Source organism: Halorubrum sp. Atlit-8R, assembly GCF_003666025.1.
Taxonomy (GTDB): domain Archaea; phylum Halobacteriota; class Halobacteria; order Halobacteriales; family Haloferacaceae; genus Halorubrum; species Halorubrum salinarum.
On the sequence record NZ_QPLV01000003.1, the window covers coordinates 266,808 to 463,099 of the forward strand.

Annotated in this window: 191 protein-coding genes and 2 tRNA genes (1 of these 193 only partly in view); 103 read left to right on the forward strand and 90 right to left on the reverse strand. The window is 71.1% G+C overall.

The features are described 5' to 3' along the window. Both DVK05_RS10095 and DVK05_RS10100 read left to right on the forward strand, forming a co-directional pair. On the forward strand, window positions 1-920 hold the 3' end of the coding sequence (locus tag DVK05_RS10095; protein WP_121563230.1) for a DUF460 domain-containing protein. The gene continues 1,129 nt to the left of window position 1, outside the view; 920 of the gene's 2,049 nt are visible here — the last part of the coding sequence; its start codon lies beyond the left edge, outside the window; the stop codon is at window positions 918-920. A gap of 120 nt (window positions 921-1,040) precedes the next feature. Continuing rightward, a complete protein-coding gene (locus DVK05_RS10100) occupies window positions 1,041-2,027 on the forward strand; it encodes a tyrosine--tRNA ligase (RefSeq protein WP_121563231.1) in 987 nt (328 codons plus the stop codon). Between the two features lie 21 nt (window positions 2,028-2,048). On the opposite strand, the gene DVK05_RS10105 is transcribed toward DVK05_RS10100, so the two are convergent. Together DVK05_RS10105 and DVK05_RS10110 are read right to left on the reverse strand one after the other, a co-directional pair. After that, entirely contained in the window at window positions 2,049-2,816 is a 768-nt protein-coding gene (locus DVK05_RS10105) for a topoisomerase DNA-binding C4 zinc finger domain-containing protein (protein WP_199712315.1), read from the reverse strand. An 88-nt stretch (window positions 2,817-2,904) separates the two neighbouring features. Further along, window positions 2,905-5,247, reverse strand: a complete 2,343-nt coding sequence (locus DVK05_RS10110; protein ID WP_121563232.1) for a DEAD/DEAH box helicase — start codon at window positions 5,245-5,247, stop codon at window positions 2,905-2,907. Between the two features lie 201 nt (window positions 5,248-5,448). On the opposite strand from DVK05_RS10110, the gene DVK05_RS10115 reads away from it, so the two are divergent. From DVK05_RS10115 to DVK05_RS10150, 8 genes are all read left to right on the forward strand, one after another. Next, window positions 5,449-5,811, forward strand: coding sequence for a TRAM domain-containing protein (locus DVK05_RS10115; RefSeq protein ID WP_053770397.1), 363 nt, complete (start codon window positions 5,449-5,451; stop codon window positions 5,809-5,811). Window positions 5,812-5,903: 92 nt separating this feature from the next. Then, a complete protein-coding gene (locus tag DVK05_RS10120) occupies window positions 5,904-11,378 on the forward strand; it encodes an LAGLIDADG family homing endonuclease (protein WP_121563233.1) in 5,475 nt (1,824 codons plus the stop codon). After that, window positions 11,379-11,678, forward strand: a complete 300-nt coding sequence (locus tag DVK05_RS10125; RefSeq protein WP_121563234.1) for a hypothetical protein — start codon at window positions 11,379-11,381, stop codon at window positions 11,676-11,678. Window positions 11,679-11,785: 107 nt separating this feature from the next. After that, the gene (locus DVK05_RS10130; protein ID WP_121563235.1) at window positions 11,786-12,124 is read left to right on the forward strand and encodes a hypothetical protein; all 339 of its coding nucleotides are present in this window, start codon (window positions 11,786-11,788) and stop codon (window positions 12,122-12,124) included. Further along, complete coding sequence (locus DVK05_RS10135) at window positions 12,121-12,933, forward strand: hypothetical protein (protein ID WP_121563236.1); 813 nt, start codon at window positions 12,121-12,123, stop codon at window positions 12,931-12,933. The genes DVK05_RS10130 and DVK05_RS10135 overlap by 4 nt, the downstream gene beginning before the upstream one ends. Window positions 12,934-12,957: 24 nt before the next feature. Continuing rightward, window positions 12,958-13,821 carry a hypothetical protein gene (locus tag DVK05_RS10140; RefSeq protein ID WP_121563237.1) on the forward strand — a complete coding sequence of 288 codons (864 nt, stop codon included), beginning with the start codon at window positions 12,958-12,960 and terminating at the stop codon, window positions 13,819-13,821. Continuing rightward, complete coding sequence (locus DVK05_RS10145) at window positions 13,818-14,468, forward strand: chromosome partitioning protein ParA (protein ID WP_121563238.1); 651 nt, start codon at window positions 13,818-13,820, stop codon at window positions 14,466-14,468. The genes DVK05_RS10140 and DVK05_RS10145 overlap by 4 nt, the downstream gene beginning before the upstream one ends. 75 nt (window positions 14,469-14,543) lie before the next feature. Further along, window positions 14,544-15,239, forward strand: coding sequence for a peptidase (locus DVK05_RS10150; RefSeq protein ID WP_121563239.1), 696 nt, complete (start codon window positions 14,544-14,546; stop codon window positions 15,237-15,239). 27 nt (window positions 15,240-15,266) lie between these two features. Here the strand turns inward: DVK05_RS10150 and DVK05_RS10155 are convergent, their stop codons facing one another. After that, window positions 15,267-15,572 (reverse strand): HalOD1 output domain-containing protein, encoded by a 306-nt coding sequence (locus DVK05_RS10155; protein WP_121563240.1) that lies wholly within the window; start codon window positions 15,570-15,572, stop codon window positions 15,267-15,269. A 124-nt stretch (window positions 15,573-15,696) separates the two neighbouring features. Between DVK05_RS10155 and DVK05_RS10160 the strand changes: the two genes are divergently transcribed. The 3 genes from DVK05_RS10160 (at window position 15,697) to DVK05_RS17125 (ending at window position 19,261) form a co-directional block, all read left to right on the forward strand. Next, window positions 15,697-17,226 carry a phenylalanine--tRNA ligase subunit alpha gene (locus DVK05_RS10160; RefSeq protein WP_121563241.1) on the forward strand — a complete coding sequence of 510 codons (1,530 nt, stop codon included), beginning with the start codon at window positions 15,697-15,699 and terminating at the stop codon, window positions 17,224-17,226. After that, window positions 17,226-18,986: a phenylalanine--tRNA ligase subunit beta gene (gene pheT, locus DVK05_RS10165; RefSeq protein ID WP_121563242.1), complete on the forward strand. Its 1,761-nt coding sequence runs from the start codon at window positions 17,226-17,228 to the stop codon at window positions 18,984-18,986. Before DVK05_RS10160 ends, pheT begins: the two co-directional genes overlap by 1 nt. 119 nt (window positions 18,987-19,105) lie before the next feature. Beyond that, on the forward strand, window positions 19,106-19,261 hold the full coding sequence (locus DVK05_RS17125; protein WP_158293540.1) for a hypothetical protein: 156 nt from the start codon (window positions 19,106-19,108) through the stop codon (window positions 19,259-19,261). Between the two features lie 78 nt (window positions 19,262-19,339). Here DVK05_RS17125 and DVK05_RS10170 read toward each other — a convergent pair whose 3' ends face one another. Beyond that, entirely contained in the window at window positions 19,340-19,978 is a 639-nt protein-coding gene (locus DVK05_RS10170) for a bifunctional 4-hydroxy-2-oxoglutarate aldolase/2-dehydro-3-deoxy-phosphogluconate aldolase (protein WP_121563243.1), read from the reverse strand. Between the two features lie 203 nt (window positions 19,979-20,181). On the opposite strand from DVK05_RS10170, the gene dgoD reads away from it, so the two are divergent. The 5 genes from dgoD to kdgK1 all read left to right on the forward strand — a co-directional run bounded on the left by dgoD (window position 20,182) and on the right by kdgK1 (window position 24,267). After that, the gene (gene dgoD / locus DVK05_RS10175) at window positions 20,182-21,333 is read left to right on the forward strand and encodes a galactonate dehydratase (protein ID WP_121563244.1); all 1,152 of its coding nucleotides are present in this window, start codon (window positions 20,182-20,184) and stop codon (window positions 21,331-21,333) included. A gap of 40 nt (window positions 21,334-21,373) precedes the next feature. After that, window positions 21,374-22,204 (forward strand): SDR family NAD(P)-dependent oxidoreductase, encoded by an 831-nt coding sequence (locus DVK05_RS10180; RefSeq protein ID WP_121563245.1) that lies wholly within the window; start codon window positions 21,374-21,376, stop codon window positions 22,202-22,204. 184 nt (window positions 22,205-22,388) lie between these two features. Further along, window positions 22,389-22,697: an AbrB/MazE/SpoVT family DNA-binding domain-containing protein gene (locus tag DVK05_RS10185; protein WP_121563246.1), complete on the forward strand. Its 309-nt coding sequence runs from the start codon at window positions 22,389-22,391 to the stop codon at window positions 22,695-22,697. Next, on the forward strand, window positions 22,694-23,146 hold the full coding sequence (locus DVK05_RS10190) for a PIN domain-containing protein (RefSeq protein ID WP_233559362.1): 453 nt from the start codon (window positions 22,694-22,696) through the stop codon (window positions 23,144-23,146). Before DVK05_RS10185 ends, DVK05_RS10190 begins: the two co-directional genes overlap by 4 nt. 164 nt (window positions 23,147-23,310) lie before the next feature. After that, a complete protein-coding gene (gene kdgK1, locus DVK05_RS10195; protein ID WP_121563402.1) occupies window positions 23,311-24,267 on the forward strand; it encodes a bifunctional 2-dehydro-3-deoxygluconokinase/2-dehydro-3-deoxygalactonokinase in 957 nt (318 codons plus the stop codon). Between the two features lie 85 nt (window positions 24,268-24,352). Here the strand turns inward: kdgK1 and DVK05_RS10200 are convergent, their stop codons facing one another. Beyond that, window positions 24,353-25,357, reverse strand: a complete 1,005-nt coding sequence (locus DVK05_RS10200; protein WP_121563247.1) for a Gfo/Idh/MocA family protein — start codon at window positions 25,355-25,357, stop codon at window positions 24,353-24,355. 147 nt (window positions 25,358-25,504) lie between these two features. Between DVK05_RS10200 and DVK05_RS10205 the strand changes: the two genes are divergently transcribed. Beyond that, window positions 25,505-25,882: a YccF domain-containing protein gene (locus tag DVK05_RS10205; protein ID WP_121563248.1), complete on the forward strand. Its 378-nt coding sequence runs from the start codon at window positions 25,505-25,507 to the stop codon at window positions 25,880-25,882. 69 nt (window positions 25,883-25,951) lie between these two features. Here DVK05_RS10205 and DVK05_RS10210 read toward each other — a convergent pair whose 3' ends face one another. Continuing rightward, window positions 25,952-26,746: a winged helix-turn-helix domain-containing protein gene (locus tag DVK05_RS10210; RefSeq protein WP_121563249.1), complete on the reverse strand. Its 795-nt coding sequence runs from the start codon at window positions 26,744-26,746 to the stop codon at window positions 25,952-25,954. 210 nt (window positions 26,747-26,956) lie between these two features. Between DVK05_RS10210 and DVK05_RS10215 the strand changes: the two genes are divergently transcribed. Then, complete coding sequence (locus tag DVK05_RS10215) at window positions 26,957-27,901, forward strand: DMT family transporter (RefSeq protein WP_121563250.1); 945 nt, start codon at window positions 26,957-26,959, stop codon at window positions 27,899-27,901. Between the two features lie 337 nt (window positions 27,902-28,238). On the opposite strand, the gene DVK05_RS10225 is transcribed toward DVK05_RS10215, so the two are convergent. Next, window positions 28,239-28,311 (reverse strand) — tRNA-Arg (locus DVK05_RS10225). A gap of 281 nt (window positions 28,312-28,592) precedes the next feature. Between DVK05_RS10225 and DVK05_RS10235 the strand changes: the two genes are divergently transcribed. From DVK05_RS10235 to DVK05_RS10255, 5 genes are all read left to right on the forward strand, one after another. Next, complete coding sequence (locus DVK05_RS10235; protein ID WP_121563252.1) at window positions 28,593-30,314, forward strand: PAS domain-containing protein; 1,722 nt, start codon at window positions 28,593-28,595, stop codon at window positions 30,312-30,314. Window positions 30,315-30,381: 67 nt separating this feature from the next. Then, window positions 30,382-30,882 carry a ribosomal protein S18-alanine N-acetyltransferase gene (gene rimI / locus DVK05_RS10240; RefSeq protein ID WP_121563253.1) on the forward strand — a complete coding sequence of 167 codons (501 nt, stop codon included), beginning with the start codon at window positions 30,382-30,384 and terminating at the stop codon, window positions 30,880-30,882. A 90-nt stretch (window positions 30,883-30,972) separates the two neighbouring features. After that, complete coding sequence (gene pepF / locus DVK05_RS10245; RefSeq protein WP_121563254.1) at window positions 30,973-32,772, forward strand: oligoendopeptidase F; 1,800 nt, start codon at window positions 30,973-30,975, stop codon at window positions 32,770-32,772. Between the two features lie 114 nt (window positions 32,773-32,886). Then, on the forward strand, window positions 32,887-33,363 hold the full coding sequence (locus tag DVK05_RS10250; RefSeq protein WP_121563255.1) for a hypothetical protein: 477 nt from the start codon (window positions 32,887-32,889) through the stop codon (window positions 33,361-33,363). A 481-nt stretch (window positions 33,364-33,844) separates the two neighbouring features. Next, a complete protein-coding gene (locus DVK05_RS10255) occupies window positions 33,845-34,984 on the forward strand; it encodes an aminopeptidase (protein ID WP_121563256.1) in 1,140 nt (379 codons plus the stop codon). Window positions 34,985-35,534: 550 nt separating this feature from the next. Here the strand turns inward: DVK05_RS10255 and DVK05_RS10265 are convergent. After that, window positions 35,535-36,839: an O-acetylhomoserine aminocarboxypropyltransferase/cysteine synthase family protein gene (locus DVK05_RS10265; protein WP_121563258.1), complete on the reverse strand. Its 1,305-nt coding sequence runs from the start codon at window positions 36,837-36,839 to the stop codon at window positions 35,535-35,537. A 160-nt stretch (window positions 36,840-36,999) separates the two neighbouring features. On the opposite strand from DVK05_RS10265, the gene DVK05_RS10270 reads away from it, so the two are divergent. Next, window positions 37,000-38,211, forward strand: a complete 1,212-nt coding sequence (locus DVK05_RS10270; RefSeq protein ID WP_121563259.1) for an SPFH domain-containing protein — start codon at window positions 37,000-37,002, stop codon at window positions 38,209-38,211. A gap of 145 nt (window positions 38,212-38,356) precedes the next feature. On the opposite strand, the gene DVK05_RS10275 is transcribed toward DVK05_RS10270, so the two are convergent. From DVK05_RS10275 to uvrB, 5 genes are all read right to left on the reverse strand, one after another. Beyond that, window positions 38,357-40,045 carry a ribonucleoside-diphosphate reductase subunit alpha gene (locus tag DVK05_RS10275; protein WP_121563260.1) on the reverse strand — a complete coding sequence of 563 codons (1,689 nt, stop codon included), beginning with the start codon at window positions 40,043-40,045 and terminating at the stop codon, window positions 38,357-38,359. Window position 40,046: 1 nt separating this feature from the next. Then, the gene (locus DVK05_RS10280; protein ID WP_121563261.1) at window positions 40,047-41,075 is read right to left on the reverse strand and encodes a ribonucleotide-diphosphate reductase subunit beta; all 1,029 of its coding nucleotides are present in this window, start codon (window positions 41,073-41,075) and stop codon (window positions 40,047-40,049) included. Between the two features lie 419 nt (window positions 41,076-41,494). Next, window positions 41,495-42,085, reverse strand: a complete 591-nt coding sequence (locus tag DVK05_RS10285) for a hypothetical protein (protein WP_121563262.1) — start codon at window positions 42,083-42,085, stop codon at window positions 41,495-41,497. Between the two features lie 75 nt (window positions 42,086-42,160). After that, window positions 42,161-42,691 carry a hypothetical protein gene (locus tag DVK05_RS10290; RefSeq protein WP_121563263.1) on the reverse strand — a complete coding sequence of 177 codons (531 nt, stop codon included), beginning with the start codon at window positions 42,689-42,691 and terminating at the stop codon, window positions 42,161-42,163. A 98-nt stretch (window positions 42,692-42,789) separates the two neighbouring features. Next, on the reverse strand, window positions 42,790-44,844 hold the full coding sequence (uvrB, locus tag DVK05_RS10295; RefSeq protein ID WP_121563264.1) for an excinuclease ABC subunit UvrB: 2,055 nt from the start codon (window positions 44,842-44,844) through the stop codon (window positions 42,790-42,792). A gap of 115 nt (window positions 44,845-44,959) precedes the next feature. On the opposite strand from uvrB, the gene DVK05_RS10300 reads away from it, so the two are divergent. From DVK05_RS10300 to hisG, 3 genes are all read left to right on the forward strand, one after another. Beyond that, window positions 44,960-45,394, forward strand: a complete 435-nt coding sequence (locus DVK05_RS10300; RefSeq protein ID WP_121563265.1) for a hypothetical protein — start codon at window positions 44,960-44,962, stop codon at window positions 45,392-45,394. Window positions 45,395-45,542: 148 nt separating this feature from the next. Then, on the forward strand, window positions 45,543-45,956 hold the full coding sequence (locus DVK05_RS10305; protein ID WP_121563266.1) for a hypothetical protein: 414 nt from the start codon (window positions 45,543-45,545) through the stop codon (window positions 45,954-45,956). Between the two features lie 528 nt (window positions 45,957-46,484). Next, window positions 46,485-47,375 (forward strand): ATP phosphoribosyltransferase, encoded by an 891-nt coding sequence (hisG, locus tag DVK05_RS10310; RefSeq protein ID WP_121563267.1) that lies wholly within the window; start codon window positions 46,485-46,487, stop codon window positions 47,373-47,375. Between the two features lie 14 nt (window positions 47,376-47,389). On the opposite strand, the gene DVK05_RS10315 is transcribed toward hisG, so the two are convergent. The 3 genes from DVK05_RS10315 to larB all read right to left on the reverse strand — a co-directional run bounded on the left by DVK05_RS10315 (window position 47,390) and on the right by larB (window position 48,861). Beyond that, window positions 47,390-47,638, reverse strand: a complete 249-nt coding sequence (locus DVK05_RS10315; RefSeq protein ID WP_121563268.1) for a GIY-YIG nuclease family protein — start codon at window positions 47,636-47,638, stop codon at window positions 47,390-47,392. A 109-nt stretch (window positions 47,639-47,747) separates the two neighbouring features. Then, the gene (locus DVK05_RS17330; RefSeq protein WP_004599353.1) at window positions 47,748-47,900 is read right to left on the reverse strand and encodes a hypothetical protein; all 153 of its coding nucleotides are present in this window, start codon (window positions 47,898-47,900) and stop codon (window positions 47,748-47,750) included. Window positions 47,901-48,093: 193 nt separating this feature from the next. Beyond that, entirely contained in the window at window positions 48,094-48,861 is a 768-nt protein-coding gene (gene larB, locus DVK05_RS10320; RefSeq protein ID WP_121563269.1) for a nickel pincer cofactor biosynthesis protein LarB, read from the reverse strand. Window positions 48,862-49,164: 303 nt separating this feature from the next. Between larB and DVK05_RS10325 the strand changes: the two genes are divergently transcribed. Continuing rightward, on the forward strand, window positions 49,165-49,332 hold the full coding sequence (locus tag DVK05_RS10325; RefSeq protein ID WP_004047560.1) for a DUF1931 family protein: 168 nt from the start codon (window positions 49,165-49,167) through the stop codon (window positions 49,330-49,332). 84 nt (window positions 49,333-49,416) lie between these two features. Here the strand turns inward: DVK05_RS10325 and rpiA are convergent, their stop codons facing one another. The 3 genes from rpiA to DVK05_RS10340 form a co-directional block, all read right to left on the reverse strand. Continuing rightward, window positions 49,417-50,145 carry a ribose-5-phosphate isomerase RpiA gene (gene rpiA / locus DVK05_RS10330; RefSeq protein ID WP_121563270.1) on the reverse strand — a complete coding sequence of 243 codons (729 nt, stop codon included), beginning with the start codon at window positions 50,143-50,145 and terminating at the stop codon, window positions 49,417-49,419. Window positions 50,146-50,200: 55 nt separating this feature from the next. Further along, window positions 50,201-51,325 carry an ORC1-type DNA replication protein gene (locus DVK05_RS10335; protein WP_121563271.1) on the reverse strand — a complete coding sequence of 375 codons (1,125 nt, stop codon included), beginning with the start codon at window positions 51,323-51,325 and terminating at the stop codon, window positions 50,201-50,203. A 147-nt stretch (window positions 51,326-51,472) separates the two neighbouring features. After that, the gene (locus DVK05_RS10340) at window positions 51,473-52,522 is read right to left on the reverse strand and encodes a methyltransferase domain-containing protein (RefSeq protein WP_121563272.1); all 1,050 of its coding nucleotides are present in this window, start codon (window positions 52,520-52,522) and stop codon (window positions 51,473-51,475) included. Between the two features lie 84 nt (window positions 52,523-52,606). On the opposite strand from DVK05_RS10340, the gene DVK05_RS10345 reads away from it, so the two are divergent. Beyond that, entirely contained in the window at window positions 52,607-53,167 is a 561-nt protein-coding gene (locus tag DVK05_RS10345) for a TATA-box-binding protein (protein ID WP_053770359.1), read from the forward strand. An 80-nt stretch (window positions 53,168-53,247) separates the two neighbouring features. Next, a complete protein-coding gene (locus tag DVK05_RS10350) occupies window positions 53,248-53,607 on the forward strand; it encodes a hypothetical protein (RefSeq protein ID WP_053770358.1) in 360 nt (119 codons plus the stop codon). Between the two features lie 93 nt (window positions 53,608-53,700). On the opposite strand, the gene DVK05_RS10355 is transcribed toward DVK05_RS10350, so the two are convergent. Beyond that, window positions 53,701-55,917 carry an ATP-dependent DNA helicase gene (locus DVK05_RS10355; RefSeq protein ID WP_121563273.1) on the reverse strand — a complete coding sequence of 739 codons (2,217 nt, stop codon included), beginning with the start codon at window positions 55,915-55,917 and terminating at the stop codon, window positions 53,701-53,703. A 185-nt stretch (window positions 55,918-56,102) separates the two neighbouring features. Between DVK05_RS10355 and DVK05_RS10360 the strand changes: the two genes are divergently transcribed. The 14 genes from DVK05_RS10360 (at window position 56,103) to argF (ending at window position 71,724) form a co-directional block, all read left to right on the forward strand. Continuing rightward, a complete protein-coding gene (locus tag DVK05_RS10360) occupies window positions 56,103-56,573 on the forward strand; it encodes a histidine kinase (RefSeq protein WP_121563274.1) in 471 nt (156 codons plus the stop codon). 56 nt (window positions 56,574-56,629) lie between these two features. Then, complete coding sequence (locus DVK05_RS10365; RefSeq protein ID WP_053770355.1) at window positions 56,630-57,130, forward strand: ACT domain-containing protein; 501 nt, start codon at window positions 56,630-56,632, stop codon at window positions 57,128-57,130. A 227-nt stretch (window positions 57,131-57,357) separates the two neighbouring features. Next, on the forward strand, window positions 57,358-58,389 hold the full coding sequence (radA, locus tag DVK05_RS10370) for a DNA repair and recombination protein RadA (protein WP_121563275.1): 1,032 nt from the start codon (window positions 57,358-57,360) through the stop codon (window positions 58,387-58,389). 497 nt (window positions 58,390-58,886) lie between these two features. After that, on the forward strand, window positions 58,887-60,563 hold the full coding sequence (locus DVK05_RS10375) for an ammonium transporter (protein WP_121563276.1): 1,677 nt from the start codon (window positions 58,887-58,889) through the stop codon (window positions 60,561-60,563). Between the two features lie 94 nt (window positions 60,564-60,657). Next, entirely contained in the window at window positions 60,658-61,995 is a 1,338-nt protein-coding gene (locus DVK05_RS10380) for a glutamate-1-semialdehyde 2,1-aminomutase (RefSeq protein ID WP_121563277.1), read from the forward strand. Window positions 61,996-62,354: 359 nt separating this feature from the next. After that, a complete protein-coding gene (locus tag DVK05_RS10385; RefSeq protein WP_121563278.1) occupies window positions 62,355-63,596 on the forward strand; it encodes an argininosuccinate synthase in 1,242 nt (413 codons plus the stop codon). Further along, complete coding sequence (gene argH / locus DVK05_RS10390) at window positions 63,597-65,111, forward strand: argininosuccinate lyase (RefSeq protein ID WP_121563279.1); 1,515 nt, start codon at window positions 63,597-63,599, stop codon at window positions 65,109-65,111. 222 nt (window positions 65,112-65,333) lie between these two features. Then, window positions 65,334-65,522: a lysine biosynthesis protein LysW gene (lysW, locus tag DVK05_RS10395; RefSeq protein ID WP_004599337.1), complete on the forward strand. Its 189-nt coding sequence runs from the start codon at window positions 65,334-65,336 to the stop codon at window positions 65,520-65,522. A 41-nt stretch (window positions 65,523-65,563) separates the two neighbouring features. Continuing rightward, a complete protein-coding gene (gene lysX / locus DVK05_RS10400) occupies window positions 65,564-66,481 on the forward strand; it encodes a lysine biosynthesis protein LysX (RefSeq protein ID WP_121563403.1) in 918 nt (305 codons plus the stop codon). Then, window positions 66,478-67,551: an N-acetyl-gamma-glutamyl-phosphate reductase gene (gene argC / locus DVK05_RS10405; RefSeq protein ID WP_121563280.1), complete on the forward strand. Its 1,074-nt coding sequence runs from the start codon at window positions 66,478-66,480 to the stop codon at window positions 67,549-67,551. Before lysX ends, argC begins: the two co-directional genes overlap by 4 nt. Next, a complete protein-coding gene (locus DVK05_RS10410; protein ID WP_121563281.1) occupies window positions 67,548-68,480 on the forward strand; it encodes an acetylglutamate/acetylaminoadipate kinase in 933 nt (310 codons plus the stop codon). The genes argC and DVK05_RS10410 overlap by 4 nt, the downstream gene beginning before the upstream one ends. Then, on the forward strand, window positions 68,477-69,604 hold the full coding sequence (locus DVK05_RS10415; protein WP_121563282.1) for an aspartate aminotransferase family protein: 1,128 nt from the start codon (window positions 68,477-68,479) through the stop codon (window positions 69,602-69,604). The genes DVK05_RS10410 and DVK05_RS10415 overlap by 4 nt, the downstream gene beginning before the upstream one ends. Further along, on the forward strand, window positions 69,604-70,767 hold the full coding sequence (locus DVK05_RS10420; RefSeq protein ID WP_121563283.1) for a [LysW]-lysine hydrolase: 1,164 nt from the start codon (window positions 69,604-69,606) through the stop codon (window positions 70,765-70,767). Before DVK05_RS10415 ends, DVK05_RS10420 begins: the two co-directional genes overlap by 1 nt. Before the next feature lie 57 nt (window positions 70,768-70,824). Next, window positions 70,825-71,724, forward strand: a complete 900-nt coding sequence (gene argF, locus DVK05_RS10425; RefSeq protein ID WP_121563284.1) for an ornithine carbamoyltransferase — start codon at window positions 70,825-70,827, stop codon at window positions 71,722-71,724. A gap of 23 nt (window positions 71,725-71,747) precedes the next feature. On the opposite strand, the gene DVK05_RS17335 is transcribed toward argF, so the two are convergent. The 6 genes from DVK05_RS17335 to DVK05_RS10450 all read right to left on the reverse strand — a co-directional run bounded on the left by DVK05_RS17335 (window position 71,748) and on the right by DVK05_RS10450 (window position 77,293). Continuing rightward, complete coding sequence (locus DVK05_RS17335) at window positions 71,748-71,903, reverse strand: hypothetical protein (protein ID WP_199712316.1); 156 nt, start codon at window positions 71,901-71,903, stop codon at window positions 71,748-71,750. A 369-nt stretch (window positions 71,904-72,272) separates the two neighbouring features. Further along, the gene (locus DVK05_RS10430) at window positions 72,273-73,145 is read right to left on the reverse strand and encodes an NmrA/HSCARG family protein (protein ID WP_158293444.1); all 873 of its coding nucleotides are present in this window, start codon (window positions 73,143-73,145) and stop codon (window positions 72,273-72,275) included. A 314-nt stretch (window positions 73,146-73,459) separates the two neighbouring features. Continuing rightward, complete coding sequence (locus tag DVK05_RS10435) at window positions 73,460-74,320, reverse strand: hypothetical protein (protein WP_147437764.1); 861 nt, start codon at window positions 74,318-74,320, stop codon at window positions 73,460-73,462. 157 nt (window positions 74,321-74,477) lie between these two features. Further along, window positions 74,478-75,377: a helix-turn-helix transcriptional regulator gene (locus DVK05_RS10440; protein ID WP_121563287.1), complete on the reverse strand. Its 900-nt coding sequence runs from the start codon at window positions 75,375-75,377 to the stop codon at window positions 74,478-74,480. An 84-nt stretch (window positions 75,378-75,461) separates the two neighbouring features. Beyond that, window positions 75,462-76,319 (reverse strand): ABC transporter permease subunit, encoded by an 858-nt coding sequence (locus DVK05_RS10445; RefSeq protein WP_121563288.1) that lies wholly within the window; start codon window positions 76,317-76,319, stop codon window positions 75,462-75,464. Next, window positions 76,316-77,293, reverse strand: a complete 978-nt coding sequence (locus DVK05_RS10450) for an ABC transporter ATP-binding protein (protein ID WP_121563289.1) — start codon at window positions 77,291-77,293, stop codon at window positions 76,316-76,318. The genes DVK05_RS10445 and DVK05_RS10450 overlap by 4 nt, the downstream gene beginning before the upstream one ends. Window positions 77,294-77,595: 302 nt before the next feature. Between DVK05_RS10450 and DVK05_RS10455 the strand changes: the two genes are divergently transcribed. Beyond that, window positions 77,596-78,981 (forward strand): MFS transporter, encoded by a 1,386-nt coding sequence (locus DVK05_RS10455; RefSeq protein WP_121563290.1) that lies wholly within the window; start codon window positions 77,596-77,598, stop codon window positions 78,979-78,981. Window positions 78,982-79,113: 132 nt separating this feature from the next. Beyond that, entirely contained in the window at window positions 79,114-79,533 is a 420-nt protein-coding gene (locus tag DVK05_RS10460; protein ID WP_121563291.1) for a DUF4260 domain-containing protein, read from the forward strand. 113 nt (window positions 79,534-79,646) lie between these two features. Here the strand turns inward: DVK05_RS10460 and DVK05_RS10465 are convergent, their stop codons facing one another. Further along, window positions 79,647-80,909 (reverse strand): twin-arginine translocase subunit TatC, encoded by a 1,263-nt coding sequence (locus tag DVK05_RS10465; RefSeq protein ID WP_121563292.1) that lies wholly within the window; start codon window positions 80,907-80,909, stop codon window positions 79,647-79,649. Between the two features lie 156 nt (window positions 80,910-81,065). Between DVK05_RS10465 and DVK05_RS10470 the strand changes: the two genes are divergently transcribed. The 4 genes from DVK05_RS10470 (at window position 81,066) to DVK05_RS10485 (ending at window position 87,766) form a co-directional block, all read left to right on the forward strand. Then, window positions 81,066-83,297: a twin-arginine translocase subunit TatC gene (locus DVK05_RS10470; RefSeq protein WP_121563293.1), complete on the forward strand. Its 2,232-nt coding sequence runs from the start codon at window positions 81,066-81,068 to the stop codon at window positions 83,295-83,297. Between the two features lie 97 nt (window positions 83,298-83,394). Continuing rightward, a complete protein-coding gene (uvrA, locus tag DVK05_RS10475) occupies window positions 83,395-86,346 on the forward strand; it encodes an excinuclease ABC subunit UvrA (RefSeq protein ID WP_121563294.1) in 2,952 nt (983 codons plus the stop codon). Window positions 86,347-86,455: 109 nt separating this feature from the next. Next, on the forward strand, window positions 86,456-86,836 hold the full coding sequence (locus DVK05_RS10480) for a RidA family protein (protein WP_121563295.1): 381 nt from the start codon (window positions 86,456-86,458) through the stop codon (window positions 86,834-86,836). Window positions 86,837-86,908: 72 nt separating this feature from the next. After that, window positions 86,909-87,766 (forward strand): hypothetical protein, encoded by an 858-nt coding sequence (locus tag DVK05_RS10485; RefSeq protein ID WP_121563296.1) that lies wholly within the window; start codon window positions 86,909-86,911, stop codon window positions 87,764-87,766. Between the two features lie 43 nt (window positions 87,767-87,809). On the opposite strand, the gene DVK05_RS10490 is transcribed toward DVK05_RS10485, so the two are convergent. Next, the gene (locus tag DVK05_RS10490) at window positions 87,810-88,058 is read right to left on the reverse strand and encodes a hypothetical protein (protein WP_121563297.1); all 249 of its coding nucleotides are present in this window, start codon (window positions 88,056-88,058) and stop codon (window positions 87,810-87,812) included. 76 nt (window positions 88,059-88,134) lie between these two features. Next, the gene (locus DVK05_RS10495; protein ID WP_121563298.1) at window positions 88,135-90,150 is read right to left on the reverse strand and encodes a helix-hairpin-helix domain-containing protein; all 2,016 of its coding nucleotides are present in this window, start codon (window positions 90,148-90,150) and stop codon (window positions 88,135-88,137) included. A 131-nt stretch (window positions 90,151-90,281) separates the two neighbouring features. Between DVK05_RS10495 and larE the strand changes: the two genes are divergently transcribed. The 7 genes from larE (at window position 90,282) to DVK05_RS10530 (ending at window position 95,349) form a co-directional block, all read left to right on the forward strand. After that, window positions 90,282-91,256, forward strand: coding sequence for an ATP-dependent sacrificial sulfur transferase LarE (gene larE / locus DVK05_RS10500; protein ID WP_121563299.1), 975 nt, complete (start codon window positions 90,282-90,284; stop codon window positions 91,254-91,256). Window positions 91,257-91,364: 108 nt separating this feature from the next. Continuing rightward, window positions 91,365-91,568: a hypothetical protein gene (locus DVK05_RS10505; RefSeq protein WP_053770335.1), complete on the forward strand. Its 204-nt coding sequence runs from the start codon at window positions 91,365-91,367 to the stop codon at window positions 91,566-91,568. Between the two features lie 89 nt (window positions 91,569-91,657). Beyond that, window positions 91,658-91,846, forward strand: coding sequence for a hypothetical protein (locus DVK05_RS10510; protein ID WP_121563300.1), 189 nt, complete (start codon window positions 91,658-91,660; stop codon window positions 91,844-91,846). Between the two features lie 82 nt (window positions 91,847-91,928). Continuing rightward, window positions 91,929-92,579, forward strand: coding sequence for a phosphoserine phosphatase SerB (gene serB / locus DVK05_RS10515; RefSeq protein WP_121563301.1), 651 nt, complete (start codon window positions 91,929-91,931; stop codon window positions 92,577-92,579). 106 nt (window positions 92,580-92,685) lie between these two features. After that, on the forward strand, window positions 92,686-93,519 hold the full coding sequence (locus DVK05_RS10520; protein ID WP_121563302.1) for a lycopene cyclase domain-containing protein: 834 nt from the start codon (window positions 92,686-92,688) through the stop codon (window positions 93,517-93,519). Then, entirely contained in the window at window positions 93,512-94,645 is a 1,134-nt protein-coding gene (locus DVK05_RS10525) for a Brp/Blh family beta-carotene 15,15'-dioxygenase (protein WP_121563303.1), read from the forward strand. The genes DVK05_RS10520 and DVK05_RS10525 overlap by 8 nt, the downstream gene beginning before the upstream one ends. Window positions 94,646-94,716: 71 nt before the next feature. Then, window positions 94,717-95,349, forward strand: coding sequence for a GNAT family N-acetyltransferase (locus DVK05_RS10530; protein ID WP_121563304.1), 633 nt, complete (start codon window positions 94,717-94,719; stop codon window positions 95,347-95,349). A gap of 9 nt (window positions 95,350-95,358) precedes the next feature. On the opposite strand, the gene DVK05_RS10535 is transcribed toward DVK05_RS10530, so the two are convergent. From DVK05_RS10535 to DVK05_RS10550, 4 genes are all read right to left on the reverse strand, one after another. Further along, window positions 95,359-96,249, reverse strand: a complete 891-nt coding sequence (locus tag DVK05_RS10535) for a YkgJ family cysteine cluster protein (RefSeq protein WP_121563305.1) — start codon at window positions 96,247-96,249, stop codon at window positions 95,359-95,361. A gap of 79 nt (window positions 96,250-96,328) precedes the next feature. Next, on the reverse strand, window positions 96,329-96,925 hold the full coding sequence (gene hisB / locus DVK05_RS10540; RefSeq protein WP_121563306.1) for an imidazoleglycerol-phosphate dehydratase HisB: 597 nt from the start codon (window positions 96,923-96,925) through the stop codon (window positions 96,329-96,331). 426 nt (window positions 96,926-97,351) lie between these two features. After that, a complete protein-coding gene (hisA, locus tag DVK05_RS10545; RefSeq protein WP_121563307.1) occupies window positions 97,352-98,092 on the reverse strand; it encodes a 1-(5-phosphoribosyl)-5-[(5-phosphoribosylamino)methylideneamino]imidazole-4-carboxamide isomerase in 741 nt (246 codons plus the stop codon). Between the two features lie 440 nt (window positions 98,093-98,532). Next, window positions 98,533-99,372, reverse strand: a complete 840-nt coding sequence (locus DVK05_RS10550; protein WP_121563308.1) for a hypothetical protein — start codon at window positions 99,370-99,372, stop codon at window positions 98,533-98,535. A gap of 84 nt (window positions 99,373-99,456) precedes the next feature. Here DVK05_RS10550 and DVK05_RS10555 point away from each other — a divergent pair, with 84 nt between their 5' ends. The 4 genes from DVK05_RS10555 (at window position 99,457) to DVK05_RS10570 (ending at window position 104,365) form a co-directional block, all read left to right on the forward strand. Next, window positions 99,457-100,698, forward strand: coding sequence for a thiamine ABC transporter substrate binding subunit (locus DVK05_RS10555; RefSeq protein ID WP_121563309.1), 1,242 nt, complete (start codon window positions 99,457-99,459; stop codon window positions 100,696-100,698). Window positions 100,699-100,725: 27 nt separating this feature from the next. Next, the gene (locus DVK05_RS10560) at window positions 100,726-102,534 is read left to right on the forward strand and encodes an iron ABC transporter permease (protein ID WP_121563310.1); all 1,809 of its coding nucleotides are present in this window, start codon (window positions 100,726-100,728) and stop codon (window positions 102,532-102,534) included. Continuing rightward, window positions 102,524-103,666: an ABC transporter ATP-binding protein gene (locus tag DVK05_RS10565; RefSeq protein WP_121563311.1), complete on the forward strand. Its 1,143-nt coding sequence runs from the start codon at window positions 102,524-102,526 to the stop codon at window positions 103,664-103,666. The genes DVK05_RS10560 and DVK05_RS10565 overlap by 11 nt, the downstream gene beginning before the upstream one ends. A gap of 441 nt (window positions 103,667-104,107) precedes the next feature. After that, a complete protein-coding gene (locus tag DVK05_RS10570; protein ID WP_121563312.1) occupies window positions 104,108-104,365 on the forward strand; it encodes a hypothetical protein in 258 nt (85 codons plus the stop codon). Window positions 104,366-104,407: 42 nt separating this feature from the next. Here the strand turns inward: DVK05_RS10570 and DVK05_RS10575 are convergent, their stop codons facing one another. Further along, window positions 104,408-106,786 carry an amino acid permease gene (locus tag DVK05_RS10575; protein WP_121563313.1) on the reverse strand — a complete coding sequence of 793 codons (2,379 nt, stop codon included), beginning with the start codon at window positions 106,784-106,786 and terminating at the stop codon, window positions 104,408-104,410. 196 nt (window positions 106,787-106,982) lie between these two features. On the opposite strand from DVK05_RS10575, the gene DVK05_RS10580 reads away from it, so the two are divergent. Continuing rightward, window positions 106,983-108,092 (forward strand): alanine--glyoxylate aminotransferase family protein, encoded by a 1,110-nt coding sequence (locus tag DVK05_RS10580; protein WP_121563404.1) that lies wholly within the window; start codon window positions 106,983-106,985, stop codon window positions 108,090-108,092. Window positions 108,093-108,125: 33 nt separating this feature from the next. Here the strand turns inward: DVK05_RS10580 and DVK05_RS10585 are convergent, their stop codons facing one another. The 3 genes from DVK05_RS10585 to DVK05_RS10595 all read right to left on the reverse strand — a co-directional run bounded on the left by DVK05_RS10585 (window position 108,126) and on the right by DVK05_RS10595 (window position 109,646). After that, the gene (locus DVK05_RS10585; protein ID WP_121563314.1) at window positions 108,126-108,416 is read right to left on the reverse strand and encodes a hypothetical protein; all 291 of its coding nucleotides are present in this window, start codon (window positions 108,414-108,416) and stop codon (window positions 108,126-108,128) included. A 66-nt stretch (window positions 108,417-108,482) separates the two neighbouring features. Beyond that, on the reverse strand, window positions 108,483-108,782 hold the full coding sequence (locus DVK05_RS10590) for a DUF424 domain-containing protein (RefSeq protein ID WP_121563315.1): 300 nt from the start codon (window positions 108,780-108,782) through the stop codon (window positions 108,483-108,485). After that, window positions 108,783-109,646: a tetratricopeptide repeat protein gene (locus DVK05_RS10595; RefSeq protein ID WP_121563316.1), complete on the reverse strand. Its 864-nt coding sequence runs from the start codon at window positions 109,644-109,646 to the stop codon at window positions 108,783-108,785. Window positions 109,647-109,754: 108 nt separating this feature from the next. On the opposite strand from DVK05_RS10595, the gene DVK05_RS10600 reads away from it, so the two are divergent. Both DVK05_RS10600 and DVK05_RS10605 read left to right on the forward strand, forming a co-directional pair. Beyond that, a complete protein-coding gene (locus DVK05_RS10600; protein WP_121563317.1) occupies window positions 109,755-110,453 on the forward strand; it encodes an SdpI family protein in 699 nt (232 codons plus the stop codon). Between the two features lie 84 nt (window positions 110,454-110,537). Then, the gene (locus DVK05_RS10605) at window positions 110,538-111,200 is read left to right on the forward strand and encodes a hypothetical protein (RefSeq protein ID WP_121563318.1); all 663 of its coding nucleotides are present in this window, start codon (window positions 110,538-110,540) and stop codon (window positions 111,198-111,200) included. Window positions 111,201-111,227: 27 nt separating this feature from the next. Here the strand turns inward: DVK05_RS10605 and DVK05_RS10610 are convergent, their stop codons facing one another. Continuing rightward, entirely contained in the window at window positions 111,228-112,565 is a 1,338-nt protein-coding gene (locus DVK05_RS10610) for a M20/M25/M40 family metallo-hydrolase (RefSeq protein WP_121563319.1), read from the reverse strand. Between the two features lie 105 nt (window positions 112,566-112,670). Between DVK05_RS10610 and DVK05_RS10615 the strand changes: the two genes are divergently transcribed. Beyond that, window positions 112,671-112,744: transfer RNA gene (locus tag DVK05_RS10615), tRNA-Lys, on the forward strand. 207 nt (window positions 112,745-112,951) lie between these two features. Here DVK05_RS10615 and DVK05_RS10620 read toward each other — a convergent pair. The 7 genes from DVK05_RS10620 to DVK05_RS10650 form a co-directional block, all read right to left on the reverse strand. Next, window positions 112,952-113,608 carry a lactate utilization protein gene (locus DVK05_RS10620; protein ID WP_121563320.1) on the reverse strand — a complete coding sequence of 219 codons (657 nt, stop codon included), beginning with the start codon at window positions 113,606-113,608 and terminating at the stop codon, window positions 112,952-112,954. A 287-nt stretch (window positions 113,609-113,895) separates the two neighbouring features. Further along, on the reverse strand, window positions 113,896-115,536 hold the full coding sequence (gene thsA, locus DVK05_RS10625; protein WP_121563405.1) for a thermosome subunit alpha: 1,641 nt from the start codon (window positions 115,534-115,536) through the stop codon (window positions 113,896-113,898). Window positions 115,537-116,113: 577 nt separating this feature from the next. Next, a complete protein-coding gene (locus tag DVK05_RS10630) occupies window positions 116,114-116,656 on the reverse strand; it encodes a KH domain-containing protein (RefSeq protein ID WP_121563321.1) in 543 nt (180 codons plus the stop codon). A 103-nt stretch (window positions 116,657-116,759) separates the two neighbouring features. Next, the gene (gene rio1, locus DVK05_RS10635) at window positions 116,760-117,764 is read right to left on the reverse strand and encodes a serine/threonine-protein kinase Rio1 (RefSeq protein ID WP_121563322.1); all 1,005 of its coding nucleotides are present in this window, start codon (window positions 117,762-117,764) and stop codon (window positions 116,760-116,762) included. Window positions 117,765-117,830: 66 nt separating this feature from the next. Further along, window positions 117,831-118,379: a Holliday junction resolvase Hjc gene (hjc, locus tag DVK05_RS10640; protein ID WP_121563323.1), complete on the reverse strand. Its 549-nt coding sequence runs from the start codon at window positions 118,377-118,379 to the stop codon at window positions 117,831-117,833. An 83-nt stretch (window positions 118,380-118,462) separates the two neighbouring features. Then, window positions 118,463-118,834: a rhodanese-like domain-containing protein gene (locus DVK05_RS10645; RefSeq protein ID WP_121563324.1), complete on the reverse strand. Its 372-nt coding sequence runs from the start codon at window positions 118,832-118,834 to the stop codon at window positions 118,463-118,465. 70 nt (window positions 118,835-118,904) lie between these two features. Further along, complete coding sequence (locus tag DVK05_RS10650) at window positions 118,905-119,459, reverse strand: NADPH-dependent FMN reductase (RefSeq protein WP_121563325.1); 555 nt, start codon at window positions 119,457-119,459, stop codon at window positions 118,905-118,907. Between the two features lie 144 nt (window positions 119,460-119,603). Between DVK05_RS10650 and DVK05_RS10655 the strand changes: the two genes are divergently transcribed. The 3 genes from DVK05_RS10655 to DVK05_RS10665 all read left to right on the forward strand — a co-directional run bounded on the left by DVK05_RS10655 (window position 119,604) and on the right by DVK05_RS10665 (window position 122,247). Continuing rightward, on the forward strand, window positions 119,604-121,007 hold the full coding sequence (locus DVK05_RS10655; protein WP_121563326.1) for a phosphoglucomutase/phosphomannomutase family protein: 1,404 nt from the start codon (window positions 119,604-119,606) through the stop codon (window positions 121,005-121,007). A 129-nt stretch (window positions 121,008-121,136) separates the two neighbouring features. Then, a complete protein-coding gene (locus tag DVK05_RS10660) occupies window positions 121,137-121,442 on the forward strand; it encodes a hypothetical protein (RefSeq protein ID WP_121563327.1) in 306 nt (101 codons plus the stop codon). A 61-nt stretch (window positions 121,443-121,503) separates the two neighbouring features. Next, entirely contained in the window at window positions 121,504-122,247 is a 744-nt protein-coding gene (locus DVK05_RS10665) for a DNA polymerase sliding clamp (protein ID WP_004599283.1), read from the forward strand. 55 nt (window positions 122,248-122,302) lie between these two features. Here DVK05_RS10665 and DVK05_RS10670 read toward each other — a convergent pair whose 3' ends face one another. The 3 genes from DVK05_RS10670 to DVK05_RS10680 form a co-directional block, all read right to left on the reverse strand. Continuing rightward, entirely contained in the window at window positions 122,303-124,111 is a 1,809-nt protein-coding gene (locus DVK05_RS10670) for a histidine kinase N-terminal 7TM domain-containing protein (protein WP_121563328.1), read from the reverse strand. Between the two features lie 81 nt (window positions 124,112-124,192). Next, window positions 124,193-125,602 carry an MFS transporter gene (locus tag DVK05_RS10675; RefSeq protein WP_121563329.1) on the reverse strand — a complete coding sequence of 470 codons (1,410 nt, stop codon included), beginning with the start codon at window positions 125,600-125,602 and terminating at the stop codon, window positions 124,193-124,195. Between the two features lie 35 nt (window positions 125,603-125,637). Continuing rightward, window positions 125,638-126,231: a hypothetical protein gene (locus tag DVK05_RS10680; protein WP_121563330.1), complete on the reverse strand. Its 594-nt coding sequence runs from the start codon at window positions 126,229-126,231 to the stop codon at window positions 125,638-125,640. 107 nt (window positions 126,232-126,338) lie between these two features. Between DVK05_RS10680 and mdh the strand changes: the two genes are divergently transcribed. From mdh to DVK05_RS10695, 3 genes are all read left to right on the forward strand, one after another. Then, the gene (gene mdh, locus DVK05_RS10685) at window positions 126,339-127,253 is read left to right on the forward strand and encodes a malate dehydrogenase (protein WP_121563331.1); all 915 of its coding nucleotides are present in this window, start codon (window positions 126,339-126,341) and stop codon (window positions 127,251-127,253) included. 66 nt (window positions 127,254-127,319) lie between these two features. Continuing rightward, complete coding sequence (locus tag DVK05_RS10690) at window positions 127,320-127,508, forward strand: hypothetical protein (RefSeq protein WP_053770302.1); 189 nt, start codon at window positions 127,320-127,322, stop codon at window positions 127,506-127,508. A gap of 13 nt (window positions 127,509-127,521) precedes the next feature. Continuing rightward, window positions 127,522-128,097: a 2'-5' RNA ligase family protein gene (locus DVK05_RS10695; protein ID WP_121563332.1), complete on the forward strand. Its 576-nt coding sequence runs from the start codon at window positions 127,522-127,524 to the stop codon at window positions 128,095-128,097. A 10-nt stretch (window positions 128,098-128,107) separates the two neighbouring features. On the opposite strand, the gene DVK05_RS10700 is transcribed toward DVK05_RS10695, so the two are convergent. The 3 genes from DVK05_RS10700 to DVK05_RS10710 form a co-directional block, all read right to left on the reverse strand. After that, a complete protein-coding gene (locus tag DVK05_RS10700; protein WP_121563333.1) occupies window positions 128,108-128,362 on the reverse strand; it encodes a hypothetical protein in 255 nt (84 codons plus the stop codon). Between the two features lie 3 nt (window positions 128,363-128,365). Further along, entirely contained in the window at window positions 128,366-129,757 is a 1,392-nt protein-coding gene (locus DVK05_RS10705; RefSeq protein WP_121563334.1) for a cytochrome P450, read from the reverse strand. 126 nt (window positions 129,758-129,883) lie between these two features. Next, complete coding sequence (locus tag DVK05_RS10710) at window positions 129,884-131,512, reverse strand: methyl-accepting chemotaxis protein (RefSeq protein ID WP_121563335.1); 1,629 nt, start codon at window positions 131,510-131,512, stop codon at window positions 129,884-129,886. A gap of 146 nt (window positions 131,513-131,658) precedes the next feature. On the opposite strand from DVK05_RS10710, the gene DVK05_RS10715 reads away from it, so the two are divergent. Further along, a complete protein-coding gene (locus DVK05_RS10715; protein ID WP_121563336.1) occupies window positions 131,659-133,425 on the forward strand; it encodes an excinuclease ABC subunit C in 1,767 nt (588 codons plus the stop codon). A 30-nt stretch (window positions 133,426-133,455) separates the two neighbouring features. Here the strand turns inward: DVK05_RS10715 and DVK05_RS10720 are convergent, their stop codons facing one another. Further along, window positions 133,456-134,100: a helix-turn-helix domain-containing protein gene (locus tag DVK05_RS10720; protein WP_199712317.1), complete on the reverse strand. Its 645-nt coding sequence runs from the start codon at window positions 134,098-134,100 to the stop codon at window positions 133,456-133,458. Between the two features lie 212 nt (window positions 134,101-134,312). Beyond that, the gene (locus tag DVK05_RS10725) at window positions 134,313-135,209 is read right to left on the reverse strand and encodes an alpha/beta fold hydrolase (protein WP_121563338.1); all 897 of its coding nucleotides are present in this window, start codon (window positions 135,207-135,209) and stop codon (window positions 134,313-134,315) included. Between the two features lie 122 nt (window positions 135,210-135,331). On the opposite strand from DVK05_RS10725, the gene thpR reads away from it, so the two are divergent. Further along, complete coding sequence (gene thpR, locus DVK05_RS10730) at window positions 135,332-135,907, forward strand: RNA 2',3'-cyclic phosphodiesterase (protein WP_121563339.1); 576 nt, start codon at window positions 135,332-135,334, stop codon at window positions 135,905-135,907. 89 nt (window positions 135,908-135,996) lie between these two features. Beyond that, entirely contained in the window at window positions 135,997-137,403 is a 1,407-nt protein-coding gene (locus DVK05_RS10735) for a HEAT repeat domain-containing protein (protein WP_121563340.1), read from the forward strand. A 41-nt stretch (window positions 137,404-137,444) separates the two neighbouring features. On the opposite strand, the gene DVK05_RS10740 is transcribed toward DVK05_RS10735, so the two are convergent. Both DVK05_RS10740 and DVK05_RS10745 read right to left on the reverse strand, forming a co-directional pair. After that, window positions 137,445-138,275, reverse strand: coding sequence for a hypothetical protein (locus tag DVK05_RS10740; RefSeq protein ID WP_121563341.1), 831 nt, complete (start codon window positions 138,273-138,275; stop codon window positions 137,445-137,447). An 89-nt stretch (window positions 138,276-138,364) separates the two neighbouring features. Then, window positions 138,365-139,663 (reverse strand): hemolysin family protein, encoded by a 1,299-nt coding sequence (locus tag DVK05_RS10745; RefSeq protein ID WP_121563342.1) that lies wholly within the window; start codon window positions 139,661-139,663, stop codon window positions 138,365-138,367. A gap of 169 nt (window positions 139,664-139,832) precedes the next feature. Between DVK05_RS10745 and serA the strand changes: the two genes are divergently transcribed. Further along, window positions 139,833-141,437 (forward strand): phosphoglycerate dehydrogenase, encoded by a 1,605-nt coding sequence (gene serA, locus DVK05_RS10750; protein WP_121563343.1) that lies wholly within the window; start codon window positions 139,833-139,835, stop codon window positions 141,435-141,437. A gap of 51 nt (window positions 141,438-141,488) precedes the next feature. Here serA and DVK05_RS10755 read toward each other — a convergent pair whose 3' ends face one another. The 5 genes from DVK05_RS10755 to DVK05_RS10775 form a co-directional block, all read right to left on the reverse strand. Beyond that, window positions 141,489-143,240 (reverse strand): histidine kinase N-terminal 7TM domain-containing protein, encoded by a 1,752-nt coding sequence (locus DVK05_RS10755; protein ID WP_233559364.1) that lies wholly within the window; start codon window positions 143,238-143,240, stop codon window positions 141,489-141,491. Window positions 143,241-143,362: 122 nt separating this feature from the next. After that, a complete protein-coding gene (gene thrC, locus DVK05_RS10760) occupies window positions 143,363-144,646 on the reverse strand; it encodes a threonine synthase (RefSeq protein WP_121563345.1) in 1,284 nt (427 codons plus the stop codon). A gap of 107 nt (window positions 144,647-144,753) precedes the next feature. Further along, window positions 144,754-144,969 carry a hypothetical protein gene (locus DVK05_RS10765; protein WP_121563346.1) on the reverse strand — a complete coding sequence of 72 codons (216 nt, stop codon included), beginning with the start codon at window positions 144,967-144,969 and terminating at the stop codon, window positions 144,754-144,756. A gap of 81 nt (window positions 144,970-145,050) precedes the next feature. Further along, window positions 145,051-145,728: a uracil phosphoribosyltransferase gene (gene upp, locus DVK05_RS10770; RefSeq protein ID WP_121563347.1), complete on the reverse strand. Its 678-nt coding sequence runs from the start codon at window positions 145,726-145,728 to the stop codon at window positions 145,051-145,053. 99 nt (window positions 145,729-145,827) lie between these two features. Continuing rightward, window positions 145,828-146,073 carry a hypothetical protein gene (locus DVK05_RS10775; RefSeq protein ID WP_121563348.1) on the reverse strand — a complete coding sequence of 82 codons (246 nt, stop codon included), beginning with the start codon at window positions 146,071-146,073 and terminating at the stop codon, window positions 145,828-145,830. Window positions 146,074-146,131: 58 nt separating this feature from the next. Here DVK05_RS10775 and DVK05_RS10780 point away from each other — a divergent pair, with 58 nt between their 5' ends. Further along, on the forward strand, window positions 146,132-146,458 hold the full coding sequence (locus tag DVK05_RS10780) for a hypothetical protein (protein WP_121563349.1): 327 nt from the start codon (window positions 146,132-146,134) through the stop codon (window positions 146,456-146,458). Between the two features lie 104 nt (window positions 146,459-146,562). Further along, on the forward strand, window positions 146,563-146,802 hold the full coding sequence (locus tag DVK05_RS10785) for a hypothetical protein (RefSeq protein WP_121563350.1): 240 nt from the start codon (window positions 146,563-146,565) through the stop codon (window positions 146,800-146,802). A gap of 30 nt (window positions 146,803-146,832) precedes the next feature. Here DVK05_RS10785 and DVK05_RS10790 read toward each other — a convergent pair whose 3' ends face one another. Beyond that, window positions 146,833-148,080, reverse strand: coding sequence for a GTP-binding protein (locus DVK05_RS10790; RefSeq protein ID WP_121563351.1), 1,248 nt, complete (start codon window positions 148,078-148,080; stop codon window positions 146,833-146,835). A gap of 116 nt (window positions 148,081-148,196) precedes the next feature. Here DVK05_RS10790 and DVK05_RS10795 point away from each other — a divergent pair, with 116 nt between their 5' ends. The 4 genes from DVK05_RS10795 (at window position 148,197) to DVK05_RS10810 (ending at window position 151,891) form a co-directional block, all read left to right on the forward strand. Further along, a complete protein-coding gene (locus DVK05_RS10795) occupies window positions 148,197-148,406 on the forward strand; it encodes a hypothetical protein (RefSeq protein WP_121563352.1) in 210 nt (69 codons plus the stop codon). Between the two features lie 95 nt (window positions 148,407-148,501). Continuing rightward, window positions 148,502-148,798 carry a hypothetical protein gene (locus DVK05_RS10800; RefSeq protein WP_053770283.1) on the forward strand — a complete coding sequence of 99 codons (297 nt, stop codon included), beginning with the start codon at window positions 148,502-148,504 and terminating at the stop codon, window positions 148,796-148,798. Window positions 148,799-148,826: 28 nt separating this feature from the next. Then, the gene (locus tag DVK05_RS10805; RefSeq protein ID WP_053770282.1) at window positions 148,827-149,780 is read left to right on the forward strand and encodes a TRC40/GET3/ArsA family transport-energizing ATPase; all 954 of its coding nucleotides are present in this window, start codon (window positions 148,827-148,829) and stop codon (window positions 149,778-149,780) included. 224 nt (window positions 149,781-150,004) lie between these two features. After that, complete coding sequence (locus DVK05_RS10810; RefSeq protein ID WP_121563353.1) at window positions 150,005-151,891, forward strand: carbon starvation protein A; 1,887 nt, start codon at window positions 150,005-150,007, stop codon at window positions 151,889-151,891. Between the two features lie 90 nt (window positions 151,892-151,981). Here the strand turns inward: DVK05_RS10810 and DVK05_RS10815 are convergent, their stop codons facing one another. Together DVK05_RS10815 and DVK05_RS10820 are read right to left on the reverse strand one after the other, a co-directional pair. After that, window positions 151,982-152,614 (reverse strand): hypothetical protein, encoded by a 633-nt coding sequence (locus DVK05_RS10815; RefSeq protein ID WP_121563354.1) that lies wholly within the window; start codon window positions 152,612-152,614, stop codon window positions 151,982-151,984. Then, a complete protein-coding gene (locus tag DVK05_RS10820) occupies window positions 152,607-152,990 on the reverse strand; it encodes a cupin domain-containing protein (RefSeq protein WP_121563355.1) in 384 nt (127 codons plus the stop codon). The genes DVK05_RS10815 and DVK05_RS10820 overlap by 8 nt, the downstream gene beginning before the upstream one ends. A gap of 184 nt (window positions 152,991-153,174) precedes the next feature. Between DVK05_RS10820 and DVK05_RS10825 the strand changes: the two genes are divergently transcribed. The 4 genes from DVK05_RS10825 (at window position 153,175) to DVK05_RS10840 (ending at window position 154,919) form a co-directional block, all read left to right on the forward strand. After that, complete coding sequence (locus DVK05_RS10825; RefSeq protein ID WP_121563356.1) at window positions 153,175-153,432, forward strand: hypothetical protein; 258 nt, start codon at window positions 153,175-153,177, stop codon at window positions 153,430-153,432. A 92-nt stretch (window positions 153,433-153,524) separates the two neighbouring features. Further along, window positions 153,525-154,211 (forward strand): DUF5828 family protein, encoded by a 687-nt coding sequence (locus DVK05_RS10830; protein WP_121563357.1) that lies wholly within the window; start codon window positions 153,525-153,527, stop codon window positions 154,209-154,211. Window positions 154,212-154,249: 38 nt separating this feature from the next. After that, window positions 154,250-154,489: a hypothetical protein gene (locus DVK05_RS10835; RefSeq protein WP_121563358.1), complete on the forward strand. Its 240-nt coding sequence runs from the start codon at window positions 154,250-154,252 to the stop codon at window positions 154,487-154,489. A gap of 55 nt (window positions 154,490-154,544) precedes the next feature. Continuing rightward, on the forward strand, window positions 154,545-154,919 hold the full coding sequence (locus DVK05_RS10840; RefSeq protein ID WP_121563359.1) for a helix-turn-helix domain-containing protein: 375 nt from the start codon (window positions 154,545-154,547) through the stop codon (window positions 154,917-154,919). Window positions 154,920-154,943: 24 nt separating this feature from the next. On the opposite strand, the gene DVK05_RS10845 is transcribed toward DVK05_RS10840, so the two are convergent. The 5 genes from DVK05_RS10845 to DVK05_RS10870 form a co-directional block, all read right to left on the reverse strand. Continuing rightward, window positions 154,944-157,052, reverse strand: coding sequence for a S9 family peptidase (locus DVK05_RS10845; protein WP_121563360.1), 2,109 nt, complete (start codon window positions 157,050-157,052; stop codon window positions 154,944-154,946). Between the two features lie 81 nt (window positions 157,053-157,133). Further along, window positions 157,134-157,727 carry an IMP cyclohydrolase gene (locus tag DVK05_RS10850; RefSeq protein WP_121563361.1) on the reverse strand — a complete coding sequence of 198 codons (594 nt, stop codon included), beginning with the start codon at window positions 157,725-157,727 and terminating at the stop codon, window positions 157,134-157,136. Between the two features lie 363 nt (window positions 157,728-158,090). Beyond that, window positions 158,091-158,684 (reverse strand): KEOPS complex subunit Cgi121, encoded by a 594-nt coding sequence (gene cgi121, locus DVK05_RS10860; RefSeq protein WP_121563362.1) that lies wholly within the window; start codon window positions 158,682-158,684, stop codon window positions 158,091-158,093. Then, the gene (locus tag DVK05_RS10865) at window positions 158,681-161,143 is read right to left on the reverse strand and encodes an ATP-dependent DNA helicase (protein ID WP_121563363.1); all 2,463 of its coding nucleotides are present in this window, start codon (window positions 161,141-161,143) and stop codon (window positions 158,681-158,683) included. The genes cgi121 and DVK05_RS10865 overlap by 4 nt, the downstream gene beginning before the upstream one ends. A 459-nt stretch (window positions 161,144-161,602) precedes the next feature. Next, entirely contained in the window at window positions 161,603-162,280 is a 678-nt protein-coding gene (locus tag DVK05_RS10870; protein WP_121563364.1) for a class I SAM-dependent methyltransferase, read from the reverse strand. A 66-nt stretch (window positions 162,281-162,346) separates the two neighbouring features. On the opposite strand from DVK05_RS10870, the gene DVK05_RS10875 reads away from it, so the two are divergent. Beyond that, the gene (locus DVK05_RS10875; RefSeq protein ID WP_121563406.1) at window positions 162,347-162,790 is read left to right on the forward strand and encodes a DUF2391 domain-containing protein; all 444 of its coding nucleotides are present in this window, start codon (window positions 162,347-162,349) and stop codon (window positions 162,788-162,790) included. Between the two features lie 22 nt (window positions 162,791-162,812). On the opposite strand, the gene DVK05_RS10880 is transcribed toward DVK05_RS10875, so the two are convergent. After that, complete coding sequence (locus DVK05_RS10880) at window positions 162,813-163,388, reverse strand: magnesium transporter (protein WP_121563365.1); 576 nt, start codon at window positions 163,386-163,388, stop codon at window positions 162,813-162,815. Beyond that, window positions 163,385-163,957, reverse strand: coding sequence for a magnesium transporter (locus tag DVK05_RS10885; RefSeq protein WP_053770267.1), 573 nt, complete (start codon window positions 163,955-163,957; stop codon window positions 163,385-163,387). The genes DVK05_RS10880 and DVK05_RS10885 overlap by 4 nt, the downstream gene beginning before the upstream one ends. Before the next feature lie 238 nt (window positions 163,958-164,195). On the opposite strand from DVK05_RS10885, the gene DVK05_RS10890 reads away from it, so the two are divergent. Beyond that, window positions 164,196-164,774, forward strand: coding sequence for a hypothetical protein (locus DVK05_RS10890; protein ID WP_121563366.1), 579 nt, complete (start codon window positions 164,196-164,198; stop codon window positions 164,772-164,774). Window positions 164,775-164,805: 31 nt separating this feature from the next. Here DVK05_RS10890 and DVK05_RS10895 read toward each other — a convergent pair whose 3' ends face one another. Next, on the reverse strand, window positions 164,806-165,687 hold the full coding sequence (locus tag DVK05_RS10895; RefSeq protein WP_121563367.1) for a hypothetical protein: 882 nt from the start codon (window positions 165,685-165,687) through the stop codon (window positions 164,806-164,808). 178 nt (window positions 165,688-165,865) lie between these two features. Here DVK05_RS10895 and DVK05_RS10900 point away from each other — a divergent pair, with 178 nt between their 5' ends. Beyond that, the gene (locus DVK05_RS10900; RefSeq protein ID WP_121563368.1) at window positions 165,866-166,306 is read left to right on the forward strand and encodes a hypothetical protein; all 441 of its coding nucleotides are present in this window, start codon (window positions 165,866-165,868) and stop codon (window positions 166,304-166,306) included. Window positions 166,307-166,337: 31 nt separating this feature from the next. Here DVK05_RS10900 and DVK05_RS10905 read toward each other — a convergent pair whose 3' ends face one another. The 6 genes from DVK05_RS10905 to DVK05_RS10930 all read right to left on the reverse strand — a co-directional run bounded on the left by DVK05_RS10905 (window position 166,338) and on the right by DVK05_RS10930 (window position 171,381). Next, window positions 166,338-167,519: an aspartate kinase gene (locus DVK05_RS10905; protein ID WP_121563369.1), complete on the reverse strand. Its 1,182-nt coding sequence runs from the start codon at window positions 167,517-167,519 to the stop codon at window positions 166,338-166,340. A 438-nt stretch (window positions 167,520-167,957) separates the two neighbouring features. Continuing rightward, complete coding sequence (locus tag DVK05_RS10910) at window positions 167,958-168,596, reverse strand: Zn-ribbon containing protein (protein WP_121563370.1); 639 nt, start codon at window positions 168,594-168,596, stop codon at window positions 167,958-167,960. Next, on the reverse strand, window positions 168,597-169,010 hold the full coding sequence (locus DVK05_RS10915) for a DUF2073 domain-containing protein (protein WP_121563371.1): 414 nt from the start codon (window positions 169,008-169,010) through the stop codon (window positions 168,597-168,599). Next, window positions 169,010-169,651, reverse strand: a complete 642-nt coding sequence (locus DVK05_RS10920; protein ID WP_006114713.1) for an Era-like GTP-binding protein — start codon at window positions 169,649-169,651, stop codon at window positions 169,010-169,012. The genes DVK05_RS10915 and DVK05_RS10920 overlap by 1 nt, the downstream gene beginning before the upstream one ends. Before the next feature lie 212 nt (window positions 169,652-169,863). After that, a complete protein-coding gene (locus DVK05_RS10925; RefSeq protein WP_121563372.1) occupies window positions 169,864-170,319 on the reverse strand; it encodes a DoxX family protein in 456 nt (151 codons plus the stop codon). Next, window positions 170,320-171,381: a sialidase family protein gene (locus tag DVK05_RS10930; protein WP_121563373.1), complete on the reverse strand. Its 1,062-nt coding sequence runs from the start codon at window positions 171,379-171,381 to the stop codon at window positions 170,320-170,322. Between the two features lie 79 nt (window positions 171,382-171,460). Between DVK05_RS10930 and DVK05_RS10935 the strand changes: the two genes are divergently transcribed. Further along, window positions 171,461-172,468 (forward strand): TatD family hydrolase, encoded by a 1,008-nt coding sequence (locus DVK05_RS10935; RefSeq protein WP_121563374.1) that lies wholly within the window; start codon window positions 171,461-171,463, stop codon window positions 172,466-172,468. A gap of 72 nt (window positions 172,469-172,540) precedes the next feature. Next, a complete protein-coding gene (locus tag DVK05_RS10940; protein ID WP_121563375.1) occupies window positions 172,541-173,218 on the forward strand; it encodes a helix-turn-helix domain-containing protein in 678 nt (225 codons plus the stop codon). A 30-nt stretch (window positions 173,219-173,248) separates the two neighbouring features. Here DVK05_RS10940 and DVK05_RS10945 read toward each other — a convergent pair whose 3' ends face one another. Next, window positions 173,249-174,193: an oxidoreductase gene (locus tag DVK05_RS10945; RefSeq protein ID WP_121563376.1), complete on the reverse strand. Its 945-nt coding sequence runs from the start codon at window positions 174,191-174,193 to the stop codon at window positions 173,249-173,251. A 197-nt stretch (window positions 174,194-174,390) separates the two neighbouring features. On the opposite strand from DVK05_RS10945, the gene DVK05_RS10950 reads away from it, so the two are divergent. Both DVK05_RS10950 and DVK05_RS10955 read left to right on the forward strand, forming a co-directional pair. Next, a complete protein-coding gene (locus DVK05_RS10950; RefSeq protein WP_121563377.1) occupies window positions 174,391-174,798 on the forward strand; it encodes a cupin domain-containing protein in 408 nt (135 codons plus the stop codon). A 78-nt stretch (window positions 174,799-174,876) separates the two neighbouring features. Continuing rightward, window positions 174,877-175,641, forward strand: a complete 765-nt coding sequence (locus DVK05_RS10955) for an SDR family oxidoreductase (RefSeq protein WP_121563378.1) — start codon at window positions 174,877-174,879, stop codon at window positions 175,639-175,641. Window positions 175,642-175,671: 30 nt separating this feature from the next. Here the strand turns inward: DVK05_RS10955 and DVK05_RS10960 are convergent, their stop codons facing one another. Next, window positions 175,672-176,556, reverse strand: a complete 885-nt coding sequence (locus DVK05_RS10960; RefSeq protein ID WP_121563379.1) for a fumarylacetoacetate hydrolase family protein — start codon at window positions 176,554-176,556, stop codon at window positions 175,672-175,674. Window positions 176,557-176,598: 42 nt separating this feature from the next. Continuing rightward, the gene (locus DVK05_RS10965) at window positions 176,599-177,954 is read right to left on the reverse strand and encodes an amidohydrolase family protein (protein WP_121563380.1); all 1,356 of its coding nucleotides are present in this window, start codon (window positions 177,952-177,954) and stop codon (window positions 176,599-176,601) included. Window positions 177,955-178,051: 97 nt separating this feature from the next. Here DVK05_RS10965 and DVK05_RS10970 point away from each other — a divergent pair, with 97 nt between their 5' ends. Further along, entirely contained in the window at window positions 178,052-178,768 is a 717-nt protein-coding gene (locus tag DVK05_RS10970; RefSeq protein ID WP_121563381.1) for a TetR/AcrR family transcriptional regulator, read from the forward strand. 80 nt (window positions 178,769-178,848) lie between these two features. On the opposite strand, the gene DVK05_RS10975 is transcribed toward DVK05_RS10970, so the two are convergent. From DVK05_RS10975 to DVK05_RS10985, 3 genes are all read right to left on the reverse strand, one after another. Beyond that, the gene (locus tag DVK05_RS10975; protein WP_121563407.1) at window positions 178,849-179,187 is read right to left on the reverse strand and encodes a hypothetical protein; all 339 of its coding nucleotides are present in this window, start codon (window positions 179,185-179,187) and stop codon (window positions 178,849-178,851) included. An 89-nt stretch (window positions 179,188-179,276) separates the two neighbouring features. Then, window positions 179,277-180,542, reverse strand: coding sequence for a beta-ketoacyl synthase N-terminal-like domain-containing protein (locus DVK05_RS10980; RefSeq protein ID WP_121563382.1), 1,266 nt, complete (start codon window positions 180,540-180,542; stop codon window positions 179,277-179,279). Then, window positions 180,542-181,786, reverse strand: coding sequence for a CaiB/BaiF CoA-transferase family protein (locus DVK05_RS10985; RefSeq protein WP_121563383.1), 1,245 nt, complete (start codon window positions 181,784-181,786; stop codon window positions 180,542-180,544). Before DVK05_RS10985 ends, DVK05_RS10980 begins: the two co-directional genes overlap by 1 nt. Window positions 181,787-182,711: 925 nt before the next feature. Here DVK05_RS10985 and DVK05_RS10990 point away from each other — a divergent pair. After that, complete coding sequence (locus DVK05_RS10990; protein WP_121563384.1) at window positions 182,712-184,520, forward strand: Cdc6/Cdc18 family protein; 1,809 nt, start codon at window positions 182,712-182,714, stop codon at window positions 184,518-184,520. Window positions 184,521-184,563: 43 nt separating this feature from the next. Here DVK05_RS10990 and DVK05_RS10995 read toward each other — a convergent pair whose 3' ends face one another. Continuing rightward, a complete protein-coding gene (locus DVK05_RS10995; RefSeq protein ID WP_121563385.1) occupies window positions 184,564-185,667 on the reverse strand; it encodes a S26 family signal peptidase in 1,104 nt (367 codons plus the stop codon). A gap of 129 nt (window positions 185,668-185,796) precedes the next feature. Between DVK05_RS10995 and DVK05_RS11000 the strand changes: the two genes are divergently transcribed. After that, the gene (locus DVK05_RS11000; RefSeq protein ID WP_121563386.1) at window positions 185,797-187,461 is read left to right on the forward strand and encodes a DNA-directed DNA polymerase II small subunit; all 1,665 of its coding nucleotides are present in this window, start codon (window positions 185,797-185,799) and stop codon (window positions 187,459-187,461) included. Window positions 187,462-187,500: 39 nt separating this feature from the next. Here DVK05_RS11000 and DVK05_RS11005 read toward each other — a convergent pair whose 3' ends face one another. From DVK05_RS11005 to DVK05_RS11020, 4 genes are all read right to left on the reverse strand, one after another. Continuing rightward, on the reverse strand, window positions 187,501-188,133 hold the full coding sequence (locus tag DVK05_RS11005; protein WP_121563387.1) for a YigZ family protein: 633 nt from the start codon (window positions 188,131-188,133) through the stop codon (window positions 187,501-187,503). Next, on the reverse strand, window positions 188,130-188,636 hold the full coding sequence (locus tag DVK05_RS11010) for a hypothetical protein (RefSeq protein ID WP_121563388.1): 507 nt from the start codon (window positions 188,634-188,636) through the stop codon (window positions 188,130-188,132). Before DVK05_RS11010 ends, DVK05_RS11005 begins: the two co-directional genes overlap by 4 nt. 22 nt (window positions 188,637-188,658) lie before the next feature. Further along, entirely contained in the window at window positions 188,659-189,264 is a 606-nt protein-coding gene (locus DVK05_RS11015; protein ID WP_053770255.1) for a hypothetical protein, read from the reverse strand. A 106-nt stretch (window positions 189,265-189,370) separates the two neighbouring features. Further along, a complete protein-coding gene (locus DVK05_RS11020; protein WP_121563389.1) occupies window positions 189,371-190,285 on the reverse strand; it encodes an MBL fold metallo-hydrolase in 915 nt (304 codons plus the stop codon). Between the two features lie 80 nt (window positions 190,286-190,365). Between DVK05_RS11020 and DVK05_RS11025 the strand changes: the two genes are divergently transcribed. Beyond that, a complete protein-coding gene (locus tag DVK05_RS11025) occupies window positions 190,366-191,310 on the forward strand; it encodes an NAD(P)H-binding protein (protein WP_121563390.1) in 945 nt (314 codons plus the stop codon). Beyond that, a complete protein-coding gene (locus DVK05_RS11030) occupies window positions 191,307-191,987 on the forward strand; it encodes a hypothetical protein (protein WP_053770252.1) in 681 nt (226 codons plus the stop codon). Before DVK05_RS11025 ends, DVK05_RS11030 begins: the two co-directional genes overlap by 4 nt. A gap of 100 nt (window positions 191,988-192,087) precedes the next feature. Here DVK05_RS11030 and DVK05_RS17130 read toward each other — a convergent pair whose 3' ends face one another. Continuing rightward, window positions 192,088-192,255 carry a DUF5786 family protein gene (locus tag DVK05_RS17130; RefSeq protein ID WP_004599209.1) on the reverse strand — a complete coding sequence of 56 codons (168 nt, stop codon included), beginning with the start codon at window positions 192,253-192,255 and terminating at the stop codon, window positions 192,088-192,090. 126 nt (window positions 192,256-192,381) lie between these two features. Between DVK05_RS17130 and DVK05_RS11035 the strand changes: the two genes are divergently transcribed. Continuing rightward, window positions 192,382-193,431: a DUF5784 family protein gene (locus DVK05_RS11035; protein ID WP_121563391.1), complete on the forward strand. Its 1,050-nt coding sequence runs from the start codon at window positions 192,382-192,384 to the stop codon at window positions 193,429-193,431. A gap of 161 nt (window positions 193,432-193,592) precedes the next feature. On the opposite strand, the gene DVK05_RS11040 is transcribed toward DVK05_RS11035, so the two are convergent. Then, complete coding sequence (locus DVK05_RS11040) at window positions 193,593-193,877, reverse strand: hypothetical protein (RefSeq protein ID WP_008585525.1); 285 nt, start codon at window positions 193,875-193,877, stop codon at window positions 193,593-193,595. Between the two features lie 146 nt (window positions 193,878-194,023). Between DVK05_RS11040 and DVK05_RS11045 the strand changes: the two genes are divergently transcribed. The 3 genes from DVK05_RS11045 to hemB are packed head-to-tail and all read left to right on the forward strand — an operon-like array spanning window position 194,024 to window position 196,142. Further along, the gene (locus DVK05_RS11045) at window positions 194,024-194,923 is read left to right on the forward strand and encodes a PHP domain-containing protein (RefSeq protein ID WP_121563392.1); all 900 of its coding nucleotides are present in this window, start codon (window positions 194,024-194,026) and stop codon (window positions 194,921-194,923) included. A 25-nt stretch (window positions 194,924-194,948) separates the two neighbouring features. Beyond that, complete coding sequence (locus DVK05_RS17340; protein WP_199712318.1) at window positions 194,949-195,113, forward strand: DUF6757 family protein; 165 nt, start codon at window positions 194,949-194,951, stop codon at window positions 195,111-195,113. 48 nt (window positions 195,114-195,161) lie between these two features. Next, the gene (gene hemB, locus DVK05_RS11050) at window positions 195,162-196,142 is read left to right on the forward strand and encodes a porphobilinogen synthase (protein WP_121563393.1); all 981 of its coding nucleotides are present in this window, start codon (window positions 195,162-195,164) and stop codon (window positions 196,140-196,142) included. Window positions 196,143-196,292 lie beyond the last annotated feature (150 nt).

Consider the following 196,292-nt stretch of genomic DNA (forward strand, 5'->3'; position numbering starts at 1 on the left):
TCGAGCGGATCGCGGCGAAGACGCCGCCGCGGCTCGACCGCGAGGCGGTGATCGCCGGCGTCGTCGCGGGCGGCTCGTCGGTCGAGGCCGTCATCGAGGACTTGAGCGAGGACGACGGCGACGGCGACGACGGGAGCGACGAGGCGGAGGCGGACCCGACGGAGCCGGAGCGCACCGAGGAGGAGGAGACGATCCGCCGGCTCCGCGAGCGCGTCGACCGACTGGAGTCTCACGCCGAGTCGCTGGAGGCGGACCTCGACGAGCGCGACGACCGGATCGCTGAGCTGGAGTCCGAGCTGGAGGAGGCGAAACGCGAGGAGCGCATCGAGGCCCGCACCCGGCGGGCGGTCTCGCGGCTCGAACGCGAGACGGACCGGCTGGAGCGCGAGCGCGACGAGGCCCGCGAGCGCGTCGAGGACCTCGAACGGAAGGTGGAGACGTTAAAGGAGCTGTGGCGGCTCGACCACTCGAACTTCGGCGACGTCGCCGAGGGGCAGGGCCTCGTGAGCGTGAAGGTCGTCGAGCAGTTCACGCTCGACGCGCTCGACGCCGCCGACGAGGCGTACGGGCTCGTCGCCGGCGACGTGGTGTTCCTCCGGGACGCCTCCGGGGCGGGGCGCCGGACCGCCGAGCGGCTCGCCGAGACGGAGCCCCGGGCCGTGATCCGCGGCGAGGGGAACCTCTCGGACGTGGCCGACGAGGTGCTGTTCGAGCGGGGGGTCCCGGTGGTGCCCGCGGACGCGGTGCCGGTCCGCGAGGTGGACGAGCTGGCGGTCGCGAGCGAGGAGGCCCTCGTCGAGGCCGTCGACGAGTGGGAGGAGCGGGCCGCCGAGCGCCGGCGCGACGAGAAGGCCGAGCGGATCGACCGGATCATCTCCGAGCACCGCGCGGGGCGGACGCTGCCCGAGACCGAGGAGTGACCCCGACCCGGTCGCCTCGGAACCGAGGAACCGGCGGTCGACGGCCGCGCTGGCGGCGCTCCCCGTGAGTCGTCGGCACGCATCCAGAAGTCATATGTCCGGGAACGCACACTCGGAGGTATGGACGCTCACGAGCTGATCACCCGGAACGCGGCCGAGGTGGTCACCGAGGCGGAGATCGAGGCGCTGGCCGACGACCCCGAGGGCAAGCGGGCGTACGTCGGCTACGAGCCCTCGGGCGTGCTCCACATCGGTCACATGCTCACCGCGAACAAGCTCATCGACCTCCAGGAGGCGGGCTTCGAGGTCACCGTGCTGCTGGCCGACGTACACGCCTACCTCAACGACAAGGGGTCGTTCGAGGAGATCCGCCACACCGCCGAGCGGATGCGCGACCAGTTCATCGCCTACGGGCTCGACGAGTCGAACACGCAGTTCGTGCTCGGCTCCGACTTCCAGCTCGACGACGACTACACGCTCGACCTCCACGCCCTCGAACTGGAGACCACCCTCTCCCGCGCCGAGCGCGCGATGGCGGAGATCAGCTCGGGCGACTCGGTGAAGGTGTCGCAGGCCGTCTACCCGCTGATGCAGGCGCTCGACATCCCGTACCTCGGCGTCGACCTCGCGGTCGGCGGGATGGAGCAACGCAAGGTCCACATGCTCGCGCGCGACGTGCTCCCGAGCATCGACCGCGAGCCGCCGACGAGCCTCCACACGCCGCTCATCGCCGACCTCGGCACCGGCCGCGGGAAGATGTCCTCCAGCGAGGGCGTCACCATCTCGATGGAGGACTCCCGCGAGGACATCGAGTCGAAGGTGAACGACGCCTACTGCCCGCCGACGGCCGACCCCGAGCCGACCGACGACGGCGCCGAGCGCGAGAACCCCGTCCTCCAGGTGTTCGAGTACCACGTGTTCCCGCGGTTCGACGCGGTGACCGTCGAGCGCCCCGAGGAGTACGGCGGGAACCTGGAGTACGACGCCTACGACGACCTGGAGGCCGACCTGGAGTCGGGCGAGCTCCACCCCGCGGACGCGAAGGGCGCGCTCGCGGAGTACCTCGACCGCCTCATCGCGCCGGGCCGCCAGCAGCTCGCGGAGTAGGCCGGTCGTTCCGCGGCGCCCTCACTCGGCGTCCGCTTCGTTTCTCACCGCGCGACCGTCGAGCGCGCAGGTCCCGTCCAGACAGCCGAGCCCCGCCGCCGTCTCGAAGACGGGGAGCCCGCAGTCGCACTCGTCGACGACGACGCCGGCCGGGAACGAGAAAGTCGTCTCGCAGTCCGGGTAGTTCTCGCAGCCGAGGTAGACGCGGCCGGGCGCGGAGCGGACCCGGAGGTCGCCGTCGCAGTCGGGGCAGTCCCAGACGCCGTCGAAGCGGTCGCTGACGGCCTCCGCCATGGGGTCACAGCCCGGGTCGAGACAGAGGTGGAACGGCTCGCCGCGCTCGACGCGGACCTTCGGGAGCCCGCAGTCGTCGCAGGTCGCGTCCGTGACGCTGGCGCCCGCAGGCAGCCCCCGCCGCTCCTCGCAGTCCAGGCAGACCACGTCGCCGCGCGAGCGAACGAGCGGCCCGCCGTCGTCCGGGCAGGTCCCGACCGGGACGCCGGCCTCGGTGACGGGGAGCGCGCGGCTCGCGGTCGCCTCCGCCGCGACGACCCGGAGCCGCCGGGAGCCGTCGCGGGCGGTGACGGTGAACCCGTCGCCGTCGGCCTCGACGACGACGCTCTCGGGGCGGGTGAGCCACGCGACGGGCTGGTAGCCGTCGGCGTCGTGGACGAGCGTCGTGTCGTCGGGTTTGATCAGGACGACGACCCGTCCCCGGTGGGTGCGGGTGCGGTCGCCGCGGTCGGTTACCTCGCAGTCGCCGGCCAGCACGCGGAGTCGCTGCGGCATGGGGCGACTGGCCGCGGAATGGCTGAAAAGCGCTCGTGGCGGGGTTTATCGGGGATGCGGAGCGCCGGTAGCGGGCGGGGCGACGCCGTCACTCCACCCGGACCGTCCGCGTCGCCGTGACGGGGAGCAGCGGGAGGTCCGGGAAGGCGACCTCGACGACGAACTCCAGTTCGTCGGCGTCCGGCGGCCCGAACACGCCGACCGGGACCGTCGCCGTCCCGTCGAGGTACGTCGTCGTCGCGGTCATCTCCACGCCGTTGACCGTGACGCGGATCCCGGCGCGCGCGCCGCCGGAAACGGCCTCGACGGCGACCTCGCACATCTCGTTTTCGCCGACCGCGATGGCCTCGGGGAAGTCCCCCCAGTCGACGTCGACGCGGGGGCAGTCGCGCGCGGCGTCGACGATCCGCTCCGCGACGGAGTCGCTCATGCCGGCGCGCTCGAGGCCCGCCGCGCCGGCGTCGACCACGTCGACGGGGGAGGCGAGGCCGGCGTCCGCGAGGCGCTCGGCGCGACCGGAGCCGACCCCCTCGATCGCCGTGAGCGCGACCGCCTCGCGGGAGACGCCGTGCTCGACGCGCGCCTCGACGCGGCGGGCGAGGTTGGCGGCGCGCGGGCCGGCGAAGCGGTCGAGGAACTCCGCGAGCGCGGCGAGCAGGCGGAGCGCGTTCTGCCGGATCACCCACGCGTCGGACCGGAGGTCCGAGGGGATCGAGTCCGCCATGCCGGCGAGCAGGATGGCGAACACCTTGCGGTGGCCGTCCTCCAAGTCGGTGTCGCGCCCGTCGAGGATGCGGTCGATGGCGTCCGCCTCGGCCGACCGCGCCGAGACGGAGTCGAACTCACCGGCCGACGCGACGGTCGCCAACACCGAGTCGACCGTCAGCGTCTCGCGGTCGGCGAGCCGGCGGAAGCGGCGGGCGGTGTCGAGCCGGAGGTAGTACTTGGAGGCGAGGCGTCCGAGGGCGGTCGGCTCGATCGCGAGGTCGTCGTCGGCCGCGACGAACCCGTCGTCGACGAGCGATTCGAGCGTGTCGCGCACGCGGTCGCGGAGCGTCGGGAAGTCGTACGCGTCCGGCTCCGACCGCGCGCGGACGTAGTAGAAGGTGGTCTCCAACCACGCCATCACGTCCTCGAGCCCGCGGATCGTCCCCATCGCGATCTCGGCGTTGAGGTGCGACTCGAGGTCGGCGGCGAGCCGCGACTCGATCTCCTTGCCGTCGCGGAGCAGCTCGCGGTATTTGTCGGCGTCCGCGCGGTCGCAGACCACCCAGCCGTACCCCACGTCGTCGTACTCCGGCCGGCCGGCGCGACCGAGCATCTGGAGCACGTCCAGCGGCGAGATGTCGGTCTCCCCCTCCATCGGGTCGTGGTACTTGGTATCTCGGATCACGACGCAGCGCGCGGGGAGGTTCACCCCCCACGCCAGCGTCGACGTCGAGAAGAGGAACTTGATCTTCCCCTGCTTGAACCACTCCTCGACGCGGTCGCGGTCGTCCTTCCCGAGGCCGGCGTGGTGGAAGCCGACGCCGTCCGTGACCGACTGGCGGAGCGTGTCGTTAGTGAGTTCCTTGGCCTCGTTGTGGAAGTCGTAGTCGTCCCGCGAGTCGATCGGGATGTCGCGTTCGGTGATCTCGTCGCGCGCCTTCTTCGCCGCCTGGACCGTGTCCTGCCGCGAGGAGACGAAGACGAGGGCCTGCCCGTCCTCGCGGACGTGCGGCTCGGCCAGGTCGAGCGCGCGGTAGAGCCGCCGGTACTTGTCGGCGAAGGCGTTCGAACCGTGCGAGTACGTCTTCACGCCCGTTTCGAGGTCGACCGGGCGGTACTCGTCGCCGAAGGCGTACGTCGTCTCCGCGGGCGCGTCCAGCCACTCCGCGACGTCGTCGATGTTCGGCATCGTCGCCGACAGCGCCACGATGCGGGGATCTTGGAGCCGGCGGAGCCGCGAGACGGTGACCTCCAGCACCGCGCCGCGCTTCTCGGAGTCGAGCAGGTGGACCTCGTCGATGACGACGCAGTCCACGTCGGTGATAAAGGAGTAGCGCGCGGAGTCGTGCTTCCGCGTCGCGCTGTCGGCCTTCTCGGGGGTCGTCACCAGCACGTCGGCGCGCTCGGCGCGGCGCGGGTTGAGGTCGCGCTCGCCCGAGACGACGTAGACGGAGTAGCCGAGCTCCTCGAAGCGCTCCCACTCGCTCTCCTTCTCGTTGGTGAGCGCGCGCAGCGGCGCGACGAAGAGGGCCGTCCCGCCCGCGTCGAGCGTCTTACAGATGGCGAGCTCGGCGAGCGCCGTCTTCCCGGAGGCCGTCGGCGCCGACGCGACCACGTTGTGGTCGGTCTCTAGGATGCCCGGCAGCGCCTCCCGCTGCATCCGGTTGAACTCGTCGAACCCGAAGGCGTCGGCGAACTCCGGCACCGCGTCCGCGACCTTCACGGCACACCACACCCGGACGCGTGTCGTCGGGAACCGCGGCTGTGTCGCATCGGATCGAGAGGGGGGCTTCGAGGGCAAAGGCGTTTCTCATGCGGCCGCGGGGGAGCCGAGGCGGTCGAGGGAGACACGGGCGGGGTGATCGGCCCCGCCGCGCCGCCACGTACCCACACCGTTTAGGTGGCCGCGGCCGACCGCACGGGTATGATTCCCACGTCGCCGCTCGTCGTCGGTATCGCCGTGGCGGTCGCGCTGCTCGCGCTGTTCGTGCTCGCCCGCCGGCTCCGCGGGCCGTCGAGCGAGGCGCGCGAGTCGAAACGCGCCCACGAGGCGGCACAGGAGCGCGAACCGCCCGTCGAGATCGGCGAGACCTACGAGTTCGGCGTCACCGAGCTCACCGACCACCACTCCGGCGACGAGGTCGCCGTCGGGAAGGTCGAAGGGTTCGTCGTCTTCACCGAGGAGATCCCGAGCGGGCTCGAACCGGGCGACGTGATCCGGGCGAAGGTGCTCTCGTTCAACGAGGGGCGCACCTCCGCCGACGCGACGTTCGTCGAACGCGCGTAGCCGAGGGCGGATCGCCGGCGCGAGACGGCGGCCGCGACCACGTCCGCTCCGAACCGGAGGTTCATACGTGATGCCGACGAAGTGGTGTCGCAATGGCTCAGGCCGGCACCCAGGACCTCACGGAGCGGTTCATCCAGTTCTATCGCAACTACTACCGTGAGGAGATCGGACAGCTCGCCCAGCGGTACCCCAACGAGCAGCGCTCGCTGTACGTCTCCTACGACGACCTCTTCCAGTTCGACCGCGACCTCGCCGAGGACTTCCTGAACAAGCCGGAACAGATGCGCGAGTACGCCGAGGAGGCGCTGCGGCTCTACGACCTCCCCGCCGACGTGAGCCTCGGCCGCGCGCACGTCCGCATCGAGGACCTCCCCGAGAGCGTCGACATCCGCGGCATTCGGGTCCACGACGACCACATCGGCAAGCTCGTCTCGATCCAGGGCATCGTCCGCAAGGCCACGGACGTCCGCCCGAAGGTGACCGAGGCCGCCTTCGAGTGCCAGCGCTGCGGCACGATGACGTACATCCCCCAGTCCGACGGCGGCTTCCAGGAGCCCCACGAGTGCCAGGGGTGCGAGCGACAGGGCCCGTTCCGCGTCAACTTCGACCAGTCCGAGTTCGTCGACTCCCAGAAGCTCCGCATCCAGGAGTCGCCCGAGGGGCTGCGCGGCGGCGAGACCCCCCAGTCGCTCGATGTCGACATCGTCGACGACATCACCGGCGAGGTGAGTCCCGGCGACCACGTCACCTGCGTCGGCGTCCTCCACATCGAGCAGGTCGAGCAGGGCAACGAGAAGTCCGCCATCTTCGACCTGTACATGGACGGCGTCTCCATCGCCATCGAGGACGAGGAGTTCGAGGACATGGACATCACCGAGGCGGACAAACGCGACATCATCGAGCTCTCCGAGCGCGACGACATCTACGAGGCGATGGTCGGCTCCATCGCGCCCGCCATCTACGGCTACGAGGAGGAGAAGCTCGCGATGATCCTCCAGCTGTTCTCCGGCGTCACGAAGCACCTCCCCGACGGCTCGCGGATCCGCGGCGACCTCCACATGCTCCTGATCGGCGACCCTGGTACCGGGAAGTGTCTAGATGGGGACACGAATGTCGTGCTCAACGATGGACGAGAAGTTCCGATACGCGAGTTGGTCGAGCGGAATCTCGACGATCCGAAGCCGGTTGACGACGGCGTCTGGGACAGCGTCGACTTCGAAGTTCCCGCGCTTCAGGATGACGGCGCTGTCGGGGCGTCCCGCGCGACGAAAGTCTGGAAGAGAGAGGCGCCAGCAGAGATGTATCGGATCGAAACGGCGTCGGGTCGTGAACTCAACGTGACGCCTTCGCACCCGCTGTTCATCCAGCGGGACGGGCAGTTCGCGCCGGTCCGCGCCGAGCAACTGGAAGCGGGCGAATTCGTGGCGGCGCCCGCGCGACTCGACGCGGATGCTAACGACACGCTCAACGTCGATTTCCGTAGGGCTCAGTCGCACAATGCCGTCCGTCTCGACGCTCCCGAACGGTGGACGCCAGCGCTCTCCCGGCTAATTGGATACATTGTTGCTGAGGGCTACGTCGAGAAGCGCGACGACCACTCGGGGTTCGTTTCGATCACGAACAACGACGAGGAGGTCCTCGAAGACGCGCGGAACACGCTCCACGACCTCAACCTCGAAACGACCACCAGGCAGCCGCACGATGGCAAGAGTGCGCGGGAGTTGCTATGTTCCGCCGGCGAGTTCGTCAGTTTCCTCGACGAGATTGACGAAGCGCTACTGAAAGGCTCCGCTGAAAAGCGGGTCCCGTCGAGAATCGCAGGCGCATCCGACGAGATAACCGCGGCTTTCGTTGAAGGATTCATCGAGGGGGAAGGTCACGTCTCCGCGTCACAACGCGAGATAACGGTCGCGTCGGTAAGCGAGGAGCTTCTTGAGGGAGTCCGATCGCTCCTGCTTCAACACGGAATTACATCTCAGTTACACGAGCGGCACAACGGAAGCTACCGGCTCCGTATCAGCGGCGCACAGTTCGACCGCTACGTCACTGAGATCGGGTTCGTTACTGAGCGAAAACAGTCTACAGCGGAGGATCACCTCGAAACGGATCGGAACACGAACGTGGACGTGATCCCGAACGTCGGTCCGACGCTTCGTCGACTCCGCGAGTCGCTGGGGCTGACACAGTACGAGTGCGGCGTCCCGCGGAACACCTACCGACACTACGAGGCCGGTAGTCGGAATCCGAGTCGGGACGCCCTCACCCGAATTGTCGACGCGTTCGAAGACGCGTGTGGGTCTCCCGTCGACGGCGACACCGATGCCTTCGCCAAAACGGACGGCGGGGCCACCGCACGCAACATCGCCGCGCTCCGGCGACTCGCGGAGAGCGATATCTGCTGGGATCGGATCGAGTCCATCGAGCGAGTTGAAAGCGAGGACGAGTGGGTGTACGATCTCGAAGTCGAGGGGACTCACAACTACGTCTCGAACGGGATCGTCTCGCACAACTCACAGATGATTTCGTACGTAGAAAACATCGCTCCCCGCTCGGTGTACACCTCCGGGAAGGGGTCGTCTGCGGCGGGCCTCACGGCCGCGGCCGTCCGCGACGACTTCGGCGACGGCCAGCAGTGGTCGCTCGAAGCCGGCGCGCTCGTCCTCGCGGACAAGGGGATCGCGGCGGTCGACGAGTTGGACAAGATGGACTGCGTCACCGGCGACGCGCTGGTCTCCCTCGCCGACGGGCGCGTCGAGCGCATCGGAGAGCTGGCGCGGGAAGCGGCCGAGGACGGCGAGGTCGAGGAGCTTTCGAACGGGCGACGTATCCGCGACGTCGACCTCGACGTCTGGTCGATGAACGAGGACGGAAACCTCGTCGAGCGGTCGGTTTCGGCGGTCCACGAGTACGACGTGCCGTCGGAACTGACCCGAGTGACGACGGAGACGGGCGAGTCGCTGACCGCGACCGCCGACCACCCGTTCTTCGTCCTCGAGGACGGCGAGCGCGTCGAGCGCGAGGCGGCCGCGCTGAACGACGGCGACTGGGTGTACGTCCCGCGCGAGATCCCGACGAGGGCGGCGGACGGCGGAGCGGTGGCCGCGAGCGGGGGAGAGGGGCCGGCGACCGAGCCCGGCGACGACCCGACGGTCGACGCTGACGGGGTCGACCCCGCCACGGCGAGCGTCCTCGGGTACCTCTCCGGTGACGGCAACGTCTACTACGACCGCGATGAGGGCGTCTACGGCGTCCGGTTCACGAACGCAGACGACGACCTCCTCGACGACTTCGAGCGCGCGGCGCGGGCGGCGTTCGACGCGGAGCCGGTGCGGCCGCCGAGCGAACGGCGCGACGACGGCGTCGAGACGGTCCGGGTCACCGGGAAGGAGCACGCCGACGCCGTCCTCGACGCGGGGATGAATCTCGGCCGGTACGACGAGAAGTGCTTCCCGACCGCCGTGACGACCGGGAGCCGCGCGGCGAAGGCCGCGTTCGTCCGCGCGCTGGCCGACAGCGAGGGCCACGTCGACGAGTCGGCGGGCAACGTTCGGATAGCGTCGGCGAGCCGAGACCTCCTCCGCGGCACCAAGAACCTCCTCTTACAGTTCGGCGTGTCGAGCCAGCTCCAGCACCGCGAGCGAGACGGCGGGCGCGACGTGTACTACCTCACGGTGACCGACGCGGACTCGCTCGCGGCGTTCCGGCGGTACGTCGGGTTCACGGCCACGCGGAAGGCTGAAGCCCTCGACCGCGTCGTCGCTGCCGCCGACGGCGACCGCACGATTCTCGACGTGGTCCCGGAGGTCGACGACGTGCTGGCGCGGTGTCGCGACTCGCTACGGCTCCACCAGAGCGAGTGCGGCATCGGCGCCGTCACGTACCACGACTTCGAGACCGGGAGCGCGAACGTCTCGCTCCACCGCGCCGAGCGGATACTCACGGCGTTCGAGAGGCGGCGCGAACGCGCGGCCGACGACCGCGGTGCGCTCGACGCGACGCCGACGTGGGAGACGCTCTCGGAGCTTCGGAGTCGATACCACGTCTCGCAGTCCGAGTTAGCCGAGGGGACGACGCTGTCCCAGCAGCAGGTCTCCCGCGAGTGGGGGGAGAGCGACGAGGTCCGTCGGACGGTGGCCGCGCGACTCCGGGAGGTACTCACCGACGTCGCGGAGACCGACCTCGACGACCTCCGGGAGTTCGTCCGCGGCGAGGTGAAGTGGCGTCGGGTCGAGTCGGTCGAGACGATCCCGCCCGAGTCGGTCGAGCACCGCGGCGAGGTGCTCCGGCAGCGCCTCGTCGACGTCATCGGCGGGCCGGTCGACACGGCGGAAGCGCGCGCTCGCGAACTGCTCGACCGCGGTCCGGTCGGCGAGACGCGAGCGGCGCTGTCGGCGGCACTCGACGCTCACGATGTCAGTCAGGCGGACGTGGCGTCGGGGCTCGACGTGAGTCAGGCGACCGTGTCGCGCTGGCTGTCCGGCGCCGTCGAGACGGACCGGTTCGACGACCTGCGCGAGGCCGTCGTTGAGGAGGTCGGCGCCATGAAGGCGGAACTGCGGTCGATCCTCTCCCGGATCGACGACGGCGAGCGACCGAGGGTGTACGACCTGACCGTCGAGGGGACGCACAACTTCGTCGCGAACGGGCTCGTCGTCCACAACTCCTCGGACCGCTCCGCCATGCACGAGGGCCTCGAACAGCAGAAGATATCAGTCTCGAAGGCGGGGATCAACGCCACCCTCAAGGCGCGGTGTTCGCTGCTCGGCGCGGCGAACCCCAAGTACGGTCGGTTCGACCAGTACGAGCCGATCGGCGAGCAGATCGACTTAGAGCCCGCGCTCATCTCGCGGTTCGACCTCATCTTCACGGTGACGGACAGCCCGGACCCGGAGCACGACTCCCGGCTGGCCCAGCACATCCTCAAGACCAACTACGCGGGCGAGTTGAACACCCAGCGGGCGGAGGTGCCGTCGTCGGAGTTCACGGCCGAGGAGGTCGACAGCGTCACGGAGGAGGTGGCGCCGGAGATCGACGCCGAGCTATTACGGAAGTACATCGCCCACGCGAAGCGGAACTGCTACCCGACGATGACCGACGAGGCGAAGGACATCATCGAGGAGTTCTACGTCGACCTCCGGTCGAAGGGCGCCGACGAGGACGCGCCGGTGCCGGTCACCGCGCGGAAGCTGGAGGCGCTGGTGCGCCTCTCGGAGGCGAGCGCGCGGGTCCGCCTGTCGGACACGGTCGAGCGGGAGGACGCCGACCGCGCGACCGACATCGTCGAGTCGTGTCTCAAGGACATCGGCGTCGACCCGGAGACGGGGCAGTTCGACGCCGACGTGGTCGAGACGGGCACCTCGAAGAGCCAGCGCGACCGCATCAAGAACATCAAGGGGCTCATCGCCGACATCGAGGAGGAGTACGAGGAGGGCGCGCCGGTCGACGAGGTGCTCGACCGCGCCGACGAGATCGGGATGGACCCGGGGAAGGCGGAACAGGAGATCGAGAAGCTCCGGACGAAGGGCGAGGTGTACGAGCCCAAGCAGGGCCACCTCCGGACGACGTAGATGGACCGCATCTCAGCGATACGGAACGTCGAGGACGCGCTCCGCGAGTTCGAGGACGGCGAGGCCGACCTCGCGGCCACGGAGCGGCGCGTCGCGGCCGTCCTCCGCACGTACGCAACCGAGTTCGACGGCGACGGCGACGTGTTCCGCGCGGTCGGCGACGACCCTGTCGACGGCACCGTCGTCGTCGCGCCCTCGGAGCCGGCGGCGCGGGAGCGCGTCCTCGCCGCCAGCGGCGTCGACGGCGAACGCGACCCGGACGGCGGGGACGGGCCCGCGTTCGACGTCGAGCGCTTCTGAAGACTCGGCCTCGAAGGCGAGACCGGCGGCCGGGACGGCGGTCGCTGAAGCCGACTGAAACGTTCCGGTCCGGAACGGCTAAATTGGAAAATCGACCACCCGCGGGCGTGCTGCTGGTCGTGACGTACTCGGCGGCCGCCCGGACCGGCCTCCGGAACCTGTGTCGCCGCCACGAGGGAGTCGTCGCTCGGCGGTTCGGGCGCGCCGCGCTGTTCGACGAGACGGTGTACGCCGCGTTCCTCGCGTTGCGGCTCCGAGAGTCGCACGGCGGGGACGTCCAGATCGAGCGCACCGAGCCGTTCAACGAGTTCGTCGCCGTCGACGAGCCGGTCCGAGAGGCCGCCGCGGCCTACGCGGACCGGAGCGCGGAGTCAACGCCGTACGCGGCGTTCGCGGCGGGGACGGACCACCCGCACCCGGACGCCATGCGCGGCAAAGAGCTGTGACCGAGACGAGACCGACACCGCGGGAGCCGGACCGGGAGGAGGAGGCCGACGGCAACGAGGACGAGTCGGCTGCGGTCGAGGGACCGCCGGAGCCGAGGGCGGTGCTCGGGCGGCTCCCCACCGACGCGGGGCTCCGTCGGCAACTGGCGGCGGCCGCGCGCTCGCGGGGACGGACCGCGTCGGTCGCGGCAGAGATCGACGAGATCGAGGCGGAGCTCGCGGCGATCGAGGTCGAGCCGGTGGACCTGACCGCGGCGCGGCGGCGGGTCGCCGAGACGAGCGGCGAGATAGAGCGCCTGAAGGAGCGGGTCGCGGCGCTGCGCGGCGACGCCCGGGCGCGCCGCGCGGTCGACGCCGAAGCGGACGAGGCGCTCGACGACCTGGAGGCGGCGGCCGCGGAGCTGTCGGCCGCGCAGACGGAGGCGATCGCCGCCGAGCAGGCGCTCGAACGCGCGCGGGCGGAGGCGGCCCGGAACCGCGACGAGCGGCGACGGCGCCTGCGGCTCCGCGATCGGCTCCGGAACCGCCGCCGCGCCGCCCGCCGCGAACTCGCAGAGGGGATCTATCCGGCGTTCCAGCGCGCGCTCGCGGTCGTCCCGGGCGGCGATCCCGACGCCGCCGGCGCGGCCCCCGACGCGTACGACGGCGACCCGGTCGCGGCGTCGCTCGCGGCGGTCAGGGTCGCGGCGCTCGACGGCGCCGTCGAGCTGCGAGGGGACGCGGCCCGGAGGGTCGCGGCCGCCGACCGAGCGGCGAGGTCGCTGCTCCGAACCCCCGACGTCCGCGCGGCGTCCGACCCCGACGGTTAAATACGATTCCGCGGGACCCGGCGCATGGAACTCGACTGGTCCGTCGACCGCGAGGGGGAGTCGTCGCTCGTGGCTGTCCGGGTTCGCAACGACGGGGCGGTCCCGCGGCGGGTCCGGATCGAGAGCCGGCTGGACGGCCCCGTCCTGCCGCCGCGTCGCGGCGGCGTCCCCGAACGCGGGTGGGACGCCGGCGGCGTCACCGCGGTGATCGACCCGGGCGAGCGCGCGGCGTTCGGGTTCGCGGCGGTGGCGGAGCCGGTCGACCCGCCGGTCGAAATCGCGAGCGTCGAGCCCGCGACCGCGGAGCCGAACGGGGATGACGCGGCGACCGGAGGCGACGCAGACCGCGTTCGAGAAGCGGTCCGCGACCTCGACTCCCATCGCCCTCCGCGGCAGGCGGTCGACGGTGCGGGGGCGGTCAACGGTGACGGAAACGCGGTCGACGGCGACGAATCCGGGGGCGCGAGAGCGAGCGACTCGGACGAGGACGAGGACGAGACCGAGCGGGCGCGAAGCGGGGCCGACGCGGGATTCGACGACGCGGGATCCGACGACGAGGCGGACTCGATCGAAAGGGCCGGCGAGGGCGACGCGGAGCGGTCGGCGACCGTCGAGTCACCGCCGAGTGCGGCGGCGGACGGGGTCGACGCGTGGTTCGCGGCCGTCGAGGACCGGGTCGAGCGGGCGGAGCGGCTGAGCGGCGCCGACCTCGAAACGGCGACGGCGGCCGTCGAGGAGGCCGGCGGGCTCGACGCGGTCGCGTCTCTCGACGAGCGCGTCGCGGCAGACGCCGAGCGGCTGCGGGCGGTTCGCGACCGCGCCGCGGCGCTGGCCGAGCGGGCGGAAGCGAGCGAGGTGCCGACCGCGGCGCTGGAGGATCTCGCGTGATCCTCGCGGTCGCCGGCGGGAAGGGCGGCGTGGGGAAGACGACGCTCGCGTACAACGTCGCCGCCGCGCTCGGCGGGGTCGTCGTCGACGCGGACCTCGGGATGGCCGACCTGCCGGACGGCCGCGGCCCCGACCTCCACGACGTGCTGGGCGGCGCGGCGGACCCGGTCGAGGCGGTCCGCCCGGGCCCGGTCGACATCGTCCCGTGCGGACGGACGCTGGCCGGCGCGCGGGCGGCCGACCTGACGCGGTTGGAGGGGGCGGTCGCCGCGGTCGAACGGGAGTTCGGGACCGTCGTCCTCGACTGTCCCGCGGGGCGCCGCGCCGACGCCGGCGTGCCGCTCGCGGTCGCGGACGCCTGCCTGCTCGTCGTCTCGCCACGAGCGTTCGCGCTGGCCGACGCGATCCGCACCCGGGAGCTCGCCCGCGAACTCGACGCCGGGCTGGTCGGCTGCGCGGTCAACCGCGTGACAGAGCCGCCGCCGGTCGAGGCGGTCGGCGACGCGCTCGGCGCGCCGGTCGAGGTGATCCCGGCCGATCCCCGCGTCGGCCGGTCCGTCGCCGCGGAGCGGCCGGTCGTCGACGCCGCGCCCGACAGCGAGGCCGCGGCGGCGGTCCGGGCGCTCGCGCGCCGCGTTCCGGAGTGACCGGCGGGGACGGCGAGCCGGCGGCCCGTCGCGACACCGCGCCTTTTTACTCCGGGCGTCCCGTCGGCGAGAGCGATGATCAGGGTCGCGCTCGTCGCCGGCGTCGCCGTCGTCGCCGCGCTCGCCGTCGCCGTCGGACCGCTGTACGCGGCCGACCGCTTCCGGGACCTCCGGGAGCCGACGGGCGCCGAGCGCGCGCAGATCGCGGCGCTTGCGGACCCCGGCGGGCTCGGCGTCGACCGGATCGCGATCGAGTCCGTCGACGAGGGGGACGCGGCGGGCGGCGACGGCGCCTCGGCGGCCGCCGGCCCCGCGGAGGTGTCGGTCCGGGGACCGCCCGGCCGACGGGTGCTGTTCCTCACGGAGGACGTGCTGACCGACCTCGACGAGGACGCCGCGATCGGCCTGTTCGCGGCGGAGGCGGGGCGGGTCGCGACGTACTACGCCGAGTTCCGCGCGGTCGCCGTCGGGGCGGTGCTGGCGGCGCTGGCCGCGGTCGTCACGGCGCTCGTCCCGTTCGAGTCCGGCTTCGCCGCCCTCGTCGCCGTCGGGCTCGTCTCCTTCTGGGCCGGGCGGCGCGTCCAGTACGCGGCGGACGGCCGCGCCGCGGACGCCGTCGGCGCCGACCGCGTCGCGGACGCGTTCGAGCGGGTCGCGGCGCGCCGCGGCGCCGAGCCGGAGACCGGCGACTGGTCGACGTGGTTCGAGGTCCAGCCGCCGCTCGGGGACCGGATCGCGCGGCTCCGCGAACGGGCGGCGGAAGAGGAGTAACGGCGGCGTTCGGTACCGGTTCCCGAGTTAGTTCCGCGCTCGACGAGCGACCGCGGAGTCGGGGCCGACGCGGACGTCGTAGCCCGCGACCGTGAGCGAGACGTCGACGTCGCCGTCGGAGCGACCGGCGACGAGCGCGTTCAGCGCGTCGGGGTCGACGTGGTCGTACAGCACTACGCCCTCCTCGGGGAGCTCGGTCGGGTCGACGTCGGCGAGTTCGGCGATCGCCTCGACGACGGCGAGGCTGGGTGCGGGGCCGTCGCCGCCGTGGCTGACGCGCGCCGTCTCCGGGACCGGCCCGGAATCGCTCGCTCCGGTCGTTGCGCTGCTCATAGCCCTTTCTACTCCGATCTACTATATAACTCGGTCGTTCAACTTATCAGAAATGATTACCGAAGGGCGCGGTCCGGTCCCGGAACCGTTACCAACCAGCCGCCCGCGTGTAGGGATAACTCGAATGCGACTCCCGGAACGACAGCTCGCGGTCCTCGAGGCCGCGAGCGCGACGGACGAACGAACGGTGGCGGAGATAGCCGACGAGACGGGGCTGAAACCGGAGACGGTCGCCGGCGCCGCCTTCGACCTGGCCGACGAGGGGCTCGTCGAGGTCGGCTCGGCGACCGACGAGACGCTCGAGATCACCGACGAGGGGCGCCGCTACGTCGAGGCCGGGCTGCCGGAGACGCGGCTCTACCGGGCCGGGCTCGACGCGGGCGCCGACGCCGAGCCGGCCGCGATGGGCGCGGTCATCGGGGAGGCGGACTTAGACGGCCCCGAGGTCGACATCGCGCTCGCGAACTTCGCGCGGAAGGGCCTCGGGAGCGTCGACGGCGGCGAGCTCTCGGTCGACCCTGACGCCGACCCGGACGCCGACCCCGAGGCGGCGGCGCTCGCGGCCCTTGCGGACGCTGACGGCGAGGGGGTCGACGCGGACACCCTCGGCGTCGACGGCGCCGTGATCGAGCAGCTCGACTCGCGCGGGCTCGTGGCGGTCGGCGAGTCGGTCACCCGGACGGTGACGCTGACCGACGACGGCGTCGACGCGCTGATGACCGGCGTGGAGGCGACCGAGACGGTCGGCGCGCTCACGCCCGAGCTCCTCGCCAGCGGCGACTGGCGCGACGCCGAGTTCGCCGAGTACAACGTCGAGGCCGAGGCGGAGACGGCCCGCGGCGGCCGCAAGCACGTCCTCCGCCGGACCGCCGACCGCGTGAAGGACGTGCTGGTCGGCATGGGGTTCCAGGAGATGGAGGGGCCCCACGCCGACGCCGACTTCTGGATCAACGACTGCCTGTTCATGCCCCAGGACCACCCGGCGCGGACCCACTGGGACCGGTTCGCGCTCGACGTGGACCCGATGGACTCGATCCCGGACGAGCTGATGGCCCGGGTCGAGGCCGCCCACCGCGACGGGTGGGGGCTCGACGGCGACGGCTACCACTCGCCGTGGTCGGCCGACTTCGCCCGCGAGGTGGCGCTCCGCGGCCACACCACGTCGCTGTCGATGCGCTACCTCTCCGGGGTCGCGGGCGCGGAGCTGGAGCCGCCCCAGCGCTACTTCTCCGTCGAGAAGGTGTACCGCAACGACACGCTCGACCCGACGCACCTCCTCGAGTTCTTCCAGATCGAGGGGTGGGTGATGGCCGAGGACCTCTCGGTGCGCGACCTGATGGGCACCTTCGAGGAGTTCTACCGCCAGTTCGGGATCACCGACATCCGGTTCAAGCCGCACTACAACCCCTACACCGAGCCCTCCTTCGAGCTGTTCGGCGAGCACCCGGAGACGGGCGAGGAGATCGAGATCGGGAACTCCGGCGTCTTCCGCGAGGAGGTCACCGGCCCGCTCGGCGTCGACTGCGACGTGATGGCGTGGGGGCTCGCCCTCGAACGCCTCGCGATGTTAACTACCGGCGCGGAGGACATCCGCGACCTCCACGGCACCCTCGCCGACATCGACTTCCTGCGGAACGCGGAGGTGAGCTACTGATGCCCGTCGTCGACGTCGACCCCGACGAGCTGCGCGAGCTCACCGGCCACGACGAGAAGGGCGACGCGGAGCTGAAAGACGACCTGTTCGGGCTCGGCTTGGAGTTCGAGGGCGAGACCGACGACGGCATGTTCCAGTTCGAGTTCGCGCCCGACCGCCTCGACCGCCTCTCCGTCGAGGGGGTCGCGCGCTCGCTGCGCTACCACTACGGCGACGCGCGCGGCGTCTACGTGCCGAGCGCGAACGACCCCGAGTGGACCATCGAGGTCGACGAATCGGTGCCCGACGAGCGGCCGTTCGTCACGGGCGCCGTGGTCCGCGGCGTCGACCTCGACGAGGCGGCGCTGGAGTCGCTGATCCAGCTCCAAGAGAAGCTCCACGCGACGATGGGCCGCGGCCGCGCGAAGGGCGCCATCGGGATCCACGACCTCGCGATGGTGAAGGGCGCGCCGCTCCAGGAGGGCGCGGAGCCGTCGATCACCTACCGCGGCGTCGACCCCGAGGGCGACACGTTCGTCCCGCTCGACGCGAACGACGAGCTGACGCCCGCCGAGGTCCTGGCGGAGCACGACACGGGGACCACCTACGCGAACCTCGTCGAGGACCTCGACCGCTACCCGGCGATCTACGACGAGCTCGGCCTCTTCTCGTTCCCGCCCGTCATCAACGGGAAGCGGACCGAGGTGACGACCGGCTCGCGCGAGCTGTTCGTCGAGCTCACCGGCACCGACCAGTGGACGATCGACCGGATGTGCAACATCATCTGTTACGCGCTGTCGGCCCGGGGCGCGACGATCGAGGAGGTCGAGGTGAACTACGCCGACGGCGCGACGCACCCGAGCGAGTACGGGGCGGAGCTGGTCCGCCCGAACCTCGACACCGACGAGAAGAGCGTCTCGCACGACCGGATCGAGACGCTGCTCGGCGTCGACTTCGAGCCCGAGGAGGTCGTCGACTGCTTCGAGCGCGCCGGCCTCGACGCCTCCTACACGCTCGGCGAGGACGTCCGGTACGACGTGGAGATCCCGCCGTACCGCGTCGACGTGCTCCACCCGCTCGACCTCGTCGACGACGTGGGGCGCGCGTACGGCTTCGACAACCTGGAGCCGCGCTACCCCGACGTGGGCACCGTCGGCGGGCGCCACGAGCGCTCCCGGCTGGAGGACGCGGTCCGGACGAGCCTCGTGGGGCTCGGCTTCGAGGACCTGCTGAACTTCCACATGACGAGCGGGACCGAGAACTACGACCGGATGCGGATCGAGCCGGGCACCGGCGGCGCCGCGGTCGAGGGGGACGGCGTCTTCGGCGGCGGCGACCCGGTCGAGATCACGGAGCCGTACAGCGAGGAGTACACCCAGCTCCGCACCTGGGCGCTCCCGTCGCTCGTGATGCTCTTGGAGCGGAACACCCACAACGCCTACCCGCAGGACGTCGCCGAGGTCGGCTTCGTCGCCGAGCGCGACGACGCCGCGGACACGAACGTCGCCGAGTCGCGCCGCGTCGCGGGCGCGGTCGCCCGCCGCGACGCCTCCTACGAGGCCGCGAAGGGACGGCTCCAGGCGCTCTGTGACGACTTCGACGCCGACCTGGCGACCCCGCGGACCGAACACCCCTCGTTCATCGAGGGGCGCGCCGCCGCCGTCGCGATCGACGGCGAGCGCGTCGGCGTCATCGGCGAGCTCCACCCCGAGGTCCTCGTCGAGCACGACCTGGAGGTCCCGGTCGCGGCCTTCGAGTTCGACCTCGACGCGCTGCGCTGAGCGTCCGGGAAGCTCGATCGGAGGACGGCGGAACTTCCGGTTCGGCGGTTCCGTCACGAATTATCACGAATCCGACCCGGAGCAGAAGACATATATTCGTCTTGCCGTACTCGCCGGGCATGAACTGCGACAGATGCGGCGTCGACGCCTCGCTCGCGCACCGGGACGTCGACGGCTTCGCGTACTACCTGTGTGACGCCTGTATCAACGGGTGGGACGCGGTCCGCGGTTCGTCGCCCGAGGCCGGCGACGAGACGCGCTCGACCGCGCAGTAGCGCGCGTCGCTCGCGACGGCGACGCCGAAGCGTCGGCGCGCGGAGCGGTCGCTCCCGACGCGCCGGAGCGCGGAGCGGTCACTCACGGGCCGCCGCGACGGCCTCGACCACCGCGCGCGCGTTCGACCGGACCGCGTCGAAGTCGCCGGCGGCGATCGCCTCGCCGTCGACGATCGAACTGCCGACGCCGACCGCGGCCGCGCCCGCCTCGACGTAGTCGCCGGCGTCGTCCGCGCCGACGCCGCCGGTCGGGACGAGCGGGATCTGACCGAGCGGGCCGCCGATCGCCGCGACGTGGTCCGGGCCGCCGGTCGCCGCGGGGAACACCTTCACGAGGTCGGCGCCCGCCTCGAAGGCGTCGAGCGCCTCGGTCGGCGTGTACGCCCCGACCGCGATCGGCGTCCCGTAGCGGTTCGCGGTGCGGATCACGTCGCGGTTCACCGTCGGCGTCACGAGGAACTCGGCGCCGGCGAGCTGCGCCGCGCGCGCGGTCTCCGCGTCGAGGACGGTGCCGGCGCCGACGACGGCGTCGTCGACGCGGTCGGCGATCGCCGCGATCGACGCCGTCGCGTCCGGCGTGTCCGCCGTCACCTCCAGCGCCGTCACGCCGGCGTCGACGACCGCGTCCGCGACCCGCACGGCGTCGTCGCGCTCGACGCCGCGGAGGATCGCGATCACGCCGCCGTCCGTGATCCGGTCGAGTCGGTCGGTTCGCATGGTCGGTACCTGCTCGTCGCGGGGGCTTAAATCGAGGTGTGTCGCGGCCGCGTGGGCGAACCGCGGCCGCACCCGCCCGCTATTTAACGGACGGACGGGGAAGTACGACCGAGGCGACGGACCGGTCCGCGTCGGCCGCCGGCGGCGACGGACGACGCCCGAGTCCCGCGGCCGTCGGACCGGTCCGGAGACCCCAACACACCATGCACATCACCGACTACGAGCTGTTCGAAGTGCCGCCCCGTTGGCTGTTCCTGAAGCTCACGACGAGCGACGGGACCGTCGGCTGGGGGGAACCGATCGTGGAGGGGCGGTCCCACACGGTCGTCGCGGCCGTCGAGGAGCTGCTCGACGACTACCTGCTCGGCGAGGACCCGGCGCGGATCGAGGACCACTGGCAGACGATGTACCGCGGCGGCTTCTACCGCGGCGGGCCGGTCCTGATGAGCGCCATCGCCGGCATCGACCAAGCGCTGTGGGACATCAAGGGGAAGCGGTTCGGCGCGCCCGTCCACGAGCTGCTCGGCGGCCGCGCGCGAGACCGGATCCGCGTCTACCAGTGGATCGGCGGCGACCGGCCGGCGGACGTGGGCGAGGCCGCCCGCGAGAAGGTCGACGCCGGCTTCTCCGCGCTGAAGATGAACGCCACCCCGGAGCTGGAGTCGATCGACTCGCCGGCCGCGGTCGACGCCGCGGCCGACCGGATCGCGGCCGTCCGGGAGGCGGTGGGCGACGAGGTCGACGTCGGCGTCGACTTCCACGGTCGAGTGGCGAAGCCGATGGCCCGCCGGCTCGCGGCCGCGCTGGAGCCGTACGACCCGATGTTCATCGAGGAGCCGGTGCTGCCCGAGAACAACGACGCGCTGCCGGCGATCCGGGCGTCGACGACGATCCCGATCGCGACCGGCGAGCGGATGTACTCGCGGTGGGACTTCAAGGAGGTGCTGGAGGGGGACGCGGTGGACCTGATCCAGCCGGACGTCTCCCACGCCGGCGGGATCACCGAGCTGAAGAAGATCGCCTCGATGGCCGAGGCGTACGACGTGTCGGTCGCGCCGCACTGCCCGCTCGGCCCGATCGCGCTCGCGTCCTGTATCCAGGTCGACGCCTGCACGCCGAACGCGCTCATTCAGGAGCAGTCGCTCGACATCCACTACAACGAGACGAGCGACGTGTTGGACTACCTCGCCGACCCGTCGGTGTTCGAGTATCGGGACGGGTTCGTCGACATCCCCGACGGCGACGGGCTCGGGATCGAGGTCGACGAGGCGCACGTGCGCGAGCAGGCCGAGGAGGCGGTCGACTGGCACAACCCCGTCTGGCGCCACGACGACGGGTCGGTCGCGGAGTGGTGATCCCGATGGCGACCGACACGCGGCGACGGGGGGAGAGCCGATGACCCGGCGACGGGAGTCGCCGACCGAGGGCGCGGTCCCGGGCCGGTTCGCCGGCGAGACCGCGATCGTGACGGGGTCGACCAGGGGCATCGGCGCCGGCATCGCGGAGCGGCTGGCCGCCGAGGGGGCGAACGTCGTGGTCAGCGGGCGCTCGGAGGCGGCCGGCGAGGCCGTCGTCGAGCGGATCGCGGCGGGAGGCGAGCGAGGAGACGCGACGTTCGTCCGCGCCGACATGCGCGACCCGGACGACGTGGCCGCGCTGGCGGAGGCGGCCGCCGAGCGCTACGGCTCGGTCGACGTGCTCGTGAACAACGCCGGGGTCCAGACGGAGACGGCCGCCGACGAGGCGACGCTCGACGACTGGGCGTTCGTCGTCGAGACGGACTTCCGGGCGTACTGGCTGGCGGCGCGGGCCGCCCTCGAACACATGGACCGGGGCGCGATCGTGAACGTCTCGTCGAACCACGCGTACGCGACGATGCCGGCGCACTTCCCGTACAACGCCGTCAAGGCGGGCATCAACGGCATGACGCGCTCGCTCGCGGTCGACTTCGGTCCCCGCGTCCGGGTGAACACGGTCGTCCCCGGCTGGGTGGAGGTCGAGCGGACGCGCGACGAGCTGCCTGAGGGGCGGCTGGCGGAGGTCGAGGCGATCCACCCGACCGGACGGATCGGGACGCCGGCCGACGTCGCCGGCGCCGTCTCCTTCCTCGCGAGCGACGACGCCGCCTTCGTCACGGGGGCAGCGCTGCTCGTCGACGGCGGCCGCGGCGCGGTGATGCAAGACGACACGCTCCCGGACTACCGGGCGCGAGAGGACGCGGAGTAGGCGGGGACCGCGCGGTTGAGACTGGGAGGCCGGGCACCGCGAGGGCTCCCGTCACACTCACTGTTCGTATATGATTGTGCCCCACCCGGCACTCAGAAGTGACTCGTGAATCTCTAACGGATAAATTAGTAAGTCCCGAAAATTAATACCCAAAATATATTATTAACGCTCGTAAATTAAGAGTATGAGCGAATCAAGGTCGAAAGACGAGTCAGAATCAGGCGGTGAGGACACCTCAGCGACGGTGTCTGTATCGTCGTCGGGACAAGCAACGATTCCGAAAAAGTTCCGTGACAAGCTCGGTATTGACGCTCCGGGACAGGTGACGTTCCGCGAGACCGATGACGGTGAGGTGGTGATCGAACGCGTCCGGTCCGCGCAGGAGATGGCTGGATTCGCGGCTCGCTCTGGTGAGCCGTCGACAGACAATCCAGCGAGCGAAATGCTCCGTGAGAAGCGAGAAGCCGACAAAGCCGAGCGTGATTCCGAGTGAGCGGTCGCGAAGTCTACTCGCCGCCGCCCGAGATCGTCTTCGACGCCGAGCCGTTGGTGGCGCACGCGGATGAAGAACCGGGCTATGAGAAGGTTGCCGCATACCTCGATGCTGTTGCGGACGGGGTTTCACAAGGGTATTTGAACCGGGTGAACGCGACCGAAGTACGCTACATCCTCGGCCGAAAATACGGCGAATCCGTCGCTGACGAATACTTCGAGTGGCTCGGCACGATCGGTATCCATCCCACTCAAGGGCAACGAGTTTGGGAGACTGCTTCCGACTACATCCTCGACTACAACCCCGCACTCGGTGACGCATACGCACTCGCAACTGCTGACCGCCTTGGAGCGACGCTACTGATCGGTGGGGACGACGATTACAATGAGATAATTGCTGATGCCGACGCGTGCCTTTCCATCGAACGATTCCGGCACGGAAGGGCATAGCCCGGAGACCCACTGAGAGCGTGCGCCCGATACTTCTCATATACTGTGAGGGCTACTGACGCACCCTACACTCGTCGGTCGACGGCGATCACCCCCTCTTATAATCGGCCGAGAGTAGCACCCAATATGAACCCGTTCGAGACCTGCGCCGCGGGGTGGCGCCGATGACCGACCTCGTCACGTTCGGCGAGACGATGCTCCGGCTGTCGCCGCCGCGGGGCGAGCGGCTGGAGACGACGCGCGAGTTCACCGTCCAGGCCGGCGGCGCGGAGAGCAACGTCGCGGTCGGGGCCGCGCGGCTCGGCGCCGACGCCCGCTGGCTCTCGAAGCTCCCCGACTCGCCGCTCGGTCGGCGGATCGTGACCGAGCTGCGGAGCCACGGCGTCACCCCGAGCGTCGCGTGGGCCGACGGGGACGAGAGCCGCGTGGGGACCTACTACCTCGAGCACGGCGGCGAGCCGCGCGGGACGAACGTGATCTACGACCGCGCCGACGCGGCGATCACGACCGTCGAGCCCGACGAGCTCCCGACCGACGCGGTCGCGGCCGCGGACTGGTTCCACACGACGGGGATCACGCCCGCGCTCTCCGAGGCGACGGCCGAGACGACGACCGCGCTGTTGCGGACCGCCGGCGAGGCGGGGACCACGCGCTCGTTCGACCTGAACTACCGGGCGAAGCTCTGGGACCCGGAGACCGCGCGGGCGGCCTACGAGGACCTGTTCGAGCACGTCGACACGCTGTTCGTCCCGCGGCGGGACGCCCGGGAGGTGCTCGACCGCGAGGGCGGCGCCGTCGAGATAGCCCACGGGCTCGCCACGGAGTTCGGCTTCGACACGGTGGTCGTCACCCGCGAGCTGGAGGGGGCGGTCGCGCTCCACGACGGCTCGGTGTACGAGCAGGACGTGTACGAGGCGGAGACGTTCGACGCGATCGGCACCGGCGACGCGTTCGTCGCCGGCTTCGTCGCCGAGCGGCTGCGCGGCGGCGACCTCCCCGCGGCGCTCCGGTGGGGGTCGGCGACCGCGGCGCTGAAACGCACCACCGACGGCGACCTCGCGGTGACGACCCGGGCGGAGGTCCGCGACGTCATCGACGGCGGGGGCGGGATCGACCGGTGAGCCGCGCGGCGCCGAGCGAGGACTGACGGACACCGGGGCGCTGCGCCGGCGACCGGCGAGGGCGGCTCGGATCCGGTTCCCGCGGTCAGAGGTCGACCGGGCCGCCGTCGGCGGCGCTCTCGGCGAGCGCGTCGATGACCGCCATGTTGGCGACCGCCTCCTCGCCGTCGGTCAGAGGGGCGCTCCCGTCGGCGACGCGCTCGGCGAAGTGCTCGACCTGGAGCCGGTACTGGTCGACGGCGGGGAACGTCTCGGCCCCGTGTCGGCCGTCGATCTCGTACGTCAGCTCCACCGGCTCGTCGGTCGGCGCGTCGAACGCGCGCTCGACCTCGACCCAGCCGTTCGTCGCGTCGACGCGGTACCGCTGGACGAGCTGGGTGTCGAAGCCGGACGCGACCCGCGCCGAGCGGCCGTCGTCGTACGAGAGCACGCCCGCGAGCTCCGTGTCGACCCCGGCTCCGCGGGTGTCGCCGGCGTGGGCGTAGGCGCGGTCGGGCTCCCCGAGGATCGTCCGGGCGAGCGAGACGGGGTAACAGCCCACGTCCATGAGCGACCCGCCGGCGAGCCCGGGGTCGAGCCGCACGTCGTTCGGGCGGTCGTACAGCGGGAAGCGGAAGGTGGCCGTCACCGTGCGCACGTCGTCGAGTTCGTCCGCCGCGAGCGCGACGGCGCGCTCGGTGCGGGGGTGATAGCGGTACATGAACGCCTCCATCAGCGTGACGCCCCGCTCCTCGCAGTGCGCGACCGCGTCGCGCGCCTCGTCGGCGTCGGCGGCCAGCGGCTTCTCGCAGAGGACGTGGAGGCCGGCGTCGGCGGCGCGTTTCGTCCACTCGGCGTGGCTCCCGTTCGGGAGCGGGACGTACACGGCGTCGAGCGCGGCGTCGTCGAGCAGGGCCTCGTAGGAGCCGTAGCTGCGGGGGATCCCGTTCTCGGCAGCGAACCGCTCCGCGCGGGCGGCGTCGCGGGACGCCACCGCGCCGACGGTGTGATCGCTGGCGGCGACCGCCGGGATGACCGCTTTGCGGGCGATCCCCGCGGTGCCGAGGACGCCGAATTCGAGGCTCGTCGAGCCGGCCGGTGAATCGGACATGGCCGGGGCGACGCGCCCCCCGGGCAAGTCGGTTGGGGTCGGCGAGCGCGACGGCGGCCGGGACGGCGACCGCCGCCGACGCCCGTAGGGGTGTCGACGCTTCCGTGCGACGACACGGGTTTCCCCGCTGAGAACCTATCGGGAGCGATGGCACAACGGTCCCTGCTCGTTCGCGCGCTGTGGTTCGTCTTCGTCGGCTGGTGGGCGACGCCGGTCGTCGTCAACGTCGCGTGGCTGCTCAACGTCACGGTCGTCCTCCTCCCGGTCGGTATCAAGCTGATCAACCTCGTGCCGACGGTACTCACGCTCGCGGAGCCGCGGTCGCTCTCGGAGCCCGACTCGGCCCGCGGCCAGCGGTCGCTCCTCGTGCGGGCGGTCTACTTCGTCCTCGTCGGCTGGTGGCTGAGCCTGCTGTGGGCGAACGTCGCGTCGGCGCTCGCGGTTACGGTCGTGGGGGTGCCGGTCGCGGTGTGGATGCTCAACCGGCTGCCGTACGTCACGTCGCTGTACCGGTTTCACGGGTGAGGCCGGCGGCTCGCACCCGGTCCCGCTCGTCGAGATGCCCCTTCCGCCGCGGACCGGGGCGCCGACGGGTCACGCTTCGAACGTCGCCGGATCGAACGGCGTCGCGTCCGCCCAGTACTCGGAGAACGTCTCTCCGGCCCAGTCGCGGACGGCCGGGTCGTCGGTGTGGATCGCCGCGCGGAGGATCCCGCCCTCGTCGCGCACGAGCAGGTAGACGGTGCCGTCGGCGACGGTGACCGAGAGCGGCACTTCCCCGTCGGCGACGCGGATCGCCGCGTCGTCGTGGTCGACGAGCGCGCGCACCTGCGTCCACAGCCGGTCGTCGGCCGCGAGCGCCGCGAGCGCGCTCGGCGAGAGCACGGCCTCGAACGCCTGCCGACCCGCCACGACGCGGTCGTGCGCCGTCGAGAGGCTCTGCTCGTTCAGGGTGTGCGAGACCGCGCGCAGCGTCGACGCGCCCTCCATGCCGTCGAGGACGCGCTGAAGCGGCGCGCTCGGTCGCGTCCGGCTCGGCACCGTCACCGTCGCGTCGGCGAGCCGACGGAGGTCGAAGCCGAACTCGGCCGTGGGCAGGTACGCGACCACGTCGCGGAGCTTGCCCTCCGTCTCCAGGACGGCGACGAGGTCGTCGATCCCGTCCGCCACCAGCTCGCCGGTGGCGGTCGCGACGTGTCTGCCGCCCTCCCGCCTGACCCACGAGCGCTCGGCGAAGTCCTCGAGGATGCGGCCGAGCGTCGCCTGCGACGCCCCGGTCGCCGCCGCGAGTTCGCCCCGCGTGTGCGGCCGGGTCGCCAGCAGCCGTAGGACCTCGACGCGGTTGGTCGAGCGCGCGAGGAACTCGATCGCTTCGAGCGGCGCCTCCATAACGCGGTACAGTGCCCTCGCGGATAAACCGGCTTCGCTCCCCGCGGGGATTTCACGGGATGAAACGCTGTCGTAGTGGGCGGGCGTTTCGCGAAGCCGAACATTTTCTGAATTTCGTTATATGTCCGGGCGACGTTCGTCGAAGTGTGACCGATATTCCCGCTCCGATTGGCCGTTCGTCCGACGGCGAAACCGAGGTGTTACCGTAACGTGTTCACCCGACGGTCCGCCGCGCTGTTCGCCGTCTCGGCGCTGCTGTTCGGCGGGACGTTCGTCGCGGCCAAGACCGGCCTCGCGCACCTGCCGCCGCTGTTCTTCGTCGCCGTGCGGTTCGACATCGGCGCCGTCGTCCTCGCCGCGTTCGCGGCGACGCGCCTCTCGTGGGCGGACCTCCGTCCCCGGACCGCCGGCGACGTCGCCGGGATCCTCGCGACCGGCGTGCTGGTGATCGGACTGACGAACGCGCTGCTGTTCGTCGGGCAACAGTACGTGACGAGCGGAGTCGCGGCCGTCGTCTTCAGCCTGAACCCGATCCTCACCCCGGTGTTCGCCGGGCTGCTGCTCGCGGACGCCCGGCTCACCCCCCGCGGCGTCGTCGGGATGGGACTCGGACTGCTCGGGGTCGTCCTCGTGGCGAACCCCTCGCCGTCGGCGCTGCTCGGCGGCGGGATGGGCGTCCCGCTCCTCTTCGCGGCCGCGGTGACGAGCGCGTTCGGTGCGGTGGCGATCCGCCGCGCCGAGGCGACGCTGTCGAGCACCGCCCGCACCGTCTGGGGGGTCCCGCTGGCCGCCGTCCTCTCGCACGCCCTCAGCGTCGGCGCCGGCGAGTCCGTGGCCTCGCTCGCGGTGCCGCCCGTCGCGGTCGCCGCGCTGCTGTACGTCGGCGTCTGTTCGGGCGCCGTCGCGTACCTCGCCTACTTCGCGCTGATCGACGAGACCGACGCGACGCGGGCGAACCTGCTTTTCTACTTCGTCCCGGTCGTCTCGGCGGTGGGCGGGTGGGCGCTGCTCGGGGAGACCCTCTCGGCGCTGTCCGTCGCGGGGTTCGGCGTGATCTTCGTCGGCTTCCTCCTCGTCAGCGGGCGCGCGGTGCGTCCGTCGCGGATCGTTCGCTCGGTCGCCCCGGAACGGTTCGTCGGCGACCGGTCCGCCTGAGCGGCGCGTTCGCGATCGGGCCGGCGGAGCGATTCCGGGTCGGAGTGGCGCCAGCGCGATCGTCGTCATCGCCGTGAACCCGACCGAACCGCGGCGAGAGGTGCGACCCGCACTCCAGACAGACTCCGGACTCGTCGGGGTCGACGCGGAGCTCCATCATCCGGAGATCACCCCGAAGTTGGTTGGGTCGATCGGCCGACGCGAAGGGGTCGCGATCGGTGCCGTATTCAACCCGATTTCAAGACCGGGTTCGGAAGGAATCGATTCAGGCGATTCCGGGGCGTAGCGAGTCGCTACGGTAGAATTGGCATTAGTCGTGAAACGGTTCGTCAGTAAGCGGGCGCGACGGGATTTGAACCCGCGGCGTCTTGGTCCGGAACCAAGTGCTCTGTCCGCTGAGCTACGCGCCCTCACGAGCCGGTACCCGCGGCGAGCGTTTAACGCTTCTGACTCGGATCCTCGGCCGCCGGCCGCGGATCGGTCTGCCACTCGAAGGCGTCGTCGTCGGTGCCGCCGTCGACGAGGTATAAGCCTCGCTGCGGCAACATCTCACGGTTCGCAAGGCTTCGGCGGGCACCAACGGTGGCACGCGGCCAGAGTTCATCGGCCGCCCGATAGTTAATTATCAGTTCTGATTTCGAAGGCGCGCGGTTTTATCACCTCGTAGTCGTACCCTCTGGTAGAACCGACTGTGACCCTCCGGCCATCCGACACGTCGACGTCGCGCCGCGGCGCCGACGAGGGCGACGCCCCCGACGCCGAAGACCGGTCCGCGGTCGACGCGCCGCCCGGCGACGGGGAGCGGGCGACCGGGTCGACCGACCGCGGTGCCCGACCGACATCCCCCGTAGCCGACGCCGACGAGGCGTCGGCCGGCGTCGACGCGACGCCCGCCGAGCGCGGGTCCGGGCCCGCCGAGGCGGACCGCTTCCTGCTGGCCGTGGCCGTCGACGGCGAAGTGCTGTTCGCGGGGCCGTCGGCGCCGGACGTCGTCGGCGTGGACCGCGGCGAACTCGTGGGCAGCGACCTCCTCGACCGCGTCCACCCGAGCGACCGCGAGCCGGTCGCCGACGCGCTGTCCGCGGTCGCGACGAGTCGGACGGTCACCCACCGAATCCGCCGCGCGAGCGGCGGGTACGCGTGGGTCGAGTCCGTCGTCGACGAGGAACTCGCCCCGCAGTTCGGCGGCCGGATCGTCACGGTCCGGCGCGTCGACGTCGACCGCACCTTCCCGGAGCGCTACCGCGCCTTCTTAGAGTACGGCAGCGACCTCGTCACGGTCGTCGACGGGGACGGACTCGTCGTCTACGAGAGCCCCTCCGTCGCGGAAGTGCTCGGCTACGAGCAGGGGTCGACCGTCGGGCGCTCCCCGCTCGGCTACGTCCACCCGGACGACCGCGAGCGCGTGACCGAGCGGTTCTACCGCGCGCTCAACGAGCCGGACACGTCCCCGACGCTGGAGTACCGCTACCGCACCGCCGACGGCGACTGGGTCTGGCTGGAGTCGCGGACCCGCTCGCTGCCGGCCGACAGCCCCGTCGGCGAGCTGCTCATCAACTCCCGGGACGTGAGCGCGCGGAAGGCGCGCGAGCGGCGGCTCACCGACCGCAACGAGCGGCTCGACCGCTTCGCGAGCATCGTCTCGCACGACCTGCGGAACCCGCTGTCGGTGATCCGGGGGTCGATCGAGATGGCGCGGCTGCGCGGCGAGGCGGAGCCCCTCGAACGCGGCGAGCGCGCCGTCGACCGGATCGACCAGCTCGTCTCGGAGCTGCTCACCCTCGCGCGGCAGGGGACCGGCATGGACGAGCCGACGGAGTTCGCGCTCGCCAGCGTCGCCCGCGACGCCTGGGAGACCGCCGCCGAGGGCGAGGACGACGCGGACCTGGTCGTCGCCCGCGACGCGCGGGTGTACGGCGACCGCGGCCGGGTGCGCCAGGCGCTGGAGAACCTGTTCCGCAACGCGACGGAACACGGGAAGCCGGAGGCCTCGGAGGCGGGAGCGTCCGAGCCAGACGACGACGCGACCGACTCCGGCGGCGACGCGCCCGACCCCCAAGACGACGCGACCGCGTCCGACGACGACGCGGACGACGGTCTCACCGTCCTCGTCACCGCCACCGACGAGGGGTTCCTCGTCGCCGACGACGGGACCGGGATCGACCCCGACGACCGGGACTCCGTGTTCGACTCCGGGTACACGACGCGAGCGGACGGGACGGGCTACGGGCTCGACATCGTCCGCGAGGTGGTCGAGTCGCACGGGTGGCGCGTCGAACTGCGGACGCCCGCGGACGGCCCGGTGGACCTCGCCGACGGTCGCCGGCTCCGGCCGCCGGACGGCGCCTGCTTCGAGGTGCGCGCGCCCGAGGCCGCCGACGCCGACCCGGACGAGCCCTGGATCGAGGCGTGAGCGAGGCGGCGCGCCGCCGCCCCGGTCGACCCGGCGCGTTTATTCCCCGCGGGCCGCAAACTGACCCGTGAGCGCCGCCGACGTCACGATCCGAGGGGCCGAGTCTGCCGACCTCCTCGCGGTGGTCCGGATCGAGCGGGCCTGCTTCTCGGACCCGTGGCCGCACGACGCCTTCGAGCGGCTGCTCGACGAGGCGGCGTTCCTCGTGGCGGAGCGGGCGGGCGCGGTCGTCGGGTTCGTCGTCGCCGACCGGACCCCGAACCACGGCCGCGACATCGGCCACGTCAAGGACCTGGCCGTCCACCCCGACGCCCGCGGCGAGGGGATCGGTCGGACGCTGCTCCGGTCGGCGCTGGCCCGCCTCCGCGCGACCGGCGTGGCCGTCGTCCGGCTCGAAGTGCGCGAGGGGAACGACCCGGCGCGGTCGCTGTACGCCGACGAGGGGTTCGAGCCGATCCGCCGGGTCGGCGGCTACTACCGCGACGGCGAGGACGCGCTCGTGCTCGTCGTCGACCTCGCGGCGTGGGCCGAGGGCGAGGACGGCGGGGGGCGGGACGAGCCGCGTTGACACGTCACGGGTGGTGCCGGTTCGCACGCATATCGGTCCGCCGCGCGGGGTTTGACAAGGCTTAGTGTGCGGGAGGCCGACCCGAACGGTATGAGTTCGGTTCCCGAGCGGTCCGAAATCGACGCCGAGTACAAGTGGGACCTCGACGGCATCTACGCCGACGACGAGGCGTGGGAGTCGGCCTACGAGACGGTCGCCGACCGGATCGACGAGCTGGCCGCCTACGAGGGGCGGGCGGTCGAGGACGCCGCCACCCTCCTCGAACTGCTCGAACTGCGCGAGGAGATATTCCGCGAGCTCCAGCAGGTGATGACGTACGCCCGCCTGCGCAGCGCCGAGGACACGCGGAACCAGGAGTACCAGGCGATGTCCGCGCGGGCGTCGTCGCTCGGCTCCGAGGCGTCGAGCGCGGTCTCGTACCTCGAACCCGAGATCCAGTCGCTCACGGAGTCGGACGTCGAGGCCTTCGTCGACGACGAGCCCGCCCTCGCCGAGTACGAGCACTACCTCGACGACGTCCTGCGGAAGAAGCCGCACACGCGGTCGAGCGAGGTCGAGGAGGTGCTGGCGGACCTCTCGGAGGTCACCGACGCGCCGAGTGAGATCTACTCGATGCTGACGAACGCCGACATGACCTACGGCGTCGTCGAGGACCCCGACGGCGAGGAGGTCGAGATCACGCAGGCGAACTTCACGAAGCTCCAGACGAACCCGGACCGCGAGTTCCGCGAGCGCATCCATGAGACGTTCTACGACGAGTGGGCCGACGTGCGCAACACGGTCGGCACCTCTTTAGAGAAGGCCGTCCGCGAGCACGTCACGAGCGCCGAGATCCGCGACTACGACTCCGCGCGGGCCGCCGCGCTCGACGACTCGAACGTCCCGGTCGAGGTGTACGACACCCTCGTCGACACCGTCGACGACAACCTCGACGTGCTCCACCGCCACGCGGAGCTGAAGGAGGCGGCGCTCGGCGTCGACCAACTCCAGAGCCACGACCTCTACATGTCGCTGACGGGCGACCAAGGGCCGGACGTGGAGTACGAGCAGGCCCGCGAGTGGGTGATCGAGGCGGTCGCGCCGCTCGGCGACGCCTACCAGGAGCGGCTGGCCGAGGGGCTCGACTCGCGGTGGGTCGACGTGTACGAGAACCGGGGGAAGCGCTCGGGCGCGTTCTCCTCGGGCACCTACGACACCCAGCCGTACATCATGATGAACTACCAGGACGACATCGCGTCGATGTACACGCTGGCCCACGAGCTCGGGCACTCGATGCACTCGGAGCTGGCGGGCGACGCCCAGCCGTGGCACGACGCGAGCTACGAGATCTTCGTCGCGGAGATCGCCTCCACGGTCAACGAGACGCTGCTCACCCACCACCTGCTCGACACCGTCGAGGACGACGAGCTCCGCACCCACGTCCTCGACGAGTACCTCGAGCGCTTCCGCTCCACCCTCTTCCGGCAGACGATGTTCGCGACGTTCGAACAGCAGATCCACGAGCGCGTGGAGGCCGGCGACGCGCTCACCCCCGACGCGTTCGACGAGATGTACGGCGACCTGAAGGCCGACTACTACGCGCCCGCCGAGCTCACGGGCGGCATCGAGCGCGAGTGGCAGCGCATCCCGCACTTCTACTACGACTTCTACGTCTACCAGTACGCGACCGGCATCTCCGCCGCGGCCGCCATCGTCGAGCGCGTCCTCGACGAGGGCGAGTCCGCGGCCGCCGACTACCGCGAGATGCTGAAGGCCGGCGGCTCGAAGTACCCGCTGGAGGTCGTCGAGCTCGCCGGCATCGACATGGCCTCGCCCGACCCGATCGAGTCCGCCGTCGGCGTCTACGACGACTACCTCGACGAGATCGCGGCGCTGCTCGACCTGGAGTGACGGCCCAGCGGTAGCGGACCCGCGGTAGCCGTTCGCCCCGCCGCGTCGCACCCCCGACCGACCGCGCGGGGCACACAAAGCATATACTTCGCTCGGAGCTACTCGCCCGGCGCGATGGACCGCCGACTCCTCGCCGTCCCGGGCGCCCTCCTCCTGCTCGCCGCCGCCGCGGACGTGAGCGTCGTCGGCTGGGAGGCGACGTTTCGGGCGGGCGCGGGGCTCGACCGGCACGCGACCGTGAACGCCGCCGACCTCCCCGCGCGCTGCGCCGACGCCGCGGTCGCCCTCGCCGACGGGCGCAACGTCTCGATCCGGGGGTATCGGGTCGCGCCCGGATCGGTCGACCTCCTCGTCGAACGTACCTCGACCGCCGGGGAGTGGGCGCTCGGCGAGACCAACTGCGCCGACCGGCTCGCCGGGACCGACGACCTGCGCGTCGACGGCGAGTCGTACAGGGTCCTCGGGAGCTACTCGCGGGAGCGGCTGGACCGAACCCCCGTGGGCGGGCTGGCGAGGCTCGGCGGCGGGCTCGGCGGCGTCGCGCTGCTCGCGGTCGGGCTCTTTGAGGCCATTCACGGGGAGCGCGAGTGACGGCCTCGCCGTCTCCTCCACGAGCCATTTAAATAGCGCGGTGGCGCGTGCCGGCGAGCGGCCGCCGAAGGCGGTCGCGAGTCGCACGCGCGAGGGAGTCGCTGGCGCCGACGGCGCCAGCGACGAGGCTGGGGAGGCACGAGGTGCTGTGCGGGGCGGGGTGGGACTCAAAGGGGCAGTCGCGAGACCGACGCAGACGACGTAAGCACCGCAACGAGGGAGCGGTAGCGACCGAGTGAGGAGCGCAACGAGTGTGCGTCGGTCTCGCGACTGGGGCTTTGGAGCCGTTCGCTGTTGATCTACAGTTGAGCACGCACAGCCGAGCGGCTGTGGCTTCGGCAGAGTTCTCGGCCGACCTGCGAGCGACCGTTTCGGAATGAGCGACCGGCGCGCCGTCAAAGTCTGCCCTCGCGCCGTCCCTCGATGAGACGTACTCTCCATCCCGGCACCGATTTACCGCTCCTCCACGACACACCGCGTAATGGACGAACGCGTACGCGAGCACGCCGAGGTGCTCGTCGACTGGAGCGCGCGGGTCGAGGCCGGCGACGACGTCGTCGTGAGCGTGGCGGAGGACGCCCACGAGCTGGGCGTCGCGGTCGCCGCGGCGCTCGGCGAGCGCGGAGCGAACGTCACGACGCTGTACGGCTCCGACGAACTCTCCCGCGCCTACCTGAAGGGCGTCGAGGCCGGGACCGACGGCGACGTCGAGGCCGACGACTTCGATTCGGACCCCGCCGTCGACCGCGCGATCTTCGAGGCCGCCGACGCCTACCTCCGGATCGGGGGCGGGCGCAACACCACCGCGTCGGCGGACGTGAGACGCTCGACCCGGCAGGCGTACGCGACGGCGCGCAAGGGTGTCCGCGAGGCGCGGATGGACACCGACTGGGTGTCGACGGTCCACCCGACCCGCTCCCTTGCCCAGCAGGCGGGGATGGCCTACGAGGAGTACCGGGACTTCGTCTACGACGCCGTCCTCCGCGACTGGGAGTCGCTCGCCGAGGAGATGGCGCAGATGAAAGACGTGCTCGACGCGGGCGAGGAGGTCCGGATCGTCACCGAGCGCGACGACGCGCCCGACACCGACGTTTCGATGTCGATCGCGGGGCGCACCGCGGTCAACTCCGCCGCCTCCGTCGCGTACGACTCCCACAACCTCCCCTCCGGTGAGGTGTTCACGGCGCCGTACGACACCGAGGGCGAGGTTTTCTTCGACGTGCCGATGACCATCGACGCGACGCGCGTCCGGAACGTTCATCTCACCTTCGAGGACGGCGAGGTCATCGAGTTCTCGGCCGAATCGGGCGAAGAGGCGCTCGCGGACATCCTCGACACCGACCCGGGCGCCCGGCGGCTGGGCGAGTTGGGCATCGGGATGAACCGCGGCATCGACCGCTTCACCGACTCGATCCTCTTCGACGAGAAGATGGGCGACACCGTCCACCTCGCGGTCGGCCGCGCCTACGACGCCTGCCTGCCCGAGGGCGAGTCCGGGAACGACAGCGCGGTCCACGTGGACATGATCACCGACGTGAGCGCCGACTCGCGCATGGAGGTCGACGGCGAGGTCGTCCAGCGGAACGGGACGTTCCGGTGGGAGGACGGGTTCGAGGAGTAGGTCGGGGGGACGATAGCTCGGCGAGAGAACGGGGAACTGTCGGTTCTGGTGAAACTCTCAATCCTCAACTTCGCCGCCAGTCCTCCGGTAACCGTCGCCAGAGCGGCAGAAATACCGCGTAAAACGACCCGAAGATGACGACGGTTGCAAACACGACCAGTTCCGTTTCCGACAGCTGTAGCGCCTCGTACGTAAGCAAGATAGTGACGATGACCCCAAGCGCCCAGACGGCCAGTGGGACGCGCGCTTTCAGTGACAGGCCCCGGTGGATAGACACACATTCATTCACCTACCACGAACGTAAATATTGATGGGATAGCAGGGGTCGGCGCCCCGCTGTGTCAGTTCAGTCCGCATCTGAAAATGAGATTTCAACGGAGCCTCACAGGTATGCTGGTCGAGACGCAAGCGCAATCGGCTGATTCGTCATTTAGATCGAGAAAACAGCGGAGTCCTCGTGCCGATTGGATCCGCTGTATCCCGCACGCAGCCTCGCTCAGTCCCCGAGTGTTTCGACGGAACCACCCCGTCGGAAACGGGCGAATCGCGGTTACGCCGTCGCCGCCTCGATGGCGGCCTCTAAGTCGGCGACGATGTCCGCGGGGTCCTCGATGCCGACCGAGAGGCGAACCATGTCGTCGGTGACGCCTGCCGCCTCCTTCTCCGCGTCCGTCAGCTGCTGGTGCGTGGTCGAGGCCGGGTGGATGACGAGCGTCTTCGCGTCGCCGACGTTCGCGACCAGCGAGGCGAGGTCCGCCTCCTCGACGGTCGCCCGCGCGGCCTCGTAACCGGCCTCAAGCCCGAAGGTGAGCATGCCGCCGTACCCCCCGTCGAGGTACTCCGTCGCCTCCTCGTGGGTCTCGTGGTCCTCCAGGCCGGGGTAGTTCACCCACGCGACCTCGTCGTGGTCCGCGAGGTACTCGGCGACGATCCCGGCGTTCTCGCAGTGGCGGTCCATCCGCAGCGGGAGCGACTCCGTCTGCTGGAGCGTGTTCCAGGCGTCGAACGGCGACTGCTGGTCGCCCAGGTCGCGGAGCCCGCGGGTGATCGCGGCGAAGGTGAACGCGGCGTCGCCGAACCGCTCGGCGAAGTTGATCCCGTGATAGGCGGGGTTGTCCTGCGCGATCTCCGGGTACTTCTCGGCGTGCTCGGCCCACGGGAACGAGCCGCCGTCGACGACGACCCCGCCGACCGTGGTGCCGTTGCCGGTGAGCCACTTCGTCGTCGACTCCCAGACGAGGTCGGCGCCGTGTTCGAGCGGCCGGCAGAGGTACGGCGTCGCGAACGTGTTGTCGACGAACAGCGGGGCGCCGTGCTCGTGCGCGATGTCCGCGATCCGCTGGATGTCCGGGGTGACGAGGGCGGGGTTGCCGATCGTTTCGAGGTGGACGTAGGCGGTGTCCTCGTCGATGGCCTCGGCGTACCCCTCGTAGTCGAGGGGGTCGACGAACCGCGTCGAGACGCCGCGGCGCTCGACGGAGTGGGTGAGGTAGGTGTACGTGCCGCCGTACAGCGCCGACGAGGAGACGATGTTGTCGCCCGCCGAGGCGAGCAGGAACGTCGTCACGTCCAGCGCCGCCATGCCCGAGGCGGTCGCGACCGCGCCGACGCCGCCCTCCAGCGAGGCGATCCGCTCTTCGAGGGCGGCGTTTGTCGGGTTCATCAGCCGGGAGTAGACGTTGCCGGCCTCTTCGAGCGCGAAGAGGTCCGCGGCGTGGTCGGCGTCGTCGAACTGGTAGGCGGTCGTCTGGTAGATGGGCGTCGAGCGGGCGCCGGTCGCCGGGTCCGGGTCCTCGCCGGCGTGGACGCTTCGCGTGCTGAATTTGGGCTCGTCGGTCGCCTCGTCGGATGGCATACCACCCGGTTCGGCCGCCGCCCAATTAAAGCCGGCCGGCCCGTGCCGGCCTTTCCGGTATCTCGGAGTCCGGCGCCGCGGACGCGAATCGACGGGCGCGACGCGGATCAGCCCGCAGTCTCGTGCGAACCGTTAACAGCGTCGGGCCGTAACCTCGGGTATGGGAACACAAGGTCCGCGCGGCGAGTCCGCCGAGCTGGAGGATCTGCTGGCGGAGGTCCCGGACGGGGTCTGGCAGTACCTCGCGCTCGGCGTCGCCCTCCTCGTCGGGGTCGCCCTCCTCGGGCAGAGCCTCGTCTTCGGCGTCGCGGCGCTCGCGGTGCTTTTAGCGGCCGTCACGGTCGTCAGCGCCGTCGAGATCGTCGACGCCTACGACAAGGAGGCGCTCACCGTCTTCGGCGAGTACCGCAAGCTGCTCGACCCGGGCGTTCACGTCATCCCGCCGTTCGTCTCGCGGACGTACGCCTTCGACATGCGGACGCAGACCATCGACGTGCCGAGCCAGTCGGCGATCACCCGCGACAACTCGCCGGTGACCGCCGACGCGGTCGTCTACACCAAGGTGATGGACGCCAAGAAGGCGTTCCTCGAAGTGGACGACTACAAGAACGCCGTCTCGAACCTCGCGCAGACCACGCTTCGGGCGGTCATCGGCGACATGGAGCTCGACGACACGCTCTCGCAGCGGGAGCTCATCAACGACCGGATCAACGAGGAGCTCGACGAGCCCACGGACGAGTGGGGGATCCGCGTCGAGGCCGTCGAGGTCCGCGAGGTGAGTCCGTCACAGGAGGTCCAGCGCGCGATGGAGCAACAGACCGGCGCGGAGCGCCGCCGTCGTGCGATGATCCTCGAAGCGCAGGGGGAACGCCGCTCCGCCGTCGAGCAGGCCGAGGGCGACAAGCAGTCGAACATCATCCGCGCGCAGGGGGAAAAGCAGAGCCAGATCCTCGAAGCGCAGGGGGACGCCATCTCGACCGTGCTGCGGGCGCGGTCCGCCGAGTCGATGGGCGAGCGCGCCATCATCGAGCGCGGCATGGAGACCCTCGAAGAGATCGGCAAGGGCGAGTCCACCACCTTCGTCCTCCCGCAGGAGCTGACGAGTCTGGTCGGCCGCTACGGCAAGGCCCTCTCCGGCTCCGACGTCCAGGAGATGGAGGGCCTCGAGAGCAAGGAGTTCGACGCGGAGACGGAGCAGATGCTCGGGTTAGAGGACATCGAGTCCGCGTTAGAGGAGCTCGACAGCTACTCCGACGAGAACCTCTCGGCGAGCCGCGACGGCGAGGGGATCCCGGACGGCGAGGTGGAGGAGTTCGAGGTCGACGAGGCCGACATCGACCTCGAAACGGAGAGCGAGCGGCCGAGCGATTAGGCCGGGAGCGGGGTCGCGGCCGCGCGACGGCGTGCGTGCTCAGGGCCGCCAGCGCTCGGGGTCGACCGCCCAGAGCAGGCCGACGGCGACCTGAATTCGAGGACGGAGCGACCGGGGTGACGGACGGGCTGACTACTGGGAGCGATCAGCTCTCACAGGCCCGACACTCGAGGATGTCCCGACTGAACTTCTGTGCGGCGTTCACGCTGTGCTGATAGTAGAGGCTCTTGACGCCCTTCTTCCACGCCTCGATGTAGAGCTGATTGATCTCTTTCACGCTCACTTCGCTCGGGTCGATCGAGACGTTCACGCTCTGTGCTTGGTCGATGTGTTTCTGCCGCTGTGCCGCCTGATTGATGATCGCCATCTGCGGAATCTCGGCGAAGGTCTTGAACACCTCTTTCTCTCGGTCGGTCAGGCAATCGAGGTGTTGGACGCTCCCGTCCTTGTTCGCGATGCTGTCCCAGACCTCGCGGGTGTCTTCGCCTCGCTCCGCCAGTATCGCCTGAAGGAACCTGTTCTTTTGCGTCGACTTCAGCTTCGCACCGTCCCGCACGAAGTAGTTCGACTTCAGCGGCTCGATGCTCGGGCTGACCTGCCCCAGGATGACGCTGCTCGATTTCGTCGGGGCCACGCTCATCGTCGTCGTGTTCCGCCTGCCGTACCCCTCGAGCACCTCCGGCTCCCCGAACTCGTCGGCGAGCGCTTCGCTCGCCTCGTAGCTCCGCTCGCTGATGGTCCGGAAGATTTCCTCGTTCTTCTCCATCGCCTCCATGCTGTCGAAGGGGATCATGTTGCGCTGGAGGTAGCTGTGCCACCCGAGGACGCCGATCCCTATCGCTCTGTGTCGCTTCGCGAACCGCACGGCCCGCTCCATGAACCGGACGCCCTCCGTGCGCTGGATGAACTCCTCCATCACCGCGTCCAGGAACCGGGTCAGCGTCTCCACCGCATCGGTGTCCTTCCATTCGTCGTAGTGGAGAGCGTTCATGCTCGAGAGACAGCAGACGAAGCTCTCGTCCGCGGTGGCCGGCAGCGCGATCTCGGTACAGAGGTTGGACGCGTTTATCCGGTAGTCCTTGTCCTTGTAGACCTGCGGCTTCCCCTCGTTCATGTTCCCCCGGAAGATGATGTACGGAACGCCGATGTTGATCCGGGTCTCGATGATGTCCGCCCAGGTCTCCCGCTTCTCCTCGTCGCCGTCGATCATCGCCTGGAACCAGTCGTCACCGATGATGACGCCGTAGTAGATGTCCTGTACCGGGTCTCCCTCGGTTTTGATGTTGAGCCATTCCTCCAAGTCGTCGTGTTCGACGTCGATGTAGCCGGCGAACTGCCCGCGCCGGGTTTCCCCTTGGCTGATGACGTTGATGATCGTGTCGAACAGCTCCGTGAAACTGTAACTCCCGTTGCTCTTGCCGTTGTTCGTTATCGGACTGCCCCGCGGCCGCAGCTCACCGAAGTACCCGCTCGTACCGCCGCCCTGCTTGGTCATCTCTCCCACCTCGGCCTGGGTGTAGAGGATGCTCTCTATGTTGTCTTCCATGTGGCTGCCGAAGCAGCTGATGGGGAGACCCCGATCCAGTCCGAAGTTGGCCCATATCGGGCTGGCGAGGCTGTAGAAGCCGCGGCTCATGTACTCGTAGAACCTGTCCGCGAACCCCTCCTCGCCGAGGATCGCTTCGGCGCGCTCGGCGATTTGCCTGACCCGCTCTTCCGCCTCGACGCCCTCGATCAGATACCCCTCTCTGAGGAACTCCCTGCTGTCCTCGTTCAGCCAGTAGAAGGGTTCCGTGTACTGTTCCGAAACGCCGTCGAGTGCTGTCTGTGCCATGTTAGAACATGTCCTCCGCGGTAACGCTCTGCGTGTGCTTGTTGTACGTGGTCGACCGCTTGCTGAAGAAGTCGTTATCTTTCGTCATCATGATGTCCTCGTCGAACCAACGCGTCTCTTCGAGCAGGTCGTCGTCCGTCTCGAATATCGGTTCCACACCGACGTTTTCCAGGCTCTGATTGAACCGGTCTCGCAGGAAGGCGTCGACGTGGGAGCGGGGGAGAAACTCCAGTTCCCCGTCCTCGAATATCCAGTCCAGGATCTCCAGTTCCGCCTCGTAGGCCTGCCGACAGGCTGCTTGGACCTCGTTCTCGAAACCGTCGTCGAAGAGGTCCGGGTTCTCCTCTCTGATCGTCTCTACCAGTTCGACCCCGAACAGCCCGTGAATCTGCTCCTCCTTGCTGGTCGCTTCGACGGCGTTCGCTATCCCCGTGAACTTCTTTTCGTGCTTGTCGAAGCTCGTCATGATGAGGAACTGGCTGAACAGCGATACGTGCTCGACGAACGTGCTGAAAAGCAGGATGCTCATCACGTACTCCCGTTCGTCGTCGCTCTCGCTTTTGTCCAGATACTCGTCGAGGTACTCGATCCGCTTTTTCATCGCCGGCTCCTCGGTCACCTGCTCGAAGTCGTCCGTGATTCCCAAGACGTCGAGGAGGTGACTGTAGGCGTCCATGTGGCGCACCTCGCTCTCCGCGAAGGTCATGCCCACGTTCCCGACCTCGGCTTTGGGCATCTCCGCGTAGATGTCCGACCAGAAGGTCTTCACCTGCACCTCGATCTGCGCGATGGCCAACATCGTCCGCTTGATAACGGTCTGCTCGGCGGGAGTCGTGTTGACCTTGAAGTCTTGGACGTCGCCGTCGAAGTTGAACTCCGTGTGGACCCAGTAGCTGTTCCGGATCGCCTCGACGTAGTCGAGAAAGTCGCTGTACTCGTAGGGCTTCAGCTGCGTTCTCTCCGAGAAGATGTCCCTCTCCGTATCTGCGCCTGTACTCGTGTTCGTGGTCGTGTTTTCGCTTTCACTCATCGTTGGTCATCTCGAACGTGACCGATTGCGTTGGGTTGCCTCTGCCACTTCGTCGTCGGTCCGGTGAGTCCGACCGCGGTCGTGTCGATCGGGAGACGGTCCTACAGCGTGAGTGGAGCCGCGTGAACCGTGTCGGAACACACAGACTCGACTGGCATAAGTATTACCAACAAAATTGTAGTACTACAAATTTACTTTCATGCTACGCGATCGGAGTCACTCCTCCGATTCACGGACGAGCGGTGCCGTGACGGTGACTCAGCGGTGAGGTCCGGTCACGGGAGGTCGCTACAGCACCCAACTGGCGGCGTCGACGCTGGTCCAATCGCGAGGACTCTACCGGGCAGTTCGGTGAGAAGGACAAACTCGAAGCCGGGCGCAAGCGAGGGATCGACGAGACGTGAGGTTGAGGCCCGGACTCAGGGCCGCCAGCGCTCGGGGTCGACCGCCCAGAGCAGGCCGACGGCGACCGCGCCGCCGAGGCCGCCGGTGACCAGCGAGACGGGGTCCGAGGCCCCGGCCGCGAGCGCCGCGAGCAGCAGGACGGCGCCGGCGACGAGCGCCGCCGTGTCCTCGGTGGTCGTCGCGCGGATCACCGGGGCCACGGCGCCGCCGGCGACGACGCCGGTCGCGACGGTGCCGGGCGGTCCGGCGACGGCGGCGGCGAGCGCTTCCGCCTCGACGAGCGCCGGGAGGATCGCCGCGGGCGCGGCGGCGACGCCGGCGACGAGCGCGAACGCGGCGACGCCGCCGAGCGCCGGCGCGAGGAGGGCGGCGCGCGCCGACAGGTCGGCGCTCGCGAGCGCGGCCGCGCCGCCGATCAGGAGGACCGACCCGACCGTGAGGAGGGGCGGCGTGGCGACGAACGAGTACGGCGTGGGCGCGATGATCGACACGGAGTCGGCCGCCGACTCGGGCGGGACCGTGGGGGCAAGAGAGACCGTCGCCGCGAGCGCGGCGACGCCGACGACGAGGAGGGCCGATCCGAGGAGGCGACTGCGGAGTGACATGGTCGGGGGGAGACGTTCCGGCCACAAAACGATCGCGGGACGGGACCGCCGTCGTCGGGCGGAGGGCCGCGACCGTCAGATCGTGATCCCGGCGCGGCCGTCCCCGATGACGACGACCGCTCGCTCCGGCGGGCCGCGCTCGTCGGAGAGCCGCAACAGGAGCGTCTTGACCACCGGGTCGTCGGTCTCGATCTCGCCGCGGACGCCGCTCTGGTCGACCGCGATCCGGAGCGAGTGGTCGCCCGTCCGACTGATCCCGCCGAGCCGGAGCTTGACCTCGGGCGCCGTGAGCCGCTGGGCGATCACCAGCACCGCGTCGCCGCCGTCGTCGACGAAGTCGGTGCGCTCGACGAACTCGCGCGACTCGGTCGCGTCGGGCTTGAGCGCGCCGCGGGCCGAGGAGGCGGAGCGGAAGGAGGCCGCGTGCGTCAACAGCTCCTCGGGCCGGGCGAGGACGCTGCGCGAGTCGACCATCGGGTTGCCGTCGATATAGCGGCTGCGAACGCCGAGATCGCCCGGCGTCGAGGCGGCGACGTCGTGGAGGCGGTCGACGCACCCCCCGGTGGCTGCGGCGAGCGCTCCGGCGACGACGGCGCGACGGTACACGGCCGAGAGTGTGCGGTTCCGAGGTAAAAATCCCGCCGTCACGGTGACGCGGACTGAGAATCGGGCGTCGCTCGCGTCTGTCCCGGCGCGGAGGGTCGCTACTCCTCGATCGCCGGCGCCGGGACGCCCTCGTCGCCCGCGTCGATCTCGAAGGCCCGGCGCAGCTCCGCGATCCGGTCGCGGATGTCGGCCGCCAGCTCGAACTCCAGGTTGCTCGCGGCCTCGTCCATGCGGTCTTCGAGCGCCTCGATCTGCGCTTTCGCCTCGTCTTCGCTCTCCACGTCGCCGACACTGACGTTCGAGGTGTCCGTCTTCGAGCCGGGGAGGTTCGTCTCGCTGACCGGCTTGTCGATGGTGGTCGCCTCGTAGCCGTGCTCGGCGTTGTACTCCAGTTGGATCTCGCGGCGGCGCTGGGTCTCCTCGATGGCCGCCTCCATCGAGTCGGTGGTCTCGTCGGCGTAGAGGACGACCTCGCCGTTGACGTTGCGGGCGGCCCGCCCCATCGTCTGGACGAGGGTCGTGGTGGAGCGGAGGAACCCCTCCTGGTCGGCGTCGAGGATGGCGACGAGGCTCACCTCCGGGATGTCGAGCCCCTCGCGCAGCAGGTTGATGCCGACGAGCACGTCGATGTTGCCGAGTCGGAGGTCGCGGATGATCTCGTGGCGTTCGAGGGTGTCCGTCTCGTCGTGCATGTACGCCACGTCGACGCCGGCCTCCTCGAGGTACTCCGTGAGGTCCTCGGCCATCCGCTTGGTGAGCGTGGTGACGAGGACGCGCTCGTCGCGCTCGATCCGGTCGTCGACGCGGTCGAGGAGGTCGTCGACCTGCCCCGTCGCGTCCGTCACCTCCACCTTCGGGTCGACGAGGTGGGTCGGGCGGACGATCTGCTCGACGATCTGATCCGAGGTCTCGCGCTCGTAGTCGCCGGGCGTCGCCGAGACGTAGAGGGTCCGGTCCGTCTTCTCCTCGAACTCCTCGAACGTCAGGGGGCGGTTGTCGTACGCGGTCGGGAGCCGGAACCCGTTCTCGACCAGCGAGTCCTTCCGCGACTTGTCGCCCTCGTACTGCCCTTTGATCTGCGGGATCGTCTGGTGGGACTCGTCGACGACGGTGAGGAAGTCGTCGGGGAAGTAGTCGAGCAGGGTGTAGGGGGCGTCGCCAGACTCGCGGTCGTCCATGTGGACCGAGTAGTTCTCGATCCCGGAGCAGTAGCCCGCCTCGCGAAGCATCTCGATATCGAAGGTGGTGCGCTCCTCGATGCGCTGGGCCGCCACGAGGTCGCCCTGCCGCTCGAAGTAGCTGACCCGCTTCTCCATCAGGTCCTCGATCTCGGCGATCGCCTGCTCCAGCTTGTCGTCCGGGATCGAGTAGTGCTCCGCCGGGTGGAGCATCACCGCCGGCTCCTCGCTCACGACCTCGCCGTGCATCGGGTCGACCTTGATCATCCGGTCGATCTCGTCGCCCCACAGCTCGACCCGGACCGCGTACCGGCCGTACATCGGGTATATCTCGACGGTGTCGCCGCGCACGCGGAACGTGCCCTGCGTGAAGTCCACGTCGTTGCGCTCGTAGTTCAGGTCGACGAGCCGGGTGAGCAGCTCCTCGCGGCCGATCCGCTCGCCGACCTCCAGGCGGAGGGCCATGTCGCGGTAGTTCTGGGGGTCCCCGAGCCCGTAGATGGCCGAGACGGAGGCGACGACGATCACGTCGTCGCGGGTCAAAAGGGAGCGCGTCGCGGAGTGGCGCAGGCGGTCGATCTCCTCGTTGATCGACATCTCCTTGTCGATGAACGTGTCCGTCTGCTCGACGTACGCCTCCGGCTGGTAGTAGTCGTAGTAGGAGACGAAGTACTCGACGGCGTTGTCCGGGAACAGCTCGCGGAACTCCTCGTACAGCTGGGCCGCGAGCGTCTTGTTGTGGGCTAAGACGAGGGTGGGCTGGTCGAGCTCCTCGGCGACCCACGAGACGGTGTTCGTCTTCCCGGACCCCGTCACGCCGAGCAGCGTCTGCTTCTCCGCGCCCGACTCGAACCCCTCGACCAGTTTCTCGATGGCCTCGGGCTGGTCGCCCGCGGGCTCGAACGGGGCGTCGACGCGGAGCGGGCGGTCGACGGTCGGGCGGTCCTCCGAGAGGGGGGAGTCGGCGTCGCTCACGATACGCGTCGTTGGGCGGCGATACACTTGAGCGGCGCGCTCAGGCGGCCGGTCCGCGGCGGGTTCGTCGCGTCTCGGTGGAAAGCACTTACGGCTTCCGTGCGAACTCGGGGCCGTGAAGCGAAGGTCCCTCCTCGCCTGTGCGCTGCCCGCGGCCATCGCGGGCTGTACCGGTGACGCGCTGCCCGGTAGAGACGAGGAGCCGGGCGGCGGCGAAAGCGAGTCCGGCGGTGGAAGCGACGGGTCCGACGGCGAGGGCAACGAGACGAGTGATAGCGGAGGCGACGGCGTGGAGGCGGGGTACACGGTCGGCGTCGAAGCGCCGGTGTCGGACCCGGGCGACAGTGTCGTCTGCGAGTTCGAGTCGCTCCCTGACGCGGCACGCGAGGAGTTCGAGGCCGCGATCGAGGGCGTCGACTTCGAGACCGACGACCGCGGGTATTACTCGTCGGAGAGCTCCCCGGCGCTGCTGGATACGGACTGTTACAACGCCTACGTCGCGTACGAGGGCGAGTACTACTGGGTCAGCGTCGACGCCGTGGGCGGGTGAGTCCCCTCTGGGAGAGGCGATCGGCTCAACTCCTCTCTCAGCCGATTCGAGACTCGGCGAATGGCCGGCGCCAACATCGGGCGGGGACAGACGTTTAACCGACTGTTCGGGGACAAGAGCCATCACCGAGCGGTCGGAACGCTGAATCGTGTCCCTCCAGTTCACTCCCGCCGTCGCCGTCGGCGTCCTCTGCTTCCTGCTCGTCTGGGTCGCGATCGGCGCGTGGGTCAACTTCGACTCGCACGCCCGCGGAAGCGACCACCCGGGGTTCTGGGGCGTCCTCGCCCCGGTCTCGGGGATCGTACTATTGTACTACCTGTTATGGTGGCGCCGCGGGCAGGCCCGCCGGTATCCGCTGTCACGGTGGGAGCGGGCCGCCGCGACCGTCGCCGTCGCCGGTCCCGCGGGGCTGGTCGTCGGGAGCCTCGTCTCGCCGCCCGACCCGATCTCGCAGTTGACCGTCTGGCCGGTCGCGTTCGCCGGCTGTCTCCCCGTCGCGTACTTGGCGGTCAGAAGGAGGTTCGACACGACCGGCGGCTCGCCTATGAGTGATCGATTGTAGATCGACGGCAGACACCCCAAAGGGCCGGTCGCTCGCTCACAAACGGCCACTCACGGACCGGCCGCGAACACCTCCAAAGCCCCAGCCGCGGGGGCAGCGTACACTCGCTGTGCTCCTCACTCGGTCGCTCACTCCGTTCGCTCCCTCGTTGCGGTGCTTACTTCGTCTACGCTGCCCCCGCGACTGCCCCTTTGAGTCCCGCCCCTCCGGAAGACGGTCCTGCTCGCTCACTCCGTTCGCTGCGCGGGCTGCGACTTCCGTGCTCCCGCTCGCTGCGCTCGCGGGAACGCACAGCGACCGCACCTCACGCCTCCCCAGCCTCGTCACCGGACTACGTCCGGTTTCAAGCGAGAGCTTCGCTCTCGCCCTGTCGCTCACTTCGTTCGCGACTCCCTCGCGCGTGCTCCTCACGCCCTGCGGGCGTTCGGAGGCACGCGCCACCGCGTTTACTTATAAACGATTTCGCGTCGACACCCGCCTCGCGCTCCGGACGAAAACGTTTCCCCCTGTCCCCGCGAGTCGTGGCGTATGCGCATCGCCGTCCCCAACAAGGGCCGCCTACACGAACCGACGCTCTCTCTCTTGGAGCGCGCCGGGCTCCACGTCGAGGAGACCGCCGACCGCCAGCTGTACGCCGACACCGTCGACGAGGACGTGACGGTGCTGTTCGCGCGGGCGGCCGACATCCCCGAGTACGTCCGCGACGGCGCAGCCGACCTCGGCGTCACCGGTCTCGACCAGGCGGCCGAGTCGGGCGGCGTCGTCGATGCCGCGGACGAGGCGGCCGACGGCGACCTCGTCGACCTGCTCGACTTAGGGTACGGCTCCTGTAAGCTCGTCCTCGCGGCGCCCGAGGACGGCGACGTGGCGGCCGTCGAGGACCTCGCCGGGCGGACGGTCGCCACCGAGTTCCCGAGCGTCACGGAGGCGTACCTCGACCGCGTGGGCGTCGACGCCGACGTGGTCACCGTGACGGGCGCGACGGAGCTGACCCCGCACGTCGACATGGCCGACGCCATCGTCGACATCACCTCGACGGGGACGACGCTGAAGGTGAACCGCTTGGCCGTGATCGACGACGTGCTCGAGTCCTCGGTGCGGCTGTTCGCCCGGCCGGACGTGGTCGACGACCCGAAGGTCGAGCAGGTGCTGACCGCCTTCGAGTCGGTCCTCGCGGCGGACGGCCGCCGCTACCTGATGATGAACGCGCCCAAGGCGCGGCTCGACGCGGTGAAGGACGTGATCCCCGGGCTCGGGGGCCCGACCGTGATGGACGTCGAGGCCGACGAGAACGGCAACGGGATGGTCGCGGTCCACGCCGTCGTCGACGAGCGCGACGTGTTCGAGACCATCTCGGAGCTGCGCTCGGTGGGCGCGACCGGTATCCTCGTCACCGAGATCGAGCGCCTCGTGGAGTAGCTCCGAGACGGGGCCTACCCGTCGTCGATCAGCCGCTCCTTCTCGGCGCGCGACAGCGACTTGACGGCGTGCTCCCGCGACATCGCCGCCGACCGCGAGTCGAACGACTCGACGTGACGCAGCGTTACGGGGGTCCGCCCGCGGGTGTACTTCGCGCCCTCCCCCGCGTCGTGTTCGGCGACGCGGCGCTCGACGTCGGTCGTGTACCCGGTGTAGAGGGTGCCGTCGGCGCACTCGATCACGTACACGTAGTGGTCGGCCACGACCGACCGTGCGAGCGCGAGCGCAAAGTGGGTACGGGTGTGCCCGGAAGGGGGACCGGACGGAGCCGCCGCTCTCCGTGCGCTCGGTCTCACATCGGCGGTTCGGCGGTCAGTCCCCGGTTCGCGTCCGCTCGCGAGACACCTCGGCGATGCCCGCGTTCGCGGAGCACTTCGGGCACGCGTTCAGGTCGCCGTGCTCGTCCGCGAAGACGCGCGCGAAGCGGTCCGAGACGTGCGACCCGCAGTGGTCACAGCGTGGCATGTGATGCCGACGTGCGTCGGCACGATCGGTAGGGACTGGACGAACAAATACCCTTTCTCGGACCCGTCGACTTCCGGTATTCGCGCGTTTAATCCCCCCGCGATCCGCGGCGATCGAGGGGGATATCGACGGGGCGATCCGCGCCGTCGACCGGAGCTCCGCTCGGGGGGCCGACCGCGGCGGACGGGCACCCTCACTCGGCCCGGGCCGCGTCGACCGCGCGGGCGATCAGGCCGGCCTGCGCGCCGGCGACGAACCCGGCGTCGACGTTGACGGTCGTGAGCACGGAGCACGACTGGAGCGCGCCCTCGAGCGCCGCGACCCCCTCGCCGCCGACGCCGTAGCCGGTCGAGACGGGGGCAGCGATCACGGGGGCGTCAACGAGGCCGGCGACGACGGTCGGGAGGGCTCCCTCGCGGCCGGCCGCGACCACGACCGCGTCGGCCTCGCGGACCCGGTCGACCTGGTCGAGGATCCGGTCGAGGTTGGCGACCCCCACGTCGTCGACCCGGTCGACCGCGGCCCCGACCTCGCGGGCGACGACCGCCGCCTCGCCGGCGACCGCCGCGTCGGCGGTGCCGGCGGCCACGACCGCGACCGCGGCGTCGAGCGACGGGGGCTCGAAGTCGGCCGCGTGGACGACGACGGTGCCCGCGCGGTCGTCGCGGTCGACCGTCGCGTCCGCGTCGGCGTCGCCGACCGCCGCGGCGACCGCGGACGCGGCGGCCTCGTCCGCGCGGGTCACGAGCGCCCGACCGGTGGTGTCGAGCGCCGTGGTCGCCAGCGCGGCGACCTCCGCGGGCGTCTTCCCCTCCGCGAGGATCGCCTCGGGGATCCCGCGCCGCCGCTCGCGGGCGGCGTCGAACCGCCCCGCGTCCGTGGTCGCGTAGCCCGCGAGCCGCGACTCCGCCTCCTCGATCCCGATGTCGCCCGCCTCGAGCGCCGCCAGCGTCTCTCGCATGGACGGTGGTGCGCGTCGGTCCCGGTCGAACCTGTCGGTTCGCGGTCCGGCCCGCCGCGCGCCGACCTCGACCGGGACCGGAGCGACTCCGCGGGCGTCACGCGACGGGGGACGCGGCCCGAGCGAGGCCGGACCGACCCGGGGTCCGAGGGGGTTCCGAGCGCCGTCGAGGCGGAGCGCGGACGAGAATCCCACAAGGCTTATAAGCAACTATCCTCGTAACCCCCGCGAACCGGCGTCACGGCGCCCCTCGCGGGCGAATTCAGGAACTCTTATTAACCATCACCGGGTAGGCCCGATCGCATGGCAGACCTCATTGTCAAAGCGGCCGTCAAGGAAGCCCTGGACGACAAGAACGTCGCTTCGGACTTCTACGACGCGCTGGACGACGAAGTGGACGAGCTGCTCGAAGACGCCGCGCGCCGCGCCGAGGCCAACGACCGGAAGACGGTCCAGCCGCGCGACCTGTAAGGCGGACCCGTTTCCGTCCCACTTTATTTGGACGCCGACCGGCCAGCGGCCGCGCCGTCGCTCGCGTCGCCGCTCGGCGACGGGTCAGACCTCGTCGACCCGGACGCCGGACTCCGTCCCGACGTGAACCTCGTCCGCGAGCCCGACGAAGAGCCCGTGTTCGACGACGCCCGGGACCGCCGACAGCGTCGCCGACAGGGCGGCCGGGTCGGCGATCTCGCCGAACGCGCAGTCCGCCACGAGGTTCCCGTTATCGGTCACGACGGGGCCGTCCTTCCGCTCCGCGCGGCGCAGCGTCGGCTCGCCGCCCGCCTCCCGGACCGCCGCGGCGACCGCGGTCCGCCCCGCGGGCAGCACCTCGACCGGCACCGACCGGTCCAGCCGCGGCGACTCCTTCGAGGGGTCGGCGACGACGAGGAAGCGGTCCGCGGCGGCGTCGACGAGCTTCTCGCGGGCGTGGGCCGCGCCGCCGCCCTTGATCAGCGCGCCGCCGGAGACGGGGCCGTCGCCGCCGCCGGTGGCCACCTGATCGGCGCCGTCGATCGCGACGTCGATCCCCGGGCCCTCGGGCCCGACCGCGTCGGGGAGGTTGAGGAGCGGAATCCCCTCCTCGGCCGCGAGCTCGCGGCTCGCGAAGGAGGTGGGGACGCCGCGCACGTCGAGGCCGGCGTCGGCCCGCTCGCCGAGGCGCCGGATGGCGTGGGCCGCGGTCGACCCGGTCCCCAGCCCGATCACGTCCCCGTCGGTCACCGCCTCGGCCGCCGACTCGCCGGCGCGCCGCTTCATCGCGTCGCTCCCGCCGCTCGTCTTCATGTGGCCGGGTGCGCGCGGGACCGACGAAAAGGCGTCGGCGCGCGGACGGGCGGACTCATTCCAGCCGGTCTAACACCGCCTCCGAGTCGTAGGCCAGGGAGAGCTCGCGGGAGCGGCCGCGGCCGTCGACGTCGGCGTACTCGGCGTCGATCACGCCGAGCTGGTCGAGCTTGTTGATGATCTCCGAGTAGCGGGTGTAGCCGAGGTCGGTCGCGTCGTTGAAGGCGTCGTACACCGCGCCGGCGCGCTCGCCGTCGTGTTCGGCGAGGACGCGGACGAGGTCGCGCTCGGAGTCGGAGAGGCCGCGGAGCGACCGCGAGAGGTGGACGTGTTTCGACTTGTCGTAGGCGTCCTCGACGTCCTCCTCGGAGACCGTCTTCGAGGCGCGCATCTCGGCGTTGAGCCCGGCCCGGCGCAGGAGGTCGATGCCAACCCGGAGGTCGCCGCTCTCGGCGGTGAGGTCCGCGACGCGGTCCAGCTCGGCATCGCCGATGACGCCCTCGTGGAAGCCGCGCTTGGCGCGCTCGGCGAGGATGTCGTAGATCTCGGTCGCGTCGTAGACGGGGAAGTACACCTCCTCGGGGCGGAAGACGGACTGGACCCGCGTGTCGAGGTCGTCGATCACGTCGAGGCCGAGGTCCGAGGAGACGACGATGACGCCGATCTTCGCGCCGGAGTGGGCCTCGTGGGCGCGCAGGAGCGAGTAGAGGGTGTCGGAGGCCTCGTTCTCGTAGAAGAGGTAGTTCACGTCGTCTAAGGCGACGACGAGGACCTCGTCCTCCTCGACGAGCCGGTCGGTGATCTGGCCGAACAGCTTTTTGAAGGAGATGCCGGAGGAGGGGGGCTCGTACTCGAAGATTCCCTCGAACAGCCGGGAGAACACCGCGTAGCGCGTCGAGTCGACCTGGCAGTTGACGCGCACGGTCCGGACCTCGGTCCGGGCGCCGAGCTCGCCGAACAGCTTCTGGACCGCGGTGGTCTTGCCGGTCCCGGGCGGGCCGCGGACCATCGTGTTGAGGGGGCGGGAGCCGCGGACCGCGGGGCGGAGCGCGTACTTCAGGTTCTCCAGCTGGCTCTCCCGGTGGCGGAACGTCTCGGGGACGTGGTCGATCTCGAACACCGACTCGTCGCGGAACACGGACTCGTCCCACGAGAGCATGTCCCCGGCGTCCCTGGTCATGCGAGTACCACGAGAGGCCGCGCACTTAACCGTTGCCCGGCGCCGGGGCGAAACTGAAACTTGTCGCACGAGCCTCCGAAAGAAGCGATTCCGCCGATCGGTCGTTCACTCTCGGTCCGGCGGGATCCCCGCCGCGCTCGCCGCCGGTCACCCCGCGTCGCCGCGGCGCAACACCAGTACGTGCCGCGTCAGCGAGCGGTGGACGCGGCGCTCGAACGCCGCGTCGACCGTCCAGCCGGCGGCGCGGGCGGGGGCGCGCCAGTCGCGGTCCGCGACCAGCACCGCGCGCGGCGCGACCCGGGCGGCCTCGTCGAGCGCGCCCCCGACGAGGTCCGCGAGCTCGTGGCGAGCGATCTTCGACTGCCGGCCGTACGGGGCGTCGAACGCGACCCCGTCGACGGCGTCGTCGGGGAGGGGGAGCGCGGTCGCGTCGCCGCGCGCGACGTGCCAGTCGGGGGCCCCGTCGCCGCCGGCCTCGCCCAAGTACTCGCGGAGGTTCCGCCGCGCGCCGCGGACCATCTTCGCCTGCGCGTCGCAGGCGACGGCGTCGGCGCCGACGAGGCCGGCCTCCAGCGGGAGGCCGCCGGTGCCGCACATCGGGTCGAGGAGGGTCCGACCCGGGGCGGCGCCCGCGAGGTTGGCGTAGGCGCGGGCGTCGGCCGGGGCCATGCTCCCCGGCTGGAAGAAGGGGCGGTCGGTGGGGTCGGGCGCGAAGTCGCGGGCCGCCTCGACCGCGACCCAGCCGAGGGCGCACAGGTCCGCGTCGCCGCCGTCCGCGCCGGCCACCGCGTCGTGCTCGGCGCGCGGGCCGGCCGCGAACAGCGCGCGGAGGACGTGGTCCGGGTCGTCGAGGTCGACCTCGAACCCGCGGTCGACGAGGACGCTGCCGAGCGCGCGCTCGGCCGCCCCCGTTGAGACGCCGGCCGTGGCCCGGACGTCGCGGGCGCGGACCGCCACGGTCCCGGAGCGGTCGAGCGACGCGGCCCGGAGCGCGGCGGCCGCGGCGTCGACGTCGGCGTCCGTCCGCGCGATCGCCTCGTGCGCGGCGTGAGTGTACGCGAGCCGGGCGGCGTGATCGCGGTCGATCCCGCCGGTGCGCGCGACCCCCGGCGCGAGGAGGTCGACGCCGGTCGCGGCGGTCGCGGCCTCGCGGGCCGCGAAGGCGTCCGTCTCGCCGGCGAGTTCGAGCCAGTACACGCCGACCGCTCCGCGCGGCGGCGCCAATAGCGTGGCGGTTCCGACCGGCCACCATTTAAGTGCGTTCGGGCGAGAATCGAGGTGATGACGGCCGACCCGAAGGAGACGATCACCGTAGAGAACGTCGTTGCCTCCACGGGGATCGGACAGGAGCTCGATCTCCAGAGCGTCGCGATGGACCTCGAGGGCGCCGACTACGACCCCGAGCAGTTCCCCGGGCTCGTCTACCGGACCACAGACCCGAAATCGGCCGCGCTGATCTTCCGGTCGGGGAAGATCGTCTGTACGGGGGCGAACTCGATCGAGGCGGTCCACGAGAGCCTCGACACCGTGTTCGGGGAGCTCCGCGCCCTCCAGATCCCGATCGAGGACCCGGAGATAACGGTCCAGAACATCGTCACCTCGGCCGACCTCGGCGAGAGCCTGAACCTGAACGCGATCGCGATCGGCCTCGGCTTGGAGCACATCGAGTACGAGCCGGAGCAGTTCCCCGGGCTCGTCTACCGCCTCGACGAGCCGGAGGTCGTCGCGCTGCTGTTCGGCAGCGGCAAGGTCGTCGTCACCGGCGGCACCAGCGCCGACGACGCGGCCGCCGCCGTCGACGTGATCGTCGAGGAGCTGAACGGGCTCGGGCTGCTGGGGTGACGCCGCGACCCCGCGACGGGAGCGGGACCGACGCGGCCGCGTTCCGCGACCACTTTTAGTCGTCGCCCCGTAGGCCGACCATGCTCTTACAGACGGTGACGCCGGTCTCCGTGCTCGGGACGACCGTCCTGTTGGCGCTGTTCCTCTCGGTGACCGCGCACATCGCGGCGCGGAACGTCCTCGGCGACGTCGACCCCCGGCGCGCCCTCTACGTCGGGCCGCTGCCCGCCGTGATCAGCGTCGTCGGGAACGCGTTCGAGCTCTCCGGGGCGCTCATCCTCCTCGCGGCGCTCCTCGTCGACGGCACGATGTTCTGGTGGAGCTACGAGCAGCCGCGGCGGACGGTGCTCGCGATGACGCTGATCCACGGCGTGGTCACGACGCTGCTCAGCGGGCTCCTGCTCGTGGCCTCGATCCTGATCGCGTCGATGCCGGGGTAGGGTCGGCGGCGGTCCTCGCGAACGACCGCGGTACGGCGGCGGCGGTCCTCGCGAACGACCGCGGCACGGCGGCGGACCCCGCCCGCGACCGCCTCACGGCGACGGCGGCTGGCCGTCGTAGGCGTCGTGGTCCTGGTAGAAGTTCAGCAATGCGAACTTCAGCTTCGTCGGGTCGACGTCGAGCAGCTCCTCGCGCTCCTCGGGCGGGAACGCGGACCGGACCGAGTACTTCCCCATGTCGGCGGTCGTGTAGCGGCGGTCCGCGAGGATCCGCACCCCGAAGTCTTCCGGGCCGCGGATCACGCGGCCGAGCGCCTGCCGCGTCTTGCGGATCGTCGGGATCTCGACCGCGTAGGTCCACCCCGGGTCGCGGGCGCGGTCGCGGTCCGCGAACGCCCGGTCGTAGGCGTCCTGAACGGCCTGAGTGCGGTCCGAGAGGTGTGGGTACGGAACGCCCACGACGACGACCGTGCGGGCGTCGTCGCCGTCGAAGCTCACTCCCTCGCCGAGCGTCCCCCACAGCGACGTGAACAGCGCGGCGCCGTCGCTCTCGACGAACTCGCTGCGGAGCCGCTCCTCGTCCTCGCCCGGGCCGTCGAGGTAGACGGGGCCGAGGTCGGCCGCGCTCGCCCCGCCGGAGCCCTCGGCGGCGCCGCCGGACGCCGCCCCGCCCGGGCCGGTGAGCCGCTCGTGGTAGCGCTCGGCCTCCGCGTACGAGGGGAAGAAGGCGAGCGTGTTGCCCGGCGTGAATCGGATCGCGTCGCGGAGCAGCGACGACACCGCCTCCTGGGTCTCCGGGTCGTTGCGGTCCGAGGCGAAAAGCGGCGGCACGTCGGCGGCGAACGTCCGGCGGTTCGCCTCGGGGTAGCCCATCTCGTAGGCCATCGACGCGGCGTCCTCCAGCCCCAGCACGTCCTCGGTCACGTCGAACGGGCGCAGCGTCGCGCTCATCAGGACGGAAGCCGCGACCTCGTCGAACAGCTCGCCGGTGACGCTGCGCGGGATACAGGTGTACAGCTCCGCGCGCCCGTACACCTCGTCGGTGCCCGCGTCGCGCCGGACGGAGACAACCGGATACTGGCCGAACTCGGCCCCCTCGTCCATCCACGTCGCGACGAACCGGGCGGCCGCGAGCGTCTGCGACTCCGAGCGGGTCGTCGCCTCCCCGTCGCGGTAGCGGCGCTCGTACTCCTCGTCTATCGCCTGGCCGAGCTGGACGGCGAGCTCGGCCTCGGTGTCGATCCCCCGCCCCTCGTAGTTGCGGAGGAACGCCAGCGTGAGGTCGTCGCGGCGGTCGTCGTTGGCGATGGAGACGTCCTCCCAGTTCTCGTCGACCCCGCCGAAGCCGAGCCCGTCCTCGTAGGTCTCGACGAGGGCGTCGCGGAAGGCGCGGAGGACGTTCTCCGCGGGCTCGGCGCGGGAGTCGTCGCTGTCGGCCAGCTCGTCGAGCGCGGCGTCGAGGGTGTTCTCGGTCAGCGTCCGGGTGGCGTGGTCGCGCGCGGCGTCCTCGATGTTGTGCGCCTCGTCGAAGACGGTGATTATCTCGCTCGGGTCGCGGTCGATCCACCGGAAGAACTGCTCGCGGATGTTCGGGTCGAGGAGGTGGTGGTAGTTACAGACGACGAGGTCGACGCCCTCCATCCCATCCTTCAGCAGCTCGTAGCCGCATAGCTCGCGCTCGTCGGCGTACGCGTACACGTCCTCGGGGGTCCGGACGTCCTCGAACAGCCAGCCGAAGAACTCCTCGGTGTCGCGGGTGAGGTTGTTCCGGTAGTGTTCGCAGACGTTCGCGGCCTCGTACTCGTCGAGCTCCGCCTCCAGCTCGTCGAGCTCGTCCATGATCGCCTCGCGGGCCTCGGCGGCGCCCGCGTCGCCCTCACGGCTCTCGGCGAGCAGCTCGCGCTGTCGCGACTCCAGTTCGCGGACCTCGCTCTCCGTCTCGACCATCTCGCGGGTGGTGTCCCGGAGGGTCTGACACTCCTGGTAGTCGACGTCGATGTGGCACATCGACGACTTCCCCTTGAAGACGACGGCGCGGATCGGCTCCTCGCGGGTGATGGCGCGGGCGTCCTCGACGAACTGCCGCATCTGCTGGTGGACGTTGGTCGTGATGACGACCGTGCGGTCGTGCTCGCGGGCGTGTTCCAGGGCGGGCACGAGCGCGGAGAGCGTCTTGCCCGTCCCGGGCGCGCCCTCGAACAGCACGTCCTGCCCCCGGTCCAGCGCGTTGGCGACCCTGTCCATCGCCTCGCGCTGGTTCGGGTAGGGCTCCTCGTACGGGAAGAACCGCAGGTGCGGCGACTCTGACACGGGGTGGGGTTCGGCGCCACCGGCCAAAAGGGGTGGGGTGGCGAGGCGGAAGTGGTCCGGCGGGGACGAACCGGGTTTAGTCCGTACCAGAGGCTTCAATAAGTATATATATCTTTGGGGCCGGTGCGAGCGAATCGCATTATTCCGGCAGCTATTACCGGTTTTCTGCCCACCTCAGGAGTGACATGGCGACAGAAACTGCGACGGCGACCGACGTACCGACCGAGACCGGACACTGGCAAGCGGGCGTAACGGGCGGCATCGTCGGAGCGCTCGTCTTCGGCGCGATGATGTCGATACTGACGCCCGGCGTCCTCGAGATGGGGATCCCGGCGATGTACGGCATCGCGGGGCCCGCCGGCGCCCTCGGCTGGGTGATCCACGTGTCTCACGGCGCGATCATCGGTCTCGGATTCGTCGCGATCACGAGTCTGAGACCCGCTCTCGGCGACTCGATCGGGACAGGCGTCGGCGCCGGCGCGGGCTACGGCCTCGTCGTGTGGGTCGCGCTCGCCGTCGTCGTGATGCCGATCTGGCTGGGCGCCGTTGGCTTCGCGGGCGCGCCTCCGCTGCCGAACATCGGCGTCGAGAGCCTCGTCGGCCACGTCGTCTACGGCGCGGTCCTCGGCGGCGTCTACTCGGCGATGGCGAACTGACCGCCGCGACGGAACCCCGTTTTTTAACCCCTCGTCCCGCGGATCCGTAGCAACGAATGTTCGACGAGATCCTCGAGAAGTTCGAGGGGTCACCCAGCCAGCAGGCGGTGATCCGGCTCTTCCTGGAGCGCGGCTTCTCCGTCAACGAGGAGGGACGGGTCGTCTCCGGCGGGATCGAGATCCCGTACACCGGCATCGCACGCGAGCTCGACGTCGACCGCCGCGTCGTGGACTCGACGACGGACGCGATCCTGGCCGACCCCGAGCTGAAGCGCATCTTCACCAACATCTCGTCGGTTCCGAGTCTGATGGATCTTGCCCCCGTCTTGGACCTCACGGTGCTCACCATCGAGGTCGCGGCCGCCGACGAGGCCGGGATCGTCGCCGAGGTGACCGGAATCCTGGCCGACCGCGGCGTCTCGATCCGACAGGTGCTGAGCGAGGACCCCGAGTTCACCGACGACCCGAAGCTGTACGTGATCACCGACGCCGACCTGTCGGGCGACCTGCTCGTGGAGATCCGCGACCTCGACTACGTCCGTCGCGTCGGCTTCTGAGCCCCCGGCGGTCGGCGTCGCGTCCTTTTGGCGGCGGCGACGCCCAAGGCGCGCACCCGCCGCGGCGGCGCCCGGCCGACCAGTTTCACCGGCTGGTCGGCGCGTCCGCTCCGCCGAGTCCGCTCGCTCGCGGTTCGCTCGCTCTCCAACGGACCCGCCGCGTCCGTTTCACTTTCACTCGGGTGTAAACCAGTCTTTATACCCGATGGCGAACAAGGACCGGATACATGCCTGAAGACGAACTCGAGGACCTCCCCGGCGTCGGCCCGGCGACCGCGGACAAGCTCGTGGACAACGGATTCGAGAGCTACCAGTCGATCGCGGTCGCGAGCCCCGGCGAGATGTCCAACACCGCCGACATCGGCGAGTCGTCCGCCGCGGACATCATCAACGCCGCCCGCGACGCCGCCGACGTGGGCGGGTTCGAGACGGGCGCGAGCGTGCTGGAGCGCCGCCAGGAGATCGGCAAGCTCTCCTGGCAGATCGACGAGGTCGACGACCTGCTCGGCGGCGGCATCGAGACGCAGTCGATCACCGAGGTGTACGGCGAGTTCGGGTCCGGCAAGTCGCAGGTGACCCACCAGATGGCGGTCAACGTCCAGCTGGAGCCGGAGAACGGCGGCCTCGACGGCGGCTGTATCTTCGTCGACTCCGAGGACACGTTCCGCCCGGAGCGGATCGACGACATGGTCCGCGGGCTCGACGACGAGATCCTCGCCGACGAGATGGAGCGCCGCGAGATCGAGGGCACCCCCTCGGACGAGGAGGCGATGGAGGCGCTCGTCGAGGCGTTCCTCGACCAGATCCACGTCGCGAAGGCGTTCAACTCCAACCACCAGATCCTCCTCGCCGAGAAGGCGAAGGAGCTGGCCGGCGAACACGAGGAGACGGAGTGGCCGATCCGGATCGTCTGCGTCGACTCGCTCACCGCGCACTTCCGCGCGGAGTACGTCGGCCGCGGCGAGCTCGCCGAGCGACAGCAGAAGCTCAACAAGCACCTCCACGACCTGATGCGCCTCGGCGACCTGTACAACACCGCCATCCTCGTCACCAACCAGGTCGCGTCGAACCCGGACTCCTACTTCGGCGACCCGACCCAGGCGATCGGCGGCAACATCCTCGGGCACGCCTCCACCTTCCGGATCTACCTCCGGAAGTCGAAGGGCGACAAGCGGATCGTCCGCCTCGTCGACGCGCCGAACCTCGCCGACGGCGAGGCCGTGATGCGCGTCCAGAACGAGGGACTGAAGCCCGAGTAAGCGACCGGCGGTCGACGCGGATCGATCGGAGACCGCGCTCGATCGCGACCGATCGATCGAATCGACCGGCGGACCGGGAGTCGGGTTGACGAACGTCAGATTTTATCGAGAAGGCTTCAGCGCCGCGAAATCGCCAAGAACGGCTCGTACTGCGCCGAATCGCGAGACGGCGGAGCGGCAATACTCGCCGTAGCGGCCCGCGCACGGCCCCGAAGCGCCCGGTAACGACCGATTTCGGTAGAATAGATAGTATTTTGACACAACGGTCGTTGGCTTCCGGCGCAACGATTGCCGCGAAACCCCCGAGAAAACGTCCTTATATTCCATAGCTACGTCCTTATATCGGACGACTGCCGTATTATCAACCGCACTTTTTGTGAAACTCAACTCTAACGTTTATGTATAGCCGTTCCCCGGAGTCGAAACGTGATTCAGCACATGAACACGAGCGAAGCACGGTTTGAATCGGACGAGCGTTCAGTAGAGGTGGTCGAATCGTGACGGCCGGCGTACTCGCCTCGATCGACCCGAGCGTCCTCGCCGAGGGCGTGAACCTGATGTGGGTCGCGGTGGTGTGTTTCCTCATCTTCTTCATGCACGCCGGCTTCGCGATGCTCGAAGCGGGGCAGGTGCGCGCGAAGAACGTCGCCAACCAGCTCACCAAGAACCTGCTGACGTGGAGCGTCGGCGTCCTGTTCTACTTCCTGATCGGGTTCGGCGTCGAGGGGATCGCCGGCGGCGCCGGCTTCTCCGCGGCGGCCGCGCTCGGTGACGGCGGCTGGGTGAACAGCTGGCTGTTCGGCGCCGTCTTCGCGATGACGGCGGCGACCATCGTCTCCGGCGCGGTCGCCGGCCGCGCGAAGCTCCGCGCGTACGTGGCGTACACCATCGCCATCTCGGCGGTCATCTACCCGGTGGTCGCGGGGATCACCTGGGGCGGCGGCTTCCTCGGCGGGGCCGGCCTCGGCTTCACCGACTTCGCGGGCGGGATGATCGTCCACGGCATGGGCGGTATCGCCGGCCTCACGGCGGCGTACGTGCTGGGTCCGCGGATGGACCGCTACGCCGAGGACGGCACCACGAACGTCATCCCCGGGCACTCGATGACGTTCGCGGTGCTCGGTACGCTCATCCTCGCGTTCGGCTGGTACGGCTTCAACGTCGGCACGACCGCGACGGTGTTCGCGGTCGACGGCGGCGAACTCGTCCTCGACGGCTACGCGTCGGTCGGCCGCGTCTCGCTGGGCACGACGCTCGGCATGGCCGCGGGCGGCGTCGGCGCCGCCGTCGCCTCGGTGGCGCTCTCGAAGAAGGTCGACACGCTGTACGTCGCGAACGGGCTGCTCGCGGGCCTGGTCGGCGTGACCGGCATCGCGAACCTCGCCACCTGGTGGGGCGCCATCGCGGTCGGGCTCCTCTGCGGCCTCCAGCTCCCGCTGGTCTTCGAGTTCGTCGCCGACCGGATGAAGATCGACGACGTCTGCGCGGTGTTCCCCGTCCACGGCTCGGCCGGGGTGCTGGGCGTCCTCGCGCTGCCGTTCGTCAGCATCAACGGCTTCTCCGTCGACCTGCTCGTCTCGCAGGTCATCGGCGTGGTCGTCATCGCGGCGTGGACCGTGGTCGCGACGGCGCTCGTCTTCGGCGCGTTCAAGGCCGTCGGACAGGCCCGCGTCACCCCCGAGCACGAGCGCGACGGCCTCGACGTCAGCGAGCACGGCGTCGAGACGTACCCCGAGTTCGGCAAGCCCTCGGTCGCGACCGACGGCGGCTCGTCGGTCGTCGACGCCACGGAGGGCTCGCCCCGCGCGGACGGCGGCGAGGAGGAAGGCGCGGAGATCAAGATGGTCACCGCGGTCGTCCGCCCCGACAAGCTCGGGGCCATCAAGCAGGCGCTCGCGGAGATCAACGCGCCCTCGCTGACGGTGACGAACGTCTCCGGCCGCGGCAGCCAGCCCGCGAAGAAGGGCCAGTGGCGCGGCGAGGAGTTCACCGTCGACCTCCACCAGAAGGTGAAAGTCGACGTGGTCGTCGCCGACATCCCGGCCGACGAGGTGGCCGAGGCGATCGCCGACGCCGCCGAGACCGGCGAGCCCGGCGACGGCAAGGTGTTCGTCCTGCCCGTCGAGGACGCGCTCCAGGTCCGCACGGGCGCGACCGGGCCGGAGGCGGTGTAGGCGCGGCGCGCGATCCGACCGGCTCCTTTTGAATCCGCGAACCGGTTCGCCCGGTTCGGCAACTACTTTCAGCCCGACGCTCCAACCGTTCGGTATGAACCACGAGCGCTCGCGCGGGCTGTACGACCGCGCGCTGTCGGTCATGCCGGGCGGCGTCAACTCCTCCGTCCGGGCGACGATGCCGCATCCGTTCTTCATCGAGCGCGGCGACGGCGGCCACGTGATCGACGCCGACGGCAACCGCTACGTCGACTGGGTGATGGGGTACGGCCCCCTGCTGTACGGCCACGACCTCCCGGACCCGGTCGAGGCGGCGGTCCAGTCCCACGTCGCGGAGGGGCCCATGTACGGCGCGCCCACGGAGGTCGAGGTCGAACACGCGGAGTTCGTCGCCCGCCACGTCCCGAGCGTGGAGTCGATCCGCTTCGTCAACTCCGGCACGGAGGCGACGGTGTCGGCGGTGCGGCTCGCCCGCGGCCACACCGACCGCGACAAGATCGTCGTGATGCAGGGCGGCTACCACGGCGCGCAGGAGTCGACGCTCGTCGAGGGGTCGCCGGGGGACGCGCACCCGTCGACGGCGGGGATCCCCGAGTCGTTCGCCGAGCACACCCTGCCGATCCCGTTCAACGACCCGGCGGCGGCCAAGGAGGTGTTCGCGGAGCACGGCGACGACATCGCCGCCGTCCTCGTGGAGCCGATTCTCGCTAACATGGGCATCGTCATGCCGATCGACGGCTACCACGAGACGCTGCGGGACCTCTGTGACGACCACGGCTCGCTTTTGATCTTCGACGAGGTGATCACCGGGTTCCGGGTGGGCGGTCTCGGCTGCGCGCAGTCGAAGTTCGGCGTCACCCCCGACGTGACGACGTTCGGCAAGATCATCGGCGGCGGCTTCCCCGTCGGCGCCATCGGCGGGAAGGCGGAGATCATCGAGGGGTTCACCCCTGCCGGCGAGGTGTTCCAGTCCGGCACCTTCTCCGGGCATCCGGTGACGATGGCCGCCGGGAAGGCCGGCCTGGAGTACGCCGCCGAGAACGACGTGTACGAGCACGTCAACCGCCTCGGCCGGAAGCTCCGCGAGGGGATCGCCGAGATCTGCGCCGAGCGTGCGCCGGAGTACACCGTCGTCGGCACCGACTCGATGTTCAAGACGGTGTTCACCCGCGAGGCGCCCGACGACGTCGACGCCTGCTGCGCGGGCGGCTGCCGGCAGGACCCCGACTGCGCCCGGTACGACGCCTGCCCGAAGACGGGCGCCGACGTGGCCGACGCCGCGACCGACCGCTGGGAGCGCGTGTTCTGGCAGGAGATGAAAGACCGCGGCGTGTTCCTCACCGCGAACCAGTTCGAGTGCCAGTTCACCGCCTACGCGCACACCGAGGAGGACGTCGAGCAGACGCTGGCGGCGTACCGCGAGGCGCTGTAGTCCGGCGGACCCCCTCGGGAACCGGTCCGGCAAGCCTTGCGACGGTCGAGCGGTGCGGAACAGTTTTATACCGGAGATCGGGTACGTACACGTGATGACCGCAGCGGCTCGTCTCGACGCCGCCCTTCTCCGAGGCCGACGAGCCCTGCGACCGCGACGAGACGTCCGACCGCCGCGACCGGCCTCCGGCGCGGCGCGACGACGAGGCCCTTCGGGCCAGTAACCTTCACCTCTCGTCGCGTTCGCGCCGCTCCGTTCCGAAGAGTCTCGACTCCGCGTTCCGTGAGCGGCCGCTTCGCCTTTTTCTTACAATATTAAAACCGCTGAATTTAAGGGTGTAGGCCGGGTGTACTCTGGTAATGACGAGCGTTGCACTCGCGTTCAGCGGGGGACTCGACACCACGGTCTGCGTACCGCTACTGAAAGAGGAGTACGGCTACGACGAGGTCATCGGCGTCAACGTCGACGTCGGCCAGCCGACCGAGGAGTTCGACGAGGCAGAAGAGACCGCGGAGGCGCTGGGGCTCGACATCCACGTCGTCGACGCGAAGGAGGAGTTCGCGGACCTGTGTTTCGACGCGGTGAAGGCGAACGCCAGCTACCAGGGCTACCCGCTCGGCACCGCCCTCGCGCGCCCGGTCATCGCCGAGGCGATCCTCGGCGTCGCCGAGGAGCAGGGCTGTGACGCCATCGCCCACGGCTGTACGGGGAAGGGCAACGACCAGCTCCGCTTCGAGGCGGTCTGGCGCGGCTCCGACCTCGAAGTGATCGCCCCCGTGCGCGAGCTGGGCCTCACCCGCGAGTGGGAGATCGACTACGCCGCCGAGAAGGACCTGCCCGTCGAGGCCGGCGACGGCGGCGTCTGGTCCATCGACGAGAACATCTGGTCGCGCGCGGTCGAGGGCGGCAAGCTGGAGAACCCGGACTACGAGCCGCCGGAGGACATCTACGAGTGGACCGCGGAGCCCGAGGGCGAGACCACCATCGAGGTGACGTTCGAGGAGGGCGTCCCGGTCGCGGTCGACGGCGAGGCGATGGACCCGGTCCCGCTCATCCAGCACCTCAACGAGTACGCCGGCGGCTACGGCGTCGGCCGCACCGACGTGATGGAGGACCGCATGCTCGGGCTGAAGGTGCGCGAGAACTACGAGCACCCGGCCGCGACCGTCCTCTTGACCGCCCATCAGGCGCTCGAAGACCTCGTGTTGACGAAGAACGAGCGCTCGTTCAAGAAGGGGATCGAGCAGGAGTGGTCCGAGAAAGCCTACGAGGGGCTCGTGTTCGCGCCCGTCGTCGACGCGCTGAACGCCTTCGTCGACGAGACGCAGGACGTGGTCACCGGCACGGCGACGGTGAAGGTATCGGGCGGCGACTGCCGCGTCGTCGCGCGCGACTCCGAGTACGCCGTCTACTCCGAGGAGATGGCCTCGTTCAACACCGAGGACGTGGCGGGCATCGCCCAGTCCGACGCGACTGGCGTCGCGAAGTACCACGGCCTCCAGGAGCGCCTCGCGAACGACGTGAAAGCGAGCGTCTCGAAGCCCGAGCTCGCGACGGACGGAAGCGGCGAGACGGCCGAGACCGACGAGACTGAGAACTGAATGACCGACGACGATCCCGACGCCGCGACGGACGCCGACGGCAGAGCGGGCGGCGGGAGCGACACCGCCGTCCGCCGCGACCGCTTCAGCGGCGGCCCCGCCCGCGAGTTCCTGTCGAGCCTCGCGGCCGACGCGGCCATCTTCGAGGCCGACCTCGCGGTCGACCGCGCGCACGTGGTCATGCTCGCGGAGCAGGGGATCGTCGACGACGCGGTCGCGGGCGAGATCCTCGGCGCGCTCGACGACGTCGAGGCCGCCGGGCACGGCGAACTCCCCGGCGGCGAGGACGTCCACGAGGCCATCGAGACCGCGGTCATCGACCGGGTCGGCCCCGACGGCGGCCGGATGCACACCGCCCGCTCGCGCAACGACGAGGTGGCGACGTGCATCCGCTACCGGCTGCGCGAGGACCTGCTCGACGCCGCCGAGGCGACCGTCGCCGCCCGCGAGGCCCTCGTCGAGGTCGCCGAGGAGCACGCGGAGACGGTGATGCCGGGGTACACCCACCTCCAGCCGGCGCAGCCGACGACGGTCGGGCACTACCTGCTGTCGTACGAGGGCGGGCTGGCGCGCGACACGGAGCGCCTGCTCGACGCGTACGACCGCGTGAACCGGTCGCCGCTCGGCGCGGCCGCGTTCGCCGGGACGCCGTTCGACGTCGACCGCGACCGCACCGCCGCGCTGCTCGGCTTCGACGGGACGGTCCGCAACTCGATGGACGCCGCCTCCGCGCGCGACTTCCTCGCGGAGTCGGCGAGCGCGCTCGCGACGCTCGCGACGACGCTGTCGGGGCTCGCGGAGGACCTGATCATATTCTCGAACAAGGGGGTCGTCGAGCTGGCCGACGCGTACGCCTCCACCTCCTCGATCATGCCCCAGAAGAAGAACCCCGACACGCTGGAGCTGACCCGCGGCGTGGCGGGCGACGCGATCGGCGAGGCGACCGGCACGCTGAGCCTGCTGAAGGGGCTCCCGCGCGCCTACAACCGCGACCTCCAGCGCGCCCACGCGAGCGTCTTCGAGATCGCCGGCGACGTGCGGGAGGCGACCGAGGTCGCCGCGGGCGCGGTCGCGACCGCGGAGTGGAACGAGGCCGCGCTCGCGACGGCCGCCGGGGAGGGGTTCTCGACGGCCACGGGCGTCGCCGACCTGCTCGCGACCGGCGGCCTCCCCTTCCGGACGGCCCACGAGATCGTCGCGGCCGCGGCGGAGACGGTCGCGGACGACGACTCGCCGGCCGCGGCGGCCGCAAAAGTTGACGAGGCCGCTCGAAAGGTGACGGGCGAGCCCCTCTCCGCGTACGTGAGCCGCGAGGACGTGGAGTCGGCGCTCGACCCGGCCGAGAGCGTCGCGAGCCGCGACTCCGCCGGGGGACCGGCCCCGGAGGCGGTCGCCGACGCGCTCGCCGACGCCGAGGCGGGGATCGAGGGAGACGAGGCCGCGCTGACGGCCGAGCGCGACGCGCTCGCCGACGCGAGCGAGGCCCTGGACGCGGAGGTCGACCGCTATGTCTGAGCCGCGACGCCCGCGAGGTCCGCGTCGGCTCGGTCGGGACCGACCCGACCGACGCCGACGACCGTCCCCGTAGGGGGACATACTTACTACCGAGATCTGACATTCGATCTCGACACGCCGGTATTTCGCCGATCTGTTCCCGTTAGCGACCGATCCGTTTTGTATAAACTATCCTACAAGTTCGAAGCCTTTATGCCCGTTCACGGCGGAGATGCTGGCACGATGACGAGCGACACCGACACGCTGACCGCGGAGGACCCGATCACGGGCGAGGAAATCGAGATCCCGGCCGACGTCGAGGTCGGCGAGATCATCGACAGTCCGGTCACCGGGACCGAACTGGAGGTCATCTCGCTCGACCCGGTCGTCTTGGAGGAGGCACCGGAGCTCGAGGAGGACTGGGGCGAGTAGATGGCGACGACCGCCACGGCCGCGACACGCGAGTGGTCGACATGCACGTAGGGATCCTCTACTCCCGGATCCGGCGGGACGAGAAGCTCCTCCTCAACGAGCTCCGCGACCGGGGCCACGAGGTCGAGAAGATCGACGTCCGGACGGAGCGGTTCGGGTTAGAGTCCACGACGGCCGCGGTCGACGACCTCGACCTCGTCGTCGACCGCTGCCTGTCGACGAGCCGGTCGCTGTACGCGACCCGCTTCCTCGACAGCTACGGCGTCCCGGTGGTGAACTCCCCCGAGACGGGCGACGTCTGCGCCGACAAGGCGAAGAACTCGCTCGCGCTCGCCGAGGCGGACGTGCCGACCCCGGCGACGGAGGTGGCGTTCACGAAGGACGCCGCCTTGGAAGCGATCGAGGAGTTCGGCTACCCGTGCGTCCTCAAGCCGGTCACCGGCTCGTGGGGCCGGCTGATGGCGAAGATCGACTCGCGCAACGCCGCCGAGGCGATACTGGAACACAAGGAGACGCTCGGCCACTACGAGCACAAGGTGTTCTACGTCCAGGAGTTCGTCGACAAGCCCGGCCGCGACGTCCGCGTCTTGGCGGTCGACGGCGAGCCGGTCGCGGCGATGACGCGCTCCTCGGACCACTGGCTCACGAACGCCGCGAAGGGCGGCGAGACGGAGTCGTTCGACCTCGACGAGCGGGCGACGGAACTGGTCGAGAGGGCCTCGGACGCGGTCGGCGGCGGCATGCTCGGCGTCGACCTGATGGAGGTGGGCGTCGACGCGGACGCCGACCCCGCCGAGGGCGGCGCGGAGGACTACACCGTCCACGAGGTGAACCACACCGTCGAGTTCAAGGCGCTCGACTCGGCCACCGACGTCGACGTCCCCGCGCGGGTCGTCGATTGGCTTGAGGCGAAGGCGGTCGAGTCCGCCGAGGGGTCGGTCGCGGGGGTGGACGCGTGAGCGCGACCGACGGCGGCGACGCGACCGAGGAGACGTACACCGCGAGCGTCGTCGGCGGCACCGGCTTCACCGGCGGCGAGCTGCTGCGGATCCTCGCCGGCCACCCGGGCTTCGAGGTCGTCCAGGCCACCTCGCGGTCGGCCGACAACATGACCGTCGGGCGCTCGCACCCGAACCTGCGCGGGCTCGACCTGCGCTTCTCGGACCCCGACGACCTGGCGTCGGTCGACGTGCTGTTCGCGGCGACGCCCCACGGCGTCTCGATGGGCCGGATCGACGAGTTCTTCGAGGCGGCCGACACGGTCGTCGACCTCTCGGCCGACTTCCGGCTCCCCGAGGCCGACGCCTACGACGAGTGGTACGACGGCCACGCGTCGCCGGAGTACCTGGAGCGCGCCGAGTACGCGCTCCCGGAGCTGAACCGCGAGAACCTGCCCGGGGCGGACCTGATCGCCGGCGGCGGCTGCAACGCGACCGCGACGATCCTCGGGCTGAAGCCGCTCGTCGACGCCGGCGCGCTCGGCCCCGACGCCGGCGAGGTCGTCGTCGACGTGAAGGTCGGCTCCTCGGAGGGCGGCGCCGGCGGGGGCGCGGCCTCCTCGCACCCGGAGCGCTCGGGCGTCGTGCGCCCGTACGCGCCCACCGGCCACCGCCACGAGGCCGAGATCGAGGCGTTCCTCGGCCTCTCGGTCTCGTTCACCGTCCACGCGGTCGACATGGTGCGCGGCGCGAGCGCGACCTGCCACGTATTCCCCGACGAGCCGGTCTCGAAGGGGGACCTGTGGGGCGCGTACCGCGAGGCCTACGCCGACGAGCCGTTCATGCGGATCGTCTCGGGCGGGGGCGGCGTCTACCGCTACCCCGAGCCGAAGTCGGTCGCCGGGACGAACCACGGCGAGGTCGGCTTCGAGCTCGACCCCGGGAACCGGCGCGTCGTCGTCTTCTCGGCCATCGACAACATGACCAAGGGCTCGGCGGGCCAGGCGGTCCACGCGGCGAACGTCGCGCTCGGGCTGCCCGAGACCGCCGGCCTCGAGTTCGACGGGCTCCACCCGGTGGGGTCGCCATGAGCGGGGAGCGGACCGGCGGCGCGGCCGCCGACGATCCCCCGGTCGTCGTGAAGGTCGGCGGCGCGAAGGCGGTCGACCCCGCCGGCGCGGTCGGCGACGTGGCGCACCTGGCGGCGAACGGCCGCGAGGTCGTCGTCGTCCACGGCGGCTCGACGGTCGTCGACGAGACGCTCGAACGGCTCGGAATCGAGCCCGAGTACGTCGAGTCCGCCTCCGGCGTCACCGGCCGCTTCACCGACGCGGAGACGATGGAGGCGTTCTCCATGGCGATGGCGGGCAAGCTCAACACCGAGCTGACGGCGCGGTTCCGCTCGGCCGGGGTCGACGCGGTCGGCCTCTCGGGCGTCGACGGCGGGCTCCTCTCCGGGCCCCGCAAGTCGGCGGTCCGCGTCGTCGAGGACGGCAAGCGGAAGATCCGCCGCGGCGACCACTCCGGAACGATCGAGTCGGTGAACGCCGACCTGCTCGCCGGCCTCCTCGACGACGGCTACACCCCCGTCGTCTCGCCGCCGATGGCGGGCGACGAGGGCGACGGCGAGGTGACCCCCGTCAACGCGGACGCCGACCGGGCGGCCGCGGCGGTCGCCGGCGCGCTCGGCGCCGACCTCGTCCTCCTGACCGACGTGTCGGGCGTGTACGCCGACCCGGACGACCCCGAGACCCGCATCGACGCGGCCGCGACGCCCGAGGATCTGGCGGCCGTCGAGGACGCCGCCGAGGGGTTCATGGGCAAGAAGGTGATGGCCGCGAGGGAGGCGCTCGAAGGCGGCGCCGGCCGCGTCGTGATCGCGGACGCCAACGTCCGCGACCCGGTCGTCGCCGCGCTCGGCGGCGAGGGGACGGCCATCGAGCGGTCCGCGCTCGGCGACGGCGCGGAAGGCGACGCCGACGGCGGCGAGGCCGCCGAGGAAGGGGGTGAGACCGCGTGAGCGGCTTCGTCTTCTCGGAGAAGCCGATCGAGATCGCCTCGGGCGACGGGGTCCACCTCACGGACGCGAACGGCACCGAGTACCTCGATTTCGGCGCCAGCTACGCCTGTACGCCGGTGGGCCACTGCCACCCCGAGGTCGTCGACGCCGCGACGAGCCAGCTGGAGGAGCTCATGTACGTCCAGGCGTCGTACCCGCACGCGGCGCGGACGGCGCTGTACGAGCAGTTGGCCGAGGTCGCGCCCGTCGACGTCGACAACGTCTGGCTCTGTAACTCCGGCACGGAGGCGAACGAGGCCGCGCTGAAGTTCGCCCGGCACGCGACGGGCCGCGAGAAGATAGTCGCGACCACGCAGGGGTTCCACGGCCGGACGATGGGGACGCTCGCGACGACCTGGAAGGACAAGTACAAGGAGGGGTTCGGCCCGCTCGCGGGCGGCGTCGAGTTCGTCGAGTACGGCGACGCCGACGCGATGCGCGAGGCCGTCGACGAGGACACCGCCGCGGTCATCCTGGAACCGCTCCAGGGCGAGGGCGGGATCAACCCCGTCCCGACCGAGTACCTCCAGGCCGTCCGGGTCGCGACCGCGACGAGCGGCGCCGCGATGATCCTCGACGAGATCCAGACCGGGCTCGGCCGGACCGGGTCGATGTGGGCCGCGGAGAACCACGACGTGGTCCCGGACGTGCTCACGACCGCGAAGGGGCTCGGCAGCGGGCTCCCGATCGGCGCGACGCTGTGCCGCGACTGGATCGCCGCGGACGCCGGCGACCACGGCTCGACGTTCTCCGGCGGCCCCGTCGTCTCCGCGGCCGCGGGCGCCACCCTCGACGTGATCGAGCGCGAGGACCTGCCCGCGCACGCCGACGAGGTGGGCTCCTACCTCCGCGGCGAGCTCCGCGACCGCCTCGGCGACGACGTGCGCGACGTGCGCGGCGACGGGCTGATGGTCGGGATCGAGGTGCGCCGCGGCTCGAACCGGCTGCTGCGCGACCTCGCGATCGAGCACCAGGTCCTCGCGCTGCCGGCGGGACGCACCGTGCTGCGGCTGCTCCCGCCGCTGACGATCGAGCGCGAGCACGCCGACGCGGTCGTCGACGCGATCGAAGAGGTGATCGGCTGATGGCGGCCGGAAAGGGACGGGAAGCCGACGCCGCGTCCGAGGAGGGCGGCGACGTGGTCGCCGGCGGCGGCTACCCGGCGGCCTGCGACACGCCCGCCCGGAAGCTGCTGTACGACATGGTCTCGATCCCCTCGCCGTCCGGCGAGGAGGAGCGGGCCGCCGAGCGGCTCGTCGACTTCTTCGAGGCGAACGGCCGGGAGGCGTGGATCGACGACGCCGGGAACGTCCGCGCGCCGGCGGACGACGCCGTGCTCCTCACCTCCCACGTCGACACCGTCCCGGGCGACATCCCGGTCGAGGTGCGGCCGGCGCCGCCCGAGGGCGAGCTCCCCGAGCCGTCCGACGTGCGCGTCGGCGAGCCCGGCGACCCCGTGCTGTGGGGCCGCGGCGCGGTCGACGCGACCGGCCCGCTCGTCGCGATGGCGGTCGCGGCGGTGAAGACGGGCGTCTCGTTCGCGGGCGTCGTCCGCGAGGAGGTCGACTCCGGCGGCGCGCGCGCCCTCATCGACGACCGCGACGCGCCCGAGGCGGTGATCAACGGCGAGCCGTCGGGCTGGCAGGGGATCACCCTCGGCTACCGCGGCCTGCTGGAGGGGACGTACGTGAACACCAGCGAGTCGGGCCACTCCTCGCGGCCGGAGCCGAACGCGATCCAGCACGCGATCGACTGGTGGCACGGCGTCGAGGAGACGTTCACGCCCGACGACGCCGAGACCGCCGTCTTCGATCAGGTGACGACGAAGCCCATCTCGGTCGACGGCGGGCTGAGCGACGACGGCCTCGCCGTCGAGGCGACGATGGACGTCCAGCTCCGGATCCCGCCCTCGCGGCCGGTCGACGAGATACACGAGCTGGCGGAGGCGGAGCTGACCACGGGCTCGGTCCACTGGGGCGAGCCGATGCCGCCGGTGATGGAGAGCCCGCGGACCGACCTCGCGCGGGCGTTCCGCGTCGCGATCCGGGGCGCCGGCGGCGACGTGCGCCTGCTCCGGAAGACCGGCACGAGCGACATGAACCTCTTCGCGGCCGCGTGGGACTGCCCGATGGTCACCTACGGCCCCGGGAACTCCGACCTCGACCACGCGCCCGACGAGCGGCTCCCGCTGCCCGACCTCGACCGCGCCGTCTCCGTGCTGACCGAGGTCTGCCGCGAGCGACGCTGACCGACCGCCGCGACCTTCGAACTCGACCGGTCTCCAACGACACCACACCACCCAACGATGCCACTCGCCACCGACGACTTCCTCGACATCGACGACGTGACGCCCGCCGAACTGGACGCCCTGCTCGACCGCGCCGCCGCGATGAAGGCGGGCGAGACCGACCCCCGACTGGCGGACGCGACGCTCGGGATGATCTTCGAGAAGCCCTCGACGCGCACCCGCGTCTCCTTCGAGACCGGGATGACGCGGCTCGGCGGCCACGCCATGTTCCTCGGCCCCGACGACATCCAGCTGGGCCACGGCGAGCCGCTGCGCGACACCGCGCGCGTCCTCGGCCGGTACGTCGACGGCGTGATGGCGCGCCTGTTCGACCACGCGGACGTCGAGACCCTCGCGGAGTACGCCGACTGCCCCGTGATCAACGGGCTCACCGACGAGGCGCACCCCTGTCAGACGCTCGCGGACCTCCTCACGATCCGCGAGACGGTCGGCGAGGACGCCACCGTGGCGTGGGTCGGCGACGGCAACAACGTCGGGCAGTCGTTCGTCGTCGGCGCCGCGATGGCGGGCATCGACGTGGAGGTGGCCACCCCGGCCGACTACGGGATGAACCCCTCCGTCTTCGACCGCGCCGCCGAGTTCGGGCTGGACGTGACGCCGACGACCGACCCCGAGGCCGCCGTCGAGGACGCCGACGTGGTGTACACCGACGTGTGGATCTCGATGGGCCAGGAGGACGTGCGCGAGGAGAAGCTCGCCGCCTTCGACGGGTTCCAGGTGAACGCCGACCTGCTCGCCGGCACCGACGCGACGGTGATGCACTGCCTGCCCGCGCACCGCGGCGAGGAGATCACCGACGACGTGCTCGAGTCCGACCGCGCCCTCGTCTGGGACCAGGCGGAGAACCGGATGCACGCGCAGAACGCGCTGCTCGTCGAACTGCTCGGCGGGGAGTGACGGGCGACGGCGGGGCCGTCGCCTCACTGACGCCGCGGCGGGTCGCGGTCGTCCATGAGGAAGACGCTGTCCTGGTTCGGGTCGAAGTACACCTCCAGCGCGCGGAGGGCGCCCACGTACGCCGCGACCGCGGCGAACACGAACGAGATAGCGGCCGGAACGACGAGGCCGAGGACCATACCGGGCTGATCGCTCCGCCGCCGACAAATGCGTAACGACGGCGTGTGCTGGTTAGCGCCGCACCGCGGCGCGAACCGCACGAGCGAGGGACGCCGCGAGCGAAGCGAGCGGGAACGTCTTCGGGCTGGATGGGCTTCAAAACGGCTAGGGCTCTGGAGGAGTTCGCCGCAGAACTCTAACAACGGCTCATAACCGAGCGGCTGGGAATTCGGAGGCGTCCGCCGGCGCTCTCCGGTTAGCTGCTTATGAACGAACGGCTCTGTTGAAATCCTCGGCAACTGGTGGGATCGGCGTGCGAGATACGGAGGGTGAATTCCTCAAAGTGGGTGGACCAAAGCGACGCACCGCTCGACGCCTACGCGGGAACGTCAGGCCGCAGGCGAGACCGGTTGGAACGCATCGCTGTTCGAGAGGTACGACGCAAACTCGGTCGGTTCGATGCCGTACGCCTCCGCATCGGCCGTCGGGTTCGACCCGTAGCCGACCTCCTCGAACCAGGTGTACATTTCGGCCATCTCCTCGCCGGCCATCGCGCGGTAGTCGTCGATCTCGGGACGGACGTGCGTGATTTCGCGACCGAGCATGTCCGAGAGCGCCGCCGCCAGTTCGACGGGCGTGCGGTTGTCGCCGGCGAGTTCGATGGTTTCCCCGACGAAGCGCTCGGGGTCGGCCAGCGCCATTGCGGCGGTCTTGCCGATGTCCGTCGCGTCGACGATCGCGAGCGGCCTGTCGCCGGACAACGGCATCGAGAGCGTCCCCTCCGAGAGCTCCTCCCCGTGGAAGTGGGCGAAGTTCTGCATGAAGAAGACCGGCCGGATGATGGTGTACTCGAAGTTCAGCGCCTTGATCCGGTCTTCGACGTCCGCCTTGGACGTGAAGTGCGCCAGCGGAGCCTCGTCCGCGCTCCCGACCGAGGAGTAGACGAGGCGCTCGACGCCGGCGTCCGCCGCGGCTTCCGCGAGGGTGACGCCCTGCGCTTTCTCCGCGTCGGTCCCGGCTTCGAAGAACGTCGTCACGCAGAAGACGGCGTCCATTCCCGCACAGCACTCGCGCATGCGCTCGGCGTCGGTGAGGTCCCCTTCGAGAACGGTCACGCCGGCCGATTCGAGCGCCCGGGCCGCCTCGCTGTCGGCGGTGCGGGTCAGACCGTACACGTCGTACTCACCGAACTCGCCCGAGAGGAGGTGGTCAACAACGCTGCCGCCCTGTGTGCCAGTCGCGCCGGCTACGAGAACTTTCATGCCCATACAGGTACTCAGACGGGCGCTGAGGAGATTAATTAGCAGTGATGCGTGGTAGCATTCCGTCGATAGCGTCTGCCGATGGCAAAACGGACGGGGCGAGGGGTTCGCGCCCGCTGTTCAGCACGGAAGCGACAAGCCGCCCAGCAGCTGTTCGGAAGCGACAAGCCGCCCAGCAGCTGTTCGTGACTGGCTGACGGACTCAGAGAGCGGGGAGGCCGGGTGATCTCTAATTTCCTGTCCCTCGGTGAACAGTCGAGCGTGGGGCGATCAGGGTGGCACAATTCGTCTCGCTTCACGGTCAGGCGTCTCGATCAGCGATCCATGCGTCGCAGGTCGACGCGGCCGAAATCGCTGGCAGCGTGAAGTCGGTGGCCACCGTCGTTGAGACGGCCGGCCACGCGGTTGCGGCGAGACCGCTGGTCCGACAGCTCAAGGTCCGAGGACACCCGCCCGTCGGCCTCGGCCAGTACGTCGAGGTCGAGGTCGGCAGCCACACCCACCACGACGTCACCCACCTCGGAGCGAATAGCGGTATCACGGCGCACGCCCAGCACTTCGACCTTCACGCGGCCAATTTCGGTTCGCACGTCGTCGAGTCCGGTCACGGACGCGGCCTCGATGTGGCCGGCAGTCGAGCGAAGCGAGAGGTAGCCGTCCACCCCGCTCGCGACGATAGCCCCGGCGACCGTCTGGATGCGGGCGTCACCGCGCGTGTCGGTCAGAGTCACCTCGCCGAAGTCGGTGGTGACCCGGGTGACAGCCGGCCCCTCGGCGCCAGCCGGTACGCCGATCGTGAGGTCCACGCGAGGCGTCTGGTCGGTCCTGATCCGCCCGGTGTCGGCCGTCGAGACGACCGTGAGGACCCCGTCCACTAGGTCGGCGTCGACCGCGAGCGCGTCAAGGCCGCGCTGCCCGTTCCACGACCGCTTCGTTGCGCCCACCTCGACGGCGTCGGTTGACCGACCGGCGACGGTCACGGACCCGACGTCGCTGGCCACGCGTAATTCCGTGACGGCTCCCGGGGCGAACGTCCACTCGCGGCGGTCGGTCGTTTCGCCGGTCCCGAGGCCTCGGGCAGTACAGCCCGCGAGAGACGTGGCGGCCACGACCGCGCCCGCGCCCAGAAACGCTCGTCGGCTCATCCCGCCATTTCGATTTGTCGTCGTGTTCATCAGCAGTGTAGAAGCTGGAAGACGACTTAACCGGGCCCAGAAGGCCGCTTCTGTACGATAGCGAGTGTCCCGCTCGGATCGACGCCCTACCCGATGGCGACACGCTCGACGCCGTTCAGTTGATTCCGCTCACCGGCCGTGGTCCGCGAGCCGGTACTCACCCGACCGTGATCCGCTCGACGCTGCTGATGCTCATGTCGTCTTCCAGCGTCGTAACGACCCGTTCGCCGTCGTGTTCCAGTTGGACCCTCATCCGGGGCGGCGATTCGGAGAGGAGTTCCCCGGTCGGGAGTCCGACTGCGCCGAGCTCCCACGTCGGCGTCCGACCGTTTTCGAAGCCGTGGTCGTAGAGGAACCCCGCGACCGCCGGGTGGTACAGCATCGGGGCACCGCCGGAGGTGGTGGCGGTGCTGCCGCAGCGGTCGCATTCGAACTCCGCGTGGGCGGGCAATCCGCCTATCCCCTCGTCCGCGTCGTCGACCACCAGCCGGCCGTCCATCCGGCCGGCACAGGTGTAACAGAACCCGTCGATGACGCCGCGGATAACGTGGCACATCCACCGGTCGAAGGCGAGCGGGAGCTCCTCGGGCTCGAACTGGTCGAGGCTGCCCGGCGGGAACCCGAAGTCGTTGTGGAAGTCCTCGCATGCGGTACAGTCGACGGTCGCGGTCTCCTCGGCGTACTCCGCGACGAGGCCACCTCCACAGACGGGGCAGCTCCCCTCGACGGGGATGGCCTCGACGGTCGCGTTGGCGGTGTAGAGGCCGGCGTATATCGCGCCGATGACCTGCCGGCCGGCGTATGTCAGCTCGTACCCGTCGTCGGTCCGGCGGACGAAGGTCCCGCGCAGCTTCCCCAGGTGGTAGTTGAACCGGCCGCTGTCGTCCACCCCCGACCGGCGATGTAGTTCGGCGAACGGAACGGGCTCATCGGGCGTCTCACCGAGGGCTTGGAGGATTTGGAGGCGACTCTCGTCGCCCAGCAGCCCGAAGACCGCCCCGGGAGACCGCCCCTCGACGCTGATGGCGCCGCTTCCGGGGTCGTACTCGTTGCTCATGTGGCACTAATCGATGTCGTAGTATATCTTCGTGTCGGCGTGAAAGGAAGTCGCACTGCGGCCGGGCCCGATCCGAGGCCCGGTTCAGAGGTCGGCGCGGGCGAACCGGCGGTAGCCCAGTGCCAGTGGGACGACGAGCCACGCCGCGAGGACCGCCATGCTGGCCCAGCCGGTCAGGTAGAACGGGACCGGCCCCGCGAGCTGTGCGCCCAACGCCGCCGCGGTCGCGGAGCCGTCCCCGAGGAACCACCCCAGAGCGTTCGTGTACGCCGTGCTCGGCGTGATGACGTTCAGGAACGCCACCCAGGCCGGAACCGCGGCGCCGCCGGAGGGCACCGAGAAGCCGTTGACGACGAAGAGCGCCGCCAGCGGGACGATGTCTGCGAGGATCTCGAGGACGACGAAGGCGCCGATGCCGAAGGCCATGGCGCGGCCGCCGCTCCCCGTCGTGGCAGAGATGGCGACCATGACGCCGATGTACACCAGCGCGAGCACGAGCGTCATCGCCGTGAAGACGGCGTAGTCGACGGGGGCGAACGAGTCGAACAGAGCCAGCGCCACGACGAGCGTGATCGTCAGGCCGACCACGATGGCCGCGCCGAGGACGGCAGTCCGACCGACGAGCTTGCCGAGGACCACGTCCGCGCGGCTGTGGGGGAAGCCCAAGAGGAGCTTGCCCGACCCGCTGGCGCGCTCGCCGGCGATGGCACCGGCGCCAACGACGATGGCCGCGATGGAGACGAACAACGTCACGGCGCCGATGAGCAGCGTGAGGAACCCCAGCGTGCTCACCTCGCCGATATCCTGACTCACCGCTGGAACCGTGCCGTACAGCACCGCGAAGCCGACCGACATGAGGACGAAAAGACCCGTGACGGCCCAGAGGCCCCGGGAGAGGCGCGCGTCCTGGAAGTCCTTCCGCGCGACGACGACCCAGCTCATGCGCGCACCTCCGTCGCCTCGTCGTCGACTGCCGGCGTGTCCGCAGCCGTCTCCGCGGACGCGTCCGGCGCGTCCTGGGTGTAGGCGGCGAACAGCTCCTCCAGCGACACGTCCTCCGTGTCGAAGTCGAGTAGGCGAGCCCCGGTAGCCTCGACGGCAGCGAGGACCGCCGTCTTCGCGGCTTCCTCGCAGGCGACCGACAGCCGCTCGTCGCCGTCGTCACGGACGCTGGAGACGCCCTCGACCGCCGCGATGGCAGCGATGACTTCGTCGCCCATCGGCTCGACGGCGAGGGTGAGCCGGGCCTCGCTGTCCAGCGCACCGCGCAGCGCGTCGATGGTGTCGACCGCGACGATGCGACCGTCGCGGAGGATGCCGACGCGATCACAGACCGCCTCGACCTGTTCGAGGATGTGCGACGAGAAGAACACCGTCGCGCCGCGGTCTCGCTCCTCGCGGATGATCTCGCGCATCCGGCGCGCGCCGTTCGGGTCCAGCCCCGTCGTCGGCTCGTCGAGGATGAGGACATCGGGCTCGCCGACCAGCGCCATCGCGAGGACGAGGCGCTGTTTCATGCCCTTCGAGAACCCACCGGCCGTCCGGTCGGCGGCGTCAGCGAGGCCCACGCGTTCGAGAACGGCACCGATGTCGTCGTCCGCTTCCTTCGAGTCGACCGCGAACTCGAGGTGCTGGCGCGCGGTCAACCGGTCGTACAGGTGATACCCGTCCGGGAGCACCCCGACCCGCTGCCGGACCGCCAGCGAGTCGGCTTGGACGTCGCGTCCGAGGACCGACGCCGAGCCGGCCGTCGGGCGCACGAAGTCGAGCAGGATGTCGATGGTCGTCGACTTCCCGGCGCCGTTGGGGCCGAGGAAGCCGAATATCTCGCCCTCCGCCACGGAGAGGGTCACGTCGTCGAGTGCGGTCACGTCGCCGTACCGCTTCGTTACGTTACTCAGTTCGATTGCGTTCATCGTCCGATGGATCGCCGTAAGGTGATATAGCGGCTCGCAGAAGACGCGTTCTGTGTGCGATAGCGTAGCGCCTCCGGCACCTCTCGAGTCCGTGGCGACGTGGCGGAACCGGAGTGGATGAGCGCTGAACGCCACACGGAGCGGTCCCGCGATGCTCGGGCGGCGACGCTACCGTGTCTGCCTGAAAAGCATCGCCTCGTTGGGTCGGGGCGCGGACCTGTAGCCGGCGGAGTTCCGGTCAAGAGCCCTACAGAACGACCCTTCTGGGCCCGCTTATCACGCGCTTCAGCGTCCACTCGCTCATGAGAACGCTCCTCAACAACCCCGATTTCCGGCGCCTGTTCGCCGGTCGCTTAGTCACCAATGCCGGTGACAGCCTCTACTTCGTCGCTGCGATGTGGCTGGTCTGGGACCTGACCGGCAACGAGCTCTACACCGGGCTGGCGGGCTTCTTGACGCTCGCACCCGCGGGACTCCAGTTCCTGTTCGGTCCGCTGGTCGACCGGTGGCCGCTCCGGCGCCTGCTGGTCGCTACGCAACTCCTACAGGGGCTGCTCGTCCTGTCAGTCCCTGCGGCTCATCTGACGGGTCACCTCTCGGTGTGGGTGGTGCTCGCGGTGATGCCGTCGCTTGCGCTGCTCAATCAACTGGTCTACCCCGCACAGACCGCCGCAATCCCCCGTATCGTCGACACGGACGAGCTCGTGGCCGCGAACTCGCTCTTCGCGCTCGCTTACCAAGGTGTCGACGCCGTGTTCAACGCGTTGGCCGGCGTGCTCGTCGTGGTCGTCGGTGCCGTGGCGCTGTTCACCCTCGACGCGGTGACCTTCGCGCTGGCTGCTGCCCTCTTTTCGACGCTCTCGGTGCCGCGGGCCGACGACACGAGCGTTGATCGCGGCCCCGAGTCTGAGACACCTGCCGAGGCGCCGACCCGGGGCGTCGAGCCGACTCCCGACGGCGGACGGGTGCCGGAGGAAGCTGTCCCGGAACGCGAGGAGACAGCCGCGCACGGGTCCCCCGACGCTGCCGCATCCGACGGAAACGGCGGTGCGTCCGGGTACCTCGCTGACCTCGAGGAGGGCATCGCCTACCTCCGGGGGACGTTCCTCGTCCCGATGCTCCTCGGAAGCGTTGTGATCAACTTCGCCCTCGGAGGGACCGTCGCGATACTCCCGTCGTACGCGGCTCACGTCGGGGGCGTCGACGGGTACGGGTACCTGATGGCGGCGCTGGCCGTGGGTATCCTGGTCGGGTCGCTGGCCGCCTCATCGCTGGCCGGACTGGCCTTCGGCCGGTTGTCGATCGCGGCGTTCCTGCTGTCCGGCGCCGCGTGGCTCGGCGCCGTCGCGGCCGGCCGGCTGCCCGTCACTGTCGCTCTGTTCGTCATTGCGTTCGTCCCGGTTGGCGTGACGAACGTCCTGATCGTCTCGGTCGTCCAGGCCGTGGTCCCCGAGACGCTACTGGGTCGGGTAACGGCCGTACTGGGGAGCGCCTCGGCGGTATCGACGCCCTTCGGAGCTCTCGCGGGAGGTGCCGCCGCTTCCTTTGTCGGGCCGGTGGCCGTGATAACGGTCGCCGGTGTCGCGTTCCTGCTACTGGCTATCTATCTCGCCAGTGTCCCCGCGCTTCGACGGCTCCCCGCGGTCGGTGACATCGACACGTTGGCAACCGAGCGACGGCCGACGTAGTTTCTCGCTCCGATCGCGGCTGCCTGTCTCCCTGCGTCGACTCGCAACCGCGAGTAACTCGCAGAGACGTCCGTCCGGCGATGCTACACCGTCTCACTACGAGTATTTCCGCTTGGTCAGCGTCCCTTGGTTATGCAACCGATACAGATTCTTCGACTGGAGGGGGCTGGCCTCGCCGCCGTGGCGACCGCGACGTATTTCACGATCGGTGGCCCGATTTGGCTGTTCGTCGTTCTTGCGCTTGCGCCTGACGTCTCGATGCTGGCGTACCTTGGAGGCGCTCGGGTCGGCAGTACGGTCTACAACGTGTTCCACACCTATCTCGCCCCGGCCGCGCTTGGAGTGGTTGGGGTGTGGTTCACCGTGACGCCGCTCACCTTGATCGCGCTCGTCTGGGCTGCTCACATCGGCGTTGACCGCGCCGTGGGGTACGGACTCAAGTATCCGACCGGGTTCAAACATACGCATCTCTCCGGTGACACCGACGACGGCACTCCGGCGGGGAATCCAGCCGAGCTAGTCTCCAGCGCCGCCGGGAAGAGAGACGACTGAGGCACAGATCCGTCACGGAATTACAGGATTCGCGCGTGGCGTTCGGCACGGCTCCGAAAACACATCGGCTACTGAGGGGTTCAACGGAGCCAAACGAGCGACACCGCCCGGACCTAGTTCCCGGTCCAGCGCAGTATCGCGAGCGTTCCCTCGAATAAGGCGATCATCGTCAGCGTCACGATGATCGGCGCCATCCCGGTCGGGTCGGGGCTGAACAGGAACGCGATCCCGAGGAACGTCCCCCAGAAGATCAGCCGCTTCGCCTCCAGCCACTGCCGGGTGACGAGGTTCATCATGATCGCGAGCATGATGAAAAGCGGGATCTGGAAGACGATCGCCATGAACGCGAGCATGATGACGATCAGGTTGAACGTCTCCGCGAGCCCGAAGGCGATCGTCGCCGCGTCGGAGGTGTAGGTGGTGAAATACGAGAAGATCGCAGGCAACACGAGGAAGTGCGCGAACGCGATCCCGATCCCGCCCAGGATGAGGCTCGTCGGCACCGCCGCGAGGTAGTAGCGCCGCTCCGTCTGGTAGAGCCCCGGCCGCATGAACCGGTACGTCTCGTAGACGAACGCCGGGAGCCCGACCACGACGCCCGCGAGGCCGGCCACCTTCAGCCGCGTGAGCGGGAGTTCGAGCGGGCCGTACAGCCGCGGGCGGTTCTCCATCGGCGCCGGGATGTGGTAGCTCCAGAAGTAGTTGATGAGCTCCGTCGACTCGGTGACGACGACGAGCGTCGCGAGCCCGCCGATGAGGAACACGACCGCCAGCCGGCGCATCATCTCCTCGATGTGCACGGCGAGCGGCATCTCCTCGTCCGTCTCGGGGCCCTCGATCCCGTCGAACGGCTCGTCGTCCTCGGTCGTCGGCAGGCCGGCGGTGGCGGGGTCCGCGGCGTCGGCGGTCGTCGCCGGGGTGCCGCCGTCGCCGGCGGCCGCGGCGTCGTCCGCCGTCGCGTCGTCTGCCGTCGCGTCGTCCGCCGACACGTCGCCGTCCGGCGTCCCGTCGTCTGCCGTCTCGTCGTCCGTCGACGCCTCGGCGTCGAACGACTCCTCGTCTGCCTCGTCACCGTCGTCGAGCGCGGCCGACCGACCGGCGTCCTCGGCCTCGACGACCTCGTCCGGGTCCGAGAGCGTCTCCGGGGACTCGTCGTCGTCGTCCGTCTCTCCCGCCGGGGAGTCGTCGTCGTCGCCGTCGGTCGACCCGACCTCGGGCTCGACCTCGGCGGTCACCTCGGACTCGACGCCCGCGGACGGCTCCGCGTCGGTCTCGGACCCGTCGTCGACGGCGCCGTCGCTCTCGGGTTCGGCCTCGTCGGTCGACCCGTCAGCGGCGGCCGAGTCGTCGTCGCGCGACCGGTCCGAGTCGTCCATTCAGTTTCCCTACGCGACCGGGCGGTTATCAACCTTTTCGGATAGCGGCGCCGGGCGGGACCGATCGGCGTCGTCCCGCGGGCCGTCCCGGAACGGCGCCGGCGGCGGCGCCCGCGGTCGAAAAGGTTGATAACGGCGACGGCCCTCGCCCTCCGTATGGCGAGCGCCCTCGACGAGGACACCCAACGGTCGATCGCGGAGGGCCAAGAGACGGCGAAGGCGTTCCTTCGGTCGATCCAGAAGGACCTCCAGAAGGTGTTCGTCGTCTTCCTCATCGGCTTCCTCGCGACGTTCTGGGCGCTCCGCACGTACATCTGGGACCGGCTCCGCGAGGTGACGGAGTCGAACATGAGCGCCGCGGTCGCCGAGGAGGCCGACATCATCGCGACGACCCCGTTCGAGGTGATCCTCCTCCAGGCGAAGATCGGGCTGATCGTGGGCGCGATCACCGCGATCCCGCCGCTGATCTACGTCACCCGCGACGAGCTCCGCGCCCGGGGGATGTGGCCGCAGTCGCCGATCGCCCGCTGGAAGCTCGCCGGGATCGGGCTGCTCGGCGCCGTGCTGTTCTCCGCCGGCGTCGCCTACGGCGTCTTCGCCTTCTTCCCGCTGATGTTCGGCTTCCTGGCCGAGTTCGGCCTGGAGGCCGACATCCAGCCCACCTACGGGATCGTGATGTGGACGGAGTTCATCGTCTTCCTCTCGCTGTCCTTCGGGCTCGCCGGACAGATGCCCCTCCTCATCACCGGGCTGTCGTACGCGGAGATCGTCCCGTACGAGACGTTCCGCGACAAGTGGCGCTACGCGGTCGTCGCCATCTTCGTGTTCGGCGCCGTCTTCTCCCCGCCGGACCCGTTCACGCAGCTCCTGTGGGCGTTCCCGCTGGTCGCGCTGTACGGGTTCAGCCTCTACCTCGCGAAGCTCGTCGTCACGGCCAAGCGGAGCTCCGACCGCATCCACGTGCTCGGCGCGGTCCGCGACCACTGGAACGTCGTCGGGGGCGCGACCGTCCTCGGCGGCGCGTTCGTGTACGGCTTCTACGAGTACGGCGGCCGGACCGCGGTCAACGACCTCCTGCGGCTCGCGGGGAGCACCCGCCGCTTCCTCGCGCCGGGCGAGGGGCTCGGCCTCGACCCCGCGACGGCGCTCTGGATCTACGCCGCCCTCTGGGCGCTCGCGTTCGCGGCCGTCGCGACGCTGTGGGCGGTGTACACCGACCTCGACACGACGAGCGCGGGCGCGCAGTACGGCGACCCGACCGCGATCGACGTGGGCGAGCTTGACGCCGCGGGCGTGCGGGCGGCCCCCGCGGACGCGTTCGCCGAGATGGGCGAAGAGGAGTCGCTCGCGCTGGCACAGGCCGCGATCGACGACGACGACCCGGAGAAGGCGCAGGCGATCCTCGACCGCTACGACGAGGTGAACGAAGGGAGCGACGACGACGGCGATTCGGACGCGAGCGACGCCGACGCCGCGGGCACGAGCGGTGGGGGCTCCGGTGACGGCGGCGGGGGCGGCCTCGTCGGCTCCGTCCAGAACCGGACCTCGCGCGCCGGCTCGACGTTCTTCGCCGAGCTCACCGACGGCAACGAGGAGGAAGCCGAGGACGACATCGGCGGCTACTACAAGGACCTCAAGTTCATCTTCGACTCGCTGCGCACGCGGTCGTTCCGGATCGTCGCGGTGTTCGGCGCCGTGATGGCGGCCGCGTTCACGTGGCTGTACCTCGGCGGCCTCGGCACCGTCCGCGGCGACCTCGAACGGCGCGTGCCGGCGGAGGTGGAGGGCGGGATCAACATCATCACGCTCCACCCGGTCGAGGCGCTCATCTTCATGGTGAAGTTCTCGGTGATGCTCGGCATCTTCGCCGCGTTCCCGGTCGCCCTCTACTACGCGTGGCCCGCGCTCCGCGAGCGCGGCTTCGTCGCCGGGCGGATCTACCAGGTGTACCTCTGGGCGGGCGCGCTCGGCGCCGGGATGATCGGCGGCTTCGCGCTCGGGTACACGACCATCGCGCCCGGCATCATCGGCTGGCTCGTCACGGACGCGCGCCTCGCCGACATGGTCATCACCTACCAGGTGAGCGACTTCCTCTGGCTCGTCATCTACACCACGATCGGGATCGGCTTCCTCGCGGACATCCCCATCGCGATGGTGCTGCTCAACAACGCGGGCGTCCCGTACCGCGTGTTCCGGGAGCGCTGGCGCGAGGTGACGATCGGGATCATGCTGGCCGCGGCGGTGTTCACCCCCGCCGACGTGATCACGATGTTCCTCGCGACGATCCCGCTGATGCTGGCGTACGGCGTCGGCGTCGGCGTCCTCTTCCTCGTCACCTTCGGCGGGCGCCGCGACCTCTCGCCGCCCGCGGAGTTCATCGGGGAGTGAGGCCCGCGCGCTCGGCGCGGGCGCCGGCGGCAACGGCCTCGCGAGGCCCCCGCGACCGACGACTATTCCCGCGCGCGCCCGCAACGGCAGCATAGAAATGAGCAAGGACTACATCGAGGTCCGCGGCGCCGAGGAACACAACCTCAAGGACCTCGACGTCCGGATCCCGCGCGAGGAGTTCACCGTCGTCACCGGGCTCTCGGGCTCGGGGAAGTCGTCGCTCGCGTTCGACACCGTCTATGCCGAGGGGCAGCGGCGCTACATCGAGTCGCTGTCCGCGTACGCCCGCAACTTCCTCGGGCAGATGGACAAACCGCAGGTGGAGTCCGTCGAGGGGCTCTCGCCGGCCATCTCCATCGACCAGAAGAACGCCGCGAACAACCCCCGGTCGACGGTGGGGACCGTCACGGAGCTCCACGACTACCTCCGCCTGCTGTACGCCCGGATCGGCACGCAGTACGACCCGGTCACCGGCGAGGAGGTCGGCGAGCAGTCCGCCCAGGACATGGTGAACCAGATCCTCGACCTCCCAGAGGACACCCGCGCGAAGATCGCCGCGCCCGTCGTCCGCGACCAGAAGGGCGCGTTCGAGGACCTGTTCGAGGAGCTCGTCTCGGACGGGTACAGCCGCGTCGAGGTCGACGGCGAGCCGGTCGACCTCACGCTCGACGACCCCGACCTCGACGAGAACTACGACCACACGATCGACGTGATCGTCGACCGCGTCACCGTCTCGCCGGACGCCCGCTCGCGGATCACCGACTCCGTCGAGACCGCCCTCGAAGAGGCCGGGGGCGTCCTCAAGCTGATCGTCCCCGACCCGCCCGAGGACGTGCCGTTCGCGTCGAACGCGCGCTCGACGGGGTCGCTCGCGGCCGACGCCGACGGCGACGACCGGCTCGTCGTGGAGTTCTCCGAGGAGCTGGGCAACCCCAACTCCGACGTGCAGTTCTCCGCGATCGAGACGCGCTCGTTCTCCTTCAACAGCCCCTACGGCGCCTGCCCCGAGTGCGAGGGGATCGGCTCGACGAAGGAGGTCGACGAGGACCTCGTGATCGAGGACCCGTCGAAGCCGCTGAAGCACGTGTTCGAGCCGTGGAGCTACGACCGCACCTACTACTCGCGCCAGCTCGACAACGTCGCCGACCACTTCGGCGTCGACCTCGACACGCCGTTCGAGGAGCTCGACGAGGAGATCCGGCGGCAGTTCCTCTACGGGACCGACGACCTGGTCCACTTCGAGTGGACGACGAAGAACGGCACCCGCGAGAAGACCGAGCGGTTCGAGGGCGTCATCCCGAACTTGGAGCGCCGCCACGTCGAGACCGACTCCGAGCGCGCCCGCGACCACATCGAGGAGTACATGGCCGTGACGACCTGTCCCGAGTGCGAGGGGACCCGCCTGAAAGAGCAGTCGCGGCACGTCCTCGTCGCGGGCACGTCGATCACCGAGGTCAACGAGCTGTCGATCGCCGAGGCCCGCGAGCACTTCGAGGGGATGGAGGCCGAGCTGACCGAGCGCGAGACGACCATCGCCGAGGAGATCCTCAAGGAGATCCGCGCGCGCCTCGGGTTCATGGAGGAGGTCGGCCTGGAGTACCTCACCCTCGACCGCGAGGCGTCGACGCTGTCGGGCGGCGAGAGCCAGCGTATCCGGCTCGCGACGCAGGTCGGGTCGGGGCTCGTCGGCGTGCTGTACGTCTTAGACGAGCCCTCCATCGGGCTCCACCAGCGCGACAACGACCGGCTGCTCGACACCCTCGAAGGCCTCCGCGACCTGGGGAACACCCTCCTCGTCGTCGAGCACGACGAGGAGACGATGCGGCGCGCCGACGAGATCATCGACATGGGCCCCGGGCCGGGCAAGCGCGGCGGCGAGGTCGTCGCGCAGGGCGACTTCGACGAGGTCGTCGCCGCCGACGAGTCGGTGACCGCCGATTACCTCGCGGGCCGGAAGTCGATTCCGGTGCCCGACGAGCGGCGCGAGCCCGAGGGCGAGCTCGTGGTGCGGGGCGCCCGCCAGCACAACCTGAAGGACCTCGACGTGCCGATCCCGCTCGGCACGCTGACGACGGTCACCGGCGTCTCCGGGTCCGGGAAGTCGACGCTCGTCAACGACATCCTCTACAAGGGGCTCGCCCGCGAGATGAACGACAACACCTCGGTCGACCCCGGCACACACGACGCGATCGAGGGGCTCGACGAGGTCGAGACGGTGCGGCTCATCGACCAGTCGCCGATCGGGCGGACGCCGCGCTCGAACCCCGCCACGTACACCGACGTGTTCGACCACGTCCGCGAGCTGTTCGCGGAGACGAAGCTCGCGAAGCGCCGCGGCTACGAGAAGGGGCGCTTCTCGTTCAACGTGAAGGGCGGGCGCTGCGAGGAGTGCGGCGGGCAGGGCACCGTCAAGATCGAGATGAACTTCCTGTCGGACGTGTACGTCCCCTGCGAGGAGTGCGGCGGCGCCCGCTACAACGACGAGACGCTCGACGTGGAGTACAAGGGGAAGACCATCGCCGACGTGCTCGACATGAGCGTCGCGGAGGCCCACGAGTTCTTCGAGAGCCACCGCGGGCTCGAACGCCGGCTGAAGCTCCTGAAGGACGTGGGGCTCGGCTACATGGAGCTGGGCCAGCCCTCGACCACGCTCTCGGGCGGCGAGGCCCAGCGCGTGAAGCTCGCCGAGGAGCTGGGCAAGCGCGCCACCGGCGACACGCTGTACCTCCTCGACGAGCCGACGACGGGGCTCCACAAGGAGGACGAGCGCAAGCTGATCGACGTGCTCCACCGCCTGGTCGACGCCGGCAACACCGTCGTCGTCATCGAGCACGAGCTCGACCTCGTGAAGAACGCCGACCACGTGATCGACCTCGGCCCCGAGGGCGGCGACGGCGGCGGCAAGCTGGTCGCGGACGGCACGCCCGAGGAGATCGCCCACGTGGACGCCTCGCACACCGGGCGCTACCTCCGGGACATGCTCCCGAAGGTCGACCTCGACGGCCCGCGCGACGACCGTCGGAAGCCAGCGGTCGCGGACGACGACTGAGGCGAAGCGAGGGTCGAGACGGAACCCGACCGCCCGTCCGAGCCCGGAGCGGCCGGGGGCGACCTCCGCGACCCGCAGCTTGATGCCGCGGCGCGTCGTCGCTCCGGCCATGCGAGAGATCACGACCGACGACGTGCCCGAGGCGCTCGGCCCGTACTCACAGGGGATCGTCTCCGGCGACACGGTCCACGTCTCCGGGAAGACCGGCGTGGACCCCGACACCGGCGAGGCCCCCGAGTCGGTCGCCGAACAGACGACCCAGACGCTGGAGAACGTCGCCGCGATCCTGGCGGCGGCCGGGACGAGCCCGGACGCGATCGTGTCGGCGACCGTCTACCTCACGGACATGGACGACTACGACGCGGTGAACGAGGCGTACCGGTCGTTCCTCTCGGAGCCGTACCCGGCGCGGACCTGCGTCGAGGTGTCGCGGCTCCCCGCGCCGCTCGACGTCGAGATCACGGTCGAGGCGGAGCTCGACGACGACTGAGCGGCGTCTTGGGGCCGTTTCGGGGGGAAATTGGGAAAAGAATTTTTATTTGACATTCCCTCCCACACGCCCATGGAACGACGGTCGTTCCTCTCCGTGGGCGGCGCAACGGTCCTCGCGCTCGCGGCCGGACGGTCCTCCACCGCCGACGACGCCGCCGGACCGACGGCGGCCGTCGAGGCCTACTACCGGCGGGCGAGCGCGAGCGAGGACAGCGAGGCGTTCGCGGACGACGTCGCCGAGCTCGCGCACGGCGCGTCCCCGCTCTCGCGGGTCGCCGAGGACGTGCCGATGGCGTTCGACGCCACCGTGAGACAGGAGCTCTCCGAGGCCGCGGTCGTCGAGGAGGACGTCTCGGCGGCCCGGATCCGCTCGATATCCGGGTTCCTCGCGGCCTCGCTGAGCGACGCGGAACTCGAGGCGATCGCGGCGGAGAACGCGGTCGTCTCGGCGACCGTCGTCGGCGGCGACGGCGGCGAGTTCGAACTGGAGTGGCTCGTCGCGACCGACGACGGCGAGTGGCGCGTCGTGTGGCCCGGCGAGCCCGAGGGCCCGGTGACGGTCGTCAGGGAGTACTACCGGCGGGCGGGCGAGGCAGACGACGCCGACGCGTTCGCCGACGACGTCGCGGCGCTGTCGCACCCAGCCTCGCCGCTCGGCGAGGTGGCGGCGGACGTGCCCGGCCTCTTCGACGGGGCGCGGGAACAGGAGATAGTATCCGCGGAGGTCGTCGCCCGAGACGTGGACGCCGAGCGCGTGCGGAGCGTCTCGGACTTCTTCAGCGGGGCCGTCGACGACGAGGCGATAGAGACCGTCGCCGCCGAGAACGCGGTCGTCGCGGTGACGGTCGCCGACGCCGACGGCGACGAGTTCGAACTGGAGTGGCTCGTCGCGACCGACGACGGCGAGTGGCGGCTCGTCTGGCTCTGAGAGGCGGGAAACAGGCTCGGGGAGCGGATCGTCGAGTCTGTCGTCACCCCGCCGTCGACCCCCGACCGGACCCCCGCGCCGCGCGCGCGACGACGAGGAGCGCGATCAGGTCGACGGCGACGGTCGCGACGACGCCGAACCGGAACAGCACCAAGAGACCCAGTACCGCCACGGCGAGACCGACCGCGGCGCGGGAAGCGCGGTCGCCGTCGGGGAGCGAGCGAGACGCCTGCGCGCCGACGCCGACCTGCGCCGCGAAGAGGAGGACGCCGAACGGGGACACGGCTGGCATGGTTTCGGATCGCGGTGGCGGGAACATGAACGTACCGCGGGCGGTGCCACCGCATCGGGGGCGGCGGCCGGAGCGCTCAGAACTTCTCCAGCAGGTCGCCGTAGAACTCGCCGCCCCGGTCGTCCGCGAGCTTCTCGACGATGAGCTCCGGCGTCGACCGCGCGAGGTGGCCCTTCTTCGGCGAGCGGTTCACGCGGAGCTCGCCGTCGACGAGCCCCGCCGCCTCGATGCCGTCGACCGCGACCGCGAAGTCGGCGGCGTCGCGTATCTCGCGGGCCAGGTGGGAGACGAAGACCGCGGTGGCGTCCTGGTCGTCGAGCGCCTCCAGGATGCCCGCGATGATCTTCGCGGAGGCGCCCGGCTCCGTGATCGACTCCAGTTCGTCGACGAGGACGAGCCGACCGTCCGCGCCGTCGACGAGGTCGCCGAAGTCCCGGAGCGTCGCCTCGAACGCGCCCGCGTCGAGCGTGCCCTGCGACTTCGCGTAGTAGTGGATCTCCTCGAACCGCTCGACGGTGGCCGACTCGGCTGGCACGGGCATGCCCATCTGCGCGAGGACGACGGCCAGCGCGACCAGGTCGAGCGTCGAGGTCTTCCCGCCGGAGTTGACCCCGGAGAGCAGCGTCGCGCCCGAGACGGCGTAGTCGACGGGCTCGACGTCCGCGAAGTCCACGTCGAGCAGCGGGGAGCGGCCGCCCTCGATGCGGAAGCCGGCGTCCGCGTCGGCCGCCTCCGGCCCGACCACCTCGGGCATGACGCAGTCGAAGTCGTCGGCGAACCGCGCGATCGCCAGCTCCACGTCGAGTTCGAGGGCGTCGCGCACGAGCTCCTCGACCGGCTCGCGGAGATCGCCGAGGTCGCTCGCGAGGTCCGCCTTCAGCTTCGCCGCCCGGCGGTCGCGGGCCGCCGACAGCTCCGTGCGGAGCCGCGAGACCGCGCTCTCGTCGTGGTCGACCGGGAAGGAGGGGTCGCCGCCGAAGACGCGCTCCGCCAGCTCCGCCTCCTCGGGCTCCAAGCGGAGCGCGTCGGCGAGGTGCTCGCGGGCGGCCTCGACCGCCGCGTCGTACTCGTCGGCCAGCTCGCGGTCCAGCAGCGAGTCGACGCGGGCGCCCTGCTCGACGAGGGAGAGGAAGTCGGTCCCCTCGATGGTGACGTCGCGCTCGCGGATCGCCTCGCGCAGCCGGTCGTCGGCGACCGAGGCCGCCGTCGACACCGCGGCGTCGAGGTCGTCGACGGCGGCCGTCAGCCGGTCCAGCTCCGCGTCGCCGGCGATCGTGCCGTCGTCGTCGAGCCGCGAGAGCGCGTCGCGCAGGCGGTCGAGGTCGACGGGGGGGTCGCCGCCCGAGACGGGGGCGCCGGCCGCCGCGGCCGCCTCGTGGACCGCCGCGGCCGCCTCCAGCCGCTCGCGGTTCTCCGCGAAGAAGGCGAGCAGGCGCTCCGGGACCGTCTCCGCGGGGGTCTCCAGCGCGTCCGGGCGCACGCTCACGTCGCCCTCCACGTCGAGGCCGGCGAACGACTCGTCTAAGACGATCACCGAGGCGTACGACCGGCCGAGCTCGGAGACGTCGCGCGCGTCCTCGACCGTCTCGACGGAGAGCTCGGGCACCTCGGCCTCGGCCCGCGCGAGCGTCTCGGCGTCGGCGCTCGCGAGGCAGCGGTCGCGGACGCGGACGGTCGGGGGGTCGGCGAGCGGCGCGCAGTCGGCGAGCGCCTCGCGGACCGCCGGGTCGGGGTCGCGCTCCGTCGCGGCGGCCGCGAACGACTGCGCCTCGTCGATGCGCGAGGCGGACGCGCTCGGGTAGAACGTCTCCAGCCGCTTCGCGGCGTAGTCGGTGACGGTGCGCTCGCGCAGCAGGTCGATCGCCTCCCGGTACAGCTCGCGGGCCCGGTCGGTGGCCAGCACACGCCCGTCGTCGCCGTGTCGGCGGCGGATCGCCCCGCGCGCGATGCGGGCCGCGCGGGCCTCGTTGACGCCCGGCGCGCGGGCGATGGCGGCCACGTCGCCGGACTCGACGGTCGCGGCCGGGTCGTCGAGCTCGCGCAGGGCCGCGGCCGTCTTGGCGCCGACGCCGGGGATCGCCTCCAGGTCCATCTACCGGCCGGTATCGCGGCAACGGTCTAAAGCGTGCGGGTCGCTCCCGCGGGGCGCCGCTGCCGAACCCCGGCGGCCGCCGCCGATTCCGCGTGCGACGGGCTTTTTCGCGCGGGCCGCGAACGCCGGCCATGAGTCAGAACGCGCGGCCCGTCGGCGACGGGTCGCTCGACCCCGAGACGGCGGCGAAGGCCGCGAGCGCCCGCGACGCGCTCGGCGAGCGCGACGGGGTGCTCGTCGCGTTCTCGGGCGGCGTCGACTCGGCGGTCGTCGCGGCGCTGGCCCGGGACGCGCTCGGCGGGGACGCCGTGGCGTGTACCGCCCGCAGCGAGACGCTCCCCGCGGCGGAGCTCGACGACGCGCGGCGCGTCGCCGGCGAGATCGGGATCGACCACGAGACGGTCACCTTCTCCGAGCTCGACGACCCGAACTTCGTCGCGAACGACGGCGACCGGTGTTACCACTGCCGGACGATGCGGCTCGGGAAGATGTACGAGACGGCGAAAGAGCGGGGGATCGACACGGTCTGTGACGGGACGAACGCGGACGACCCGGGCGAGGGACACCGACCCGGGCTCCGCGCGGTCGAGGAGCTCGACGTGTTCTCCCCGCTCTTAGACGCCGGGATCGCGAAGGAGGAGGTCCGCGCGATCGCCGACGCCTACGACCTCTCCGTGGCCGACAAGCCCTCGATGGCGTGTCTCTCCTCGCGGATCCCGACCGGGCTGGAGGTGACCGAGGAGCGGCTGACCCGCGTCGAGAAGGCCGAGCGCGTGCTCCGCGAGTGGGGCTTCGAGGGGTTCCGCGTCCGCGACCACGACGGGCTCGCCCGCGTCGAGATCGCGCCCGACGAGCTGGAGCGCGCCCTCGATCCCGCCTTCGCCGACGCCGTCCACGAGCACCTGACCGACCTCGGCTTCGAGTACGTCACCCTCGACATGGCCGGCTACCGGACGGGCAGCGTGAGCCCGGGCGGCGAGGGCGAGACCGCGGACGGCGCGGACGGGGCGGACGACGTGAACAGTGTGGACGGCGCGGACGACGCGGCGGACGGAAGCGAGTCGGCGGCGGGCGGCGTCGACCTCGGACGCCAGTACCCGCGCTGAGAGGCCGGGGAGGAGACGGACGCCCCGGCGCTCGCCGACGCGCTCGGCGTTATCACCCGAGAGAACCCGGCAGGAACGCTTATAAACGGTGTTACTGAATCGACACCTATGCGGGAGGCACAGACGCTGGCGGTGATCGCCGGCGGCGTCGGCGGGGCCGTCGGGGCGTTCGTCGGCGTCGCGGTCGGCGGGTCCGCGCTCTCGGTGACGCTGACCACCCTCGGGGTCGCGACGCTCGTCGGCGTCGGGGTCATCGCGAGCGCGGTCATCGCCGGCGACGTGGAGTTCCTCGCCGACGCGGACGGCGAGTGAGCGAGCGCGGCCGGCGGACGGCCGCAGCGGCGCCGAGCGGGTGGGCTCAGAGTAACATTCAAATGCGAGTTACGCGTAGATCGAACGTGATGGACGCTGCGGCGTCGTTCTGGAAGGAGTGCGAGCGTTACCACGAGCTCGCGGAGCGGTTCCAGCGCGGGATTCGGGTCACCAGCCCCGACCGGCTCACCGGCCGGAGCGGCTACTACAGCGAGTGCGGCTGCGCCTGGTGCGCCGAGGCGGTCACGTACTTCGAGTACCGCGGCGAGCGGCTGTGAGCGGCCCGGGCGGCGACCCGCCGGTCGGTGAAATTCGCGGCCGACCGCGCGCTTCAAGACCCCGCCGCGACGAACGGACGCCATGAGCCTCATCGCGTTCGACTTCGACGGGACGCTCTCCGACTCCGAGATGACGGTCCTGCTCGCCGAGCGGGCGGGCGTTACCGACGAGGTCGCCGAGATCACCGAGCGGGCGATGAACGACGAGATCGGCTACGCCGAGAGCCTCTACCGGCGCGCGGAGCTCCTGGCGGGCCTGTCGGCGGCTGACGCCGAGGACGCCTTCGACGCGGTCCGGATCCGTCCCGGGGGCGCGCGCCTCATCCAGCGCCTACGCGACGAGGGGCACCACGTCGCCGTGCTCACGGGCGGGTTCGAGCGCGGCGTCGAGGCGGCGCTCGACCGCGAGGGCGTCGCCGTCGACACGATCGTCGCCAATCGGCTGCCGACCGACGCGGACGGCGCGCTCACCGGCGAGGCCGAGGGGCCGCTGATCGAGGGGACGAAGGACGACGCGCTCGCCGACCTCGCCGCGGAGGTGGGCGTCCCGATGTCCGAGACGGTTGCGGTCGGCGACGGCGCGAACGACCTGCCGATGCTGGAAGTCGCGGGGCTCGCGGTCGGGTTCGTCCCGAAGTCCGCGGTGCGCCCCGTCTGCGACTCGGTCGTCGCCTCCATGTACCGGCTCGGGAAGGTGCTGGAGGCGCACGGCGTCCTCGCGGACGCCGAGTGACGGCCGAACCGGTTCGGTCCGGCGGTACCTGACGACGTTCGGCTGAAGGGTTAAAGAGAAACGAAGCGAAATATACGGGTATGAGTGTCTCTGCTGGGGTGGTTCGATGCTGCCGACGCTGACGTATCTCCAGTTCCACCTCGTCTTCAGTCTCCCCGCGGTCGCGGCGCTGTGGTACCTCGCGCCGCGGTACGACGCGGTCCGGCGGCGTCGCGCGACGGCCGGCATCGCGATCCTCGTCGCCATCGCGTACCTCTACACGACCCCGTGGATCAGCTACATGATCCGGCAGGGCGCGTGGGGGTACGCCGACGGCGCGGTGCTCGTCCGCGCGCTGTCGATCCCGCTCGGCGAGTACCTCTTTTTCACCATCCAGACCGTCGTCACCGCGTTCGCGCTCCACCTGATCGGGTTCGACCCGACGTTCCGCGAGGGCGACTTCGACCGCGCGCCGCGGATCGCCGGCGTCGCGGTCGGCCTCGCGATGGTGCCGATCGGGCTCGGACTCGTCCTCCTCGACCCCTCGTTCCTCTACCTCGGCGGGCTGATCGCGTGGGTCGGTCCCGTCCTCGCGCTCCAGTGGGGGGTCGGCGGCGGGTACCTCGTGCGGACGCCCAAGATGTGGCTGGCGGCCACGCTGATCCCGGCCGCGTACTTCTGGATCGCCGATCGGATCGCGATCGGAATGGGCACGTGGTACCTCTCGCCCGACCTGACGACGGGCGTCACAGTTCTCGGGCTCCCGATCGAGGAGATGCTCTTCTTCGCCTCGGCCGGCGTGATGACCGTCAACGGACTCGTCCTCTTCGAGTGGGTGCTCGACTGGAACGACCGCCGGGGGCGGGCGGTCGCGGAGCCGTCCCCGTCGGGCGACGGCGAGCGCGACGTTCCGGGCCCGGAACCGCCCGCCGACCCGGACCCCGACGTGGTCGATGACTGAGGCGGCGTCGACGGGCGCGGCCGAGTCCAAGACCGCGGCGGCGCGCGATCCCGGAGCGGGCGCGGCGGACGCGCCGGAGGCGGCCGACGCCGCGAGCGAGCGGGTCGACCGCTGGTTCGCGCGCCGCCCGGCGCTGGCGCTGGCCGCGCTGCTGCCGATCGGCGCCGTGACCCCCCTGTTTCCGGTCGAAGTCGGCGTCGCGACGTTCGCGCTCGGCACCCTCGTCGTCGGGATGGCGCACGGCGCGGTCGACCACCTCGTCCCGCTCCGGGGCGCGCCCGACGTGTCGCTCCGGCGGTCGATCGCGGTCGTCTCGGTCGTCTACGCGGCCCTCGGCGGCGCGGTCGTCGCCGCGTTCTTCGCGGCGCCCGTCGCCGCGTTCGTCGGCTTCATCGCGCTCACGTGGCTCCACTGGGGGCAGGGCGACGTGGCGACGCTCGCGATCGCCGGCGTCGACCACCTCCCCTCGTCGGCGGAGCGGTGGCTGGCGCTCGTCGTCCGCGGGGGCCTCCCGATGGGCGTCCCCCTCCTCGCGCACCCGGATGAGTACCGGCTGGTGGCCGAGTGGATCGTCGGGCTGTTCCTCGTCGACGCCGGCGCGGCGGCGGCCGCGGTCGACCCGCTGTTCGCGCCCGGCGTCCGGGTCGCCGTCGGGGTCGGGATGGCGGCCGCGACGCTGGCGTCGGTCGCCCTCGGCTACCGTCGCGTGAAGAACGGCCGCGACGCGGGCGGGTGGCGCCGCGACGTCGGCGAGCTCGCCGTCCTGTGGGCGTGGTTCCTGCTCGCGGCGCCGGTGTTCGCGGTCGGGGTGTACTTCGCGCTGTGGCACGCGCTCCGGCACGTCGGGCGGCTCGTCCTCGTCGACCCCGAGGCGGCGAGCGCGGCGTCGGCCGGCGACGCGGTCGGCGCGCTCGCCCGGTTCGGCCGCGACGCCGCGCCGCTCACGCTCGGCGGGTTCCTCGTCGTGGGCGCGGTCGGGGTCTCGGTGCCCGCCGGCGTGGCGGCGCCGGGCGACCTGCTGGCCGTGTCGCTGGTCGCCATCGCGGCCATGACGCTGCCGCACGTCGCCGTCGTCGCGTGGCTCGACCGGCGACAGGGCGTCTGGCGGCCGGACGCCGGCCGGTGACCGCGGGCCGCGGGGACGGCCGGGTTCCGGCACCGCACCGCTCTTACTCCGCGGCGACGTTCCCTCCGTCGATGGACGAGATCGCGATCCGGGACCCGCGGCCGGACGACGCCGAGGCGCTGGAGGCGCTCATCACCTCGCACTTCAGCGAGGGGAGCTCCTACGGCGTCGACCTCGGGCTCGACGACCCGACGTACCACGTGCTGGTCGCGGTCGAGGCCGGCGCGGAGGACGCGGGAGAAGCGGGCGCAGAAGACGCGGGGGAGACCGGTCCCGGAGGGGGCCGCGAGGGCGACGAGAGCGGCCGGATCCTCGGGGTGATGGCGCTCCGGGAGCTCGCGTCCCCCGACGCCGTCGCCGACGAGATGTACTTCTTCGACGACCCCGACCTGCTCCCCGACGCGGGGCTGTACGGGCACCTGGAGATGGGGTACGTGCGCGACGACGCGACCGGACGCGGGATCGGGAGCCGGCTGCTCGAACGCCTCCACGCGGTCGGCGCGGACCGCGGCGTCGACCTGTTCCTCGCGGACTCGTGGTACCACGGCGGCGACGACTCCCCGGAGAAGCTGTTCGACGCGCACGGCTACGAGACGGTCCACCGCGAGCCGATCGAGCGGTCCGCGGCGGAGTGCCCGAAGTGCGAAGGCGAGTGCGTCTGCGAGGGCGCGCTCGCGGTGCGACGGGTCGCGAACGGAGAGTAGAACGAACGCCTACTCGCCCCAGCCCGGCGTGCCGGGCGCGCCCGCGTCGTCCTCGACCTCGCGGACGAGCCGGTCGCGGGCGTCGCGGTCGAGTGCGACCAGTTCGCCGTCGTCGCCGGCGTGGTCGGTCCACGCGCGGATCGCCGCGCCGACCCACGAGTCGGCCTCGCGGGCCGCCTCCCGCGCGTCGCTCATGCGGTCGCGGGTCACCGACAGCGATCCCGGGCGAGAGCCGACGGCGGCGCCGGCGAAGCGCGCGCGGTCGTCGGCGGTCGCCTCGCCGTCGCGGAGCCGGGCGACGACGCCGTCGAGGTCGTCCGGGTCGGGGTACGCGAACACGGTCGCGCCGAGCGCCTGCGGGCCGAACGCGGGCGCCGGGAGGTCACCGGGCGGCTCGTCGTCGAGGAGGCGCTCGCCGCCGCCGGCGGCCGCGACGCGCTCGCACTCCGTCTCCGCGCCGAGTTCGAGGTTGTGGCCCGGATACGTCGAGCAGGTGCGCGGGTAGCGGTCGGCCCCGTGGATCCGGCACTGGAGCGTCGTCGGGTCGAGGAAGGCGCAGGCGCCGAGCCAGCGCGGCTCGTCCGTGCCGATCGGCGCGACGGGCTTCGGGGGCTTCCGGAGGCCGACGACGAACACCGGACGCCCGTCGACGGCGGCGAGGTCGGTGCCGTCGACGGTGACGGCCTCGTCCCGCTCGGCCGGCTCGAAGAGTCGGGGGGCCAGGGCGTCGCCGAGGCCGTCGTCGACGAACCGCGCGACCTCGTCGCGGGTGAGCGGCGCGAGGGCGTACACGTCGTCGAGCGGGGGACGTGGGCCGGTGCGGTCGGAGCCCGCCGCGTCCGGGTCGAGCGGGCGCCAGTCGACGCAGCAGCCGGCGCACCCCTCGCAGTCGAGTTCCATGCGTCCGTGGTAACGGTTCGCGCGGTGATAAGCGATCGGCGGCCGCGGGGGGACGGGGGCGGTCGGTCGCGGCGGCGGCCTACAGTTCGCCCTTCGTGCTGGGCGTGTCGCTGCGGCGCTCGTCGAGGCGGGTCGCGTCGTCGAGCGCGCGCGCCAGCGCCTTGAACAGCGCCTCGACCTCGTGGTGGGCGTTGTCGCCCTTCTCGACGGTCGCGTGGAGCGTCAGCCCGGCGTTGTGGGCCAGAGAGAGCGCGAAGTGGTCGGCCATGACGCTTGTGAACTCCCCGACCGACTCCTGGGAGAACTCGCCGTCGAACTCGTAGTACGGGCGGCCGGCCACGTCGACGACGACGCTCGCGACCGCCTCGTCGAGCGGGACGCGGCGGTCGGCGTAGCGCCGAATGCCGCGCTTGTCGCCGAGCGCCTCGTCGAACGCCTCGCCGAGGCAGATCGCCACGTCCTCGACGGTGTGGTGGTCGTCGATCTCCAAGTCGCCGTCACAGCGGACCGTGAGGTCGAAGAGGCCGTGCTTGGCGAACGACGCCAGCATGTGGTCGTAGAAGCCGATCCCCGTCGAGACCTCGCTGTCGCCGTCGCCGTCGATAGCGAGGGTGAGTTCGATCGTCGTCTCCGAAGTCTCGCGGGTGACGGCCGCGGTCCGGTCGTGCTCGCTCATACCGGCCCGTCGCGGGGGATTCGTAAGTCGGTTGCGGGTGAAATCGCGGCTCGCAGTGGCGCGTGCCTGCGAGCGGCCGCCAGGCCGCGAGGAGCACGCGCGAGGTCGCCGGCGCTACGCGCCGGCTGCCAGAGGGACCTTCGGTCCCTCGCTGGAGTCGGGCGCCGAGCGAAGCGACGGCGGCCGACGAGGCTGGGGAGGCGTGAGGCTGCGGTTGCGGTGCGGTTGCGGTGCGGTTGGGTGGGACTCAAAGGGGCAGCCGGGAGGCGGGCGCAGGCGACGTAAGCACCGCAGGAACGAGCGAAGCGAGTGACGAGGAGCACAACGAGCGTGCGCCCGCCTCCCGGCTGGGGCTTTGAAGATGTTCGCCAGCGACCCGCAGTAAATCGGTTATAAGCGATCAACGACGAACCCGCGCTCCGATTCTTATATCTCGTCGGTCGCGTCCTGCGCCTCTCGCAGCGTGAACTCGCCCTCGTATAACGCGGTGCCGACGACGACCGCGGCCGCGCCCGCGTCCTTCAGCGCGACCACGTCCTCGACCGTCGCCACGCCCCCGGACGCGATCACCGGGATATCGACGGCCTCGACGACGCTTTCGACCGCCTGCCGGTCGATCCCCTCCAGTTGGCCCTCCACGTCGACGTTGGTGAACAAGATCGCGCCGGCGCCCAGCTCCTCGTAGCGCGACGCGGCCTCCGCGGGGTCTAACCCGGTTCCCTCGGTCCACCCCGACACCACGACCTCGCCGTCCTTCGCGTCGAGGCTGACGGCGACGCTCCCCGGATGGGTCTCGTCGATCTCGGCGACGATCTCCGGCGTCTCGACCGCCGCGGTGCCGAGGATGACGCGGTCGAGTCCCAGGTCGAGGAGGTCGCGCGCGCCCTCCGCGGTCCGGATGCCGCCGCCCAGTTGGAGGCCGACTCCGTCCGGGACGCTCTCGACGACCGCCTCGATCGCCGCCGCGTTGACGCGCTCGCCCTCGAAGGCGCCGTCGAGGTCGACGAGGTGGAGCGTCTCGGCGCCCGCCTCGATCCAGCGCTCGGCGGCCTCGACCGGGTCGCCGTAACGCTTGCCCGTCCCGCGCTCGCCGCCGACCAGCTGGACGACCTCGCCGTCCTGGACGTCGACGGCGGGGATCACCTCGAAGTCTGGGAAGTCGCTCATGGGGGGTGAGAGTCGGGGACGCCGATTAAACGGGTCGGTTCGAGGCGAAACGGAGGGTTACGCGGTGGACGTCTCCGAAGACGTAGTCGACTATTTATAAATAGCTGAGACAGGATCCCTGACGAACACCGCCAAAGCCCCAGTCGCGAGGACTCGCGCGGCTTGCTGCGCTCCTCGTCACTCGCTTCGCTCGTTCCTGCGGTGCTTACTGCGCCGTGCTTCGTCCTCGCGACTGCCCCTTTGAGTCCCGCCCCGCACAGCGACCGCACCTCACACCTCCCCAGCCTCGCCGCTCGCTCCCTCCGGTCGCTCGCGGCGTCCCTCGCGCGTGCTGTCTCGCGGCCTCCGCTTCGCTCCGGCCGCTCGCAGGCACGCGCCACCGCGCCTCCATTTATAAACAATAGCGCTTCGACGGAGCCGAAGACCCACGCCTCTGCCGCTCACACCACCGAGATGAGCAACTGCGAGACCTCCACGTCGAAGGTCTCGGGGTCGGTCGCGAGCGCTTCGGCGGTCTCCGCGCCTGCGATCTCTCGGATGGCGGTCTCGGCATCCACGAAGTCGGGGAGCGCCGCGTCGAGTATCTCGATCAGCGACTCGGTCGGGTACGCGCCGCCGGCGACGAGCACGTCGGTCCCGTCGTGCCAGACGCCGAGCCGAGCGCCGATTTCGAGCCGCCGGTCTATCTCCGCCGTCGTGCCGTTCGGCAACGGGATCGCGCCGTCGATCGCGTACTCGCCCGTCAGCCGCCACGCGGTCGCGGTGTGGCCCGACCGGACGGTGGTGATCCCCTCGTTCGCGACCTGAACGTCCTCGATGCCGGCGTTCCGGAGCTGCGCGCGGAAGGCGTCGACGGCCGCCGTCTCGACCTCGCTCATCACCCGGTCGCGGCCGATCCCGGCCGGCAGCCCGTCGATCGCGGGCCGGAGGTCGATCCGCGTCGCGAAGAAGACGACGGGCGACCCCGACACGTCGACCGTCTCGGCGAGCGCGTCCGCGACGGGCGCGTACTCGAAGATCCGCGTTCGTTCGAGCGCTCGGACCGTGACCGGGCCGTACGACTGCTCGAAGGCCGTGCGCTCGGACTCGTCTATCCGCCGCCAGTCCTCGATGCGGTCGCTCGTCACCTCGGGGGCCGGGACCGGGCCGTCGCGGCCGCCGAGACAGCCGGCGAGGCCGCCGGCGCCGACCGCCGCCCCGCCGGCGATCAGCCGCCGTCGGGTGGTCGGCCCGAACCGCGCCGGAGGCTCTCCGGAGCCGTTCCTCGGTGCCTCTCCCATACGAATTCGACGGGCGCGACGGGGAAATTCGTGTCGCCGCCGACACGGATCGCTTATGTAACCACCGAGTACAACAACCGAGTGATGACTACCGACGAGAGCGAGACGCGGCGGCGATCGGCCCGGCCACGCACCCGACGACGCTTCCTGACCGCGGCGGGGACGGCCGGGGCCGTCGCGCTCGCCGGCTGTACCGCAGAGCGCGTCGACGACGGCGGCGACGGGTCCGGCGGCGACGGCGGCGGGAACGGAACGGACGAGGACGGCAGCGACGGCGGCGACGGCGGCGGCGAGGAGGAGACGCCGACGCTGACGGTCGCCACGTACACGAACTTCATCGACGCGCCCTCGGTGAGCCCGGGCGAGTGGCTCAAAGAGGAGTTCGAGAGCCGGTACGACGCCGAGCTGGAGTGGGCGACCCCCGACAACGAGGTGAACTACTACATCGAGCGCGCCGCGTCGGGCGCGGGGATCGACGCCGACCTCTACGTCGGCCTCACCACCGAGGACCTCGTGCGCGTCGACGGCGAACTGGACGAGGACCTCTTCGCTGAGGCCGGCGACGTCGAGGGCCGCGACGCGGTCAAGGAGGGCCTCCGGTTCGACCCGTTCGACCGGGCGGTCCCGTTCGACACCGGGTACGTCAGCCTCGTGTACGACGGCACCGCGACGGAGGCGCCCGAGACGTTCGAGGGGCTGCTCGACGACGAGCACGCGGGCGCGCTCATCGCGCAGAACCCCGGCGGCTCCTCGACCGGGCGCGCGTTCCTCCTCCACACGATCAACCGCTTCGGCGACGGCGGCGTCGCGAGCGACGGCGACGGGGAGGCGATCGAGGGCGGCGACGGCGACCCCGACTACGACTACCTCGACTACTGGGCGGACCTCCAGGCCAACGACGTGCGCGTGCTAGGGAGCTGGGACGACGCGTACTCCGCCTGGAGCGAGGGCGAGGCGCCGATCGTCGTCTCCTACTCGACCGACCAGGTGTTCGCCGACATGGAGGGCGCGGACCTCGAGGAACACCAGATCCGCTTCCTGAACGACCAGGCGTACGCGAACCCCGAGGGGATGGCCCTGTTCGCCGACGCCGACCAGCCCGAGCTCGCGCGGCGGTTCATGTCGTTCATGCTGGAGCCCGAGGTCCAGGGGGAGATCGCGCAGCGCAACGTCGCGTTCCCGGCGACCGACGGCGCCGAGCTGCCGAGCGACTACGCCGAGCTGGCGAAGGAGCCGAGCGACCCGGTGACGTTCACCTACGACCAGCTCCAGGGCTCCGTCGACGCGTGGGTCGAGGCCTGGGAGCGCCAGTTCGCCGGGAACTAAGCGCGTGGCCGACGTGGGGCCGAGCGCGTGACGGGAGCTGACGGCGGCCGCGCGCGGCGGCTGGCCCGCCTGCGCCAAGGCGTCGAGGCGAACGCGCTGACCGCGCTCGCGGTCCTCACCAGCGCCGCGCTCGTCGTCGCCTTCTACTACCCGGCCGCGACGGTCCTGATCGAGGCGGTCGTCGTCGACGGCGCCGTCACCCTCCGCGTCTTCGCTGACGTGCTCACCGACCCGTTCTACTTCGGCGAGCTGGCGCGGCTGCTGTCCGGCGAGCCGCCGGCCGCCGTCGCCCGGTCGCTGCTCTCGCCCGACCGCCGGCTCGGGGTCGTCGGCTTCACCGCGTACCAGGCGGTCCTCTCGACGCTCGCGAGCGTCGCCCTCGGGCTCCCGGCCGCGTACCTCCTCGCGCGCTACGAGTTCCCCGGCCGGCGGACGCTGCGCTCGCTCACCATCGTCCCGTTCGTTCTACCGTCGATCATGGTCGCGGTCGGCTTCGTGGCCACGTTCGGCGAGAACGGGACGCTGAACGCCGCCCTGACCGCGCTCGGGCTCCCGCGGGTCGAGCTCATGTTCACCCTCGAAGCGGTGGTGATCGCACACGCCTTCTACAACGCCCCGCTCGTGGCGCGCGTGACGACCGCGGCGTGGGAGTCGGTCGACGCCAGCGCGGTCGAGACCGCCCGCAGCCTCGGGGCGGGACCGGTCCGGGCGTTCTACGACGTGGTCGCGCCGCAGGTGTACCCCGCGGTCCTCACGGGCGCGGCGCTGACGTTCGTGTTCACCTTCGGCACCTTCCCCATCGTCTTGGCGCTCGGCGGGTTCGAGCTCGTGACCGTCGAGGTGCTCGTCTACCGGCTGGTGCGCGACCTGAGCTACGCCGAGGCCGCGGTGCTCGGGATCGTCGAGCTCGCGGTGTCGCTCGCCGTCCTGCTGGCGTACCTCCGGTACGAGGCCCGGAACGCGACGAACGCGCGCGGGGCGCGCCCGCTGCCCCGGCGCTCGCTGTTGCCGCCCGCGCCCACGCTCCGGGAGCTGCTGCCGCGGGCGGGGCTGGCGGTCTACGCCGTCGTCGCCGGGGTCGTCTTCGTCGCGCCCATCGCGTCGATGGTCCTCGCGTCGCTGACGGGCGGCGACGGCGCGCTCACGCTGGAGCACTACCGGTTCCTAGTCGAGCGCCAGCGGACGGGGGCGGCGTTCCAGGTGCGGCCGCTGCCCGCGATCTACAACTCCCTCGCGTTCGCGACGGCGGCGACCCTGCTCGCGCTCCCGATGGGCGTCGTCGTCGCGGTGCTGACGACGCGGCGGTACCGCGGGCGAACGCTGGTCGACGCGGCCGCGATGGCGCCGCTGGCGGTGTCGGGGATCATCGTCGGCCTCGGGCTCCTGCGGGGGCTCGTCTTCGGCGTCGAGGTCGCCGGGTGGCGGATCGCCGCCGGCGGCGCGGTCGCCATCGTGGTCGCGCACGCGGTCTCGGGGTACCCGTTCGTCGTGCGCACCGTCTCGCCCGGGCTCGCCGGGCTGGACCGCTCGCTCGTCGAGTCCGCGCGGGCGCTCGGCGCCTCGCGGGCGCGGGTGATCCGCGACGTCGAGATCCCCCTGGTCTGGCCGGCGGTCGTCGCGGGCGCGGCGTTCGCGTTCGCCATCTCGATCGGCGAGTTCACCTCGACGGTCGTGCTCTCGACCGGCGCCGATGCGTACACGATGCCCGTCGCGATCGAACGGTTCATCGGGCGGCGGCTCGGACCGGCGACCGCCATGGGCGTCGTCCTGCTGGTCGTCACCGGCCTCAGCTTCGTCGTCATCGAGCGGCTCGGGGGTGACCACCGTGGGCTCTGAGCGCGGCACGGAGTTCGAGAGGGACGGCGAGGTCGCGGTCGAGCTCGACGGCGTGACGAAGCGCTACGGCGGGACGACCGCCGTCGACGACGTGACGCTCCGGGTGCGCGAGGGGGAGTTCTTCACGCTCGTCGGCCCCTCCGGCTGCGGGAAGACCACCACGCTCCGCCTGATCGCGGGGTTCGAGGAGCCGACGAGCGGGACGGTCCGTTTTTCCGGCGCGTCGGTCGCGGGCGTGCCCCCGGAGGACCGCGACGTGGGCGTCGTCTTCCAGAGCTACGCGCTGTTCCCGCACATGACCGTCGGCGAGAACGTCGCGTACGGGCTCAACTTCGCCGATCCGCCCGAGGGCGTCACGCGCGACGAGCGCGTCGCCGAGCTCCTCGACCTGGTCGACCTGCCCGACGCCGCCGACCGCGACCCCGAGAGCCTCTCGGGCGGGCAACAGCAGCGGGTCGCGATGGCTCGGGCGCTCGCGCCCGGCCCAGACGTGCTCCTGCTCGACGAGCCGATGAGCGCGCTCGACGCGCGGCTCCGCGAGCGGCTCCGCGCGCAGGTGAAACGGATCCAGTCCGAGCTGGACATCACCACGATATACGTCACCCACGACCAGGAGGAGGCGCTGGCGATATCCGACCGCGTGGCGGTGATGAACGACGGCGCCCCCGAGCAGGTGGCCGCGCCCCGCACGGTCTACCGCGAGCCCGCGACGCGGTTCGTCGCCGAGTTCGTCGGCGACAACAACGTGTTCGCCGGGACGGTGGCCGACGCGTCCGCCGGAGGCGAACTCGCGGTCGAGGTCGACGGCGGCGACGAGACCCTCCGCGTGCGGGCCGACGCCGACCCCGACGCGGCCCCGTCGGTCGGCGACCGGATCGCCTTCTGCGTCCGTCCGGAGAACCTCCGCGTCGCGGGCGCGGACGGAGATCCCGGAGACGGCGCGGCCTCCGCGGGCGAGAACGCGCTGCGCGCGACCGTCGCCAGCGCGGAGTTCCTCGGCGAGACGACGCGCGTCACGCTCGACTGGGGCGACCGCGAGCTCGTCGTCCGCGTCGTGGACCCCATCGACGGCGCGGTCGCGGTCGGGTTCGACCCCGGAAACGCGCACGTGATCGACGTGGAGCAACGCTGATCCCGCGGTGGCGCGTGCCTGCGAGCGGCCGGAGCGAAGCGACGGCCGCGAGTGAGCACGCGCGAGGGAGTCGGCCGGTCGGAGCGAAGCGGAGACCGGCCGACGAGGCTGGGGAGGTGTGAGGCGCTGTGCGGTTGCGGTCGGGCGGGACTCAAAGGGGGAGCCGGCGAGGCGGGCGCAGGCGACGCAAGCACTGGAAGGAGCGAACGGAGTGAGCGACTGAAGCGCGCAGCGAGCGTGCGCCCGCCTCGCTGGCTGGGGCTTTGGAGGTATTCGCTGTAGGCTTGGTCGCAGCCGTTTATAAGCAAACGACTAGATTTTAAAAAGCGTTCACTGATTAACTCACGACGACGAGCTATCTGACCACTCCGCTGAACTCGTCAACGACGTACACGTATCGAGGCGACACGCCTTACCCCGCGGCCCGCATAAGGCGAACATATGGCCTCCGAGGCGTGCGACGTCTGCGAGCGGTCCGTCCGGATCGCCGGCGGGATCGGCGACCTGTGGAACTTCGCGTTCGAGTCGACGCAGGGACTGACGCTCGAACTCACCGACGGCTCGGAGTTCTTCCTCTGTTTCGACTGCATGGAGCGGCTGCCGGACGACCACGAGCCGACCGCCGAGGACGTGGCCGCCCTCCGGGAGCGCACCGAGCCGGTCGAAGACGACGACAACCACTTCTGGCACTGGGGGTGACGCGGGGCACCCGCCCTCCGCTAGTAAAAAGCGACCGCCGCGTCAGTCCGCCTTCGACTCCTCGCCCGCGCCCTCGTCGATCTCGGGCGTCGACGGCTCGGGTTCGACGCCGGTGTCCGCCGGCGTCTCCTGGACGTCCGCGACGTCCGGCGACCCCGTCCCGCTCCCGAACAGCCGGTCGAGGATGCCGCGGTCGCTGCGCTTCTCCGCGAGCAGCACGGAGCACTCCACCTCGTTGAGCACGTCCAACACGAGCGAGCCGCGGACCAGCCGCGAGAGCAGCCCCTTCTGCGTCGCGCCGATGATGAGCATCGTCGCGTCGCGGGCGGCGCGCTCGATGCTGTCCTCCACGTCGCCGGTCTCGATCCGCAGCGTGGCGTCCGAGAGGTCGTGCGCGTCGGCCCACTCGGCGAGGAACGCGCGGCCCTCCTCCTCCTCGCCGTCCTCGGCGACGTGGAGCAGGGTGACCTCGCCGTCGAACTCCGCCTGGAGCATCTTCGCGACCGCGCCGGAGAGGTCCGAGGCCGGGCCCCCCGCGGTCGGCACGAGGATACGCGAGGCGTCGAACCCGCGGTCGCGGAACACGAGGAAGTCCGAGGGGAGCGAGTACGCCAGCTCGTCGACGGCGGACTCGGCGCGCCCCGGCGCCCCGTGGGAGTCCTTCCCCCAGCCCATCACGGTCATGTCGGCGCCGTAGGTGCGCGCGGCGTCGAACACCTCCTCGAACACGCGGTGCGAGAGCACGACGTGGGTCTCCACGTCGACGCCGAACGTCTCGGCGTCCTCGCGGGCCTGGTCGAGGAGGCCGTGGGCCGCCTCGTGGGCGCCGCGCTCGCGGGCCGCCTCCAGGGAGGTCTGGTCGGGGACGTTCGCGATGTTGACCGCGACGACGGTGCCGTCGCGCTGCTTCGCGATGGCGGACGCGAGCGTGATCAGGTGCTCCTCGGTCGCGGGGTTCGCGAGCGGCACCATCACGCGGTAGTCGCCGCCGCTCGGCTGGACGGAGGTCGCCGCCGAGACGGCCGGCTCGGGCAGGTCCTCGGAGCGGTCGAGGATCCACGTCCCGAGCACGCCGCGCGACTCCACCTTCCCGCGGGCGTACAGCAGGTACCAGAGCAGCGCGAAGACGACGAGGCCGGCGGACAGCAGGATGATCGTCGGGTCGATGTAGTAGATCAGCGCGAACGACGACACGGCCCCGATGATCGGGACGACGGGGTAGAAGGGGACCTCGAAGTCGGGGTCGTACCCCTCGACCTCCGACTCGCGCATCACGATGAGCGCGAGGTTGAGCAGGCCGTACACCACGAGGTGGAGCACGGAGCCCATCGTCGACAGCGACTCGACGCTCCCGGCGACGAGGAAGAGGACGATGAGCGCGCCGGTGAGCGCGATCGACTTGTACGGGGTCCCGAACCGCTCGTGGATCTGGTTGAGCTTCGGGGTGACGATCTTCTCGCGGCCCATCGCGAAGTTGATCCGGGACGACGAGAGGATCGACGCGTTCGCGGAGGAGGCGGTCGCGAGCAGCCCGCCGATCAGCAGCATGGCGGCGCCGACGGCGCCGAGCGAGAAGCCGAACACCGAGTACTCGCCGAACAGCAATCGGGCGGCGTCGACGACGGCGGTCTCGTTGTTCGCGACCAGCTCGTTCGGCACCGCGGCGAGCAGCACGAGGAGGAACAGCGCGTAGACGACCGTGACGATGATCACCGAGCCGAGGACCGCGAGTGGGAGGTTCCGCCCGGGGTTTTTGATCTCCTCGGCGACCGAGGTGATCTGGACGAAGCCCAGGTACGAGACGAAGATGATCCCCGTGACCGGGAGCACCTCGCTCGTCGTGCCCGGCGGCGCGAGGGGGCGCAGCGACGACATCTCGGCGTTCAGCAGGCCGACGACGGTGAAGACGGCGAGGATGCCCAGAAGCGACATCACGATGACGATCTGGAGCCCGCCGGTCTCCTTCGCGCCGAAGTAGTTGACGGCGATGAAGAGCAGCGCGCCCGCGAGGCCGATCACCTGCGCCGCCTCCAGCGTCACCGGGCCGAGCCCGATCGGCCCGAGGCCGACCAGGGCGTTGACGTACTCGCCGAAGCCGTACATGTAGAACGCCGACGCGAACGCGAGCCCGAGCCAGTTCGCCCAGCCCGCGACGGAGCCGAACATGGGGCCGAGCGCGCGGTTGACGTAGAAGTACGCCCCGCCGGACTTCGGCATCGCGGTCCCCAGCTCGGAGGCGGACAGCGCGGTGAACAGGGCGATCACGCCGCCGAGAACGAAGGTGAACGCGGCGAGCGGGCCGGCGCGGGCGACCGCGGTGCCGGGCAGCACGAAGATCCCGGCGCCGATCATCGTCCCGATCCCGATGGTGAGCGCCGCGAGCGGGCCGAGGTCCTTCGCGAGCTCCTCGTCGCCGCTCACGGCGGCCCACCTCCGGCGGTTGCGACTCTCGGTGCGTGTATCATACCACATTTCTGTCGCCCGGTCGTATAAACCCGGTTGATCCGGGCGACGGCGCCGTTTCCGTGAGGCGACGGCGACCGCGCGTCGCGCCTTTTGAACGGAACACAAGGACCATACCCTCACGCGCCCCGGTAGGATCTAACAGGTGGATCCCGTGACGAAGAAACGCGAATACCGCGACGACTACGACGAGAAGACGCTGTTCATCCCCGGCCCGACGGAGGTCCGCGACGACGTCATCGAGGCGATGGCCGAGCCGATGTTCGGCCACCGGATGGACCGGATGACCGACCTCTACACCACCATCGTCGAGGACACGAAGGAGTTCCTCGGCACCGACAACGAGGTCGTAATCCTCACCGGCTCCGGCACGGAGTTCTGGGAGGCGACGACGCTCAACCTCGTCGACGAGCACGTCCTCGTGCCGACCTGCGGCGCGTTCAGCGAGCGCTACGCCAACGTCGCCGAGCGCCTCGGGAAGACCGTCCACCGCCTGGAGTACGAGTGGGGCGAGGCGGTCAAGCCCGAGGACGTGCGCGACGCGATCGAGTCCGCGGACGTCCACTACGACATGGTCGCGGGCGTGATGAACGAGTCCTCCACGGGCGTCCGGAATCCGATCGAGGAGATCGGCGATGTCCTCAAGGAGTACCCGGACACCTACTTCGCCGTCGACGCCGTCTCCTCGCTCGGCGGCGACTACGTCGACATCGACGAACACGGGATCGACGTCATCTTCGCGTCCACCCAGAAGGCGTTCGCGATGCCGCCGGGGCTCGCCGTCTGCGTCGTGAGCGACGATGCCTACGACCGCGAGGTCGAGAAGGGCGACTCCTCGTGGTACGGCGGCTTCCGCCGCACCATCGACTACTACGACCGCAAGGGACAGACGCACTCGACGCCCGCGATCCCGATCATGTTGGCGTACCGCACGCAGATGAAGCGCATGCTCGACGAGGGGCACCGCGCCCGCGACGAGCGCCACCGCGAGATGATGGAGTACGTCCACGACTGGGCCGACGAGCACTTCGCGATGTTCCCCGAGGCGGGCTACGAGTCGCAGACGGTCGCCTGTATCGAGAACACGCGGGGGATCGACGTGGCCGCGACCATCGAGGAGGTGAACGAGGAGTACGACATGGCCTTCTCGAACGGCTACGGCGACCTCGGCGAGGAGACGTTCCGGATCGGGCACATGGGCGAGCACACGGTCGAGAGCGTGAACGCGCTCACCGACGCCATCGAGGACGTGGCGGACCTGTAATCCGGCGCCCGCACCGACCGAAGTCGAGCCGCGTCAGTCCCCGTCGCGGTCGGCGACCAGTTCGATCCGGTAGATCCGGCCGCCCGCCGCCGTCCGCTCGGTGCCGACGACGACGAAGGCGTGGTCGCCGACGTCGACGATGTCGCCCGTGTCGAGCGGCTCCGCCGGTTCGCCGTCCGGTTCCCCCTCCGCTCCGCTCTCGACGGCGTCCGCGCCGACGCCGAGCGCCGCCGCTCCCCGGTCGATCGCGCGCCGCCAGAAGGCGTCCGAGGGCGGCCGCGGCCCCACCCGCGACGCCAGTTCGCTCCGCGTGAGTCGTCTCATCGGATCCGCCTCGTCGCGCGCGCCCTTAGCCGGTTCGGATCCCGGCGAGACGGCGGGCGACGGCCGTTACAACCAGAGCAGCTGCGCGTGCCGCGTCCCGTCGAACTCCAAGACGGTCTCCTCGTCGACGAGGCCGGCCTCGACGGCGACCCCGACCGCCTCGGTGCCGACGATGTTCGCGACCTGCGCGCGCCGGAGGCCCTCGACCACCTCGTCGGCGGTCGCCTCGACGGCGTCGTCGCCGCCGTAGAACTCCTCGCTCACGGTGAGCGTCGCGCGCCCGTTGTCGTACGTCTCGCCGAGGCAGTCCGGGTCGCAGACGGAGACGAGCCGTCCCTCGGCGGTCTCGCGCTCGCGGAGCAGCATTCAGAAGCCCTCGGGCCCCTCGCCCTGGAGCTCGCGCTCCGGGCCCTCCTCGCCGCCGCGACCGCCGGCACCGCCGCGACCGCCCTGCGGGGGCTGGCCGCCCGGCCCGGGCGCCTGCCCGGTCTGTTCCTCGACCATCTGCTCTTCCGCCTCGCGGCGGAGCTCCTCGGCGCGGTCGGCGACCTCCTCGGCCTGCTCGTGGTCGCCGGCCTCCTCGAGGGCGCGGGCCTTCTCCTCTAAGACGCCCGCGTCGCGGTAGCCGAGGCGGATCGCGTTGTCGAAGCACTTGACGGCGTCCTCGGCGAGGCCGCGCTCGACCAGGAGGAACCCCCGGTTGTACCACGCCTCGGCGAAGCGGGGGTCGGTCTCGACGGCGCGCTCGGCGTGTTCGAGCGCCTGCTCGCCCCGGCCGGACTCCCAGAGCGCGTACGCGAGGTTGGTCTCGGCGGTCGCGGCGTGCTCGGACTCCTCGTCGATGCGCAGCGCCTCCTGGTAAGCGCCGATCGCCTGGTCGAACTCCTCCAACTGGGCGTGGGCGGCGCCCTTGTTCACCCACGCCTCCTGGGCCTCCAGCGAGCCCTCCTCGGCGAAGTTGGCGGCGCGCTCGAACGTCTCCGTCGCCTCCTCGAAGCGGTTGATCCCCATGTAGGAGAGCCCCACGTCGATCAGCTGCTCGACGTCGACGTCCTCGCTGCCGATGTTCCGGCGGTCCAGCTCCTCGGTCAACACCCGGGAGTCGACGGGGTCGACGCGGCTCGGGTCCTCGCCCAGCTCGGGCGGGTCCAGCGTGAACGCGTCGTAGTCGGCGTCGACGCCCTGCCCCGAGGAGAACTCGTGGCCGTCGTCGTCGCGTTCGTCGGTCATACGCCCGGATTGGCGGTCGCGACGCGTAAGGGTTGCGTCGTGCCGGGGCCGCGGGGGCGACTCCCACGGGTGAAGCTTTTCATCGGTGGGGCCCGTCTCTCCGCGCGTATGCCCTCCGACTCCCGACTCTCCACGCGGCTCCGGTTCGGCGTCGCGGCCCTCCTCGTCGCCATCGGCGCCGCTGTCAGCCTCGCGGTCGCACCGGACCTGCCCGAGCGGATGGTGACGCAGTGGAACGGCGCCGGCGAGCCGACCGGAACCCTCCCGCGAACGCTCGGGATGTGGTTCGTGCCGGGGCTCGCGGCCGGGCTGATCGGCCTGTTCGCGCTGCTCCCGCGGATCGACCCCCTCGGGGAGAACATCGCCGCGTTCCGCGTCCACTACGACCGGTTCGTCGTCGTGCTCACCGCGTTCCTCGTCGCCGTCCACCTCGCCGTGCTCGCCGTCAACCTCGGCTACGCGGTCGACGTGACGACGCTCGCCGTGGCCGGCGCGGCCGCCCTGTTCTACTACCTCGGGACGCTGCTCCCGCACGTCGAGCCGAACTGGTTCGTCGGGATCCGGACGCCGTGGACGCTCAGCGACGACGCGGTGTGGGACCGGACCCACGCGCTCGGCGCGCGGCTGTTCAAGCTCTCCGCCGCGATAGCGGTCGTCGGCCTCTTCGCCGGCGAGTACGCGGTGTACTTCCTCGTCGGACCGGCGCTCGCGACCGCCGCGGTCACCGTCGCGTACTCGTACGTCCTGTACGCGAGAGGGCCGAACGAGGGTGACGACGGCGACGCCGCGGCCCGAACGGCGAAGTAAGGCCCGCGCCGAGGGGCGTCCCGCATTCGGGCGAGTTCCGCCCCGGTGCCCGGCGTTTATACCTGCGGCCCCGAAGGGACGTGTATGACCGAGGAATCACGCGCTGACCGGCGGTCCCCCGTCGGCGAACCGGTGGTCCGGTCGGACCCGGCGGTGACGGGCGACCGGGCCGCGGACGCGGTGGGGTTCGACCCGAACGACCCCGACAGCGTCGCGGAGGCCGCGGAGACGGTGGCCCGCTTCGCGGCCGGCGACGTGAGCGACGACGACAACGTCCTGATGCTGCGCGGCGCCGCCGCCTGCGCGGCGCTCGTCCGCGGCGTGGGGTCGTACAAGGAGGCGGCCGAGCGCGCGGGCGAGGGCGTCTCCGTCGCGTTCATCCGCAAGTGGGCGCGGGTCCACGACCTCCCGCAGGCGATCCGGCGGCAGGTCGCCAACGGGCGGATCGCGCCCAGCGCCGCGAAACACGTCGCGCGGCTCGGCGGGCGGGACCGGTACCTCCTGGCGTGGGCGGCGATAGACGGGGACCTCACGGTCCGCGAGGTTCGCGCCGTCGCGTCGGCGGTCAACGACGGGGCCGACGTCGAGGCCGCGGTCCGCGACGCGGGCGTCGAACTCGGCCGGCTCCAGCTCCGGCTCCCGGCGGACACCTACGTCGAACTGCGCCGCCGGGCCTCGATGGAGAACGTCGAGCCGGGCGCCATCGTCGCGGACGCGCTCGACGAGTACCTCGGGGACGACCGGTAGACGACCGAGGGGACCGCGCGTCGCCGACTAGGCGGCGTAGTCGGCCGCGAACCGCTCGGCGGCGGCGGCGACGGCGTCCCGCGCCGCGACGACCTCCTCCCACGCGATCGTCTCGTCCGGGTAGTGCGCCTCGTCGATGGTGCCGGGACCGAACAGCACCGCCGGGATCCCGGCGGCGACGAAGTGTCGCGAGTCCGCGCCGTACGTCGCGCCCCGCGGCTCGACGTCCGGGTGGCCGGTCGCGGCGAGGCCGGCGCGGACCGCCTCCACGACCGGCTCGTCGACGGCGATCTCGGCCGGCTCGAACTGGACCGAGAACCGCTCGAACCGGGGCGGGTGCTCGCGCAGCCAGGGGTCGTCGGCCGCGACCCGGTCCAGCCGCTCGCGGAACGCCGCCTCCACCTCGGCGACGGTCTCGCCGGGCGCGACGCCGATCCGGAACTCCGCGTCGAGCGTCGCCGGGACCGTCGAGGCCCACGAGCCGGCCTCGACCCGGCCGCAGACGACCGGCCACGGGACCGGGAACGACTCGTACAGCGGGTGCGACACCGACTCGGCGCGCTCCGTCTCCAGCTCGGCGAACGCCTCCCGCACGGCCTCGAACCGCGGGAGCACGTCCTCGCCGCGCCACCGGGTGGCCGCGTGGGCGCTCCGGCCGTCGATCTCCAGCCGGGCCATGAGCGACCCCTCGCAGGCGACGACGGGGCGCAGCTCGGTCGGCTCCGCGACGATCGCCGCGTCGCGCTCGAAGGGGTACGGGCTCGCGAGCGCGGCGGTCGCGGCGCCGTAGCCGCCGTCCTCCTCGCCCGCGACGGCCTCGACGACGAGCCGGAGCCCGGACGGCGGGAGGTCGACCGAGCCGTCCGCGACCCCCTCGCGGACGTCCACCGCGGCGCCGACGCAGGCCGCCAGCCCCGACTTCATGTCGGCGGCGCCGCGGGCGGTGAGCGTCTCGCCGTCGGCGTCGCGACCGGGCGGCGCGTCCCGGGCCGCGGCGTCGCCCCAGACCGGCTCGAACGGTTCGCTCGACCACTCGGCCGGCTCGGCGGGGACGACGTCGAGGTGCCCGTTCAAGACGAGGGTGGGGGTCGGGTCGTCCCCGTCGCCCGCGTCGGCCGCGTCGCTCGCGCCGCCGAGTTCGAGGACGCCCGCGACGCTGCGGCGCCCCTCGACGGCCGCCGCGTCGAGGTCGTCCGGGAACGAGGGGTGGTCCGCGAGGACGGCGGGGTCGGCGTCCCAGGCGTACGTCTCGAAGCCGAGGTCGGCGAGTCGCTCCGCGACGAACGCGGCCGCGGCCGCCTCCTCGCCGGCGGTCGAGCGGTGCCGACAGAGGTCGGCGGCGAACGCGCGCATGTCGAAGTCCATGGTCGCGGCGACGGCGGGGGCCGGGAAACCGTTTCGGGTGGCGACGCCGACCCCTACCGCGGTTCTAAACGTTTATCCGTCGGCTGACCCTACGGCAGTTCGTCTGGGCCGGTAGCTCAGTTAGGGAGAGCGTCCGGCTTTTAACCGGACGGTCGGGGGTTCGAATCCCTCCCGGCCCGTACAGCGAGACGGTGAGCAGCGCGAACCGTCGAGCGAACCGGTCGGGAGGGATTCGAATCAAGGAGCGGGAGGTGAGCGAGCGTAGCGAGCGAACGGGAGTGACCGTGGTTCGAATCCCTCCCGGTCCGTATCCTCGCGGCGAGCAAAATGGCGAGCCGCGAGGCCGTCGAAAGGGGGAAGAAAGCGCGTGGAGCGTCGGCGCGGGCTCAGTACCCGAGCTGTTCGCGCACGAGGACGACCGTCGTGCGGCCCTCCTCGGTCTCGCGGCGGTAGATCAGCTGCTTCGCGATGGCGGACTCGACGCCGTACGCCTCCTGCGCGCGCTCGTTCTCCAGCGGGTACGCGACCGACTCGAGCCGGTCGAGGGCGTCGTCGAGCGTCGGAACGATCTTGTTGATCCCGGTGACGATGACGACGTTGCCCGCGGCGAACGGGTACGCCCCGATCCGGCTGCCGGAGAGGTCGGCGGCGACGAGCTCGCCCGTCTGCGCGACGGCGTTGATGCCGCCGAGGAAGTAGTCCGCGGTCTGGGACTCGCGCCGCGCGGCCTGTCGCTCCGCGTCGTCGTCGATGCCCCAGATCTGGTCCGGGAGGCTCTCCCACTCGTGGTCGCCCTCGCTCAGGAACTCGTCGAACCCGATCTCTTCGAGCGTCGTCGAGTGCCCGTTCATCACGGAGACCCCGGCGGGGATCTGCGACGTCACGGCCTCCAGCGCCTCGTCGGCGTCGTCGACGACGACCACGTCGAAGCCGCGCTCCTCTAGGTTCGCGACCGTCTCCTCGACCGTCTCGTCGTCGGGAAGCTCGTCTAGTTCCGCGTCGATATCGGCGTCGTCTGCGTAATCGGCCTTCTGCTGTGGCATGGTGAACGTGAGAACCTCGTCGGATCATCGGAGGGCCGGGAGTCACTTAACCGCTCGCGGACACCGCCGTCCCGTGGTTACACGGGTGTTACCCTCGTGTCGTCGGCGACGAATGTGTGGCTCGATACCGATGATCGCGGCCGCTTGACGAGCGGGACGCTCCGCGGTACAGTCGTCGATAAAAGTCGTGTGTCGTCGGGCCCGAAGGGGCGCGCGACGGTCGGTCTGCGGACGGTTCGGCGAAGCGGCTGCGGTCAGGCTGGGGGTGTGAAGGCGTTAGCCGAGCTTCACATCGCGCCGCCCATGCCGCCCATGCCGCCCATGCCGCCGGGCGCGCCGCCGGGGCCGCCGTCGTCGCCGCCGTCGTCGGTGCTGCCGCCCTTGAGGTCGCCCGCGGCGATGACGTCGTCGATGCGGAGGATCATGACGGCCGCCTCGGTGGCGGACTCGATGGCCTGGGTCTTGACGCGGAGCGGCTCCACGACGCCCTCGGCCTCCATGTCGATCACGTCGCCCGTGTAGGCGTCGAGACCGGCGCCGAACTCGCCGCCGTCGTGGCGGGAGCGGAGGTCGACCAGCGAGTCGATGGGGTCGAGGCCCGCGTTCTCGGCGAGGGTGCGCGGGACGACTTCCAAGGCGTCGGCGAACGCCTCGACGGCGAGCTGCTCGCGGCCGCCGACGGAGTCGGCGAAGTCGCGGAGCTGGAGGGCCAGCTCGGCCTCGGGGGCGCCGCCGCCGGGCAGCACCTTCCCGTCGAGCAGCGTCGTGCGGACGACGCCGAGCGAGTCGTCGATGGCGCGCTCGACCTCGTCGACGACGTGCTCGGTGCCGCCGCGGAGGATGAGGGTGACGGACTTCGCCTCCTCGACGTCCTCGACGAAGATGCGCTCGTCGCCGCCGATGTCCTTCTGGGCGACGGAGCCGGCGAAGCCGAGGTCGTCCGTCTCGATGTCGTCGAGGTTGGAGACGACGCGGCCGCCGGTCGCGCGGGCGAGGCGCTTGAGGTCGTCGGACTTCGCGCGGCGGACGGCCAGGATGCCCTCCTGCGCGAGGTAGTGCTGCGCCATGTCGTCGATGCCGTCACCGACGAAGACGACGTCGGCGCCGATCTCGGTCAGGTGGTCGACCATCTCGCGGAGCTGCTCCTCCTCCTGGTCGAGGAACTGCTGGAGCTGGTCGGGGTCCGTGACGTTGACCTCGGCGTCGATCTCCGTCTCCTTCACTTCGATGGCGCCGTCGAACAGCGCGACGTCGGCGTCCTCGACCGCGAAGGGCATGTTCTCGTCGACGCGCTCCTTGTCGACGATGACGCCCTCGACGAGCTCGGACTCGTCGATGGAGCTGCCGACGACCTTCTCGACGGAGACGTTCTCCGTGTCGATGCCGTCGTCGTCCTGGACCGCGAGGACGGCGTCGACGACGAGCTCGGCGAGGAGGTCCTTGGAGTTCTCCGCGCCCTTGCCCGTCATCGCCGTCTCGGCGATCTGGACGAGCGTGTCGCGGTCGTCGGCGGAGACGTCGATGGCCTCCTCGTCGAGGATCTCCTTGGCCTTCTCGGCGGCCTGGCGGTACCCCTGCGCGAGGGTCGTCGCGTGGATGTCCTGGTCGAGGAGCTCCTCGGCCTGGTCGAGGAGCTCACCGGCGACCACGACCGCGGAGGTGGTGCCGTCGCCGACCTCCTCCTCCTGCGTCTCGGAGACCTCGACGATCATGTTGGCCGCCGGGTGGTCGATGTCCATCTCTTTCAGGATGGTGACGCCGTCGTTCGTGACGACGACGGACCCGCCGGAGTCGACGAGCATCTTGTCCATCCCTTTCGGGCCGAGCGTCGTGCGGACGGACTCCGCGACAGCCTTCCCGGCCGTGATGTTCATGTTCTGCGCGTCCTTTCCGGACGTGCGCTGCGACTCTTCGGAAAGTACGATCATGGGCTGGTTGCCCATCCGCTGTCGCTGAGACATAATCAACCTCTGATTGTTTGTGATTCTATATAAACCCTTCGCTCACATCGTGCGAAACCGCAACACGGAGGGGGCGTATCGCCCGGTATGAGGTGCGTTCACACGCCCCTTTATATAGAACTCCAGATCGACTGCTGGCCGGTGGTCGTTTATAAACGGACGGCAGTGGCGCGTGCCGGTGAGCGGCCGATAGGCCGCGAACCGCACGCGCGAGGGAGTCGCTGGCTCCCGGAGCGAAGCGGAGGGTGCCAGCGACGAGGCTGGGGAGGCGTGAGGTGCGGTTGCGGTGGCGGTCGAGTGGGACTCAAAGGGGCAGTCGCGAGGCCGGAGTAGGCGACGTAAGCACCGCAGCGAGCGAAGCGAGCGAGGAGCGCAACGAGCGTACTCCGGCCTCGCGACTGGGGCTTTGGCGGTGTTCGTCGTAGTGGCAACGACGTAGTGCCGAGCGACTGGGGCTTTGGCGGTGGTCACCGCCTTGCCAGTAACGCAGTTATAAACGAACGGCGACGGCAATACCGACCGCAGCACCGAGAACCGCTGTCGACTACTGGGGCGCGCTGAAGCTCACGTCGTCGTCGAGCTCGTTCGACATGCGCTCTAAGTACGAGTACACCGCGCCGTGCGGGGCGCCGTCGAGCAGCATCCCGACCGCCCGCCGGACCACTTCGAGCTCCTCGGGCTGGCCCACGGCGCCCACGGTCGAGCCGTAGACGACGACGTTCGCGCCCGACAGCTCCTCCAGCAGCTCCCTGGTCCGACCGTTCTCGCCGATGATCCGGCCCTTCTTGCGCTGGAGGTCGTTGTCGTTGCGGGTGTGTTCCGACAGGTCGATCAGATCGAGCGTCCGGAGGTCGTGGTCGAGGATCGACAGCGCCGTCTCCGGCTTGAAGCCGCGGCCGATCGCCTTGATCACGTCGGGGGCCACCATCGCCGCGACCGGGTCGTCGCGCTCCTCGATGGCGACGCTCCCCGACTCGGAGTCGATGTCGAGCCGCACGTTCGCCCGCTCTTCGATCTCCCGCATCGTCTCGCCGCCGGCGCCGATGACGACGCCGATACGGTCCTGCGGAACCGTCACGTGTTGCATGCCACGGAGTACCCGGCGGAGCCTTTTAAGCGTGTTCCGCCGCGGGCGGTGTGTGCCCGCGTGACGGTGGTCTTCGGCCGCTTACGCCGGAGCCGGCGTCGGTCTACTCGGTCGCCCTTTCGTCCGACTCCGGCTCGCCGTCCGCTCCCGGCTCGCCGTCCGCTCCCGGCTCGCCGTCCGCTCCCGGCTCCCCCGTCGGGTCCGGCTCGGGCTCCGTCACGTACGCGCGGAGGTCGTCGGGGTCGACGTCGATCCCCTGTCGCGTGAAGAAGGCGGCCACGTTCTCGCAGTCGCGCCGCAGGAACTCTCCCGCGTTCGGGTGGTGGACCGTCACCGCCTGGCCGAGGTCGATGATCACCAGCTCGCCCTCGTGGATGATCATGTTGTACTCCGAGAGGTCGCCGTGGATCAGCCCGGCGCCGTACAGCCGGCGCATGTACTCGCGGACGACCTCGTAGGCGGTCTCGGGGTTCTCCACGTCGACCTCGCTCAGCCGCCGAGCGCGGTCCTCGGCGTGCCCGACCAGCTCCATCACGAGGACGTTCCGCTGGACCGCGATCGGTTCGGGGACCCGGACGCCCGCCTTGCGCGCGCGTTCGAGGTTCGCGAACTCCTTGCGGGTCCACGCGAGCACGACCGCCTTCTTGTCGCTCGCGATCCCCTCGAACCGCGGGTCGCCCTCCAAGTAGTCGCGCATCTGCCGGAAGTTCGAGGAGTTGATCCGGTACACCTTCACCGCGACCTCTCGCTCGGGCGCGACGCCCTCGGGGCCGCCGCCGGCCGCCTCGGACCCCGGCTCCGGCCGCTCGCCGGCCTGCCCGCCGAGCGCCTCGAAGACGCTCGCCTCCTTCCCCGTAGACACCGGCCCGCCGAAGGCGTCGACGTAGCCGTCCTGGACCAGCTTGTACACCGCCGCCAGCGTCGCGTCGTCGAAGACCGACTCCTGGAGCTTGAACTGCTCGGTGTCTTTGATCCGCTTGCGGAACTCGTCGAACTCGCGGTCCTGCCGCCGGGCGATCCGGTCGGCCTCGGTGTCGGAGACGTCGAGCTGCTCCCACTCGTCGCCGGGCTGGTCCGCCGGTTCGAGCAGGCCGAAGTCCTCGCTCATTCGTCCCGGAGTTCGACGCGGCGAGGGATAAGCGAGGGGGTCGCGGGGCGGGGGAGGTCCGCCGCGCTACAGCACGTCGAGCGCGTCCTCGACCGGCATGTGGCCGTCGCGGACGGCCTCTAGGATCGCCCGCCGCTCCTCGGTCTCGGGATCGACCTCGTCCGCGTCGCCGTCGCCCCCGCCGACCTCGCCGAGCGTCACCTTCTCCGTCTCGCCGACGAACTCGGGGAAATCGGTGCCGTCGGCCAGGGCTTTCTCTTTCTTCACGCGATACGAGCCCGCGTCGGTGGTGTAGAGGTCGCCCGGGTGGAAGAAGTACCAGTCCTCGCGGTCGAACCGCACCGCGATCCGGGCCTTCGCGCCGAAGTTCCGCGCGAAGAAGAGGAGCGCCTCCACCTCCTCGCCGGTGAGGTAGATTGGGTCGCCCGCGCTCGACTTCGCCTCGATGGCGTAGAACGTCTCGCCGTCGCCCGCGAGCACGTCGGGCAGCTCGCGCTCCGTGGCGGAGCCGCTGGCCGGCGCGCGCATCACGGCGAACCCCGCCTCGTCCAAGGCGTTCACCAGCTCGCGCTCGCGGCGGTCCCCCTTCCGGTTAGCGGACACGGTCGTCGTCACCCGGTTCGGTCATGGGCGCCGTAGGCGCGAGGCGGGCAAAAGGGCGGCGGGTTCCGGCGCCCGAGTGCCGCGACCGCGCGCCGTCACCCTCGCAGCCGCCACCACAGCGACCGGACCCTGTAGCCGAGCGACCCGCGCTGGTACCCGTTCCAGCCGCTCATGCCGCCGGCGAGCGTCGACGCCTCGTAGCCCGCCTCGTCGAGCACGCGAGTCGCGCGCTTGGCGACGATCCCCATCTTACAGACGGTGACGACCTCGCGGTCGTCGGGGATCTCGTCGAGCCGGCCGCGGAGCGCGGCGTCGTCGCCGCTCCGGAGGTCGTCGTACACGGGCACGTTCCGGCTCCCGTCGATCGCGCGGCGCCCGTAGTCCGACTCGGGCCGAATGTCCAGCAGGAACGGCTCGTCGTCGGTCCCGAGGCGTTCGTCCAGTTCGTCCGGGCGGATGCGGCTCATGGACGGACGGTCGGCCTCGCGGGGGAAACGCCTGCCGACCGCGGCCGGCGCTCGGCGGCCGGCGCCGCTCTCACTCCCGCATGCGCTCGGCGTGCTCGACGACGACCCGCCCCAGCCGCTCCGTGCGGCGCCGGATGTCCTCGTCGGTGATTCGCGGCCCGCGGTCGGGGGCCGCCGCCGCGGTCTCGACCTTCGAGGAGGCGCCCTGAATCCCGACCTCGTGGGGGACGGTCCACGCGTGGACGTTCCGGAACGTCGACCGGAGGTGTTCCAGGGTTCCGCCGTAGGAGCCGCCGCCGGCGGTCGCGAGCAGCCCCACGGCCGTGTCCGCGTACTCGTCGGAGCCGCAGAAGTCGTGGAAGTTCTTGAATGTCGACGAGTAGGAGCCGCGGTAGACGGGCGTGCCGGCGAGGACGCCGTCGGCCTCGCGGACGCGGCGCTTCAGGGCCTCGCTGTCGCCCTGCGCGCCCTCGTCGGGGTGGTACAGCGGGAGGTCGGCGGCCGCGAGGTCGATCAGGTCGGTCTCCGCGCCGGCGTCGGCCGCGGCGTCGAGCGCGACGCGGAGCGCGGCCCGGGTGGTGCTGTCCGCGCTCCGGCTGCCGGAGACGGCGGCGATTCGGGTCATACGGCGGGTTCGAGGTCCGGCCACAAAAGCGCGGTCGATCGACGGAGCCGTCGGGCCCTCACCGGGCACCGCCGCTCGCCGCGCCCGTCGCAAGCCTCGCGACCGGCACGGGGCATTATTGCCCTCGCCGCCGACGTGGCCGGTATGGACGAGATTGCCTTCGGCACGGACGGCTGGCGCGCGACGCTCGACACCTTCACCGACGAGCGCGTGCGGATCGTCGGGCAGGCGGTCGCCGACCACCTCGAGGCGGCCGGTCGCGACGAACCGGTCGCCGTGGGGTACGACGCCCGCGAGACCTCGGAGGGGTTCGCCGAGAGCCTCGCCGAGGTGCTCGCCGGCAACGGCTTCGACGTGATCTTACCCGAGCGCGACGCGCCGACGCCGATCATCGCCCACGCCATCGTCTCCCGCGGGCTCGCCGGCGCGTGTATGGTCACCGCCTCGCACAACCCGCCCGAGTACAACGGCGTGAAGTTCATCCCCCACGACGGGGCGCCCGCGCTCCCGGACGTGACCGAGGACGTCGTCGACCGGCTCGCGGAGCCGGACCTGCTGCCCGAGGCCGAGCGGGGCGATATCGAGCGCGTCGACCTCGTGAGCGACCACGCCGACGCGGCCCGCGAGGTGGTGGGGAACCTCGCCGGATCGGGAGGCGGCGTCGACCTCTCCGGGCTCACGGTCGCGTACGACGCGATGCACGGGAGCGGGCGCGGCGTCACCGACGCGCTGCTCGAATCGGCGGGCGCGGAGGTCGTCCGCCTCCGCTGCGAGCGCGACGTGACGTTCGGGGGCGACTCCCCCGAGCCCTCGGCCGAGCACCTCGGGGAGCTGGCCGACCGCGTCACCGACCCCGACAGCGACGCGGACCTCGGGGTCGCTAACGACGGCGACGCCGACCGGATCGCGGTCGTCACGCCCGACCGCGGCGTCCTCGACGCGAACCTCTTCTACGCCGCCTGCTACGACCGCCTGCTGGAGGCCGACTCCGGGGCCGCGGTCCGCACCGTCTCGACGACGTTCCTCGTCGACCGCATCGCGGAGGCGCACGGCGAGGAAGTGTACGAGACGCCGGTCGGCTTCAAGTGGGTCGCCGAGGCGATGGGCGAGCACGGCGCGCTGTTCGGCGGCGAGGAGTCGGGCGGCTTCACCCTCCGCGGCCACGTCCGCGAGAAGGACGGCGTGCTGATGGCGCTGCTCGCGGCCGCGACCCACGCCGCCGAGCCGTTCGACGCGCGCGTCGACCGCCTGCTCGACGAGCACGGCCACATCGCGGCCGGGAAGGTGTCCCTCGACTGCCCCGACGACCGGAAGGGAGGCGTCCTCGACGAGCTGGAGGACCACATCCCCGAGTCCGTCTGCGGCTCGCCCGTCGCGAAGGTCGTCACCCTCGACGGGTTCAAGCTCCTCTTAGAGAGCGGCTCGTGGCTGCTCGTCCGCCCCTCGGGAACGGAGCCGAAGCTGCGCGTGTACGCCGAAGCGGACTCCGAGGCCGCCGTCGACGACCTGCTCGACGAGGGGCGGGACCTCGTCGAGCCGCTGGTCTGAGGGCGAGGGGACCGACCGATCGGAGCCCCGACCGCCCGGACGAGTTTCAGTTCCGCCTTGCGTTCGGCTCGTTTATTTATAAATTAACCCCGTATCGTCGCGTACGGCCCGACGCGGCCGAGAGACACCATGCCCGACGAGCCGCTGCCGGCGACCGAACGCACCGACGCCGAACCGAGCCCGACCGAGCGCGGCGAGCCGCCGAAGCGCGACCCGACCGACCGGAGCGGCCGAGCCGAACCGGACCGAGCGACCGATCCGCCGCCCGACGGCTCCGGCGGGGACGCCGGGCCCGAGCGCGACCGCGAACCGGGCGGCGGGAGCGACGAGCCCGACGGGAGCGAACGGTACGAATACCGGCTCGAACGGCTCCGACTGTGGCGGACCGTCGTCACGCTCGCGGTCGTCGTCGCCCGCCTGATCCGGTCGCTCTGAGCCGGCGGTCGCCGCTCCGATCGGGTGCCTTTTTAGGTGATACCGCCCAAGCTGAACGTATATGTTCAAGGCCATCGTGGGCGCGTCGACGTTTCAGGACGCGCTCGATTCGGTGAGCGTGTTGGTCGACGAGTGTAAGATCCGCCTGAACGAGGAGGAGCTCTCCATCCGGGCCGTCGACCCCGCCAACGTCGGCATGGTCGACCTCACGCTGGAGGCGGCCGCGTTCGAGTCGTACGACGCGGACGGCGGCGTCATCGGCGTCAACCTCGCCCGCTTGGAAGACATCGCCGGCATGGCCAACTCCGGCGACCTGATCCACCTCGAACTCGACGAGGAGACCCGCAAGCTCCACATCGAGATCGACGGCCTCTCCTACACCCTCGCGCTCATCGACCCCGACTCGATCCGCCAGGAGCCGGACATCCCGGACCTCGATCTCGCCTCCGAGATCGTCGTCGAGGGCGCCCAGCTCGACCGCGGGATCAAGGCCGCCGACATGGTCTCCGACCACATCCGCCTCCGCGTCGACGAGACCGACGAGGCGTTCTTCATCGAGGCCGAGGGCGACACCGACGACGTGAACCTCAAGCTCGACCGCGAGGACCTCATCGCGCTCACCGCCGGCCCCGCCGACTCGCTGTTCAGCCTCGATTACCTCAAGGACATGAACAAGGCGATCCCCTCCGACGCCGAGGTCACCGTCGAGCTCGGCGAGGAGTTCCCCGTCAAGCTCCACTACGGCTTCGCCGAGGGGCTCGGGAACGTGACATTCATGCTCGCTCCGCGCATTCAGAGCGACTAACGCGCCCGATTTCTGCCGCTTCGGGAGGAACAGCTGTCTCGTTTTCCGACCCGACTCACTCGCCGTCCACGACCGGGATCGACACCGTCACCCGCGTCCCCCGCGGCTCCCGGTCGGCGTACTCCACCTCGGCGCCGACCGCGGCGGCGCCCCACGCGACGACCCACAGCCCCAGCCCGGAGCCGTGTTCGAGGGCGGTCTCCCGCCCGGACTCGACCGCCTCGACCTCGTGGTCCGGGATGCCGGGCCCGTCGTCCGCGACGGTGAGGACGAACCGGGGGTCGTCGCCCCCGGACTCGCCCGTCGCGCCGCCCGCTCGGCGGAGCGAGACGCGCACCCAGGCCCCGCCGTCCTCGCGCTCGGTCCCCTCGCCGTCGTGGTGGGCGACGGCGTTCTCCACGGTGTTCTCGACGACCGCCTCGAGCGCGTCGGGGCGGACGTGCGTCGTCCACTCGTCGGCGGCGGAGTCGGTCTCCGGATCGGGCTCGCCGTCGACCGCGAGTTCGACGACTGCGTCCGGGTCGCGCTCGCGGGCGTCGGCGACGGCCGCGCCGACGAGGTCGCGGACGTCCGTCGCCGCGGCGTCGCTGTCGGCGAGGAGCCGCTCGACGGTGCCCGCCTTCTCGCCGAGGGCGGCCAGCGCGCCGGCGCGCCGCTCGACGGCGTCGGCCATCCGGACCAGCTCCGGGTCGTCGAGGCTGTCGCGGAGGATCTCGCCGTAGCCGTGGACGACGCCGGCGTCGTTGCGGAGGTTGTGCCGGAGGATGCGGTTGAGCACCTCCAGCTGCTGCCGCCGGCGCTCGCGTTCGGTCACGTCCGAGAGGACGACCGTGTACCCGACGTGCGTCCCGTTCGGGTCCGTCAGCCGCGAGACCGACACCGCGTACGTGCGGCGGCCGGCGGCGCCGTCCGGGTCGACCTCGACGGTCTCGCGGGAGCCGTCGTCCGCCTCGGCGCCGTCCGCCCCGTCGCCGACCCGGACGGGCAGGTCGAGGAAGTCGGCGAGGGGGCGGTCGCGGGCGGTCTCGGCGTCGACGCCCAGCACCGTCTCCGCGGCGGGGTTGAGCCGGACGACGCGGCGGTCGAGCGCGAGCGCGACGATCGGGTCCCGGAGGTCGTCGATCGCCGTGCGCTCGGCGGCGCGGCTCGTCGTCGGGTTCCGGTCGAACATCTCCGCGCGGTCGAACGCGTACGCGTCCAGGATCATGTGCGGGACGAACATCACCGGTGCGAGCTGGAGCTGTGGGACCGGGCCGAGCTGGAGCGTCCACGCGACCAGCGCGAACCCGGGCGGCAGCGAGCTCAGGGCGACCGCGGCGCTCTCGCGGCGGTACAGCGGCCCGTAGCTGAGCAGCGTGTCGACGAGGAGGAAGACCGCGCTGGCGACGAGGACGGTCTCGACGGCGACGGTGAGGTACGCCCACGGACCGAACGCGTACGAGACGGTCTCGACGCCGAAGACGGGGGCGCGCGAGAGGTCGGTCCAGAAGGCGCCGTGGAGGGGGTTCGTGGCGACGAGCGCGGACGAGAGGAGGCCGAAGCCGCCGATCGCGCCGAACAGGCGGCTCCGGACCACGTCGCTCCGGCCGGTGTACTCTAAGGCGAAGCCGAGGAAGGCGATCCCGGTCCAGATCACGCCCAGCCACATCGTCGCCTCCAGCGCGGCGCGGACGGCCGGGTCGGCGACCAGCAGGCCGACGCCGTAGGAGACGCACCACGTCGCCTGCGCGGCGAAGACGCCGAGGAACCAGTCGACGCCGGGGCGGCCGCGGTGTTCGCGGATCGCCCACGCGAGCGCGACCGCCCCCGCCCCGCCCGCGAGGGATCCGACGGCGGGCCAGGCGGGGACGAGGTCGAGGGCCATGTGCGAGGTACGACGGCGACGGTGGGCGTAAAACTGTCGTGCGGAGGCGGGACGGCCGCTCGCCGCCGCCTCGACGGGCCCTCACCCGGTCCGTCGCCCGAACGCGACCGCCACGGGCGCGAGGAGCAGCGCGCCGATCAGGAACGGCGACGCGACGGCGACCGTGTACAGCACCGCCATCAGCGGCGGGCCGACGGTCCGCCCGAGGCTCGACGCGCCCTGCGTCACCCCGAAGGCGGCCCCCTGGTCGGCGTCGTCGGCCGACGCGGAGACGAGCGTCGCAAGCGAGACGTTGACGAGGGCGTTGCCGAGCGAGAGCGCCGCGAGCGCGGCGAGCAGCGCGAGCAGGGGGAGCGTGAGCCACCCCGGGCCGCCGAGGGCGACCCCGCCCGCGACCCGGTCGACGAGCCCGGTCGCGGGGATCGCGGCGAGCGCGCCGGCGAGGACGACGGACCCGGCGGCGACGAGCGTCCGCGAGGAGACGACCCGCGAGAGCCGACCGACGACGACGCCCTGGTTCACCGCGCCGAGGACGCCGACGTAGGTGAGCAGGAACGCCGCGGCCGTCGCGTCGTAGCCGAACGCGTCCGCGACGTACGGGATGAACATCACCTGGACGCCCGCGAACGCGACGGCGACGACGAAGTACGCGACCGTCAGCGGCCGGAGCGACGCGGACGCGAGCGCGTCGCGGAACTGGCCGATCGCGGTGGTGCGGGCGCCCGCCGCGTCACCCGCGGGCCGCGTCCGCGCCGGCTCTTCGAGGAGGAGGAACCCGACGGCGACCGCGAGGAGGCTCATCCCCGCCGCCGCGAAGCTCGGCAGGGAGTACGGCGTCGCCGGGACGAACGGGGGGAAGAGGGCGTCGGCGCGGGCCACCACGGCGTCGGCGGCGAGCAGGCCGCCGATCGCCGGCCCGAAGACGAACCCGAGCGCGAACGACGCACCGACGAGGCCGAGCGCGCCCGCCCGCCGGTCGCGGGGCGTGATGTCGGCGACGTACGCCTGCGCGGCGGCGATGTTGCCGCCCATCGCGCCGGCGAGCGTGCGGGAGGAGAAAAGCACCGCGAGCGCGGCGACGGGGCCGAAGCGCGCGCCCGCCGAGCCGGCGTAGCCGAACGTCACCCACGCGACGGCGGCGGCCGCGAGCGACGCGAGGAGGACGGGACGACGCCCGATCCGGTCGGAGAGCCGGCCGAGCGTGGGCGCCGCGACGAACTGCGCGAGCGAGTAGGAGGCCGCGAGCAGCCCGATGAAGGCGTCGCTGACGCCGAACGACCGGACGTAGAAGGGGAGGATGGGGATCACGATCCCGAAGCCGACGAGGTCGATGAACACGACGCCGATCACGACGGCGAGCGCGCGGCGGGGATTGGCGACGGCCGGGGGGCGGTCGGCGCCGTCGCCGTCGGGGGCGTCGGCGTCGGCGTCACTGACGGCGGCCGCGTCGGGGTCCGCGGTCGGCGCGGCGCCGGCTTCCGGGTGTGTCACGGTGGCGAGAGGTCGCGGGGCGACTTAAATCGGCGCTACAGGTGCCGCTCGATGACGCGCTTCGCGGCCTGGCCCTTCTCCTTCCAGCCGTACCCCTCGTCGTACACGTGGCGCTTGGCGTCGACGAGCTCTCCCGGCGTCGACTCCTCGAAGCCGCCGCGGTCCCACGCCCCCGACTCGCGGAGCCACTCGATCACGTTCTCGCGGGTCTCGGGCCACGAGAGGCCGACCATCTCGTACCACGCCACCATCGCGAAGACGGCGTTGTCGTGACAGCCCGGCACGGAGCCGTGCTGGTAGACGGTGCGCATCGGCTCGCGGGTGGGCTCGGAGACGCGCTCTTTGAACTCCGCGGCCGTGAGCAGGCGGAGCCGGTCGCCGTCCTCGACGACGCGCTGGTCGCGGCGGAGCGCGCCGAGCGCGGCCTTGTGGAGCCCGCCCCAGTCGGCGGGGACCGCGTCCCGCAGCGCCGCCTCCGAGAGGCCGTCGGGCTCGGCGGACAGCACCGAGAGGAGGTCCGTGTAGGCCTTCTCGACGGTCGGCCAGCTCACGCCCTCGAACTCGCAGTCGGCGTCGTGGAGGCTGTTCGTCGTCCGACAGCCCGGACACGGGTAGCGGAACGTCGGCACGAAACGAGGGTTCGACGCCGCGGGAGTTAGGGGTTTCGCGACGGCGCTCGCGGACGTTGGGGGGTTCCGAAACGTTTACTCGCCGCCCGGTCGCGGATCAAGACGGTATGACAAAGGTCAGCGTTATCGGTGCGGCGGGGACCGTCGGAGCCGCGGCGGGCTACAACCTCGCGTTACGCGACGTGGTCGACGAGCTCGTCTTCGTCGACATCCCGGACCAGCGCGAGACGACGATCGGACAGGCCGCCGACGCGAACCACGGCGTCGCCTACGACTCGAACACGACCGTCCGACAGGGGGAGTACGAGGACACCGCCGGGTCGGACGTCGTCGTCATCACGGCCGGCATCCCGCGGAAGGAGGGGCAGACCCGCATCGACCTGGCCGGCGACAACGCGCCGATCATGGAGGACATCGGGTCGTCGATCGCCGAGCACAACGACGACTTCTTCACCGTCACCACGTCGAACCCGGTCGACCTCCTCAACCGCCACCTCTACGAGGCGGGCGACCGCGACCGCCACAAAGTGGTCGGCTTCGGCGGCCGGCTCGACTCCGCGCGCTTCCGGTACGTCCTCTCCGAGCGCTTCGACGCGCCCGTCAAGAACGTCGAGGCGACGATCCTCGGCGAGCACGGCGACGCGCAGGCGCCGGTCTTCTCGAAGGTGCGCGTCGACGGCCGCGACCCGTCGTTCGACGCCGACGAGAAGGAGGAGATCCTCGCGGACCTCCAGGAGTCCGCGATGGACGTGATCAGCCGGAAGGGCGCCACGCAGTGGGGGCCCGCCACCGGCGTCGCCCACACGGTCGAGGCCATCCTCAACGACACCGGCGAGGTGCTCCCGTGCTCGGTCGTCCTCGACGGCGAGTACGGCTACGACGACACCGCGCTCGGCGTGCCCGCGAAGCTGGGCTCGAACGGCGTCGAGGAGGTCGTCGAGTGGGACCTCGACGAGTACGAGGCCGAGCTGCTCGACGAGGCCGCCGAGAAGCTCTCCGAGCAGTACGAGAAGATCGCGTAGGGCCGTCCGCGGCGATCGGCCGCCGACACCCACCGGATTTTTACCGCTGCCGCGTCGCCTCGGAGCATGAACCGCGCCGAGATCGACACCGACGACCTGCTGAAGGTCGTGTTACTGCTCGTCGTCGTGTGGCTTCTCCTGGAGATCGTCGGGACCGTCCTGGAGGTCGCCTTCTGGTTGCTCGACGCGCTCCCGACGCTTATCGGGATCGCGCTCGTCGTCGTGATCGCCTTGCACCTCACCGATCGGATCTGAGGCGCCCGCCGACGTGTTCAGCCTCAACGTCCCGCTGCCGCCCGGCGTCGACCGCCTCGCGGCCGATCTCCACCCGAAACTGAAGGGCTTCGACACCGTCCGGGAGCGCCGCACCCTCGTCTGTAAGCGGTTCGGCGTCGCGGACGTGCGGGACGGGGAGCGCGACGCGAGCGAGGGAGGCGGGCGGGAGAGGAGTCGAGAGACACCGCCCCGCGAAGAAGCTCTCGACCGCCTGCGCGAGCGGCTTCGCCGGCCGCTCGCCGGCGTCGACCCCTTCGAGGTCGCCGTGACCGGGATCGACGTCTTCGACGCCCCGCGGTCGGGATCGCGGCCGGTCGTCTACCTGACCGTCGAGAGTGACGGACTGGATCGGCTCCACCGGCGGCTCTGCGCGGCGTTCGGGCCGGTGGAGGGAATCGAGGGCGACGACTACGTGCCGCACGTCACGCTGGCGCGGGGCGGGAACCCGGAGCCGGGCGCCGTCGCCGACCTCGTCGACGCCGCGTTCGACCCGATCCGGTGGCGGGTCCACGCGCTCGACGTGTGGGACCCGGAGTTCCGAGAGGTCGCGGCGAGCGTGGAGCTGTAGCGTCGCGCAGTCACGCGCGGTCGGTCGGCGTTACGTCGGCGTCGGCCGTCCCGTCGTCGTTCGGCTCCTCGATCGCGTGGTGCGGTCCCACCGGGCCGTGGGTGGGACAGACGCCGGCGATGGGGGTCGCGTTGAGACAGCAGGCGCGCCGTCCGCTCGCGACGAGGCCCCGCGAGAGGGGCTCGCCGCAGCGGGCGCAGTAGGCGTCGGCCTCGCCGTCGGGGGTCGCCTCGGCCTCGGGGGGCTCCTCGTCGGCGCCGGCCATCCCTCAGCGCTCGCGGATCCGCATCGGCACCGGGTGGTTCGGGTGCATCGTCAGCGACCCGCGTAAGGAGAGGTCCGGCCCCTCGTAGTCGAGGTCGAACCGCGAGCAGACCGTCGCGAGGATGATCTTCGCCTCCAGCAGCGAGAACGCCTTCCCGATACAGTGGCGCGGGCCGCCGCCGAACGGGAAGAACGCGAACCGGGGGCGCTCGCTCCGGCGCTCCGGGGTCCAGCGGTCCGGGTCGAACGCCTCGGGGTTGTCGTACCAGCGCCCGGACCGGTGGATCGCCCACTGCGACACCATCAGCGCGGAGCCCTCGGGGATGCGGTACCCCCCGAGCTTCACGTCGAGCTTCGGCTCGCGGAACAGCGTGTACACCGGCGGGTAGAGCCGCATCGACTCGTTGAGGGCGCGCTCGGTGTAGTCCATGTCGCGGACGGCGGCCGCGGTCAGGGGGCCGTCAGCCGTCGCCTCCCGGGCCTCGGCCGCGACGCGGTCGCGGGCCTCGGGGTGGTCCGAGAGGAGGTAGAACGCGTACGTCAACGCGAGCGCGGTGGTGTCGTGGCCGGCGAGCAGCATCGTCACCAGCTCGTCGCGGAGGTTCTCGTCGGTCTGCTCGCCGCGGTCGCGGGCGCGGAGCAGGACGGAGAGCAGGTCCATCGGGAGGTCGGCGTCGGGGTCGCCCGGCGGCCCGCGGACGCCGGTGCCGTCGGGGCCGGCGGGGTCGACGCTCGGGTCGCGCTCCGTGCCGCGGCGGCGGGCGACGATGTCGTCGATCACCGATTCGAGCGTGTCGATGGCGGCGTCGAACTCGCGGTTCTCGCGGGTCGGCAGCCAGTCCGGGATCAGGTACCGGCGGGGGTCCGGCTCGAACCGGGCGCCGAGCGGTTCGAGGTTCTCCTGAACCGTCTTCACCTCCTCGTCGGAGATGTCCGCGCCGAACATCGCCGTGACGATGATCTTCACGGTGAGCCGCGCAAGCTCCAGCTGGATGTCGACGACGTCGCCGTCCTCCCAGTCGGCGACGTGCGACTCGGCGTGGTCGGCCATCACGCCCGCGAGCGCGCCGATCCGGCGGTTGTGGAAGGCGGGGTTCGCGAGCTGACGCTGGCGCTTCCACGTGTCGCCCTCGCTCAGCAGGAGGCCGTCGCCGAGGAGCGTGTCCATCGCGTCGTCGAACTGCGGCTTGCGGTAGCGCTCGGCGTCCGCGACGAGGACGCGCTCGACGTCGGCGGGGTTCGTGAGCAGGTACGTCTCTCGCGGGCCGAGGTCGAGCCGCACCACGTCGCCGTAGCTGTCGGCGCAGGCGCGCAGGAAGCCGAACGGGTCGTCAGCGAACTGGCGACCGTTCCCGAAGAGGGGGTCGCCGAGCGGTCCGGGCGGCGTAACGGACATACGATTTCTGGGGGTTGAGCGGGGTTAAACGTTCGGCGGAGGGGGAGGGAACGCGGAAGAAAGACGCGGGAACGAGACGCGGAGAATGAAACGCGGGGAGAGCGGGGGCGCGGCGTCGGCGGGCCGTTACCGCGCGTCGAGGCGCTCGACGCGGGCGATCAGCTCGTCGACGGCCGCCTCCTGCTCGTCGGTGGCGTCGACGATGCGCTCGGTCGCGTCCTCGGTGCGGTCGGAGCGCTCGCGGACCGCCTCCAAAGAGGAGGTGAGCTCCTCGACGGTCGCGGCCTGGTCGTCGGTGGTCCGCGCGACCTCCGCGACGCCCGCGGCCGCCTCGTCGACGGCGTCGGCGATCTCTTCGAGGGAGTCGAGCACCGTCTCGATCTCGGTGCCCGCGTCCTCGATGCGCTCGTGGGAGCGCTCGACGGCGGTCGTCGTCTCCGCGGACTGCGCCTGGAGCTTGTCGAGGCTCTCCGTGATCTCCTCGGTGTAGCCGCGGGTCTCGTCGGCGAGCTTCTTCACCTCCTCGGCGACGACCGCGAAGCCGTCGCCGCCCTCGCCGGCGCGGGCGGCCTCGATGTTGGCGTTCAACGCGAGCAAGTTCGTCTGCTCGGCCACGTCGGAGATGACCTCGATGACCTCCTCGATGTCGTCCATGCGCTCGGAGAGCGCGCCGACGCTCTCGACCAGCTCGTCGCCGATCTCGACGACGTCCTCGGTCGCCTCGCGGGCGTCCTCGCTGGCGTCGAGGCCCTCGTCGGCCGCCTCGCTCGCGGCGACGGCCGCGGAGTCGACCTGGTCGGCGGTGGCGGCGACCTCCTCCATCCCGGCGGAGAAGGACTGCATCTCCGAGACGCTCTCCTCGAGGAGCTCGTTCTGCTCGTCGACGTTCTCCGCGATGTCGGCGGCCGCGGCGCTCGCCTCCTCGACGGTCGCGTCGAGGTCGCGGGCCTGCTCGTGGACGCTGGAGGAGAGCTGGTCGAGGTTGTCGGCCATCCGGTTGACGACGTCGACGACGCGGACAAGGTCGCCGTCGAGGTGATCGAAGGAGTCGCGGTGGCCCGCGCGGGCGTCGAGGTTCCCCTCGCCGATCGCCTCGGCGGTCTCGCGGACCTCCGCGACCAGCTCGCTCGTCGCGTCGCGCTCGTTCACCGTCTCCGTCCGGTCGATGACGACCTCGGTCACGCCGACGAGCTCGCCGTCGTCGTACAGCGCGGTCGCCGTGAACTCGATGTGGCGCTCCTCGCCGTGCCGGTCGACCATCGTGCTGGCGTCGCGGTAGCGGTCGCGCGCGGAGTCGCACGGCTCGACGCCGTACACCTCGTCGGCGTTCGACGGGGCGTCGAGGACCTTGTCCGCGAGCGTGTCGGCCCGGCGGCCGTCGGGGTAGAACAGCTCGGAGACGTGGCCGTGCCCGACCGCCTCGTCGCGGTCGACGCCGGTGAGCGTCGCGATCGACTCGTTCCACTCGGCGACGTTCCCGTCGCAGTCGAGGATGAACGTCGGGATGCTGGTGGCGTTGAACACCTGCTCGAAGCCGGCGCCGGCGAGCGTCGCCGCGCGGTCCACGCCGTCCTCTTCGGTGACCGAGTGGTCGGCGTCGCCCCCGTCGTCGGCGCCGATCTGACTCCTGTCGGCCCCCGTCTCGTCGGTCGATCCGGCCGGCTCGCCCTCGACGACGACGCCCCCGTCGGGAACCGACCGGGAATCGCTCCCCCACCCGAGTGCGTTCCGCAGGCGCTCGCGAAGTCTACTCATGTCTACGTCACCGTCTCCCAAGCGCCATCATAAAGCGTCCGTCCCGATATTCGATTCTGATAACTTCGGGCGGCCGGCGGCGCGGCGGCGAGGACCGCGCCCCGCAGCGTTCAATGGCGTCGGGCGGCTACGGCGATCCGAGACCGATGGATGCCGACGCGGTACGCGAGCGGGCCCGCGACCTCCCGACGGAGCCGGGGGTCTACCAGTTCCGGGCGGGCGAGGCGACGCTGTACGTCGGGAAGGCGCTCAACCTCCGCGACCGGGTGCGGTCGTACGCGGACCCGCGCTCGGGGCGGATCCGGGGGATGGTCGAGCGCGCCGACCGGATCGAGTTCGCGGTCACCGACACGGAGACGCAGGCGCTGCTCCTGGAGGCGAACCTCATCAAGCGGCTCCGGCCGCGGTACAACGTCCGGCTGAAGGACGACAAGTCGTACCCGCTGGTCGCCTTCTCTGACCACGAGGTGCCCCGCATCGAGGTGACCCGCGACCCCGAGGCGGGCGCGGTCGCGTACGGCCCCTTCACCGACGTGGGGCGCGTCGAGACCGTGGTGAAGGCGGTCCGCGACGAGTACCGGCTGCGCGGCTGCTCGGACCACAAGTACGAGGGCCGCGACCGGCCTTGCCTCGACTACGAGATGGGGATCTGCTCGGCGCCGTGTACGGGCGAGATCGACCCCGATGACTACGCCGAGGACGTGGCCGCCGCGCGGCGCTTCTTCGAGGGCGAGACCGGCGTCCTCGCCGACCCCCTCCGCCGCCGGATGGAGGCGGCCGCCGAGGCGAACGAGTTCGAGCGCGCCGCGAACCTCCGGGACCGGCTGGAGGCCGTCGAGGCGTTCCACGGCGAGGGCGGCGAGGCCGTCAGCGACCGCAGCGACGACCGCACCGTCGACGTGCTGGCGGCCGCCGTCGAGGGCGACACGGCCCGGGTGGCCCGGCTCCACAGCGAGCGGGGCCAGCTCGTCGACCGGAGCCGGCACCGGCTGGACGCCGCGGCGGTCGAGGACGCGGAGGGCGGCCCCTCGTCCGCCGACGCCAACACCCCGGCCGCCGTCCTCGCGGCGTTCCTCGCGCAGTACTACGCCGAGCGGGAGTTCCCGGACGCGGTCCTCCTCGCCGAGCGGCCCGCCGACCCGGACGTGGTCGACTGGCTGGAGGGCGAGGGGGTCGCGGTCCGCGTGCCGGGGGCCGGCCGCGAGGCGAAGCTGGTCGAACTCGCGCTGAAGAACGCCCGGAAGCGCGGCGGCCGCGACGACCCCGTGGGCGCGCTCGGCGAGCGGCTCGGGATCGCCCGCCCCGAGCGGATCGAGGGGTTCGACGTGAGCCACGCGCAGGGGACCGCAGTGGTCGGCTCCGACGTGTGCTTCGTCGACGGGAGCGCGGAGACGGCCGACTACCGCCGGAAGAAGCTGACCGAGCGCAACGACGACTACGCGAACATGCGCGAGCTGGTCCGGTGGCGCGCCGAGCGCGCGCTCGACGGCTCGGACGACCGCCCCGACCCCGACCTCCTCCTCATCGACGGCGGCGACGGACAGCTGGGGGCCGCCCGCGACGCGCTCGCGGAGACGGGGTGGGACGTGCCCGTCGTCGCCCTCGCGAAGGCGGAGGAGCTGGTCGTCACCCCGACCGGGACCCGCCGGTGGGACGACGACGCGCCCGAGCTCCACCTCCTCCAGCGCGTGCGCGACGAGGCGCACCGCTTCGCGGTCGCGTACCACCAGACCGTCCGCGACGAGGTGGCGACCGTCCTCGACGACGTGCCCGGCGTCGGCCCCGAGACGCGCCGCCGGCTCCTGCGCCGGTTCGGCTCGGTGGAGAACGTCCGCGAGGCCTCCCGGGAAGACCTCATCGACGTGGACGGCGTCGGCGACGCGACCGCGGACACGCTCCACGAGCGGCTGTAAACGCGGGTCTCTCTTTCGCGGCGGACCCGATCACTCCGACTCGACGGCGCGCTCGACGACCGCCGCCTCCGCCTTGCGGAGCAGTTCCCCGGCCGTGCTCGTCGCGCAGTCGAGCGCGGCCGCGACGTCCGCGACGGTGCCCTCGCGGGGCACCTCGTAGTAACCCGCCGAGACCGCCGCCTCCAGCGCCGCGCGCTGTCGGTCGGTCAGCCGGGAGGGGGTCGCCCGGCGCTCGAACTCCTGGACCCGCTCGATGGTGAGGTCGGCGAGGCCGGCGAGGTCGTCGTGGAAGCCGCTGAGCGCCGCCGTCGCGCCCGCCGCCTCGAACCGCACGTCGCCGTCCTCGCGGAAGACGACCGGCGGGAGGAAGATCACCCGCGACGACGCGACGGTGTCGAGGAGCGCCGCCGGGAACTCGTAGTCGTCCTGTCGGAGGAAGGCGTAGGTCCCGCCCGCGCCGCGCACGAGGCTGCGCGCGACCAGCGAGTCGAGCGCCTCGACGGCGGCGGTCGTCGCGTCGCGGTCGCCGTCGAACCAGAGCAGCGTCGTCGCGTCCGCCGTCGGACTCCACATCAGCAGCTCGGCGCGAGAGATCGGCGACTCGCCGACGATCGATCGGTGGAGGGGGTGACGGAGCCGCTCCGGGTAGGCGGCCGAGAACCGGATCCGTTTCATTCGGCGATCGCTCGCCGTTCGGCGCTCCCACACATCAATCCGCATGGTTCGGCACGGGTTCTGGACAGGTTCGAGAAGCGGTGCGGGTGGAAGCGGTCAGCGGGAACGCGGAGCGGACTGAAGCGGTCAGCGGGAACACGGGATGGGTGGGAGGGGTCAGCGGGAACCTGGAGGGCCAAAGCGGTCAGCGGGCATTCGGAGGGCCGAAGCGGTCAGCGGGAACGCGCCAGCACCTCGGGGGTGGCCCGGAGGAAGGTTCCGAGGTGGTCCGCGCCGTCGAGGGTGCGGAGGTCGGCCGTCGGGAGCGCCTCGGCCAGTCGCCGGGCCCCGGCTATCGGGACGTTGGCGTCGGCCGTCCCGTGCCACAGGCGCACCGGGACGTCGACCGCGTCGAGGTCGATTCCCCAGTCGTCCCCCGCGTCGCGGAACTCGGTGACCGCGCCGCTCCGGTGGCGCTCGAACGCCGCGAGGAAGTCCGATTTCACCGTCGCCGCGGCGTCGGCGGGGACGGCGTCCGCGTCCGCGGCGTACTGCCCGACCACGAACGACGGGTCCGCCCGGTCCGCGAGCCACGCCTGTCCGCGGAACAGCGCCCCGAGGACCGAGGGCGTCGCGGACGCGAGACCGGTCAGCAACCGCTGTACCGCCGGCGCGTCGTCGGTGAGGGAGGGCGGCGTCGCCCCGGCGACGAGGTCGACGCCGGTGACCCGCTCACCCAGCGTCGCCGCCGTCGAGAGGGCGTAGGGAGCCCCGCCGGAGAACGCGGCGAGCGGCGCGCGCTCGACGCCCGCGTCGTCCAAGACGGGCCGCACGGACGCCGCGGCGTCGGCGATCGTCCGGTCCGGCTTCGGCGATGACCGACCGCAACCGGGCCTGTCGGGCGCGATGACGCGGACGTCGTTCGCCCGCGCCGACGGTTCGAGGAGCGCCCCCAGTCGGCGTGACCCGGGCGTCCCGTGGAGGAAGACGAGCGGGTCGCCGGTCGGCGGGCCGTACGTCGCGTACGCGATCCGGCGGCCGTCGTCGGTCCGGACGACGCTCGGTGCTCGACGCTCCAGGACCCGAGGCTCCGGGGTCGATTCCGGCCGCGCGGAGTCGGTGGTGGCCATCGGTGTCGAGTACGACCGCGCCGCTGGTGGGACTGGTGCCGGACTGATACGGGAGTATTTACGTGTCGCTCGCCGGCCCGGCCCCAAGTCGTATCCGTCCCTCGGTCGATCCCTCGACCGAGATGCGCGCGTTCTTCGCCGTCGACCTCCCGGACGCCCTCGCGCCCGCCGTCGCGGACGCGCAGGCCCCGTTCGCCGACGCGCCCGGCGTCAACCCGGTCGACCCCGAACAGGCGCACGTGACGCTGAAGTTCCTCGGCGAAATCGGCGGCCGCGACGACGGGGGCGACCCCCCGCTCGACGACGTGATCGCGGCCGGCGAGCGCGCCGTCGACCGCGCGGGCGTCGCCCCGTTCGAGGCCGAGGTCGCGGGGCTCGGCGTCTTCCCGAACCGGGAGTACGTCTCCGTCGCCTGGGCCGGGGTCGAGCGCGGCGGCGACGCCCTCGCCGCGCTCCACGAGGCGCTCGAAGCGGAGGCGACCGCGCTCGAGGTCGACCCGGCCGATCACGACTTCACGCCGCACGTCACGCTGGCGAGGGTGGAGACCGCGGCCGGGGCCGACGCGGTCCGCGACGCGCTCGACGCGGACGGCCCGGCGATCGGGTCGTTCTCGGTCGGCGAGATCCGGCTGGTGGAGTCGAGGCTGACCGCGTCCGGCCCGGAGTACCGCATCGTCCGGGATTTCGAGCTCGGCTGACACGGACTGCTCGCGCCCCGGCCGCGGATTCTCACTGGTGATAGCCGCGGGCGTACGTTTAACATACCGGTTCGGTGAACTGTTCGTAGATGGACGACGCGTCGCGAACGGGGGAGCGCGCCGGGGCGGAGGACAGCGGCGGCGCCGGGCGAGACCGCCGCGACGACGGCGGGCCGGCGGCGGTGACGCGGCTCAATCCGCGGCGGTTCGACGCGGCCACGCGGCGCGAGGCGGCCGAGGCGCTCGGGAACCCCTCGGCGTCGATGAGCGCGGACGAGGGGCGGATCGTCGACGCCCTGTTCGAGACCGCCCTCGACGACCCCGACGACGCCGTCCGCGCCGCGGCGATCGAGTCGCTGTACTTCCACGGCGACGACCACGTCGACCGGGTGGCGAGGCGGATCGCCGAGCGCGGGGCCGCGGGCGACGCGGACGGCGAGGGGAGCGACGCGGGAGCGGACGCGGTCGCCGCGTTCTCCCGCTGGCTGGACCGCGACCGGGCCGCGTACCGCATGGTCGCCGCGACGGGGCTGGCCGCCGCGGGGGGCGAGGGCGCCGCGCCGCGGCTCCGCGAGGCGTTCGACGACGACGACGCGCGGGTCCGCGCCCGGGCCGTCAGCGGGTACGCCCGGGCGGGCGGCGAGGCGGTCGAGGCGGTCCGGCCGCTGGTGACAGAACCGAACGAGCTCGTGCGCGGCGCCGCGGTGGACGCCCTCGTCGCGATGGACACCGACGACGCGGTCGAGCTGCTGGCGCGCGCCGCGCGGCGCGGGAGCGAGCGGCTCCGGCTCGCCGTCGTCGACGGGCTGGCGGACCTCGACCGGCGCGACGCGGCCGGCGTGCTGCTCGGGTCGCTGCGGGACCCCTCGGAGCGGGTGCGCCGGGCGGCCGCGGCGTCGATCGCCGCCGTGATCGCCGAGGCGGGCGCCGTGCCCGCGGGCGACGTCCGCGACCGGCTCCTGAGCGAGCGCCCCTTCGAGGCCGACGGGCTCCTCGCGTCGTTTCGCGCGGTCGCCGCGGAGCGGACCGCGGCCGACCGAGCGGGGGCGGACGGGCGGACGGGCGGAGGGCCGCCGGACCGCGTCGGGGCGGACGCGCGCCGACACGCGGCGTGGCTGTACTGCGAGCTCCTCGAGGCCGCGGACCCGGCCGCTGCCGACCGGTCGGCCGCGGTCGAGTGGCTGATCGACGCGCTCGACCACCGCGACCGCCTGGTGGCGGACCTCGCCGCCGCGTACCTGCCCCGGGTCGTCTCGGCGGATGCTGCCGACGCGGGGCGCCCCGACGGCCCCGCCGAACCTCCGCTCGGCCTCGACGTGGAGCGGGAGCTCCGGGCGCTCGCGAGCGACGGGAGCGCCGCCGAGGCCGCCAGGGAACGCGCCCGCGCCGTGCTGCGGCGGTTCAAGCGGTCGGTCGTCGAGACGGCCGCGGACCGGCACGTCGAGTACGTGTACGTCCGCTGGCCCGCGGACTACACGGAGCGCTACGAGGAGTAGGCCGCGGCGGACCGAGGCCGGTCGGCGGCCGCCGCCGGCGGTCAGGGCCGCCGGACGAACCGCCCGTCGTCGACGGCGACGGTCAGGTCGATCGTCTCGTCGAGGAGGTTCAGGACGGTGGCGACGTTGCGGTCCGCGTCGGCGTCGACGTACAGCTGTAACACCCCGCCGGCGTCGGCGAGGCGCGCGGCGAGCATCCGGACGAACTCGACCGCGCGCTCGACGTCGAAGGCGGCGACGATCTGGTGGAAGACACTCACTTCGAGCGACACGCGCTCGCCGGGCTCGTGGTTGGCGTCGAGGATGCGCGAGACGGTCTCGCCCACCTCGTCGGGCGAGAGCCGCGGGTCGAGCTCGACGATCTCGATGTCGACGCCCTCGAAGTCGACGTCGGGCGTCGCCTCGAAGTCGTACTCGCCGGTCGAGACGATCACCGTCCGGCGGGGCCACGAGGCGAGCCGCTCGTCGAGCGCGCGGACCAGCCGCTCCGGCGTGGGGGTCACGGCCACCGCGATCCCGGCCGCGTCGTGGAAGTGCGCCCGGAGCGCGTCGGCCTCGTCGTCGGTCGCCGCCGCGTCGACCCGGACGACGCCGTCCCAGCCGATCCGGTCCGCCACGTGGACCCCGTCTTCGATCCGGTCGACCACGTGGTCGTGGAGGTGCGACTTGAACTCGGCGACGGCCCCGTCGGTGTCGTAGGCGGTCTTGGCCGTGGCGCAGTACGGGCAGTTCCAGCTCACGCGGAAGTCGGACTTCGAGAGCGCGTCGGAGTGGTGCGCGAGCAGGTGCGACCCCGTCACCTCGGCCATCGCCGACCGCTCCCGCGTCCACGCGACGAACCCACATCGGCCACACGCCCAGCGGCTCACCATGATCGGAAACTACCACCCGAGACCCGTCGGAGACACATGTATGTTGGGTTACGTGTGCGCGGTTGCCGCGTGGGCCGACTCGGCGACGGTCACGCCGTCTCGGCCGCCCCGCCGTCGGGCGCGTCCAGCGCGAACCCGTTCTCGTCCGCGTGTTCCACCCGGACGCGCGTGACCCGCGTCGCGGTCGCCCCGGTGACGGCGAGCGTGACGGCGCCGACGGCGACGCGGTCGCCCTCCCGGGGCAGCCGCCCGAGCTGTCGGGTGACGAGCCCCGCGACGGTCTCGGCGCCCGCGTCCGCGGGGAGCGCGAGCCCGAGCGTCTCGTTGAGGTGCGAGACGGTCGTCCAGCCGCGGACGACCGCCGCGTCGGGCGCGACGACGGCGACGGCGTCGGTCTCCCACCGCCCGACCAGCTCGCCGACGACCTCCTCGAAGAGGTCCTCCAGCGTCGCGATCCCGACGACCGCCCCGTGCTCGTCGACGACGATCACCATCCGCGCCTCGCTGGCGCGCATCTCCGCGAACAGCTCGTCGAGGGGCTTCGTCTCGGGGACGAACGTCGCCTCGCTCAGCGCGCTCGCGAGGTCGGCGCCCGTCTCGTCGGCGCGGATCGCGTCGCGGACGTCGACGATGCCGACCACGTCGTCGCGGTTCTCGCCGTAGACGGGCATCCGGGTGACGCCCTCGCTCGCGGCCGTCGAGAGCGCGTCCGACGGCGTCGCCGTCCGCGGGAGCGAGACCACGTCGGTGCGGGGGACCATCACCGCGGCGACGGTCGTGGACTCTAAATCGAGGACGCCGCGGATCATCGCGCCCTCGTCGGGGTCGAGCGCGCCCGCGGCCTCGCCGGACCGCACGAGGGTCGCGATCTCCTCGCGGGTGAGGTACGACTCGATGTCCGACTCGCCGCCCGTGACCCGGTTGACGATCCCCGACAGCGCCTCGAACACGTACAGCACCGGCCGGAGCACGCGCTGGATCGCGACGACGATCCGCGAGACGCGGAGCGCGTGCCTCTCGGCGTTCGCGACCGCGTACGACTTCGGCGCGATCTCGCCGAAGACGATGACGAACACCGAGGTGACGAGCGTCGACCCCGTGGCGGCCTGGCCGCCGGAGAAGCCGAACCGGACGAACACCGCGGTCGCGACCGACGCGGCCGCGATGTTGGCGACGTTGTTGCTCACGAGCGCCGTGACGAGGAACCGGTGCGAGTCGTCGCGCAGCGCCGACAGCGCCCGGGCGCCCGGGGCGTCCGTCGCGACGAGCGATTCGATCCGGTGGGTGGGCACGGAGAACACCGCGAGCTCGGAACTGGAGAAGAAGGCGCTCACGGCGGTCAACGCGAGGATGGCGCCGACGCCGACGAACGCGATCGTGAGGTCCATACCGTCCCATGCGGGCGGGTATAAAAGGGAGTACCGACGCGAGAGGTACCCACGAACGCGCATTCTCCACCGGAAACGCAGGGGTCGATACCCACGTGCGCGGATCCGTCCGGCGGCAAAACGGCGCGATGAGGAAAGCGTTAACCCCGCGCCGCGGGTGCGTTTCGGCATGAAGGTACTCGTGACCGACCCCATCGCGGACGCGGGGTTGGACCGACTCAGAGACGCCGGCCACGAGGTCGTCACCGACTACGAGGCCGAGGGCGAGGCGCTGCTCGACGCCGTCGCCGACGCCAACGCGCTGATCGTGCGGTCCGGGACCGACGTGAGCGAGGCCGTCTTCGAGGCCGCGAGCGACCTGGTCATCGTCGGCCGCGCCGGCATCGGCGTCGACAACATCGACATCGAGGCCGCCACCGACCACGGCGTCATCGTCGCGAACGCGCCCGAGGGGAACGTCCGCGCCGCCGCCGAGCACACCGTCGCGATGACGTTCGCCGTCGCGCGCTCGATCCCGCAGGCGCACGGCCGCCTCGTCGGCGGCGAGTGGGCGAAAGGCGAGTTCCTCGGCACCGAGGTGAACAACAAGACGCTCACCATCGTCGGCCTCGGCCGCGTCGGCCAGGAGGTCGCCAAGCGCCTCGACTCGCTCGGGATGGACCTGGTCGTCTACGACCCGTACATCTCCGAGGAGCGCGCCGACCGGATGGGCGCCGAGCTCGTCGAGGACCTCCACGACGCGCTCGCCGCCGGCGACTTCGCGACGATCCACACCCCGCTGCTCCCCGAGACCGAGGGGATGATCGGCGAGGACGAGCTGGCCCAGCTGGAGGGCGGCTACCTGATCAACTGCGCGCGCGGCGGCATCGTCGACGAGGACGCGCTCGCCGCGGCGGTCGACGACGGCGTCCTTGCGGGCGCCGCGCTCGACTCCTTCGCGGAGGAGCCGCTGCCCGAGGACTCGCCGCTGCTCGACGTCGAGGAGATCGTCTTGACGCCCCATCTCGGCGCCTCGACGGAGGCCGCCCAGGAGAACGTCGCGGTCGACACCGCGGAGGCGGTGCTGGCGGCGTTCAACGACGAGCCGGTGCTGACCGCGCTCAACGCGCCCTCCGTCGACGAGAGCGCCTTCCCCCGGATCGAGCCGTACATCGACGTGGCCGAGACCGCCGGGAAGGTCGCCGCCCAGCTGCTCGACGGCCGGATCACCGAGGTCGAGGCGACCTACGAGGGCGACATCGCCGCGGAGGACGTGGACCTCGTCACCGCGAGCGCGCTGAAGGGCGTCTTCGAGCCGCTGGAGTGGCAGGTGAACGCCGTGAACGCGCCGCGGCTCGCCGAGGAGCGCGGCATCGAGGTGACGGAGTCGAAGACCCGACAGACGGACGACTTCCAGAGCCTCGTCCGCGTCACCGTGCGCAACGGCGACGACGAGATCGCGGTCGAGGGGACGCTGTTCGCGGGCGAGGACGCCCGAATCGTCCGGATCGACGGATTCCGCGTCGACGCCGTCCCGTACGGCCACATGCTCGTCGCGCGCAACACCGACGAGCCCGGCGTCATCGGGCTCATCGGCACCGTCCTCGGCGACCACGGCGTGAACATCGCCGGGATGTTCAACGGCCGCGAGACGCAGGGCGGGGAGGCGCTCACCGTCTACAACCTCGACTCGGCGGTCCCCGACGCCGCGATCGAGGAGCTGCTGGCGGACGACCGTGTCGTGGAGATCACCGAGATCACGCTGGACGGCGCCGACGAGCGCGCCGACGAGTAGAACCGAGCAGACCGACGCGCCGGCGAGCGGGAACCGGCGCGGCCGGGCCGCTCACTCCTCCGCCGCGAGCGCCCCGGACGGCGCGACGAGGTCGTCCGGGTCGGCGACGACCGGCGCCGCGACCTCCTCGACCGGCCGGGCGCCGAACCCGACGACGAACGCCGCGCCGTCGCCGACGGCCGCCGTCTCCCCGTCGAGCGCGGCGTCCGCCTCGCCCCGGCCCCGCCCGGCGACGACGGTCCAGCCGTGCGACGCCGCGAGCGTCGCGACGGACGCGAGCCCGATCCCGGTGCCGTCGTCCGCGGTCGTGTAGCCGCGCTCGAAGACGCGGTCGCGCTCCGACGGGGGGACCCCGGGGCCGTCGTCGACGACCGCGAAGCCCCCGTCGAGCGCGACGGCGGTCACGGTCGGGTCGGTGCCGGCGTGGACCGCCGCGTTCCGGAAGAGGTTCTCCAAGACGCTCCGGACCGCGGCCTCGTCCGCGGCGTACGACCCGTCGCCCGCGAGCGCCAGCGTCGCGGTCCCCGTCTCCGCGGTCCGCCACGCGTCCTCGGCCAGCGCCGCGAACGAGAACGGCTCGGCGTCCGCGTCGGGGTCCGGGTGGTCGACCGCCGCGAGCGTCTCGTCGACGATCTCGAACATCCGGGCGTGGGCGCCCTCGACGCGCTCGATCGCCGCCTCGTCGCCCGCGGTCGCGAGGTCGGTGAACCCGTCCGCGACCGCCAGCGGGTTCTTCAGGTCGTGCGCCAGCGCGTGCGTCAGGGTCTGGAGCCGGTCGTTCGCCACTTCGAGGTCACGCCGGTTGCGCTCCGAGTCGGTCACGTCGCGCAACAGGAGCACCGTCCCCTGCGACCGGTTGCCGAGCGTCGGGAGCGGGACGGCCGACAGCGAGACGAACCGCGTCTCCCCGTCGACCTCGACGGAGAGCGGCTCGTCGGGGGCCTGGCCGCGGCGGTACGCGGCGTGGACCTCCGGGGCGCTCGCCAGCGCGTCCGCGGCCGCGGCGCCGACCGCGACGTCGTCGCCGAGCCACGCGCGCGCCGCCGGGTTCGTGTCCGCGATCCGGCCGCTCCGGTCGACGACGACGATCGGGTCCGGGACGGCCTCCAGGGTCACCCGGCGGGCGACCGGGGTCACGCCGAGCGTCCGGCCCCAGCGGACCGCGACCGTGAACGCGACGCCCGTGAGCACGAAGAGGAGCTCGGGCCGGAACGCGGGGCCGCCGCCGAGGACGACGTACTGCGCGGCCCACGGCGCCCCGGCGCCGACGAGCAGCAGCCCCGCGGAGACGCGGAACGCGGGCGCCGAGTCGTACACGCCGTACGCCAGCGTGGCGAACGTCGCGGCGAGCAGCACCTGCGAGTAGAGCCACCCCGCCCACCACGCCGGGCCGAGCTCCCGGACCAGCACCGTCTCGGAGCCGTACGCGGCGAGGTCGGTGCCGGTCCGCACCAGCCCGTGGTAGTCGTTCGTCCAGCTCAGCAGCGTCAGCGCGGCGAGCGGGGCGGCCAGCGCGAGGATCCGGCGCCGCGAGACCCACGCGTCGTACCCGAGGTAGGAGGCGACGAACGCGACGGCCGCGACCGGCGTGACGGCGGTCGCGGGGTACTGGACGTTGAGCCAGAACAGCTTCCCCGCCTCCGTCGACGCGACGGCCTCGCCGAACAGCGCCGCGGACCACCACGCGATGGCGCACATGAACGCCGTCGCGGCGAGGCCGCCGGGCTCGTCGCGGTGGTCGAACGCGACCGCGGCGGCGCCGGCCGCCACGGCCGCCGCGAGCGCGGCGACCGGCGCCGTCATCGAAACGTCTACCAATTCGTTTGTTGTAGCGCTGCCCGATATTTAATACAAACCGTGTCGGCCGTACGTCCGAGCGGCGGGGCGCCGAGAGGTCGGCGAGGGCGGGGGTCGTCGCGGGGGACTCAGTCGCCGAGGTGCTCGACGACGGCGTCGACGTCGTTCGGGACGGGTTCGGGCTCGCCGCCGGCCTCGTAGGCGGCGTCGGGGTCCTTCAGGAGGTGCCCGGTGGTGAGGCAGACGACCCGCTCGTCGTCGCCGACGACGCCCGAGCGGCGGAGCTTCTTGAGGCCCGCGAGGCTCGCCGCGGAGGCCGGTTCGACGCCGACCCCCTCGGCGGCGAGGTGACGCTGGGCGGCGGTGATCTCCGGGTCGCTGACGGCAACCGCGGTGCCGCCGGTGTTGCGGATCCCCGGGATCGCCTTCGGCGCGTTGACCGGGTTGCCGATGCGGATAGCGGTCGCGCGCGTCTCGACCTCCTCCCAGCGCCGGATCTCGTCGTTCCCCTCCTCGATCGCCTCGACCATCGGGGCGGCCCCCTCAGCCTGGACGCCGGTGAGCTTGGGGACCTCGTCGACGTCGAGCGCGCCCGCCTGGACGAGCTCGCGGAACCCCTTGTACAGCGCCGAGGTGTTGCCCGCGTTGCCGACGGGGAGGACGATCCGGTCCGGGAACGCGCCGTAGTCGGCGTAGAACTCCTCTAAGATCTCGAAGCCGATCGTCTTCTGTCCCTCCAGGCGGAACGGGTTCAGCGAGTTGAGCAGGTACGCCTCGCCGCGGGCGGCCAGCGCCTGGACGATGTCGAGGCAGGCGTCGAAGTTGCCGTCGACCTCCAGGATGCGGGCGCCGTGGAGGCTCGCCTGCGCCACCTTGCCGGCGGCGACCTTCCCCGCGGGGAGGAGGACGAGCGTCTGCATGTCGCCGCGGCCGCCGTACGCGGCGAGCGCGGCCGAGGTGTTGCCGGTGGACGCGCAGGCGAGCGCGCCGACGCCCAGCTCCTTCGCGACGCGGACGCCGACCGTCATCCCGCGGTCCTTGAACGAGCCCGTGGGGTTCATCCCCTCGTGTTTGATCCGGAGCGCGTCGACGCCCACGGCCTCCTCGATGCGCGGGACGCGGTGGAGGGGGGTGTCGCCCTCGGGGAGCGTGACGCCGAGGTCGAAGGGGAGCGCCTCGCGGTAGCGCCAGACGCCGCGCTCGGGGCCGTCGGTCGACGCGCCCGACCCGAACTCGTCGAACGTCGGCGGGTCGTCGTACCGCACTTCGAGCAGGCCGTCGCACTCGTCGCAGGTGTACCGGACGTCCTCGAAGGGGGCGAACGTCTCGTCGCAGTCGATACACGCGAGCCACGTCCCGTCGGCGGCGCAGTCGGGCGCCGCCGGGGCCGGGGCGTCGATGGCGAGATCCATTACCACGGGGTCCGTCCCGCCGACGCTTAAGCCGGCCGGTCGGAACGGACGTTGCCGGCCGGAGCGAAGGTGTTCGGCCGTCCCGCTCGGGGCGACCGCCGTGGGGGTCAGTCGACGATGATCTCGGAGGTGTCGTCGCCCTCGTCGCCGCCGGAGCCGAGGCGGTCCTGGTAGCGCTGGATCCAGTCGGCGAAGCAGTCGGGGCAGAGCCGCTGGGTGTCGATGTTCGCCCGGTCGACGCTCAGCCGGACGGTGCGCGCGAGCGCGTCCGTGGTGGGGTCGCCGCAGGCGTCGCAGGGCTCGGTCGTCGGCGCGTCGCTCATGTCGTACCGGTCGCGGCGGCGGCTCTTAAAAGTACGTCGACGGGAGCGGGGCTCGGGGCGGCGACGCGCCCGCCGCGGGCCTCACACCGTGCGGAACGCCCGGTCGCCGGCGTCGCCGAGGCCGGGGACGATGAACCCGTCGTCGTCGAGGCGGTCGTCGATGGCGACCGTCAGGAGGTCCGCCTCGGGGACGGCCTCGCTCACGCGGACGAGGCCGGCGGGCGCGGAGACCGCCGACAGCACGAACAGGTCCTCGAAGTCCTCGGCCTCGTCGAGGACGTGGTCGAGGACGGCGACCATCGTCGAGCCCGTCGCGAGCATCGGGTCCGCGACGATCACGGTGTCGTCCGGTCGGATCTCGGGGAGCTTCACGTAGTCGACGGTGATCGGGAACTCGCCGTCCTCGGTCATCCCGGCCTCCTCGTCGCGGCCGGCGGAGATGACGCCCTGCTTCGCGCGGGGGAACGCCTTCAGGAGCCCCTCGACGAACGGGGTCGCGGCCCGGAGGACGTTGATGATCACCACGTCGTCGAGGCCCTTCACGCGCTCGCCCGTGGTCTCCTCCAGCGGGGTCTCGACGGGGACGTACTCGGTCTCCATCGCGCCGTCGATGATCTCGTAGCCGCAGATGCGGCCGAGCTTCACCAGCCCCTTGCGGAACGCGACCTGCTCCGTCTCGGCGTCGCGCAGCCGCGAGAGGGTGTCCGTCGCCAGCGCGTGCGTGATGAGGTACGCGTCGTCGCGGTCTTCGATCGTCATTGGTCGGAACCGCGGCCGGAACGGTCTTAAAACGTGGCGTGTCGGCCGCTCGACGGGTGACGGCCGGTACCGAGAGCCGCCGGCCGAACCGCCCGACCGCTACCGGAGCACGGCGACGTACGTCACGGCGAAGAGGATCAGCGCCAGCGTCGCGACGTTGCGCGCCGACAGCGTCGCCGCGCCGAGGAAGTCGAGCCCCCAGACGACCATCCACGCGAACCACGCCGAGAGCACGGCGTTCATCGCGAGCAACACCTTCGGGTCCCCCGAGGAGCGCTCGACCCCCTCGCGGATCCCGGGGCCCTCCTCGTCGTCTCCCCCGTCGACGCTCTCCTCGGCGCTCATACGCCGACTGGCGGGTGTGCGCCACTTAGCTCTTGTCCGTCCGGGACGTACGGCGGCCATGGTCGCAGCGCCCCGCCCCCGCAACCGCCGCGGCGAGCCGATAGACCCGGTCCCGTTCCTCGTGACGACCGGGCTCGCGTTCACGCTCGTCTTCTCGTTCGGGCCGCTGTACGGGCTCGCCTACGGGCTGTCGCTCCCCCTCGCGCTCGCGGCCTCCGCGGTCGGGTTCGCCGGGGTCGCGCTGGTCGCGCACCGGCAGCTGGTCCGGTCGGCGCCGCCGGTCGACGCCGGCCCGCTCCCCTCCGGACAGCGGTTCGAGCGGCTGCTGTACGCCGGGGTGGGGCTGGGCGTCGCGTTCCTCGCGCTCACGCTGCCGCTGCTGTGACGGGGCAGCGGGGCCGAGCGGGGGGATTCGGGACCGCGAGACGGCTGTGCGACTCGATCGCACGACACCGGGAGACTAAGACGATCGATGCGGATAATTAAGGCATGGGGATCTTCGACACGGTGACCGACGCGCTCGCGGGCTCGACGCAGCGGGCGCCAAGCACCGCGGGCGACGACGGCTCCGAGGGGGCGTACTGGTGCGACGACTGCGGCGTCCGCGTCCGCGACGTCGACGTGGACGACGAGGGGCTCGACCGCGACGCCGAGGGGACGCCGACCTGTCCCGACTGCGGCGACGCGATGCGATTCGAGCGCGCGACCGGGAGCGGCTGCGCCTGCTGAGCGGCGGAACGACCCCGGTTGCGAACGATTCTACGGCTCTCGGAGCGCGACCTCGTCGCCCTGCTCGGCGGGGAAGGGCGCGGGGTCGACCGCGGCCGGGTCGTCGCCGACGCCCGGGTCGCCGAGCTCCGCGAGTTCGGCGTCGGTCAGCAGCGCGTCGTCGAACCGCGAGACGAGGGCGTCCGCGTCGAACTCGGTGCCGATGACGACGTACTCCGTCCGGCGGTCGCCGCGCTCGTCGTCCCAGTCGAGGTCGGGGCGGTTCGCGCGGAGCATGTCCCGCTCGACCGCCGGGACGCTCGCGATCCACGGGCCGAGCGCGGTGACGCGGACCGAGCGCCCCGCCTGCCCGACCTGCTGGCGCTGGTCGGTGCCCGCGACCCACAGCGTCCCCTTCGAGCGGACCACGCCCGCCGGGAGGTCGCGGAGGACGGCGGCGATCCGGTCGGGGTGGAACGGGCGCCGGCGGCGGTAGGTGAAGGAGGTGACGCCGTACACCTCGTCGGGGTGGCGGTGGTCGTGGCCGCCGTCGTCGTGTCCGTCCTCGTGGTGGTCGTCCGCGAGCGCGCGCTTCCAGCCGGGGAGGTCGCCGAGCGCGCGCTCGTCGAACAGGCCGACGTCGAGGATCCGGTCCGGGTCGACCGCGGAGAACTCCGTGACGACCGTCTCCGCGTCGGGCTGGAGCGCCCCGACGAGGTCGACCGCCTCGTCGAGCTCCGCCTCGGTACAGAGGTCCGCCTTGTTACACACCACGAGGTTCGACACCTCGACCTGCTCGACGAGGAGGTCGGAGAGCGGCCGGTCGGCGTCCTCGCCGCCGGCGTCCGGGTCGACGCGGCGCTCGGGCGCCTCGTCGCCGGCGAACGCGTCGAGGAACTGGCGGGTGTCGATCACCGTCACCAGCGCGTCGACGCGGTACCGGGCCGCCGCGCGCGACTCGGTCGTGAACAGCCGCGCGACGGGCGCCGGCTCGGAGATGCCCGACGACTCCACGACGAGGGCGTCGAAGGAGCGCTCGTTGGCGAGCCGCACCACGGCGCTCTCGAGGTCGTCCTGGAGCTCGCAGCAGATACAGCCGTTCGACAGCTCCGTGACGCCCTCGACGCCGACCTCGGACTCCTCGGCGATCAGGTCCGCGTCGACGTTCACGTCGCCCATGTCGTTGACGAGGACCGCGACGTCGCGCTCGCCGGCGTTCCGGAGCAGGTGGTTCAACAGCGTCGTCTTGCCCGCGCCGAGTCCCCCCGAGAGCACGGTCACCGGGATGCGGTCGTCCATACGACCGGATCGGCCACGACGCTCTTCAAGCCCCCGGCGGCGTCCGCCGGATCGGGGGCGAGCCGAGCGCGTTCCGAGCCGATACGTTGATAGGCGGTGGTCGTCGAACTCGGGACATGGTTCTGTCCGCCGCTACCGTCTCGCTGGTCAGCATCACGATGACGGTGCTGATGGTCGCCGCGATGCTGTACCTCGTCTGGGGAGCGTTCGACAGCGACATCCACAGCCCGAGCCCCGGCGACGACGACCGACCGGAACTGGACGACGCCGAGGACGGCGAGTCCGACGAGTCGGCGAGCGAACTCCCGGACGGCAACGCCGCCTGACGACCGACGCGACGGGGACGGCCCCCGCCCCGGATCCGAGCCTCGCCGCCCCGACCGCGACAGCTTTTAGCACGCGAGGGGTGTCATGACAGACGATGACAGTAGCCGATCGGATCGAACGGTTCCGGGCGGTCCTCGAGGAGTGGGCCCGAGGCCTGTATCACGGGATGATCACGCACCCGGCCTACGAGAAGATCGAGAAGGAGGCCGAGGACACCGAAGACGAGTTCATGCTGGCGTGTTTCCCCGACGCATTCGGGATCCCGTCGCCGGTGTCGTACTACACCGCCGAGCTGCTCCCGTACCTCGAAGACGAGTTCGAGGCGTGGGAGCGGCGGCTGTGGGACCGCGACAGCCTCATCGAGCGCAAGGGCCAGCAGTACCACTTCTGATGACGGACCGACGCTCACTCCGCGACTGATGGAGCAGTTCGTCTTCTTCGGCGGCAAGGGCGGGGTCGGGAAGACCACCGTCTCGTGCGCGTACGCCCACCGCTGCGCGCGCGAGGGGCTCCGGACGCTCGTCGTCTCCACCGACCCGGCCCACTCGGTGTCGGACGTGTTCGACCAGCGGTTCGGCGACGAGCCGGAGTCGGTCACCGGGGTCGAGGGGCTCGACGCGATGGAGATAGACCCGGAAGACGAGATGCAGCGGCACTTAGACGAGATCCGCGAGTCGCTCTCGGAGCAGGTGTCGGCGGCGATGGTCTCGGAGATCAACCGCCAGCTGGAGATGTCCCACGGGACGCCCGGCGCGTACGAGTCGGCGCTGTTCGACGCGTTCGTCGACGTGATGCGCACGGAGAGCGAGCCGTACGACCGGGTCGTCTTCGACACCGCCCCGACCGGGTCGACGCTGCGGCTGCTCGGGCTCCCCGACTTCCTCGGCGACTGGATCGACCGGCTGCTGTACAAGCGCAAGCAGTCGATCGACCTGTTCGAGAAGGCCGCGGTCGGCGACATGGAGCCGCGGCGCCTGCTGGAGGGCGACCCCGTGATCGAGCGGCTCCAGCAGCGCAAGGAGTTCTTCGAGTACGCCGGCGAGACGATGCGCAACGAGGCCGCCTTCTTCCTCGTGTTCAACCCCGACCAGCTCTCGGTCAACGAGACGGCGCGGGCGATCGAGGGGTTCACCGACCGCGACCTGCGCGTCCGCGGCCTCGTCGCGAACAAGCTCACGCCGTCGCCCGACGACGACGAGACGGGGCGGGGGGCACGCTACCTCCGCGAGAAGGTCGAGACCGAACGGGACCGCCTCGCGCAGGTACGCGAGGGGTTCGACCCGCCGCTGGTCGCCGAGATCGAGTCGCGCACGACGGAGGTCCGCGGCGACGTGCTCGCCGACGTGGCCGCGTCGCTGGACGTGGAGCCGTGACGCGCGGCGCGCCGGCCGAGTTCCGCCGGACCGCACCGCCGCCCCGGATCGCGCGCGAGGTCGATCGGGGCGACGACGGATCGGATTTTATCGATTAACTGGAGAAATAAATCGAATCCCCGCGGCGAGGAGGGCGCGACCGGCAGATATTGTCGTTGACCATCATGAACGAAAGTAACGTTTAAGTTTGACATAGTGAACCGATACCACGAGGCAGGGAACTTATGACAAGTGTAATTTGGATCGTCGTCGCCGTGCTCAGTACGTTCACCGTGGGATACATGGGGTACTCGCGGTACCTCTCTCGGTTCGTCGAACTCGACGACGACCGGGAGACGCCGGCACACAAGTACGAGGACGGCCAGGAGTACGTACCGGCGAAGAAGCCGGTGCTACTGGGGCATCACTTCTCAAGCATCGCGGGCGGGGCGCCGATCGTCGGCCCGATCACCGCCGGGGCCATCTGGGGATGGGTCCCGGCGCTTCTGTGGGTCGCCATCGGCAACCCGCTGATGGGCGCGGTCCACGACTTCATCTCGCTGTCGGGCTCGATGCGACACGAGGGGAAGTCGATCGGGTACATCATCGGGGAGTACGTCGGGGAGCGCGGCAAGAACATGCTGCTGTGGTTCGCGTTCCTCACCATCATCCTCGTGGTGGCGGTGTTCGCCTTAGTCGTCGGGATCGTGTTGAACGCGTTCCCGTCGGCCGCGACCGCGAGCCTCGTGTACATCGCGCTCGCGTTCGGGTTCGGCGTCTACCTCTACCAGCTGGACGGCCCGTTCCTGCCGGGGACGGTCGTGTTCGTCGCCGGCGTGTTCGCGGGCGTCTGGCTCGGGATCCAGTACCCGCTCGCGCTGTTCCCGGCGGTCGAGACCGGCGCCTACCCCGCGGGGACCATCGTGCTCTTCGAGTTCCTCGGGAACGGCGCCTGGCTGCCGGGCGCCGTGGTGAGCGCCGACGCCATCCTCCAGCCGAACGTCGCCGCGTGGGTGCCGGTCATCCTCATCTACGCGTCGCTCGCGAGCGCGCTCCCGGTGTGGGTGCTGCTCCAACCGCGCGACTACCTGTCGTCGTTCCTCCTGTACTCGGGCGTCGGCGGGGCGCTCCTGGCGATCATCGTCGGCACGCTGCTCGGCACCTCCGCGCAGCCGCTGACGATCGACCCCTCGATCGGGGCGTACATGGGCTTCTTCGGCAGCGAACTCGCGATCGACACCAGAGGGATCACGCCGCTGTTCCCCCTGCTGTTCGTGACCATCGCCTGCGGGACGATCAGCGGCTTCCACTCGCTGGTGTCGTCGGGGACGACGGCCAAGCAGCTGAACAAGGAGAGCGACGCCCGGCTCATCGGCTACGGCGGCATGCTCGGTGAGGGGCTGCTCGCCTCCGTCGCCATCTCGACGCTCGCGGTGGCCGGCGCGACCACGGCGGCCGCGGGCGGCGGCATCGGCGGCGCGCTGCCGAACTTCGCGACCGGCGGCGGGATCATCCTCACCAGCCTCGGGATCCCGCAGAGCTTCGGCGCGCCGTTCATGGCGCTCGTGCTGGTGAGCTTCCTCCTCACCTCGACCGACACCGCGGCGCGGCTCGGTCGGTACATGATGGAGGAGATCGTCGGAACCCGGGGGAGCGGGACGACCACGGGCTTCTCGACCGACCTCGGCAGCTTCGCGAAGGGCCGGTACACCAACCCCGTCGTCCAGTCGCTCGTCGCGTACCTGCTCGTCATCTCCGGCGAGTGGGTGACGCTGTGGGCGCTGTTCGGCGGCGCGAACCAGCTGCTCGCCGCGCTGGCGCTGCTCGCGGCGACCGTCTGGCTCGCCAACTGGGACGAGTCCAAGCAGCTCGCCTCCACCGGCGTCCCGATGACGATCATGGTGACGATCACCGTCCTCGGGCTGTCGTGGGTGGCGCTGTGGGACAACCTCTACCAGAAGCTGATCCTCGGGAACGTCACCGCGTTGGCCGGACAGATATCGGCGGTGGTCCAGATGGGCCTCGCGTTCGTGCTCATCTACCTCGCGCTGTCGCTCGTGCGCATCGGCTACGGCAACATCACGAGCGTGCGGGGCGGGAGCGGGGCGGCCGCCGAACCGAGCGACGACTGACCGGCGCTCCGGTCGCTTTCGCCGCGGAACCGATTTTTTCGCCGACTCGACGACCCGGACGCGGAGCGACGGCGCCGCCCGGCCGGCGGCTCAGCTCCAGAAGCGCTTCGCGAACCGCGAGAAGAACCCCTCGTCCGGGGGGTCGACCCGCTCCCACAGGCGGAACGCGGCCGCGGTGTCGGCGTTCTCGCTGGCGACGAGCGCCTCCCGGTCGGGCGCGACGACGACGAGGTTCACCTCGTAGTGGCCGTAGTAGCCGAACTTCAGGAGGGTGCGGTCGCGGAACCCGGAGACGAACTCGGCGACGTCGTCGGGGATCCGGTCGGCGACGAGGACGATGGTGACGTCGGTGCCGTAGTGCTGTTCGTGGGCGTCCACCCGCTCGTCGGCGACGCCGTGGGCGAACTCGACGAGCCGCTCCGCCTCGTCGACGCTCGGCGTCGCCACCCGGCGGGCGAAGACGAACTCCCGCATGTCGTGGTCCGCGTAGCTCAGCGCGGGGTGGAGGAACTGCTTCTGGTTGCGCACCCGCATCTCCGCGGTCATGTCGAACCGCTCGCCGTCGACGACCACGTCGCGGTCGAGGTCGTAGCTGTACATCAGCCGGTCGGAGACGCGGTCGAGGTACTCGTCGTCGTAGTCGGGGACCGCCTCGCGGATCTCCGCCGGCAGCTCCTCGGGGTCGCGACGGGGGGCCTCGCCCGGCGCCGCGTTCTCACTCATCGTCGTCGGGGTCGTAGGCGACGGCGTCGCCCGACGCCGGCGGGGCGCCGATCGCCAGCACCGTCACCGGGTCGTCGGCGTCGGCCGGGTTGTACGCGCGCTGCGGGCTCTCGGGGTCGACGACGAACAGGTCGTCGGCCGGGACCTCGTAGGTCTCGTCCGGCGTCTCGACCGCGAGCGTCCCGTCGAGGACGTAGAACGCCTCCTGTTGGGTCTCGTGGTAGTGGTACGCGAGCGGCAGCTGCTCGCCGGGCGCCGCCCGGAACCGGTTGATGGCCGCCGCGTCGAGCTCTCCGGGGTCGGACAGCTTTCGGCACTCGCAGGGGCGGTCCGGCTCCGGTTCGACGGCGTCGACGTCCACGACGCGATATCCCATGCGAACGCATTCCACGGAGGGGGTGAAAAGGGCGTCGGCGGCGGTAGCGGACGAGGGGCGGTTCGGTCGGCGGATTGCGGGCGACGGTCGGTCCGCGGAGGATCGGCGGCGGGCGCGAGCCGCGTCGCTCGGGGGTGAGCCGCGGATTTAAGACCCGCGACACCGTATCGCACAGTAAACGACCATGACAGACGAGGCCGACCGGACCGACGCCGACGAGCCGATCGAGGCGGAGGCGTGCGGGCGCTGCTCGATGTCGACCGTCGTGGGGGCGGTCGCGAAGGACCAGTCGCCGGAGGAGCGGGCCGACCGCGACCCGTTCCGGGGCGACCGGATCGAGGTCGACGAGTCGGCGATCCGGCGCGTCTCGCCCGCGGGGTACCTCGGCGACCTCAAGGAGCGGCTGGACGCGTTCGCGCGCCGGCTCGCGTACGGCAAGTAGCGTCGCCGCGCCCCCGGTCGCCGACCCGGGAGCGGCGGGTCCCGTCAGTTCGGAGAGACTTATACGCGTCCGTTCCGTAACGGTGGCAACCGATGGAAGAGAGCATCTCCGGCTTCAAAGTGCGCGGCGACTGGGGCGACGTCGTCGAACACGGCGAGCGGATCGCCCTCGCGCTCCGAGAGGTCGGCGTCGACGGCGACGCCTACTACGAGTTCGACGAGTGGCGTCCCAAGACCCACGAGCGGATCGACGAGGACGTCTCGGAGAAGACCGCGGCGCAGGCGTCCGTCGACGAGGGGGAAGGCGAGCGCGCGGGGCAGTCGCCGGGCGACGACCTCCAGACGGCCGGCGAGAAGCTCACGGAGTCCTACGAGAAGGTCGAGGAGAACGACACGGAGAGCGCCCGCGAGAGCTGGGGCGAGTCGATCGAACACGTCGCTCGGGCGGCCGACTCCGCCAGCCGGAAGGCGCTCCGGAAGGTCGAGGACGCCGTCTACCGCAACGTGATGACCCAGATGGCGCCGTACTACTTCGACAACGAGCTCGTCAGCGCCAACATCCAGGAGGTCGCCCGCGCCGAGGACGGCGAGACGTTCGTCTTCGAGGTGAACGTCAACGACGACGAGCTGAAAGACGAGGTGTCCGCGGTCCTCGACGAGTACGAGGCCGAGATCGACCGCTGGCACGTCGAGGCGGAGAAGCGGACCGAGGACGTCGCGGCCGCCGAGGGCGTCGAGCCGCCCGCCGAGGAGGGCGGCCCGGACTCGACGACGACGTGATCGGTCGCCTTTAACTCGCCGACCGCCGAATCACGCCCATGAGCGAGGTACTCCGAGTCGAGGCGGGCGAGCTGTCCGCCGACGAACTCATCGACGCGCTCAACGACGGCCGGCGGATCCTCGTCGACGTGGAGGTCGCCGGCGCCAACCACGAGGTCGCGCTGCGGTACGACGGGGAGACGTACCACTGCGACACGCCGACGAACCTCCACCGGCACGCGGACGAGTCCGGGATGCGGGGCTGCATCGACCAGATGGGCTACGCGGCCGAGGAGTGACCGCGCCGCGCGGCGATGACGGAGCTTTAACACCGCCCCGCGCGGAACGAGTGACATGAGCGACCCCGAGATAGAGGACCTCGTCGGCGACACCTCCCCGTCGTTCGAACACGTCCTCTCCTGCGTCTTCGGCGTGCGCGACCACGAGAGCCGCGCGTACCTCGCGCTGTTGGAGTACCCGGGCAGCACCGTCTCGGAGCTCGCCGACGCGCTCGACCGCGACCGGTCGAACGTGAACCGGTCGCTGTCGACCTTACGCGAGAAGGGGCTCGTCGAGCGCCGCCGCCGGCTGCTCGACTCCGGCGGCTACGTCTACCAGTACACCGCGATCCCGGTCCCGGAGGCGAAGCGCCGCCTCCACGACGCGCTCGACGAGTGGGTCGCGGACGTCCACGACGCCATCGACGCGTTCGACCCCGACGAGCGCTGACCGGGTGCCGGGGGCGCGCCCCGGTTACGACTCGTCGCCGTTCTCCTCGCCGTCCCCGTCCGCGCCGGCGCTCAGCCCGTCGTCCTCGGGGCGGTCGAGCGCGCGCTCGGCGTCGTGGTGCTCGGAGTAGCCGTCGAACCAGCGGGCGATCCGCTCGATGCGGTCGACGACGTGCGCCGGCTCGCCCGACCGGGAGAGCTCGTGGCCCTCGCGGGGGTACCTGACGAACCGCGTGTCGACGCCGTTCTTGCGGAGGATCCGGTGGTACAGCTCCGCCGTACAGATCGGCGTCCGCGTGTCGTCCTCGGAGTGGATGAGCAGCGTGGGCGTGTCGACCGCGTCGGCGTGGCCGGTCGGCGACTGCTCCCAGAGCCACTGCGGCTCCTCGGAGGGCACCGTGTCGAAGTCGCCCTCGACGAGCTTGTAGGCGGCGTCGGTCGAGCCGTAGAAGCCGGTGAGGTCGTAGACGCCGCGCTGGGCGACGGCCGCGCTGAAGTAGTCGGTCTGCCCGACCGCCCACGAGGCCATGAACCCGCCGAAGGAGCCGCCGGTGACGAAGGCGTCGTCGGCGTCGATCTCTGGGCGCTCGGCGACGGTCTCGACGCCCGCCATCACGTCGTCGAGGGTCACCGCGCCCCAGTCGCGCTCGATCGCCTGCATGAACGCCTCGCCGTAGCCGGTCGAGCCGCGGGGGTTCGACCAGAAGACGGCGTAGCCGCGGGCGGCGAGCGTCTGGAACTCGTGCCACATCGTCCCCGCGGTCGACCACATCGCGTGCGGCCCCCCGTGGATCTCCACCGCGAGCGGGTACGGCTCGTCGGCGTCGGCGGGCTCGGGCGGCGTCAGCAGCCACCCCTGGATCTCGACGCCGTCGGACTCGAAGCGGACCTCCTCCGGCTCGCCGACCGCGCGCTCGGCGAGGTAGTCGGCGTTCAGTTCGGTCAGCCGGGCCGTCTCGTCGGCCGCGGCGTCGTACGCGAACGCGTCGCCGGGGTGGTCCCACTCGCTGGCGGCGTAGGCGACGGTCACCGACTCGGGGCCGGCGCCCGCGTCGCCGCCGACTGTCGCGCCCGACACGGTGCCGGGCCGGAGCAGGCGCTCGGGGTCGGCGCTCCCGTCGGCGGGGACGTGCCACAGCGCGGTCTTTCCCTCGTCGGGCGTGGCGAAGTACAGCGTCTCGTCGTCCGGGCCCCACTGCGGCGCCGTGTCGCGGGCGAGCCCGCGGTCGATGCCGCCGGTGAGGTCGGTGACGGCGCCCGACTCGGCGTCGAGGACGCGGAGGTCGGTCGGCTGCATCGACACCTGCTCCGGCTCCGCGTGCGTGAAGGCGACGCGGCCGTCGTGGGTCGCCGCGAGCGCGGCGCCCCAGCCGGTCGTCGTGTGGACTACCTCGGACTCGCCGCTCGCGAGGTCGTGCTCGCGGATCGCGATCTCGACGGAGTCGTCGGGGTCGTCACCGACCGCCTCGGTGTAGTACAGGGTGTCGGCGTCGCCCCACGACGGCGCCGCGAAGTCGGCGTCGCGGTCGGTGACGCGCTCGACGGCGCCCGCCGGGTCCGGGTCGGTGACGCCGCCCACCGAGGCGTCGGCGTCGACGACGTACACGCCGGGGCGTCGGCCGTCGAAGTAGCGCTCCGCGGCCCGGTAGACGGTCCGGTCGATGACGCGCGGGTCGGGGTGCTCCTCGGGCTCGTAGTCGTCCGGCACCGCGAGGTCGCGGTCGGCCTCGCGGTCGTCGGCGGTCACGGACTGGACGAACGCGATCCGCTCGCCGTCGGGCGACCACGCGATCTGCGAGACGCCGCCGACGGCGTCGGTGACGCGGCGGGCCTCGCCCCCGCCGAGCGGGAGGACCCACAGCTGCTGGCGGTCGTCGTCGGCGCCGCGGGTGGAGGTGAACGCGATCCGGTCGCCGGAGGGGCTCCAGCGCGGCTCGGCGTCCGAGCCCTCCGAGATGGTGAGGCGGCGGGGCTCGCCCTCGCCCGCGGCGTCGACGAGGTACACCGTGGTCTCGTAGCTGTCGTCGCCGTTCGGCTGTCGGCGCACGAAGGCGACGCGGTCGCCGTCCGGCGAGACGCGGGGGTCGGACGGGACCACGAGGTCGCGGTAGTCGGCGGCGGTGATCGGCTCCATGCCCGTCACTCGGACGGGGGAGCCAAAAGGCGTCGGGAGGCGGAAAGGCGGTCGGCGGTCGGTACCCCTGGGCGCGAGCGATCAGTCGCCGCCGTTGTCGAACGCGAGCGAGACGCCGTCGCCGTCGACGGTCGCGCCCGCGGCGCAGACGGGGTGTTCGAGGTCGGCGCCGAGCAGTTCGGTCGCGACCGACGCGGCGTCGGTCGCCGTCAGGTCGTACGGCTCGGGCGAGTCCGTCTCGTAGGTGGCGACGACGGTCGGCTCCTCGACCGCCTCGACGAGCAGCGCGTCGCGGCGGACGGTGCCGATCGTCGCCGCGTCGGCGCCGACGACGCCGGCGACGCGGGGCGTGTCGTAGTCGTCCTTCTCGTAGTCGAGCGCGAGCAGCGCCGACGCGAGCGCGTCGCGGGCGGGGTAGCCGCGCGCCAGCTTCTCCGCGATCGGGTCGACGTGCGAGCCGTTGCCGAGGGCCGCGAGCGGCTCACCGGTCGGGGTCTCGACCGCCCGCGCGCAGTTGTACGAGACGTACGGGTTGTCTGTCTCGGGCGCGTCCGCCGTCGGCCCGACGGTGAGCGTCCCGCCGCGGTCGCGGACGCGACGGTTCGGGAACGAGCGCGAGGAGACGCGGTAGCCGCCGATGCCGGGCGCGACGACGACGAATCGTCCGACGTACATACAGGGTCGTGTGGATTCGGTCCTGTAAAGCGCGTCGGTATGTCCACGAACGCGATCCGGTAAGAGGTGGTCGGCCCCGGCGCGGCCGCCTCTCCCTGCCGACCGCGCCCCCGTCGGGAAGCCGTCCCGTCAACTGATCGCACGGCGGCCGCAACGCGCAACGCTTACAAAGACGTACTGGCTATCGGTTGGTACGGAGTCCATTGGGGTAGTGGCCAATCCTGTTGCCTTCTGGGGGCAACGACCCTGGTTCGAATCCAGGATGGACTACTTCTCTCGCGTCTCGCTTCGTCTAGAACCGAGCCGCGCCGCCGTCCTGCGGTCTCCAGTCGAAACGAAGGGGTGGCGGTGGGGCGTCCGCGGTCACTTCTCCACGTCCAGCAGCGCGACGCGCTCGCGGACGGCGTCGGCGAGGCCACCGTTCGTCGCGGCGAGCTCGCGGTCGGTGACGCCGTAGAACTCGCGGACGCGCTCCTCGTCGAATCCGGTCAGGGGCGCGTCCCCCTCGACGAGCTCGGCCGAGTCGAGCGCGAGTCCCCGGACCGCCTCCACCGCCCGGTCGGGGTCCGCCGGCGGACGGTCCGCGCCGGGCACGTCGCCGAAGTCCGCGACGAGGACGACGGCCCGGCGCTCGCCCTCCGCGACGCCGAGGTCGAGGGCGCGGTCGATCTGTCGGCGCCCGGCCGCGTACAGCAGGACCTCGACGCCGGGGTCGCGCGCGACCGCCTCGCCGCGGGCGATCGCCCGGGCGGCGAGCCGCGCCGCCTCGCGGAGCTGCGTCCCGGAGACGACGAGGTCGGCGTCGAACGCCTGGACGACCGCGCCGGTCTGCGCGGCGATCCCGTCGAGGTCGGCGAGGAACGCGTCGAGGTCGGCGACCGCGAACGTCCCGGCGACGAGACGGACCGCGGGGGCGGGGGGCGGCTGCCCGTCGGCGTCGGTCGCGGGCGCCGTCATCCGAAATCACCCAGGCTCGCCTGCCCGTCGCCGTCGCCGTCGGCGTCCGCGCCCGCGGTCGCCGCCGCGGAGGCCGAGCTGTCGGGGTCGACGCCGTCGAGCGAGGGGTCCTCGCGGCCGGCGTTCTCCAGGATGCGCTCGGCGGTGCGCTCGCGGCCGCGGAGCGCGCCGAGGACGACGGCCTTGTCCGCCTCGCGGAGGTCGGCCCGGCTCTCGATGCCGGCCTCGTAGAGCCGGCGGGCCCGCTTGCGGCCGACGTTGCGGACGCCGGCGAGGTCGAGCAGCTCCTCGCGGACGCCGTACTCCAGCCGCTTGCGGGCCTCGCGCACCTGAACGACCACGTCGCCGTCGATCCCCTCCACGTCGCGCGCGAGCGTCTCGGCGGCGCGCAGGAGCCACTCGGCGGTGTCGACCTTCCCGCGGATGTCGCCCGGCCCGACGCCGTACCGCTCCGCGATCCGGTCCTCGTCGACCTCGTTCGCCCAGTCCTCCAGGAGGCGGCCCGTCTTCAGCGCGGCGAGCCAGTCCTCGAACCGCACGTCCTCGTACTCGGAGGGGGTGTCGCCGAGCAGCTCCGCCTCGCGCTCGTAGCAGACCTCCGTGTACTCCTCGCGGTCGCCGGACTTGAGGTACAGCTGGTAGGTGTCCGGCGTCCGGCTGACGAGGTGATAGAGGCCGAGCGGGGTGACCGCGGGGGCGTCGTCGCCGTCCGACGCCGCCGCCTCGGCGGGGTCGTCCGCGTCGCCGTTCGCCCGCGTGTAAGTGGTGAATCCGGCGTCGTCGGCGTCGTCGGCGTCCGCGTCGGGCCCGGGGCCGGCGCCGTCGGCGGGCACGAAGTCGCCGGCGGCGCCCCCGTCGTCCGCGCCGTCCGCGACGGTGCGGAGCCCGTCGAGTATCTCGGCCGCGCTCATCGGGTCGAGGTAGAGCCGCGAGACGGTGTGGCCGATGCCGGTCGCCGCGAGGCCCTCGCTCCCGCCGTCGCGGTCGCGCTCGACGAAGCCGTTCACTTCGAGGTACTCGAGGACGGTGTCGGTGACCGCGGCGAGGCGCCCCTCGTCGTCGGTCTGGGTCGCGTAGAGGGTGTTATCGAGGAAGGAGAGCAGCCCGTCTCGGGTGGCGGCGAAGCCGGACGCGACCGTCGCGAGGACGTGCGTGCGGAGCGCGGGCTCGGCCGCGAGCTTCGAGCGGACCGGCTCGGCCTCGGCCCAGACGTAGCGGTCGAACAGCTCCTCGCGGGTGTCGGCGCTGTTCGCGAGCAGCACCGCCTCGCCGTAGGGGTCGAGGCCGGGGCGGCCCGCCCGCCCGCACATCTGGTGGACTTCGAGCACGTCGAGCGGCTTCATGCCGCCGAACTCCCCGTCGTAGCGGCGCCAGTCGCGGACGATCACCCGGCGGGCGGGCGTGTTGACGCCCGCGGCGAGCGTCGGCGTCGCGGAGACGCACTTGATCAGGCGGTCGCGGAACGCGTCCTCGATCAGGCTCCGGTGCTCGCTCGCGAGGCCGGCGTGGTGGAACGCGGACCCCCGCTCGACCGCGTCGGCGAGGTCCTCGGAGGTGTCCGTGTCGGAGACGCCGCGGATCTCCTCGGCGAGCTCGCGGAGGCGGTCGCGCTCCTCGCCGGTGAGCCGCGAGCCGGTGACCTCGCCGAGCTTCCGGGCCGACGACTCGGCGTTGCGCCGGGAGTTGACGAAGACGAGCGAGGAGCCGCCCTGCCCGTCCTCCTCGGTGTCCAAGGCGTCCGCGACGAGCCTCGCGGTCTGGTCCTCGCCGCGCTCGACGGGCACCTCGCGCTGGCTCCCGTCGTCGAAGTTGATCGCGTTGCCGAAGTGGACGCCGGTGCGGAGTTCGATGGGCCGCCAGTCGGACTCGACCAGCTCGGCGTCGAGCCAGTCGGCGATGACGTCCGCGTTGCCGACGGTCGCGGAGAGCGCGACCGTCTGGAGGCCCGGGTTCACCTTGCGGAGCTTCGCGAGGGTGACTTCGAGCGTGGGGCCGCGGTGGGAGTCGTCGACGAGGTGGACCTCGTCGCTGACGACGCAGGTGAGGTCGTCGATCCACGGCGCGCCGTTGCGGATGAGCGAGTCGACCTTCTCCGAGGTGGCGACGATGACGTCCCGGCTCGCGAGCCACTCGCCGTCGGAGTCGTAGTTGCCCGTCGAGACGCCGACCGTGACGCCGTGGTCCTCCCAGCGCTCGAACTCGGCCTTCTTCTCGCTGGCGAGCGCGCGCAGCGGGACGATGTACAGCGCCTTCCCGCCGCGCTCGATGGAGGAGAGCATCGCGAGCTCGGCGATCAGGGTCTTGCCGGACGCGGTCGGGACCGCCGCGACGAGGCTCTCGCCGTCGGTGACGCCCGCGTCGACGGCCGCCTCCTGGGGCGGGTACAGCTCCGCGACGCCCTCCGCTTCGAGCGCCTCGCCGACGCCGGCGGGGAGCCCGGAGAGCGAACTCGGTTCCATTACCGGACTCTGGTCTCCGACGCGATTTAAACCGTCGGAAGAGCGCGATAGCGGGAGACGACGAACGCGGCCGCGACCGCCGACGGCGACGGATACGCACAAACAGAACCGCGGTGGCGCGTGCCTGCGAGCGGCCGGAGCGAAGCGGAGGTCGCGAGGAGCACGCGCGAGGGACGCGGTGAGCGACGGGCGACCGCAGGGAGCCCGGAGCGAACCGCGAGGCTGGGGAGGCGTGAGGTGCGGGGCGGTCGCGGCAGGGTGGGGATCGAAGGGGCAGCCGTGAGGGCGAAGCACGGCGAAGCAAGGACCGGAGCGACGGAGCGAGTGAAACGAGCGACGGAGCGAGGACCACGGCGAGCCGCGCGAGCCCTCACGGCTGGGGCTTCGGCGGCGGCCCTCACGAGAGCAGTCGCTCACGATGGATCGGGACGGACGCCGTCGATCGAACGGGAATACGCGTTAGGGAGCGACGCCGACCGTCAACAGCGTCCCCCACGTCCGATACCGATCGATCATCGCGTCGCGCGACTCGTACCCCTCGGTCGGGAACTCCGACGCCTCCGGAATCTCTGTCTCGCGGTCGGGAATCGCGTCCTGCTCGGCGACGTAGAGGCCGGCCTCGCGGAACGCCTCGCGGTACGCCTCGCGCGACCACAGCGTCATCTCGACGGAGATGTTCTCCTGCCACGCGTGGGTCGTCTCGCTCTCTTCGAAGTAGTTGACCGCGCAGTAGAAGGTGCCGCCCGGCCGGAGCACGCGCCGGACCTCTTCGAGGGTGTGGACGGGGTGGCTCGCGTAGTAGAACGCCTCCATCGAGAAGACGTGGTCCAGCGAGTCGTCGGCGAAGGGGAGCTCGTCGAAGTCGCCGACGAGGTAGCCGACCGCGCCGTCGTCCGTGTACTCGCGGGCGTTCTTCGCCATCTCCGGGGCGCCGTCGAGGCCGTAGCCGCGCCCGATGCCCCGCTCGCGGAGCGCGCGGAGCGCGTAGCCGGAGCCGGTGCCCAAATCGAGGACCGCGTCGCCGTCCTCGACCGGCATCCGCGCCAGGACGTGTTTCGCGGTGTGCCAGTGCCGGTCCTCCATGCCGCGGTCCTTCCCCGCGGCCGCCCACTCGTCGAACTCCTCGCGAACGCTCATACCGGTCGGACGTGGAGAGCGGTGAAAAACGGCGGTGTTTTACCGACTCCGGCCCCGGTCGTGGGTATGAAGCGACCGCGGGCGCTCCGCCGACCGCACTTCCGGGTGGCCGACATGGCCCAGCAGTCGGTCGGCGGCTTCCTGCTCGCGGGGCCGTTCGTCGTCACCGCGGAGGTGTGGGAGCTCGCCGCGGGGATGAACTGGATCCAGGCCGCCGTGACCGCCGTGCTCGTGGGGCTGATCGGCTACGCCGCGCTGTACCGGGCCGACACCGGCCGCGACGTGGACGAGGAGCCGGACCTCGTCGGGATCCCGACCCGGTTCGTCTCGCTGATGACGGTCGCGTTCGGCTCCGTCCTCCTGCTCGCGCTGATCTTCGACGCGCCCCACACGTTCCTCGTCGAGGGCGGGATCGGCGACGGCGCGGTGGTGGCGACGACCGCGAAGGCCGTCGCCGTCGGCGCCGTGTTCAGCGTCGTCGGCGCCGCGACGGCCGACAGCGTGTTCTAGTCGGGCTCGAACCGATCGGTCCTCACAGCGCGACCGAGACGACCGCGAAGAGGATCAATACGCCGGCGATGTCACAGAGGTTCGTCACCACCGGAATCGTCGTGTCGTCGGGGTTGAGCCCGATCCGGTAGGACGCCTCGACGGCGGCGACGCTGGCGACGACGACGAGCGCGGCGAGCGCCATCCCGGAGACAAGCGAGATCAGTAGCACCCGGCCGAGCGCGAGCGACCCGCCGAGCGCGAGCCCGATGGCCCAGGCGGCGACGCCGACGGCGCCGAAGACGGTCGCCGCGAGCGCGAACACCGCGCCCGCGTTCGCTCGGAGAGCGGGGTTCGACGGGCTGAGCTCGTAGGTTCCGAGGTACAGCTGGGTCGTGAGCCGTGAGCAGGTGATCGACGCGAGGTTGCCGGCCGTCCCGATCTGGACCGGGACGAGGACGAGCAGGGCCGGGTACCGGAGGAGCACCGCCTCGTAGGTCTCCAGCACGGTGCCGGAGACGAGCTGGAGCACCGACAGCGCGGCCAAGAGGGGGATCATCGTCCGGACGATCCGCCGGACCGACCACTCGTCGACGACGGTCGACCGCGGCTCGGTCACGAGACGGCCCCCACGACGGCCACCCCGACGAGGAGGAAGAACACCCCGAACACGTCGCCGAGCGTCGTGACGACCGGCCCGATGACGTTGTCGGGATCGAGCCCGCGGCGGTAGCCGACGAAGATGACCGCGATGAGCACGGTGATCATGAGGACGGCGGAGAGGAAGCCGGCGACGACCATCACGCCGACCAGCTGGAAGAGGCTCCCGCCGTCGCCGAACAGGACGAGCGTCGCGTAGGTGACGACCGCGATGAACACGGAGACGGTCATCCCGTTGAGGAAGGAGGCGACGACGGCGTTGGTGAGCCGGCGGTCCGGGCGGAACCGCGGCTCGATGATCCCCTGGTGGAGGCCGGTCGAGAGCCGGGCGCCGAGCGAGCCGTACACCCCGCCGCGGGTCGCGAGGAACGCCGGCAAAAGCAGCAGGAGGCCGGGGACCTCTGCGATGTTCGCACGCATGGTCTCGGAGGCGAGTATCGTCCCCGCGAACAGCCCGGCGATCAGGCTGACGGCTATCACCGGGAGCGCCTGCCGGTAGACGTCGCGCGCGGAGTCGTGCCCGGGCATCGACCGCACCGACGGCGGGCGGGGCAAAAAAACCGACCGGCGCGACCCGAGAGCCGTCGGCTCGCGGGCGGGCGGGCAGTCGGCCGACCCGTGCCTATCAGAACCTCCAAACGAAACGAAGGGGAGAACGTGAGCGACCGCGACGCCGGTCGGACGCGGGCCGAGCGACCCGCCCGGGTCGGACGGTCTGAGATGCCCCGGCCCGCACCGTTAAGTCGGTCCGGCGAGTTCCGATCCCATGGACTACTCCCTCGCCATCGAGAACGGGCCGGAGGCGATACCGGGCGGGACCGGACTGCTCCTCGTCCACCCGAGCATCGGCGAGACGGACCGGATCGACACGGACTTCCTGAAGACCGACACCGACGCGTTCCTCGTCGTCTCGACGCGGACGACGGCGCGCGAGGTCGAACAGAAACTGGAGTACTACGACGTCGACGAGACGAAGGCGACCATCCTCGACACCCTCTCCGTCGAGCGCGGGTACTCGCGCCGCACGTCCGACGACGTCTACTACGTCTCCGCGCCGGACGACCTCGACGGCGTCGTCGACCGGGTCGAGCGGTTCCTCACGGAGCACGAGGGGAAGCGACGCGTCTCCGTCGACTCGCTCACCGAGATGGCCTACTACGCCGACGACGACGCCGTGTACGAGGCGGCCGCCGAGATCCTCGACCTGCTCGACGAACACGACGCGGTCGGCATCTTCCACCTCTCCGAGGAGGTCCACGAGGTCGCGACCCTCGACCGGTTCCGCGACCTGTTCGACGGCGTCATCGACCTCGACGGCGACGGCAACGTCGTCGTCGACGTCTGAACGGCGGTTTTCGCCGCGAGCGGGCGCCCCGTTACTCCTCGTCGTCGACGAGCGCGGCGAACGTCTTCTCCGCCCACGCGACCGCGTAGGGCGCCCCGCGTTCCCGGTAGGCGGTCGTGTCGAGCGCGCCGTACGGCGCCGGCAGGTCGAGGTCGTGTTTGACCGCCGAGCAGGCGTACTCCGTCGCGGCCGGGAAGTCGGTGTCGCCGCGCGCCACCTCGCCGGAGAGGTCGCCGAGCCGCCCGGAGAGCCGGTCGCCCGCGTCGACCCAGGCGTCGAACAGCCGGGGGTACTCGTCCTCCCACGACGCGAACGCGTCGCGGGTGTGGAGCCCGACCCAGGCGTCGAACAGCGCGTTCGCGACCTGGAAGACGTCGGTCGGACCGAACCCGGTCGTCGACTCGCCGGTCTCCGGGTCCGGGCGGCGGATCGCGGCGTCGAGGTCGCGGTAGCGCTCGCCGAAGAAGGGCAGGAACGACTCGGGGATGCCGGCCGGGTCGCCGCCGGTCGAGGCGTCGCCGCGGACCGCGCCCGGCGCCGGCTCGCGACCGATCCGGACCAGCCGCTCGGCGATCAGGAACGCGAGGAAGTCGTCCGGCGTCCCCTCCGCGCGGCGCTTGACGAGGACGGTCGGCGGGTCGGTCTGGGTCGTCCGGACGACCGTGCCGTCGCCGGGCAGCCCGACGGTGAACGCCGGCCCGGCGTGCTTCCGGAGCAGATCCGGGACCGAGTCCGGGAGCCACTCGGCCGGGTAGGAGGCGGGGTCGAGCCCGTCGACGAAGAGCCCGAGGTCCTCCGCGGCCGCCGGCGGGAGCGTCTCGAAGTCGGCGTCGACGTCGAGGACGGGCGACCCGGGCGCGTACCGGTCGCGGACCGCCGCGAGGTCGTCGTCGAGCGACCGGGAGGAGAACATCAGGCGAAGACGTACGAGAGGACGATGAGCACCGAGAGGACGGCCGAGACGCCGACCGTACCAACCACGATCTGGGTCGATTTGTTCATGCGTGCCACTGGGCGCGCCGGTCGTTAAAATCATCCGGTCCGCGGCGACCGGGCGGCGATTTTATGTCGCCGGGGGAGAGTGCGGAGGTATGCGAGTTCGCGACGGGGTCGAGGCCGACGCCGCGGCCCTCGCGTCGATGACGGGGCGCCCCGAGGGCGTCGTCCGCGACATGATCCACGACCGGTCGGTCCGCGTCGCGGTGACGGACGGGGCCGACCCGGCCGCCGACGCGGACGCCGGCGACGACACCGCGGTCGACGCGGTCGCGGGGTTCGTCGCGTTCGACGTGCGGGACGGCGTCGTCCACGTGACGAACGTCGAGGGCGCCCCCGACCCGGTCGAGCGCCTGTTCGAGGAGCCGGTTAGGTTCGCGACCCGGGAGGGGATGACCGTCGAGGCCGTCCTGCCGGCCGACGGGACCGCGGCCGACGCGGCCGAGGCGGTCGGGTTCGAGGCCGTCGGCTCGGGGCCGCGGATCGACGGCGCGACGACGACGCGGTACCGGTTCGACCCGGAGGAGAGCGGCTGAGGGCCGGGGAGGTCGGGTCGGATCGATCCGGTCAGTCGAACCGCCCTTGGACGATTTCGAGCGCCTCCTCGCGGTCGTCCCAGTCGACGAACACCGCGACGGAGGTGGCGCTGGTGATCAGGTCGATGATGTTGATCCCGGCGTCCGCGATGGGCGCGATGATGTCCTGGATGACGCCCGACTGGTTGGGGAGCTCGCCGCCCGTGACGCGGATCACGGCGATGGGGTCGGCGACGGTGACCGAGGAGAGCGCCTCGTCGGTGACGACCGCCTCGTGGAGCAGCGCCTCGGCGGTCTCGGCGACCTCGACGTCGACGTAGAAGGTGACCGAGTCCATGCCGGAGGCGACGGCGTCGATGTTGATCTCCTCGGCGCGGAGCGCGTTCGAAAGCTCCGAGAGGATCCCGGGTCGGTTGCGGATCGCCCGGCCGGCGATGGTGAGACACGCCAGCGGCTCCTCGCGCATGTCGATCAGGCTCTCGAACTCGCCCTCGATCCGGGTACCGCCCCGGAGGAGGTCGCCGTGCTGGTAGTGGACGACCCGGACGGCGAGGTCCTCGTCCTTGTACGAGAGCGCGGACGGCGCGACGACCTCGGCGCCGCGGAACGAGAGGTTTCGCAGCTCGTCGACGGTGATCTGCCCGACGTTGCGCGCGCCCTCGACGACGCGCGGGTCGCCCGTCATCACGCCCTCCACGTCGGTGACGATCACGACCTCGTCGGCGTCCATGTAGTTGCCGAGCATCACCGCGGTCGTGTCCGACCCGCCGCGCCCGAGCGTGGTGACGTTGCCGTCGTGGTCCTCGGCGAGGAACCCGGTGATGATCGGGACGACGCCGTCCATGTCGGCGGCGACCTTCCGCGCGCGCTTCTTCGTCTCCGCCACGTCGACCTCGCCGAGCTCGTCCGTGATGACCGGCCAGTCCGGGTGGCCCGGTTCGAGGAAGACGGCGTTGACGTCTCGAACCGACAGCGCGGCCTTCAGCATCCGGACGCTGGTGCGCTCGCCCATCGAGACGATCTCGGCGCGGTCGGCGTCGTCCGTCTCGAAGGTGATGTCGTCGAGGAGGTCGTCGGTGGTCGACCCCATCGCGCTCGCGACGACCGCGATCTCGTGGCCGGCGGCGACCGCGCTCGCGACCGAGTCGGCCGCGCGCTCGATCCGGTCGCCGCTCCCGAGGCTCGTGCCGCCGAACTTCGCGACTACGCGCATGCGGCTACCTCGTCGGGAGCGCGAGGCGCTCGGTGTCGGGGGTGCGGTCGGCGGCGAGCGAGCGGGACGACGCGGCCCGAACCGGAGCCGGAGTCCCGGCCCGGTCGGCGGCGATCGGTAAACATGCCACTGGGTAGCGGAGGAAGCCGGATAACAGTATCCTCTTCGACAAGGGTCGCCCGAATCGCAGAACCGCACGAAAAGACGGGGGAGACGCCGAGAAATCGAAACGAACGATCACCGGAGATCCGGACGGCGTCGAGCGACTGGAGGAGCGGTCGCGGAACGCGGCGCGGCGACCGCGGAACCGAGGGACTGCGGAACTGAGGGACTGCGGAACCGAGGGATTGCGGTACCGAGGGACCGGGGAGTCGGGGGCCGCGGGGTCGGGGTCCGGGGCCTGCGGGGGCGGGGACCGCAGGGTCGGGACGGAGAACGCTACTCGTCCTGGATGCCCCACGCGTCGGGCATCTCGATGACGTACCGGCCGTCCTCCTGGAGGGAGATGATGTACTCCTGTCTGTCGTACAGCTCCATCAGGTTGAGCTCGTACTGCCCGGGGCTGACGATGCGGATGCTCTCGAACTGGTCGTTCAGTTCGTCGCGGAGCGCGTCGATGCCGGGCTGGGGCTCCTCCGCCGCCGGCGTCTCCGCGGGCTCGACGTCGCGGCTCGCGCGGTCGAGTTCGTCCGGCGACACCACCTCCGAGCGGGCGCTCGCCTGCGCGGTGTCCTCGTCGCTCCGGTCGGCGATCTGTTCGGTGCCGTCGGACTCGCCCGCGGCGTCGACGCTCGCGGAGGCGTCGCTCGGCGCCGCGTCCGCGGGCTCGGTGGGACGGCGGTCGGCCGCGGGCTCGTCGGTAGTCGGCGCCGGCGAGTCGTCCGGGCTCGGGGCCGTCCGGTCGGAGGGGTCGGGAGCGGACTCGGACGTCCGGCCGCCCTCGTCGGCGCCGGCGTCGTCCGCGGCCCCGGCGGGCTTGAACTGGAACTTGTTCCCGCCGCAGTCGGGACAGCCCGACAGCATCTCCTTGGAGCCGTCGGGGAACGTCCGCCCGCAGGAGGTACACTGGTGGGGCATCTACTTGCGGGAGACGAGCGTGCTGATGAGGTTCTCGTCTTTGTGGAGGGTCTCGATGCGGTTCGCCGGGCCGATGACGGTGAGCTTCTGGGTCGACTCGCGGCCCATCAGCTTGTCGAGGAAGCTCTGGTCGCCCGCCTCGGCCTTCGGGTACGTCTCTATCTCGATGCCGGTGAAGTCGTCGGGGCTGATCTCGGTCATCGTCACCTCGATGAGCTTCGACTCCTCGTCCGGGGAGAGCCCCTCCTCGAGGATGACGATGTTGCCGTCGCGGACGCCGTCGAGGATGAGCCGGATCTTCTCCATCCCGGTGAGCCCCTCCATCCGCGCGCCGCTTATCATGTCGATCCGGACGCCGTCGTCGCCGTCGTCCGGGTCGTCCGCGGCGTCGACGTTGGCTTTCGGACCGGCCATTAGCCGAAGTACTCCGCGATCTTGGTGTACACTTCGTCCATGTTGTCGCCCTCCAGCGCGGACAGCGGAATCGTCTCGTGTTGCGGGAAGGCGTTCGCGATCTGCTGGACGTCCGACCCCTCCAGGTCCGTCTTGTTCGCGAGGATGAGCGCCGGCAGGTCCTGCGACTCGATGATCCCGATCAGCATCGTGTTCACCTGCGTGAACGGGTCGGTGGTGGAGTCGAGCACGTAGATGACGCCGTCGACGTCCTCGCGGAGCCAGTGCATCGCCTCCGCGACGCCCTCGGTCGCCTCGCGCGACCGGCGGACGGCGTCGTCCTTCTCCATGTCGTGGTCTAAGAACTCCTTGTAGTCGACCTTCGTCGTCACCCCGGGGGTGTCGACGATGTCGATGGTGACCTTGCGCCCGTTGCGCTCGATCTCCACGTTCTCCTTCCGGCGGGCCCGGCGAGTCTCGTGGGGGATGTGGCTCTCGGGCCCGACGGCGTCACCCGTCCAGTCGCGTGCGATCCGGTTTGCGAGGGTCGTTTTGCCGGCGTTCGGCGGTCCGTAGATCCCGATCCGCTTGGGCTCGTCGGCCGCGAACAGGCCGTCCGTGACCCGCGATATGCTGTCTCTGAGATTCGTGAGCAGTCCCATCCTGACCTCCAGTCCGTGTGTGGTTGACCCGAACACCGCGATCGTCTCGCGACGCCGTTCGATCCGTGCGCTCGACGCCCGTTCGGGGAATTACGGTAGGGTCCTCGCCGCTCTCACTTAAGAACTGCGTCAGACATCCCCGATCCGGAGCGTCGACGCCGGACGGACCCGAAACGCGGGACCGGCTAGGTCTCGTCGCGCTCGGTCACCGGTTACGTCTCGTCGGACTCGGTCGAGGGGGCGCTCGCCTCGTCGCTCCCGCTCGCGGCGTCGAGGAAGACGAGGGCGCCGCCCAGCAGCGCGAGGTTCTTCAAGAAGTTGATCTTGTTGCCCTGCCGCTCTTTGCCCTCCATCGTCCAGAAGTCGTGGATGGCGGGCGTCGTCCCGAGGAAGAAGACGACGAGCGCGCCCGCGGCCGCCCGCGGGAGCCGCCAGAGGACGATACCGAGGTTGGCGACCAGCAGCATTCCGGTGACGAACGGGACCAGCACGTCGGGCATCGGCACGCCCTTCTCCTCGGCGACGGCGACCCGCTTGTCGTTGTTCTTGAAGCCGTCGACGGCCATGTACGCGAGGACGCCGCCGTACAGCGAGCGGCCGAGCAGCGAGGGGGCGTCGCGCCCGGATCCGCCGTCGGCCTCGGACTGTGTTTCAGAGTTGTCCGCCATTCAGACCACCTCGATCCGGCTGACGTTCGCGTCGACGCGACCGACCGTCTCGTAGGTCGGCCCCTCGTCGCCCTCGCCGTCGAGGCGCCGCATGATCCGGCCCTCCACGTCGTCGCGCTCGTCGGGCACGTCGAACAGGCCGGAGCCGCAGACCACGTCGCCGTCGTGGACCGCCCACGTCTCGATGATCTCGTGGGGCTCGCCGGGGAAGGAGACGCGCTCGAAGTCGCGGCCGAAGTTGGTCGACTCGAACAAGGCGACCTCGTGGTCGTCGTTCACCCACGCCGGCGGCGCCTCCTCGCCGCCGCAGAAGATCACCCGGCCGTCGTGGACGAACACGCGGCGGATGTACGAGAAGTCGCTGCCGACGTCGAGGCGGTCCCACGACTCGCCGGCGTCGGTCGTCCGCCACAGGCCCCCCTCACCGACCGCGTGGCCGAGGCCGAGGTTCTCCAAGTCGTGGTCGAGGTAGCCGGTCGTGGCCAGCCACACGTCCTCGGAGATCGGGAGGACCTGGTGGACGTCGTCGACGATGGCGTCCCGGTGGTCCGTCCACGTCCGGCCGCCGTCGCGGCTGACGTGGATCCCGCCGGCCTCGACGCCCGCGATCAGATGCTCGGGACGGCCGGGCACCGCCTCCAGCGCGCGGAGGCGGGCGTAGTGCGGGTCGATCGGCGACTCCCAGTGCCCGCGGGAGGGCAGCTCTCGGAAGCCCTTCTGCTCGGTCCACGTCTCCCCGCCGTCGACCGAGCGGAAGACGTACGGGTCGTTGGTGCCGGCGTACAGCGCGCCGTCCGCGGTCGCGAGGATCGACCACACCTCGCTGGTCCCGGCGTGCCAGAACCGGTCGCCGAGCGGCACTTCGAGGTCGGTCCACGTCTCCCCGCCGTCGAGCGAGCGGTACGCGCCCGTCGAGGAGGCGACGAACACGCCCTCGGTGTGGTCCCACGACTTCACGGCCGTGACGACCCCGCAGTCGAGGATGGGGTCGAGCTCGTCGCGCTCGAAGGGGACGTCGTCGGCTCGGTACAGCCCGGAGTCTGTCCCGATCAACAGTGTCATATCCGTGAGTCAGTCGGGCGGCTATTAAGTTTTTACCAACCTGTAAAACGCTAAGTGGCCGGGGGACGACGGTGGAGGCATGACCGCGCCACGCGCCACCGTTCGCCCGACCGACGCCGACCACCTCGACGAGTCGGCGGCCGACCTCCCGACGGAACTGCTGAACCTCCCGTGGATCGACCCGCACAACCACGCGCACACGCTCTCGTGGGAGGACCGCGAGCGGTACGCGCTCGCCGGCTGTCGCTCGATGGTATTGGTGTCCTCGGGGTACCACTGGACGCCCTACAAGCCCGTGGAGGCGAGCGACATCCGGTTCCTCTGGGACGACGCGATCAACCGCCGCCGCGCCATCGAGCGCAACCACTTCTTCGAGGCGAAGCTGAGCCTCGGCGTCCACACCGGCGTCCGGATCGAGAACCCGGACGAACTGCTCGACGCGATGGACGACTACTGCGCGCTCGACGAGGTCGTCGCCATCGGCGAGACCGGCGTGACCCCGAGCCAGCACGTCGAGCGCTGGGACCTCGACGAACAGCAGGCGGTCGTCGAGGCGCAGATGGCGCTGGCCGCCGACCACGACCTCCCGGTCCTCCTCCACACGCCGAACACGACGCCCGACGCGAAGCGGGAGTACCGCGACGACCTCGGCGTGACGCCCGGCTACGAGAAGAACGCCGGCCTCGGGACGGAGCCGGTCCTCGACGGCGAGAACCCGGCGCTGGAGGCGGTGAAGCGAGACGTCGCGGCCGCGCGCGACGCCGGCCTCGCCGAGGAGCGCGTCGTCGCCTCGCACGCGGACGCGAACAACACGGAGTACCTCATGACCGAGACGGACTGCTACCTGAGCTACACCATCGGGCACTCGTGGCTCGTCGGCGTCGACGCCGCCGACGTGGCGGACGCCATCGACGAGTACGGGCCCGAGCGGATCATGATCGACACCGACACCGCGAACGTGCTGCGCACGGACCCGTACGCGGTGAAGCGCGCGATGTTCGAACTGTACCGCTACGGCATCGACGTCGACGACATCCGGACCGTCGTGTACGAGAACCCGCGGGACGTGTTCGGGCTGGCCGCGTAGCCCCGCCCGCCCCCGGCGTCGCTCAGCGTCCCGTCCGTACAGTTAACTGTACGAGGGGCGTAGCGCCGGATCGTGACAGTCAGGACGGAATTTCGACTTCGTTCGTCCGCCCTCCCGCTCGTCGACGTCCCGGCGACGCTCCCGCCGGACGCGATAGAGTGTACCCATGCCCTCTGTCTCGAACCCGACGCGCGGGTGTTCCACGTCGAGATCGGAGCGGAACACGACGTGACCGAAGAGGACCTCGGAGCGCTCGACGAAGTCGTCTCGGTGACGCCGCTCGGGGTGCGGGACGGCGAGGCGGCGTTCAAGCTCACCGTCGAGCTCGACGACTCGATCGCGCCGGCCTTCGACCCCGAACGGTTCGACGGCGCGAAGATGGAGTCGACGACCATCACGGCGGACGGATGGCGCGAGACGAAGGAGTTCAAAGATTACGAGACGTTTCACGACTTCAAGGAGACCTTCGAGGATCACGGAATTTCGCTCGACCTGATCTCCATCACGTCCGATCAGGCCGGGCTGGACGGCGCGGCCGAAGGCGAGCTCACGGACCGGCAACGGGAGGCGTTGGAGCTCGCCGTCGCTCGGGGGTACTACGAGAGCCCGCGTCGGATCACCGCCGCGGAGCTCGCCGAGGAACTGGACATCTCGCAGCCGTCCCTGTCCGGTCTCCTCCGACGCGGCGAGCGTCGGATACTCACCTCGTCGCTCGACGTGGACGGCGACCGAGCGACGGGGACGCGGTAACGGCCCGGGCGTCCCCGCGTCGCGGGATCGTTAATTCGGGGTCAGCAGGTCGTACGAGACGCCCGTGAGTTCGCGCGAGACCTCCCAGAGCCGGCGGGCGACGCCCTCGTCGTACGACTCGGGGCTGGACTCCTGGACCACGGGCGCGCCGCGCATGTTCCGGAAGCCGTCGGGGCCGACGAACTCGCCGCTCTCGATCTCGGGGTCGGTCGCGGCGCGGATCATCGGCAGCGCCCCTCGCTCGGCGCTTTGAGCGATCACCGCGTTCGCGAGTTTCATCGCCCACAGCCGGAGCCGCGAGCCGGACTCCCGGGGGCCGCGGAACTGGAGGTTCGTCGCGGCCCATCCCGGGTGGCAGACGACGCTCTCGACGTTCGCGTCGTCCGGGAGTCGGCGGTCGAGTTCGTAGCCGAACAGGACGTTCGCGAGCTTCGACTGTCCGTACGCTCCCCACGGTGAGTAGGCGTCCTCTCCGTGGAGGTCGTCGAAGTCGATCTCGCCGTTCCTGTGTGCGACGCTGCTCTGCGTGACGACGCGCGACTCACCGGACCCGCGCAGGGCGGGGAGGAGGCGACCGGTGAGCGCGAAGTGACCGAGGTGGTTCACGCCGAACTGGTACTCGAAGCCGTCGGCCGTCTCCTTCCGGGGGATCGCCATCACGCCGGCGTTGTTACAGAGCACGTCGAGGTCGTCGTGCGTCGACGCGACCCGGTCGGCGAACGCCGCGACGGAGTCGAGGTCCGCGAGGTCGAGCTCGCGGACCGTCAGCGACGGGTCGGCGAGCTCGGACTCGATCTCCCGCTTCGCGTCCTCGCCGCGCTCGGTGCTCCGACACGCCATCACCACGTGTGCGCCCCGGTCGGCGAGTGCCTTCGTCACCTCGAAGCCGAGGCCGCTGTTCGCGCCCGTCACGACGGCGGTGTCGACGTCGCCCGTGCTGCCGGCCGAACCGCGTCTGTCGCTGCGAGTTGTCATCGACCGGAGAGACGGGACGCGAGAACCCAAGGTAGACGCTATCTGTAAAGGTCGTTTATGAGTGACAGAGGCCACGGCACCCGTTCCGGACGCGGGACGAGTTTCGGCCGTTCGCGGTGGCCACGTACTTAATCGGCCTTTCCTGATAGCATCGGAGCCAAGAGACGAGCCCTCTAAGCGCTCGGCGGGGACGAGACATGGAGATCACCGAAACCGCTTCGCGCCCGTCCGTCGACGGGCCCGAGGAGTACTTCACCGGAGACGTACGGATCGACCCGCTGTTCGACGCGCAAGACGACGCCCGGGCGGCCGCGGCGAGCGTCACGTTCGAGCCGGGCGCTCGCACCGCGTGGCACACGCACCCACTCGGCCAGCAGCTCGTCGTCACGGACGGCAGGGGGCTCGTACAGCGGGAGGGCGGGCCGATCAGGGAGGTCCGAGCCGGAGACGTGGTGTGGTTTCCGCCGGGCGAGAGGCACTGGCACGGCGCGACGCCCGAGAACGCGATGACCCATATCGCCGTTCAGGAGGAGCGGGACGGGACGGCGGTCGCGTGGGGAGCGCACGTCACCGACGAGGAGTACGGCCCGGCGTCGACGGAGTGACCCGACGCGACGCCGGTATTTAACCACAGTATCAGTATAGGACAACCGCGAAGCCCGAGGGGGGCGTACGTCCGGTCGATGTCAGCGGAATTCGGCACGGAACTCGACGGACAGGTAGCGATCGTGACCGGCGCGTCGTCCGGCATCGGCAGGGCGACCGCCGAAGCGCTCGCGGCGCGCGGCGCGGACACCGTTCTCGCCGCGCGGCGCGAGGGCGACCTCGAAGCGGTCGCGGAAGGGATCGAGGACGACGGCGGGGAGGCGCTCGTCGTCCCGACGGACATCACGGACGACGACGACATCGACCGCTTGGTCGACGCGACGCTCGACGAGTACGGGCGGATCGACGTGCTCGTGAACAACGCGGGCGTCATGCCGCTCGCGCACATCGGGGAGGCCGACCGGGAGACCCTTCAGCAGACTATCGATGTGAACCTCACGGGACTCATCACGCTCACGCACGCGGTCGTCCCGACGATGCTGGAGCAGGGGAGCGGTCACGTCGTCAACCTCTCGTCGGTCGTGGGGCGGTTCCTACAGGAGAACAGCTCGCACTACAACGCGGCGAAGGCCGGCGTGAAGATGTTCGGCGACTCGCTGCGGCTCGACGTGGCCGAGTCGGGGGTCCGGGTCGCGACCATCGAGCCGGGCGCGGTCGACACCGAACTCCTCGATCACATCCCCGACGAGGAGCTCCGGGCGGGCGTCAAGGAGTACGTCGGCTCGATGGACGCGCTCGCGCCGGAGGACGTCGCCCGAACCATCGCGTTCGTCGTCACGCAGCCGCAGCGAGTCGACATCAACGAGGTCCTGATCCGGCCGCTCGATCAGGTCCAACCGTAGCCGGGTTCGGGGCGGTGGTCGAGTCGGGCGCTACTCCGTCTCGAACTCGCTCGTCAGTTCGCCGACGCCCTCGACGCCGATCGTGACGCTGTCGCCGTCCCCGAGCAGCACCGGAGGGTCGCGGTAGACGCCGACGCCGGGCGGCGTGCCGGTGAAGACGAGGTCGCCCGGTTCGAGCGTGAACGCCTGACTACAGAACGAGATCAGCTCGTCGACGCCGAAGATCAGGTGCTCGGTCGAGGACTCCTGGAGGCGCTCGCCGTTGATCTCGGCGAAGATGTCGAGGTCGTGGGGGTCGCCCACCTCGTCAGTCGTGACGAGGTCGGGGCCGGTCGGCGCGAACGTGTCGAGGCTCTTGCCCCGGACCCACTGGCCGTCGCCGTGCTGGAGGTCGCGCGCGGACACGTCGTTGCCGACGGTGAAGCCAGCGACGTGGTCGAGGGCGTCCTCGGGGTCGACGCGGCGGGCGCGCTCGCCGATGACGGCGACCAGCTCGGCCTCGTAGTCGACCTTCTCGGTGTACTCGGGGTCCCAGCGGACCGGGTCGTCGGGGCCGACGACCGAGGTCGGGAACTTCGAGAAGAGGACCGGCTCGTCCGGGATCTCGTTGTCGCCCTCCTCGGCGTGGTCGCGGTAGTTCAGCCCGACGCAGACGACCTTCTGCGGGTCGTCGACGGGCGCGGCGCGGTCGAGGTCGGCCGGGTCGCGGACGCCGGTGCCCGTCTCGGCGGCGCGTTCGACCGCGAGGTCGACCTTGCGGCGCCACTCCCAGTCGGCGAGGAGGTCGCTGGTCCGGCTCGGTACGTGGACGCCGGCGGCGGCGCCGGCCTCGGCGAGGTCGACGACGCCGTCGTCGGTGGCGACGCCGGCCCACGGTGTCTGTTCGTCCGTCGTGCGGTATTGTCCGATGCGCATGTGAGAGTGAGTGAAGTGGGGTGAGAGAGGTGAGTCGAGGCGTTACAGGTCGATGCCGGCCTCGTCGAGGAGGCGCTCGCCGGAGGCGACGAAGCGGTCGAACTCCTCGTGGACCTTCGGGTTCGTCAGCTCGCCGTCGCGCTTGACGACCTCGCCGTCGACGAGGACGGTGTCGATGTGCGAGGGGTCGGCCTGGAACACGACCGTCTGGATCGGCGAGTGCGACGGCGCGGTCATGAAGTCGTCGGCGTCGAACAGGACGAGGTCGGCGCGCTTGCCGGGCGTGATGGTGCCGATCTCGTCGTCCAGCCCGAGCGCCTTCGCGCCCTCGATCGTAGCCATCTCCAGGGTGTCGCGCGCGGAGATGCTGACCTCGGTGACCTCCTCGTCGCCTTCGAGGACCTTCTGGTTGTCGAACATGCGCTGGAGCTGCATCCCGATCCGCATCTGACTCCCCATGTCGCCGCTGACGTTCGAGCAGACGTCCACGCCCCACGTCGGGCGGCCGCCCGCTTCGAGCACCTTCCCGGTGACGGGGATGCCGTGGCCCATCTGCATCTCGACCTCCGGCGTCGACGAGAAGGAGACGCCCTGTTCGACGGCGTGGTCGATGTCCTCCTGCGAGAAGTGGTTCCCGTGGGCGACGTTGACATCGGGGCCGAGCATGTCCTCGATACAGCCGAAGCCCTGGTAGTCGCCGCCGTACTCCGAGGACGGCCACAGCGCCGCGCCCATGTGGATCGTCGAGAGGACGCCGAGGTCGCGGGCGAGTTCGAGGTCGCCGCGGGCGGTCTCGTCGGTACAGAAGTCGGGGCCGCGGAGCCCGAGCGCGAGGCTGAGCAGGTTGTCGTCGCGGATCTTCTCCTCGTGGAGGGTGCGGATGTTCTCCTCGGGGAGGCCCACGTCGCTCTCGTACCACCACTTCGCCGAGTCGTCGCCCGGCGGGCCGTAGGTGTACACCGCGCGCAGGCCGGTGTCTTTGAGCGCGTCGACCGCGCGTTCGCCGTGTTCGAGCGTGTTCGGGTACGACCAGTCGAGGGCGGTCGTCGTGCCGGTGTGGAGCTTCTCGAAGGCGCCGAAGAGGCCGCCGAGGTACATGTCCTCGGGCTGATAGAGCCCGGTGATGTTGCCGAGCATGTGGTCGAAGTACTCGTTCATCAGCGACCAGTCGCCGGCGATGCCGCGGACCTGCGTCTGCGCGAGGTGGATGTGCGAGTCGACGAAGCCGGGGACGACGATCTTCCCGGCGGCGTCGATCTCCTCCGCGTTCGACGCCGACAGTCCGGTGCCGACCTCGACTATCTCCCCGTCTTCGATCAGGACGTCGGCCTCGTCGAACTCCCCCACGTCCGGGTCCAGCGAGACCACGGTCCCGTTTCGCACGATCGTCTGTGTCATGTTCGATAATAGGGTTTGACCAAGAGGTTAAAACTTTACCGGACGGTAAACTAGCGAGAGGCAATCGTATTATGTACCTCACCCGTAGAGTGTGAGTATGAGCGAATCACAGGGCGGACCGGCGGGCGACTCCGTCGAGTCCCGGAGCGACGCCGGCGCCGACGGGTCCGATCGGGACCCTCCGGCGGACGATCCCTCGGACGAGTCCGGCGAGGAGACGGTCTCCTCGAAGGACACGAAAGAGGTGATCATGGAGGCGACGTTCCGCGCGCTGAGCAAGCACGGGTACAAGGACCTCCGGATGCGCGACATCGGCGAGGAGATGGACCTCACGCGGCAGGTCATCCACTACCACTTCGACGGGAAGTACGACCTGATGTCCTCGTTCCTCGAACACATCATCGACCAGTACGAGGGGAGCGTGGTCGTCGACGGGGATGCGGACCCGCGGACGGAGCTCCGCGCCCGCGTCGACCAGTGCCTGTTCGGCCCCGAGTTCGAGGAGTTCAGCCACTGGGACCGGATGAAGGTGTACCACGAGCTGTACACGTACGCGCAAAACGACGGCGAGCACCGCGAGGTGTTCAACGAACACTACGATCGCATCCGCGGCAGCATCGTCGAGGTCGTCGAGGAGGGAATAGAGGAGGGCGTCTTCCGCGACGTCGACGCGGAGCGGATGGGCCAGTTGGTGACCGACGTCATCCACGCCGCCCGCGGGCGGCGGATCTCGCTCGGCCACGAGGACGCGCCCGAGGAGGCCCGGAAGGCGATGGACGAGTTCATCTTCGAGTCGCTCGAACGGACCGAGTAAGAAGGGCCGAGTGGGTAACGAGACCGAACGGTCCGAGCGGGCGAAGCGTCGGAAGTGGATTTGGAACCTGTTTGCTGTCGTCAGGAATCGTCGACCGCGACGAGCCGCGGATCGGTCCGGTCGCGGCCCTCGCGGAGCCGGTGAGACCCCTCGAAGCGGACGGCGTCGCCGGGGGCCAGGTTGCCGTCGACGGCCTGCGCGATCAGTCGGACATCGTCGAACCGCGCCAGCGCGAGGTGGTTCGGCGCGCGGACGTCCGGCGGGGTAGTCTCGACCGTCGTCGTCGCGACGACCCTCCCCGTTTCGAGCGGAACCGTTCCGGCCGACTCGGCGCCGTGGCCGCACGCCGGGCAGCGGCGGCGGTCGTAGTACCAGCGGTGGCCGCAGTCGTCACAGGCGAACGCGCGGTCCGCGGGGATATCTCGGTCGGCCGGTCGGTCGGTGACCGGATCCGCGGAGGCGCCGGTGTCCGGGCGGTCGGAGCCGGTGTCCGGGGAATCGGAGTCGGTCACGCGCGCAACACCGTACAGACGCTGTTGTTCCCGAACCCGGCGACGTTGATCGCGAACGCCGTCTCCGCGCCGTCGACGCGGCGGCCCGCGGGGAGGTCGCCGCGAAGCTGCCACACGAGTTCGACGATCTGCGAGAGGCCGGTTGCGCCGAGGGGGTGGCCGCGGGCCTTGAGCCCGCCACCGGGGTTGACCGGGAGCTCGCCGTCGAGCGCGGTGTCGCCGTCGAGTGTCGCCTCCCACGCGGTCCCGGTCTCGTAGAATCCCAGCTCCTCGAGTTCGATCAGTTCGAGGACGGTGAACGCGTCGTGGATACAGGCCACGTCGACGTCGTCGGGCCGGATCCCGGCGCAGTCGAAGACGCGCTCGCCCGCGGTCCGGACCGACTCGATCGAGAGGGGGTCCGGGCGCTCGGCGACCGCGTGGGTGCCCGTTGCGCTCGCGATGCCGGCGACGCAGGGAGCGACGCGGTCGGCGTCGCTCCCGTCGGTGGCGTCGGTGGTGTCCGTGGCGTCACTGGCGTCGGTAGTGAGGGTGGCGTCGGTGGGGTCCGTAGCGTCCGTGGGGTCGTCGTCGGCCGCGCGGGTCAGGACGACGGCGGCGGCGCCGTCGGACATCGGACAGCAGTCGTACAGCCGGAGCGGCGCGGCGACGACCGGGGAGTCGAGCGCGTCGGCGACGTCGATCGACTTCCGGAACTGGGCGACGGGGTTGTCGACCGCGTTCCCGTGGTTCTTCGCCGCGACCGCGGCGAGCGCCTCGCGGGGCGCGTCGTGGCGGTCGAGGTAGGCGCCGGCGGCGAGGCCGCCGAACGAGGGGAGGGTGAGCCCCTGCGCGTACTCGCGCCGGTGGACGAGCCGGCTGATCGCCTCGGTGACGGTCCGCGTGTCGGCCGCCGACATCTTCTCGGCGCCGACGACGAGCGCGACGTCGGCGTCGCCGCTCCGGAGCGTCTCGACGCCGCGGTGAAACGCGCTCGCGCCGGTCGCGCTCGTGTTCTCGATCCGGTCCGCGGACGCGCCGTCGAAACCGAGCGCGGCCGCGAGGGCGTTCGCGAGCCCCGCGCCCTCGTCGAGCGCCTCGGCGAGCGCGTTGCCGAAGTGGAGCGCGTCGACCGCGGCGGGGTCGACCGCGGCGTCCGCGAGGGCGCGCTCGGCGGCGGTGGCGGCGAGGTCGGTGAGCGAGCGCTCGGTCTCGCTCTCGAAGGGAGTCATGCCGACGCCGCCGACGCGGACGCCGGTGGAGTCGGTCGCGGACGGCGCCATCAGTCGTCGGTGTCCCCGTCCTCGGCGGCGTCGCCGAACACGCCCAGCTCCGCGAGGCGGCCGATCTCGGCCTCCGAGTAGCCGTGTTCGCGGAACACCTCGCGGTTGTGCTCGCCGAGCAGCGGCGGCGGGAGTTCGAAGCCGCTCTCCGCGTTGCGGAACTTGAGCGGGTGCTCGATCACGGGCACCTCGCCGAGTTCGGGGTGTTCGATCTCGGTGATAGTGCCGCGGGCGTCGATCTGCGGGCTGTTGAGCGCCTCCTCGACGCTGTAGACGGGGCCGGCCGGAACGCCGGCGTCCTCGGCGATGACCTCGATCCACTCGTCGGTCGTCTTGTCGGCGAGGGTGGCCTCGATTTCGGCTTCCAGCTCGTCGAGGTGTTCCACCCGGTCCGCGTTCTGCTCGAAGCGGTCGTCCTCGGGGAGGTCCGGTCGGTCGAGCGCCTCGCAGAGCTCGCCCCAGAGCTTCTCGTTGAGGATACAGATGTTGATGAACCCGTCCTTCGTCTCGAACGTCTGGTACGGGGCGAGGACGGGGTCTTTCGTCCCCATGCGCTTCGTCTCCTCGCCCGCGAACACCATGCCGGCCTGCTTGGTGAGCCACGGCAGGGTGGCTTCGAGCATCCCGAGGTCGATGTACTCGCCCTCGCCGGTCCGCTCGCGGCGGTACAGCGCGGTCGTCGCGCCGAAGGCCGCCCACATCGCGGTGATGAGGTCGGTCATCGGGAGGCCGACCTTGACGGGCTGGCGGTCCGCCTCGCCGGTGACGCTCATGATCCCGCTCATCCCTTGGATGAGGAGGTCGTAGCCGGAGCGCTCGCGCCACGGGCCGGTCTGTCCGAACGCGGAGATGGCGAGGTAGATCAGGTCCTCATTGTGTTCGGTGAGCGTGTCGTAGTCGACGTCGAGGCGCTCGGCGGTGCCCGGGCGGAAGTTCTGGATGAAGATGTCCGCCTCCTCGACCAGCTCGTACAGCGCCTCCTTGGCGTCGTCGTTCTTCAGGTCGAGTTCGAGGCTCTTCTTCCCGTAGCTCAGCGTCCAGTAGTACGGGGACTCGCCCTTGATGAACGGCGGGCCGGAGTGGCGGACGGCGTCGCCGTAGCCGGGCTGTTCGATCTTGACGACCTCCGCGCCCTGGTTCGCCAGCATCGCCGAGCAGAAGCCGCCGGTGACGAACGTCGAGAGGTCGAGGACGGTGACGCCGTCCAAGATCCTCCCGTCGCTGGCGGCGTCGGCATCGGTCATCGGACCACCTCGTCCGACGTGCGGAATCGGGTCATGTGTGCGTGTACCGTTTGTTTACCATGTGGTAAAACTATCGCCGTCGATAGTGACGTCCGTTGGCGGCGCGCCGTGAGTAGGGAGCGTCGTCGAGGTGGAGCGTCGCCGAGGGAGGTCGTTGTCGAGGCGAAACGTTGCCGTTGAGAGGGTGTCACCTGGGAGCAGGTGTCGACCAGTAGCCCCCCACCCCTTCGTTTCAGGTGGAACCCGGAGAGGTGTCGGGGCGGATGGTGGCCGCTCGGGGGTCGGTTGGAGCTACAGCAGATAAAATCAGCACGAAGATCAAATAAAACAACTACAACACTACAAATATAATCCAGAGCAGATTGTCGAGGGTACTGTTGTATAGTATATGTATTAAAACCACCGCTATACATAACCACCCCAACACCCCCACCCCACCCATCCGTCGTTCCACCCGAAACAAAGGGGTGTGGGGGTAACCCAACCGACGCGACTCCCCGAGTGGGGGAACCGCGACCCGAAATCGCCGAGCGTGAGGTGGAACGCCGAGTCCGACTGCGAGGGCCCCCGAGACGATTGCCGGAGGGCGAGATGACCGCAACGGCTGTCGATGTCTGCTACACGCCTTGGTTCCGTCGGGTCGCCTCGCGATCCGACCGGCCGTCATTCCAATTGGCTCCGGCTCCCGATCGGTTCGACCGGAACACTGTTCGACTCGAACCGACCCCCTATCGACCCGAGACCCCGACCGAGGGGGACGTTTCAACTCCAGAGAGGAACACTTTTGTACCGTCTCTTCATCTGGTTCGACTGTATCAACTGGACGTGGTCGGTCTCGGTTCCGACCGCGAACGCGTGTTTCCGACCGGAGACGGCGTCTGAAGGGACTTCCCTTGCCGTCTCCACCTGAAACAGAGGGGTTCACATGGACGAAGGCGATCACACACCGCGGGCCGACGGCGGCATCGACCCGGACGACGGCGACGAATCGGACCATAGCGGCGACTCCGATGACTCGCCGTCGAACCGCTCTTCGACGGCCGACCCCGACGACTTCGCGGTCTCGGGCACCGAAACCGCTGAGTCCGGAGACGACGGGTCCGAGTCCCCCGACATCGACGACTTCGACCCCGACGCTCCGACCGGGTCCGGCACCGGTGCCGACGTGGGATCGGACTTCGGCGCCTCGGACGTCGAATCAGACCCCGACGCGGCCTCCCTCTCGACCGACGCTCGACCCGAAACGGCGGGGCTCAACAACGGCGGCCGCGACCGGTCGTCGCCGGACGTCGACTTCGACGGCGTCGTCCTCGACGACGACGATGACAACCAGGGACTGTTCGACGACCTCCTCTCCGGCGAACCGATATTCGAGAACAAGGAGGTCCTCCGCCCCTCGTACACGCCGCACGAGCTCCCCCACCGCAACGATCAGATCAACCGGATGGCGACCATCCTCGTCTCCGCGCTCCGCGGCGAGACCCCCTCGAACATCCTCATCTACGGGAAGACGGGGACCGGGAAGACCGCCTCGGCGAAGTTCGTCTCTCAGGAGCTCGAATCCACCTCCCAGAAGTACGACGTGCCCTGCGAGGTCGAGTACATCAACTGCGAGGTGACCGATACCCAGTACCGCGTCCTCGCCCAGCTCGCGAACACGTTCATCGAGGAGAACCAGGCGGTGATCGCCGACCGGTTAGAGCGGCTGGAGGGGCTCCGCGCCGACGCGACGGACGCCGCGGAGACCGCGGGACGCGACCCGGCCGCCGCCCTCGCCGACACCGAGTTCGACTCCGTCGACGAGCTCGACGACCGCATCGACGAGCTCGAAGCTGACGCCGACGAGATGGAGGAAGTGCCGATGACCGGGTGGCCCACCGACCGCGTCTACTCGACGTTCTTCGAGGCGGTCGACTACCACGAGCGCGTGGTCGTGATCATGCTCGACGAGATCGACAAGCTCGTCGAGAAGAGCGGCGACGACACCCTCTATAACCTCTCCCGGATGAACTCCGAGCTCGACCGCTCGCGCATCTCGATCATGGGCATCTCGAACGATCTGAAGTTCACCGACTTCCTCGACCCACGCGTCAAGTCGAGCCTCGGCGAGGAGGAGATCGTCTTCCCGCCGTACGACGCCAACCAGCTCCGCGACATCCTCCAGCACCGCGCCGACACCGCGTTCAAGCCCGACGCGCTCACCGACGACGTGATCCCCCTCTGTGCCGCCTTCGCCGCACAGGAACACGGCGACGCCCGACGCGCCCTCGACCTCCTCCGGACCGCCGGCGAGCTCGCCGAGCGCTCGCAGGCCGAGATCGTCGCGGAGAAACACGTCCGGCAGGCCCAGGACAAGATCGAGCTCGACCGCGTCGTCGAGGTCGTCCGCACCCTCCCGACGCAGAGCAAGATCGTCTTGTTCGCCGTTATCCTCCTCGAAAAGAACGGCGTCCACAACATCAACACGGGCGAGGTGTTCAACATCTACAAGCGCCTCTGCGAGGAGATCGACGCCGACGTCTTAACCCAGCGACGGGTCACCGACCTCATCAGCGAGCTCGACATGCTCGGGATCGTCAACGCCGTCGTCGTCTCGAAGGGCCGCTACGGCCGGACGAAGGAGATGGGCCTCTCCGTGCCCGTCGAGGAGACGGAGGCGGTGCTCCTGTCGGACTCGCGGCTCGGCGACATCGAGAACGCGCAGCCGTTCGTCCAAGCGCGGTTCGACAACTGACTTCGGTCCGTCGAGGTCCGTTTAATACCGGCTCCCCCAGAAGCTACGCCGTCAGCGCAGTCGAAGCGCTCCCCGGTCCGGTCGCCGGGAGGCCGCTTCCCACGGCCCCCGCTATCGCCTCGTTCAGCTCCACCTGTCCCGTCGCGATCAGCCGGATGTAGCCGAGATACGGAACCCGGAGGCGCGCCACCCCGTTCACCCACTCGGCCCTGACCGGCGGCGAGAGGCCGCTGGCCTGGTCGTAGGCGCCGTTGTTGTCGCCGAGGGTGATGTACCCGTCGTGCGGCGCCGGGCAGTTGGCGAGCGACCCGCAGTCGACGGCGTTGTGGTACTCCGCGTCGGCGCGGTCGTACCAGTTCTCGCCCTCGGTGACGTGGAACATCGCCCGGTGGATGATCGGCGCCCCGGTCCGGCCGGGCGGCGTGTATATCATCACCGACCCGTAGGACCCGAACGTCCGATAGTCGACCTCCTGGCCCACCTCGTGGGTGACGACGCCGACCCCGTTTTCGGCCGCGTCCGGCGCGAGCCGGCCGGGTTCGGTGACGAACACCAGGTCGCCGACCTGCATGTTCGGCTCCATGCTCCCCGACTCGACGGCGACCATCGGCGGCCACACGCCGCTGACGCCGAACAGCAGCAGTCCGACCAGGAGGACGACGGCGACGCTCGACAGCATCTCGCGGATCCACATCAGCGCGCCCTCCCGGTCGTGCCGGAACCGGTGGACGAGCGACTCGTCCGCCGTCGGCTCTCCCGACTCGATTCCCGACTCCCCTCCCGCTCTCGACGCGCTCCGCTGTCCGGCCGCGGCGTCGCCCTGCCCGAGCGACCCGGGCTCGTCCCGAGGCTGAGCGTCGACCTCGGAATCGGAGGGCACGTCGCCCTCGCCGACGGAGGTCGGACCGGCGGATTCGTCGGGAAGGCGGTCGTCCGACTCGTCAGGAGGTTGATCATCCGACTCGTCGGAAAGCGGGTCGTCTGACTCCTCGGGAAGCCGGTCGGTCGACTCGTCAGAAAACCGGTCGACCGATTCGTCGGACGATCCGTCGTCCGAGCCCTCGGACGCCGCCGCGGACTCCTCGTCCGTCCGCTCGTCTCGACCGGCCGACTCGTCGGTGTCCGTCGGCCGATCCCCTTCGTCCATTACGTCGGCTTTGGGGGGTTCCGTTCATAAGCTTCCGGGTCCCCGCGTTCCGGGGGCTCGGGCTCCCGCGCACCGACTTCCTTCGACGCCTCCGGAACGGTTTTGCCCGCGACCCCCCTTTCGGGTAGCGTGCCGCTGGAGTCGAACGCCCGGATCGCGAAAGCCCTCGCCGAGCGCGGCTACAACGCCGAGCGCGAGGCGGTGACCCTGCTCGCCGGCGCGACCGACCCGGCCGCCGCCGTCGCGGCCGCCGTCGACCGCGCCCCCGACGACGCCCTGCGGATCACCGCCGACCACGTCCGCGACGCGATCGGGGAGACCGACGGATCTCCGGGTTCACCGGGCGAAACGGAACAATCTCCAGTCGAAACGAAGGGGTCTACGGATCCGGAACCGGCGGACGCCGGGGCGGCCTCGCGAGGGACCGCCGACGCACCGACCGCGACCGCGGACGCCGTCGAGACGGACGCCCCCGTCGAGACCGCCGACGCCGCCGGGACGGGCAACACCGTCGAAGCCGCCGAGACTACCGAGGCTACCCAGGCCGGCGCTTCCCCCGACAACTCGGAACGCCGCCGCGACCCCGACCTGCGCGACTTGGAGGTCGGCAACGACATGACCGGGCGCAGCACGGGGACCGGCGAGTACAAGGACTTCGTCACGACGTTCCGCGACCGCTACGAGCGGCTCTCGAAGATCCTCCGCGGCCGCGTCAACCACCGGCCCGCGGAGGCGATCGCGGACATGCCGGGCGGCAGCGACGCCGCGATGATCGGCCTCGTCAACGACGTGCGCTCCACCAAGTCCGGCCACTGGCTGATCGAGTTGGAGGACACCACCGGGACCTTCCCCGCCCTCGTGATGAAGGACAAGGGCCTCGCCGACGTGGTCGACGAGATCCTCTTAGACGAGTGCGTCGCCGTCGAGGGGTCGCTCGCGGACGACGCCGGCATCCTCTTCGCCGACTCGCTCCACTTCCCGGACGTCCCTCGGACCCACCGCCCGGGCGGCGCGGACCGCCACGTCCAGGCCGCGCTGATCTCCGACGTCCACGTCGGCAGCGACGAGTTCATGGCCGACGCGTGGCACTCGTTCACCGACTGGCTCCACACCCCCGAGGCCGACCCCGTGGAGTACCTCCTCCTCGCGGGCGACATGGTCGAGGGGGTCGGCGTCTACCCCGATCAGGACGAGGAGCTGGACATCGTCGACATCTACGAGCAGTACGAGGCCTTCTCGGAGCACCTCAAGGAGGTGCCCGCCGACACCGAGGTCGTGATGATCCCCGGCAACCACGACGCGGTCCGGCTCGCCGAGCCGCAGCCGGGCTTCGACGACGAGATCCAGGAGATCTTAGACGTCCACGACGCCCGGATCGTCTCGAACCCGGCCACCGTCTCTGTCGAGGGCGTGGAGGTGCTGATGTACCACGGCGTCTCGCTCGACGAGGTGATCGCGGAGCTGCCGGAGGAGAAGGCGAGCTACGACGAGCCCCACAAGGCGATGTACCACCTGCTGAAGAAGCGCCACGTCGCCCCGCAGTTCGGCGGTCACACCCGCGTCGCGCCCGAGGAGCGCGACTACCTCGTCATCGAGGACGTGCCCGACGTGTTCCACACCGGCCACGTCCACAAGCTCGGCTGGGGGAAGTACCACAACGTGCTCGCGGTCAACTCCGGCTGCTGGCAGGCCCAGACCGACTTCCAGAAGTCCGTCAACATCGACCCCGACGCCGGCTACGCCCCCATCCTCGATCTCGACACCCTCGACATGACGGTCCGGAAGTTCTCGTAGGTCGAGCCCCCGGCCCGCGTTTCGGGTCTCCGGCGACCGCTACCGTTCGATCTCGACCCGTCCGCTCGTCGCGTCGTTGAGCCGCTCGCGGAGCGCCTCCACCTCGGCGACCGGCACCCGGAGGTCGAACCGGACGCGCTCGCCGTAGTCGGCGTCGAACTCGACGCCCGCCGACTCGATCACGCCCCGGACCGTCCCCGAGTCGTCGTACTCGGTCTCGACGACGAGGGCGCGGTGCGGCCGCTCCTCGACCACGCCGGCGGCGTCGATACCGTCCTTCACCGCGCGCGAGTAGGCGCGCGCGAGCCCCCCGACCCCGAGGTTCGTCCCGCCGTAGTACCGCGTCACGACCGCGGCGACGTTCCGGACCTCGCGCTGCTGGAGCACGTTCAGCGCGGGCTTGCCCGCCGAGCCGGTCGGCTCGCCGTCGTCCGACGAGTACTCCCTGAGCATCGGCTCCGACCCCGGCGTCCGCTCGGACGGCTCGCCCGCGGGCACCCGGTACGCGGGCACGTTGTGGGTCGCGTCCACGTACTCCTCGCGGACCGCCGCGACGAACGCCTCCGCCGCCTCGACCGTGTCGACGGGCGCGACGTGGCCGAGGAACTCCGACCCCTGGACCTCGAACCGCGCGGTCGCGCGCTCGGCGACCGTCAGGTACGTGTCGCTCACGGCGACTCCTCCCCCCCGTCCCCCGACGCCTCGTCCGGTCCCTCGTCCCGTCGCCGTTCGAGGGCGACGCTCGTCGGCGGCGCGAGCCGGTACAGCACGAGGAAGGCGCCGACCCCGACGACCTCCGCTATCGCCGCGACGACCGCCAGCGGCTCGGCCGCGAGCGCCGCGGTCGCCTCGGTCCCGTGCCACGCGAGGAACCCGCCGAGGAACGTCCCGAGCGTCCCCGCCCCGAGCGCGTACAGCCGCCGGTACTCGCCGGCCCGGAGCGTCGCGACGGCGACCGCCACGGCGAGCCCGCTCCCGGCGAGGAAGAGGTACGGGCGGGCGTCCGGCGGCGATCCGAGCCGGGGCCACGCCCACAGCAGGTGGACCGCCGCCGCGACGGCCGCGGCCTGGACGGCGACGCCGCGGAGCAGGCGCTTCTTCGGGGCGTTCCGCCCGGCCGCGTCCGCTCCGTCGCCGAGTTCCGGCCCGCCGGTCGGGTCGCGCCCGTCGCTCATCGGACCACCGTCGGCTCGGCGGTCACTCCCACGGGTGGCTCCCGGGCGCGTCGGGCCACAGCGGGTACCAGTACGACTCGTCGTCCTCTAAGCCGAGCTCGCCGTCTAGGACGGACTGGAGCTTGAACTCGACCCGCTGGTTCCGGTCATTCGTCCCCCGCGGCGCGAACGGGTAGTACGCGCCCCGGCGGAACGAGTAGATCCAGTAGACCGGGCCGTCATCGTTCTCGAAGCCGAAGACGGCCGCGAGCAGCCGCGACCCGAACCCCTCCTCGATGAACTGGTCGGCCGCGAAGTGGACGCTCGTCACCAAGTCCTCGGGGTCGTCGTCCTCCAGCACGAACCACTGGTAGCCGTGGTCGTCCTCGTACCGGTGGAAGCCGGTTCCGGTGTCGATCTCGCCGGCCTCTAAGATGGCCTCGACGGTCTCGACCGCCTCGTCGAAGCGCGTGCTGTCCATCCCGGAGAAACACAGGGCGGCCTCGCCGCAGTGGTCGTACCGGAGGTCCGCCTCCATCGTCATGTACGCGGTCGACATCCCGAAGAGGTCCTCGGGGTCCGCCTCGCGGGTCGCGTCGGTCTCGGCGCTCGTCCCGAGCACGGCCCGGATCGTGTCGAAGATGCCCATCTGCCCCGGCCTACGGGCGGCGGGGTTTAGGGCGTTTCTCTCGCCGGGGCCGCCTCCGTCGCCGCTTCCCGCCCGGTCGCTTCCCTGCCCCTCGTCCCCCGGCGAGTCACGCCTCGTCGCCGGCGCGGTCGAGGTACGTCAACACGCCTCTCGCGTTCAGGCTCGCGTTCGCCCGCGCGCGCTCGCGGTTCCAGTAGTCGACGTCGCGGCTCGCGGACTCGAAGTGTTCGACGACCGCCTCGTCGTCGCCAAGTTCGGCGCGCTTCTCCCTGACGCGCTCGACCCACTCGACGTACGCCCGCTTCGCCTCGCCGATCAGGACCTCGTCGCAGGTCCGCGGTCCGAAGTGACCGAAACAGATCGTGTCGGGGTCGAGCTCCTCGATCAGCCGGATGTCGTCGAGGCACTGCTCGAAGTCGAACTGCGGCGGCGGCGTCGTCGGGGTCACCGCGTCGACCGCGGGGACGTAGATGCCGGCGGCGTCGGCGGCGAACACCACGTCCGCGTCGGGGTCGTGGTAGACCGCGTGGTGGGGGGCGTGCCCCGGCGCCTCGCGGACGACGAGCTCGCGGTCGCCGAGGTCGATCCGGTCGCCGTCGGCGACGCCCGCGATCCGGTCGTCCGGGACCGGCCGCGGCTCGGCGTAGTACTCCCACTGGTCCTCGACCGCCGACTTGGTGCCGGCGACGAGCGCGTCGGGGTCGACGAGGTGGCGGACGCCCCTCTCGGGCACCCGGACCTCGGCGTTCGGGTAGCGCTCCGCGAGGTAGCCGGCGCCGCCCGCGTGGTCGAGGTGGGCGTGGGTCGGGAGGATCCACGCGAGCTCCTCGCGGGAGATTCCGATCGCCTCGACGGTCTCGAAGAGGGACTCCCGGTTCGCTCCCGTCCCCGTGTCTATCACGATCGGTCGCTCGGCGTCGTACACGTAGACGGCGCCGTACTCGTCGGTGTCGAACATCCCGGTGTCGTGGACGTACAGGTCCTCGACGCCGCGGACCGGTTCGAACTCGCCTGCGCGCATACCGGAGGAGGAACCCGGGGGCACTTCTAGCGATCGGTCCGCGGGCCGAGGCTTATGGTCGTTCCGCCCCAGGAGACGGTATGCGAGTGCTCGTCACCGGCGCGACCGGATTCGTCGGGAGCCGGCTCGTCCCGACGCTCCTCTCGCGCGGCCACGACGTGGTCGCGCTCGTCCGCGACGCCGACGGCTACGACGCGCCCGAGGGCGTCTCGGTCGTCGAGGGCGACCTCCTGGAACCGGAGACGCTCCCCCCGGCGTTCGAACTCGACGGCGAGGCGGTCGACGCCGCGTACTACCTCGTCCACTCGATGGACGGCGGCCCGGGGTACGAGGAGCGCGACCGGAACTGCGCGAGGAACTTCGTTGCGGCCGCGTCGGCCGCCGGGATCGACCGGATTGTCTACCTCGGCGGGCTCGGCGAGGACCGCGAGGAGCTCTCCGAGCACCTCCGTTCGCGCCGCGAGGTGGAGCGGATCCTCGCCGAGGGCGACCCGGCGCTCACGACGCTTCGCGCCGCGATCATCATCGGCGCCGGCAGCGCCAGCTTCGAGGTGGTGTCGGGGCTCGCCCGGCGGCTCCCGGTGATGGTCACGCCGAAGTGGGTCGACACGCTGTGCCAGCCGATCGCGATCGCCGACGTGGTCGCGTACCTCGCGGGCGTCCTCGACGCCCCCGAAACCGCCGGCGAGACGTTCGAGATCGGGGGCCCGGAGGTGCTGACCTACGCCGAGATCCTCCGCCGGACCAGGCGCCAGCTCGGCCACTCCCTCCGGATCGTGCGGGTCCCGGTGTTGAGCCCGGAGCTGTCGGCCCGGTGGCTCCGGCTCGTCACCGACGTGAACCCCTACCTCGCCCGGTCGCTGGTCGAGGGGCTTCGCAACACCGTGATCGTCGAGGACGACCGGATTCAGGAGCTGGTGCCCGTCGAGCGCACGCCCTTCGAGCTCGCGGTCGCCCGCGCGCTGACCGAGTCGCGGAACGCGGAGGCGTCGCCGCTGAGCGCGCTGCCCGGGGTCTCGCCGTGAGCCGCGAGTACGGAGAGACGTGGGTGTACGAGAGCCTCGTCGGCGGGATCCCGGGGCTCGACGTCTCGCGCACGCTGGCGGTCGCGCTCCAGTTCGCCATCTTCGAGGTCGGCGTGGTGGCGCTCGGCTGGTACTACGGGACCTGGGACGCCGTCGTCGCCGGGACGGTCGCGGTCGTCGTCGCGGCCGTCGGCAGCGTCGAGATGCACCGCCTCGGGGCGAAGAACCGGCTGCTCGGCACGCCGCCCGAGCACAAGCGGCTGCTGTTCGGGTCGAGCATCGAGATCGTGTTGGGCGTGCTGGCGTTCATCGCGCTGCTCACCTACCTGTTCGCGTGGGACGCGACCGGCGGGCCGACCCTCATCGACCGGCTGTTCGGGGACGACCCCCCGCTCCCCGTCGTCTACCTCACGCTGCTCGTCCTCTGGGACCTGACCTACCGCATCGGCACCTCGTGGTGGAGCGCGGTCGTGGCGCTGTGGCGCGCGGTCCACGTCGACCTCCCGGACGAGGAGCGGGCGACCGTCCGCCGGCTCGACGCCGAGAACATCGGCTTCTCGCTCGTCCAGCTGGCGCTCGTCCCGTTCCTGCTCACCGAGCCCGTACTGCTCGGCGCGGTGGTCGGGCACGTCATCGCGGTCGCCGTCGTCTGCTCGCTCGCGATCTGGCTCACCTGAGCCGGCGCTCGCGGCGTCGTCGCTCGCCGATCGTCTCTCACGGCGTTCGCACTCGCCGGCTGAGAACGGAATCAGAAAACGCGGCGTCGCCGCGGCCGCGTCACTTGCCCTGAAGCTCTTCGAACTTGTCGAGGAGTGCCTCCGTCGAGTCGCCCGAGTCGTAGGTCAGGGAGCCGGAGTACTCGGGCCGCTCCGCGTCGAAGTCGGCGTCGACTTCGCTGGTCTTCTTCTCGCGACGCTCGTGTTCGGCCTCGTCATAGGCACCCATTGACATGGTACGACTACACTTGGCCGTTTCCTGTAATATACCTGTCGGTAAACGTATCAAAGACCGTGAACGTTCGGGGGCCGGCCACCGGAATCGATTAACCGCGCGGCGTGATACCGAACGGGCGTGGCACAACCGCTCCGCTTCAGGCGCTCGCCCGGTCGGTGGACGGCGGACCGCGTCCGGTCGCAGCTCGCTCGCCCCCTCGACGAGAACCTCGGAGCGACCGCCGGCGACCCGTGGTTCGCCCCGCCGCCGGACTACGAGGCGCGCCGGTTCGACATGGACGACGGGTCGTTCGCGCTGTTCTGCTGGACCGACGACGACGCGGACCCGCCGGCCGGCGCCGACGGCGGCCCGGTCGGGTACTGGCTTGGCAACACGGAGACCCCGAGCGAGCTCTGGCGGACGGACAAGTACGGGTTCGACGAGGCTCCCTACCCCGTCTCGCGGTGGGCGCAGCGGGAGCTCCTCGCCGGGCTCCACGACGACGAGCCCTGGCTGGCCGACTACCCGCACGTCTCGTGGTACTTCCTGCCGGTGTTCTGCTCGAAGGACGGCGCGGAGACGAGCCGGGCGTTCTTCCGCGACCACGCCGCCGGGTTCCCGGACGCGAGCCGCGAGGCGGGCACCGGCTTCGTCGAGGAGACGCTCCGCCCGGGGACGCTGGACGACTACCGCGAGGTGATGGCCGGGAAGCTCGGCACCTCCGCGTCGCGGGACCTCGTCCGCATGAGCGCGGCGATAGCCGAGTTCGCCGCGGCCCGGATACTCACCGACGCGGGGTACGAGATCACGCCGGAGATCGAGGTGACGACCGGGCACTCCCTCGACTTCCGCGCGACCGATCCCGAGACCGGCGCCGGTCACCTCGTCGAGGTGACGCGCCCGCAGCCGACCGCCGGTCGCTCCGCGAACGACCCCGTCGCGGCCGTCCGCGACACTGCCGAGACGAAGACCAGCGGCCAGCTCGCGGCCCACGCTGGCGGCGTCACGCTGTTCGTCGACTGCTCGTCGTTCCCCGCCGACGAGTGGGCCGCCGTGCGCGCGGCCGAGCCCGCGGTCCGTCACAAGCCCGCGGTCGTGTACCGCGCCGAGCCCGACGGGTCGATCGAGGGGTACCGGAAGGGGTCGGTCCCGCTCGACCTCTCCGGCGTCGTCGACGGCGTGTCGTAGCCGCGTCGCTCGTCGTCGACGGCACGTGGTAGTCGCGCCGCTCGTCGTCGACGGCACGTCGTAGCCGCGTCGCGGGTCGCGGCCTTCCGCCTCTGCGGATCGGCGACGCTCCCCGGTCGGGCTTCGAAAGGAAGGGTATGGACTTCGCGCGGTTCGGCGCGTCAGAACGAGACCGGCGAGGGTCCGTCCTCCGCGTCGGTGGTCGGGTCGCGGTCCGAGTAGAACCGGCGACCGACGCCGCGGTGACAGACGCCGGCTCGGAGCGTGGTGAACACGTCCTCCGCGTCCTCGAACGTCTGGTCGCCGAACCGCTCCAAGACGTCGCCGAGCCGCTCGGACCCGTTCGCGAGCTCTACGGTCGCGTTGCCGTGAGCCGCGATGATCTCCTCAGAGGTGGTCGGGTACTGGTGCCGTTCGAGTCGGTCGTCGACGCCGTTCAAGCGCATCAACAGATGAAAACCGCCGATGGTTCTTAATGATTGTCCATGTACGACCTTAGTCGGAGGGGATACCTTATACCGCCTTATATTCGGACTCCGCGGCCCCGTGCCGGACCGCCGTCGCTTAGTGCCGGGACGGGCTACTCGCTCCCATGCCGCCAGAATCCGCCGATTCCGTCGGATCGGCCGACTCCGCCGACCCCGTCGTCGCCGACCTCCACGCGCACACGACCGTCTCGGACGGGACCCTGACGCTCGACGAGGTGCCCGCGGCCGCCCGCGAGGCCGGCGTCGGCTGGGTCGCCGTCACCGACCACGACCGGATCCACCCCGGGCTCGACGCGCCGGTCGTCGAGCGCGACGGCGTCCGGGTCGTCAGGGGGATCGAGCTCCGGGTCGACGCCGGCTTCGAGCGCCTGGACCTCCTCGGGTACGGCGTCGAACACACCGACGCGCTCGACGCGGAGGTCGAGCGCCTCCAGCGCGACCGCCGCGAGCGCGGCGCCGCCATCCTCGACGCGGTCGAGGACCGGCTCGGCGTCGACCTCGACGTGGAGCCCCGCGAGGGACTGGGGCGCCCGCACATCGCGCGGGCGATAGACGAGTCCGACGCGCCGTACGACTACGCCGGTGCGTTCGACGAGCTGATCGGGAACGACGGGCCGTGTTACGTCGCGCGCGAGGTGACCCCGCTCGACGAGGGGCTGGACCTGCTCGCCGACGCCTGCGCGCTCGTCGGGCTCGCGCACCCGTTCCGGTACGAGCGCGTCGGCGAGGCGCTCGGGGTCGCCCGCGAGCGCGACGCGATCGGCGCGATCGAGCGCTTCTACCCGTACGGCCGCGCCGTCGACGACGAGCGGATCGACCGCGTCGCCGCCGAGGCCGACCTGCTCAGAACCGGCGGCACGGACGCGCACGAGCGCACCCTCGGGGTCGCCGGGCCGACGGAATCGGCGTTCGAGCCCGTCCGCGAACGGCTCCCCGAACCGGTCTCCGTCCAGTCGTTCGCGGCCGGGTCGTCCCCCGCCGCGGCGCCCGACGAACAGGATTAAGCCCGCGCCGGACGGAGAGGCGCGTATGCGGTGTCACTACTGCGACCGGGAGGCCACGTACGAGGCGGAGCAGCGCGACGTGGTCGTCGGCCTCTGCGAGTCCCACTTCAAACAGCGCGTCGAGGAGCTCGCTGAGTCGGACGAGCTCGCCGACCTCCGCGACCGGATCGACATCGAGTCCTCGGAGTAGCCGGACCGAGACGAACGGTAAAAGGCGGCGCGGGACCAACCGGTCGACATGGACCTCACGGACCGGCCGCGCCGCCTCCGGACCGACGCCGTTCGCCCGCTCGTCGCCGAGACCAACCTCTCGGCGTCGGACCTCGTCGCGCCCGTCTTCGTCGATGCCACGACCGACGAGCGCGTGCCCATCGAGACGATGCCCGGCCACGAGCGCGTGCCCGTCGACGAGGCCGTCGACCGCGTCGCCGAGATACGCGAGACGGGCGTCGAGGCCGTCATCCTCTTCGGCGTCCCCGAGTCGAAGGACGCGTCCGGGAGCCGGGCGTACGCCGACGACGGCGTCGTCCAGCGCGCCATCCGCCGGATCTCGGCCGAGACCGACGCCACCGTGATCGGCGATGTCTGCCTCTGTGAGTACACCGACCACGGCCACTGCGGGGTCATCGAGGAGACCGCCGAGTCGGACCCGACGCTCACGGTCAAGAACGACGAGACGCTCGACCTGCTCGCGCGCACCGCGGTCTCGCAGGCCGACGCGGGCGCGGACGTGGTCGCCCCCTCCGCGATGACCGACGGCCAGGTGGGGGCGATCCGCGAGGCGCTCGACGAGGCGGGCCACGAGGACGTGGCCATCCTGAGCTACGCCGCGAAGTACGAGTCCGCCTTCTACGGCCCGTTCCGCGACGCGGCCGACGGCGCGCCCGCGTTCGGCGACCGGCGGCACTACCAGATGGACCCCGCGAACCGCCGCGAGGCGCTCCGGGAGGCCCGCCTCGACGCCGAGCAGGGCGCGGACGTGCTGATGGTGAAGCCCGGCCTGCCGTACCTCGACATCGTCGGGGACCTCCGGCGGGAGTTCGACCGTCCCATCGCCGCGTACAACGTCTCCGGCGAGTACGCCATGCTCCACGCCGCCGCGGAGAAGGGGTGGCTCGACCTGGAGGCGACCGCGCTGGAGTCGCTCACCGCGCTCAAGCGCGCGGGCGCGGACCTGATCATCACGTACTTCGCCGAGGACGTGGCCGATCACTTATAAATAAAGCCGGAGGGGAGCAGACGGGCGATGTTAAGTTAAGAACGAGGCGGTCGGTAGTTCGAGTGTCTATGTGCGAATCCAACCGCCTCATCGACTCTACTGAGTGGATTGACTTGGATTTTGTGGAGCGAGAGCGGACACCCCACGAGA

Bases quoted from the DNA above. Each gene is read 5' to 3' on its own strand.
- DVK05_RS10740 (WP_121563341.1), bottom strand. From the start codon at position 138,275: ATGGTGAGCCGCTGGGCGTGTGGCCGATGTGGGTTCGTCGCGTGGACG.
- DVK05_RS10875 (WP_121563406.1), top strand. From the start codon at position 162,347: ATGAAGCGACCGCGGGCGCTCCGCCGACCGCACTTCCGGGTGGCCGAC.
- DVK05_RS10830 (WP_121563357.1), top strand. From the start codon at position 153,525: ATGGAAGAGAGCATCTCCGGCTTCAAAGTGCGCGGCGACTGGGGCGAC.
- DVK05_RS10980 (WP_121563382.1), bottom strand. From the start codon at position 180,542: ATGGCGCCGTCCGCGACCGACTCCACCGGCGTCCGCGTCGGCGGCGTC.
- DVK05_RS10890 (WP_121563366.1), top strand. From the start codon at position 164,196: ATGGACTACTCCCTCGCCATCGAGAACGGGCCGGAGGCGATACCGGGC.
- DVK05_RS10670 (WP_121563328.1), bottom strand. From the start codon at position 124,111: ATGGCCCTCGACCTCGTCCCCGCCTGGCCCGCCGTCGGATCCCTCGCG.
- DVK05_RS10465 (WP_121563292.1), bottom strand. From the start codon at position 80,909: ATGGACGACTCGGACCGGTCGCGCGACGACGACTCGGCCGCCGCTGAC.
- lysX (WP_121563403.1), top strand. From the start codon at position 65,564: ATGCACGTAGGGATCCTCTACTCCCGGATCCGGCGGGACGAGAAGCTC.
- thrC (WP_121563345.1), bottom strand. From the start codon at position 144,646: ATGGATCTCGCCATCGACGCCCCGGCCCCGGCGGCGCCCGACTGCGCC.
- DVK05_RS10200 (WP_121563247.1), bottom strand. From the start codon at position 25,357: ATGTCCGATTCACCGGCCGGCTCGACGAGCCTCGAATTCGGCGTCCTC.
- serB (WP_121563301.1), top strand. From the start codon at position 91,929: ATGAGCCTCATCGCGTTCGACTTCGACGGGACGCTCTCCGACTCCGAG.
- DVK05_RS10965 (WP_121563380.1), bottom strand. From the start codon at position 177,954: ATGACACAGACGATCGTGCGAAACGGGACCGTGGTCTCGCTGGACCCG.
- DVK05_RS10700 (WP_121563333.1), bottom strand. From the start codon at position 128,362: ATGGCCGGCGCCGACGAGGAGCCCCCCGAGGCCGAGGCGACCCCCGAC.
- DVK05_RS11025 (WP_121563390.1), top strand. From the start codon at position 190,366: ATGCGAGTGCTCGTCACCGGCGCGACCGGATTCGTCGGGAGCCGGCTC.
- DVK05_RS10100 (WP_121563231.1), top strand. From the start codon at position 1,041: ATGGACGCTCACGAGCTGATCACCCGGAACGCGGCCGAGGTGGTCACC.
- DVK05_RS10710 (WP_121563335.1), bottom strand. From the start codon at position 131,512: ATGAGTAGACTTCGCGAGCGCCTGCGGAACGCACTCGGGTGGGGGAGC.
- dgoD (WP_121563244.1), top strand. From the start codon at position 20,182: ATGCACATCACCGACTACGAGCTGTTCGAAGTGCCGCCCCGTTGGCTG.
- DVK05_RS10525 (WP_121563303.1), top strand. From the start codon at position 93,512: ATGACTGAGGCGGCGTCGACGGGCGCGGCCGAGTCCAAGACCGCGGCG.
- DVK05_RS10905 (WP_121563369.1), bottom strand. From the start codon at position 167,519: ATGCGCGTAGTCGCGAAGTTCGGCGGCACGAGCCTCGGGAGCGGCGAC.
- mdh (WP_121563331.1), top strand. From the start codon at position 126,339: ATGACAAAGGTCAGCGTTATCGGTGCGGCGGGGACCGTCGGAGCCGCG.
- DVK05_RS10180 (WP_121563245.1), top strand. From the start codon at position 21,374: ATGACCCGGCGACGGGAGTCGCCGACCGAGGGCGCGGTCCCGGGCCGG.
- DVK05_RS11010 (WP_121563388.1), bottom strand. From the start codon at position 188,636: ATGAGCGACGGGCGCGACCCGACCGGCGGGCCGGAACTCGGCGACGGA.
- DVK05_RS10925 (WP_121563372.1), bottom strand. From the start codon at position 170,319: ATGGCGGACAACTCTGAAACACAGTCCGAGGCCGACGGCGGATCCGGG.
- DVK05_RS10650 (WP_121563325.1), bottom strand. From the start codon at position 119,459: ATGACCCGAATCGCCGCCGTCTCCGGCAGCCGGAGCGCGGACAGCACC.
- DVK05_RS10490 (WP_121563297.1), bottom strand. From the start codon at position 88,058: ATGCCAGCCGTGTCCCCGTTCGGCGTCCTCCTCTTCGCGGCGCAGGTC.
- DVK05_RS10990 (WP_121563384.1), top strand. From the start codon at position 182,712: ATGGACGAAGGCGATCACACACCGCGGGCCGACGGCGGCATCGACCCG.
- DVK05_RS17330 (WP_004599353.1), bottom strand. From the start codon at position 47,900: ATGCCACGCTGTGACCACTGCGGGTCGCACGTCTCGGACCGCTTCGCG.
- DVK05_RS10995 (WP_121563385.1), bottom strand. From the start codon at position 185,667: ATGGACGAAGGGGATCGGCCGACGGACACCGACGAGTCGGCCGGTCGA.
- DVK05_RS10140 (WP_121563237.1), top strand. From the start codon at position 12,958: ATGGAACTCGACTGGTCCGTCGACCGCGAGGGGGAGTCGTCGCTCGTG.
- DVK05_RS10440 (WP_121563287.1), bottom strand. From the start codon at position 75,377: ATGAGCAACGAGTACGACCCCGGAAGCGGCGCCATCAGCGTCGAGGGG.
- DVK05_RS10555 (WP_121563309.1), top strand. From the start codon at position 99,457: ATGACTACCGACGAGAGCGAGACGCGGCGGCGATCGGCCCGGCCACGC.
- DVK05_RS10765 (WP_121563346.1), bottom strand. From the start codon at position 144,969: ATGAGCGACGCGCCGACGACCGAGCCCTGCGACGCCTGCGGCGACCCC.
- DVK05_RS10585 (WP_121563314.1), bottom strand. From the start codon at position 108,416: ATGAGACGACTCACGCGGAGCGAACTGGCGTCGCGGGTGGGGCCGCGG.
- radA (WP_121563275.1), top strand. From the start codon at position 57,358: ATGCCTGAAGACGAACTCGAGGACCTCCCCGGCGTCGGCCCGGCGACC.
- DVK05_RS10775 (WP_121563348.1), bottom strand. From the start codon at position 146,073: ATGAGCGCCGAGGAGAGCGTCGACGGGGGAGACGACGAGGAGGGCCCC.
- DVK05_RS10600 (WP_121563317.1), top strand. From the start codon at position 109,755: ATGCCCTCCGACTCCCGACTCTCCACGCGGCTCCGGTTCGGCGTCGCG.
- DVK05_RS10900 (WP_121563368.1), top strand. From the start codon at position 165,866: ATGCGAGTTCGCGACGGGGTCGAGGCCGACGCCGCGGCCCTCGCGTCG.
- DVK05_RS10915 (WP_121563371.1), bottom strand. From the start codon at position 169,010: ATGGCCGGTCCGAAAGCCAACGTCGACGCCGCGGACGACCCGGACGAC.
- DVK05_RS10485 (WP_121563296.1), top strand. From the start codon at position 86,909: ATGGAACGACGGTCGTTCCTCTCCGTGGGCGGCGCAACGGTCCTCGCG.
- DVK05_RS10185 (WP_121563246.1), top strand. From the start codon at position 22,389: ATGAGCGAATCAAGGTCGAAAGACGAGTCAGAATCAGGCGGTGAGGAC.
- DVK05_RS10445 (WP_121563288.1), bottom strand. From the start codon at position 76,319: ATGAGCTGGGTCGTCGTCGCGCGGAAGGACTTCCAGGACGCGCGCCTC.
- DVK05_RS10955 (WP_121563378.1), top strand. From the start codon at position 174,877: ATGTCAGCGGAATTCGGCACGGAACTCGACGGACAGGTAGCGATCGTG.
- DVK05_RS10605 (WP_121563318.1), top strand. From the start codon at position 110,538: ATGACCGAGGAATCACGCGCTGACCGGCGGTCCCCCGTCGGCGAACCG.
- DVK05_RS10530 (WP_121563304.1), top strand. From the start codon at position 94,717: ATGGACGAGATCGCGATCCGGGACCCGCGGCCGGACGACGCCGAGGCG.
- DVK05_RS10795 (WP_121563352.1), top strand. From the start codon at position 148,197: ATGGTTCTGTCCGCCGCTACCGTCTCGCTGGTCAGCATCACGATGACG.
- DVK05_RS11020 (WP_121563389.1), bottom strand. From the start codon at position 190,285: ATGCGCGCAGGCGAGTTCGAACCGGTCCGCGGCGTCGAGGACCTGTAC.
- DVK05_RS10505 (WP_053770335.1), top strand. From the start codon at position 91,365: ATGCGGGAGGCACAGACGCTGGCGGTGATCGCCGGCGGCGTCGGCGGG.
- DVK05_RS10385 (WP_121563278.1), top strand. From the start codon at position 62,355: ATGACGAGCGTTGCACTCGCGTTCAGCGGGGGACTCGACACCACGGTC.
- DVK05_RS10845 (WP_121563360.1), bottom strand. From the start codon at position 157,052: ATGGAGCCGATCACCGCCGCCGACTACCGCGACCTCGTGGTCCCGTCC.
- argF (WP_121563284.1), top strand. From the start codon at position 70,825: ATGCCACTCGCCACCGACGACTTCCTCGACATCGACGACGTGACGCCC.
- DVK05_RS10570 (WP_121563312.1), top strand. From the start codon at position 104,108: ATGGCCTCCGAGGCGTGCGACGTCTGCGAGCGGTCCGTCCGGATCGCC.
- DVK05_RS10835 (WP_121563358.1), top strand. From the start codon at position 154,250: ATGAGCGAGGTACTCCGAGTCGAGGCGGGCGAGCTGTCCGCCGACGAA.
- DVK05_RS10495 (WP_121563298.1), bottom strand. From the start codon at position 90,150: ATGGACCTGGAGGCGATCCCCGGCGTCGGCGCCAAGACGGCCGCGGCC.
- DVK05_RS10870 (WP_121563364.1), bottom strand. From the start codon at position 162,280: ATGAGCGTTCGCGAGGAGTTCGACGAGTGGGCGGCCGCGGGGAAGGAC.
- uvrA (WP_121563294.1), top strand. From the start codon at position 83,395: ATGAGCAAGGACTACATCGAGGTCCGCGGCGCCGAGGAACACAACCTC.
- DVK05_RS10885 (WP_053770267.1), bottom strand. From the start codon at position 163,957: ATGCCCGGGCACGACTCCGCGCGCGACGTCTACCGGCAGGCGCTCCCG.
- DVK05_RS10920 (WP_006114713.1), bottom strand. From the start codon at position 169,651: ATGGGACTGCTCACGAATCTCAGAGACAGCATATCGCGGGTCACGGAC.
- DVK05_RS10360 (WP_121563274.1), top strand. From the start codon at position 56,103: ATGGCGACAGAAACTGCGACGGCGACCGACGTACCGACCGAGACCGGA.
- DVK05_RS10790 (WP_121563351.1), bottom strand. From the start codon at position 148,080: ATGGACGACCGCATCCCGGTGACCGTGCTCTCGGGGGGACTCGGCGCG.
- DVK05_RS10645 (WP_121563324.1), bottom strand. From the start codon at position 118,834: ATGAGCCGCATCCGCCCGGACGAACTGGACGAACGCCTCGGGACCGAC.
- DVK05_RS10960 (WP_121563379.1), bottom strand. From the start codon at position 176,556: ATGCGCATCGGACAATACCGCACGACGGACGAACAGACACCGTGGGCC.
- DVK05_RS10850 (WP_121563361.1), bottom strand. From the start codon at position 157,727: ATGTACGTCGGACGATTCGTCGTCGTCGCGCCCGGCATCGGCGGCTAC.
- DVK05_RS10535 (WP_121563305.1), bottom strand. From the start codon at position 96,249: ATGGAACTCGACTGCGAGGGGTGCGCCGGCTGCTGCGTCGACTGGCGC.
- DVK05_RS17340 (WP_199712318.1), top strand. From the start codon at position 194,949: ATGCGGTGTCACTACTGCGACCGGGAGGCCACGTACGAGGCGGAGCAG.
- DVK05_RS10610 (WP_121563319.1), bottom strand. From the start codon at position 112,565: ATGGACTTCGACATGCGCGCGTTCGCCGCCGACCTCTGTCGGCACCGC.
- rio1 (WP_121563322.1), bottom strand. From the start codon at position 117,764: ATGAGCGAGGACTTCGGCCTGCTCGAACCGGCGGACCAGCCCGGCGAC.
- DVK05_RS10435 (WP_147437764.1), bottom strand. From the start codon at position 74,320: ATGAACACGACGACAAATCGAAATGGCGGGATGAGCCGACGAGCGTTT.
- DVK05_RS10255 (WP_121563256.1), top strand. From the start codon at position 33,845: ATGGACGAACGCGTACGCGAGCACGCCGAGGTGCTCGTCGACTGGAGC.
- DVK05_RS10460 (WP_121563291.1), top strand. From the start codon at position 79,114: ATGCAACCGATACAGATTCTTCGACTGGAGGGGGCTGGCCTCGCCGCC.
- DVK05_RS10705 (WP_121563334.1), bottom strand. From the start codon at position 129,757: ATGTCCGTTACGCCGCCCGGACCGCTCGGCGACCCCCTCTTCGGGAAC.
- DVK05_RS10630 (WP_121563321.1), bottom strand. From the start codon at position 116,656: ATGCAACACGTGACGGTTCCGCAGGACCGTATCGGCGTCGTCATCGGC.
- DVK05_RS11040 (WP_008585525.1), bottom strand. From the start codon at position 193,877: ATGCGCTTGAACGGCGTCGACGACCGACTCGAACGGCACCAGTACCCG.
- DVK05_RS10720 (WP_199712317.1), bottom strand. From the start codon at position 134,100: ATGAAACGGATCCGGTTCTCGGCCGCCTACCCGGAGCGGCTCCGTCAC.
- argH (WP_121563279.1), top strand. From the start codon at position 63,597: ATGACCGACGACGATCCCGACGCCGCGACGGACGCCGACGGCAGAGCG.
- DVK05_RS10950 (WP_121563377.1), top strand. From the start codon at position 174,391: ATGGAGATCACCGAAACCGCTTCGCGCCCGTCCGTCGACGGGCCCGAG.
- DVK05_RS10205 (WP_121563248.1), top strand. From the start codon at position 25,505: ATGGCACAACGGTCCCTGCTCGTTCGCGCGCTGTGGTTCGTCTTCGTC.
- DVK05_RS10810 (WP_121563353.1), top strand. From the start codon at position 150,005: ATGACAAGTGTAATTTGGATCGTCGTCGCCGTGCTCAGTACGTTCACC.
- DVK05_RS10935 (WP_121563374.1), top strand. From the start codon at position 171,461: ATGACCGCGCCACGCGCCACCGTTCGCCCGACCGACGCCGACCACCTC.
- DVK05_RS10325 (WP_004047560.1), top strand. From the start codon at position 49,165: ATGGCAGACCTCATTGTCAAAGCGGCCGTCAAGGAAGCCCTGGACGAC.
- DVK05_RS10450 (WP_121563289.1), bottom strand. From the start codon at position 77,293: ATGAACGCAATCGAACTGAGTAACGTAACGAAGCGGTACGGCGACGTG.
- DVK05_RS10665 (WP_004599283.1), top strand. From the start codon at position 121,504: ATGTTCAAGGCCATCGTGGGCGCGTCGACGTTTCAGGACGCGCTCGAT.
- cgi121 (WP_121563362.1), bottom strand. From the start codon at position 158,684: ATGACGGCGCCCGCGACCGACGCCGACGGGCAGCCGCCCCCCGCCCCC.
- DVK05_RS10735 (WP_121563340.1), top strand. From the start codon at position 135,997: ATGGACGACGCGTCGCGAACGGGGGAGCGCGCCGGGGCGGAGGACAGC.
- DVK05_RS10825 (WP_121563356.1), top strand. From the start codon at position 153,175: ATGACAGACGAGGCCGACCGGACCGACGCCGACGAGCCGATCGAGGCG.
- DVK05_RS10715 (WP_121563336.1), top strand. From the start codon at position 131,659: ATGGATGCCGACGCGGTACGCGAGCGGGCCCGCGACCTCCCGACGGAG.
- DVK05_RS10800 (WP_053770283.1), top strand. From the start codon at position 148,502: ATGACAGTAGCCGATCGGATCGAACGGTTCCGGGCGGTCCTCGAGGAG.
- DVK05_RS10410 (WP_121563281.1), top strand. From the start codon at position 67,548: ATGAGCGGGGAGCGGACCGGCGGCGCGGCCGCCGACGATCCCCCGGTC.
- DVK05_RS17335 (WP_199712316.1), bottom strand. From the start codon at position 71,903: ATGGTCCTCGGCCTCGTCGTTCCGGCCGCTATCTCGTTCGTGTTCGCC.
- hisB (WP_121563306.1), bottom strand. From the start codon at position 96,925: ATGAGCGAGCACGACCGGACCGCGGCCGTCACCCGCGAGACTTCGGAG.
- kdgK1 (WP_121563402.1), top strand. From the start codon at position 23,311: ATGACCGACCTCGTCACGTTCGGCGAGACGATGCTCCGGCTGTCGCCG.
- upp (WP_121563347.1), bottom strand. From the start codon at position 145,728: ATGACGATCGAAGACCGCGACGACGCGTACCTCATCACGCACGCGCTG.
- DVK05_RS10170 (WP_121563243.1), bottom strand. From the start codon at position 19,978: ATGCGAACCGACCGACTCGACCGGATCACGGACGGCGGCGTGATCGCG.
- DVK05_RS10865 (WP_121563363.1), bottom strand. From the start codon at position 161,143: ATGGAACCGAGTTCGCTCTCCGGGCTCCCCGCCGGCGTCGGCGAGGCG.
- DVK05_RS10520 (WP_121563302.1), top strand. From the start codon at position 92,686: ATGCTGCCGACGCTGACGTATCTCCAGTTCCACCTCGTCTTCAGTCTC.
- DVK05_RS10620 (WP_121563320.1), bottom strand. From the start codon at position 113,608: ATGCCACAGCAGAAGGCCGATTACGCAGACGACGCCGATATCGACGCG.
- DVK05_RS10125 (WP_121563234.1), top strand. From the start codon at position 11,379: ATGGACCGCATCTCAGCGATACGGAACGTCGAGGACGCGCTCCGCGAG.
- DVK05_RS10930 (WP_121563373.1), bottom strand. From the start codon at position 171,381: ATGACACTGTTGATCGGGACAGACTCCGGGCTGTACCGAGCCGACGAC.
- DVK05_RS10250 (WP_121563255.1), top strand. From the start codon at position 32,887: ATGGACCGCCGACTCCTCGCCGTCCCGGGCGCCCTCCTCCTGCTCGCC.
- DVK05_RS10805 (WP_053770282.1), top strand. From the start codon at position 148,827: ATGGAGCAGTTCGTCTTCTTCGGCGGCAAGGGCGGGGTCGGGAAGACC.
- DVK05_RS10970 (WP_121563381.1), top strand. From the start codon at position 178,052: ATGAGCGAATCACAGGGCGGACCGGCGGGCGACTCCGTCGAGTCCCGG.
- DVK05_RS10895 (WP_121563367.1), bottom strand. From the start codon at position 165,687: ATGTTCTCCTCCCGGTCGCTCGACGACGACCTCGCGGCGGTCCGCGAC.
- serA (WP_121563343.1), top strand. From the start codon at position 139,833: ATGAAGGTACTCGTGACCGACCCCATCGCGGACGCGGGGTTGGACCGA.
- DVK05_RS10160 (WP_121563241.1), top strand. From the start codon at position 15,697: ATGCGACTCCCGGAACGACAGCTCGCGGTCCTCGAGGCCGCGAGCGCG.
- DVK05_RS10745 (WP_121563342.1), bottom strand. From the start codon at position 139,663: ATGGACCTCACGATCGCGTTCGTCGGCGTCGGCGCCATCCTCGCGTTG.
- DVK05_RS10725 (WP_121563338.1), bottom strand. From the start codon at position 135,209: ATGGCCACCACCGACTCCGCGCGGCCGGAATCGACCCCGGAGCCTCGG.
- DVK05_RS10910 (WP_121563370.1), bottom strand. From the start codon at position 168,596: ATGCCCCACCAGTGTACCTCCTGCGGGCGGACGTTCCCCGACGGCTCC.
- DVK05_RS10590 (WP_121563315.1), bottom strand. From the start codon at position 108,782: ATGCTGCTCCGCGAGCGCGAGACCGCCGAGGGACGGCTCGTCTCCGTC.
- DVK05_RS11015 (WP_053770255.1), bottom strand. From the start codon at position 189,264: ATGGGCATCTTCGACACGATCCGGGCCGTGCTCGGGACGAGCGCCGAG.
- DVK05_RS10105 (WP_199712315.1), bottom strand. From the start codon at position 2,816: ATGCCGCAGCGACTCCGCGTGCTGGCCGGCGACTGCGAGGTAACCGAC.
- DVK05_RS10660 (WP_121563327.1), top strand. From the start codon at position 121,137: ATGCCCGACGAGCCGCTGCCGGCGACCGAACGCACCGACGCCGAACCG.
- DVK05_RS10655 (WP_121563326.1), top strand. From the start codon at position 119,604: ATGGACGAGATTGCCTTCGGCACGGACGGCTGGCGCGCGACGCTCGAC.
- DVK05_RS10945 (WP_121563376.1), bottom strand. From the start codon at position 174,193: ATGACAACTCGCAGCGACAGACGCGGTTCGGCCGGCAGCACGGGCGAC.
- thsA (WP_121563405.1), bottom strand. From the start codon at position 115,536: ATGATCGTACTTTCCGAAGAGTCGCAGCGCACGTCCGGAAAGGACGCG.
- DVK05_RS11045 (WP_121563392.1), top strand. From the start codon at position 194,024: ATGCCGCCAGAATCCGCCGATTCCGTCGGATCGGCCGACTCCGCCGAC.
- DVK05_RS10595 (WP_121563316.1), bottom strand. From the start codon at position 109,646: ATGACCGACGAACGCGACGACGACGGCCACGAGTTCTCCTCGGGGCAG.
- DVK05_RS10510 (WP_121563300.1), top strand. From the start codon at position 91,658: ATGGACGCTGCGGCGTCGTTCTGGAAGGAGTGCGAGCGTTACCACGAG.
- DVK05_RS10285 (WP_121563262.1), bottom strand. From the start codon at position 42,085: ATGTCACTCCGCAGTCGCCTCCTCGGATCGGCCCTCCTCGTCGTCGGC.
- DVK05_RS10365 (WP_053770355.1), top strand. From the start codon at position 56,630: ATGTTCGACGAGATCCTCGAGAAGTTCGAGGGGTCACCCAGCCAGCAG.
- DVK05_RS10345 (WP_053770359.1), top strand. From the start codon at position 52,607: ATGACGGCCGACCCGAAGGAGACGATCACCGTAGAGAACGTCGTTGCC.
- DVK05_RS10550 (WP_121563308.1), bottom strand. From the start codon at position 99,372: ATGGGAGAGGCACCGAGGAACGGCTCCGGAGAGCCTCCGGCGCGGTTC.
- rpiA (WP_121563270.1), bottom strand. From the start codon at position 50,145: ATGAAGACGAGCGGCGGGAGCGACGCGATGAAGCGGCGCGCCGGCGAG.
- DVK05_RS10120 (WP_121563233.1), top strand. From the start codon at position 5,904: ATGGCTCAGGCCGGCACCCAGGACCTCACGGAGCGGTTCATCCAGTTC.
- DVK05_RS10430 (WP_158293444.1), bottom strand. From the start codon at position 73,145: ATGAAAGTTCTCGTAGCCGGCGCGACTGGCACACAGGGCGGCAGCGTT.
- hisA (WP_121563307.1), bottom strand. From the start codon at position 98,092: ATGAGCGACTTCCCAGACTTCGAGGTGATCCCCGCCGTCGACGTCCAG.
- DVK05_RS10690 (WP_053770302.1), top strand. From the start codon at position 127,320: ATGAACCGCGCCGAGATCGACACCGACGACCTGCTGAAGGTCGTGTTA.
- DVK05_RS10780 (WP_121563349.1), top strand. From the start codon at position 146,132: ATGGTCGCAGCGCCCCGCCCCCGCAACCGCCGCGGCGAGCCGATAGAC.
- DVK05_RS17130 (WP_004599209.1), bottom strand. From the start codon at position 192,255: ATGGGTGCCTATGACGAGGCCGAACACGAGCGTCGCGAGAAGAAGACC.
- pepF (WP_121563254.1), top strand. From the start codon at position 30,973: ATGAGTTCGGTTCCCGAGCGGTCCGAAATCGACGCCGAGTACAAGTGG.
- DVK05_RS10755 (WP_233559364.1), bottom strand. From the start codon at position 143,240: ATGACGGCGCCGGTCGCCGCGCTCGCGGCGGCCGTGGCGGCCGGCGCC.
- DVK05_RS10820 (WP_121563355.1), bottom strand. From the start codon at position 152,990: ATGGGATATCGCGTCGTGGACGTCGACGCCGTCGAACCGGAGCCGGAC.
- DVK05_RS10840 (WP_121563359.1), top strand. From the start codon at position 154,545: ATGAGCGACCCCGAGATAGAGGACCTCGTCGGCGACACCTCCCCGTCG.
- DVK05_RS10280 (WP_121563261.1), bottom strand. From the start codon at position 41,075: ATGAGTGAAAGCGAAAACACGACCACGAACACGAGTACAGGCGCAGAT.
- DVK05_RS10275 (WP_121563260.1), bottom strand. From the start codon at position 40,045: ATGGCACAGACAGCACTCGACGGCGTTTCGGAACAGTACACGGAACCC.
- DVK05_RS10350 (WP_053770358.1), top strand. From the start codon at position 53,248: ATGCTCTTACAGACGGTGACGCCGGTCTCCGTGCTCGGGACGACCGTC.
- DVK05_RS10815 (WP_121563354.1), bottom strand. From the start codon at position 152,614: ATGAGTGAGAACGCGGCGCCGGGCGAGGCCCCCCGTCGCGACCCCGAG.
- DVK05_RS17125 (WP_158293540.1), top strand. From the start codon at position 19,106: ATGAACTGCGACAGATGCGGCGTCGACGCCTCGCTCGCGCACCGGGAC.
- DVK05_RS10150 (WP_121563239.1), top strand. From the start codon at position 14,544: ATGATCAGGGTCGCGCTCGTCGCCGGCGTCGCCGTCGTCGCCGCGCTC.
- larE (WP_121563299.1), top strand. From the start codon at position 90,282: ATGAGTCAGAACGCGCGGCCCGTCGGCGACGGGTCGCTCGACCCCGAG.
- DVK05_RS10270 (WP_121563259.1), top strand. From the start codon at position 37,000: ATGGGAACACAAGGTCCGCGCGGCGAGTCCGCCGAGCTGGAGGATCTG.
- DVK05_RS10115 (WP_053770397.1), top strand. From the start codon at position 5,449: ATGATTCCCACGTCGCCGCTCGTCGTCGGTATCGCCGTGGCGGTCGCG.
- lysW (WP_004599337.1), top strand. From the start codon at position 65,334: ATGACGAGCGACACCGACACGCTGACCGCGGAGGACCCGATCACGGGC.
- thpR (WP_121563339.1), top strand. From the start codon at position 135,332: ATGCGCGCGTTCTTCGCCGTCGACCTCCCGGACGCCCTCGCGCCCGCC.
- DVK05_RS10480 (WP_121563295.1), top strand. From the start codon at position 86,456: ATGCGAGAGATCACGACCGACGACGTGCCCGAGGCGCTCGGCCCGTAC.
- DVK05_RS10455 (WP_121563290.1), top strand. From the start codon at position 77,596: ATGAGAACGCTCCTCAACAACCCCGATTTCCGGCGCCTGTTCGCCGGT.
- DVK05_RS10985 (WP_121563383.1), bottom strand. From the start codon at position 181,786: ATGACCGATGCCGACGCCGCCAGCGACGGGAGGATCTTGGACGGCGTC.
- pheT (WP_121563242.1), top strand. From the start codon at position 17,226: ATGCCCGTCGTCGACGTCGACCCCGACGAGCTGCGCGAGCTCACCGGC.
- DVK05_RS10380 (WP_121563277.1), top strand. From the start codon at position 60,658: ATGAACCACGAGCGCTCGCGCGGGCTGTACGACCGCGCGCTGTCGGTC.
- DVK05_RS10155 (WP_121563240.1), bottom strand. From the start codon at position 15,572: ATGAGCAGCGCAACGACCGGAGCGAGCGATTCCGGGCCGGTCCCGGAG.
- larB (WP_121563269.1), bottom strand. From the start codon at position 48,861: ATGCGAGAGACGCTGGCGGCGCTCGAGGCGGGCGACATCGGGATCGAG.
- hisG (WP_121563267.1), top strand. From the start codon at position 46,485: ATGCGCATCGCCGTCCCCAACAAGGGCCGCCTACACGAACCGACGCTC.
- DVK05_RS10265 (WP_121563258.1), bottom strand. From the start codon at position 36,839: ATGCCATCCGACGAGGCGACCGACGAGCCCAAATTCAGCACGCGAAGC.
- DVK05_RS10210 (WP_121563249.1), bottom strand. From the start codon at position 26,746: ATGGAGGCGCCGCTCGAAGCGATCGAGTTCCTCGCGCGCTCGACCAAC.
- DVK05_RS10335 (WP_121563271.1), bottom strand. From the start codon at position 51,325: ATGACCAGGGACGCCGGGGACATGCTCTCGTGGGACGAGTCCGTGTTC.
- hemB (WP_121563393.1), top strand. From the start codon at position 195,162: ATGGACCTCACGGACCGGCCGCGCCGCCTCCGGACCGACGCCGTTCGC.
- DVK05_RS10420 (WP_121563283.1), top strand. From the start codon at position 69,604: ATGGCGGCCGGAAAGGGACGGGAAGCCGACGCCGCGTCCGAGGAGGGC.
- DVK05_RS10470 (WP_121563293.1), top strand. From the start codon at position 81,066: ATGGCGAGCGCCCTCGACGAGGACACCCAACGGTCGATCGCGGAGGGC.
- DVK05_RS10785 (WP_121563350.1), top strand. From the start codon at position 146,563: ATGGGGATCTTCGACACGGTGACCGACGCGCTCGCGGGCTCGACGCAG.